This is a genomic window from Methylobacterium nonmethylotrophicum (assembly GCF_004745635.1).
GTDB classification, from domain to species: Bacteria; Pseudomonadota; Alphaproteobacteria; order Rhizobiales; family Beijerinckiaceae; genus Methylobacterium; species Methylobacterium nonmethylotrophicum.
In genome coordinates this window covers 1-226,117 of the sequence record NZ_SRLB01000011.1, presented here as the reverse complement: position 1 = coordinate 226,117, position 226,117 = coordinate 1, and the positions used below count along the sequence as shown (strand labels likewise).

206 protein-coding genes, 1 tRNA gene and 2 pseudogenes (1 of these 209 cut by a window edge) are annotated in these 226,117 nt (G+C 71.7%); 95 read left to right on the top strand and 114 right to left on the bottom strand.

Translation table 11 applies throughout. The annotated features are described in order from the left end of the window. From EU555_RS16845 to ccmE, 3 genes are all read left to right on the top strand, one after another. On the top strand, positions 1-414 hold the 3' portion of the coding sequence (locus EU555_RS16845; RefSeq protein WP_135416078.1) for a heavy metal translocating P-type ATPase. The gene continues 1,902 nt to the left of window position 1, outside the view; only the last 414 of its 2,316 coding nucleotides appear in the window; the start codon falls outside the window, past its left edge; its stop codon occupies positions 412-414. 7 nt (positions 415-421) lie between these two features. Beyond that, positions 422-559: a cbb3-type cytochrome oxidase assembly protein CcoS gene (gene ccoS / locus EU555_RS16840; protein ID WP_135416076.1), complete on the top strand. Its 138-nt coding sequence runs from the start codon at positions 422-424 to the stop codon at positions 557-559. A gap of 450 nt (positions 560-1,009) precedes the next feature. Beyond that, positions 1,010-1,489 carry a cytochrome c maturation protein CcmE gene (gene ccmE / locus EU555_RS16835; RefSeq protein ID WP_135416074.1) on the top strand — a complete coding sequence of 160 codons (480 nt, stop codon included), beginning with the start codon at positions 1,010-1,012 and terminating at the stop codon, positions 1,487-1,489. Here ccmE and EU555_RS16830 read toward each other — a convergent pair. Continuing rightward, positions 1,479-1,688: a hypothetical protein gene (locus EU555_RS16830; protein WP_135416072.1), complete on the bottom strand. Its 210-nt coding sequence runs from the start codon at positions 1,686-1,688 to the stop codon at positions 1,479-1,481. The genes ccmE and EU555_RS16830 overlap by 11 nt on opposite strands. Before the next feature lie 212 nt (positions 1,689-1,900). Here EU555_RS16830 and hemN point away from each other — a divergent pair, with 212 nt between their 5' ends. Further along, on the top strand, positions 1,901-3,253 hold the full coding sequence (gene hemN / locus EU555_RS16825; RefSeq protein ID WP_135416070.1) for an oxygen-independent coproporphyrinogen III oxidase: 1,353 nt from the start codon (positions 1,901-1,903) through the stop codon (positions 3,251-3,253). 115 nt (positions 3,254-3,368) lie between these two features. Here the strand turns inward: hemN and EU555_RS16820 are convergent, their stop codons facing one another. Next, positions 3,369-3,752, bottom strand: a complete 384-nt coding sequence (locus EU555_RS16820) for a hypothetical protein (RefSeq protein ID WP_135416068.1) — start codon at positions 3,750-3,752, stop codon at positions 3,369-3,371. Between EU555_RS16820 and EU555_RS16815 the strand changes: the two are divergent. The 3 genes and pseudogenes from EU555_RS16815 to EU555_RS16805 form a co-directional block, all read left to right on the top strand. Further along, positions 3,645-3,923, top strand: a pseudogene (locus EU555_RS16815) (histone deacetylase family protein); the annotation flags it as partial. The gene EU555_RS16820 and the pseudogene EU555_RS16815 sit on opposite strands and share 108 nt — an antisense overlap. Before the next feature lie 145 nt (positions 3,924-4,068). Continuing rightward, a complete protein-coding gene (locus tag EU555_RS16810) occupies positions 4,069-4,881 on the top strand; it encodes a universal stress protein (RefSeq protein ID WP_135416066.1) in 813 nt (270 codons plus the stop codon). Next, positions 4,881-5,186 (top strand): c-type cytochrome, encoded by a 306-nt coding sequence (locus EU555_RS16805; RefSeq protein WP_425375123.1) that lies wholly within the window; start codon positions 4,881-4,883, stop codon positions 5,184-5,186. The genes EU555_RS16810 and EU555_RS16805 overlap by 1 nt, the downstream gene beginning before the upstream one ends. 29 nt (positions 5,187-5,215) lie before the next feature. On the opposite strand, the gene EU555_RS16800 is transcribed toward EU555_RS16805, so the two are convergent. Further along, positions 5,216-5,956 (bottom strand): cyclic nucleotide-binding domain-containing protein, encoded by a 741-nt coding sequence (locus tag EU555_RS16800; RefSeq protein WP_135416064.1) that lies wholly within the window; start codon positions 5,954-5,956, stop codon positions 5,216-5,218. A gap of 417 nt (positions 5,957-6,373) precedes the next feature. Here EU555_RS16800 and EU555_RS16795 point away from each other — a divergent pair, with 417 nt between their 5' ends. The 3 genes from EU555_RS16795 (at position 6,374) to EU555_RS37620 (ending at position 7,059) form a co-directional block, all read left to right on the top strand. Further along, complete coding sequence (locus tag EU555_RS16795) at positions 6,374-6,589, top strand: hypothetical protein (protein ID WP_135416063.1); 216 nt, start codon at positions 6,374-6,376, stop codon at positions 6,587-6,589. 67 nt (positions 6,590-6,656) lie between these two features. Continuing rightward, on the top strand, positions 6,657-6,956 hold the full coding sequence (locus EU555_RS16790; RefSeq protein WP_342636480.1) for a hypothetical protein: 300 nt from the start codon (positions 6,657-6,659) through the stop codon (positions 6,954-6,956). After that, positions 6,865-7,059, top strand: a complete 195-nt coding sequence (locus EU555_RS37620; protein ID WP_342636479.1) for a DUF6455 family protein — start codon at positions 6,865-6,867, stop codon at positions 7,057-7,059. Before EU555_RS16790 ends, EU555_RS37620 begins: the two co-directional genes overlap by 92 nt. A 187-nt stretch (positions 7,060-7,246) precedes the next feature. Here the strand turns inward: EU555_RS37620 and EU555_RS16785 are convergent, their stop codons facing one another. The 4 genes from EU555_RS16785 to EU555_RS16770 all read right to left on the bottom strand — a co-directional run bounded on the left by EU555_RS16785 (position 7,247) and on the right by EU555_RS16770 (position 10,719). Then, positions 7,247-7,927, bottom strand: a complete 681-nt coding sequence (locus EU555_RS16785) for a helix-turn-helix domain-containing protein (protein ID WP_135416061.1) — start codon at positions 7,925-7,927, stop codon at positions 7,247-7,249. A 119-nt stretch (positions 7,928-8,046) separates the two neighbouring features. Then, on the bottom strand, positions 8,047-8,424 hold the full coding sequence (locus tag EU555_RS16780; RefSeq protein WP_135416059.1) for a response regulator transcription factor: 378 nt from the start codon (positions 8,422-8,424) through the stop codon (positions 8,047-8,049). Between the two features lie 140 nt (positions 8,425-8,564). Then, positions 8,565-9,185, bottom strand: a complete 621-nt coding sequence (gene fixJ, locus EU555_RS16775; protein ID WP_135416057.1) for a response regulator FixJ — start codon at positions 9,183-9,185, stop codon at positions 8,565-8,567. Continuing rightward, positions 9,175-10,719, bottom strand: a complete 1,545-nt coding sequence (locus tag EU555_RS16770; protein WP_135416055.1) for a PAS domain S-box protein — start codon at positions 10,717-10,719, stop codon at positions 9,175-9,177. The genes fixJ and EU555_RS16770 overlap by 11 nt, the downstream gene beginning before the upstream one ends. 438 nt (positions 10,720-11,157) lie before the next feature. Here EU555_RS16770 and EU555_RS16765 point away from each other — a divergent pair, with 438 nt between their 5' ends. Continuing rightward, positions 11,158-11,496: a helix-turn-helix domain-containing protein gene (locus tag EU555_RS16765; RefSeq protein ID WP_167858570.1), complete on the top strand. Its 339-nt coding sequence runs from the start codon at positions 11,158-11,160 to the stop codon at positions 11,494-11,496. A 68-nt stretch (positions 11,497-11,564) separates the two neighbouring features. On the opposite strand, the gene EU555_RS36210 is transcribed toward EU555_RS16765, so the two are convergent. The 6 genes from EU555_RS36210 to EU555_RS16740 all read right to left on the bottom strand — a co-directional run bounded on the left by EU555_RS36210 (position 11,565) and on the right by EU555_RS16740 (position 16,683). Next, positions 11,565-11,729, bottom strand: coding sequence for a hypothetical protein (locus tag EU555_RS36210; protein ID WP_167858569.1), 165 nt, complete (start codon positions 11,727-11,729; stop codon positions 11,565-11,567). A 407-nt stretch (positions 11,730-12,136) separates the two neighbouring features. Further along, a tRNA-Gly gene (locus EU555_RS16760) sits at positions 12,137-12,210 on the bottom strand. A 72-nt stretch (positions 12,211-12,282) separates the two neighbouring features. Next, positions 12,283-13,797: a M48 family metalloprotease gene (locus tag EU555_RS16755; RefSeq protein WP_135416051.1), complete on the bottom strand. Its 1,515-nt coding sequence runs from the start codon at positions 13,795-13,797 to the stop codon at positions 12,283-12,285. A gap of 5 nt (positions 13,798-13,802) precedes the next feature. Further along, a complete protein-coding gene (locus tag EU555_RS16750) occupies positions 13,803-14,597 on the bottom strand; it encodes a thermonuclease family protein (RefSeq protein WP_245524335.1) in 795 nt (264 codons plus the stop codon). Between the two features lie 689 nt (positions 14,598-15,286). Beyond that, complete coding sequence (locus tag EU555_RS16745; RefSeq protein ID WP_135416049.1) at positions 15,287-15,466, bottom strand: CsbD family protein; 180 nt, start codon at positions 15,464-15,466, stop codon at positions 15,287-15,289. A gap of 836 nt (positions 15,467-16,302) precedes the next feature. Beyond that, entirely contained in the window at positions 16,303-16,683 is a 381-nt protein-coding gene (locus EU555_RS16740; RefSeq protein WP_135416047.1) for a hypothetical protein, read from the bottom strand. Positions 16,684-16,904: 221 nt separating this feature from the next. Here EU555_RS16740 and EU555_RS16735 point away from each other — a divergent pair, with 221 nt between their 5' ends. Together EU555_RS16735 and EU555_RS16730 are read left to right on the top strand one after the other, a co-directional pair. Then, positions 16,905-18,860 (top strand): alpha/beta hydrolase domain-containing protein, encoded by a 1,956-nt coding sequence (locus EU555_RS16735; RefSeq protein ID WP_135416045.1) that lies wholly within the window; start codon positions 16,905-16,907, stop codon positions 18,858-18,860. Between the two features lie 395 nt (positions 18,861-19,255). Next, entirely contained in the window at positions 19,256-19,621 is a 366-nt protein-coding gene (locus EU555_RS16730; RefSeq protein ID WP_135416043.1) for a hypothetical protein, read from the top strand. A 17-nt stretch (positions 19,622-19,638) separates the two neighbouring features. On the opposite strand, the gene EU555_RS36205 is transcribed toward EU555_RS16730, so the two are convergent. Next, positions 19,639-19,788 (bottom strand): hypothetical protein, encoded by a 150-nt coding sequence (locus EU555_RS36205; RefSeq protein ID WP_167858563.1) that lies wholly within the window; start codon positions 19,786-19,788, stop codon positions 19,639-19,641. Between EU555_RS36205 and EU555_RS16725 the strand changes: the two genes are divergently transcribed. The 3 genes from EU555_RS16725 to fhuF all read left to right on the top strand — a co-directional run bounded on the left by EU555_RS16725 (position 19,787) and on the right by fhuF (position 22,850). Continuing rightward, positions 19,787-20,725 carry an isoaspartyl peptidase/L-asparaginase family protein gene (locus EU555_RS16725; protein WP_135416041.1) on the top strand — a complete coding sequence of 313 codons (939 nt, stop codon included), beginning with the start codon at positions 19,787-19,789 and terminating at the stop codon, positions 20,723-20,725. The genes EU555_RS36205 and EU555_RS16725 overlap by 2 nt on opposite strands. A 176-nt stretch (positions 20,726-20,901) precedes the next feature. Next, the gene (locus tag EU555_RS16720) at positions 20,902-22,140 is read left to right on the top strand and encodes an MFS transporter (RefSeq protein ID WP_135416039.1); all 1,239 of its coding nucleotides are present in this window, start codon (positions 20,902-20,904) and stop codon (positions 22,138-22,140) included. Continuing rightward, positions 22,137-22,850, top strand: coding sequence for a siderophore-iron reductase FhuF (gene fhuF, locus EU555_RS16715; RefSeq protein ID WP_135416037.1), 714 nt, complete (start codon positions 22,137-22,139; stop codon positions 22,848-22,850). The genes EU555_RS16720 and fhuF overlap by 4 nt, the downstream gene beginning before the upstream one ends. Before the next feature lie 16 nt (positions 22,851-22,866). Here fhuF and EU555_RS16710 read toward each other — a convergent pair whose 3' ends face one another. The 4 genes from EU555_RS16710 to EU555_RS16695 all read right to left on the bottom strand — a co-directional run bounded on the left by EU555_RS16710 (position 22,867) and on the right by EU555_RS16695 (position 26,164). Next, entirely contained in the window at positions 22,867-24,036 is a 1,170-nt protein-coding gene (locus EU555_RS16710) for a glutathionylspermidine synthase family protein (RefSeq protein ID WP_135416035.1), read from the bottom strand. Beyond that, on the bottom strand, positions 24,036-24,692 hold the full coding sequence (locus EU555_RS16705) for a DUF1190 domain-containing protein (RefSeq protein WP_135416033.1): 657 nt from the start codon (positions 24,690-24,692) through the stop codon (positions 24,036-24,038). Before EU555_RS16705 ends, EU555_RS16710 begins: the two co-directional genes overlap by 1 nt. A gap of 12 nt (positions 24,693-24,704) precedes the next feature. After that, complete coding sequence (locus EU555_RS16700; protein WP_135416031.1) at positions 24,705-25,103, bottom strand: DUF350 domain-containing protein; 399 nt, start codon at positions 25,101-25,103, stop codon at positions 24,705-24,707. 161 nt (positions 25,104-25,264) lie between these two features. Then, positions 25,265-26,164 carry a LysR family transcriptional regulator gene (locus tag EU555_RS16695; RefSeq protein ID WP_135416029.1) on the bottom strand — a complete coding sequence of 300 codons (900 nt, stop codon included), beginning with the start codon at positions 26,162-26,164 and terminating at the stop codon, positions 25,265-25,267. 198 nt (positions 26,165-26,362) lie between these two features. On the opposite strand from EU555_RS16695, the gene EU555_RS16690 reads away from it, so the two are divergent. From EU555_RS16690 to EU555_RS16660, 7 genes are all read left to right on the top strand, one after another. Beyond that, positions 26,363-27,880, top strand: a complete 1,518-nt coding sequence (locus EU555_RS16690; protein ID WP_135416168.1) for an ABC transporter substrate-binding protein — start codon at positions 26,363-26,365, stop codon at positions 27,878-27,880. A gap of 7 nt (positions 27,881-27,887) precedes the next feature. Then, positions 27,888-28,802, top strand: a complete 915-nt coding sequence (locus EU555_RS16685) for an ABC transporter permease (protein WP_135416027.1) — start codon at positions 27,888-27,890, stop codon at positions 28,800-28,802. Beyond that, positions 28,799-29,716: an ABC transporter permease gene (locus tag EU555_RS16680; RefSeq protein WP_135416025.1), complete on the top strand. Its 918-nt coding sequence runs from the start codon at positions 28,799-28,801 to the stop codon at positions 29,714-29,716. The genes EU555_RS16685 and EU555_RS16680 overlap by 4 nt, the downstream gene beginning before the upstream one ends. Positions 29,717-29,988: 272 nt before the next feature. Further along, entirely contained in the window at positions 29,989-31,413 is a 1,425-nt protein-coding gene (locus EU555_RS16675) for a M20 family metallopeptidase (protein ID WP_135416023.1), read from the top strand. A 255-nt stretch (positions 31,414-31,668) separates the two neighbouring features. Continuing rightward, positions 31,669-33,282, top strand: a complete 1,614-nt coding sequence (locus EU555_RS16670) for an ABC transporter ATP-binding protein (RefSeq protein ID WP_135416021.1) — start codon at positions 31,669-31,671, stop codon at positions 33,280-33,282. A 343-nt stretch (positions 33,283-33,625) separates the two neighbouring features. Then, positions 33,626-34,870: an aminotransferase-like domain-containing protein gene (locus EU555_RS16665; protein WP_135416019.1), complete on the top strand. Its 1,245-nt coding sequence runs from the start codon at positions 33,626-33,628 to the stop codon at positions 34,868-34,870. A 109-nt stretch (positions 34,871-34,979) separates the two neighbouring features. Continuing rightward, a complete protein-coding gene (locus EU555_RS16660; protein WP_135416017.1) occupies positions 34,980-35,960 on the top strand; it encodes a catalase family peroxidase in 981 nt (326 codons plus the stop codon). A gap of 207 nt (positions 35,961-36,167) precedes the next feature. Here EU555_RS16660 and EU555_RS16655 read toward each other — a convergent pair whose 3' ends face one another. The 3 genes from EU555_RS16655 to EU555_RS16645 all read right to left on the bottom strand — a co-directional run bounded on the left by EU555_RS16655 (position 36,168) and on the right by EU555_RS16645 (position 39,259). Continuing rightward, positions 36,168-37,766, bottom strand: coding sequence for a sodium:solute symporter family transporter (locus tag EU555_RS16655; RefSeq protein WP_135416015.1), 1,599 nt, complete (start codon positions 37,764-37,766; stop codon positions 36,168-36,170). 15 nt (positions 37,767-37,781) lie between these two features. Continuing rightward, entirely contained in the window at positions 37,782-38,027 is a 246-nt protein-coding gene (locus EU555_RS16650) for a DUF485 domain-containing protein (RefSeq protein WP_245524334.1), read from the bottom strand. Positions 38,028-38,095: 68 nt separating this feature from the next. Further along, a complete protein-coding gene (locus EU555_RS16645) occupies positions 38,096-39,259 on the bottom strand; it encodes an NADH:flavin oxidoreductase/NADH oxidase (RefSeq protein WP_135416011.1) in 1,164 nt (387 codons plus the stop codon). 312 nt (positions 39,260-39,571) lie between these two features. Here EU555_RS16645 and EU555_RS16640 point away from each other — a divergent pair, with 312 nt between their 5' ends. Continuing rightward, on the top strand, positions 39,572-40,474 hold the full coding sequence (locus tag EU555_RS16640; protein WP_135416009.1) for a helix-turn-helix domain-containing protein: 903 nt from the start codon (positions 39,572-39,574) through the stop codon (positions 40,472-40,474). A 112-nt stretch (positions 40,475-40,586) separates the two neighbouring features. Here EU555_RS16640 and EU555_RS16635 read toward each other — a convergent pair whose 3' ends face one another. The 8 genes from EU555_RS16635 to EU555_RS16600 all read right to left on the bottom strand — a co-directional run bounded on the left by EU555_RS16635 (position 40,587) and on the right by EU555_RS16600 (position 49,491). Beyond that, entirely contained in the window at positions 40,587-41,138 is a 552-nt protein-coding gene (locus EU555_RS16635) for a hypothetical protein (RefSeq protein ID WP_135416007.1), read from the bottom strand. A 37-nt stretch (positions 41,139-41,175) separates the two neighbouring features. Further along, on the bottom strand, positions 41,176-41,946 hold the full coding sequence (locus tag EU555_RS16630) for a M15 family metallopeptidase (protein ID WP_135416005.1): 771 nt from the start codon (positions 41,944-41,946) through the stop codon (positions 41,176-41,178). Positions 41,947-43,007: 1,061 nt separating this feature from the next. Further along, positions 43,008-43,832 (bottom strand): BLUF domain-containing protein, encoded by an 825-nt coding sequence (locus EU555_RS16625; RefSeq protein ID WP_135416003.1) that lies wholly within the window; start codon positions 43,830-43,832, stop codon positions 43,008-43,010. After that, positions 43,829-45,571 carry a putative bifunctional diguanylate cyclase/phosphodiesterase gene (locus EU555_RS16620; protein ID WP_135416001.1) on the bottom strand — a complete coding sequence of 581 codons (1,743 nt, stop codon included), beginning with the start codon at positions 45,569-45,571 and terminating at the stop codon, positions 43,829-43,831. Before EU555_RS16620 ends, EU555_RS16625 begins: the two co-directional genes overlap by 4 nt. Before the next feature lie 322 nt (positions 45,572-45,893). Further along, positions 45,894-46,487: a class I SAM-dependent DNA methyltransferase gene (locus tag EU555_RS16615; protein WP_135415999.1), complete on the bottom strand. Its 594-nt coding sequence runs from the start codon at positions 46,485-46,487 to the stop codon at positions 45,894-45,896. Positions 46,488-46,497: 10 nt separating this feature from the next. Beyond that, positions 46,498-47,235 (bottom strand): PIG-L deacetylase family protein, encoded by a 738-nt coding sequence (locus tag EU555_RS16610; RefSeq protein WP_135415997.1) that lies wholly within the window; start codon positions 47,233-47,235, stop codon positions 46,498-46,500. Continuing rightward, positions 47,235-48,356, bottom strand: a complete 1,122-nt coding sequence (locus EU555_RS16605; RefSeq protein ID WP_135415995.1) for an acyl-CoA dehydrogenase family protein — start codon at positions 48,354-48,356, stop codon at positions 47,235-47,237. The genes EU555_RS16610 and EU555_RS16605 overlap by 1 nt, the downstream gene beginning before the upstream one ends. After that, on the bottom strand, positions 48,349-49,491 hold the full coding sequence (locus EU555_RS16600; RefSeq protein ID WP_135415993.1) for a glycosyltransferase family A protein: 1,143 nt from the start codon (positions 49,489-49,491) through the stop codon (positions 48,349-48,351). The genes EU555_RS16605 and EU555_RS16600 overlap by 8 nt, the downstream gene beginning before the upstream one ends. A 287-nt stretch (positions 49,492-49,778) precedes the next feature. Here EU555_RS16600 and EU555_RS16595 point away from each other — a divergent pair, with 287 nt between their 5' ends. From EU555_RS16595 to EU555_RS16585, 3 genes are all read left to right on the top strand, one after another. After that, positions 49,779-50,396: an outer membrane protein gene (locus tag EU555_RS16595; RefSeq protein ID WP_245524333.1), complete on the top strand. Its 618-nt coding sequence runs from the start codon at positions 49,779-49,781 to the stop codon at positions 50,394-50,396. A gap of 528 nt (positions 50,397-50,924) precedes the next feature. After that, positions 50,925-52,043, top strand: coding sequence for a hypothetical protein (locus tag EU555_RS16590; protein ID WP_205820940.1), 1,119 nt, complete (start codon positions 50,925-50,927; stop codon positions 52,041-52,043). Positions 52,044-52,142: 99 nt separating this feature from the next. Next, positions 52,143-52,574 carry a hypothetical protein gene (locus EU555_RS16585; protein WP_135415989.1) on the top strand — a complete coding sequence of 144 codons (432 nt, stop codon included), beginning with the start codon at positions 52,143-52,145 and terminating at the stop codon, positions 52,572-52,574. Positions 52,575-52,602: 28 nt separating this feature from the next. Here EU555_RS16585 and EU555_RS16580 read toward each other — a convergent pair whose 3' ends face one another. The 7 genes from EU555_RS16580 to EU555_RS16550 form a co-directional block, all read right to left on the bottom strand. Next, on the bottom strand, positions 52,603-53,373 hold the full coding sequence (locus EU555_RS16580; RefSeq protein ID WP_167858568.1) for an ABC transporter ATP-binding protein: 771 nt from the start codon (positions 53,371-53,373) through the stop codon (positions 52,603-52,605). Next, on the bottom strand, positions 53,354-55,159 hold the full coding sequence (locus EU555_RS16575; RefSeq protein WP_135415985.1) for a branched-chain amino acid ABC transporter ATP-binding protein/permease: 1,806 nt from the start codon (positions 55,157-55,159) through the stop codon (positions 53,354-53,356). The genes EU555_RS16580 and EU555_RS16575 overlap by 20 nt, the downstream gene beginning before the upstream one ends. Further along, positions 55,156-56,016: a branched-chain amino acid ABC transporter permease gene (locus EU555_RS16570; RefSeq protein WP_135415983.1), complete on the bottom strand. Its 861-nt coding sequence runs from the start codon at positions 56,014-56,016 to the stop codon at positions 55,156-55,158. Before EU555_RS16570 ends, EU555_RS16575 begins: the two co-directional genes overlap by 4 nt. Positions 56,017-56,038: 22 nt before the next feature. Next, a complete protein-coding gene (locus tag EU555_RS16565; protein ID WP_245524332.1) occupies positions 56,039-57,235 on the bottom strand; it encodes an ABC transporter substrate-binding protein in 1,197 nt (398 codons plus the stop codon). 43 nt (positions 57,236-57,278) lie between these two features. Beyond that, positions 57,279-58,367, bottom strand: coding sequence for a mandelate racemase/muconate lactonizing enzyme family protein (locus EU555_RS16560; protein WP_135415981.1), 1,089 nt, complete (start codon positions 58,365-58,367; stop codon positions 57,279-57,281). 13 nt (positions 58,368-58,380) lie between these two features. After that, the gene (locus EU555_RS16555; protein WP_135415979.1) at positions 58,381-59,493 is read right to left on the bottom strand and encodes a mandelate racemase/muconate lactonizing enzyme family protein; all 1,113 of its coding nucleotides are present in this window, start codon (positions 59,491-59,493) and stop codon (positions 58,381-58,383) included. 202 nt (positions 59,494-59,695) lie between these two features. Further along, positions 59,696-60,508: an IclR family transcriptional regulator gene (locus tag EU555_RS16550; protein ID WP_135415977.1), complete on the bottom strand. Its 813-nt coding sequence runs from the start codon at positions 60,506-60,508 to the stop codon at positions 59,696-59,698. Between the two features lie 390 nt (positions 60,509-60,898). On the opposite strand from EU555_RS16550, the gene EU555_RS16545 reads away from it, so the two are divergent. From EU555_RS16545 to EU555_RS16530, 4 genes are read left to right on the top strand one after another with little or no spacing between them, the layout of a single operon-like run. Beyond that, positions 60,899-62,029, top strand: a complete 1,131-nt coding sequence (locus tag EU555_RS16545; RefSeq protein WP_135415975.1) for a thiolase family protein — start codon at positions 60,899-60,901, stop codon at positions 62,027-62,029. Beyond that, positions 62,026-62,394: a Zn-ribbon domain-containing OB-fold protein gene (locus tag EU555_RS16540; RefSeq protein ID WP_135415973.1), complete on the top strand. Its 369-nt coding sequence runs from the start codon at positions 62,026-62,028 to the stop codon at positions 62,392-62,394. Before EU555_RS16545 ends, EU555_RS16540 begins: the two co-directional genes overlap by 4 nt. Beyond that, positions 62,391-64,484: an acetate--CoA ligase family protein gene (locus EU555_RS16535; RefSeq protein WP_135415971.1), complete on the top strand. Its 2,094-nt coding sequence runs from the start codon at positions 62,391-62,393 to the stop codon at positions 64,482-64,484. Before EU555_RS16540 ends, EU555_RS16535 begins: the two co-directional genes overlap by 4 nt. Then, positions 64,481-65,452 carry a Bug family tripartite tricarboxylate transporter substrate binding protein gene (locus tag EU555_RS16530; RefSeq protein ID WP_135415969.1) on the top strand — a complete coding sequence of 324 codons (972 nt, stop codon included), beginning with the start codon at positions 64,481-64,483 and terminating at the stop codon, positions 65,450-65,452. Before EU555_RS16535 ends, EU555_RS16530 begins: the two co-directional genes overlap by 4 nt. A gap of 282 nt (positions 65,453-65,734) precedes the next feature. On the opposite strand, the gene EU555_RS16525 is transcribed toward EU555_RS16530, so the two are convergent. Beyond that, a complete protein-coding gene (locus EU555_RS16525) occupies positions 65,735-66,454 on the bottom strand; it encodes a GntR family transcriptional regulator (RefSeq protein WP_135415967.1) in 720 nt (239 codons plus the stop codon). Positions 66,455-66,683: 229 nt separating this feature from the next. Between EU555_RS16525 and EU555_RS16520 the strand changes: the two genes are divergently transcribed. From EU555_RS16520 to atzF, 8 genes are all read left to right on the top strand, one after another. After that, positions 66,684-68,285: an ABC transporter substrate-binding protein gene (locus EU555_RS16520; protein ID WP_135415965.1), complete on the top strand. Its 1,602-nt coding sequence runs from the start codon at positions 66,684-66,686 to the stop codon at positions 68,283-68,285. A 341-nt stretch (positions 68,286-68,626) separates the two neighbouring features. Next, entirely contained in the window at positions 68,627-69,640 is a 1,014-nt protein-coding gene (locus tag EU555_RS16515; protein ID WP_135415963.1) for an ABC transporter permease, read from the top strand. Then, a complete protein-coding gene (locus EU555_RS16510; RefSeq protein WP_135415961.1) occupies positions 69,637-70,533 on the top strand; it encodes an ABC transporter permease in 897 nt (298 codons plus the stop codon). The genes EU555_RS16515 and EU555_RS16510 overlap by 4 nt, the downstream gene beginning before the upstream one ends. Beyond that, positions 70,530-72,203: a dipeptide ABC transporter ATP-binding protein gene (locus EU555_RS16505; RefSeq protein WP_135415959.1), complete on the top strand. Its 1,674-nt coding sequence runs from the start codon at positions 70,530-70,532 to the stop codon at positions 72,201-72,203. Before EU555_RS16510 ends, EU555_RS16505 begins: the two co-directional genes overlap by 4 nt. Positions 72,204-72,456: 253 nt before the next feature. Beyond that, the gene (locus EU555_RS16500; protein ID WP_135415957.1) at positions 72,457-72,678 is read left to right on the top strand and encodes a DUF4089 domain-containing protein; all 222 of its coding nucleotides are present in this window, start codon (positions 72,457-72,459) and stop codon (positions 72,676-72,678) included. After that, positions 72,675-74,075: an AtzE family amidohydrolase gene (locus tag EU555_RS16495; RefSeq protein ID WP_135415955.1), complete on the top strand. Its 1,401-nt coding sequence runs from the start codon at positions 72,675-72,677 to the stop codon at positions 74,073-74,075. The genes EU555_RS16500 and EU555_RS16495 overlap by 4 nt, the downstream gene beginning before the upstream one ends. Positions 74,076-74,306: 231 nt before the next feature. Beyond that, positions 74,307-74,696 (top strand): oxalurate catabolism protein HpxZ, encoded by a 390-nt coding sequence (gene hpxZ, locus EU555_RS16485; RefSeq protein WP_135415951.1) that lies wholly within the window; start codon positions 74,307-74,309, stop codon positions 74,694-74,696. Continuing rightward, positions 74,693-76,489: an allophanate hydrolase gene (atzF, locus tag EU555_RS16480; RefSeq protein WP_135415949.1), complete on the top strand. Its 1,797-nt coding sequence runs from the start codon at positions 74,693-74,695 to the stop codon at positions 76,487-76,489. Before hpxZ ends, atzF begins: the two co-directional genes overlap by 4 nt. Before the next feature lie 107 nt (positions 76,490-76,596). Here atzF and EU555_RS16475 read toward each other — a convergent pair whose 3' ends face one another. Continuing rightward, a complete protein-coding gene (locus EU555_RS16475; RefSeq protein ID WP_135415947.1) occupies positions 76,597-77,790 on the bottom strand; it encodes an MFS transporter in 1,194 nt (397 codons plus the stop codon). Positions 77,791-77,882: 92 nt separating this feature from the next. Here EU555_RS16475 and EU555_RS16470 point away from each other — a divergent pair, with 92 nt between their 5' ends. Next, positions 77,883-78,470, top strand: coding sequence for a TetR/AcrR family transcriptional regulator (locus EU555_RS16470; RefSeq protein WP_135415945.1), 588 nt, complete (start codon positions 77,883-77,885; stop codon positions 78,468-78,470). Between the two features lie 25 nt (positions 78,471-78,495). Here EU555_RS16470 and EU555_RS16465 read toward each other — a convergent pair whose 3' ends face one another. Both EU555_RS16465 and EU555_RS16460 read right to left on the bottom strand, forming a co-directional pair. After that, the gene (locus tag EU555_RS16465) at positions 78,496-78,969 is read right to left on the bottom strand and encodes an AtaL-like protein (RefSeq protein WP_135415943.1); all 474 of its coding nucleotides are present in this window, start codon (positions 78,967-78,969) and stop codon (positions 78,496-78,498) included. Between the two features lie 23 nt (positions 78,970-78,992). Next, positions 78,993-79,862, bottom strand: a complete 870-nt coding sequence (locus EU555_RS16460) for an NmrA/HSCARG family protein (RefSeq protein ID WP_135415941.1) — start codon at positions 79,860-79,862, stop codon at positions 78,993-78,995. Positions 79,863-79,963: 101 nt separating this feature from the next. On the opposite strand from EU555_RS16460, the gene EU555_RS16455 reads away from it, so the two are divergent. Next, positions 79,964-80,848, top strand: coding sequence for a LysR family transcriptional regulator (locus EU555_RS16455; RefSeq protein ID WP_135415939.1), 885 nt, complete (start codon positions 79,964-79,966; stop codon positions 80,846-80,848). A 110-nt stretch (positions 80,849-80,958) separates the two neighbouring features. Then, complete coding sequence (locus EU555_RS36200) at positions 80,959-81,129, top strand: hypothetical protein (RefSeq protein ID WP_167858567.1); 171 nt, start codon at positions 80,959-80,961, stop codon at positions 81,127-81,129. A gap of 34 nt (positions 81,130-81,163) precedes the next feature. On the opposite strand, the gene der is transcribed toward EU555_RS36200, so the two are convergent. From der to EU555_RS16440, 3 genes are all read right to left on the bottom strand, one after another. Continuing rightward, the gene (gene der, locus EU555_RS16450; RefSeq protein ID WP_135415937.1) at positions 81,164-82,510 is read right to left on the bottom strand and encodes a ribosome biogenesis GTPase Der; all 1,347 of its coding nucleotides are present in this window, start codon (positions 82,508-82,510) and stop codon (positions 81,164-81,166) included. A 101-nt stretch (positions 82,511-82,611) separates the two neighbouring features. Continuing rightward, positions 82,612-83,391 carry a tetratricopeptide repeat protein gene (locus EU555_RS16445; RefSeq protein ID WP_135415935.1) on the bottom strand — a complete coding sequence of 260 codons (780 nt, stop codon included), beginning with the start codon at positions 83,389-83,391 and terminating at the stop codon, positions 82,612-82,614. A 124-nt stretch (positions 83,392-83,515) separates the two neighbouring features. Beyond that, positions 83,516-84,121 carry an NnrU family protein gene (locus EU555_RS16440; protein WP_135415933.1) on the bottom strand — a complete coding sequence of 202 codons (606 nt, stop codon included), beginning with the start codon at positions 84,119-84,121 and terminating at the stop codon, positions 83,516-83,518. A gap of 101 nt (positions 84,122-84,222) precedes the next feature. Here EU555_RS16440 and EU555_RS16435 point away from each other — a divergent pair, with 101 nt between their 5' ends. Beyond that, entirely contained in the window at positions 84,223-85,380 is a 1,158-nt protein-coding gene (locus EU555_RS16435) for a glycoside hydrolase family 183 protein (protein ID WP_135415931.1), read from the top strand. A 68-nt stretch (positions 85,381-85,448) separates the two neighbouring features. Further along, positions 85,449-86,042, top strand: a complete 594-nt coding sequence (locus tag EU555_RS16430; protein WP_135415929.1) for a hypothetical protein — start codon at positions 85,449-85,451, stop codon at positions 86,040-86,042. Positions 86,043-86,411: 369 nt separating this feature from the next. Here the strand turns inward: EU555_RS16430 and EU555_RS16425 are convergent, their stop codons facing one another. The 8 genes and pseudogenes from EU555_RS16425 to EU555_RS16390 form a co-directional block, all read right to left on the bottom strand. Then, positions 86,412-86,837, bottom strand: a complete 426-nt coding sequence (locus tag EU555_RS16425; protein ID WP_135415927.1) for an acyl-CoA thioesterase — start codon at positions 86,835-86,837, stop codon at positions 86,412-86,414. A 16-nt stretch (positions 86,838-86,853) separates the two neighbouring features. Beyond that, a complete protein-coding gene (gene truB, locus EU555_RS16420) occupies positions 86,854-87,891 on the bottom strand; it encodes a tRNA pseudouridine(55) synthase TruB (RefSeq protein WP_425375122.1) in 1,038 nt (345 codons plus the stop codon). Positions 87,892-88,007: 116 nt separating this feature from the next. Next, entirely contained in the window at positions 88,008-88,415 is a 408-nt protein-coding gene (gene rbfA / locus EU555_RS16415) for a 30S ribosome-binding factor RbfA (RefSeq protein WP_425375126.1), read from the bottom strand. Between the two features lie 183 nt (positions 88,416-88,598). Beyond that, a complete protein-coding gene (infB, locus tag EU555_RS16410; RefSeq protein ID WP_135415923.1) occupies positions 88,599-91,577 on the bottom strand; it encodes a translation initiation factor IF-2 in 2,979 nt (992 codons plus the stop codon). Positions 91,578-91,730: 153 nt separating this feature from the next. After that, positions 91,731-92,507, bottom strand: a complete 777-nt coding sequence (locus tag EU555_RS16405) for an RNA-binding protein (protein ID WP_135415921.1) — start codon at positions 92,505-92,507, stop codon at positions 91,731-91,733. A gap of 29 nt (positions 92,508-92,536) precedes the next feature. Continuing rightward, positions 92,537-94,219, bottom strand: a complete 1,683-nt coding sequence (gene nusA, locus EU555_RS16400; RefSeq protein ID WP_167858566.1) for a transcription termination factor NusA — start codon at positions 94,217-94,219, stop codon at positions 92,537-92,539. 72 nt (positions 94,220-94,291) lie between these two features. Continuing rightward, positions 94,292-94,888: pseudogene (gene rimP, locus EU555_RS16395) on the bottom strand (ribosome maturation factor RimP); the annotation flags it as partial. Positions 94,889-95,160: 272 nt separating this feature from the next. Then, positions 95,161-96,276 carry an alkene reductase gene (locus tag EU555_RS16390; protein ID WP_135415917.1) on the bottom strand — a complete coding sequence of 372 codons (1,116 nt, stop codon included), beginning with the start codon at positions 96,274-96,276 and terminating at the stop codon, positions 95,161-95,163. 101 nt (positions 96,277-96,377) lie between these two features. Here EU555_RS16390 and EU555_RS16385 point away from each other — a divergent pair, with 101 nt between their 5' ends. Then, the gene (locus EU555_RS16385; protein ID WP_135415915.1) at positions 96,378-97,250 is read left to right on the top strand and encodes a LysR family transcriptional regulator; all 873 of its coding nucleotides are present in this window, start codon (positions 96,378-96,380) and stop codon (positions 97,248-97,250) included. A 4-nt stretch (positions 97,251-97,254) separates the two neighbouring features. Here EU555_RS16385 and urtE read toward each other — a convergent pair whose 3' ends face one another. The 5 genes from urtE to urtA form a co-directional block, all read right to left on the bottom strand. Beyond that, positions 97,255-97,950: an urea ABC transporter ATP-binding subunit UrtE gene (gene urtE, locus EU555_RS16380; protein WP_135415913.1), complete on the bottom strand. Its 696-nt coding sequence runs from the start codon at positions 97,948-97,950 to the stop codon at positions 97,255-97,257. A gap of 15 nt (positions 97,951-97,965) precedes the next feature. Next, positions 97,966-98,757: an urea ABC transporter ATP-binding protein UrtD gene (gene urtD / locus EU555_RS16375; RefSeq protein WP_135415911.1), complete on the bottom strand. Its 792-nt coding sequence runs from the start codon at positions 98,755-98,757 to the stop codon at positions 97,966-97,968. Continuing rightward, complete coding sequence (gene urtC / locus EU555_RS16370) at positions 98,754-99,923, bottom strand: urea ABC transporter permease subunit UrtC (protein ID WP_135415909.1); 1,170 nt, start codon at positions 99,921-99,923, stop codon at positions 98,754-98,756. The genes urtD and urtC overlap by 4 nt, the downstream gene beginning before the upstream one ends. A 1-nt stretch (position 99,924) precedes the next feature. Further along, the gene (urtB, locus tag EU555_RS16365; RefSeq protein ID WP_135415907.1) at positions 99,925-101,514 is read right to left on the bottom strand and encodes an urea ABC transporter permease subunit UrtB; all 1,590 of its coding nucleotides are present in this window, start codon (positions 101,512-101,514) and stop codon (positions 99,925-99,927) included. A gap of 198 nt (positions 101,515-101,712) precedes the next feature. Beyond that, positions 101,713-102,999, bottom strand: coding sequence for an urea ABC transporter substrate-binding protein (urtA, locus tag EU555_RS16360; RefSeq protein WP_135415905.1), 1,287 nt, complete (start codon positions 102,997-102,999; stop codon positions 101,713-101,715). Between the two features lie 260 nt (positions 103,000-103,259). Here urtA and EU555_RS16355 point away from each other — a divergent pair, with 260 nt between their 5' ends. The 3 genes from EU555_RS16355 to EU555_RS16345 all read left to right on the top strand — a co-directional run bounded on the left by EU555_RS16355 (position 103,260) and on the right by EU555_RS16345 (position 105,949). Next, positions 103,260-104,924, top strand: coding sequence for an alpha-amylase family protein (locus tag EU555_RS16355; RefSeq protein WP_135415903.1), 1,665 nt, complete (start codon positions 103,260-103,262; stop codon positions 104,922-104,924). Positions 104,925-105,086: 162 nt separating this feature from the next. Next, a complete protein-coding gene (locus EU555_RS16350; RefSeq protein WP_135415901.1) occupies positions 105,087-105,425 on the top strand; it encodes a type II toxin-antitoxin system PrlF family antitoxin in 339 nt (112 codons plus the stop codon). Continuing rightward, entirely contained in the window at positions 105,422-105,949 is a 528-nt protein-coding gene (locus EU555_RS16345) for a type II toxin-antitoxin system YhaV family toxin (protein ID WP_135415900.1), read from the top strand. The genes EU555_RS16350 and EU555_RS16345 overlap by 4 nt, the downstream gene beginning before the upstream one ends. 28 nt (positions 105,950-105,977) lie before the next feature. Here the strand turns inward: EU555_RS16345 and EU555_RS16340 are convergent, their stop codons facing one another. From EU555_RS16340 to EU555_RS16325, 4 genes are all read right to left on the bottom strand, one after another. After that, on the bottom strand, positions 105,978-107,828 hold the full coding sequence (locus EU555_RS16340) for an ABC transporter ATP-binding protein (RefSeq protein WP_135415898.1): 1,851 nt from the start codon (positions 107,826-107,828) through the stop codon (positions 105,978-105,980). Between the two features lie 187 nt (positions 107,829-108,015). Next, positions 108,016-108,948, bottom strand: a complete 933-nt coding sequence (locus tag EU555_RS16335; RefSeq protein ID WP_135415896.1) for an ABC transporter permease — start codon at positions 108,946-108,948, stop codon at positions 108,016-108,018. Then, on the bottom strand, positions 108,914-109,873 hold the full coding sequence (locus EU555_RS16330) for an ABC transporter permease (protein WP_135415894.1): 960 nt from the start codon (positions 109,871-109,873) through the stop codon (positions 108,914-108,916). Before EU555_RS16330 ends, EU555_RS16335 begins: the two co-directional genes overlap by 35 nt. A 10-nt stretch (positions 109,874-109,883) precedes the next feature. After that, a complete protein-coding gene (locus EU555_RS16325) occupies positions 109,884-111,677 on the bottom strand; it encodes a peptide ABC transporter substrate-binding protein (RefSeq protein WP_135415892.1) in 1,794 nt (597 codons plus the stop codon). 203 nt (positions 111,678-111,880) lie between these two features. Here EU555_RS16325 and EU555_RS16320 point away from each other — a divergent pair, with 203 nt between their 5' ends. The 9 genes from EU555_RS16320 to EU555_RS16280 all read left to right on the top strand — a co-directional run bounded on the left by EU555_RS16320 (position 111,881) and on the right by EU555_RS16280 (position 120,876). Beyond that, a complete protein-coding gene (locus EU555_RS16320) occupies positions 111,881-113,299 on the top strand; it encodes a M20 family metallopeptidase (protein WP_135415890.1) in 1,419 nt (472 codons plus the stop codon). Positions 113,300-113,383: 84 nt separating this feature from the next. Beyond that, a complete protein-coding gene (locus tag EU555_RS16315; protein ID WP_135415888.1) occupies positions 113,384-113,740 on the top strand; it encodes a tRNA-binding protein in 357 nt (118 codons plus the stop codon). Positions 113,741-113,799: 59 nt separating this feature from the next. After that, positions 113,800-114,120: a helix-turn-helix domain-containing protein gene (locus EU555_RS16310; protein WP_167858564.1), complete on the top strand. Its 321-nt coding sequence runs from the start codon at positions 113,800-113,802 to the stop codon at positions 114,118-114,120. An 82-nt stretch (positions 114,121-114,202) separates the two neighbouring features. Next, on the top strand, positions 114,203-114,832 hold the full coding sequence (gene ureG / locus EU555_RS16305; protein ID WP_135415885.1) for an urease accessory protein UreG: 630 nt from the start codon (positions 114,203-114,205) through the stop codon (positions 114,830-114,832). Further along, complete coding sequence (locus EU555_RS16300) at positions 114,833-115,615, top strand: hypothetical protein (protein ID WP_135415883.1); 783 nt, start codon at positions 114,833-114,835, stop codon at positions 115,613-115,615. Positions 115,616-115,780: 165 nt separating this feature from the next. Next, positions 115,781-117,010: an MFS transporter gene (locus tag EU555_RS16295; protein WP_135415881.1), complete on the top strand. Its 1,230-nt coding sequence runs from the start codon at positions 115,781-115,783 to the stop codon at positions 117,008-117,010. Next, positions 117,007-117,849, top strand: a complete 843-nt coding sequence (locus EU555_RS16290) for an alpha/beta fold hydrolase (RefSeq protein ID WP_135415879.1) — start codon at positions 117,007-117,009, stop codon at positions 117,847-117,849. The genes EU555_RS16295 and EU555_RS16290 overlap by 4 nt, the downstream gene beginning before the upstream one ends. Before the next feature lie 293 nt (positions 117,850-118,142). Continuing rightward, a complete protein-coding gene (locus EU555_RS16285; protein ID WP_135415877.1) occupies positions 118,143-119,615 on the top strand; it encodes a hypothetical protein in 1,473 nt (490 codons plus the stop codon). Between the two features lie 88 nt (positions 119,616-119,703). Further along, positions 119,704-120,876, top strand: a complete 1,173-nt coding sequence (locus EU555_RS16280; RefSeq protein ID WP_135415875.1) for a TAXI family TRAP transporter solute-binding subunit — start codon at positions 119,704-119,706, stop codon at positions 120,874-120,876. 317 nt (positions 120,877-121,193) lie between these two features. On the opposite strand, the gene EU555_RS16275 is transcribed toward EU555_RS16280, so the two are convergent. After that, positions 121,194-122,099, bottom strand: a complete 906-nt coding sequence (locus EU555_RS16275; protein WP_135415873.1) for a helix-turn-helix domain-containing protein — start codon at positions 122,097-122,099, stop codon at positions 121,194-121,196. 304 nt (positions 122,100-122,403) lie between these two features. Between EU555_RS16275 and EU555_RS16270 the strand changes: the two genes are divergently transcribed. Beyond that, positions 122,404-123,516 carry an aromatic ring-hydroxylating dioxygenase subunit alpha gene (locus EU555_RS16270; protein ID WP_135415871.1) on the top strand — a complete coding sequence of 371 codons (1,113 nt, stop codon included), beginning with the start codon at positions 122,404-122,406 and terminating at the stop codon, positions 123,514-123,516. A gap of 6 nt (positions 123,517-123,522) precedes the next feature. Then, the gene (locus EU555_RS16265) at positions 123,523-124,494 is read left to right on the top strand and encodes a PDR/VanB family oxidoreductase (RefSeq protein ID WP_135415869.1); all 972 of its coding nucleotides are present in this window, start codon (positions 123,523-123,525) and stop codon (positions 124,492-124,494) included. Here the strand turns inward: EU555_RS16265 and EU555_RS16260 are convergent. After that, on the bottom strand, positions 124,463-124,789 hold the full coding sequence (locus tag EU555_RS16260; RefSeq protein ID WP_135415867.1) for a hypothetical protein: 327 nt from the start codon (positions 124,787-124,789) through the stop codon (positions 124,463-124,465). The genes EU555_RS16265 and EU555_RS16260 overlap by 32 nt on opposite strands. Between EU555_RS16260 and EU555_RS16255 the strand changes: the two genes are divergently transcribed. Next, positions 124,788-126,152 carry an MFS transporter gene (locus EU555_RS16255; protein ID WP_135415865.1) on the top strand — a complete coding sequence of 455 codons (1,365 nt, stop codon included), beginning with the start codon at positions 124,788-124,790 and terminating at the stop codon, positions 126,150-126,152. The genes EU555_RS16260 and EU555_RS16255 overlap by 2 nt on opposite strands. 98 nt (positions 126,153-126,250) lie before the next feature. Here EU555_RS16255 and EU555_RS16250 read toward each other — a convergent pair whose 3' ends face one another. Next, positions 126,251-126,877, bottom strand: coding sequence for a 2-hydroxychromene-2-carboxylate isomerase (locus EU555_RS16250; protein ID WP_135415863.1), 627 nt, complete (start codon positions 126,875-126,877; stop codon positions 126,251-126,253). A gap of 187 nt (positions 126,878-127,064) precedes the next feature. Between EU555_RS16250 and EU555_RS16245 the strand changes: the two genes are divergently transcribed. From EU555_RS16245 to EU555_RS16235, 3 genes are read left to right on the top strand one after another with little or no spacing between them, the layout of a single operon-like run. Further along, the gene (locus EU555_RS16245) at positions 127,065-128,306 is read left to right on the top strand and encodes an argininosuccinate synthase (RefSeq protein ID WP_135415861.1); all 1,242 of its coding nucleotides are present in this window, start codon (positions 127,065-127,067) and stop codon (positions 128,304-128,306) included. Between the two features lie 10 nt (positions 128,307-128,316). Then, entirely contained in the window at positions 128,317-129,693 is a 1,377-nt protein-coding gene (locus EU555_RS16240; RefSeq protein ID WP_135415859.1) for an AAA family ATPase, read from the top strand. Further along, complete coding sequence (locus tag EU555_RS16235) at positions 129,690-130,355, top strand: DUF4276 family protein (RefSeq protein WP_135415857.1); 666 nt, start codon at positions 129,690-129,692, stop codon at positions 130,353-130,355. Before EU555_RS16240 ends, EU555_RS16235 begins: the two co-directional genes overlap by 4 nt. 56 nt (positions 130,356-130,411) lie before the next feature. Here EU555_RS16235 and EU555_RS16230 read toward each other — a convergent pair whose 3' ends face one another. From EU555_RS16230 to mtgA, 3 genes are all read right to left on the bottom strand, one after another. Beyond that, positions 130,412-130,753, bottom strand: coding sequence for a hypothetical protein (locus tag EU555_RS16230; RefSeq protein ID WP_135415855.1), 342 nt, complete (start codon positions 130,751-130,753; stop codon positions 130,412-130,414). A gap of 154 nt (positions 130,754-130,907) precedes the next feature. After that, complete coding sequence (locus EU555_RS16225) at positions 130,908-131,891, bottom strand: DUF4424 domain-containing protein (protein ID WP_135415852.1); 984 nt, start codon at positions 131,889-131,891, stop codon at positions 130,908-130,910. A 309-nt stretch (positions 131,892-132,200) separates the two neighbouring features. After that, positions 132,201-132,920, bottom strand: a complete 720-nt coding sequence (gene mtgA / locus EU555_RS16220) for a monofunctional biosynthetic peptidoglycan transglycosylase (RefSeq protein WP_425375121.1) — start codon at positions 132,918-132,920, stop codon at positions 132,201-132,203. A 134-nt stretch (positions 132,921-133,054) separates the two neighbouring features. On the opposite strand from mtgA, the gene EU555_RS16215 reads away from it, so the two are divergent. From EU555_RS16215 to EU555_RS16205, 3 genes are all read left to right on the top strand, one after another. Continuing rightward, entirely contained in the window at positions 133,055-133,996 is a 942-nt protein-coding gene (locus tag EU555_RS16215) for a polyprenyl synthetase family protein (protein ID WP_135415850.1), read from the top strand. A gap of 68 nt (positions 133,997-134,064) precedes the next feature. Continuing rightward, positions 134,065-135,171 (top strand): 3-isopropylmalate dehydrogenase, encoded by a 1,107-nt coding sequence (gene leuB / locus EU555_RS16210; protein ID WP_135415848.1) that lies wholly within the window; start codon positions 134,065-134,067, stop codon positions 135,169-135,171. Between the two features lie 233 nt (positions 135,172-135,404). Continuing rightward, positions 135,405-135,983, top strand: coding sequence for an LOG family protein (locus tag EU555_RS16205; protein WP_135415846.1), 579 nt, complete (start codon positions 135,405-135,407; stop codon positions 135,981-135,983). A gap of 213 nt (positions 135,984-136,196) precedes the next feature. Here the strand turns inward: EU555_RS16205 and EU555_RS16200 are convergent, their stop codons facing one another. Next, positions 136,197-136,610: a hypothetical protein gene (locus tag EU555_RS16200; protein WP_135415844.1), complete on the bottom strand. Its 414-nt coding sequence runs from the start codon at positions 136,608-136,610 to the stop codon at positions 136,197-136,199. Positions 136,611-136,707: 97 nt separating this feature from the next. Further along, the gene (locus EU555_RS16195; RefSeq protein WP_135415842.1) at positions 136,708-137,622 is read right to left on the bottom strand and encodes a hypothetical protein; all 915 of its coding nucleotides are present in this window, start codon (positions 137,620-137,622) and stop codon (positions 136,708-136,710) included. Between the two features lie 425 nt (positions 137,623-138,047). Between EU555_RS16195 and EU555_RS16190 the strand changes: the two genes are divergently transcribed. Then, positions 138,048-139,082, top strand: coding sequence for an aspartate-semialdehyde dehydrogenase (locus EU555_RS16190; protein WP_135415841.1), 1,035 nt, complete (start codon positions 138,048-138,050; stop codon positions 139,080-139,082). Between the two features lie 100 nt (positions 139,083-139,182). Continuing rightward, positions 139,183-140,712: an L-piperidine-6-carboxylate dehydrogenase gene (gene amaB, locus EU555_RS16185; protein ID WP_135415839.1), complete on the top strand. Its 1,530-nt coding sequence runs from the start codon at positions 139,183-139,185 to the stop codon at positions 140,710-140,712. A 262-nt stretch (positions 140,713-140,974) separates the two neighbouring features. Here the strand turns inward: amaB and EU555_RS16180 are convergent, their stop codons facing one another. Continuing rightward, on the bottom strand, positions 140,975-142,183 hold the full coding sequence (locus EU555_RS16180; protein ID WP_245524331.1) for an ABC transporter substrate-binding protein: 1,209 nt from the start codon (positions 142,181-142,183) through the stop codon (positions 140,975-140,977). A gap of 228 nt (positions 142,184-142,411) precedes the next feature. On the opposite strand from EU555_RS16180, the gene EU555_RS16175 reads away from it, so the two are divergent. From EU555_RS16175 to EU555_RS16165, 3 genes are all read left to right on the top strand, one after another. Then, entirely contained in the window at positions 142,412-143,812 is a 1,401-nt protein-coding gene (locus EU555_RS16175; RefSeq protein WP_135415837.1) for a GGDEF domain-containing protein, read from the top strand. A gap of 570 nt (positions 143,813-144,382) precedes the next feature. Next, positions 144,383-145,186 carry a hypothetical protein gene (locus EU555_RS16170; RefSeq protein WP_135415835.1) on the top strand — a complete coding sequence of 268 codons (804 nt, stop codon included), beginning with the start codon at positions 144,383-144,385 and terminating at the stop codon, positions 145,184-145,186. 155 nt (positions 145,187-145,341) lie between these two features. Beyond that, positions 145,342-145,725: a PIN domain-containing protein gene (locus EU555_RS16165; protein ID WP_135415833.1), complete on the top strand. Its 384-nt coding sequence runs from the start codon at positions 145,342-145,344 to the stop codon at positions 145,723-145,725. Between the two features lie 207 nt (positions 145,726-145,932). On the opposite strand, the gene EU555_RS16160 is transcribed toward EU555_RS16165, so the two are convergent. From EU555_RS16160 to EU555_RS16140, 5 genes are all read right to left on the bottom strand, one after another. Next, entirely contained in the window at positions 145,933-146,979 is a 1,047-nt protein-coding gene (locus EU555_RS16160) for an ABC transporter ATP-binding protein (protein ID WP_425375120.1), read from the bottom strand. Next, positions 146,976-147,959, bottom strand: a complete 984-nt coding sequence (locus EU555_RS16155; RefSeq protein ID WP_135415831.1) for an ABC transporter ATP-binding protein — start codon at positions 147,957-147,959, stop codon at positions 146,976-146,978. Before EU555_RS16155 ends, EU555_RS16160 begins: the two co-directional genes overlap by 4 nt. 5 nt (positions 147,960-147,964) lie before the next feature. Next, positions 147,965-148,921 (bottom strand): ABC transporter permease, encoded by a 957-nt coding sequence (locus tag EU555_RS16150; protein ID WP_135415829.1) that lies wholly within the window; start codon positions 148,919-148,921, stop codon positions 147,965-147,967. Between the two features lie 23 nt (positions 148,922-148,944). Next, complete coding sequence (locus EU555_RS16145; protein ID WP_135415827.1) at positions 148,945-149,925, bottom strand: ABC transporter permease; 981 nt, start codon at positions 149,923-149,925, stop codon at positions 148,945-148,947. A 241-nt stretch (positions 149,926-150,166) separates the two neighbouring features. Continuing rightward, positions 150,167-151,753, bottom strand: coding sequence for an ABC transporter substrate-binding protein (locus tag EU555_RS16140; RefSeq protein ID WP_425375125.1), 1,587 nt, complete (start codon positions 151,751-151,753; stop codon positions 150,167-150,169). A gap of 312 nt (positions 151,754-152,065) precedes the next feature. Between EU555_RS16140 and EU555_RS16135 the strand changes: the two genes are divergently transcribed. Then, positions 152,066-153,235, top strand: coding sequence for a M20 aminoacylase family protein (locus EU555_RS16135; RefSeq protein ID WP_135415824.1), 1,170 nt, complete (start codon positions 152,066-152,068; stop codon positions 153,233-153,235). Positions 153,236-153,520: 285 nt separating this feature from the next. Here EU555_RS16135 and EU555_RS16130 read toward each other — a convergent pair whose 3' ends face one another. Next, positions 153,521-155,950 (bottom strand): heavy metal translocating P-type ATPase, encoded by a 2,430-nt coding sequence (locus EU555_RS16130; protein ID WP_135415822.1) that lies wholly within the window; start codon positions 155,948-155,950, stop codon positions 153,521-153,523. Between the two features lie 70 nt (positions 155,951-156,020). On the opposite strand from EU555_RS16130, the gene EU555_RS16125 reads away from it, so the two are divergent. Beyond that, positions 156,021-156,725: a DUF1007 family protein gene (locus tag EU555_RS16125; RefSeq protein WP_245524329.1), complete on the top strand. Its 705-nt coding sequence runs from the start codon at positions 156,021-156,023 to the stop codon at positions 156,723-156,725. Here EU555_RS16125 and EU555_RS16120 read toward each other — a convergent pair. The 11 genes from EU555_RS16120 to EU555_RS16070 form a co-directional block, all read right to left on the bottom strand. Continuing rightward, entirely contained in the window at positions 156,692-158,008 is a 1,317-nt protein-coding gene (locus EU555_RS16120; RefSeq protein ID WP_135416154.1) for an ATP-binding protein, read from the bottom strand. The genes EU555_RS16125 and EU555_RS16120 overlap by 34 nt on opposite strands. Before the next feature lie 40 nt (positions 158,009-158,048). Then, positions 158,049-159,185, bottom strand: coding sequence for a lysylphosphatidylglycerol synthase domain-containing protein (locus EU555_RS16115; RefSeq protein ID WP_135415819.1), 1,137 nt, complete (start codon positions 159,183-159,185; stop codon positions 158,049-158,051). A gap of 169 nt (positions 159,186-159,354) precedes the next feature. Beyond that, positions 159,355-160,011, bottom strand: a complete 657-nt coding sequence (locus tag EU555_RS16110; RefSeq protein WP_135415817.1) for a uracil-DNA glycosylase — start codon at positions 160,009-160,011, stop codon at positions 159,355-159,357. Beyond that, a complete protein-coding gene (locus EU555_RS16105) occupies positions 160,008-160,757 on the bottom strand; it encodes a PIG-L deacetylase family protein (RefSeq protein WP_135415815.1) in 750 nt (249 codons plus the stop codon). The genes EU555_RS16110 and EU555_RS16105 overlap by 4 nt, the downstream gene beginning before the upstream one ends. Positions 160,758-160,899: 142 nt before the next feature. Beyond that, entirely contained in the window at positions 160,900-162,135 is a 1,236-nt protein-coding gene (locus EU555_RS16100) for a glycosyltransferase family 4 protein (RefSeq protein ID WP_135415813.1), read from the bottom strand. Then, positions 162,132-162,956: a sugar phosphate isomerase/epimerase family protein gene (locus EU555_RS16095; RefSeq protein WP_135415811.1), complete on the bottom strand. Its 825-nt coding sequence runs from the start codon at positions 162,954-162,956 to the stop codon at positions 162,132-162,134. The genes EU555_RS16100 and EU555_RS16095 overlap by 4 nt, the downstream gene beginning before the upstream one ends. Continuing rightward, positions 162,953-164,509: a YcaO-like family protein gene (locus EU555_RS16090; protein WP_245524327.1), complete on the bottom strand. Its 1,557-nt coding sequence runs from the start codon at positions 164,507-164,509 to the stop codon at positions 162,953-162,955. The genes EU555_RS16095 and EU555_RS16090 overlap by 4 nt, the downstream gene beginning before the upstream one ends. A 24-nt stretch (positions 164,510-164,533) precedes the next feature. After that, the gene (locus EU555_RS16085; RefSeq protein WP_135415807.1) at positions 164,534-165,571 is read right to left on the bottom strand and encodes a Gfo/Idh/MocA family protein; all 1,038 of its coding nucleotides are present in this window, start codon (positions 165,569-165,571) and stop codon (positions 164,534-164,536) included. After that, the gene (locus EU555_RS16080; RefSeq protein WP_135415805.1) at positions 165,571-166,743 is read right to left on the bottom strand and encodes a class I SAM-dependent methyltransferase; all 1,173 of its coding nucleotides are present in this window, start codon (positions 166,741-166,743) and stop codon (positions 165,571-165,573) included. Before EU555_RS16080 ends, EU555_RS16085 begins: the two co-directional genes overlap by 1 nt. Before the next feature lie 94 nt (positions 166,744-166,837). Next, positions 166,838-167,779 (bottom strand): HD domain-containing protein, encoded by a 942-nt coding sequence (locus tag EU555_RS16075; protein WP_205820939.1) that lies wholly within the window; start codon positions 167,777-167,779, stop codon positions 166,838-166,840. Between the two features lie 2 nt (positions 167,780-167,781). Continuing rightward, positions 167,782-168,972, bottom strand: coding sequence for an inositol-3-phosphate synthase (locus tag EU555_RS16070; RefSeq protein ID WP_135415803.1), 1,191 nt, complete (start codon positions 168,970-168,972; stop codon positions 167,782-167,784). 323 nt (positions 168,973-169,295) lie between these two features. Here EU555_RS16070 and EU555_RS16065 point away from each other — a divergent pair, with 323 nt between their 5' ends. After that, positions 169,296-170,498 carry a transglycosylase SLT domain-containing protein gene (locus EU555_RS16065; protein ID WP_135416149.1) on the top strand — a complete coding sequence of 401 codons (1,203 nt, stop codon included), beginning with the start codon at positions 169,296-169,298 and terminating at the stop codon, positions 170,496-170,498. Positions 170,499-170,624: 126 nt separating this feature from the next. Here the strand turns inward: EU555_RS16065 and EU555_RS16060 are convergent, their stop codons facing one another. From EU555_RS16060 to EU555_RS16050, 3 genes are all read right to left on the bottom strand, one after another. Next, positions 170,625-171,566, bottom strand: coding sequence for a cation diffusion facilitator family transporter (locus EU555_RS16060; RefSeq protein WP_135415801.1), 942 nt, complete (start codon positions 171,564-171,566; stop codon positions 170,625-170,627). A 91-nt stretch (positions 171,567-171,657) separates the two neighbouring features. Beyond that, on the bottom strand, positions 171,658-173,193 hold the full coding sequence (locus EU555_RS16055; RefSeq protein WP_135416147.1) for a DHA2 family efflux MFS transporter permease subunit: 1,536 nt from the start codon (positions 173,191-173,193) through the stop codon (positions 171,658-171,660). A 76-nt stretch (positions 173,194-173,269) separates the two neighbouring features. Further along, complete coding sequence (locus EU555_RS16050) at positions 173,270-174,520, bottom strand: HlyD family secretion protein (protein ID WP_245524326.1); 1,251 nt, start codon at positions 174,518-174,520, stop codon at positions 173,270-173,272. A gap of 258 nt (positions 174,521-174,778) precedes the next feature. On the opposite strand from EU555_RS16050, the gene EU555_RS16045 reads away from it, so the two are divergent. Next, complete coding sequence (locus EU555_RS16045; protein WP_135415799.1) at positions 174,779-175,441, top strand: HdeD family acid-resistance protein; 663 nt, start codon at positions 174,779-174,781, stop codon at positions 175,439-175,441. A 227-nt stretch (positions 175,442-175,668) separates the two neighbouring features. On the opposite strand, the gene EU555_RS16040 is transcribed toward EU555_RS16045, so the two are convergent. The 8 genes from EU555_RS16040 to EU555_RS36195 all read right to left on the bottom strand — a co-directional run bounded on the left by EU555_RS16040 (position 175,669) and on the right by EU555_RS36195 (position 182,846). Further along, positions 175,669-177,807 (bottom strand): S9 family peptidase, encoded by a 2,139-nt coding sequence (locus EU555_RS16040; protein ID WP_135415797.1) that lies wholly within the window; start codon positions 177,805-177,807, stop codon positions 175,669-175,671. A gap of 69 nt (positions 177,808-177,876) precedes the next feature. Then, a complete protein-coding gene (locus tag EU555_RS16035) occupies positions 177,877-178,305 on the bottom strand; it encodes a SufE family protein (protein ID WP_135415795.1) in 429 nt (142 codons plus the stop codon). Between the two features lie 131 nt (positions 178,306-178,436). Beyond that, positions 178,437-179,441, bottom strand: coding sequence for a PAS domain S-box protein (locus EU555_RS16030; protein ID WP_135415793.1), 1,005 nt, complete (start codon positions 179,439-179,441; stop codon positions 178,437-178,439). A 113-nt stretch (positions 179,442-179,554) separates the two neighbouring features. After that, positions 179,555-179,944 (bottom strand): DoxX family protein, encoded by a 390-nt coding sequence (locus EU555_RS16025; protein WP_135415791.1) that lies wholly within the window; start codon positions 179,942-179,944, stop codon positions 179,555-179,557. A gap of 72 nt (positions 179,945-180,016) precedes the next feature. Continuing rightward, on the bottom strand, positions 180,017-180,892 hold the full coding sequence (locus tag EU555_RS16020; RefSeq protein ID WP_135415789.1) for a S1 family peptidase: 876 nt from the start codon (positions 180,890-180,892) through the stop codon (positions 180,017-180,019). Between the two features lie 167 nt (positions 180,893-181,059). Further along, on the bottom strand, positions 181,060-181,878 hold the full coding sequence (locus tag EU555_RS16015; protein ID WP_425375119.1) for a trypsin-like serine protease: 819 nt from the start codon (positions 181,876-181,878) through the stop codon (positions 181,060-181,062). Positions 181,879-181,940: 62 nt separating this feature from the next. Continuing rightward, positions 181,941-182,123, bottom strand: a complete 183-nt coding sequence (locus EU555_RS16010) for a hypothetical protein (RefSeq protein ID WP_135415787.1) — start codon at positions 182,121-182,123, stop codon at positions 181,941-181,943. A 282-nt stretch (positions 182,124-182,405) separates the two neighbouring features. After that, positions 182,406-182,846, bottom strand: a complete 441-nt coding sequence (locus EU555_RS36195; RefSeq protein ID WP_167858562.1) for a hypothetical protein — start codon at positions 182,844-182,846, stop codon at positions 182,406-182,408. Between the two features lie 304 nt (positions 182,847-183,150). Between EU555_RS36195 and EU555_RS15995 the strand changes: the two genes are divergently transcribed. The 6 genes from EU555_RS15995 (at position 183,151) to EU555_RS15970 (ending at position 189,744) form a co-directional block, all read left to right on the top strand. Continuing rightward, entirely contained in the window at positions 183,151-183,528 is a 378-nt protein-coding gene (locus tag EU555_RS15995) for a PepSY domain-containing protein (protein WP_135415781.1), read from the top strand. 30 nt (positions 183,529-183,558) lie between these two features. After that, positions 183,559-184,236, top strand: coding sequence for a response regulator transcription factor (locus EU555_RS15990; RefSeq protein ID WP_135415779.1), 678 nt, complete (start codon positions 183,559-183,561; stop codon positions 184,234-184,236). A gap of 131 nt (positions 184,237-184,367) precedes the next feature. Continuing rightward, positions 184,368-185,744, top strand: a complete 1,377-nt coding sequence (locus EU555_RS15985) for a sensor histidine kinase (RefSeq protein ID WP_135416140.1) — start codon at positions 184,368-184,370, stop codon at positions 185,742-185,744. 33 nt (positions 185,745-185,777) lie between these two features. Further along, positions 185,778-186,944, top strand: coding sequence for a glycosyltransferase family 61 protein (locus tag EU555_RS15980; RefSeq protein ID WP_135415777.1), 1,167 nt, complete (start codon positions 185,778-185,780; stop codon positions 186,942-186,944). 76 nt (positions 186,945-187,020) lie between these two features. Then, positions 187,021-188,835 carry a hypothetical protein gene (locus tag EU555_RS15975; protein WP_135415775.1) on the top strand — a complete coding sequence of 605 codons (1,815 nt, stop codon included), beginning with the start codon at positions 187,021-187,023 and terminating at the stop codon, positions 188,833-188,835. A gap of 99 nt (positions 188,836-188,934) precedes the next feature. Further along, positions 188,935-189,744, top strand: a complete 810-nt coding sequence (locus tag EU555_RS15970) for an SHOCT domain-containing protein (RefSeq protein ID WP_135415773.1) — start codon at positions 188,935-188,937, stop codon at positions 189,742-189,744. A 289-nt stretch (positions 189,745-190,033) separates the two neighbouring features. Here the strand turns inward: EU555_RS15970 and EU555_RS15965 are convergent, their stop codons facing one another. Further along, positions 190,034-191,008: a homoserine kinase gene (locus tag EU555_RS15965; RefSeq protein WP_135415771.1), complete on the bottom strand. Its 975-nt coding sequence runs from the start codon at positions 191,006-191,008 to the stop codon at positions 190,034-190,036. Between the two features lie 167 nt (positions 191,009-191,175). Further along, the gene (gene ispH, locus EU555_RS15960; RefSeq protein WP_135415769.1) at positions 191,176-192,177 is read right to left on the bottom strand and encodes a 4-hydroxy-3-methylbut-2-enyl diphosphate reductase; all 1,002 of its coding nucleotides are present in this window, start codon (positions 192,175-192,177) and stop codon (positions 191,176-191,178) included. Positions 192,178-192,392: 215 nt separating this feature from the next. On the opposite strand from ispH, the gene EU555_RS15955 reads away from it, so the two are divergent. The 3 genes from EU555_RS15955 to EU555_RS15945 all read left to right on the top strand — a co-directional run bounded on the left by EU555_RS15955 (position 192,393) and on the right by EU555_RS15945 (position 197,378). Beyond that, entirely contained in the window at positions 192,393-194,252 is a 1,860-nt protein-coding gene (locus EU555_RS15955) for a monovalent cation:proton antiporter-2 (CPA2) family protein (protein ID WP_135415767.1), read from the top strand. Next, positions 194,245-195,651 carry an MATE family efflux transporter gene (locus EU555_RS15950; RefSeq protein WP_135415765.1) on the top strand — a complete coding sequence of 469 codons (1,407 nt, stop codon included), beginning with the start codon at positions 194,245-194,247 and terminating at the stop codon, positions 195,649-195,651. The genes EU555_RS15955 and EU555_RS15950 overlap by 8 nt, the downstream gene beginning before the upstream one ends. Positions 195,652-196,397: 746 nt before the next feature. Further along, a complete protein-coding gene (locus EU555_RS15945; RefSeq protein WP_135415763.1) occupies positions 196,398-197,378 on the top strand; it encodes an ABC transporter substrate-binding protein in 981 nt (326 codons plus the stop codon). Positions 197,379-197,617: 239 nt separating this feature from the next. Here EU555_RS15945 and EU555_RS15940 read toward each other — a convergent pair whose 3' ends face one another. After that, positions 197,618-197,947, bottom strand: coding sequence for a DUF1127 domain-containing protein (locus tag EU555_RS15940; RefSeq protein WP_135415761.1), 330 nt, complete (start codon positions 197,945-197,947; stop codon positions 197,618-197,620). Positions 197,948-198,104: 157 nt separating this feature from the next. Between EU555_RS15940 and EU555_RS15935 the strand changes: the two genes are divergently transcribed. After that, a complete protein-coding gene (locus tag EU555_RS15935) occupies positions 198,105-198,995 on the top strand; it encodes a LysR substrate-binding domain-containing protein (protein WP_135415759.1) in 891 nt (296 codons plus the stop codon). A gap of 160 nt (positions 198,996-199,155) precedes the next feature. Next, complete coding sequence (locus EU555_RS15930) at positions 199,156-199,746, top strand: GNAT family N-acetyltransferase (protein ID WP_135415757.1); 591 nt, start codon at positions 199,156-199,158, stop codon at positions 199,744-199,746. A 117-nt stretch (positions 199,747-199,863) separates the two neighbouring features. Here EU555_RS15930 and EU555_RS15925 read toward each other — a convergent pair whose 3' ends face one another. The 3 genes from EU555_RS15925 to EU555_RS15915 all read right to left on the bottom strand — a co-directional run bounded on the left by EU555_RS15925 (position 199,864) and on the right by EU555_RS15915 (position 201,701). Then, on the bottom strand, positions 199,864-200,058 hold the full coding sequence (locus EU555_RS15925) for a Flp family type IVb pilin (RefSeq protein ID WP_135415755.1): 195 nt from the start codon (positions 200,056-200,058) through the stop codon (positions 199,864-199,866). 305 nt (positions 200,059-200,363) lie between these two features. After that, a complete protein-coding gene (locus EU555_RS15920; protein ID WP_135415753.1) occupies positions 200,364-200,624 on the bottom strand; it encodes a DUF3072 domain-containing protein in 261 nt (86 codons plus the stop codon). Positions 200,625-200,747: 123 nt separating this feature from the next. Beyond that, on the bottom strand, positions 200,748-201,701 hold the full coding sequence (locus EU555_RS15915; RefSeq protein WP_135415751.1) for a ring-cleaving dioxygenase: 954 nt from the start codon (positions 201,699-201,701) through the stop codon (positions 200,748-200,750). A 130-nt stretch (positions 201,702-201,831) separates the two neighbouring features. On the opposite strand from EU555_RS15915, the gene EU555_RS15910 reads away from it, so the two are divergent. The 6 genes from EU555_RS15910 (at position 201,832) to EU555_RS15885 (ending at position 212,186) form a co-directional block, all read left to right on the top strand. After that, positions 201,832-202,779 carry a LysR family transcriptional regulator gene (locus tag EU555_RS15910; protein ID WP_135415749.1) on the top strand — a complete coding sequence of 316 codons (948 nt, stop codon included), beginning with the start codon at positions 201,832-201,834 and terminating at the stop codon, positions 202,777-202,779. A 207-nt stretch (positions 202,780-202,986) separates the two neighbouring features. Next, entirely contained in the window at positions 202,987-203,256 is a 270-nt protein-coding gene (locus EU555_RS15905) for a DUF6489 family protein (protein WP_135415747.1), read from the top strand. 242 nt (positions 203,257-203,498) lie between these two features. Further along, positions 203,499-206,156 carry a pyruvate dehydrogenase (acetyl-transferring), homodimeric type gene (aceE, locus tag EU555_RS15900; protein ID WP_135415745.1) on the top strand — a complete coding sequence of 886 codons (2,658 nt, stop codon included), beginning with the start codon at positions 203,499-203,501 and terminating at the stop codon, positions 206,154-206,156. Positions 206,157-206,267: 111 nt separating this feature from the next. Continuing rightward, positions 206,268-207,581, top strand: a complete 1,314-nt coding sequence (gene aceF, locus EU555_RS15895) for a dihydrolipoyllysine-residue acetyltransferase (RefSeq protein WP_135415743.1) — start codon at positions 206,268-206,270, stop codon at positions 207,579-207,581. Positions 207,582-207,606: 25 nt separating this feature from the next. Next, positions 207,607-209,439, top strand: a complete 1,833-nt coding sequence (lpdA, locus tag EU555_RS15890; protein ID WP_135415741.1) for a dihydrolipoyl dehydrogenase — start codon at positions 207,607-207,609, stop codon at positions 209,437-209,439. Between the two features lie 452 nt (positions 209,440-209,891). Beyond that, positions 209,892-212,186: an NADP-dependent malic enzyme gene (locus EU555_RS15885; protein WP_425375124.1), complete on the top strand. Its 2,295-nt coding sequence runs from the start codon at positions 209,892-209,894 to the stop codon at positions 212,184-212,186. A gap of 162 nt (positions 212,187-212,348) precedes the next feature. Here the strand turns inward: EU555_RS15885 and EU555_RS15880 are convergent, their stop codons facing one another. The 6 genes from EU555_RS15880 to gap form a co-directional block, all read right to left on the bottom strand. Beyond that, positions 212,349-213,368, bottom strand: coding sequence for a tetratricopeptide repeat protein (locus tag EU555_RS15880; protein ID WP_135415737.1), 1,020 nt, complete (start codon positions 213,366-213,368; stop codon positions 212,349-212,351). Between the two features lie 2 nt (positions 213,369-213,370). Further along, positions 213,371-214,036, bottom strand: a complete 666-nt coding sequence (locus EU555_RS15875; RefSeq protein WP_135415735.1) for a thiamine phosphate synthase — start codon at positions 214,034-214,036, stop codon at positions 213,371-213,373. Positions 214,037-214,163: 127 nt separating this feature from the next. Next, positions 214,164-215,249: a class II fructose-bisphosphate aldolase gene (gene fba, locus EU555_RS15870; RefSeq protein WP_135415733.1), complete on the bottom strand. Its 1,086-nt coding sequence runs from the start codon at positions 215,247-215,249 to the stop codon at positions 214,164-214,166. 87 nt (positions 215,250-215,336) lie between these two features. Then, complete coding sequence (locus EU555_RS15865; protein ID WP_135415731.1) at positions 215,337-216,539, bottom strand: phosphoglycerate kinase; 1,203 nt, start codon at positions 216,537-216,539, stop codon at positions 215,337-215,339. A gap of 38 nt (positions 216,540-216,577) precedes the next feature. After that, positions 216,578-217,150, bottom strand: a complete 573-nt coding sequence (locus tag EU555_RS37615) for a hypothetical protein (protein ID WP_342636478.1) — start codon at positions 217,148-217,150, stop codon at positions 216,578-216,580. Between the two features lie 127 nt (positions 217,151-217,277). Next, positions 217,278-218,285, bottom strand: coding sequence for a type I glyceraldehyde-3-phosphate dehydrogenase (gap, locus tag EU555_RS15855; RefSeq protein WP_135415729.1), 1,008 nt, complete (start codon positions 218,283-218,285; stop codon positions 217,278-217,280). 479 nt (positions 218,286-218,764) lie between these two features. Between gap and EU555_RS15850 the strand changes: the two genes are divergently transcribed. From EU555_RS15850 to EU555_RS15840, 3 genes are all read left to right on the top strand, one after another. Beyond that, entirely contained in the window at positions 218,765-219,916 is a 1,152-nt protein-coding gene (locus EU555_RS15850; RefSeq protein ID WP_135415727.1) for a GGDEF domain-containing protein, read from the top strand. 125 nt (positions 219,917-220,041) lie between these two features. Continuing rightward, the gene (locus EU555_RS15845) at positions 220,042-220,329 is read left to right on the top strand and encodes a DUF4164 domain-containing protein (protein WP_135415725.1); all 288 of its coding nucleotides are present in this window, start codon (positions 220,042-220,044) and stop codon (positions 220,327-220,329) included. A gap of 40 nt (positions 220,330-220,369) precedes the next feature. Then, a complete protein-coding gene (locus EU555_RS15840) occupies positions 220,370-220,750 on the top strand; it encodes a cell division protein ZapA (RefSeq protein ID WP_135415723.1) in 381 nt (126 codons plus the stop codon). A 123-nt stretch (positions 220,751-220,873) separates the two neighbouring features. Here EU555_RS15840 and guaB read toward each other — a convergent pair whose 3' ends face one another. The 5 genes from guaB to minE all read right to left on the bottom strand — a co-directional run. Continuing rightward, positions 220,874-222,367 (bottom strand): IMP dehydrogenase, encoded by a 1,494-nt coding sequence (gene guaB / locus EU555_RS15835; protein WP_135415721.1) that lies wholly within the window; start codon positions 222,365-222,367, stop codon positions 220,874-220,876. A gap of 186 nt (positions 222,368-222,553) precedes the next feature. Further along, positions 222,554-224,065, bottom strand: coding sequence for a flavin-containing monooxygenase (locus tag EU555_RS15830; protein WP_245524325.1), 1,512 nt, complete (start codon positions 224,063-224,065; stop codon positions 222,554-222,556). Further along, complete coding sequence (locus EU555_RS15825) at positions 224,062-224,964, bottom strand: alpha/beta hydrolase (protein ID WP_135416133.1); 903 nt, start codon at positions 224,962-224,964, stop codon at positions 224,062-224,064. The genes EU555_RS15830 and EU555_RS15825 overlap by 4 nt, the downstream gene beginning before the upstream one ends. A gap of 28 nt (positions 224,965-224,992) precedes the next feature. Further along, on the bottom strand, positions 224,993-225,811 hold the full coding sequence (locus EU555_RS15820; RefSeq protein ID WP_135415719.1) for an SDR family NAD(P)-dependent oxidoreductase: 819 nt from the start codon (positions 225,809-225,811) through the stop codon (positions 224,993-224,995). A gap of 81 nt (positions 225,812-225,892) precedes the next feature. Next, positions 225,893-226,117: cell division topological specificity factor MinE (minE, locus tag EU555_RS15815; RefSeq protein WP_135415717.1), on the bottom strand; the 225-nt coding region annotated here is incomplete at its 5' end.

The window sequence follows — 226,117 nt, the reverse complement described above, 5'->3', positions numbered from 1 at the left end:
GCACGGGCCGGCCACCGGGTCCTGATGGTGGGCGACGGCCTCAACGACGCGCCCGCGCTCGCCGCCGCGCATGCCTCGCTCTCGCCGGTGACCGCCGCGCATGTGAGCCAGGCCGCGGCCGACGCCCTGTTCCTGGGACGCGGGCTGGCCCCGGTCCTGTCGGTCCTAGCCGCGGGGCGGCGGGCCCGACGGCTCATGCTGCAGAACCTGTGGTTCTCGGCGGCCTACAACCTGCTCGCGGTCCCCCTGGCGGCGACCGGCCTCCTGACGCCCTTGATCGCGGCGCTGGCGATGTCCGGCTCGTCCCTCGTCGTGACGGCCAACGCCCTGCGTGCCCGCCTCGGGTCGAGGGCCTACCCGGCGCCGGCTGCGCCTCGGCCGGCCGTCGTGGCCCACGTCGCCCGAACCGCCTGAGGCCACCATGAGTGTCCTTCTCCTCGTCATCCCCATCGCCCTGGCGCTCGGCACGCTAGGGCTGGCCGCCTTCCTCTGGGCACTGCGCAGCGGCCAGTACGACGACATCGAGGGCGCCGAGTACCGTGTGCTCAACGATGACTGAGCTCGCGCTCGCGACACACCGGTCGGTTTCCGTGCGCGTTTTCCACCGCGCCTGAACCGTGGCGGCGGGGCAGATGGCGACGTTGCCGCTCCTCGCCTCGGTGGCGGACGCGCACGGCTGGCGCGCCTGCCTCCTCGTCCCGTGCGCCCTGGTGGCGCTGGGGGCGCTCGCCGTACACGCCCTGGTGCCCGAGCGGCCCGAGGACGTTGGCCTTCGACCTTATGGCGCATGTCAGGGCGAGGGCGGTCCGCGGCCCCTGGCTTCTCGCTCCGCAGGAGATTCCCTTCGGGAGATTGTCCTGTCGGGTCCCTTCTGGGTCTTGTTTGGCCGCTTCGCCCTCTGCGGCACGACCACCGCCGGCCTCGTCCAGGTCCACCGGATGCCGTTCCGCGCCGACCTCGGCATCGGAGCGGTCCCCCGGCATGAGGGCCCGGCGGCACAGGCTGCGCCATGACCCGCCGCAAGGCCCGGCGCCTCGTCCTCATCGCCGTCGCGGGCGTCGTGCTGGCCCTGGCGGTCGGCCTCATCCTGTCGGCGATGAGCAGCGCCATCGTGTTCTTCCCCTCGCCCGGCGAGGTCGCCGCGCAAGGGGTGGCGGTCGGCGCGCGGTTCCGCCTCGGCGACCTCGTGCAGGAAGGCTCGGTGGTGCGCGGGCCGGACCAGCGCGTCGCCTTCGCCGTCACGGACACCGCCGCCACGGTGGCGGTGGAATACCGGGGCTTGCTGCCCGACCTGTTCCGGGAGGGTCAGGGCGTGGTGGCGGAAGGGGTCCTCGACGCGGCCGGGACCTTCCATGCGGACACTGTTCTCGCCAAGCACGACGAAACCTACATGCCGCGCGAGGTCGCCGGCGCCCTGAAGCAGCGCGGGCACTGGCAGGGCGGCGGGTCCGCGCCCTCGCCGAGGCCGGCGTCGTCCATCACGACGTGAGGTCGAGGTTCTCGACCGTGATGACGCCGCGGGCGTCGCGCGCCTCGGCGTTCTTGCGCGCCGGCAACTGGGCCAAGTCGACTTCGCGCAGGGCCGCCGCGCGGCGCGCGGTCCCGGGGGAATCGAAGCGCCCCGGCCACCACAGGTCACCCTCGCCGATGGCGAACCGATTGCTGTCGACCTTGAGCCCTTTTGGCACCGCATGGACCCTCCTGGACTGGACAGGCCGCCGCGAGCTCGCGGGCATCACCTGCGGCAGCGGTGATCATCTCCGCGCGGCATCCCGGCCACGACCTCGATCAGGGCGCTCGCGCCCTTGAGCCACATCAAGGCGCCACCCCTATCGAGAGCATACCGCGGATGGAGGCAATGCCCCCCGAGGCGGGCCGGCAAAACGGGAGAGGGCCGCGCATGCGGGAGGATCTGAAGACGCTCTACGGCGAGGAGCGGCTGCCCCGCTACACCAGCTATCCGCCCAGCCCCCACTTCACCACCGAGATCGGTGCCGGGCGCTACGCGGCCTGGCTGGCGGGCACCCCACCCGGGGCGACCGCCTCGCTCTACCTGCACGTCCCGTTCTGCCGGTCGATGTGCTGGTACTGCGGCTGCCACACCAGCATCACCCGCCACGACGCGCCGATAGCCGACTACGTCGACGTTCTCGAACGGGAGATCGATCTCGTCGCCGCGCGGTTCGAGCACGTTCCCCTGGTCCGCCACGTCCACTTCGGGGGCGGCACCCCCACCGTCATGGCCCCGCAGGCTTTCGTCCGCCTCGTCGCGGCCCTGCGCGGACGCTTCCCCTTCGACCCGGACGCCGAACTCGCCATCGAGATCGACCCGCGCACGCTCGTGCCCACGATGACCGAGGCGCTCGGCCACGCCGGCGTCACGCGGGCGAGCCTGGGGGTGCAGAGCTTCGACCCCGTGGTCCAGGAGGCGATCCGTCGTCGGCAGGGCTTCGACGTCACCGCCGCGGCGGTCGTCGGCCTCAGGGCCGCGGGCGTGCGCGGGATCAATCTCGACCTGATCTACGGGCTGCCGCACCAGACGGTAGCCTCGTGCGTCGAGACGGTGCGGCACTGCCTGGAGCTGCGCCCCGACCGCTTCGCGGTGTTCGGCTACGCCCACGTGCCCGCCTTCAAGAAGCATCAGCGCCATATCGACGAGGCCACGCTGCCGGAAGGCCGCGCGCGCCTCGATCAGGCCGAGGCCATCGCGGAGACGCTCGTCGCGGCCAGGTACAGGCGCATCGGCCTCGATCATTACGCCCTGCCGGACGACCCGCTGGAGAGCGCGCAGGCGGAAGGCCGGCTACGGCGGAACTTCCAGGGCTACACGACGGACCCGAGCGACGCGCTGATCGGACTGGGCGCCTCGGCCATCGGACGGCTTCCGCAGGGCTACGTCCAGAACGCGCCGGGGCTGAGGGCCTACGCCGAGCGCATCGGCCGGGGCGAACTCGCCACGGTGAAGGGCTACGCGCTGACGCCGGAGGACCGGTTGCGGGCCGACCTGATCGAGCGGGTGATGTGCGACTTCGCCGTCGACGTCGGGCAGGTCTGCCGCGTCCACGGCCGGGAACCGAACGCCTTCCTGGCGACGCTCCCGCGGCTGCCGGCGCTCGTCGCCGACGGGCTGATCCGCCGGGACGGCGACCTTCTTGTCATCCCGGCGGAAGCCAGAACCTTCGTGCGGAACGTCGCCGCAGCCTTCGACGGGCATTTCGGAACTTCCGCAGCCGTGCACAGCCGCGCGGCGTGAACGTCAGGACCCCATCCCCAGCGGGGGCGGCCGCCTTGCTCTTGCGAGCCAATTGGGGCTCCGGTGAGGGCGGCGGCCTGCCCGCGCATGAGCATGGCCTTGATCCGGTGATCCCTCACCTTCCGGCGCAGGAGCCGTAAGGTAGGCAGCGTCCCTGTAGGGTCGAGGCGATGGGCCTTGTCCGCGAGGCGATCCGCCACCGCCTCGTGGGTGTGCGCGCCCCAAAGAAGGTTCGTCCATCGGCGTCATCGAAGGCTGCCTGGAGCGGCGACGCTTCGCGGGGCTCGTCCGTGAGCAGGCGCCCGGCGTCACCCATGCCGCCCTGCACCGGGCGCACGACGAGGCGCAGGCCGCGGCCGCGCTCGACGGTCTTGAGAGAGGGTGCCTCCAAGGCGCCGACGGCACGATGTTCCGCGCGGCGCTGGCCATGTCGGTGCTGCCGCGGATCGCCGCCGTCGAGCCCGATCTCGTGCTGGTCTCCGCCGGCTTCGACGCCCACTGGCGCGATCCGCTGGCCGGGCTCGCCTTTACGGAGGAGGACTTCCGCTGGGCGACGGAGCGGATCGTCGACGTCGCCGAGGATGCCTGCGACGGCCGCGTCGTCCCGCTATTGGAGGGCGGCTACGACCTGATCGGCCTCGCACGCTCGGCGGCAGCCCACGTCGAGGCCCGCCACGCGGGAAGGGCTGTCGCATCTGGGCCCTGCGGTGCCCGCTCGAGGAGTGCCGGCCGGTTTTGCGCTGGATCAAGGATGTCTCGCGGTGGGTCGGCGAAGCAGCCTGCACGGGTCTTCCATCCCGAACCGGAGCCGCTCAATGTCCATCGCCAGCATCATGGTCGCCCTCGACACCGGCGGGGCGGCCGCCCCCCGCGTCCGCCTTGCCGCGGACCTAGCACGCCGTTTCGAGGCCACGCTCACCGGCTTCGCCGCCCGCAAGCTGCCGAACCCCGGCCCGGCCGCCGACATCGTGGCGGCGCAGGCCTCCTACGACGAGGAGCAGGCCAAGCTGGCCGACGAACTCGCGCGGGCCGAGGAGGTCTTCCGGGCCAGCGCCGGAGCCGACATCCGCACCGGCTGGCGGCAGGCGGAGGCGGCGCCCGAGGCCTTCCTGGTCCGGCAGGCGCGCGGCACCGACCTGGTCGTCGTCGGACGCGAGGCGGGACGCGCGGGGCATGATGCCATGGTGCCCGATCCCGGCACAGTGCTGATGGAGGCCGGCCGTCCGGTCCTGATCGTGCCGCCTGGCGCCGAGCGGCTCGAAGCGGCCCGCATCGTCATCGCCTGGAAGGACGCGCCCGAGGCGCGCCGCGCCGTCTCGGTCGCCCTACCTTTCGTCGGACGCGCGGACAAGGTCTTCGTCGCCGCGGCCGGCAGCGAGGCCCGCTTCGAAGGGGCCGACGAGGTCTCCGACCTGCTGTGCCGCCACGGCGCGCACGTCACGACGAACCTGCTGGACGCCCCGGGGGGCGAGGTCGCGGACGCGGTTCTGAGGTTCGCCAAGCGCGAGGACGCCGACCTGATCGTGATGGGCGGCTACGGCCACTCGCGGCTGCGGGAGTGGCTGTTCGGCGGCGTGACCCGGGACATCCTGCGGACGTCGCCGCTCTGCTGCCTGATGAGCCACTGATGGGCGCGGCACCTGCCCTTGCGGCAGCGGCTCTCCTGCCTGGCCTCGCGGCGGCACCGGCCGCCGCCTGGGACGCCCGGGTCGATCGCGGCCGCGCCCTGGCACGCTCGGGATGCGCCCGCTGCCACGCCATCGGCCGGACCGGTGCCAGCCCGGTGCGGCAGGCCCCGCCGTTCCGGACGCTCCACGAGCGCGAACCGGTCGACGACCTCGCGGAGGCGCTTACCGAGGGCGTCCGCACGGGGCACCCTTCGATGCCGGAGTTCCGCTTCGATCCGGACCCGGCGGAGGCGCTGATCGCCTAACCTCAAGACGCTTGAGCGGTGAGGCGGCCTCAACTGGCCGCAATCCGCTCAAGCCGCGGCAGATCGATCAGGCGCACGCCGCCAGGCACGAGCAGGACGGCGTGCGCCCGGTCGAGCCGGTTCAGGATGCGGCTGACCGTCTCGATGGTCAGCCCGAGGTGGTCGGCCATGTCCTGGCGGCCCATCGGCAGCTCCACGGTGATGGAGGCGCGTCCGGTCCGCGCGTAGCGGTCCCGCAGCGAGAGCAGGAAGGCGGCGACCTTCTCTTCGGCGGTGCGCCGCCCGAGCAGCAGCATCTGCTCCTGGGCGAGGTTGAGCTCGTAGCCGGCTCGCTCGTGCAGGCTCCTGAGCAGGTGCGGCTTGGCCTCGATCACGGCGGCGAAGTCCTCGCGGCCGAAGCGGCAGGTCCTCGCCGGGCCGAGCGCCTCGGCCGAAACCGCGTAGCGCTCCTGCAGCGCGAGACCCAGGAAGTCGCCCGGCAGGGCGAAGCCCATGACCTGGCGCCGCCCGTCGGGGAGCAGGCGGGTCAGGCGCAGGGCTCCCTCGATCACGTTGAAGACGGCGCCTGCCGGCTCGTCCTGGCCGAACAGGGTCTGGCCCTTGTCGAGGGTGAGGTGGTGGCTCAGTGCCTCAAGCTCCTCCAGCTCCGTCAGCTCCAGCACCGAGCAGACGCTGATCAGGCGCACCTTGCAGTCGGCGCAGCCGTTCTCCGAGCGCCCGTGGTGGCACGCGTGCAGGATCCTCTCGCACGAGCCCGTATCAACCAGCATGCCGCCTCCCGTGCGGTCGGGCCTGCCGGGCCCGTCCCGGTCGTTCCCCGCCGCCCGGAGGATGAGCCACGGCGCACGCCGTGCATTGATCCAGCGCAAGCGCGGCTCGCGCCGTGGGGTCCCCGCCTCCGGCAGGATGAGGATATGGACTCGCGGTCGGAACTCATGCGGCGACCGGGATCGGGCGCTCACCCGCAGGCGAGACGATGTCCCGAAGGCGCGAGGGTTCGGAACCCGTACTGTCCCTCGCCCCGCTTGAATCCGTCATCACTCGGCCAAGGGAAGGGGACCGCCCGCCGTTGAGCCACCTTGATAATCATCGCTCACGGAGGCCGCTCCCGTGTCCTTGTGCTGGATCAAAGCGCCGAAACCGGACCGACGGTACGCTGGGGAAGTCGATGCCAGCCGGAGCTCAAGATGCGCAAGTTCCTCGTCACCTTCGCGAAGACCGTGTCTGACGAGACCGGCCACGACCACGTCGTGCTGCTGCGTCGGGCGGTCATCGCCGCCAGATCCGACGTATCCGCCGCTTACGAGGCCAAGGCGATGTTCTGCGAGGCTGCCGGCGTACCCGACTGGCGGCTTCGGGCCGACACCTGCGAGGTCGTCGAACTGGCCCGACACGCCGCGTGAGGACGTTCCGCCGGAACCGCACCCACGGGCCATCGGCGAGATGCCCGGAAGCCCTTTGGAGGACGCCATGTCCGCGCCGACAGGCAAGCCCAATCCGTTCGATGCTTTTGGCATCGCCGCGTCGATGGAGGGGTGGTGCTGCCTGCTCAAGGCGGCCCGGGAACTCAGGGACGTCGACGCTGAGCTGATGGACACCCTGCTGGAGACCCACGCCTCCGGCGGCATGGCCCTGGACGGGGATGCCGCCGCCAAGGTCCGCAATTTCGAGGGTTTTGATGAGCATCCTTCATCTCGAACCCGAGGCGCTCAGGCAGAGGCAACCCGAGATCTTGTGGGAACTGGAGGCGGCTTGCCTCGGCTGTGCTGAGCGGGCCCGTTGCGCTCGCGAGTTCCGGAGCGGGACGGCAGCCGACACATACCCCGAGTTCTGCCCGAACGCCGCCCGCCTCAGCCGGCTGTGCGAGGCTTGAGGTCGCGATCCGTCGAAGGTTGGAAAGCTGGCGGGTAAGGCTGCGCGAGAGCGTGGCTTCCGACCGCCACCCGCGCATATGGGGAGACCGGCCCCTCGCCGAGGACAACGCACCGCTCGACAGAGAAACCGTGAGCGTGTCCCGTGACAGGAGGCATGTGCCCACCGTGCCCCGGACCGTTTCGGGGTCACTCGGCGAGGCGGGCCAGCGCCTCCACGTCGCGCAGCACCACCAATCGGCGGTTCGGCGGCAGGGCGATCAAGCCGTCACGCTCCAACTGTGTCACGGCGCGCGAGACGCTCTCGACGGTCAGGCCGAGATGGTCGGCCATGTCTGTACGCGACATCGGAAGCTCCATTGCGGCGCCGTCGCAGGCCATCCGCCGCGACAGCGTGAGCAGGAAGGTCGCGATGCGTTCCCGGGCCGATTTCCGCCCGAGCAGCATCATGTGCTCCTGCGCCCGCTCCAAGGCCTTCATCATCGAGGCCACGATCTCCCGCGCGAGCGCGCCGTCGTCGCCCGCCAGCGCGCGGGGCTCGCGGCGATGGACGTCGAGTCGGGCCTCGGTGACGGCCTCGGCGTTGAAGCGGTGCTCCGCGCCGGCCTCCAGGCCGAAGATGTCGCCGGGCAGATGGAAGGCGTCGATCTGGCGGCGCCCGTCCGAGAGGAGCCTGTAGGTGCGCACCACGCCGGAGACCACCTTGTAGAAGGTGCCGGCCCGGTCGCCCCCGGCGAAGATCTCCGCCTCGGCCGCGACGGTGCGGCGATGGACGGGCCGGGCCTCCGTCGCCGGGAGCGGGAGGGCGCGACCAGGAAGCGACGTCGAGAAGACGGGCGGGAGTCCGGTGGTGGCAAGGGCGGTCTGCATGGAAGCCTCCGGGTCGCGGAACGTGGATCCGTGGCTACGCCTGGTCCGGCCGCGGCGAAATTCCGGGCCTTCCCTGAGAGGCTCCCCTAAGGGGTTTTACGGAGGCGACTCGTCCTGCCTCAGGCCACCGCCGCGAGCGCGTCGCGGATGCCGTCGAGAAGGGCACCGTCCTCGAACGGCTTCTCGACCACGCCGCGGAAGCCCGCACGGCTCGCGCGTCGCAGAAGGTCGGCCGTGGCCCTTCCGGTGATCAGGATGGCCGGGAGGTTGACCGAGCGGTCGCGCAGGTGCCCGACGAGTTCCAGCCCGTCCATGCCCGGCATCCAGTAGTCCACCACGAGGCAGCCCGTCCGCGGCAGCGCCACGTCGCCGAGCAGTTCGGCGCCGTCCTTGTAGAGCCGCACGTCCAGCCCTTCGAGTCCGAGGACGAACTTCAGGGAGTCGCGGACGGCGGCGTCGTCGTCGACGACGAGCACCGGTCCTGTTCGCTTCGGCATGGGGCGTCCGATCCAGTCTCGTCGTCGCTTAGGTCGGGCCGTGAGGCTGTGCCTTGATCTGCCTCAAGCGGCGCGGTTCGTCCGAGCTCGAAGCGCAACCGTCCACCGAGTTTGAAGGAGGGGTGGCGCCACCTGCTGCGTCACGGCCCGCCGGTCGGGTATCCCGCGGTCAGGGCCATGCGGACGAGTTCGGAGAGGCTGCCGGCCTGCAGCTTGGACATGACGTTGGCCCGGTAGATCTCCACCGTCCGCGGGCTGATGCCGAGGTCGAGGCCGATGACCTTGTTGGCCTTGCCGGCGACGAGCCCGTCCAGCACATCGCGCTCGCGTTCGGACAGGGTGGCCAGACGCGTCTGCACCGCCTTGGTCTCGGCGGCGCGGTCTGCGCTCCGCTCGGCCTGCGCCAACGCCGACCGGACGCTGGCGAGCAGCACCTCGTCGTCGAACGGCTTCTCGATGAAGTCCCGGGCGCCCTCCTTCATGGCGGCGACGGCGAGCGGCACGTCCGCGTGCCCCGTCATGACGATGACGGGCGGCATGGGGCCCCGCTGCCGGAGGCGGCGAAGGAACTCGATGCCGTCGACCTCGGGCATGCGTACGTCCGTGACGATGCAGCCGGTCGGCTCGGCGACGGCGGCGAGGAAGGCGCTCGCGGACTCGTGCACACGCACCGCCAGACCGTCCGTGGCGAGCAGGAACGCCAGGGCCCGGCGCACCGCCAGGTCGTCGTCCACGACGTGCACGAGCGTGTCACTGGGCATGCGCGAGCTCCCTTCGGTCGATGGTGCGCAGCGTGAACCGGAACGTCGTCCCGCCCGCGGCACTTGTCTCGGCGAGAATCTTCCCACCATGCGACTCGACGATGGTGCGACAGATCGAGAGGCCGACACCCATCCCGTTCGCCTTCGTCGTCACGAAGGGCTCGAAGAGTTGTGCCGCGACCTCAGGGGCGATGCCGGTGCCGGTGTCCGACACCTGCACCTCGACCAAGCCCTCCGCCGGCAGGGCTCTCGTCGCGACGACCAACTCGCGCCGTTCGGCCTCCTGCATCGCTTCGATGGCGTTGCGGATGAGGTTGAGCAGTACCTGCTGCACCTGGATGCGGTCGGCGAGGACGAGGGGCGCGTCCGGGTCGAGGTCGTAACGCACGCGCACCCCCTTCTCCTTGGCGCCGACGAGGGCCAGCGCGCTCGCCTCCTCGATCAGCTTCGGCAGGCTCTCGATGTGGCGCTCGCCCTCGCCGCGGGTCACGAACTCGCGCAGGTGGCGGATGACCTGTCCCGCCCGCAGCGCCTGCTCGGCGGCTTGGTTCACCGCGTCGGACAGCATCGGGACCTCGGCGCCCTCCATGCGGGACAGGATGCGGCGGCAGCCCTTGAGGTAGCTGGCGATGGCGGTCAGCGGCTGGTTGATCTCGTGGGCCAGCGTCGAAGCCATCTCGCCGAGCGCCGTGAAGCGGGACATGTGGACGAGTTCGGATTGCAGCTCCTGCAGTCGCGTCTCGGTCTGCCTCCGCTCGGTCAGGTCGCGGATGAAGCCGGTGAAGTAGCGCTCGCCGCCCGAGCGCATCTCGCCGACCGAGAGCTCCATGGGGAAGGTCGAGCCGTCCTTGCGCTGGCCCACGACCACCCGGCCGATGCCGATGATGCGCCGCTCGCCCGTGGCCAGGTAGCGGTCCATGTAGGCGTCGTGCTGGGTCCGGTAGGGTTCCGGCATCAGCAGGCTGACGTTGCGGTCCACGACCTCGGCCTCCGCGTAGCCGAACTGGCGTACGGCTGCGGCGCTGAACGACTTGATCCGGGCCTGCTCGTCGATGACGACCATGGCGTCCGGCACGGTCTCCAGGATCGAGCGTAGGTGCGCCTCGCGGGCCCGCAACTCCTCGTCCGCCCGCCTATGCTCGTGGATGCTGGTGACCACGCCCCGGTGGCGGAACGGCTTCCCGTCCGGACCGGCCTGCACGGTCCCGCGCGAGCGCAGCCAATGGAGGTGCCCGTCGCGGCGCACAACGCGGTAGTCGACCTCGTAGGTCCCGCCATGCGCCAGCGCCTGCCGGATGGCGGCCGACCTGGCCCCCCGGTCCTCGGGGTGCACGAGCGCCTGGATCGCCGCGAGGCTGTCGAGTCCCTCGGCCGGTACGCCGAACAGGGCGGCACAGGTCGGGGAGACGGTGACGCGGCCGGTCGGGATGTCGAGCACCCAGGTGCAGATGCCCGCCTCGTCGAGGATGCTGCGGAGGTCCTCGGCGTTCAACGGCATGCCGATGGACGGCGGTGGGTCGGCTGGGTCCTTCATGTCCATCGTGCCGCCGGAAGGCGGGTCCGCTTGCGCCCTCGTGAGGTGGGCTCCGTCTCGCGAGGCGGGGGAAGCGGCCGGGACTGCTCTTCCGGGCCCGCATGCCGCGCCGCCCGCGTTACCAGGCCTCCGGCTTGCGGCTCCATTCCTGGCTGACGGATCCACGACCGAAGAGGGTGCCTCAGGACGCCCATTTCGATCCGCCCGAAGCTACCACGTCGACGCGAAGGCGGCGAACCTCATGATGCACGTGACCCGCGCCGGGCCCGCCGCTTGGTGGAGGCGGCCCAGGGCATGGCGCCGAAGCCGCCCTAGGCAACGGGTTGAGGGCGAACTCGCTCATGGCACCGCTCGCCGAATCGGGAGAGGCCGCGCGTGCCCGCCGAAGCGCTTCGACGCGGCGGCGTTGGTGATCGACCCTGTGGCGTTGGAGGAGCCGTGCCGGCCGCCCTGTCCGTGGAACTTCGTCGTCGCGTCGTTGCTGCGCTGGAAGCGGGCCTATCCGGCTGGCAAGCCGCCGAGCGGTTCGGCATCAGCCCAACGAGCGCCAGCCGCTGGCGTGCCCGGCTGAGCCGCCACGGCTCGCTGGCGGCAGACCCGATGGGAGGAGACCGTCGCTCGGCCGACCTCGAGGAGCATGCGTCGGATCTCCTCGACCAGGTCGCTCGGACGCCCGACCTGACCCTGGCTGCGATGAAGGGGCGTCTGTCGAGGCGTGGGATCAAGACGTCGCTCAGCGTGATCGCCCGCCTGCTCACGCGTCATGGCCTGACATAAAAAAGGGGGAGGAGAAGCAATCCTTGCAGTCGGGCATGCCGCGCGAGGATATCGATGCCCTGGAAGGGCTATGGGCGCAGCGCCGCCGTCCCCTCGCGGATGGCGGCCTCGACGACCGCGCCGATGCCGTCCGCCTCCGACCCGTGCTCGCGGATCTCGTGCAGGGCCACGGGCTCCCCGCCGCGGCGGACGACGACCGTCGAACGGTCCGGGCCGACCATGACGCGGACCACGACCTCCACGACCGAGCCGGCGCCGGGGCCGTCCTGCGGGGGGTAGAGGGGGCGCGTCGCTCATGCCGGCCCGGTGTCAGCTCGCGCAGGGACCGTCAACGGCGCTCGCGAACGTCCCCGGGGGCCGCCGCGGCGCTCCCGCCCTTGAGGTGCTCCGGCCGGACTAGGCGGCTGCCGGGGACCCTGACGCTGGCGGTCGACGGGCCGAGGATCGGCCTTGAATCGGAGCGCCGCAGGGGCGACGTCGCCGGGGTTCGACGAGCTATCCCCACGAATCGTACGGGCCCGGCAGCCAGGGCTGCATGTTGTGTCGATGTTGTATACGGGTGTTTTAGGCCCGAGCCGAAGCTGCGCGGGCACGGCCGCTAAGCGCCTGTCCAGGCTTCAGGAAAAGGCTCTGGGACAAGTGGAGCGGGTGAAGGGAATCGAACCCTCGTATTCAGCTTGGAAGGCTGCTGCTCTACCATTGAGCTACACCCGCGGCGGCAGCCCAGATAGCATGGTCGGCCGGGCTTGAGAAGCGGGGCGGCCGGTCCGCTCTCCGGGAACCGCGCTACTCCACCACCAGCTTGTAGGGTTGGCCCGCCCGCACCGGGACGCCCTTGTCGAGCCCGTTGAGGACCTGGAACCGCTCGAGCGGCCTGTCTCCCACCGTCATGCGCAGCGCCAGTCCCTCGGCGGTGTCGCCGGCGGCGGCGGTGACGACCTGGATGCGCAGGGGCTTGAGGGCGCGGGCCTCCTCCAGCGTCACCTGGGCGACGCTGGCGAGCCAGCGGGCGAAGGCGGGCTCCGGGTCGGCATTCCCCTTGGCCGCCATGATCATCCGGAAGGTGTTGGTGCTGATCCGGACGGCCGCGAGGCGGAAGAACCATTCCTTGCCCTTCGAGACCGCGGTCACCGCCGGGAAGCCGTTCAGCATCCGGTTCTCCACGCTGCCGGTCTCGATGGCGTCGTTCCAGGTCGCCTTCAGCACCTCCTCGAGCCCCTGGCCCGGATGGGTCTCGACGGCGTCGAAGAGCAGGCGGCGGTTGCCGTCCGGGGTGGTGCCGAGCACGGCCCGGGCGGTGTTGTCGAGCCCGAACCCCTCCGGCGCCTCGAAGGCGACGCCGAGCCGCGGGTGGATGAAGCGCCGGCCGCGGATCAGCCCGTCGGCGGGGTTGTCGCCGTAGGCGATGCCGTCGATCGCCGCGAGGTAGCGGTTGCGGTCGTCGACGCCGAGGCCCGGCGCCCCGATGCGCCGCGCGGCCTGGGTCACCTGGGTGATGCGCTCGGGCGTGCTCGGATGCGTCGCCAGCATGTCGGGCTCGGCGCCGAGCCCGGCGCCGACGCGCAAGGCCTGGGTGCGGTTGAGCGCGGTGAGGAAGCGGGCGGCGCCGAACGGGTCGTAGCCGGCCCGCGCCAGCGTGCGCACCCCGGCCTGGTCGGCCTCGAATTCCTGGGCGCGCGAGAAGCGGGCCAGTACGAAGCGGGACTGGTCCTGCAGCAGGGCGCCGGTCGCCGGGTCGTTGAGCACGTCGGCCACGACCTTGCTGACGAGCTCGGAGCGCAGGGCCATCTCGGTGCGGGCGCTGGCGTGGCGCAGCGTCACGTGGGCGATCTCGTGCGCCAGCACGGCGGCGAGCTCGGAGGTGTCGTCGGCGAGCGCGAGCAGCCCGCGGGTGACGTAGAGCCGGCCCGTCGGCAGCGCGAAGGCGTTGACCACCGGCGAGTCGAGCAGCGTCACCGCGTAGGTCTCGTCCGGCCGCTCCGTCGCCTTGACCAGGCGGTCGGTGACGTCGCTGACGAGGCGCAGGGCCGCCGGCGCCCGGTACTCGCCGCCGAACGAGGCCACGAGCTTGGCGTGGTCGGCGTCGTTGGCCGGCCGGTCGCGCCCGGTGGTGCGCGGCGCCTCCGGCGGCACCACGGCCGCAACCGGCGCCAGCGCGCCGGTCTGGTCGGCGGTGCAGGCGGCGGCGAGCAGGGCAAGAGCCGCAGCACGCCCAAGAGCCGCCGCACGCCCGAGCGCCGCCGCAGGCAGGAGTGCCGCGGCGAGGCCGGCCGGCTGTGTTCGCGTGAAAAGCCACCCCATGGCGATCAGCGCCGCTGCGCCTGCTCCTCGTCCAGCATCTCGATCATCTCGGCCGCGCCGATATCCAGGGTCGGCCAGCGCCACAGCTCGACGACGCCGCGAGCCCGCACGCGCCGCCCCCGAAGCGCGACAGCAGAGAAACCACGTTCGAGCATGATCCGCCAAGTGCGTTTCGACACCGTGACGGTCACACCTTCCTGGCCGAAAGGGGCGAAGTTGAGGTAGGTGCGGCGCTCGCGCTCGCCGACGCTGCGCACCCGGCCCTCCACCACGGCGAAGCGGCCCGCCATCCCGGAGAGCCGCGCCGCCTCCTCCACCGGCACCGGCGGCGATTCGGCCCAGAGGCCCCGCCCGGCGCGGCGCGCCGCGTCCTCGAGCGCCAGCAGCCCCGGGCGGCACAGGCTGTCGGCCTCCCCGGCATCGACCGGCGCCAGCCCGGCCGCCACGAGGCCCCCGGCGAGGTCGACCGGCTCGTCCTCCTGCGTCGCGGCATCGAGCGCGATTCGGCCCCAGCGGTCCGGCTCCGGCGCCTCGCGGGTGGCGAGCGGCCGGCCGGCGAACCCGGCGAGCCAGGCCCGCGCCGCCTCGGCCGCCGCCGGGTCGTCGGGCCAGCGCAGGCCGTCGAGGCGGGCCCGCCGCCCGGAGGCGAGGACGAGCTCGCCCCGCGCCGCCACCGAGTCGAGCCGGTCCTGCCCGGCGATCCGGCCCCGGCAGGCCGGCGGCTCGCGCGGGCGCGGGGCCCCGTCCGCCCCGCCGGCGAGGAGCGCGAGACCGAAGGCTGCCGCGACCCGTCCCCTCATGCCGGAAACCCGCCCCTCTGGATCCCATCGCCTCATGCGAGGTTGGCGGAACGCGGCCGGGATGGTAAGAGGCCTGCCGTGGGTCTCCGTAGCTCAGCTGGACAGAGCACAGGTTTCCTAAGCCGAATTGGGCGTCGCGCCGGGAAACCGCGCGGCGGATCCGCTCAAAGTCGGGGAAAGCGTCGAGCCGCCTTTCGCTCACGCCGATCCCGAGCCAAGCCCGGCCTGCCAGGCCGGGAAGGTGTAGAGACTAGACGGGCGGCACCTAAGGGCCTCTGCAGGGCATCTTGCGGGCCTACGGTGAAGGGATAGTCCAGACCACGAACGCCTCGCGGCGGCGGCGAAAGCCGAAGTGGGATGAAACCTGGGGTCGCAGGTTCGAGCCCTGCCGGGGACGCCACGCTTGGCCAGGCCGTTGCGCTGGCTGACAATCTGCTGGAATGAGTCCCTTGCGAGCCGCCGGTCCGGCAGACCTGCGGCATGGACGACATCTCACGTTCACAATCGCCACGGCGCGGACGGCGTCCGGCACATCATCGCAAAAAGGTGCTTCGGCTCGTCATGCCGGAATGGGAAACCTGATCCGTCAGAATGCGGGTTGGGTCTGCAATGCCTGACCCCTCAGGTTCAGCCGGGGCCCTCTCACGCGCCGCGATCCGACACGTGAGAGGGCGTCCTGCCATGTCGACTCACTTGCCCTTGAGGGCATCCTTCACGCTGCCTACGGCGTTCTGGACCTTGCCCTTGACTTGATCGACAATGCCCTCGTTCTTGAGCTTCTCGTCACCTGTGAGGTTGCCCGCGCCTTCTTTGATCTTGCCGCCCAAATTCGTGGCGGAGCCCTCAACGCGGTCCTTATCGACTGCCATGTCGTGCTCCTGCTTTTGTCTGCTCCCCATGCGGGGGGTCACCGTGCAAACGAAGATCTAACCCGAAGCGTTCCGGCGGGCCTGAGGCAATCCGGCCGGCCGGCGCCGGACAGCCTCGTGCCCTCACGCGCAGCCGGGTCATTCAATTCGCGCATGGAGGCGGGGCGGCGGCGTATTGATTCACAAGCCTGGTTCCAGCCAGGCGCAGCTGCCTGCCGGGTATGCCGCTCAATTCTGACCCATCACCGGGCACTCGCCCTCGCGGCGACGGGCTTTATCAATGAGTCCTTGGGCTGACCGATTCTGTCCGGTGTCTTCGGCCAGTCGATCGTGGACGGCCCGAATCGCATCGGCGCGGCGTCCGGGTCCCGTTCTGATCCAGCCAGCCGTGGACCGATCCCGAGACGATCCGGCGCGCGGACACTCGCATTTCGTTAACCACCCGAACGGCCGCACCGCCCGGAGCAGGAGTCTGGGTCGAGCGCGACGTCGGGCTCGCCAATTCCAGCTTGAGCGTTGCCCTGAGTCCTCACTCCTGCCTTGTTTGGGGCGCCTCGTGCCGGACGAACCCGCCGCGGCGCCGCCGCGGCGCGCAGCCATCCCAGCGAGGCAGTCGCGTGCGTTTCATCAGCATCTTCGGGGCGCTCCTCTCGGTCGCCCTCGTCCTCACGGTCGGCGGCTTGTGCACCCTCGTGGCGGCGCCGTTCCGGGCGCTCCGGCGCGCCTGAGGCGCACGAAGCCCGCTCATCATACTCCCCCCGGGCTCGTGCCGCACAGCGAAGCGGCCTCGGACCGGGGGCGGATACTGCGCGGTGGGGCTCGCCCGAAGGCGTCGCCTACACGGTGGCGCGGGCGAGCCAGATCGCGGCCGAGAGGCCGATGCCCGCCACCCCGATGAACCCGACATACAAGGCGAGCGTCGGGTCGACGTGATTGTGCGCGTAGCCGGGCTTGCGCGGCGACAGGCGCCAGCGCTCCTTGATCTCGGCGAAGCGGGCCCGCGCGATGTCCTTCGGCGAGAGGGCATTGCCGCCCGCCTCCTCGCAGGTGCCGAGCATCGCCATCCCGGGATCGAACACCTCGACCTTGTCCCCGCTGCGGCCGGAATCGATGTCGCCCTTGAGCATCGCGGTGTTCGGGCGCGGCGCCTCGACGGGTGCGGGCGTGTCGCCGCGCTGCGCCGAGAGATGCGGGGGGACGTCGGTGGCGAAGCTCATGGGTGCGTGATCCTGATCGATGCGAGGACGCCTCGCGGTCTGGTGTGACGACGCGCGCCCGCGCCCGAAGTTCGCCGCGCGTCCGGCCCCACCCTGCGGCACAGCAGCCGACCGCCTCCGGCGCCGAGGCGCCACGCCGACGACGCCGGTTCACAGCGCCGCCGCGCGCTTCTAGGGTCGCGCCGGAAGGGGCCCGGACGTGGCCCCGCGGAGGATGCGACATGACGAGGATGGGGAGGGCTGCGGCCCTGGCGCTGCTCGGGGGCGGCGTCATCGCCGGGGCGGCCGAGGCCGAGGTGACGCGGTTCGAGACCGTGTCGGTCGAGCGGCCGGCGCTGCAGGGCCGCCGCTTCGGCGAGCGCGGCACGGCGGAGAAGATCACCGGGCGGGCGACCATCGCCCTCGATCCCGCCGATCCCCACAACGCCATCATCGCCGACATCGCGCTCGCGCCCCGCAACGCCGAGGGCCGGGTCGAGGCGGTGGCCGACGTGGTGGTGCTGCGGCCGGAGCGCCCCAACGGCCTGCTCCTCGTCGAGATCCCCAACCGCGGCCGCAAGCTGATGGGCCCGCTCTTCGAGGGCTCCTCGACCGAGGCCTCGGGCCGGCTCGCGCAGGCGGACGATGCGGGGCGGGGCTTCCTGCTGTCGCGGGGCTACACCCTGGCCTGGATCGGCTGGCAGGGCGACATCGCCCCGGGTGCCGGCATGGGCATCCGCCTGCCGGTGCTCCAGGGCGTCACCGGCCCGTCCCGCGAGGAATGGGTGTTCGACCATACGAAATCCCCGGTCACCGCGACGCTGACCTGGCCGGCGGCCGACCTCGACCCGGCGAAGGCCGTCCTCACCGTGCGGGCGAAGCCCGAGGACCCGCGGGCGACGCCGCCGGGCCTGTCGTTCCGCTACCGCGACGCGAAGACGATCGAGATCACGCGGCCCGAGGGGTTCGACGGCAGCGCCCTCTACGAGCTGCGCTACACCGCCCGCGACCCGGCCGTGATGGGCCTCGGCCTCGCGGCGATCCGCGACGTCGCGACCTTCCTGCGCCACGATGCCGGCCCGCAGAATCCCCTGGCGCGGGACGGAAGCAGCGGCATCGACCGGGCGATCGGGTTCGGCGTCTCGCAATCGGGCCGGGTCCTGCGCGACGTGCTCTATCTCGGCCTCAACGAGGACGAGCGCGGCCGGATGGTGTTCGACGGGATGATGCCGCACATCGCCGGCAGCCGGCGCAGCTTCACCAATGCCCGCTTCGCCCAGCCGGGCCGCAACCCGGCGCCGCATCTCGACCGCTACTACCCGGCCGACCAGTTCCCCTTCGCCTACGCGACGACGACCGACGCCCTGACGGGCCGGCGCGACGGCCTGTTCCTGCGCTGCCGGCTCGGCAATACCTGCCCGCGGCTGATGCATGTCGACAGCGAGTACGAGATGTGGGGCTCCCGCGGCGCCCTGGTGACCACCGACACCCGCGGCGCTCATGTCGCCCAGCCGCCGGAGGTCCGGGCCTACATGATCACCGGCGCGCCGCACTTCGCCGCCCCCGACGCCGTGACGACGCGCGAGCCCGGCTGCGCCCTGCCGGTGAGCCCGGTCCATGCCGGGGCGTCGGCCCGCGCGCTCATCACCGCGCTCGAGGCCTGGATCACCGACGGGGTCGAGCCGCCGGAGAGCCGCTATCCCTCGCGGGCCGACGGCACGCTGGGGCCGGCCGCCCATCTCTACCCGCCGATCCCCGGGCTCCCCTATACCGGTCTCTACAACCCGGCCCAGTGGGTCGAGCCCGGGGCCGGACCCGGCGACCCGCCGGTGGTGCGCGGCACCTACCCGCTGCTGCTGCCGAAGGTCGATCCCGACGGCAACACCCTGGCGGGCATCCGCCTGCCGCTGATCGAGGTGCCGCGGGCGACCTACACCGCCTGGAACCCGACCCGCGGCATCGCCGCCGAGACCCTGTGCAACCAGAAGGCCGGCGTGCTCCCCTTCCCCGACACGAAGGCCGCCGCCAGGGCCGCCAACGACCCGCGGCCCTCGATCGAGGAGCGCTACCCGACGCCGGGCGCCTACGCGGCGGCCGTGAAGGCGGCGGCCGACCGGATGGTCGCCGAGCGCACGCTGCTGCCCGCCGATGCCGAGGAGATGAGCGCCGCGGCGGCGGAAGGGCAGCTGGTGCGCTGACCGCCCGGAACCACGCCCCACGGGACCCGCGAGCGGCCTCGCGGGTTCCCGCGGGCCGTGAAGGCGGCGGCCGACCGGATGGTCGCCGAGCGCACGCTGCTGCCCGCCGATGCCGAGGAGATGAGCGCCGCGGCGGCGGAAGGGCAGCTGGTGCGCTGACCGCCCGGAACCACGCCCCACGGGACCCGCGAGCGGCCTCGCGGGTTCCCGCGGGCCGTGAAGGCGGCGGCCGACCGGATGGTCGCCGAGCGCACGCTGCTGCCCGCCGATGCCGAGGAGATGAGCGCCGCGGCGGCGGAAGGGCAGCTGGTGCGCTGACCGCCCGGAACCACGCCCCACGGGACCCGCGAGCGGCCTCGCGGGTTCCCGCTCCGGACAGGCAGGACGGATACGCCATGGTCGCCAAGCTCGTCGAACTCGTCCGGGAGGCCGCGGCGGGTGCCCGCGGCATCGCCCGGAGCTACCCGGCGGGCTGCAGCGCCGACGCGCTGCCCTGGGCGGTCATCAAGGGCTTCGACGACGCCGTGCGCGGCCATGTCGAGCGCGATCCCCGGATCGAGGACGGGCGCGACCAGGTCCTGATCGCCGCCGTGAACCTCGCCGAGGCGGGATCTATCGAGGAGGACGCGCCGGAGCGCGCGCGCCTGGTCAAGGCGATCAACGACCTCGAATGGGTGACGCTGAGCCGCGGCATCGCCAACCGCGCCGCGGCGGCGCTCGGCTACGGCGAGGCGGGGCAGCGGCTCCGGGATGCGGGGTGACGCGGCCGGAAAACCTGTCACAGCAGGTCCTGGATCCGGATCGGCAGGTCGCGGATGCGCCAGCCCGTCGCGTGGCCGACCGCGTTGGCGATCGCCTCGCCGAGGCCCTTGATGCCGGTGACGCTGCCTCCACCCGAATCATCCCGCGACCCGGATCCTGACGCCATGACCGAATCCCGTCCCGTCCTCGTCATCCACGGCGGCGCCGGCACGATCGCGCGGGCCGACCCCGCCGCCGAGGCGCCCTATCACGACGCCCTGGCGGCGATCCTGGCGGCGGGCGAGCGGTGCCTGGCGGAGGGCGGCAGCGCCCTCGCGGCAGTCGGCCTCGCGGTCGACCTCCTGGAGGAATGCCCGCTGTTCAATGCCGGCCACGGCGCGGTCTTCACCAGCGCCGGCACGCACGAGCTCGACGCCGCGATCATGGACGGCGCGACCCTGCGCGCCGGCGCCGTCGCGGGCCTGACCCGGGTGCGCCGGCCCGGCCGGGCCGCCCGCGCGGTGATGGACGAGGGCACGCACGTCCTCCTCGCCGGGGCCGGGGCCGAGGATTTCTGCCGCCGGCACGGGCTCGAGATGGTCGCGCCGGACTTCTTCTCGACCGAGGAGCGCCGGCGCCAGCTCGCGGCGGCGCAGGCGGAGGGGCGGGTCAGCCTCGACCACGACGGGTCGGCGCCCCTCGGCGAGCGCCACAAGTTCGGCACCGTCGGGGCCGTCGCGCTCGACCGCCACGGCCATCTCGCGGCCCTGACCTCGACCGGCGGCATGACCAACAAGCGGCCGGGCCGCATCGGCGATTCGCCGCTGATCGGCGCCGGCACCTACGCCGACGACCGCACCGCGGCGGTGTCCTGCACCGGCACCGGCGAGGTCTTCATCCGCGCCGCCGCCGCCCACGACGTCTGCGCCCGCATGGCCTATGCGGGCCTCGACCTCGCGACCGCCGCCGAGGCAGTGGTGCGGGACGCGCTCACGCCGCTGGGCGGCGAGGGCGGCCTGATCGCGGTCGATGTGCGCGGGCGGGTCGCCATGCCGTTCAACACCGCCGGCATGTATCGCGGCCTCGTCCGGCCCGGCGACGCGCCCATGACGGCGATCTTCTGACGCGACGCCGCGTCCCCGAGGGCGCCGCGCGGGCAAGGGGCGGCTTGAATGCCCGGGCGCGCTCCCGTAAGGCATTAAGTCACTGTCACGCAAAGCAGAATTAGTGTGATTCCAAACTACGCTCTCGCGGCGGCACGGCACGCCGCGGCTCGTCCCGGCGCCGGGCCTCGCGCGCGGTGACGCAGGCCCTCGCGCCCCGCGACGCGCGCAGCATCCTCTCCGCCCTGCGCCCGCTCGCCCCGTTCTTCTGCCTCTACGTGACCTTCGGGGCGACGCTCGGCTTCCTGTCCGGCGGCGCGCCGCTGATCCTGCGGGCGCGCGGCCTCGACCTCGCCGAGGTCGGGCTGTTGCAGCTCATCAACCTGCCGGTCGGGCTCACCTTCCTGTGGGCGGCCCTGCTCGACCGGGTGCGGCTGCCCTTCCTCGGGCACCGCCTCGGCTGGATCGTCGCGGCGCAGGGCGCCACGGTGGCGCTCCTCGCAACCTTGAGCCTCGGCGAGCACTGGCCGCTCGCCGCGCTGCTGGTCCTCGCCATCGCGACCTGCGCCTGCAGCGCCACCATGGACATCGCCCTCGAGGCGCTCGTCGTCGAGACGGTGCCGGCGGAGCGGCGGGCCTTCGTCGCCTCGGCCAAGCTCTGCGGCGCCTCGCTCGGCGGCATCCTGGGCGTCGGCGTCCTGGTCGGCTCCTACGACGCGCTCGGCTGGCCGGCGGCGCTCCTCGCCTGCGCGGGCCTCGACGCGCTCTGCCTCCTGCCGATCCTCGCCTATCCGGAGGCGCGGCTGCGGGGTCTTGGCGGCGCGCCGGAAAGCTGGTCCGGGTCGTTCGGGCGCCTGCGCGCCCTCGTCGGCCGCATCGCGGCGCTCGGCGCCTACTTCGCCGCCGCCTACCTGCTGGCCGGCCCCAACACCCTGGCGCTCCTCGACCTCGGGGTGCCGCTCGGCCGGGTCGGGTTCCTCACCGGCACGATCCTGCCGGCGGTCAACCTGGCGATGGCCCTGATGGCCGGCGGCCTGGCGGCCCGCTTCGGCACCGTGCGGCTGATCCTGCTCGGCGGGATCGGGGTGCTGGCCTCCGGCGGCCTGATGGCGGCGGCCTGCGCCATTCGCGCCGAGGGGCTGGCCGTGACCGCCACGATCCTGAACTACGTCTTCGGCGGCTTCCTCGGGGTGCCGGTGTTCAACATGATCTATCGCTGGGCAGAAGGACCGCGGCCCGCCACCGATTACGCGCTCCTGTTCGGCGCCGCCTTCTTCGCGGCGATGCCGCTCCGGGTCGCCGCCCCGGCGCTCGCCGCCCTGGCCGGCTGGCCCGCCTACTTCGCCGCCGCGATGCCGCTCTACGCCGCGGCGCTCGCCTGGCTCGCCCTCGTGGTCGCCCGCACGAGGCGGGCCGACCGGGCGGGCCTCCGATGATCCAGGACGTCGTGTCCCGCGTCCCGGATTCCCTCGGCGCCTACCGGGAGGGCGTGGCCGCCGGCCCCGGCGGGCCGGGGGCGACGCCCCTCGTCGCGCTGCGCGACCCCGCCGTGTTCGAGGCCACGCTCGCGGCCTTCGGGGCCGGGCTCGGGGTCTGCCCCGGCGCGGTCGACCGGCGCGCCCTCGTCTCCTACTGGAGCCAGTTCTACCTCGCGCCGCTCGCGACCCCCGTGATGACGGCGCTCGTGCGCCTGCGGCGGCCGCTGCCGCTCGCCTTCGCGACGACGAGCCTCGAGCTCGACGCGGCGGGCCGCCCCGCCCGGTTCCTGGTGCCGCAGGAGATCGAGCATGAGGATCGTCCCGCCGGGCTCGCGGGCCTCGTCGAGGACCACCTGCGGCCCTTCGTCGAGCTGTGCCGGGAGCAGTGCGGCATCGCCCCCCGGGTGATCTGGGGCAACGCCGCGGTGATCCTCGACTACGTCGCGCGCCAGCTCGGCGAGCCCGAGACGCTGGCCTGCCCGGAGGTCGCGGCCTGCCTCGGCTGGTGCGGCGGTCCGCCCTGCGCCCGCAGCCCGCTCGCCCAGGCCCTGTGCGGCGCCCGCCGTCGCACCTGCTGCCTGCGGCAGCGCCTGCCGGGGGTGGCGTCCTGCGGACCGCTCTGCCCGGTGAAGGAGAGCGGGGCGTGCTGCGGGGCCGGCGCCGCGTGAGCGGGAGCCGCCGCGCTCACGGGTCGATGACGTGCGGCACGAAGCGGGCGCGGTCCGTGGTGATGAGGCCATCGGCCTCGCGCAGGCACAGGCCGGCGGGGACGTCCCCGACGATCCAGCTGCCGATCAGGGCGTACGCCTCGCCGAAGCGCGGCAGGGCGGCGAGGCCCTGGCGGACATAGCCCTCGGCCCCGTACGGACCCTCGCCATAGGCCGCGACGGCGCCGTCGCGCACGATCAGGACGTTGGCGCCCTCGCGGGCGTAGAGCGGCTTCTTGACGAAGCTGTCGCCGAGCGCGGCCTTGGCCGGATCCTCCTCGAAGAAGGCCGGCAGGAGGTTCGGGTGGCCCGGCTCCATCGCCCAGAGATGGGCGAGCATCCCCTTGTTGGAGAGGACCGCCTTCCAGGGCGGCTCCAGGAAGCGGGTGGGCGAGGCGCCGACCGCCCGGCCGAACGGGTCGGCGAACATCCACTCCCACGGATAGAGCTTGAACAGCGCCTCGATCGGGCGGGAGGCCTCGTCGACGAACCACCCGCCGGCGCCGAGCCCGATCGCCTCGACCGGCAGGAACGGCGCGGCGAGGCCGGCCTGGAGCGCGCAATCCTGCAGGTAGGCGACCGTGCCGCGGTCCTCCGGCGCGTCGGGGAAGCTCGCGAAGGCGATGCGGCCCGCACCGGTCGCCGCGGCGATCTCCGTAAAGCGCGCGATCAGCCGCTCGTGCAGCGAATTGTACTGGTCGCAGCCCGCCGGCAGGCGTCCCTGCGCGAGCCCGTCCTCGAGCCAGAGCCACTGGAACACCGCGCTCTCGTAGAGGGCGGTCGGCGTGTCGGCATTGTATTCGAGGAGCTTCGCCGGGCCGGCGCCGCCGTAGCTGAGGTCGAGGCGGCCGTAGAGCGCGGGGTCGCGCCGGCGCCAGCTCGCCCGGATCGCGTCCCAGGCATGCTCGGGGATCCGCAACGAGGCGAGGATCTCGCCATCCGCGATCGCGCGCTCGACGAAGGCGAGGCAGAGCGCGTGGAGCGCGCGGCTCGGCTCCTCGATCTCCGCCTCGATCTCCGCCAGGCTGAAGGCGTAGTAGGCGCTCTCGTCCCAGTACGGCGCGCCGTCGAAGGAGTGGAACTGGAAGCCGGCGCGCGCCGCGTGGTCGCGCCAGTCGGGCCGCTCGGGGATCGCGACGCGGCGCATCAGCCGCCCCCGGATCCGGCCGCGTGCCCGCCACCCGCCGAGGCCATCGCCCGCCCGGTCCCGCCGAAGCCGCCGCGGGCGACGAGGCGCGGCGTCGAGGACGTGGTGTGGGCGACCGAGGCCGGGACGTGGACCCGCGACGCGCCGCCCGCATAGGCGACCCGCCCGCCCCAGCCGGTGCAGTAGCCGCCCATATGCGCGGCCCCCGCATGCCCCTGTCCCTGCTCCTCGGGGGCGTGGGCGTAGAGCGGCTGGACCGCGAGGTTCTGCTCCTCGGTCCGCCCCATCATGAAGGCGGCCATCGCCGGCAGGTACTTGTCCGCGGCCTCCGCCGTCACGCTCACGCCCGGAACGCAGCCGCCGCTGCCGTGGTGGCGCTCGCAATCCGCCAGGGTCTCGTAGCGCGGCGCGGTCGCCGCGTAGGCCGTGCGGGCGGCCCTGTCGGCGTCGGTGCAGGCCTCCGGGCTGCGCAGCCGCTCGGCGATGCAGGCGCCGAGCGTCCCGTAGACGAGCACGTCCTCGTCCTTCTGGGTCGCATCGAGGCGGGCGAGCCCGACGGCCGCGGCGCCCGCGCCGGCGACGAGCACCAGGGAGATCGTGGCCGAGCGCTTGGAGCGGCGGGGAATCTTCGGGGCCTCGGGCGCCGGCTCGCTCATCGGACGATCGCCTCAATAGGTCATCGCGGCGGCATTCACGACGCCGCCGGCGAGGGAGGCGGCCCCGAGCAGGATGGCGGCGGCCGCCCGGTCGTCCTCGATCCGCCGCGACAGGTCCGGCACCGCGAGGCGGACCAGCCAGTAGACCGCGATCTGCACCACCAGGGCGACGAGGCCCCAGACCAAGCAGTCGAGCAGGGAGCGGGCGTTGTAGATCGCCACCGCCAGCGGCAGGGTGAAGCCGAGCAGGCTGCCGCCGAGGGCGACCGACGCGGCCGACACGTCCCGGCGGATCAGCGCGACCTCGTTATGCGCCGTGGCGAGGGTGTAGACCGTCAGGTAGAGGCCGGTCAGCCCCGCCGCGGCGGCGAGATAGAGCAGGAAGTCGGGCAGGCCCGCGATCGAGGTCATCGCGCCGGGATCGCGCCCGGGCCGGCGGACGTCTCGTCAAGCAGAGCGGAGCGCAAGGCGGGTCAAGATCCCTTCCGGCGAGCCGGATCGACCGACTCTGTCCAGTCATCCTCGGCGCGATACGCTCGTCCGTCAAGTGCAGCCGGCAGGTTCGGATCGCTCTAATCTCGCACCGGCGGCAACGCCGCGACGAGCGCGGCCAGGAACGCCTGCACCGCCCGCGGCAGGCGCCGGTCGCGCATGGTCTGGACCTCGATGCCGCGGGCGAGGCTGCGGCGCGACCGGATCGGCAGCGCCCGAAGCTCGCCGCGGGCGACCTGGCCCTGGAGCGCGATCGAGGACACCAGGGTGAGGCCGCGGCTGCGGTGCACGAAGGGCATGAGGGCCGAGAGGACGTTCGCGCTCAGCGCCGGCTCGATCCGGATGCCCTCCTCGGCGCAGGCCGCGTCCAGGATGGTGCGCAGGGTGGTGTCGCGGGGCAGGAGGGCGACCGGGTAGGCGGCGATATCGGCAAGGCCGACGAGGCGTCGCCCCGCCAGCGGATGGTCGGGGGCGCAGAGCGCCACCATGTCGAGGCTGTGGCGGTAGGCCACCGCAATGTCGCCGGAGGGCGCCAGGCTGAAGGTGAGCCCGAGATCGGCGTCGCCCTGGACCACCCGGTGGGTGACCTGGGCCGGCGGCAGCACGGCGAGCTCGAACCGGATGCCCGGGTGGCGGGCGTGGAACTCCGCCACCACGCCCGGCACGAGCTCGATCGCGAAGGCCTCGGTGGTGGCGACGCGCACGAGGCCGCGCCACAACCCTTCGAGCTCGCGGATCTCGGTGACGACCTGCTCGGCGCTCGACAGGACTTGGCGGGCGTGGCCGGCCAGGAGCTCGCCGGCCGGGCTCAAGACCATGCCGCGCGGACGGCGCTCGAACAGCAGGCAGGCGAGCTCGGCCTCGAGGTTGGCGATCTGCCGGCTGATCGCCGAAGGCGCGACGTTGAGCCGGGCGGAGGCCGCCGCGATCGTGCCGTCGCGCGCGACCGCCAGGAAGTAGCGCAACGCCGTCGTCTGCATCGATGCCGCTCTGCCTTGCCGTTTCGGCAACGAAGCTATCGACAAATTCGTCTTGCTGCGATCGGATCTGCGCAACATCCTGGCAGGGTGAAGAATGTGGCAGTGCAGCATGACGGGCCCGGGCGCCCGCGCTGCCCTCGACGAGGCGGAGCCGACATGCCGATACGGATCGACGCGGGCCGGGTGCGGGTGGGGACGATGCGCGGAATGGGCGCGCTCCTCGCGGGCCTCCTCCTCGCCGGCCTCGCCGGCCCGGCGCTTGCGGCCAAGGCCAACGACACCCTGGTCTACGCCTCGGACAGCGAGCCGGAGAACCTGAGCCCCTACCACAACAGCGTGCGCGAGGGCGTGATCCTGGCCCGCAACGTCTGGGACACGCTGATCCACCGCGACCCGAAGACCGGCGAGCACCAGCCGCAGCTCGCCACGGCCTGGACCTGGGTCGACCCGGTGACCCTGGACCTGACGATCCGCGAGGGCGTGACCTTCCACAACGGCGATCCCCTGACGCCCGAGGACGTCGCCTTCACGTTCAACTACGTGCTGACGCCCGAGGCGAAGATCGTCACCAAGGGCAACGTCGACTGGATGAAGGCGACGGAGGTGACCGGCCCGCACAGCGTGCGGATCCACCTCAAGGCCCCGTTCCCGGCCGCCCTCGAATACCTCTCGGGCCCGACCCCGATCTTTCCGGCCGCCTACTTCAAAAAAGTCGGCCTCGACGGCTTCAGCAAGGCGCCGGTCGGCACCGGGCCCTACCGCATCGTCGCCGTCGAGAGCGGCAAGGGCGTCCGGATGGTACGCAACGACAAATACTGGCCGGGCAGCCCGCTCGGGCGGCCGAAGATCGGCAAGCTCGAGTTCCGGGTGATCCCGGACGGCGACAGCCGGATGGCCGAGCTGATGACCGGCGGCGTCGACTGGATCTGGCGCGTGCCGACCGACCAGGCCGAGCAGCTCAAGAACGACCCGACCCTGACCGTGCTCTCCGCCGAGACGATGCGGGTCGGCTTCCTGCAATTCGACGTGCAGGGCCGGGCGATGGAGAACTCGCCGATCAAGGACGCCCGCGTGCGCCGGGCGATCTTTCACGCCATCGACCGCAAGGCGATGGTCGACAACCTGGTGCGCGGCGGCGCCCGGGTGATGAACGCCGCCTGCTTCATCGACCAGTTCGGCTGCACGGACGCGGGCGTGCCGGCTTACGCCTACGACCCGGCCAAGGCGCGCGCGCTCCTCAAGGAAGCGGGCTACCCGAACGGCTTCGAGATCGACCTCGCGGCCTATCGCGAGCGCGACTACGCCGAGGCGGTGATCGGCTACCTGCGCGCCGTCGGCATCCGGGCGAAGCTCAACTACCTGCGCTATGCCGCCTTCCGGGATGCGCTGCGGGGCGGCAAGACCTCGATCGGCTTCCAGACCTGGGGCTCGTTCTCGATCAACGACGTCTCGGCCTTCACCGGCATCTACTTCCGGGGCGGCGAGGAGGACCTCGCCCGCGATCCCGCGGTGATCGCGACACTCCAGGCCGGCGACACCGGCAGCGATCCGGCCGCCCGCAAGGCCAAGTACGCAGAGGCGCTCGCGCGCATCGCCGGTGAGGCCTACGTCGTGCCGATGTTCTCCTACCCGTCGAACTACGCCTTCAGCCGGGACCTCGCCTTCACCGCCCAGGCCGACGAGGTGCCGCGCTTCTACGCGGCGTCGTGGAAGTGAGGGGACGATGCTCGCCTTCGCGCTCCGCCGCATCCTCGTCGCGGTCAGCGTCGCGCTGACCGTCTCGGTCGCGAGCTTCGTGCTGCTGCACCTCTCGGGCGACATCGCCACCGCCATCGCCGGCCCGGAGGCCATCGGCGAGCAGATCGCGGCGATCCGTGCGCAGCACGGGCTCGACCGGCCGCTGATCGTGCAATACGCGGCCTGGGCCTGGCGGGCGCTCCACCTCGATTTCGGGCGCTCGTTCTACTTCCCCGAGCACGTGACCGACCTCGTCGCCGCGCGCATGCCGGTGACCCTGACCCTCGGGGTCATCGCGCTCGCGGTGGCGCTCCTCGTCGCGATCCCCCTCGGGGTGCTGGCGGCGTTCCACCGCGACACCTGGCTCGACCGGGCGGCGCTCGCCGTCTCGGTGCTCGGCCAGGCGATGCCGAGCTTCTGGTTCGGCCTCACCCTGATCCTGATTTTTTCCGTCAACCTGCGCTGGCTGCCGGTCTCCGGCAACGCGACCTGGAAGCACTTCGTGCTGCCGGCGGTCGCGCTCGGCTACTACGCCATGCCGGCGGTGATGCGGCTCACCCGCAACGGCATGCTGGAGGTTTTGTCCTCCGACTACGTCCGCACCGCCCGGGCGAAGGGCTTAGCCCCGCGCAAGATCCTGGTCCGCCATGCGTTGCGCAACGCCGTGATCCCGGTGATCGCCCTCGCCGCCGTCCAGTTCGGCTTCATGCTCGGCGGCTCGATCGTGATCGAGGCGGTCTTCTCGCTCCAGGGCCTCGGCCAGCTCGCCTGGGAATCGATCGCCCGCAACGACTTCCCCGTGGTCCAGGCGATCGTGCTGGTCCTGGCGATGATCTACATCGCCCTGACGCTGGCCGCCGACCTGCTCAACGCCCTCCTGGATCCGCGGCTGCGCACATGACGCCTCGCCCCGCCACCCTCACGCCGGCCCCCGCCGAGGTCGCCCTGCCTCCGGCGCGCTCGCCGGCGGCGATCGCGCTCCGGCGCGGCCTGTCCCACGGCGGCTTCCTGATCGGGGCGGCCATCGTCGGCTTCATCGTGTTGGCGGCGCTGGCCGCCCCGCTCATCGCCCCGCACGATCCCTACGCCCAGGACGTCTCGCGCCGCCTGATCCCGCCCGTCTGGCACGCCAAGGGCGGCGTCGCGCACCTGCTCGGCACCGACAAGCTCGGGCGCGACTACCTCAGCCGCCTGATCTACGGCAGCCAGATCTCGCTGCTGATCGGGCTCTCCGCCGCCCTGATCTCCGGGATCATCGGCACCACCCTCGGGGTGCTGGCGGGCTACTATGGCGGCCGGGTCGACGCGGTGGTGAGCTACGTTGTCACCACGCGGCTGGCGATGCCGGTGGTTCTGGTGGCGCTCGCCATGGCGTCCCTCGTCGGTGGCTCGCTCAAGGTGGTGGTGCTGGTGCTCGGCTTCCTGCTCTGGGACCGGTTCGCGGTGGTCACCCGCGCGGCGACCCGGCAGGTGCGCGCCCAGGACTTCGTGGCCGCCGCCCGCGCCGCGGGCTTCGGCCCGGTGCGGATCCTCGCCCAGGAGATCCTGCCCAACATCCTCAACGCGCTGATCGTGGTGGCGACGCTGGAGATGGCGCACGCGATCCTGCTCGAGGCCGCACTCTCCTTCCTGGGCCTCGGCGTGCAGCCGCCGCTGCCCTCCTGGGGGCTGATGATCGCCGAGGGCAAGCAGTACATGTTCTTCCAGCCCTGGGTCATCACCATCCCGGGCGTGGCGCTCCTGGTCCTGGTGCTCGGCATCAACCTCCTGGGCGACGGGGTGCGGGACATCACGGCGCCGGAGGGGCGGCATTGAGGGATGGCCAGCAGATCCTCGCCTACCTTCCAACCCTGATCCTCATCCTGAGGTGCCGGCGATCGAAGATCGCTCCGCGTCGCGGCCTCGAAGGAGGACTCCAGAGATCTCAGGGCCAACTGGAGCCCTCCTTCGAGGCTCAGCGATCTCCGATCGCCGGCACCTCAGGATGAGGTTCAAGGTGGGACAAAGGAATTCGACCGGGGTTCCGCCCACCCTCGAACAAGCCCGAACATCGTTCCCGTCCCACCCGCGTACAGAAAGTCCTCCCCATGTCGCGACGCGATGCCATCGCGCTGGCCCATCAGCACTACGACGACGGCGGCTTCCTCGCCGTGCTCCGCCGGGCGGTTTCCCTGCCGACCGAGAGCCAGGCCCCCGACCAGGGGCCGCACCTCGCCGCCTACCTCACCGAGTTCGTCGTCCCGCTGGTGTCGCGGCTCGGCTTCGAGACCCGCCTCGTCGACAACCCGAAGCCGGGGCAAGGGCCGTTCCTGATCGCCACCCGGCACGAGGGCGACGACCTGCCGACGATGCTGACCTACGGCCACGGCGACACGGTAAGGAACTACCCCGAGCAGTGGCGCAGCGGCCTGCACCCGCTCGAGGTCGTGGTCGAGGGCGAGCGCTGGTACGGGCGCGGCACCGCCGACAACAAGGGCCAGCACCTGATCAACCTCGGCGCGCTGGACGCCGTGATGCGCGCGCGCGGGGGGACACTCGGCTTCAACGTCACGCTGCTGATCGAGATGGGCGAGGAGGCCGGCTCGCCGGGCCTGCGCGAGGTCTGTCGGGCGGAGGCCTCGGCGCTGAAGTCCGACCTTCTCATCGCCTCCGACGGGCCGCGGATCGAGGCCGCGCGGCCGACGATGTTCCTCGGCTCCCGCGGCGGCTACACCTTCGAGCTGGTGGTCGACCTGCGCGAGGGCGGTCACCACTCGGGCAACTGGGGCGGGCTCCTGCGCAACCCCGGCACCGTGCTGGCGAGCGCCATCGCCAGCCTCGTCGACGGGCAGGGCCGCATCCTCCTCGATGCCCTGCGGCCGCCGCCGATCCCCGAGGGCGTGCGCGCGGCGCTCGCCGACATCACGGTCGGGGGCGACCCGAACGCGCCGGCGATCGATGAGGGCTGGGGCGAGCCGGGCCTGACCCCGGCCGAGCGTGTCTTCGCCTGGAACACCCTGGAAGTGCTGGCCTTCAAGTGCGGCGATCCGGACGGCCCGCAGAACGCCGTGCCGCCCTCCGCCAAGGCGACCCTGCAGCTGCGCTTCGTCGTCGGCACCGACTGGGAGGGCATCCTGCCGGCGCTCCGCCGGCACCTCGACGCCAAGGGCTTTCCGATGGTCGAGGTGCGGGCGACCCGCACCGAGGTCTTCCGCGCCACGCGCCTGCCGGTCGAGGATCCGTGGGTCGCCTTCGCCCTGGCCTCGATCGCCGAGAGCACGGGCAAGCGCCCGGCTTTGCTGCCCAATCTCGGCGGCTCGCTGCCGAACGACGCCTTCTCGGAGATCCTCGGCCTGCCGACGCTCTGGGTGCCGCATTCCTACCCGGCCTGCTCGCAGCACGCCCCGGACGAGCACCTGCTCGGGCCGCAGACCCGCGAGGCGCTGGGGCTGATGGCCGGCCTGTTCTGGGATCTCGGCGAGAGCGGGCCGGCAGTGCTGGCGGCGCGGCGGGCGGCGGGACAGACATCCTGACATCCGAAGCCTGTTGTCCCCCACCCGCGACCTCATCCTGAGGTGCTGGCCGATCACAGATCGCACAGCCTCGAAGGAAGGCTCCAGAAGTCTCAGCGCGATCTGGAGCCCTCCTTCGAGGTCAGTCCATCTCCGATGGACTGACGCCTCAGGATGAGGTCGCAGGCTGGAGAAGCCACACGGCACGCGAACAGGGTCTCAGACAGTTTTCACGTCACGACAGCCGCCCGCCCGGCGGGCACCTGAGGGGCAGCGATGAGCGAACCGGTCGTCCAGATCCGCAACCTGACCCTCGCCCTGCCGGCGGGCGCCGACCGGCCGCACGCGGTCGAGGATCTGAGCCTCGACCTGGTGCCCGGGAAGATCCTCTGCGTCGTCGGCGAATCGGGCTCGGGCAAGTCGATGAGCGCCTACGCGCTCACCGGCCTCCTGCCCCGCGCGCTCCGGATCGCCGGTGGCGAGATCCGGTTCGAGGGCCGCGACCTCCTGCGCCTCGACGAGCGCGCCTGGCGCGAATTGCGCGGCCGGCGGATCGCGATGATCTTCCAGGAGCCGATGACGGCGCTCAACCCCGTGATGCGCATCGGCGACCAGATCGCCGAGATGTTCGAGGCCCACGACCTGCTCACCCAGAAGGAGCGGCGCGAGCGCGCGGTGGCGCTCGCCCGCGAGGTCGGCCTGCCGACGCCAGAGCAGATCGTGAGATCCTATCCGCACCAGCTCTCGGGCGGGCAGCGCCAGCGGGCGATGATCGCCATGGCGCTGGCGCTCGAACCCGCGATCCTCGTCGCCGACGAGCCGACGACGGCGCTGGACGTGACGACCCAGGCCCAGATCCTGAAGCTGATCCGCGACTTGCAGCAGCGCCGCAACATGGCGGTCCTGTTCATCACCCACGATTTCGGCGTGGTGGCGGACATCGCCGACCATGTCGCGGTGCTCCAGCGCGGCCGGCTGGTCGAGTCGGGCCCGGCCGAGGCGGTCCTGCGCTCGCCGCAAGCCGCCTACACGCGGGCGCTCCTCGCCGCGGTGCCGAGCCTGACCCCGCCGCCGCGGGAACCCATCACCGCAGCGCCGGTCGCCCTCTCGGTGGCGAACCTCGCCAAGACCTACGCGACCCGCACCGGCCTGTTCGGCAAGCCGCGGGTGGTGGCGGCGGTGAGGGAGGTCGGCTTCGACCTGCGCCGCGGCGAGACCCTCGGCCTCGTCGGCGAATCGGGCTCGGGCAAGTCGACGACGGCGCGGCTGGCGATCCGCCTGATCGAGCCCGACCGCGGCACGGTGCGCCTCGGCAGCCTCGACTTCACGGCGCTTGGGCCCACGTCTCTGCGCGACGAGCGCCGGCGGATCCAGATGATCTTCCAGGATCCCTTCGCCTCGCTCAATCCCCGCCGCACCGTCGAGCAGATCATCGCCGGCGGCCCGATCGCCCACGGCACGCCGGCCCGCCAGGCGCGAGCCCGGGCGCGCGAGCTCCTCGACCTCGTCGGCCTGCCGCCGAGCGCCGCCGAGCGCTACCCGAACGCCTTCTCGGGCGGCCAGCGCCAGCGCATCGGCATCGCCCGGGCGCTCGCCATGGAGCCCGACGTGCTCGTCGCCGACGAGGCGGTCTCGGCCCTCGACGTCTCGGTCCAGGCGCAGGTGCTGGCGCTCCTGGAGGATCTGAAGCAGCGCCTCGGCATCGCGATGCTGTTCATCACCCACGACCTGCGCGTCGCGGCCACGATCTGCGACCGCATCGCGGTGATGCACCGGGGCGAGATCGTCGAGATGAACCGCACCGAGGCGCTGTTCCGGGCGCCGGAGCATCCCTACACGCGAAGCCTGCTGGCGGCGGTGCCGGGCGCGCTATTCGCCGGGACGGCGTGACGAGCCGATGCGGTTTCGATTTGATCTGTCCCAATATTGATCAGGCGCGGGATCCCCTCTCCCGTGTGGGAGAGGGGTAGGGGTGAGGGTGACACGCTTCAGTATAATGCTGTGAGCGTCGCGCTGGCAGCTCGACGGTTCAGGGTCATTGCGGAAACCGAGCCACCCTCACCCCCGGCCCCTCTCCCACACGGGAGAGGGGGGAGGGGCCCTATCTTTATTCGGGCGGATCGAGCGGAAATCATGTGTGATCGCCCGGATGTTTCGTGCGTCCGGTAAGATCCTCTGAAATTCCCCGGACGCCGCGCCCGGGCACGCCACCCGAACCCCGCGAGCCGACCGCATGGTGCTGCCCTCTCCCCTCCCCGGCCGCCCCGCGACGCGGCCGGCCTTCGCCCGGTGGATGGGCACCACGAACCAGATCACCCGGACCTTCCTCGCCGCCGGCGCGATTCCCGACCTGATCAACGTCGCGGGCGGCCTGCCCGACCCGGAGATCTACCCGACCGATCGGTTGGCCGAGATCGCTCGCCGGGCGGTCGCCGCGCATCCGGACGAGGTCCTGGGCTACGGACCGATCGAGGGGCTGCCGGCCTTGCGCGACGCCCTCGCCCGCCGCTTCAGCGCGCCCGCCCTGCCGCTGACCCGCGACAACGTGCTGGTGACGACCTCCGGCATGCAGGGCCTCGACCTCGTGGGCAAGGTGCTGCTGGACGAGGGCGGGCTGATCGCCGGCCAGTACCCGACCTATCTCGGCGCCCTCGACGCCTGGCGCCCTCGCGCGCCGTCGTTCCGCAACCTCGTGCTCGACGCAGCCGGCTTCGACCCGCACGCGGCGCTCCAAGATGCGCTCATGGGCGCGCAATTCGCCTACGCGGTGCCGAACTTCTCCAATCCCACCGGCCGCCTCGTCGGCCTCGAGACGCGGCAAGCCCTCGTCGCGGCGGCGCACGCGACCGGCACCTGGCTCGTCGAGGACGACCCCTACGGCACCCTGCTCTACGACGGCGCGCCGCTGCCGCGCCTGATCGAATTGTCGGCCGAAGCCGCACCGGGCGAGCCCTATGCCGGCCCGGTCGTCGCCATGGGGACGCTGTCGAAGGAGATCGCGCCGGGCCTGCGCATCGGCTGGATCATCGCGGCGCCCGCGATGATCGAGGCGCTGACGCTCGCCAAGCAGGGCTCCGACCTGTGCACCAGCGGCGTGACGCAGCGCATCGCCCTCGCGGCGATCGAGGACGGGCTCATCGAGGCGATCCGGCCGGCGGTGCTCGCGACCTACCGGGCGCGCCGGGACGCGCTCTGCGCCGCCCTCGCGGAACACCTGTCCGCGTGGTTCGACTGGGAGGTGCCGGTCGGCGGCATGTTCGTCTGGGCGGTCGCTCGGGATCCGGCCCTCGACACCGACGCGCTGCTCCCGCACGCGCTCGCGGCCGGGATCTGCTACGCGCCGAGCAGCGTCTTCGACGCCACCGGGGCGAACCGGCGGGCGATGCGGCTCAACTTCACCCTCAACCGGCCGGAGCGGCTGGCCGAGGGGATGCGGCGCCTCGCGGGGGCGATCACGGCCTTCCGGCGCGCGGCCTGATCCCCTCGGCCACGGACGGGAAACCATCCAGGCACAGTCTGGAATCGGTCTTGCCATAAGGTTGCACGCAATTCAAACTGCCCCTCGGTACTCCCGAGGAAACGTCGTCATGATCCGGTCCCTCTCCCTCCTGGCCAGCGCGGCCGTGCTGGCCTCTCTCGTCGCGCCCTCGCAGGCCGAAGAGGTCGACCCCGGCGCCATCGTGGCCCTGCAATTCGCGGTCAGCGGCGACCACAAGGGCGTGCGGGCGAGCGGCGCCAAGGGCGTCTGCCTCAAGGGCAGCTTCGCGCCGGCGCCCGACGCGGCCGCGCTGTCGAAGGCGCCGCAATTCTCGAAGACCGTGCCGGTCACCGCCCGCTTCTCGATGGGCGGCGGCAACCCGAAGATCTCGGACAAGACCAAGCCGACGACCCGCGGCTTCGCGATGCGGATGACGGATCCGTCCGGCGACCTGACCTTCGTGATCATCTCGGCCCCGGTCTTCTCGACCAGGACCCCGGCGCAGCTCCTGGAAGCCTTGCAGGTCCGCCAGCCGGGGCCGGACGGCAAGCCGGATGCCGAGAAGATCAAGGCCTTCGCGGCCAGGAACCCTGAGACCGGCCGCCAGGCGGCCTGGCTCAACGCCCGCCCGGTGCCGGCGAGCTTCGCGGGCACCGATTACTGGGCGGTGCACGCCTACACGCTGACGAACGCCAAGGGCGACAAGACGACCGCCAAGCTCAAGTTCGTCGCGGCCGACAAGGCGACCCTCTCGGACGACGAGCTGAAGGCCAAGCCCGACAGCTTCTACGCCGACGAGTTGAAGGAGCGGCTGGCCCGAGGCCCGGCGAAGTTCGACCTCGTGGCGATCCTGGCCGAGCCGGGCGACCCGACGACCGACGTCACCGCGACCTGGCCGGAGGACGAGCGCAAGACGAAGACGCTCGGCACCCTGTCGATCACGGCCATCGAGCCCGACGCCACCTGCGACGCCGCCACCTTCGATCCGGTGGTCGACCTGCCCGAGGGCATCGCCGGCCCGGCCGACGACCCGATGTTCGCGATCCGCTCGCCGGCCTACGCGGTGTCGCTGTCGCGGCGCTCGAACTGAGAAGCTGTCCGGCTCGCGAGAGCAGCGCCGCAGTTGCTTTCCTGCCCCACCCGCAACCTCATCCTGAGGTCGCGGATGGGATGGAGATCGATCGATACGGCAAACTGGATCCGGGATGCGCCCCTTCCGGGACGCATCCCTGATCGGGTCTTCGCAGCCGGCACTCCCGACGACGTCCCGCCTTTCCGAGCGAGGCGGGTCGCGGGCTCACCCCGACACCGCCGGCGCCATCGCGGCCGCTGGCGCCCGGCGCCGGTCCATCACCGAGACCGCGACGGCGGTCAGGAAGGCGAGCGGCATCGTCACGATGGTCGGCGGGTCGAGGGGGAAGATCGGGGCCGCGTTGCCCAGCACCTTCACCCAGACCGGCGGACCCAGCACCGTGAGCAGGACCGCGCCGACGAGGCCGGTGACGCCGCCGGCGATCGCCCCGCGGGTGGTGAGCCCGCCCCAGTAGAGGGCCAGGATCAGCAGCGGCAGGGTCGAGCTGCAGCTCACCGCGTAGGCGAGGCTGATCATGTAGGCGACGTTCTGGCTCTGGAAGGCGATGCCGAGCAGGACCGAGAGCAGCCCGAGGCCGACCGTGGCGAGGCGCGAGACCCGGATCTCGCTGCGCTCGGTGGCGCTCTGCCGGCCGAGGATGCGGGCGTAGAGGTCGTGGCTCACCGCCGAGGCGCCGGTCAGCGTCAGCCCCGCCACCACCGCCAGGATCGTCGCGAAGGCGACCGCCGAGACGAGGCCCATCAGGGTGTCGCCGCCGAGCGCGTGGGAGAGGTGGACGGTCGCCATGTTGCCGCCGCCCCGGATCGCCCCCTTGGCGTCGAGATAGGCCGGATCGCCGGCGACGATGGCGAGCGCCCCGAAGCCGATGACGAAGATGAGGGCGAAGAAGCCGCTCTGGCACATCACCGCCCAGAACACCGAGACGCGGGCGGCCCGGGCATCCGGCACGGTGAAGAAGCGCATCAGCACGTGCGGGAGGCCGGCGGTGCCGAGCATCAGGGTCATGCCGAGCGACAGGGATTGCCAGACGCTGCCGGCATAGACCTGCGGCATCATCATGCCCTCGTGCTTCGGGTGCACGGCGATGGCCCGGGCGACGAGCGCGTTGTAGTTGAAGCCGAACGAGGCCAGCACGAGGAGCGAGATCGCGATGCCGGCGCTGAGCAGCAGCACCGCCTTGACGATCTGCACCCAGGTCGTCGCCACCATGCCGCCGAACATCACGTAGCAGATCATCAGGGCGCCGACGAGAATCTGCGCGTAGAGGTAGTCGAGGCCGAACAGGAGGCGGATCAGCTGGCCCGCCCCGACCATCTGGGCGATGAGGTAGAACATCACGATGACGAGGGTCGCGACCGCGGTGAAGATCCGGATCGGCGTCTCGGACAGGCGCGTGGCGAGCACGTCGGCCACCGTGTAGCGCCCGAGCTTGCGCAGGCGCTCGGCCACCAGGAAGACCACGAAGGGCAGGCCCGTCGCGTAGCCGACCGCGAAGATCAGCCCGTCGAAGCCCGAGGCGCAGATGAGGCCGGCAAGCCCGAGGAGCGCGCCAGCCGAGATCATGTCGCCGGCGAGCGCGATGCCGTTCTGGAAGCCGGAGATCTGGCCGCCCGCGGCGTAGAACTGGTCGGCGGAGCTGGCGCGCCGCGCCGCCCACCAGGTGATGCCGAGGGTGGTGAGCACGATGGCGACGAACATCGTCACCGCGGCGGGGTTCATGCCGGCGGCATCGGCCGCAAGCGCCGGGGTGGCGGCGCCCGCCAGCGCGAGGCCGGCGAGGAGGGAGACGAGGGATCCGGGCATGGTGTCGGGCTCCCGTCAGCGCGCGGTGAGGCGGTTGGCGATGAGGACGTAGGTGCCGGTGAGCACCATCGTCGACAGGATGCAGAGGAGCCCGAAGACGGTCGCGACCGTGACCCCCATCCCGGGGGCGATCGGACGGGTCATCGTCTCGGGCGAGGCGATGAAGGTGCCGACGAAGCCGGCATAGATCAGCGTCTGGATCGCCGCCATGATCCAGCCGAGCCGCGCCTGCGGCAGGTCGTCGTTGGCTCCTCGCATCATTGTTCGGTCCATGGACATGGCTCGGCCTCCATCGTTCTTCGGCAAGAAAAGGGGAAATCGATCCGCGGCTACTCGGCCGCCTTCGGGAAATCTTCGGTGCCAGCACCGACCACGCGGCCGAAGCCGTTGTTGACGCGGCTGCGCTGATACTTGTTGAGCCAGGTGCTGAACTGGACCGGCAGCATGTCGTAGGGGCGCTCCTCGCCGAGCACCATCGCGGCGTAGACCGGCCAGTGCGGGTTGGCGAGCATCGGCCGGCCGAGCATCACGAGGTCGATCTTCCCCTCCCGCACGATCGCGTCGGCGAAGACCGGGTCGGCAAGGTTCCAGTTGGCGGCGGTCAGTACGCCCGCCGCCTCGCGGATGCGCTGGGCCGCTGGGACCATGAAGCCCTCCTCGTCCCACGGGGTCTGGGCCCGGCCGGAATTGCCGCCGAACGACACGTCGACGAGGTCGAGGCCGCGGGGCGCGAGCAGCCGGGCGAGCTCGACCGACTCGTCGAGGGTCTGGCCGCCGGGGACGAACTCGGTGACGCCGAAGCGCATCGAGAGCGGAAGCCGCTCGGGCCATTCCGCCCGCACCGCCGCGAACACCTCGACGAGGAGCCGGCTGCGGCCGGAAAAATCGCCGCCGTACTCGTCCGTGCGGCGGTTGGCGAGCGGCGAGAAGAAGCTCGAGAGCAGGAAGCCGTGGGCGCAGTGGATCTCGAGCCACTGGAAGCCGGCCTCGCGCGCCCGGCGCGCGGCCTCGGCGTAGTGGCGCACCACGGTGCGGATGTCGTCGTGAGTCATCGCGCGCGGCACCCGCGGCATGATCCCCCCGAAGGCGTCGGCGGAGGGGCCGATCACCTCCCAGGCATCGGGATGGTCCTCCGGCAGGTGCCCGCCGCCGCACCACGGCGGCTCGACGCAGCCGCGCCGGCCGGTATGGCCGAGCTGGATACCCGGGACGGAGCCCACCGAGGACACGAAGCGGGCGATGCGGGCGAGCGCCTCTCCCTGCTCGTCATTCCAGATCCCGGCGCAGTGGGTCGACATGCGCCCCTCCGGCGCCACCGCCGCCTGCTCGACCACCACGAGCGCGGCGCCGCCCGCCGCCTTCGAGCCCAGATGCGCCAGGTGCCAGTCGGTGACGAGGCCGTCCGGCGACGAGAACTGCGTCATCGGCGACACCGCGATCCGGTTGCGCAACGTCACGTCGCGGACCCGGAGCTCGCTGAAGAGAGAGGACATCTCGGTTGGGTCTCCACACCCGCACGCCTGCCCAAGCTTCTGCCGGACAACCGTGCGATCTGCCCGAAAATCGATCGATCTAGACGAGAAACGAGCACCCGATTGCCTGCTTCTCTACCAGCGATGACTTGCTCAGGCGGAAGACTGCCCGTACCCTGCCGAGGCGTTCTTCCAAAATCCCGCCGTCCTCGATCAAAATCCGGCCAAGCGAAGCGCAGCCAGACGGAAGCCTGCCAAGCGGAAGCCGGTCGGGGATCAGCGAAGCGAGGGGGGCGGGACAGGCCGGGAGGCGAGGCACCGGGACCTGAGACCATGTCGCTCACCACGATGCAGGCGCGGGACATCGGCGCCTGGCCGAAGAACGTCGCGCTCGCCCGCAGCACCGGGCGGGGCTGGCGCCACATCCACGCGCAGCACGTCGCCGTGGAGCCGTGGACCGGCACGCTCGATCCGGTCGGCAATCCCTGCCTGGGCTACTGCGTCAACCGCCCGGCGCAGATCCGCCGGCGCATCGGCCGGGGCGGGCCGGCCGAGAGCAGCACGCTGCGCCCGCGCCAGTTCCACCTGATCCCGGCCCACGACGAGAGCGAGTGGCAGCGCCGCGGCCGCTCCGAGATGCTGGCGATGCATCTCGACCAGGGCCTGATCGACGACACTGCGCGCCGGATGTGGAGCGCCTCCGTCAGCCGGGTCGAGCTCGAGGTGCCGCTCGGCACCGCCGACCCGCTCCTCGAGCAGCTGGCGCTCGCGATCCTCGAGATGATGCGGGAGGCGCCTGATCCTTCCGCGAGCCTCTACGTGGACGAACTCGTCCACGCCATGGTGGTGCGCCTGGTGCGGAGCTACACGGCGCAGGGCCGCTCGTCGCGGGCAGGGCCGGATTCGGCGCTGCCGGAGCGGGCGGATCTCGGCCGCGTGCGCGATCTCGTCGAGGCGCGCCTCGCCGAGGATCTCTCGCTCGAGACCCTCGCCGACGCGATCGGCGCGTCGCCGCGCTCGCTGTCGCGCGCCGTCCTGCAGCACTGGGGCACCACGGTGCACCAGTACGTGCTGTCGCGGCGCCTCGAGCGGGCGAAGACGATGCTGCGCGCGACCGACCACACCATCACGTCGATCGCGCTCGATACCGGCTTCTCGAGCCAGAGCCACCTGGCGACGGCCTTCCGCAAGCTCACAGGAGTGACGCCGAAGGCATTCCGGCTGGGCGGGCGGTGAGGCACCGGCACGGCCGGTCTCCACCATCATCCGACGGCGAACCGGCGCGATCACTCATGGCAGCGATCAAAGAAAAGTCACCGTCAGTGTCAATGACCGACGTGCGGGGGCGTCATTTTCCGCTCGGCACATCGTCGATGACGACCCAGGAGTTGGCGATCGGATGCCCATTATAATGCGGGAACCGACTCCCGCAATATGACTTCAAGTCGTCGATCACGGCGATGACCCGGGTTCGACTGTCGACGAACGGGATATCGGTGCTGCCGGACGCCAGGGCGCTCGTCAGGTTGATGCAACCGACGCTGGCCAGAAATCCGTGCCCGGGATGGACCAGAATCTCCGTGCGGTTGCCGGTCTCGAGCAGTTCGAGGCCGGGCTTCGGCGTCTGGTCAGGGTCGCTGCTGACGAGGTAGCCGAGGGTGACGTAGTGCGAGCCGTTCTGGGTCGCCAGGGGGTAGCGGCCGGCCTCGACGCAGCGGCCGTTGCCGCGGACGGCGTTGTCCCCGGGCCCCTTGGTCTCGACGGAGGTCCCGCTGAGAGGGGCCTGCGCCGTTCCGTCGTGGTAGACCTGATAGCTTCCGACCGTCCGCTTTCGCCCATGTCGACTTTGCTCGCCCTGTCTCCTGATGTGCAATTCCCAGCCATTGCCCGAGATCGGCATCGCCCAACTCCTCGCCCGACGATCAAAGACGTCTCACCTACGCGATACCCGGCACCTTGAACGTGTTGTCGGCGACGGCCTGCGCGGCGTCAGCAGGACGGTATTCCCAGTGCCACGGCTCGCCGCTCACGGTCCGCACGAAGCCGTGATCCGGCGCATGGCGCGTCAACCAGTCGTAGACCGGATGTCCGGCCGCCCCGGCCACCGGAATGTCGAATGCGATGCCGCTCTGGTGGTTCGAACTTCCAGGTTTTGCCGCCTTGTTGTATCCGGGCAGATGATGCTGGAAGCCGTCGTACAGGATCTTCTGTTCGGCATAGGATCGGAACGCGCTGTTGATCGCGACCGACACGCCGTCTGCCCGCGCCGCATCGACGAGCCGGACATAGGCGTCGAGGGTCTCGAGCGCGATGCGCTCGACATGCAGGCTGACGTCGACGATCGACACGAGCGTCTTCTGGCCAATATATTTGCCCCTCGACCAAGCGGCGTTGGGCCCGTAGCGGCTCGCGCCGGCCTCGGGGGCGACCTCACCGAGCGTCTCGTTGACGAAGCGGCCCTCGAGGTTGCGGGTGGAGGTCCATCCCACCGGAGTACCGTTCAGGATCGCATGCCCGAAGATCAGCTGGCCGTTGCTCCCCGTCGGGACGACGCGCACGGCATCGATCCGGATGTGGCTGCCTTGCGGAATCCGCTTGAAATCGCCGCCCTGCATTTCATACGCCATGAGGTTGTCCTCACGGCGAATGCGGCAATCCGCATCGGCGACCACGAAGTCCTTGTCGAGGTAACTCTCCGTCGCACTCATCGTCACCGCTCCACGTCGCAATCCGCGTGATCGTCCTCGATCGAGAGCATGGGACCGGACTTGAGGATGTTACCGAATGCGCGTCGTCCCCCGGCGCCGGACCGGTCAGCAGGACCGCGGCGGCACGCGCAACGACGTCACCCGGACATCCCACTCTGGCAGATCGCAACCCGGCCTGTCGCCGACATGAACACAGAGCATCGTCACACGCTTTTCATGCCTTTAGACATCGGCAGCTTAGATATCTTGAAGGCGCAAGACAGAAAGATGTCATTCTTGGATTTCACCGACCGCTGGCACCAAAACATCCACGTCTTGAATCGCGTTTTCGACCGCATCAAATCTTAATTCAAACAATCACATTTCGTCAAGCAATGCAACATTGATGTTTCGATATTCATGGCAACGATCGACCGGAACGTCATGACTGGCGCTCTCATCAGTATCTTAGAATTTTCACCGGCACACTGCCCAGCATCAGAATATCGATAAATACGGTAATTGCTCTGACAGGTTAGTATTCCTGGACCAACGGATTGGCGAAACGAGCCAAAAAGCGCAAAATCGATCGGCCTATCTTCTGGCTCGCGGAGGCAAATTTATCTTTATAAAATAGAGAATTTATTGTAATTTTATTTATAAATAACAATTTATTTAGGTTTACGGAAGTAAATCTTTACAAATCGGATTAACATCGACCAATTCTCAAATCGGCGGTCAGTTTACAATGCGATTCTGTTCGACTTGCGGCGCCCGCTGCGCCAATACAGGCGCTCCTGCCCGCGACTGGGTCCAACAGGGATCGACGCTCGCCACCGCATCGCCGGACGATGCCGCCGCGCACGCGTGCGATCATCATACCCGGCAGGTGTAGGCGAGGTTGCGAGAGGATTGCGATGCTGCAATCTGCTCGAGCATCCTCTCCTCGTCACACCGTCAAAGCGTCCGGCTGCGGTCTCCGCGAGGAACAGGCAGAAGAGAAAACGCCGTCGAGCGCCGGCGATCGTCTCGCCGGCGCTCGACGGCCAATCGGGACCTGGGCGGGATGTCGGGTCGCGACGTCAGGCAACGGACCGCTCGGAGGCCCGGGTCTCGCGCGGCTCTCGCGTCGCCCCACGCCGCACGGCCTCGGCGTCCCCGCACACCACCGCGGCAAGCATGCGGGCGCGCTCGGCCCAGTGGTCGCGCTCGGCGCGCAGGGCCTCCAGCCGGTCGCGGCTCACGGCCAGGGCGACCTGAAGCTCGTCGACCTCGGCCGACAGGGCGTGGGCCCGCTCGCGCTCGCGGGCGAGCGCGGTCCTGAGGACCGCGAGCGCCGCGGAGCCCGACTCCGCGGCGGGAACCTCCGTCGGGGCCGGGCGCGGGGGCGGAGCCACGGCGTCCGGGGCCGGCGCCGCAGCGTCCGCGGGCGCGACCGGGCGGGGTCCGGCCGGCAGCGGCGAGACCGCGGTCGGCGCGCCCTCCTCCTCCCGCACCAGGCCGTGCAGCATGGCGAACACCCCGTCGCCGTCGAGGCGGGAGAGGTCGAAGCCGCTCTCGGCGGCGAGCCCGCACCACAGGGCCTGGCCGCGGGCGGACTGGCCGACGAAGGCCATCGACCAGTCCGGGAAGCCGCGCTCCTCGATCGGGCTGCATTGCAGCACCGTGACGTCGCCGTGCCGCTCGTCGCGCTGGATGCGCTCGAAGGTGTCCTCCACGCCGGCGCGCGGCCCCTCGAGCACCTGCGCGAAGGCGCCGCCGTTGAACATCAGCGCGCCGGTGACCCCGGCCGCGCGGTTGTTGGCCTGGGAGGTCGCGAGGATCTGGCGCACCGCCGCCGTGACCTCGGGGTCGGGGCCCTGGAGCAGGTTCTTGCTGGCATAGACCAGGCGGTAGAGGTCGCTCATCGCGGGGCTCCGGTGAGGGTGGGGGCGGAGAGGAGGCGCAGGAGGTCGTCGGCCGGCAGCGGCCTGCTGATGAGGTAGCCCTGGACGTCGGTGCAGCCCTCGGCCCGGATGCGCCGCAGCTGCTCGGGCGTCTCGACGCCCTCCGCCACCGTGGTCATGCCGAGGCTGCGGCCGAGGCCGGCGATGGCCCGGATGATCGCCTCGCCGTCGGCCCTGGCGCCCGACTCCGTCTCGGCGCAGAGGCCGGTGACGAACGAGCGGTCGATCTTGATCTTGTCGAACGGGAAGGCGCGCAGGTAGCTCAGGGACGAGTAGCCGGTGCCGAAATCGTCCATCGAGACCCGCACGCCGAGCGCCCGCAGGCGGTGGAGCGTGTGCAGGGTCCTGTCGTTGTCCTGCAGCAGCACGCCCTCGGTGATCTCGACCTCGAGCCGCGCGGCCGGAAGATCGGCATTGGCGAGCGCCGACACGATGGTCTCGACGAGGCGGTCGCTCGTGAACTGGGCCGGCGAGACGTTCACCGCCACGGTGAGCGGCCGGGGCCAGGAGGCGGCGTCGCGGCAGGCCTGGCGGATCACCCACTCGCCGATCGGCACGATGAGGCCGATTTCCTCGGCGAGCGGGATGAAGTCGACCGGCGGGACGAGCCCGCGCTCCGGATGGTGCCAGCGGATCAGCGCCTCGCAGCCGACGAGGCGCTCGTCCGCGAGATTGAGCTGCGGCTGGTAGTGGAGCTTGAACTCGCGCCGGGCGAGCGCCTGGCGCATGTCGAGTTCGAGGCGCCGGCGCGCCTGCATGCGGGCGTCCATGGCCGGCTCGAAGAACCGAAAAATGCCCCGGCCGTCGAGCTTGGCGCGGTAGAGGGCGAGGTCGGCGTTCTTCAGGAGCCGGTCGGCCTCCTGGCCGTCCGCCGGCGCGACGGCGACGCCGACGCTCGCCCCGATGGAGAGCAGCTGGCCCTCCACCATGTAGGTGCGGCCCACGAGGTCGACGACGCGGCGGGCCAGCGCCTGGGCCTCGTCGGGCTCGGCGACGCCGGCCTGCAGCACCACGAACTCGTCGCCGCCGATCCGCGCGACCGTGTCGCCGGCCCGGACCATCGAGCGCAGGCGGTCGGCCACCTTCTGCAGCAGCGCGTCGCCGACGGGATGGCCGAGGGTGTCGTTGACCGGCTTGAACCGGTCGAGATCGACGAGCAGCACGGCGCAGCCCTCGCCGGTGCGCTGGAGGCGCAGGAGGGCGGCGTCGAGGTGCTCGCGCAGCTGCAGGCGATTCGGCAGCCCGGTCAGGGGATCGAGGCGGGCGAGTTCGAGGGCCCGGGCCTCCGCGGCCCGGCGGGCGCTGACGTCCTCGAGCACCAGCGCGACGCCCTCGCCCGGGACCGGGTGCAGCTCGACCTCGACGGTGTGGCCGCCCAGCGCCACCGCGAACGCGCCCTCGCCCCGCAAGCGGGCCACGACCTCCCGCACGCCCAGCCCCGAGCCCGCGCAGGCGAGGCGCAGGAGCCCGCGCAGCGACGGCGCGCCGGCGAGGCCGAGACGCTGCAGGAGCGCGCGGGCCGGCCCGGTGCAGAGCGCGACGCGCCCGAGGGGATCGATCAGCAGGAAGCCGTGCCGGACGGCGTCGATGCAGCGGGCGAGCCGCACCGAGGCGGCCGGGCCCGGCGCGACGGGATCGCCCGCGCGGGCGGGCCCGGAGCCCGGGCGGGGCTCCGGAACGAGGCGCAACTCGGCAGACATGGGGTTCTTCGGGCTCCGCGCAGGGTGCCGGCTCGGCGCATCCGGCACTGGATAGGACTATATGCCTGCACTTAAGGCTTCGTCTCTTTGGCGGCAGATCAGGCAGCTTTCAGGTCAGATCTCATGCCGGCCGGGTGCGATGCCGACGCGCTCGCCAGCGCATTCGAGTGTAACGATGCAAAGTTCGACAGGCTCCACTGCTGTCATGTCGGATGGATAACGGAAGGTTTTCAGGGCGAATGCGACTGCGTCCGGCCAGAGGCGTGGGGAGCACTCAGCCGCAGGCGCCTGCTGTCGCGAGCCTTCCTCGGGCGGGGCGCGCCTACACGCCGTCCCGACCGCGCAGCACGTCCAGCCGGTACGACCCGGTCCGGATCTGCCGGTCGACCGCGAGGTGGTCGCGGGTCGCGCGGAGAAAGAGGTCGGCGGCCTCGTCGCCGCTCAGGGGATAGTCCGTCTCGCCGGTCCAGTGGACCAGGACGACGTCGCCGCCGGGCTCAAGGCTGGTGCGGACGCGGCCCGCCAGGCGGGCGACGTCGCCGGCATCGAGGTAGTAGACGACCTCCGACAGAAGGATCAGGTCGAAGGTGCCGTCCGGCCACTCGCCCGGCACCTGGGCGCGCAGGAAGCGGAGACCCGGAAGGGCGCGGCCACGCTCACGCGCCTGGGCCAGGGCGCCCTCGGCGACGTCGAGGGCGAGGAGCGCGTCGCAGCGGGGGCCGAGTGCGGCGGTCAGCACCCCGATCGAGCAGCCGACCTCGAGCGCGGAGGCGTAACGCGGGCGCGGCAGCGCCGCGAGGGTGGCGGCGTACTTGTCGCGCTCGTAGGGGCTGTCGGCGAAGTTCCAGGGATCGGGATCGGCGGCGTAGCGCGCGTCGAAGTAGCCGGGGGGCAGCGAGGTCGCGTGGCGGGTCATCGGGACGTCCTCACGGCGCAACCTCCAGGAAGATCTCGTGCTCGCCCGCGAAGCGGGCGAGCATCGCCAGCTCGAGGCGGAAGCCCCCGGGATCGTCGGCGATCAGGTCGGTGGTCTGCGAGCGGTGGGCCGTGATCGCCGCCGCCTTGCGGGCGCGGTGGCGGCCGATGGCGAGGCGGGCGCCCCGGGGCGGCGGCCCGACCTCGGCCTCCGGCGGCAAGGTCCAGCCCCAGACCGGGTAGGCGTAGAGGGGGACGCCTCCCAGAAGCGCCCGGGCCCGGCGGGCGAGCGCCGCGCTCGCCGCGTGGTCGCAATGCGGGTCGTGCTCCCAGGTCACGAACAGGGCCCCGGCCCCGCAGGACCGGGCCGCCGCGGCGATCGCGACGGCCGCCGCCTCGGCCTCCGGCCCGCAGGCCGGCACGAACCGGTCGGGCAGGCGCAGGAAGGCGACGTGGTCGGGCGCGAGGCCCAACGCCGCCGCGGCCGCCAGGGTCTCGGATTCGCGTAAGGTGCGCAGGCGCGCGGGCGGGTGGCTCGGCGAGTTCGGGTGCGAGCCGACCCCGTCGCTCACCACCACGAGGCGGACCGGGATCCCGCAGGCAGAGGCCTCGGCGATGAGCCCGCCGCAGCCGAGGCTCTCGTCGTCCGGGTGGGGCGCCACCACGACGATCCCGCCCGACGCCACCAGGTCGCGCAGGGAGCGCACCGGCAGCGCCGCGGCGGCTTCGAGGAAGGCATCGGCCCGCATCAGCACGCCTCCGGGTGCCAGAGGTCGGCGACCGGGCCCTCGGCCGAGAGGATCGTGGCGGCGGCACCGGTGAGGGCGCGGTCGGGGGCGGGCTGGCGCAGATAGGTCGCGAGGTCGCGCGCGAGCCGCTCGAGCGGATGGCCGTGAAGGAAGCTCTGGAGGCCGACCGAGCGCTGGGCGAGCCCGAGCACCTCGAGCCCCGCCCGCTCGACCGCGAGCCGGGTCAGGTTGACGAACGCGACGATGCGGTCGGCCGGCAGCGCGTCCTCGGCGACCAAGGCGGCCGCCCGCGTCACGAAGAGACGCGCCCCCTCGAGCGCGATCGCCCCCTCGCCGAGGCGGGCAAGCTGGTGGGGATCGTCGCCGCGGCCGGTCCGCGCGAGGTGGCCGCGCCAGGCCTCGAACACCGCTTCGAGGCCCCCGAGCTGCACCGCCGCGAAGCGCCAGGCGCCGCCGGAGAAGTGCGGCTGGCGGTGGTAGTCGTCCGGCCCGCCGAGTTGGGCCAGGGGCGAGAGGCCGGTGAGGTCGACGGTGCCGGTGGCCGAGGCGCGCATGCCCTGCGCGCGCCATTCCGCGAGGTCGGCCCTCGTCCCGGGCTCGAGCGCGACGACCAGCATCAGCGGCTCGGTCCGGCCGGGCGGGCGCGCCGTCACGAGGGCGCGGGTGACGTGGCCGGCGCCTGACGCGAAGGTCTTGGCGCCGGTCAGGCGCCCGTCCGCGCCGAGGACGAGGCCGCCCTCCGCCGGCTCGGTGTTCCAGACCCCGAACAGGTGGCCGGCGCGGGCCTCCGCGCAGAGCGCGCGGCGCTCGACCGGAGCGGCGAAGCGGGCGACGAGCTGGAGCGCGTTGACGTGGCCCTCGTAGAGCCGCCCGAGCGCCAGGCTGCCGGAGCCGACGAGGCGCAGCACCTCGGCGAGATCGGCCGCGCGAGGCTCCTGCCCGAGGCCGGCGCCGCCCTCCTCCGCCGGCACCGGGGCGGCGAGGAGGCCGGCCTCGGCGAGATCGGCGAGATCCTCCGCCGGAAAGCCGTCGTCGCGGTCCTGCTCGTCGGCCCGCAGGGCGGCACGGGCCGCGATCCGGCGTGCGGCCGCGACGGCGCCGCGGAGGTCTGGATCAGGCATTGCCGGTCGGCTCCGAGGCCTGGCCGAGCGCGGGCGGGAACGGGCCGGAGGTGGCGAGGCGCCGCAGGCCACGTGCCCCGAGCCGCAGCCCGGCCAGCACGGTCCGGGCGCGCCGGATCTGCCCCGGCAGCACGCCCGGGCACAGGGGGCGGAAGGCGAGGAGCGGGCTCGCCCCCTCGATCGCCGCGAGCCTCGCGCCGAGGGTGGGCAGGCGGGCGATGCGGCGCGCCTCCCCGCGGCCGATGCCCAGCCAGGGCGCCCAGAGAAGGGTGCGCTCCAGGCGCCCGGCGGCGTGCAGGCGCCGCAGCCGGCGGCCCCAGGCGAACCGGAACAGGGCGCGCGCCAGGGGTTCGAGGCGCGGGTCGCAGGGGCTCTCCGGCGCGTCGCACCGCCGGCGCATCGTGTCGGCGGCGCCTCCGGGCGCCCGGCCGTCGAGCCGGCCCGAGGTGACCACGACGATGTCGGGGGCGTGGCGCAGCCGGGCATCCGCCCGCAGCAGGGCGGCGGCGAAGGCCCGGTCCTCGCCGAGCGGCACCGCCGGCATGCCGCCGGCGGCGCGGTAGGCCGGCAGGCGGACCGCGAGGCTCGCCCCGGAGCGGGTCGCGTGCCGCGGCCAGGGATCGTGGGCGACCGGGTCGATCAGCGCCTCGAGGGCGACGAGCAGATCCCCGTAGGCACCCTCGAGGCGGCCGCGCGCGTGGAGGGCCTCCGGCAGGCGCGCGGCCTCGTCCTCGTCGAGGGCGATGGTGCCGGCCACCGCGTCGACGCCGCGCGAAAGGGCCGCGAGGTTGCGGGCGATCCAGTCCGGCGGCACCCGGCTGTCGGCGTCGGTGGTCAGGATCACGCCGTCCGGCGCCCCCTCCTCCAGCCAGGCGGCCGCCGCCTCCATCGCCTCGCGCCGGGCCCAGCCGGCCTGGGCGCCGGCGAAATCGCGCTCGATCACCCGCAGCCGCAGGCGAAGCGAGGGCGCGAGCGCCGCGACCGCCTGCGCCGTGCCATCGGTGCAGTTGTTGAGGAACAGGACGACCCCGATCGCCTCCGTCCCGACCTCCGCCTGCCCGTCGAGGGCCCGCAGGCAGGGGCCGATCCGGTCGACCTCGTTGCGCACCGGCACGGCGACGATGCAGCGGGGCACCGCTGCGCCGGCCGGCTCCGGATTCCGGGCTCGCCCCGTTGGATCGGTTCCTGGATCGGTCACGCGCGGCGCCTCCGGCGGGCCGCGTCGGCGGTCCCCGGGAACTAACCTATGTCATACCCCGCCCCAGTTCTCTGGGGTGCGACCAAATCGACCGCGACTCCCTGGACGGCGGCCCGGAGGATCACGCGCCGCTCCCTGCCGCCACGCGAGGGAGGAGGCGCGCGAAGCGGAGCCGCCTGTCGAGGCCGCCCGCCTTCGGCTATGGTGCGGGCATGACCGGACCCGTGGCTTCCCGTTCCGTCCGCCGCCTCGCGGCCTGCCTCGCCCTCGGACTCGGCGCCCTCGCGCCGGATCCGGGCGCCGCGCAAGGGTTCGCGGGCTTCGGCTTCCTGCCCGTCTTCGCCTGGCCCCAGGGCCTGCGCGAGGAGGGGCCGGGCGAGGGCCGCTGGTCCGGGTCCTACGGCCGCCTGTCGACCGGATTCGAGGCGGTCTCGTCGCGGCGCTTCGGCAGCTATGCCGGCCCGACCATCGGGTTCGAGGGCGGGCGGCTGTGGCAGGACGGCCGGCTCGTCTACGGCATCGCCGGCGGGTTCGACTACCTCGCCACGACCTCCGGAGGGCTCACGCCCGGCTTCGGGGGCCTCGCCTATACCCGCGATTTCGCCGGGGCGGTGCAGGTGAAGGTCGGCACGCTGCTCACGCCGGACGTGCTGCTCTATGCCCGCGCGGGCGCGACGGCCGTGCACGGGAGCTTGCGGGTCGGGGCGACGCCGGTCTCGGCCCCGTTCTCGCGCGACGACATCGCGGTCCGGCCGGACGCGCATGTCGGGGTCGAGTGGGCGATCACCGACCGGCTCTCGGTCGCCGTCGAGGCGGGCGTGGTCGGCCCCGGCCTGCGCTGACCCGTCCGCCACGCCGGCGTCATCTCCGGCCCGCAGCAACATCGTCGATCGAACCCGGAATACTTTCGGATACAAAAAATTCCGCCGCATCGTTGCCGTCGAATGAGTCGCAGCCGCTTGCATAAAACGCGATGAGATCAAGGGCCTGAGCGGCACGGAAATAGCCATGCGGCCGGGCGATCAACGCCCGGGCCCGAATCGTCTGCTCGACCCTGGCGCCCGGGCGCCGCAAATTTGCCCTGTTCCGGCGTTCATTCCGTGCTCCGGGCGCGGCCGAGATTGGCGCGCGACCGGCGGCACCAGCGGGACGGGTCGTGGCGGCGGACCCCGTCGGCTCAGTGCCGGCCCCGAGGAGAAGGGCGCGCGCCCCATCCGCCACCCGGATCGGCCGGGACGCGGCGGCGAGGCGCGGGCAGACGAGGGAAGGCCGCATGACCCCAGACCGGGCTCCACTCCGCACGTCCCCGACCGACCGAGACGCACCACCGGCGGGGCACAAGCGGGCGGGCGGGCGCTGAGACCGCCCCGATGCGCCGCGCCATCATCCATATCGGCACCCCGCGCACCGGCACCTCCTCGCTGCAGATGCTGCTGCATCGGCACCGGGACGACCTTCGCCGGGCGGGCATCCTCTACCCGACTCTGGCGCCCCGCTCCGCGCCGGTGCCGCATGCCAGCCACCAGTATCTGGGGGAGACCCTGGACGGGCGCCGGCCGCGGCGCGAGCGGCGCGAGCTCCTCGCCGATCTCGACCGGGCACTCGCGGAGAGCCGGGAGGACGTCGCCCTCCTCTCCTACGAGAGCCTGTGCGGGCTGCCGCCCTGGCACCGCGCCCCGAAGCTTCTGTGCGGCCTGTTCGCGCGCCACGGCTTCCGGCCCGAGATCCTGATGACGGTGCGCCCGCAGGCGGCCTACCTGCAGTCGCAATACACCTGGCGGATCCAGTTCCTGCGCGAGGCCCGGGCCTTCGCGGCCTCGTTCGAGGCGGAGCTGCGGGCGCGGCGGTTCGATTACCTGCGCGGCCTCTCGGGCTGGGCGCGGGCCGCCGCGGGGCGGGTGCACCTCGTGCCGGTCCAGGACCGGTGCTCGCGGGCCCCGCTGGTCGAGCGGATCGCGACCGAGCTGGGGCTCGCCGACCGCCTGCTGCCGCTCCTCACGCCGTCGGACCTCGCCTACCGCACCAACGAGAGCCTGGGTCCCGTCGGAGTCGAGGTGTCGCGGCGCCTGCGGGCGGAAGGGCCCGCCGGCGCGCTGCCCCTCGGCGGCGCGCTGCCGCGCGCCCGGGAAATCACCGCGCGCATCGACGCCCTGGCGCACGAGGGCGGCCTCGACGCCGAGCCGTTCCGGGCCCTCGATCCCCGGATGATCGCGCGGGTCTCGGAGACCTATGACCGGCGCAACGACGCCCTCGCCCGCCGGGTCTGGGGCACGGACTGGAGCACGCGCGTCGCCGACCTTGCGCCCCGCCCGGTCAACGAGCTGGCCCGGCTCGGGCCCAGCCCCGACCGGGAGGCACAGGTCGCGGCGATCCTGGCCACGATCCGCGACGAGTTCGCCGGACGGCTCCCGGCCGGCGCACCGACCTGGCGCGGGCGCGCCGGACAGGCGGCCTCGTGGCTCGTGCAGGCGGCCAGGAAGGTCCTGTAGCGTCGAAACACCGCTTGTTAGATCCTGAAGCCGGATCACCCCTCCCGGCGTTGAGCGGCGGGCGCCCTCGGCGGCGCCCGCCCACTCCCAGGATCAGGCATGAGATCTCTCCCGCTCGCGGCGGCCCGGACCGCCGCCCTGCTGCTCGGCACCATGCTGGCCCTCCCGGGGACCGCCCGGGCCCAGACCACCGCCGCCCCGGCGGTCGGCTCGGCGGCGGCGACGCCGGACAACGCCGTGCTGCTCACGGTCTTCCTGCGCCACGACCAGTCGCGGCCGCTCGCGGAGCTGAACGCCCAGCTCGCCAAACAGGGATTCTACAAGGCCTTCCCGCCGCCCGGCATGGAGGTGGTGTCCTGGACCGTGGCGATGGGGATCGGCCAGATCATCGTCCTGCGGCTGCCGGCCACGCGCCTGCGCGAGGTCAACCGCGTCCTCGAGGACACCGCCTGGGGCGCCTACCGCACCGAGTTCTACCCGACCTACGACTACAGGGCGGTCGGCCTCGCCGAGCACGAGAAGGCGCAATAGGACCGCCGGAACGGGTCCGGCGGCCGCCTCAGGCGTGCAGCGGACCCGCGGCGGTGCCGAAATACGCCCGCTCCAGGCGCTCGGCCAGGTCGGGCGCGCCGGCCTCGGCCTCGAGCACGATCTGGCCCTGCGCCAGGGCGTAGACCCGGTCGGAGACGGCCCGCGCCTTCTCGACGAGCTGCTCCACCAGCAGCACGGCGGTGCCCTGCCGGCGCAGGCGCGAGACCACCTCGAGCACCCGGTCGACGAGGACCGGAGAGAGGCCGGCGGAGGGCTCGTCGAGCATCAGCAGGCGCGGGCGCTGCACGAGGCCCTGCGCCACCGCCAGCATCTGCTGCTGGCCGCCGGAGAGCGAGGCGCCCTTGTCGTGGCTCTTTTCCGCGATCTCGGGGAAGTGGGACAGGGCCTCCTCGACGCGCGCCTCGCGCTCGGCCCGGGGCAGGTCGTAGGCGGCGAGCAGCAGGTTCTCGCGCACCGTCTGCGCCGTGAAGACGCGGTGGCCCTCGATCACGTGCGAGAGACCGGCCTGCACCGCGGCGCGGGGACCCATCCCTGAGAGCTGCACGTCGCCGAGCCAGACCGACCCGGCCTGGACCGGCAGCAGGCCGGAGAGCGCCCGCAGCAGCGTCGACTTGCCGGCGCCGTTGGGGCCGAGCAGGGTCACGACCTCGCCGGCATGCACCGTGAGGTCGACGCCGTGGAGCACCCGGATCTTGCCGTAGCTCGCCTCCAGCCCCCGCACCCGCAGGAGCGGCGCGCCGACCGACTCACCCGCCGCTTCACCCGCCGAGATAGGCACTGACGACCTCCCTGTGGCTGCGGATCTCCGCCGGCGTGCCGGCGGCCAGCACCCGGCCGAGATTGAGCACCGTGACCTCGTCGCAGATCGCGAAGATCAGGTCGGCGTGATGCTCGACGAGGAGCACCCCGATTCCGGCATCGGCCACCGCCCGGATCAGCCCGCCGAGGCGCTGGATCTCGAGGGCCGAGAGACCCGCCGCCGGCTCGTCGAGGAGCAGGAAGGCCGGGCGCAGCATCAGGGCGCGGGCGATCTCGAGGAAGCGCAATTCGCTGTGCTGGAGGCGCCCGGCCCGGACCTCGTCGAGGCCGTCGAGCCCGACCGCCCGCAGGGCGAGGCGGGCCGCCTCCCGCAGACGCCGCTCGTCCTCGCGGTGGCGGGGGAGCGAGAGAAGCGCCTCCGCGAGCGTCGCGCGCCCGTCGACGCTGCCGCCGAGCATCACGTTCTCGATGACGGTCGCCTCGCCGACGATCCGCGGGGTCTGGAAGGTGCGGGCGATGCGCAAGATGGCGCGCGCCTCCCGCGCCTCGGAGAGCAGCGAGCGGGCGCCCAAGCTCACCCGGCCGTCCTGCGGCCGGTAATAGCCCGAGATGACGTTGAGCGTCGTCGTCTTGCCCGAGCCGTTGGGGCCGATCAGGCCGTGGACGCCGCCCGGCCGCAGGGTGAGGTCGAGCCCGTCGATCGCCTTCACGGCGCCGAAGCTCAGCCGCACGCCCGACAGCGTGATCGGCTCACCGATCGGGGCACCGGCGGCGAGGTCCTGGAGAGCCGCGGTGCGCGGCACGATGCTGCGCTCGGCCGGCAGCGGCCGGCGCTTGCCGCGGTCGAGGAGGTCGGCGATGCCGCCGGGCAGAGCCACCACGATGACGAGGAGCAGCACCGCATAGAGGAAGGTCGACCAGGCCGCGAGCGGGGCCGCCACCTCCGGCAGGATGGTGAGCAGGATCGTGCCGATCAGCGGCCCCAGCACCGAGCCGCGCCCGCCGATCAGCACCGCGATGAAGAACAGGAGCGACAGGTCGAACGTGAAGGCGTCCGGCGTGATGTAGGTCTGGAGCGAGGCGAACAGCCCGCCGGCGATGGCCGCGACGCAGCCGGCGAACAGGAACACCGCGACGAGGAGCCTCGGCTTGGCGATGCCGACGGCTTCGGCCGCCACCTCGGCGTCGCGCACGGCCACCAGCGCCCGGCCGTAGCGGCTGCCGGCGACGTTGAGGGTCATCCAGGTGCAGAGAGCCGCGCCGGCGAGGCAGAGGCCGTAGAAGCCGAGGCGGCTGTCGAAGGGCGCCGGCATCTCCGGCCCGGTGATGCCGATGCCGCCGCCGGTCACGTCCTGCCAGGCGAGCGCCACCTGGGTGACGATGGTGGCGAAGCCGAGCGTCGTCATGGCGAAGTAGAAGGTGCGCAGGCGGAGCGCCGGCAGGCCGACCACCACCCCGACCACGGCTCCGAGGATGCCGGCGCAGGCGAGCGCCGCGAAGGCCGGGAGCGCCGGCAGGACGTTGCCGGCCGCGAGCACGCTGGTGGTGTAGGCGCCCACCAAGAGCAGCGCGACGTAGCCGATGGCGAGCTGCCCGGCGAAGCCGACGACGAGGTTGAGGCCCGAGACCAGGATCCAATAGATCGCCGCTCGCGTGGCGATCAGCGTCCAGTAATCGTTGCCGGCGAGCGGCACCGCGAGGGCGAGGCCCAGCACGAGGAGGAAGGGCGCGGCGGCGGAGAGCCGCGCGCCCAGTCCGGTGCGGACGGCCGGTTCGGAGGCCGCGAGGGCCGTCGGTGCACTCATACGCGCCTCGCCTGGGCCGAGCCGAGGAGGCCTTGCGGGGCCGCCAGCAGCACGACGATGAACAGGGTGAACACCGCCACGGAGGCGAAGATGCCGCCGACGACGAAGTTCGCGGTCTGCTGGAAGAGCCCGAGGACGAGGCCGCCGATCAGCGCGCCGCGGTTGTTGCCCAGGCCGCCCAACGCCACCGGGATGAAGCCGTAGAAGTTGAGGTGCGGCCCGTTGGCGAAGAAGGCGAGCAGCAGCTCGCCGCCGGCATAGCCCGCAAGCGCCCCGATCCCGCCGGCGAGGGCGTAGCTCATCACCCGGAGGCGCCGCTCGGGCAGGCCCAGGGCCCGGGCGGCGAAATTGTCCTCGGCCACCGCCAGGAAGGCGTGGCCGAGGAGGGTGCGCCGGTAGAGGAGCTCGAGGCCCAGGCTGACGAGGAGGCAGGCCGCGACCGGCAGCCAGAACTTCTCGTCGAGCACGGTCTCGCCGAAGCCGCCGAGCAGCCGCGGGAAGGGCTGCGGCTCGGTGCTCCAGGTGATCGCCGTGACCTGCTGGATCATCAGCGCGAGGGCCAGCGTCGAGAGCACGTAGAGGTGCTGGTCGAGGCTCTTGAGCACCGGGCGCACCGCCACGAACTCGGTGACGATGCCGACGAGCGCCCCGCCGGCGATCGTGAGCAGGAGCCCGAGCGGCCAGGGCAGCCCGAGCCGCAACGAGAACAGCGAGCCCAGCACGCCGCCCAGCATCCCGAGCTGGCCGGCGGTGAAGCTCATGACCCGCGAGGTCGAGAACATCGTGTTGTAGGTGATGCCGATCAGCGCGTAGACGGCGCCGACAGCGAGGCCCGAGGCCAGGATCGAGGCGAGCATGGCGGCGCTCCCCCTCCCGTCGTCAGGAATAGCCCGGGGCGAGCCGGAAGCTGCCGTCGCGGCCGGAATTCGCCGCCGACATCACCACATCCTCGGTCGGGTAGCCGTTATGCTCCGTCGGGGTGTAGGTGTAGTCGCCGAAGATGCCCGGATATTTCTTGAGGCCGTTCCAGTGCTTGACGATCGCGTCGGGCGCGCTCGATCCGGTCTCCTCCACCGCCTTGGCGATCAGGCTCACCGCGTCGTAGCCGGCGGCGACCCACCACAGCAGGGTGTCGGAGAGCTGCACCTTGCCCTTGAGCCGCGCGACGAACTCCTCGCTGCGGGCGTTGAGCTTGCCGGATTCGTCGTAGGAGCAGCTGCGGTAGCCGATCGCGTAGACCTTGTCCCAGTTCGCCGGCTTCTCCAGGAGCCCGCCGATCTCGCCCGAGGCCATCGAGGGGTGGCCGACGAAGGGCACGTCCCAGCCCATCCGGGCGCGGGTGTTGAACAGGCGGGCATCCATGCCGGTCGACACGCTCCAGACCACCAGGGCCTCGGCGCCGGCATTGCGGGCGCGCAGCATGTCGGGAGTCATGTCGGGCTGGGTCGAGTCGATGTTGCCGAGATAGACCACCTCGGCCCCGTCCTGCTTGAACGCCGCCGCCGAGGCCTTGGCGGCGGTGACGCCGTAGCCGGTCGTGTCGCCGATCACCGCGACCCGCTTCACCTTCAGAACCTTCAGGCAGTAGCTGCGCACCGCATCGTCCCACTGGGTGTTGGACGGGGCGATGCGGAAGGCGTTGGGGTACTTCGCCGGGTCGATCAGGCTGTCGACCACGCAGGGGTGGATGTTGGGCATCTTGGCCCGCGCCATGATCGGGGTGACCGCCAGGGACTCGCCCGAGTTGGTCGGGCCCCAGATGGCGTGGACCTTGGCCTGGCTGATCATCTCCTGGGTGGCGTTGACCGCCTTGGTCGGGTCGCCCTGCGAGTCGCGGGTGATCAGCTCGATCTTGCGGCCCTTGACCCCGCCGGCGCCGTTGATCGCCTCGACGGCGAAGATCACGCCGCGGTTGAACCCGACCGTCGGGGCCGAGCTCGGTCCCGTCATCGCGGCGAGCCAGCCGATGCGCAGGGGCTCGCCCTGCGCGATCGCCGGCCGGGGAAACCCGAGGGCCGCCGCCCCCGCGAGGCCGGCAGCATTCATCACGAGCGCGCGACGGTTCGTCGTCACCATGGCGTCCTCCTCCCGTTGTCGTCCCGGCCGGCGCGATTGGTGTTTAAGCGCCTTGCCGCTCCAGGTGCCGGATCCGGTCCTCGTCGAAGGTGAACCCGAAGCCTGGCCGCTCCGGCACGATGGCGAATCCGTCGGCGAAGTCCAGTCTCTCGCAGTACAGCTCGGAGAACCACGGCATGTATTCCAGAGAATGGGCGTTCGCGAGCGCCCCGAGCACGCTCAGGCTCTGCTCGGGGAAGAGGTGGCTCGAGACCGGCAGGTCGTAGGCCTCGGCGAGGTGGCCGACCCGCAGGAACTCGGTGACGCCGCCGACCCGCTGCAGGTCCGGCATCAGGATGTCGGCCGTGCGCAGCTCGATCATCCGGCGGAAGCCGTAGCGGGTGTAGTCGGTCTCCCCGCTGGCGATCGGCGTGTCGAGGGCGGCGGCGACGCGGGCCAGCCCCTCGACGTCCCAGGCCGGCAGCGGCTCCTCGAACCAGGTCAGGCCGAACTCCTCCAGCCGCCGGCCGAGACGGATGGCGTCGTTCTCGGTCAGGCCCTGGTTGGCATCGGCCATCAGGCGGATCGTCGGGCCGATCGCCTCCCGCACCGCCCGCACCCGGGCGATGTTCCAGTCGGGGTCGCCGGCCGAGAGGCGCATCTTCATCGCCGTGAAGCCCGCCGCCCTGAAGCGCTCGGCCTCGGCGACCAGCTCCTCGGTCGAGCGGTCGAGCCACAGGCCGCCCGAATGGTAGGCCGGCACCCGGGCGCTGGCGCCGCCGAGCATGCGGTAGAGCGGCAGCCCGGCGCGCTTGCCCGCGAGATCCCACAGCGCCCCGTCGAGGGCCGAGATGCCCATGACGGGCATGCCCTTGTGGCCCATGAAGTTGACGTCGCGCCAGGCCCGCGACCAGAAGCCGGCGATGTGGCCGGCATCCTGGCCCACCACCAGGTCGGCCATCTCGTCGATGAGCGCCCGCAAAACCTTGGTGCGCCGGTCGTTCAGCGTGAACACGATGTTCTCGCCGGTGAGGCCGTCGGCCCGCACCGTGACCAGGATGCAGCCGAAGGCATGCAGCTGGCCGAGCGCCGAGCCGATCGGCCGCTCCGGGCGCAAGGTGACGGCACGCGTCTCGACGCGGTCGACCTTCATGGCGTGTCCTCCCTTATGCCGTGCGAGTTACCGGCCCGACCCGGTAGCGGTCGAGCACGCCCGGATCCGGGTCGCAGCCGAGGCCCGGGCCCGGTGGCAGCCGCACGTGGCCGTTCTCGGCCCGGACCCAAGGATCGAACGGGTTGGCTTCCATGTCGAGCCACAGCACCTCGACCAGCGGGTCTTCGACGCGCGCGGCGACGACGTGCATCGTGGCGATGAGGCCGGAGCCGAAATACGGGCTGTGGGGGGCCGCCCGGACCCCGTGCGCCTCGCACAGCGTGATCACCCGCAGCATCTCGCCGATGCCGCCGATCTTGGTGACGCTCGGCTGCGCGATGTCGATCGCGCCGGCCTCGATCAGCGCCTTGAAGCCGAACAGGCCGGCGGTGTTCTCGCCGGCGGCGATCGGGATGCCGCGGGCCCGCACCATCGCGAGCCCGTGCGTGTCCTCCGGCGGCCAGACCGGCTCCTCGAACCAGGTGAGGTCGTGGGGCGCGAAGGCATCCGCCATCCTGAGGGCCGCCGGCACGCTCCAGGCGCAGTTGACGTCGACCATCAGGGCGGCCCCGTGCGCCCGCGCCACCTCGGCACCGGCCGCGACCGCCTCCTCGGTGATCTCGTGCAGCTTGATGTGACGGTAGCCGGCAGCACACGCCGCCTCGACGTTGCGGCGCACGAGCGCCGGCTCGTGGTAGGCGAGGAGCGAGGCGTAGGCCGGCAACCGCTCGCGGACCCCGCCGCCGAGAAGCTGCGCCACCGGCTGTCCCGCCCGCTTGCCCGCGAGATCCCACAAGGCCGTCTCGATCCCTGAGAAGGCGAACACGAACGGGCCGTTGCGGCCCAGAAGGTGCGTGGCGTGGAGGACCGAGCGGGTCAGCGCCGCGATGTCGCCGGAGGAACGCCCGAGGACGAGCGGCGCCACGATCCCGTCGAGGGCGGCGCGGGTGGCCTGGATGCCGGCATGCCCGAAGGCCTCGCCCCAGCCGACCAGCCCCTCGTCGGTCTCGACCCGCACCAGCAGGATGTCGAGATGCGTCCAGGCCTTGCCGGCGAAGGTGGCGGGCGGGCCGCCCATACAGAAGGGCAGCGAGACGACCTGGGACTGGATGTCGACGATCTTCACGCGTGTCTCCCCGGATCGGAAGCCGTTCGGCCAATGGTGAAATCCATCCCGCCCACGACCTCATCCTGAGGTGCTTGCGAAGCAAGCCTCGAAGGAGGGCTCCAGGGAGCGCGGAGACTTCTGGAGCCCTCCTTCGAGGTCGGTCGACCTGCAATCGACTGACACCTCAGGATGAGTTTCGGTGTGGGAGTCGAAGTCGTTCTCACCCCCCACCCCCCTGCCCCGCCGGGATCCGCTCGCGCTCCATCAGGTCGGCCTCGCGCCGCAAGGCATCCGCCAGCTCCGCCTCGCGCGCCCGGATGCGGGTGGTGAGCGCCGCGATGCTGATCGCCGCAACGGTGCGGCCGGTGGCATCGCGCACCGGCACGCCGATCGCCCCCATCGTGTCGACGACCTGGTCGAGGAGCACGACGTAGCCGCGCGCCCGCGATTCCGCCACGCGGGTGCGGATCTCCGCCTGGCTGAGGCGCGGATAGGGCCCGAGGCGCTGGACCACGATCCCCAGGATCGCGTCGACCTCCCGGTCGGGCAGCCAGGCGAGGAGCGCCATGGCGCCGGCCCCGACCCCGAGGGGGCGGCGGCTGCCGATGTCGAGGTAGTTGGCCCGGATCGGGTAGGAGCCGACCTCGCGCTCGATGCAGACCGCCTCGACGCCGCTCCTGACCGAGAGCAGCACCGTGTCGCCGGAGAGCTCGGCGAGCCGCACCAGGCTCGGCCGCGCCAGCGCCCGCAGGTCGTCGGGCCGGCCGGCGCTGGCGGCGAGCGCCAGCAGTTCGGGCCCGGGCCGCCAGCGCCGCCCGTCGGCCGCGCGGGCGGCAAAACCCTCCTGCGCCAGGGTGTCGAGGATGCGCAACGCCGTCACCTTGTTGAGCCCCGTCTCGGCCGAGAGCTCGGTCAGGCGCCGGGGCGTGGGCGCAGCGAGCGCGCGCAGGACGGCGCAGACCTTCTGGACGGCGTTGGGCTCGGGCGCGGCGGGGGCCGCATCGTCGGCCGTGTCGGAGGCGGCCGGGCTCATGCGGCCTCGCAGCCGTCGCGCGGGCGGTCCCTCGTCGCGAAGCGCCCGGCCGGCCGGCGAGCCGCCCCCGGCGACGCACGCGAATCCAGGCCCGGCCGACGGTGCATGGCGCCTCTCACGCGTTCCCGATACCGCCGCCCTTCGATGGGCTGGTTCCGTCTGGCGGAACCATTCCGGTCGATATCCGCTCTCCCGACCCGGCGACGACCACGGTCGTTACCCGGCACGGAACGACGTTGACAGGCTCTCCGCCGGAAGGCAACCATCCTCTCACACTTCGCCAGGAGGTCGGCCGGCTGAGCCCGCAACGACCCGGCCCGGAGGACGCCCGATGCCTCGTTCCGCCATGCGGATGCATGCGCGTGCCCGCTGCCCTGGCGAGCCCGCCCGATGAGCGTCGTCACCGGCATCGGCCTCACCCCGTTCGGGCGCCTCGCCGGCGCCTCCACCCTCGACCTGATGAGCCGCGCCGCGACGGATGCCCTTGCGGATGCCGGGCTGGAGCGGCGCGAGGTCGACGGCCTGATCACCGGCTACTCGACCACGCACCCGCACCTGATGCTCTCGACGGTGTTCGCCGAGCATTTCGGCCTGCGCCCGTCCTATGCCCACGCGGTCCAGCTCGGCGGCGCCACGGGCTTTGCCCTGGTGATGCTCGCCCATCTGATGGTCGAAGCGGGTGCGGTGCGGCGGATCCTGGTGGTGGCCGGCGAGAACCGGCTGTCGGGCCAGTCCCGCGACGCGGCGATCCAGACGCTCGCCCAGGTCGGCCACCCGACCTACGAGGTGCCGCTGGGCCCCACGATCCCCGCCTATTACGGCCTCGTCGCCTCCCGCTACGCCTACGAATACGGGATCGAGGACAGCGCCGAACTCGCGGTGCTGATGCGGGCGAACGCCGCCCGCACGCCCGGCGCCCACCTGACCGAGCCGATCACCGCCGCGATGGTGCGGGACTCCAAGCCCATCGCCACGCCGTTGCGCCTGCTCGATTGCTGCCCGGTCTCGGATGGCGGCGCCGCCTTCGTGATCGAGCGGGCGGATGCCGCGCGGCCCGGCCCGGCGATCCGCGGCGCGGCGCAGGCCCACACCCACCAGCATGTCAGCGCGGCACCCTCGCTGACCGCCTTCGGGGCGGGCGACAGCGCCGCCCGGGCCCTGGCGCAATCCGGTGTCGCGCTCACCGACATCGGCTACGCAGCGATCTACGACAGCTTCACCATCACGCTGGCGATCCTCCTGGAGGAGATCGGCCTCGCGCCCCGTGGCGCCGCCGGGCGGCTCGCCCGCGAGGGGCATTTTTCTCCCGATGGCGCCATGCCGCTCAACACCCATGGCGGCCTCCTGAGCTACGGCCATTGCGGCGTCGGCGGCGCGATGGCCCATCTCGCCGAGACCGTGCGGCAGATGCGCGGAGCGGCCGGGCCGCGCCAGGTCGCCCCGCCGGCGCTGGCGCTGCTCCACGGCGACGGCGGCGTGCTCTCCTCCCATGTCAGCCTCGTCCTGGAGAACGGCCGATGAGCGCGGAGATCCCGGACTGGACGACGGGCGGCGAGGGCCTGACGCTCGCGCGCTGCCGCGCCTGCCGCCACGTCCAGTATGTCCGCCGCCCCTTCTGCCCGGAATGCGGAAGCGAGGATCTCTCGGTCGAGAGGGCTTCCGGCCGCGGCACGGTCTACGCCGTCACGGTGGTGGCGCGCGCGCCCTCGGCCGACCTCAGCGCCCACGCGCCCTACGGCATCGCGCTGGTCGACGCCGAGGAGGGCTTCCGCTTCATGGCGCATTGCCCGCTCAAGGGCGTCGCGATCGGCGATGCCGTCCGCACGACGTTCCGCGCCTTCGGGGCCGGCCTCGTCCCGTTCGTCGCCCCGGAGGGCACACCATGACGTCGAGCCTCCAGGCCGCCCTCGACCCGCACTCGATCGCGGTGATCGGCGCCTCAGAGAATCCCGACAAGATCGGCGGAAGGCCGCTCCTCTACCTGTCGCGATTCGGCTTTCGCGGCGAGGTCTGGCCGGTCAACCCGAAGCGCGACGAGGTCCAGGGCCGGCGCACGGTGCCGCGGCTCTCGGCCCTGGCGCGGGCGCCCGACCTCGCGATCATCGCGGTGCCGGGCGAGGCGGCGGTGGCGGCCCTCGACGAATGCGCCGAGATCGGCGTCAAGGTCGCGATCATGATGGCCTCGGGCTTCGGCGAGACCGAGGATCCGGCGGCGCAAGCGGCGCAGCGCGCGATGGTGGCCCGCGCCCGGGCCCGGGGCCTGCGGATGATCGGCCCGAACTCGCAGGGCTTGGCCAATTTCGGCACCGGCGCGGTGCCGAGCTTCTCCAGCATGTTCCTGGAGGTCGCGCCGCAGGACGGGCCGGTCGGCATCGTCAGCCAGAGCGGGGCGATGAGCGTCGTGCCCTACGGGCTGCTCCGCGGCCGCGGCATCGGCGTGCGCCACACCCACGCCACCGGCAACGACGCCGACGTGACGGTGTGCGAGCTCGCCGCGGCGGTGGCGGCCGATCCGGCCCTCAAGCTGCTGCTCCTCTACCTCGAGAGCATTCCCGACCCGCACCATCTGGCGGAGGCCGCCGCGGTCGCCCGGGCGCGCGGCCTGCCGATCGTGGCGCTGAAATCCGGCCGCACCGCCGCCGGCCAGGCCGCGGCGCAGTCCCATACCGGGGCGCTCGCCAACGAGGACCGGCTGGTCGATGCCTTCCTGGAGCAGCACGGGATCTGGCGGGCGCAAGACACCACCGACCTCGTCGCGGCGGCCGAGCTGTACCTGAAGGGCTGGACACCGGGGGGCCGCCGCATGGTGGCGATCAGCAATTCGGGCGCGACCTGCGTGATGGCGGCGGACGCGGCCTCGGCGGCCGGGCTCGAGCTGGCGCCGCTGGCCGACGGCACGCAGGGCCGCCTGCGGGCGATCCTCCCGAGCTTCGCCGCGACCCGCAACCCGGTCGACATCACGGCGGCGCTGATGACGAACTCCGCCCTGTTCAGCCAGATCCTGCCGGTGATCGCCGAGGACCCGTCCGCCGACGCCTTCCTGGTCGGGGTGCCGGTGGCGGGCCGCGCCTACGCGGTCGACGATTTCGGCCGCGACACCGCCGCCTTCGCGGCCGCGACGGGAAAGCCGGTGGTGATCGTCGCGCCGCAGGAGCTCGTCGCTGCGCCGTTCCGCGCCCGCGGCCTGCCGGTCTTCTCCGGCGAGGGCGAGGCGGTGCGGGCGCTGTCCCAGTTCATCGCCCATCACGAGCGGATGGCGGCGGCCGCGGGCCGCCCGCCGCACCCGGCCCCTCCCCCACCCGCCGAGGCGCCGCCACGCCTCCTCGACGAGGCGGAGAGCCTGGCGCTCCTGGCGCGGGCCGGCGTGCCGGTGGTGCGCCACCGCCTCTGCCGCACGGCCGAGGAGGCGGTCGCCGCGGCCTCGGAGATCGGCGGGCCGGTGGCCGTGAAGGGCTGCTCGGCCGCGGTGGCGCACAAGAGCGAGCTCGGCCTCGTCCATCTGGGGCTGAGCGGGGCGCAAGCCGTCCGTGCCGCCTTCGAGGCCTGCCGGGCGGGGCTGGCGGGGGCCGGCCACGCCTTCACCGGCGTCATCGTCGCAGCGATGGCGCGCGGGCGGCGCGAGCTGGTGCTCGGCGCGCACCGCGACCCGTTCTTCGGACCCGTCGTGGTGGTGGGCGACGGCGGCACATACGTCGAGGCGATGCCGGACGTCGCCCTGCTGCTGCCGCCGTTCACGGAAGCCGACGTGCGGCGGGCGCTTCACCGCCTGCGGATCGCGCCGCTCATCGCGGGCGTACGCGGCGAGAAGCCGTGGGCGATCGAGCCCTATCTCGCCGCCGCGGTGGCGGTGGGCGAGCTGATGACGGCGACACCGGGCATCGCCAGCCTCGACGTCAACCCGATGCTGGTCGGCCCCGAGCCGGGCGACTGCCTGGCGCTGGACGCCGTCGTGTTCGTGGACGGGAGCATGCCATGATCCGCCGCCGTGACGTCGTCGCCGGCCTCGCCGGCACCCTCGCGCTGAACGCCCGCCCGGTCCGCGCCGCCGCCTGGCCGGCCCGGCCGATCTCCGTCGTGGTGCCCTATCCGCCCGGCGGCTCGACCGACATCACCGCCCGCATCGTCGGCGACCGGCTGGCGCAGGCGCTGGGCCAGCCCCTCGTCGTCGACAACCGGCCGGGGGCGGGCGGCAATCTCGGCCTCGAGGTCGTCGCCCGGGCCGCCGCCGACGGCTACACCCTCGGCGTCGCCACCACGGCGCATGCCATCAACATGACGCTGTTTCGCAAGCTCAACTACGACACCCTGAAGAGCTTCGCGCCGGTGGCGCTCCTGACCGAGAACCCGCTGGTGCTGGTGGTCCCGGCGCAGTCGGGCCCGCGCTCAATCGCCGAGCTGATCGCCGCCGCCAAGGCCAAGCCCGGCGCCCTCAACTACGCCACGTCGGGCATCGGCCAGTCGACGCATCTCGCCGCCGAGCTGTTCGCCGCGATGGCGGGCATCAAGCTCACCCACATCCCCTATCGCGGCAGCGCCCCGGCGATCACCGACGTCATCGCCGGGCGCTGCGACCTGATGTTCGACACGACCCAATCGGTGCTCGCCCATGTCGAGGGCGGTCGGGTGCGGGCGCTCGGCATCACCTCGACCGAGCGGCTGCCGCTCGTGAAGGACATCCCGACCATCGCCGAGGCCGCCCTGCCGGGCTACGTCGCCATCGCGTGGAACGGCCTCGTCGTGCCGAAGGGCACGCCGCCGGAGATCGTCGCGCGCCTCAACGCCGAGACGGTGCGGGCGCTGCAGGAGCCGGCGACCGCGGCGAAGTTCGCCGGCCTCGGCGCCACCTCCCGGCCCCTGTCGCCCGACGCCTTCGGGGCGTTCATGGCCGACGAGATCGCGAAGTGGGGGGCGGTGGTGAAGCAGTCGGGAACGACGCTGGATTGAGGGCGGTGGTCCGGCCGTTCCGAGAGCCGGTCGCTCGAGGGCAAGTCCTTCCTCCTACCCGTAACCTCATCCTGAGGTGCTGGCGATCGAAGATCGCACGTGAAAGGAGCCTCGAAGGAGGGCTCCAGAAGTCTGTGCGATCCCTGGAGCCCTCCTTCGAGGCTGCGCGATCTCCGATCGCCCAGCACCTCAGGATGAGGTTCGGGGTGGGAATGTAAATGCCGATCACGCGGCGCGGCAGGGCGAGGCGGAACGCGTTTGGCCTCGTCGTCGACGTCGGCGTCACGCATTCCGCATTCCGCTGCGCGATCCCGGGCCGGCATCGTGGGAGGGACGGCCCTCCTCCCCGGCCTCCCGCCCCAGCAGCCCCTCCACCGAATTCTCCACCAGGGTGACGTGCCGCAGCATCGCGGCATGCGCCTCCGCCGCCTGGCCCGCCAGGATCGCGGCGACCACGACCCCGTGCTCGGCATGCGAGCGGGCGAGCCGCCCGCTCACGCGGAACTGCGCCTCGCGGTAGGGCTGGAGGCGGCGGCGCAGGCCGAGCGCGAAGTCGGAGAGCACCGCATTGTGCGCGCCGGCGTAGATCGTGCCGTGGAACGCCGTGTTGGCCCTCGCATAGGCCGCCGGGTCGCCGCCACGGGCGAGGTCGGCCATGGCGTCGTGCAGGGCGTCGAGGCGGCGGCGCTCGAGCGGGCTCATCGACTGGGCGGCGAGCCGCGCGCAGGTCGCCTCGATCTCCGCCATGGCGACGAACAATTCGGCGAGCTGCTCGGGCGTCACCTGCGCCACCACCGCGCCCCGGCGCGGCCGCACCTCGACGAGGCCCGACGTGCCGAGCTGGCGCAGGGCCTCGCGCACCGGCGTGCGCGACACGCCGTAGCGCTCCGCCAGTGCCTGCTCGTCGAGCCGGCTGCCCGGCTCGAGGGCGCCGGTGACGATCGCGTCGGCGATCTCGGCCGCCAGCCGCTCGGTCCGTGTCAGTCCCGACCGCTCGTCCATCTCGCCCCCGTGCCGACCGGCCCTGACCCTGCCGCATCCTGAAGCGGCTGGCCTGCCCAAAATATCGACGCTCGCGCTCAAACTAGATGCGTGCATCTTCGGCGATATGCATGCGCTCTTGCAGCGTTGCATGCAATTTCCGGTTCCGGTCCGAACCTTGCCTCACCCCGGCGCTGACCCGCCGGTCGCGGGCGCTCGCCTCCTCTCGCTCGATGAAGGTCCGTGCCGCATGATCACCCGCCGCACCGCCCTCGCCGCCGGTCTCGCCGCGCCTTTCGTGGCGAGGGGTCAGGCGAAGGCGCAGAATCCGACCCGCAACGAGACCCTGCTGCTGGTGCAGGAATACGGGCCGAACTCCCTCGACATGCAGGGCATCGGCGCCTCGCAGCCGGTGAACGGCGTCGCGCTGAACTGCTACGACCGGCTCCTGCGCTTCAAGCCGGTGCCGATCCCGGGCGGCGGCGGCAACGCGGTCAAGATGGGCGATCTGGAGGGCGAGCTCGCCGAGAGCTGGCAGGTCGCCTCCGACGGGATGAGCTGCACCTTCAAGCTCCGGGACGCCAAGTTCCACTCAGGCCGGCCGGTCACCGCCAAGGACGTGAAGTGGTCCCTCGACCGGGCGGTGTCGATCGGCGGCTTCGCGACCACGCAGATGAATGCCGGCTCGCTCGAAAGACCTGAGCAGTTCGTCGCCCTCGACGACAGGACCTTCCGCGTCGACTTCGTCCGCAAGGACAAGATGACGATGTCGAACCTGGCGGTCACGATCCCGTTCGTGATCGACGCGGAACTGGCCCAGCGCAACGGCGGCGGCGATCCCTGGGCCAAGGAGTGGCTGAAGAACAACGTCGCGGGATCCGGCGCCTTTCGGGTCGAGAGCTGGAAGCCCGGCGTCGAGACGATCTACGTCCGCAACGACGCCTGGACCTCCGGCAAGCTGCCGCAGCTGCGCCGGGTCATCGCCCGCGACATCGCCTCGCCCTCGACCCGCCGGGCGCTCATCGAGAAGGGCGACGCCGACATCTCGTACGGGCTGCCGCCGAAGGACTTCAAGGACCTGATCGACGCCGGCAAGATCAAGGTCGTGGGCGTGCCGATCCCGAACGGGGTCTGGTCGGTCTATCTCAACACCGCGGTCGGCCCGTTCACCGATGTCCGCCTGCGCCAGGCGGTCGCCTGGGTGCTGCCCTACGAGAAGATCCTTCAAGCCTCCCTCTTCGGCCGCGGCCTCGACATGTCGGGCGGGCCGGAGACGCCGCGGGTCGCCTGGCCGCAACCCTACCCGTACAAGACCAATCCGGAGAAGGCGAAGGCGCTGGTTCAGGCGGCCGCGCCGGGCGGCCTCTCGACCACGCTCCTGTTCGACGCCGGCAACGCCACGGTGGCCGAGCCGATGGCGGTGCTGATCAAGGAGGCGCTCGCCGGCATCGGCATCACCGTCGAGATCGGCAAGATCCCGGGCGCGAATTTCCGCGGCGAGATCTCCAAGAAGACCAACCCGATGGTGCTCAACCGCTTCGCCGGCTGGCTCGACTATCCCGACTACTACCTGTTCTGGACCCTGCACGGCGCGAATTCGATCTTCAACATCGCCTCCTACCAGAATCCGGCGCTCGACAAGCTGATCGACACCGCCCGCTTCACCGAGGATCCGGCGGTCTACCAGAAGAGCGTGATCGACTTCATCTCGCTCGCCGAGCGCGAGGTGCCGATGGTGCCGATCGCCCAGCCGACCCACGACGTCGCGATGCAGCGCACGATCAACGGCTACCAGTTCCAGCCCTGCCGCGAGCCGGACTTCCGGTACCTGACCAAGGGAACGGCGTCGTGAGGGGCCGCTAAGGCGAATCGCTGAACCCTTTACGCTTTCGCTGAACTGCTCAGGGAAAGAACTGGCGCGAGTTTCCCCCTCCCCCCTCTGCGGGGGAGGGTGCCCGGCGAAGCCGGGCGGGAGAGGGGACGCCGCTTCCGGAGAGGTCGCGACCGTCGTGACAGGCGCCCGCTGGACCAGCGTCGCGCTGCCCCTCTCCCGGCCTGCCGCGCAGGCCACCCTCCCCCGCAGAGGGGGGAGGGAGAACACGCGCATCGTCTTTGCGCGGAACGTCTTGCGGGAAGCAGAGAGACCGGACCGGCAAGTCAGACCCGCGATCCCACACCCAGGAGGGCCACCCGATGCTGCGCACGCTCCTCGACCGCTTCGCCACGACCTTGCCGGCCCTCGCCGGCGTCGTCGTGGTGTCGTTTCTCCTCACCCGGGTGCTGCCCGGCGACACCGCGGCCTATTTCGCAGGGCCCGCCGCGACGCCCCAGGCGATCGCGCAGATCCGCACCGAGCTCGGGCTCGACCGCTCGCTGCCCGAGCAGTTCGCCCGCTACGTCGCCGACCTCGCCCGCGGCGATCTCGGCCGCTCGCTCACGACGGGCCAGCCGGTGACGACCGATCTCGGCAGCCGGCTGCCGGCCTCCGCCGAGCTGACGCTGTTCGGCCTCGTCCTGTCGCTCCTCGTCGCGGTGCCCCTCGGGGTCGCGGCGGCCCTGCGCCAGGGCTCGCTCGTCGATCACGCCTGCCGGGTGGTGGCGACGGCGGGCGTGTCGCTGCCGGTGTTCTTCACCGGGCTCCTCCTCGTCTACGTGTTCTACTTCGTGCTCGGCTGGTCGCCCGCGCCGCTCGGGCGCCTCGACGCCTTCGCGTCGCCGCCACCGACGCGAACGGGCTTCTTCCTCCTCGACAGCCTGATGGCGGGCGACATCGAGACCTTCCGGGCGGCTTTGGCCCAGATCGCGCTGCCGGGCCTGACGCTGGCGATCTTCGCGCTCGCTCCCATCGCCCGCATCACCCGGGCGGCCATGCTGGCGGTGCTCGCCGCCGATTTCGTGCGCACCGCCCGGGCCGCCGGCCTGTCGAGCCGCCGGGTCGTGGTGACCTACGCGCTGCGCAACGCGATGCTGCCGGTGGTGACGACGCTCGGCATGGTCTTCTCCTTCCTGCTCGGCGCCAATGTCCTCGTCGAGAAGGTGTTCGCCTGGCCGGGCGTCGGCTCCTACGCGGTCGAGGCCCTGATCGCCTCCGACTTCGCCCCGGTGCAGGGCTTCGTCCTGGCGATGGCCCTGCTCTACACGGTGCTCAACCTCCTGATCGACCTCGCCTACGGGTTGATCGACCCGCGCGTGAGGGCCGCCGCATGAGCGCCACCGGCTCCCCCGCCCTCGCCCCCGCCCCGGCCCGATCCGGAATCTCGGCGACGCTCGCCCACGCGGTCGCGGTCGTCTCCGGCAACCCGGTCACGGGCTTCGCCTTCGCGCTGCTCCTCGGCCTCGTCGCCTGCGCGATCCTCGGGCCGTCCCTCGTGCCCTACGATCCGCTGGCCTCCGACACCTCGGTCGCGCTCCAGGCCCCGACCCTGGCGCATCCCTTCGGCACCGACCAGCTCGGACGCGACATCCTCTCGCGGGTCGTCGTCGCGGCGCGGCTCGACCTCACCATCGCGGTCGCCTCGGTGGCCCTCGTCTTCGTCGCAGGCGGGCTCGCCGGGATCATGGCCGGGTTCTTCGGCGGCTGGACCGACCGGATCGTCGGGCGGCTCGCCGACACGATCATGGCCTTCCCGCTCTTCGTCCTGGCGATGGGCATCGTGGCCGCGCTCGGCAACACCGTCACCAACATCGTCCTGGCGACCGCGATCATCAACTTTCCGCTCTACGCGCGGCTCGCCCGGGCCGAGGCCGCGCAGCGCCGCAATGCCGGCTTCGTCATGGCGGCGCGGCTCACCGGCAACACCGACCTGCGCATCGTGCTGACGTCCATCCTGCCGAACATCCTGCCGATCATGATGGTGCAGATGTCGCTCACCATGGGCTACGCCATCCTGAACGCGGCGGGCCTGTCCTTCATCGGGCTGGGCGTGCGTCCGCCGACCCCGGAATGGGGGATCATGGTGGCGGAGGGCGCGAGCTTCATCGTCTCGGGCGAGTGGTGGATCGCCCTCTTTCCGGGCCTCGCGCTGATGCTCGCGGTGTTCTGCTTCAACCTCATCGGCGACGGCCTGCGCGACATCGTCGACCCCCAGAGGCGCACGTGACCGCGATCCCCCTCCTCGACATCCGCGACCTCACGGTCGAGTTCGCCACCCGCCGCGGCACCGTGCAGGCGGTGCGCCAGGTCGACGTGTCGGTCGCCAGGGGCGAGACCGTCGGCATCGTCGGCGAGTCCGGCTCGGGCAAGTCGGTCACCTCCTACGCGGTGATGCGCATCCTCGACCGGGCCGGGCGCATCGCCGGCGGCGAGGTCAGCTTCTCGGGGATCGACCTCCGGGCGGCCGGCGAGCGCCAGATGCGCGACCTGCGCGGGCGGGAGATCTCGATGATCTTCCAGAATCCCCGCGCCGCCCTGAACCCGATCCGCAAGGTCGGGCACCAGATCGAGGACGTGCTGCGCCAGCACGCCGAGGCGGGCTCGGGCGACGCGAAGGAGAAGGCCATCGCGGCCCTCGAGCAGGTCAAGATCGCCCGGCCTGAGGAGCGCTACCACGCCTACCCGTTCGAACTGTCCGGCGGCATGTGCCAGCGGGTGGTGATCGCGCTGGCGCTCGCGTGCCGGCCGCAGCTCCTCATCGCCGACGAGCCGACGACCGGCCTCGACGTGACGACCCAGAAGGCCGTGATGGACCTCGTCACCGCGCTCACCGCCGAGCGCGGCATGTCGACGGTGCTCATCACCCACGATCTCGGCCTCGCGGCGGCCTATTGCGACCGGATCGTCGTGATGGAGCAGGGCCGCGTCGTCGAGACCGCGCCGGCGACGACGATCTTCCGCGCGCCGTCCCACGCCTATACCCGCAAGCTGATGCAGGCGACGCCGCGCCCGGGCGTCACCTTGCGCGACCTCCTGCCCGCCGGGGCCCCGGCCGCGCCCGCCGCGCGGGCGGAGGCGGCGGGCGCCCCGCTCCTCACCGTCTCGGGGCTCACCAAGGAATATCCCCGCGCGAAGGCCGGCCTGCTCAAGCGCAAGGCGGCGGCGGCCGAGGCGCCGTTCCGGGCGGTCGACGCCCTGAGCTTCTCGGTGAACCGGGGCGAGAGCGTCGGGCTCGTCGGCGAATCCGGCTGCGGCAAGTCCACCACCTCCACGATGGTGATGCGCCTCCTCGACCCGAGCGCCGGCTCGATCGTCTTCTCCGGCGAGGATATCAGCCGGGTGCCGGCAGCGCGCTTCGCCCGCCACGCCCTGCGGCCGAAGATCCAGATGGTCTTCCAGGATCCGACGGAATCGCTCAACCCGCGCTGGACCGCCGCGCGGGCCATCGCCGACCCGCTGCTGCGCTTCCGGACCGTCAAGGGCGGCGACGCGATCCGGGCACGCTGCGAGGAGCTGGCCCGCCTCGTCGGGCTGCCGGTCGAGCTCCTCGACCGCTTCCCGCACCAGCTCTCCGGCGGCCAGAAGGCGCGGGTGGGCATCGCCCGCGCCATCGCGCCCTCTCCCGACCTCGTGATCCTCGACGAGCCGACCGCGGCCCTCGACGTCTCGGTGCAGGCGGTGGTGCTGAACCTGCTGGCCGACCTCAAGCAGGCCCTCGGCATGAGCTATCTCTTCGTCAGCCATGACCTGCAGGTGGTGCGGATGCTCTGCGACCGCGTCATCGTCATGCGGGCCGGCCGGATCGTCGAGGAGGGCCCGACCGAAGCGGTGCTGGAGGCGCCCCAGGCCGAGTACACGCGCGCGCTGCTCGCCGCGATTCCCCATCCGCCGGTGTGAGGAGCGACCGACCATCGATACCCTACCCATGACCTCATCCTGAGGCGACCGGCGATCGGAGATCGATTCGATCTTTGATCGACGGCCTCGAAGGAGGGCTCCAGGAATCGCGGAGGCTTCTGGAGCCCTCCTTCGAGGCTGCCGCAGGCGGCGCGATCTTCGATCGCCGGTCACCTCAGGATGAGGTCGTGGGTGGAACGAAGCAGACACTCACATCACTGCGCGTCAACCCATCACCCCTCGAGGTTCGACCATGACGATACCTCCCCCGTCTCCTACCCCTGCCCTTCCCCTCGACGACGCGACCGCCGGCGCGGTCGTCGACGCGATGATCCCCCTCGTCGGCATCCCGATGGCGCCGGAGTGGCGCGAGACGGTGATCGCCAACGTCAAGGCGACGGCGGCGGCCGCGCGCCTGGTGCTCGACTTCCCCCTCGACGACGCGGTCGAGCCGGCGCCGGTGTTTCGGGCATGAGGACCTCCGACTTGAGCGCGCCGATGACCGCCGCCGGGATCGCCGCCGCAGTGGCGGCCGGCCGGCTCACCGCCACCGCGGCGGTGGAGACGGCGCTCGCGCAGATCGCCGCCCTCGATCCGGCCGTGAACGCCTTCACGGACGTGACCGCCGCACGCGCCCGGGCCCGGGCCGCGGCGATCGACGCGCGCCTCGCCGCGGGCGAGACGCCCGGCCCCCTCGCGGGCGTGCCCTTCGCGGTCAAGAACCTGTTCGACGTCGAAGGCCTCCCGACCCGCGCCGGCGCGAAGATCAACCGCGAGCGCGCCCCGGCCGAGCGCGACGGCGCCCTGGTGCGGCGCCTGGAGGCGGCCGGCGCGGTGCTGGTCGGCGCCCTCAACATGGGCGAGTACGCCTACGACTTCACCGGCGAGAACGCCCATGACGGCCCCTCGCGCAACCCGCACGACCGCGAGCGGATGAGCGGCGGCTCGTCCGGCGGCTCGGGCGCCGCCCTGGCGGCCGGGATGGTGCCCCTCACCCTCGGCTCGGACACCAACGGCTCGATCCGGGTTCCATCGGCGTTCTGCGGCACCTTCGGGCTCAAGCCCACCTTCGGCCGGCTGTCGCGGGCCGGCTCCTACCCGTTCGTCGCGAGCTTCGACCATCTCGGGCCCCTCGCCCGCTCCGTCGTCGACTTGGGCCTCGCCTACGACGCGATGCAGGGCGAGGACCCCGACGATCCCTGGCAGACCCCGCGGCCGGCCGAGCCGGTCGCCGGCACGCTCGCGCGAGGGGCGGCATCCCTGCGGATCGCGGTCGCGGGCGGCTACTTCGCCCGCGGCGGCGAGCCCGATTGCTTCGCCGCCGTGCGCCTCGCCGCCGAGGCGCTGGGCGCGACCCGCAGCGTCGAGATCCCGGAAGCGGCGCGGGCGCGCGCCGCCGCCTACGTCATCACGGCCTCCGAGGCGGCGGGCCTGCACCTCGACCGCCTGCGGGTGCGCCCCGCCGACTACGACCCGGCGGTCCGCGACCGGCTGATCGCCGGCACGACGATTCCCGCGGCCTGGGTCCACCGTGCCCAGCGGTTCCGGCGCTGGTACCGGGAGCGGGTGCTGGCCCTGTTCGACGAGGTCGACGTGATCCTGGCCCCCTGCACGCCCTGCCGGGCGCCGCGGATCGGCCAGGCGACGATCGAGCTCGACGGCGTCACGGTGCCGGCGCGGCCCAATATCGGCGTGTTCACCCAGCCGATCTCGTTCATCGGCCTGCCGGTCGCGGCGGTGCCGGTGCGGGTGGGTGAAGGCCTGCCGCTCGCCGTGCAGGTGATCGCCGCGCCGTGGCGGGAGGACCTGGCCCTGCGGGTGGCCGCTTCGCTCGAGGCCGCGGGGGTGGGGGCGGCGCAGGTGGCGGGGTGAAGCCTTCCGACGCGCAGGCTGCACGTCTCAGCAATTTTTTGTTTGTCCCACCCACGACCTCATCCTGAGGTGCCGCGTAGCGGCCTCGAAGGAGGCCTCCAGAGATCGCAGAGAATTCTGGAAGCCTCCTTCGAGGCTGAGCGATCTACGATCGCCCAGCACCTCAGGATGGGGTCGTCGGTGGGATGGACCGAGGCAAGCGTCGAAACGCTTCTTCAGGGAGAACACCCCATGGACATCGACCACCCCGACGTGAAGGCCGAGGTCGAGGCGGCGTTCGCTGCTTACGAGACCGCCCTCGTCACCAACGACGTGCCGACCCTCGAGGCCCTGTTCTGGGACGATCCCCGCACGATCCGGTACGGGATCGGGGAAAACCTTTACGGCATGGACGCGATCCGGGCGTTTCGCCGGGCGCGCTCGCCGGTCGGGGTCGAGCGGCGCATCGGCGAGACCGTCATCACCACCTTCGGGCGCGACTTCGCCACCGCCTCGACCCTGTTCTGGCGCGAGAGCCATCCGGGCAAGGTCGGGCGCCAGATGCAGTCCTGGGCCCGTCTGCCCGAGGGCTGGCGGGTCGTCGCCGCCCATGTCAGCCTGATCGACGAGGTGTCCGCGTGACGACCCACCCCCTCACCCTGGCCGAGTACCGGGACGCCTACGCCGCCGGCCGCCTCACGCCCGCGCAAGCCGTGCGGGAGGTCTACCGGCGCATCGCGGCCCATGCCGATCCGGCGATCTTCATCACCCTGCGGCCCGAGGCCGAGGTGGTGGCGGAAGCCGACGCCCTGCCGGCGACGCCGGTCGGGCCGCTCCACGGCATCCCGGTCGCCGTCAAGGACAACATCGACGTCGCCGGCCTGCCCACCACCTGCGCCTGCCCCGACTATGCGGGGATCGCGGCGGCGGATGCCACGGCGGTGGCGCGCCTGCGGCAGGCCGGGGCGCTGATCGTCGGCAAGACCAACCTCGACCAGTTCGCCACCGGCCTCGTCGGCGTGCGCTCGCCCTACGGCGTGCCCCGCAACACCCTCGCCCCCTCGCTCGTCCCCGGCGGCTCCTCCTCGGGCTCCGGGGTCGCGGTGGCGGCCGGCCTCGTGCCGCTGGCGCTCGGCACCGACACCGCCGGATCCGGCCGGGTGCCGGCCGGGCTCAACAACATCGTCGGGCTCAAACCCACCCTCGGGGTCATCTCGACCCGCGGCGTCGTGCCGGCCTGCCGCACCCTCGACTGCGTCTCGGTCTTCGCCTTGACCGTCGAGGACGCCTTCGCGGCCTTCACCGCGCTCTCCGGCTTCGACGCCGCCGACCCGTTCTCGCGCGCCATCCCGGTCGGATCCCCGGGAAAGCTGCCGCTGCGCATCGGCGTGCCGGATGCGGAGAGCCGGCGCTTCGGCGGCGACCGCCTCTCCGAGGCCGCCTTCGACGCGGCCCTCGCCGACCTCGAGGCCCTGGGCGCGACCCTGGTGCCGGTCGACCTCGCGCCGTTCTACGCCACCGCCGCGCTCCTCTATGACGGGCCGTGGGTGGCGGAGCGCTGGCAGGCGATCCGGTCCTTCATCGAGGCGCGACCGGAGGCGCTGCACCCGGTCACCCGCGCCATCACCGAGCGCGCGACCGCGTTCTCGGCCGCCGACGCCTTCGCGGGCCGCTACCGGCTGGCCGAGCTGCGCCGCGCCACCGAGCCGGTGTGGCAGACCATCGACGCCCTCTGCGTGCCGACCTTCCCGCGCCCGCAGACCCTCGACGCGCTCGCCGCCGACCCGATCGGCCCCAACGCCGAGCTCGGCACCTACACCAACTTCGTCAACCTCCTCGACCTCTGCGCCCTGGCCGTGCCGAGCCATCCGCGCGCCGACGGGCTGCCCGCCGGGGTGACGCTGATCGGCCCGGCGGGCCGGGATGCCGCCCTCGTGCCGCTCGGGGCCGCCCTGCACCGCGCCGGCGGCACCCCGATGGGGGCGACCGGCGCATCGCTTCCGCCCGCGCCGGAGCCGGGCACCGCGCGCGCCGCCGGTGACGAGATCGAGCTCGCGGTGGTCGGCGCGCATCTGTCGGGCCTGCCCCTCAACGGCGAGCTGAATGCCCTCGGCGCCCGGCTGCTGCGCGCGGTCGCGACCGCGCCGGATTACCGGCTCTACGCCCTGCCGGGCGCCGGCCCGCGCCGCCCCGGATTGCTGCGGGTGGCGGCGGGGACGGGCGCGTCGATCGCCACCGAGGTCTGGGCCCTGTCCCCGGCGGCGTTCGGCCGCTTCGTCGCGGCGATTCCGGCCCCCCTCGGCATCGGCACCCTGCGCCTGTCGGACGGGACGAGCCCGAAGGGGTTCCTGTGCGAGCCGGAGGGCGTGCGGGAGGCGGAGGACGTCTCGCGCCATGGGGGATGGCGGGCGTACCTGGCGGCGGGGCGGGGTTGAGGTTCCGGGCGGGAGTGCGGGATGCTCTGCACGATCCATCCCGTCCGTGACCTCATCCCGAGGTCGAGGGTGGGACAGGCGGTCTCGGGCCTGGCCGAGCCCCGCCTCTACGCCACGACCAAATCACGTCCCACCCGCGCCCGCATGACCACGAGCCCGCCCAGGCTCATCGCCAGGATCGCCGCCGCGTAGAGGTCGGCGGTCGCCGCGTAGCCGATCGTGCGGGCGAGGAAGCCGGCGCCGACCGCCGGCAGGCTGAAGGCGAGATAGCTCTGGACGTAGAAGGCCGCGAGCAGCCCGGCGCGCTCGTCGGGCCCGGCAAGCGGCGTGATCGTGCCGAGACAGCCGAGGAAACTGGCGCCGAAGCCGCTGCCGGTGACGAGGGTGCCGAGGATCAGGAGCGGCACGCTGGCCAGATGGATGCCGGCGACGACCGCGACCACCCCGACGGCGACGGCCAGCACCCCGAAGGTCAGGTTGTCCCGCGGTGCTGCCGTGCGCCGCAGGAGCACCGAGACGGCGCCGGCGACCATGAGCGCGGTGACGACCGCCCCGCCGGTGAGCGGCGCGCGGCTGCCGGTGGCCGCCGCGACGACGGAGGGCACCAGCGACAGGTAGAAGCCGCCGAGCGTCCAGTTGGCGAGGTTGATGGGGGTGATCAGCGCCAGCGGCCGCCGGATCCGCGGCGGGACGGCCATGCGGGGCTTGAGCGAGGCGAGCGCGCCCGGCCGCGTCGCGGCGCTCTCCGGCACGCGCCAGGTCGCCAGCGCCAGCCCGGCGAAGGTGCAGAGCAGGAGGCCGTAGACGAGGTGGAGCGGCAGGGGCGCGTACTGGATCAGCGCGCTGGTGCCGAGCGCGCCCAGCGCCATGCCGGCGAGCGGCGCCACCGCGTTGACGATCGGGCCGCGGGCGCGGTCGACGTCGACGAGGGCCGCGCCCAGGGAGGCGGCGGCGATGCCCGTGGCGAGCCCCTGCACGACCCGGGCGACGATGAGCCAGCCCGGCCCGTTCCCGACCAGCAGGAAGAGGCCCATGGCGGCGGCCTCGAGCAGGAGCGCCCCGGCGATGACCGGCCGGCGCCCGAGATGGTCGGAGAGCGAGCCGGCGACCAGCAGGGCCTTCAGCAGCGCCACCGCGTAGACCGCGAAGACCAGGGTGACGAAGACCGGCGAGAGCGCCAGGGTCTCCTGGTAGATCCGGTAGAGCGGCGTCGGCGCCGCCGCCGCGGCGAAGAACGCGCCGAGCGTCACGGCGTGGACGGCGAGGGGGTCGAGCCGCCGGGATCCTTGACCTGCGCGCATCGCTGTGTCCCTTAAAGCAAATCCATTGCGTTTAGGATGTAGCGCTCCGGCGCGCTAAAAGCAAATTCTTTGCGTTTGGAGGGTGGGTGTCGATGGCGGACAGGGAGGGCTGCAGGGGGCTCGGCGGACCGCGCCCGGGCGGGCGCAGCGCGCGGGTCCAGGCCTCGGTCCACCGCGCGGCGCGGGCGCTGCTCGCCCGGATGGACCGCGCCGAGGTCACGATCCCGCTCATCGCCCAGGAGGCCGGCGTCACGCCCTCGACGATCTACCGGCGCTGGGGCGAGCTGAACGAGCTCCTGGCCGACGTCGCGGTCGAGCGGCTGCGCCCGGACATGGTGCCGGTGGAGACCGGCAGCGGGCGGGGCGACCTCCTGGCCTGGGCCGAGCAATACGCCGAGGAGATGTCCTCGGGGCTCGGCCGCGAGATGATCCGCGACGTGCTGGCCGCCGAGGGAGCGGACGGGCCGCGGCGCTGCTGCGGCTATGCGCGCCAGCAGATCGACCTCATCGCGGGCCGCGCGGAGGCCCGCGGAGAGGCGTTTCCGGACATCGACAAGGTGCTCGACCGGGTGATCGCGCCGATCCTGTTCCGCATCCTGTTCGACGAGGCGCTGGCGACGGAGCAGGTCGCGGGACTGGTCGACTGCGCCTTCGCGGCGGTCGAGCGGCGGGCGGCCTGAACGCCCGCCCGCTCCCCCGCCGGGATCAGAGCGCCCCCTCCGCCGCCAGCGCCCGGGTCCGCCTCAGCGTCGAGAGAAGCGCGCTCCGGTAACCGGTCTCGGCCTCCATCCGGGCCTGCTCCTCCCGCTCCTCGGGGCCGCCGGGCGCCCGATCCCGCAGGGCCAGGAGGCCGTAGAAGCGCAGGAACAGCGCGCCGTCCTCGTCCTCGAACAGCTCGTTGACGATCGCCCCCTCGCGCGGGCCGGCGGCCTGGAAGAAGGTCACCTTGTGCTCCGGCTCGAAGGCGATGATCTCGCGGAGATCGTCGCCCGCGATCGACGCCTCGCGCACGAGATGGGTCGCGCGCTCCTCGATCACCGCGCAGCGCGTGCAGAGGTTCGGCGGCAGGAAAAGGCGCGCGTCGCGCGCCTTGAGCACCAGCCCGGCCCAGACCTGGGCACGGGTCAGCGGGGTCTCGCCCTCGGGATTGACCGGAACGGTGGCGCTGGAAAAGATCATGGTCGTGCTCCGTGGCGCGGGGTTCAGGCCGAGGCCGCGACGGCGGCGGCGAAGTCGCGGTAGGTGTGCAGGGGGCGCCCGAGCCGTGCGGTCAGGCGCTCGCGGTCGCCGTCCTCCGGGAGCATCCCGTCGGTCTGGAACCGCTCGCTCATCAGGCGCATGTCGAAGGCCATCCAGGGCGGCATGACCCGGCGCAGGCTCCGCTCGAACCCGGCCGCGTCGTCGCCCCCGTAGGCGACCGGCCGCCCCAGCACCTCCGACCAGATCGCGGCGACGCCCTCGCCGGTCAGCGTCTCGGGCCCGACGAGGTTGATGGTCTCGGAGGGCAGCGGACAGGCGGCCTCCTCGCGGCGGATCAGTTCGAGGGCGGCGATCTCGCCGATGTCGCGCGCGTCGATCATCGCCAGGCCCTTCGACCCGAGCGGCATCGGGTAGACGCCGTGCTGCAGCACCACGTCCGCGACCGTGCGGTCGTTGTCGATGAAATAGGCCGGGCGCAGGACCGTGGCCTCGAGCCCCATCGCGGCGATCATCCGCTCGACCCCGAACTTGCCGGCGAAATGCGGCACGTTCAGGTAGAGGTCGCTGTGGATCACCGACAGGTAGACGACCCGCGCGATCCCGGCCTCGCGGGCGAGGTTGAGGGCGACCAGGGCTTGCGTGAATTCGTCCGGCACCACGGCGTTGAGCAGGAACAGGGTCGACACGCCCGAGAGCGCGCCGCGCAGCGCGTCGACGTCGAGGAGGTCGCCTTGCGCGACCGCGACGCCGGCCGGGAGGTTCGCCGTCGCCGGATCACGGACGAGGGCGCGGATGTCGGCGCCGCGTTGGGCGAGGTGATGGACCACGTGGCGGCCGACCGTTCCGGTGGCGCCGGTAACCAGGATCGTCATGGGATGGCTCCGGTTCGTCGTTGAAGACGTCCCGACGATGAGCGATCCATGTTCGAGCCGATAGACGTCCGATCTGGACGCACCGTCTCGTGGGTGGAACGATGGACCTTCTGGCGCTCGCCGATTTCACCCTGGTCGCCCGCCACGGCGGGTTCGGGCGCGCCGCCCGCGCGACGGGCCGCCCGAAGGCGACCCTGTCGCGGCGGGTCGCGGAGCTGGAGGCGAGCCTGGCCCTGCGCCTGTTCGAGCGCGGCGCGCGGGTGCTGACGCTCACGCAGGAGGGCCGCGCGCTCGCCGAGCGGGCGGGCGCCCTGCTCACCGAACTCGACGAGACGGCGGCGGCGATCGCCGCGGGCGGGAGCCGGGCGCGGGGCCGGCTGCGGATCAGCGCGCCGCTGCTGTTCTCGCAGACCGCGATGGGCAAGGTGGCGGCCTCGTTCGCCCGCAAGTACCCGGAGGTCCGCCTCGCGGTCACGACGGAGGACCGGGCCGTCGACATGGTCGAGGAGGGCTACGACCTGGTGATCCGGGTCAACCCGGATCCGGACGAGAGCCTGGTCGGGCGGATCGTCCTGCGCGACCGGCTGGTGGTGGTGGCGAGCCCGGACCTCCCCCGGCCGGCGGACGGCGCGACCGTGCCGGCGGTCCTGCGCGGGGCGGGCGACCGGGCGGAGGCCTGGACCCTGGCGGACGGCGCGCGCGTCGCCGCCGCGCCGGTGCTGGTCCTGTCGTCCCTCGTCATGGTCCGCGACGCGGTCCGGGCCGGGATCGGCGCCGCGCGCCTGCCGGTCTCCCTCGTCGGCCACGACCTCGCCGCCGGCCGGCTGGTCCGTTGGGGCGATGGCGCGGGGCCGGAGATCGCCCTGTGGGCGCTCTATCCCTCGCGCCGGCTCCTGAGCGCCCGCGTCTCCGCCTTCCTCGACCACCTGAAGGAGACGTTTCCGACCGGCCAGCCCGAGGAGCTGGCGGCCTTTGTCGGCGGGTGAGCCTCTCGAATTGCGCGTCGCCGAGCCTGACGCCCAGTCATTGGCTGTCGCCAAGGCGGGCCGAACGCGGTAGATCCATCGCCAACCAGTCAAGCGGGGGTTTTCAAGCGATGAGCGAATCCACCGACCGGTTCAAGCGCGCGCCCAAGCGCAAGACGTCCCAGGCCCGCACCCTCACGGTCTCGGCCGAGGCCAAGGCGGCCTACGAGAAGCTGATCCGCGAGAAGGAGGAGCGCGAGGCCTACGCCCGCAACCTGCCGGCCGACCAGAAGGTGCGCTGAGGGGCCCCGTCCCGACGCCCGTCTCGCCGACGCCCTACTCGCCCTTGTCGAACGGGTTCTTCGAGGTCCGGAGCGACAGGCGGATCGGCACGCCCGGGAGGTCGAAGGCCTCGCGCAGGCTGTTGACGAGGTAGCGGGTGTAGGATTTCGGCAGCGCGTCGAGCTGGTTGCCGAACAGCGCGAAATGCGGCGGGCGGGACTTCACCTGGGTGGCGTAGCGGATCTTGATGCGCCGGCCGGACACCGCCGGGGGCGGGTTGGCCTGCGTCGCCTCGCTCAGCCACTGGTTGATCTTCGCCGTCGAGACGCGGCGGTTCCAGACTTCGGCGGTGGAGACCACCGCCTGCATCAGCCGGTCGATCCCCTCGCCGGCGAGACCCGAGAGCGGCACCACGGCCGCGCCCCGCACCTGCGGCAGCAGGCGGGCCGCCTTCTCCTTCAGGTCCTTCAGCAGCCCCGGCTGGTCGGCGACGAGGTCCCACTTGTTGAGGCCGATGACGAGGGCGCGGCCCTCGGACTCGACCAGGTCGACGATGGTGAGGTCCTGCTTCTCGAACGGGATCGTGGCGTCGAGGAGCACCACCACCACCTCCGCGAAGCGCACCGCCCGCAACCCGTCCGAGACGGCGAGCTTCTCCAGCTTGTCGTCGACCCGGGCGCGGCGGCGCATGCCGGCGGTGTCGTGCAGCTTGATCCTGCGGCCGCGCCACTCCCAGTCGAGCGAGATCGAGTCGCGGGTGATGCCGGCCTCCGGCCCGACGAGGAGCCGCTCCTCGCCGAGCATCCGGTTGATCAGCGTCGACTTGCCGGCATTGGGCCGGCCGACGATCGCGACCTTGAGGGGCTTGCCCTCGCCCCCCTCCTCGTCGTCCTCGTCGTCGGGCTCCGGCAGCACCTCCTCCAGCGCGTCGATGAGGTCGCCCAACCCCTCGCCATGCTCGGCCGAGACCGGGACGGGATCGCCCAAGCCCAGCGCGAAGGCCTCGTAGGCGCCCGCCATCCCGGCCCCGCCCTCGGCCTTGTTGGCGAGCAGGATCACCGGCTTGTTCGCCCGGCGGACCAGCTCGGCGAAGGGCTGGTCGGCCGGCAGCAGGCCGGCGCGGGCGTCGATCACGAACAGGACCGCGTCGGCCTCGGCGATCGCCGCCTCGGTCTGGGCGCGCATGCGGCCGGCGAGCGAATCGGCCTCGGCCTCCTCCAGACCGGCGGTGTCGAGGATGCGGAAGCGCAGGTGGCCGAGGCGCACCTCGCCCTCGCGCCGGTCGCGGGTCACGCCCGGGCGGTCGTCGACGAGGGCGAGCTTGCGGCCGACGAGGCGGTTGAACAGCGTCGACTTGCCGACGTTGGGACGCCCGACGATCGCGACGATGGGCATCGACATGGAGGGTCTTCCTGACAAAATAGCAGCGGGCGGGCACGCCGCGAGGCGCGCCGCCCTCAACGGTGATGATGCGGGGCAAACACGCCCCGCGCTACGGGAGTTCAGCGCGTCGCCTCGCCGGGGGTCTCCGGCGCCTCGGGGGCGGCGGGCTCGGGCGCGGCCGGCTCGGGCAGCCCGAGCACCGGCGGCGGCGGGGCGGCCGGGGGCGCGGGCGCCGCCTCGCTCACCTGCACCGGGCCGCCGGCCACCAGGGCGACGTAGATCTCGAGGCGCTGGCGCAGGCCCGCGGGGGTCTCGCGGTCGGCGGCGATCTGGTCGAACCAGCGGCCGGCCCCCTCGAAATCGCCCTTCTTGAGCGCGACGAGGCCCAGGGTCTCGCGGGCGGTGTGGCGGAAGGCGCTCGAGGGCGCCGCGAGGCTCTGGAGCGTGTTGAGCGCGGCCGCATCGTCCTTGTCGACGAGGAGCAGCGCCCCGCGCAGGCGGGCGAGGTCGCGCAGCCCCTGGCCCGCCGCAGCGTCGTCGGCGATCGCCGCGTAGGCCTTGGCGCCGGCGGCCGGATCGGCCTTGCCGGCCTCGGCGGCAGCGCGCAGGCGCGCCAGCAGGCGGTAGCCGAACGGCGCGTCGGCGACGACGCCCGCGAAGGCCTTCTCGGCATCCTCCGGCGTGCCCTCCTTGGCGCGGCGCAACGCCTCCTCGAAGCGCAGGCTCGCCGCCTCGGATTGCTGGGCCTGCGCGTGCTGCCAGTAGCGCCAGCCGCCGACGCCCAGCACCACCAGCACCGCGAGGCCGATGAACACGCCGCTGTAGCGCGACCAGAGCTGCGCCAGGCGGTCGCGCCGGTACTCCTCGTTGACCTCGCGGATGAACTCGTTCTCGCTCATGATATCCGGGCTCGCCGCCACCCACGACCAGAGGGGCTCTCCGCCGCGACCGTGCGACAGGGCCGGTCGCGTAGCACAGTCCCGGCGAGAAGTCAGGCCTGGCGAGAGATCCCGCGGGACGCGGTCAGGCCTGGCCCGGCCAGACCGCGACGCCGATGAGCCAGGGGTGCAGCACCCGCGCGAACACGAACCAGGCCGCGACCCCGATCACGACGGCGAGCGCGTCGTTGCGCCAGCCCGCCGGCGCCGCGGCGGGCCCGGCAAGGGGGCCACCATGCGGCTTCACCTCGTCGCGGCGCTTGGCGCTGATGCGGGCCATGACCGCCCAGGCCAGGAGCGCCCCGAACAGGACGATCGAGCCGAGGTCGCCGTTGGCGAGGAGATGCGCGGTGGCCCAGATCTTCACCCCGAGCAGCATCGGGTGCTTCAGCCGCGCCTTGATCCGCCCCGGCAGGTAGGCGGCGACGAAGGAGATGAAGGCGAGGAGGACCAGGAGCAGGGCGAGATGCCGGGTCCAGACCGGGGGCGACCAGACCTCGATATAGCCGTTCGCCCGGTACTGGCCATAGCCGATCGACAGGACCACGAGGCCGAGGAGCGAGGCGAGGGAGTAGCCGATCTTGTAGGGCCCCTCCCCCACCCGCTCGATCAGGGCGGCGCGGGGCCCGCGCAGCATCGTGAAGCCGTGGGTGCCGAGGAAGAGCACGAGGCCGGCGACCAGGAGGAGCATCGGGGAGAACCCTCGGGGGATGGCGGCCGATCCGACGGACCGCCGAAAGCAAGCCTCAAGCACTCTGGGGCAGGCTCGCGCGCCAAGTCCAGGGATGCCGCATGCCCTTCCGCCTCCTCTTCGCGTGTCTCTGCGTCGCGGCCGTGACGGTCCGGCCTGCCGCGGCCGAGCCGCCGCTCTCGGCCCTGACCCTCGTCGGCCCCCCCCGCACCGTGTTCAAGGCCGGCCGCGACGCCTGCGACGGGCACGACGTGCCCGACGCTCCCGCGCGGGCCCTGCGCGAGGCCGACGGCGGCGTGGCGTTGTTCGGGATGCATTACCGCAACCGGGCCTTTCGCGGCCGCGACTTCGACAGCCTGAAGCTCGATTGCCGGGTCGTGCTCGACTCCGCCCTCCGGCCCGAGCCCGAGGCCTTCGACGACCGCACCTGGATCACCGCCACCTGGACAGAGGACGGCCGGAGGGTCGAGGCGCTGCTGCACGAGGAGTACCACGCCGACACCCACGACCGCTGCCGCGCCACCGGCACGCTCCCCTGCTGGTACAACGCGGTGCTGGCCGCCCGCTCGGACGACGGCGGGCGCAGCTTCACCCGCACCACGCCCCCGACCGTCGTGGCGGCGCCGCCGTTCCGCCAGGAGGTCGGGCAAGGCCGCCACCGGGGCTTCTTCAACCCCTCGAACATCTTTTCCGACGGGCGCTACCGCTACTTCTACGCCTCGACCACCGGCTGGGACGGCCAGCCCTTCGGTGTCTGCCTGTTTCGCAGCGACGACGTCTCGGACCCCGCCCGCTGGCGCGCCTTCGACGGGAAAGCCTTCACCGCCCGTTTCCCCAACCCCTACCTGAAGGGCGCGAAGCCGGTCGGTCCCTGCGCCCCGGTCGCGCCCTTCCCGGCGCCGGTCGGGTCGGTAAGCCGCCACCGCGGCAGCGGCGCCTGGATCGCGGTGTTCCAGGCCGCCGCCGGCGGCGTCTTCCCGCGCTCGGGCCTGTACTGGAGCACGTCCCGCGACCTCCTGGCCTGGGACGCGCCCCGCCTCCTGATCGCCGGGCCGACGCTCTACGACGATCCCTGCACGGCCGGCGGCGACCTTATCAGCTATCCCTCTCTCATCGACCCCGAGGCGCCGGGCCGCAACTTCGACACCGTCGGCGACACGGCGATGCTCTACTACGCAACGCTCAGGACCAAGGGCTGCGAGGTGACCTCGGAGCGCGACCTCGTGCGCCGGCCGGTGGCGATCAAGGTCTGGCCGTGAGGCCGGCTGGCCATCCACCTCACGTTAGGTCAGGATGCCGAAGCGGAAGGGGATTCGGGAGAGCGGCGATGCGGTGGCGGGCGCTGGCGGCGGCGGGGATGATCGCGGGGGCCGGCCCGGCGCCGGCCGGGGCGATGAGCCTGTCGGAGACCGGCGACAGGATCACGCTCGCGGGCTCGATCGTCCCGGGCGACGGGGAGGCCTTCGCCCGCTTCCTCGCCGGGCCGCATGCCCGGCCCCTGCGGGTCGTCTACCTCGACAGCGGCGGCGGCAAGGTGCTGGAGGGGATCGCCATCGGCCGGGCGATCCGCCGGGCCGGCCTGGCGACGGCCGTCGACGCCCATGCGGCGCGGTGCGACAGCGCCTGCACGCTGATCTTCGCCGGCGGGGTGCGGCGCCACTACGTCCACGGCGAGGACGTCTACGAAGGGATGTCCGGCCGCACCGGCCTCGGCTTCCACACGGCGCACCGTCCGGGCAACCGGATCGAGGCCAGCACGCTCAACGAGCACGGCACCGACACCATGCGCCGCTTCTACGCCGAGATGGGCCAGCCCGGGGCCGCGACGCTGGTCGACAAGGCGGCGTTCAACACCCTCTACCGCCCCTCCGGCAGCACGGCGCTCGGCCTCGGCATCGCCACGAGCCTGCAGGCGCCGTGACGGGGAGGCGTCACCGTGGACGAGATCGTGGAGAGGGCCTTGAGGGAGGACGAAGCTCGTCGGTCAGGCCGGAAGGGGCCTGTCGATTGATCCTCCCCCAAGGGCAGGGCTATCCGGGGAAAGGAAGAGGCACGTCTCCCCTCTCCCGTGTGGGAGAGGGGCCGGGGGTGAGGGTGGCACGCTGCCGTATAATGCGCTGAGCGTGGTGCTGGCAGCGTGACGCTCAGAGCTTGATCCTGGAGCGTGTCACCCTCACCCCTACCCCTCTCCCGCACCTTGCAGCGATACCGGGCAAGCCCGGCATCGCCTGGAGAGGGGATCCCGCGCTTGATTCTAAAAGGGATTTTTCACTGACGGGCCGTACCGGCCTCACGCGTCCTCGACCACCATCCGGGCCGCCGCCTCCCCCGCCGCCCCCAGAGCCGTCGGCCGCCGGGTATCCTTGGCGAGGAGCACGCAGATCGACTCCGCCTCGCCGGCCACGGTGTCGCCGGTGAGGATCCGGTGGCGGAAGCTGAGCGAGGTGCGCCCGGCCCGGGCGAGCCAGGTCGCGGTGCGGACCCGGCCCGGATAGTGCAGCTCGGCCCGGTAGTCGATGACGAACCGGGCGATGACGAAGAAGGTGTCGGGCGCGAGCAGCGGCGTCAGGTGGTCGGCGAAGAACTGCACCCGGCCGCTCTCGCAGAACGCCGCGAAGACCGCGTTGTTGACGTGGCCGTTGGCGTCCGTGTCGCGGTAGCGCAGCACGTCCTCGCTCCACAGCACCCGCGGATCATCCTCGAGCCGGTTCGTCATCGCCCATCGTCCTTCTTCAGCCGTTGCGCGGGGCGGTGCCGCCGAGGTGGAAGACCCGGTGCGGCACCAACTCGCCGCGCTCGACGTCGCCGACCGCCACCAGCACGCCGCCGCAGGTCGCGTAGGCCTTGCCCTCGGTGGGGGCGTCGCGCCCGCGCAGGATCACCGGCTGGCCGCGCATCAGGCGCATCGCCATGTCGCGGGAGACCGGCACGTGCGGCACTGCGTCGAGCGCGGTCTCGACCGGGCGCAGCACCGCGGCATTGGCCTCGGCCTCGGCGGCCTCGAGCGCCCCGATCGTGCAGGACTGGTCCTCCGCGAAGGGGCCGACGCGGGTGCGGCGCAGGGCCGAGACGTGGCCGTAGCAGCCGAGCGCCCGGCCGAGATCGCGGGCGATGGCGCGGACATAGGTGCCCTTGCCGCACTCGGCCTCGATCACCGTGCGCTCGGGCGTGTGAGCGACGATCGCGAGCCGGTCGATCTGCACGGGCCGGGCGACGAGCTCGACCACCTCGCCGTCGCGGGCGAGGTCGTAGGCGCGCTCGCCCTGGATCTTGATCGCCGAGTAGCGCGGCGGCACCTGCTCGATCGCGCCGACGAAGCGCGGCAGCATCGCCTCGACCTGCTCCTGCGTCGGCCGCTCGTCCGAGGTCGCGACCGGGCGCCCCTCCGCGTCGTCGGTGTCGGTCTCGACGCCCCAGCTCACCGCGAAGACGTAGGCCTTGCGGCCGTCCATCACGAACGGCACCGTCTTGGTCGCCTCGCCGAGCGCGATCGGCAGGATGCCGGAGGCGAGCGGGTCGAGGGTGCCGGCGTGCCCCGCCTTCTTGGCGTTGAGCGCCCGCTTGACCGCCGCGACCGCGTGGGTCGAGGTCATGCCGACGCCCTTGTCGAGGATCACCCAGCCGCTGATCTCGCGGCGCTTGGGCCGGTCGCCCGGCGGCCGGCCGCGGCCGCGCGGCCGGTCGGGCCGCGGACCCTCCTGACGCGGCGCGCCCTCGCGCGCGGGGCGGGCGGCCGGCGGCTCTGCGGGCTGGTCCTCGTGCATCGTCATCCTGTGTCCGTTCTCGAACGGCGGCCGCCGCGGGCCTCCCGCCCGCATCCGCCCGTGCCGATCCTTCTGGGGCTCAAGTCGTCACCCGGGCGCCGGTTCGGCGCGCCGGTGCGGCGTTATTCCTCGGCGTCCGGCTCGGGCCCGAGGTCGCGCTGGACCTTCTCGCTGCGCAGGAGCGCGTCGATGCGGGCCGCCTCGTCGAAGGTCTCGTCGCGGCGGAAGCGCAGGTCGGGGGCGAATTTCAGCGCCACCCGGCGGGCCACCTCCTGGCGCAGGACCTTCTTGTTGCGCTCGAGCGCCTCGATCACCGGGCGCTCGTCCTGACCGCCGAGCGGCATCACGTAGGCGGTGGCGAGCTTGAGGTCCGGCGACATCCGGACCTCCGGCACGGTGATCACGTGCTGGCTCAGCACCGGATCCTGGATGTCGCCGCGGCTGAGCACCTCCGCGAGGGCGTGACGCACGAGTTCGGCCACGCGCTGCTGGCGCTGCGACGGGCCGGCGGATTCCTGGGGTTTGCGCACCATCGTCTCTCCGGGCTCGGACCGGGCCGCGGGGCGGTCATCCGGGTCTGGCCTTGCGGCCGTTCCGGCCCTCGCGGCTGTCATCCTGAACCGACGAGCCCGGGACGCTGGCGTCCCGGGCTCGCGGTCGTCTCAAGGGCCGCCGCCAGGACGGCGGACGGCCGATGGCAGCGGGGTTAAGCGTCAGAGCGTGCGGCGCTCCTCGTGAACGATGTAGCACTCGATCACGTCGCGGGGCCGCATGTCCTGGTAGTTCTCGAAGGCCATGCCGCATTCCTGGCCGGCCGCCACTTCCTTGGCGTCGTCCTTGAAGCGCTTGAGCTGCGAGAGCTTGCCCTCGTGCACCACCACGTTGTCGCGGATGAGGCGGACATGGGCGCCGCGCTCGACCCGGCCGTCCTCGACCCGGCAGCCGGCGATCTTGCCCACCTTCGAGACGTTGAAGATCTCGAGGATGCGCGCCTCGCCCAGGCGCTCCTCGCGGAGCGTCGGCGGGAGCAGGCCCGACATCGCCGCCTTCACGTCATCCACGAGGTCGTAGATGATGTTGTAGTAGCGGATCTCGACGCCCGCCCGTTCGGCGGCCTCTCTCGCCTCCTTGTGGGCGCGGACGTTGAAGCCGACCACGACCGCACCCGAGGCCTGGGCCAGGGTGATGTCCGACTCGGTGATGCCGCCGACACCCGTGTGCAGGATGCGGGCCGCCACCTCGTCGTTGCCGAGCTTCTCGAGCGCGCCGGCGATCGCCTCGACCGAGCCCTGCACGTCGCCCTTGACGACGAGCGGGAACTCCTTGCGGCCGGCGCCCTCCTTGAGGTCGCGCATCATGTCCATCAGCGAGCGGCCGGCGCCGGTGCCGGTGGCCGCCGCGCGCTCGCGCTTCACGCGGGCACGATACTCGGTGACCTCGCGGGCCCGGGCCTCGTTCTCCACCACCGCGACGCGGTCGCCCGCCTCCGGCGTGCCGTTGAAGCCCAGCACCTCGACCGGCACCGACGGAGCCGCCTCCTTGATGTTGCGGCCGGTATCGTCGACGAGGGCGCGCACGCGACCCCACTCGGCGCCCGCCACCACGATGTCGCCGGTATGCAGGGTGCCGCGCTCGACGAGCACCGTCGCCACCGGGCCGCGGCCGCGGTCGAGCTTGGCCTCGATCACCGTGCCTTCCGCCGACCGCTCGGGATTGGCGCGCAGATCCAGGATCTCGGCCTGGAGGGCGAGGCCCTCCAGGAGGTCGTCGAGGCCGTCCCGGGTCTTGGCCGAGACCTCGAATTCGAGGGTCTCGCCGCCCATCGACTCGACCTGGATGTCGTGCTGCAGGAGCTCGGTGCGCACCCGCTGCGGGTTCGCGTCGGGCTTGTCGATCTTGTTGATCGCCACGATCAGCGGCACCTCGGCCGCCTTGGCGTGGGAGATCGCCTCGATCGTCTGGGGCATGACGCCGTCATCGGCCGCCACCACCAGCACGACGATGTCGGTCACCCTGGCGCCGCGGGCGCGCATGGAGGTGAAGGCGGCGTGGCCGGGGGTGTCGATGAAGGTGATCTTGCCGCCCGACGGCGAGGTCACCTGGTAGGCGCCGATATGCTGCGTGATGCCGCCCGCCTCGCCGGAGACGACGTTGGCGTTGCGGATCGCGTCGAGCAGCGAGGTCTTGCCGTGGTCGACGTGGCCCATGATGGTCACGACCGGCGGACGCGGCTGGGTGTCCTCGTCGGTATCGGGCTCGTCGAACAGGCCCTCCTCGACGTCCGACTCCGCGACGCGGCGCACGGTGTGGCCGAGTTCCTCGGCGATGAGCTGGGCGGAGTCCGAGTCGATCACGTCGGTGATCTTGTGGATCTGACCCTGCTTCATCAGCATGCGGATGACGTCGACCGCCCGCTCGCTCATCCGGTTGGCGAGCTCCTGGATGGTGATCGTCTCCGGGATGACCACCTCGCGGGCCAGCTTCTCCTTCTGCTCCACCTGGCGGTGGCCGGTCAGGCGCTGGTTGCGGCGGCGGAACGAAGCGAGCGAACGGGTGCGCTCGTCCTCGCCCGAGGTCGCCGTCGCGATGGTCAGGCGGCCGCGGTTGCGGTCGCCGCCCGGCGACTTCGGCGTCTTGGGCGGGGTGATGACCTTGAGCGGCATGCCGGGACGGCGGATCACCCGCTTGGTCTCGGTCTCCTCCTCCGCCGCGGCCGGACGGCCGGTGGCGGGCCGCGCCGTCGCGGCGGCGCCGGTCGCGGGCTTGGCCGCCGCCGCGGGCTTGGCCGCATTCGGCTGCTCGGGCTTGGCGGGCTCGGGCTCCGGCTTCGGAGCCGGCCGGGCCATGAAGTTCAGGTCGCGCGGCTTGCGGGCATCGGCCGTCAGCGTGCGGCGCGGCTCGGCCGGGGCGCTCGGACGGGTGATGCCGGCGGACGGGGCCGGGCGGGCGCCGGCGGGCGCGGCCGGACGCGGGCCGCCGCCGGCCGGAGCGGCCGGACGGGCACCGGCGGCGGGACGCGCGCCGGCCGGAGCGGCCGGACGGGCCGCTCCCACGGCGGCGGCCGGACGGGCCGCCGCCGGAGACGCCGGACGCGGAGCCGCGGCGGCGGGCGCCGCGGGGGCGGCCGGAGCCGCAGCAGCAGCAGAAGCGCGCGCCGCATCCTCCTGGGCGCGGCGCTCGGCCTCCTCGGCGGCACGGCGCTTGCGCGCCTCCTCCTGACGGCGACGCTCTTCCTCTTCGTGCTTGCGCGCCTCGGCGGCCTCGCGCTCGCGGGCCTCGGCGGCCTCGCGCTCGACGCGGCGCTGGGCCTCCTCGGCGGCCCGGCGGCGCTCGTCCTCCTCGCGACGCTTCGCGTCCGCGAGGGCGGCCATGCGGGCACTCTGCTCCTGGTCGCTCAGGGTGCGCAGCACGACACCGGACCGCGCGGCGGCCGGGCGCTCCTGGCGCGGCGCGCCCGGACGGCCCTGCCCCTGGGGAGCGGAGCGAGCCTGGCTCGGCGCCGCTTCCTTCGGCGCGGCCGGGGCCGGCGCGCCGCCGACGCGACGTTTCACCGTCTCGACCACGACCGACTTCGAGCGGCCATGGGAGAAGCTCTGGCGCACCGTCCCCTGCTCGATCGGACGCTTCATCGACAGCGTCTTCGAGGGACCGGTGTGCAACGTCTTGTCGCCCGGATTCTTCGTCTCACTCATTCAGTTCAGACCCTGGGGGTTCTCATCCGTCCCGGGACCCGGCCTCCCGGGGGCCGCCTCCCATCGTGTTCCCGGGAGCGCACCCGCCATCGGGCCGATCCCATCACATTCACTCAACCGCCGGCCTCCGGGGGACCGGTCCGCACCGATGTCTCAACCGTCCTGGACAGCGCCCGGGAGCGCCGCGTCGGGGCCCGTGGGCTCCGTTCCGGCGGTCCCCGGCGTCGCCGCCTCGCCGCGGAAGACGTGGAGCCGACGCCAACGCGCGAGCAAGCCGGCAGTGCCGGCTCCCGCGACGAGGGCAGCGTGTATCACATGATCCCGGCCCAAGGCCATGTCCAATTCTTCACCGGACAGGTCGTCGAGCACCGGGATCCGCGATATGGCATCGCCGTAGCGCCTTCGCAATGCCTGGGCGAGCTTGCGGCGCCCGTCCGGGCTCGCATCGCTGGCATGGACCAGGGCCGCGATGCCGGCGGGGCTCTCCACCGCGCTCTCGACCTTGGTGAAGCCGGTGACGACGCAGCCGGCCTTGTTGGCGAGCGAGAAGGCCTGGCGCAGGTCCTCCCGCAGGCCCGCCTCGATCACATCCGCGAGATCGGGCGCGACGAGCACGCCCTTCTGCGCGAGATCGGGCGCGGCGGTCACCGCGCCCTTCTGCCGGAAGGCGCGCTGAAACAGGCGCTTCCTCACCGCCTCCGCCACCGCCGCCCGGGTCGCCGTGACCCAGGCGCCGCGGCCGGGGAGCCGGGCGCGCAGGTCGGGCACAACCTGGCCGTCGGGGCCGAGGGCGAAGCGGATCATCCGCTCGGGGCTGCCGGCCTGGCGCGTCACCAGGCAGGTGCGCTCCGCATGGGCGCGGCCGCGCCCGGCGCCGGCATCGAGGATGCCCGGCGGCAGATCGTCCGTCCCCTGCGCGTCGTCCTGCATGGCCGCGCCTCTCTCCCCCGCCGCCGGCCTCAGGTCGGCTGACGCTCGGCGGTCGCGGCGGCGCCCTCCTCGACCGGCACCGTCCCGTGCTCCTCGCCCTCGTGCGACGGCTCGCCGTCGGCCGTCTCGTCACCCTCGCCCTCGGGCGCCTCCTCGGCCGGGGGCGCCTCGACCCAGCCGGCATGGACGCGGGCGGCCATGATCATCGCCTCGGCCTCGGCGCGCGACAGCTCGAAGCCGTCGAGGTAGCCGGCATGGCGCACCGCCTCGGCCCCGCGCCCTTCGGTGTAGCCGACGAGGTCGTCGGTGGCGCAGCCGGCGAGGTCCTCGACGGTCTTCACGTCGTTCTCGCCGAGCGCGACCATCATCGGGGTGGTGACGCCGTCGATCTCGCGCAACTCGTCGGCGACGCCGAGCTCGATGCGGCGGGCGTCGTTCTCGGCCTCGATGCGGTTGAGGTAGTCGAGGGCGCGGGCCTGGATCTCGGTGCCGGTCTCCTCGTCGAGGCCCTGGATGTTGGCGAGCTCCGCCGGCTCGACATAGGCGATCTCCTCGACCGAGCGGAAGCCTTCGGCGGCCAGCAGCTGGCCCACGGTCTCGTCGACGTCGAGGGCCTGCATGAAGGCGTTGGTGCGCTCGACGAACTCCTTCTGCCGGCGCTCGGATTCCTCGGCCTCGGTCAGGATGTCGATGTCCCAGCCGGTGAGCTGGGAGGCGAGCCGCACGTTCTGGCCGCGCCGGCCGATGGCGAGCGACAGCTGGTCGTCGGGCACCACCACCTCGATGCGGTCGGCCTCCTCGTCGAGCACCACCTTGACCACCTCGGCCGGCTGCAGCGCGTTGACGATGAAGGTCGCCTGGTCCTGCGACCACGGGATGATGTCGATCTTCTCGCCCTGCAATTCACCGACGACCGCCTGGACGCGGGAGCCGCGCATGCCGACGCAGGCGCCGACCGGGTCGATCGAGGAATCGCGCGAGATCACCGCGATCTTGGCGCGGGAACCGGGGTCGCGGGCGACCGCCTTCACCTCGACGATGCCGTCGTAGATCTCTGGCACTTCCTGGCCGAAGAGCTTGGCCATGAATTGCGGATGCGAGCGCGAGAGGAAGATCTGCGGGCCGCGCACCTCGCGGCGGACGTCGAACAGGTAGGCGCGGATGCGGTCGCCGGGGCGGAAGGTCTCGCGCGGGATCGACTCGTCGCGGCGCACGATGCCCTCGCCGCGGCCGAGATCGACGATGACGTTGCCGTACTCGACGCGCTTGACGAGGCCGTTGACGACCTCGCCGATGCGGTCCTTGTACTCGTCGTACTGGCGGTCGCGCTCGGCGTCGCGGACCTTCTGGACGATCACCTGCTTGGCCGACTGGGCGGCGACGCGGCCGAAATCGAAGGGCGGCAGGGTGTCGGAGATCACGTCGCCGACCTGGGCGGCCGGGTTGTGGCGGCGCGCCGCGTCGAGGTCGATCTCGCGGGCGTCGTTCTCGACCTCGTCCACCACCAGGAGGTGGCGCGACAGGCGCAAGGCCCCGGTGCGGGGATCGATCTCGGCATGCACGTCGGTCTCGGCGCCGTAGCGCGAGCGGGCGGCCTTGGCGATCGCCTCCTCCATCGCGCCGATCACGATGGCGCGGTCGATCACCTTTTCGCGGGCGACCGCGTCGGCGATCTGGAGGAGTTCGAGCCTGTTGGCGCTGACGACGGCCATCGGTTCTGTCCTTCCTGTTTGGGATTTCGTCTAACGGTTGCGGACGATCTTCTAGTGGGTGACGGACGGGCTCGCGCCCTCGTCCTCGTCATCCTCGTCGTCGTCCTGCGGCGGGGCCGAGCCGCGCCGCAGGGATTCGCGCACCAGGGCGTCGGTGAGGACGAGGTGGGCCTCGCCGATGTCGCGCAGGGGCAGGTCGTAGGAGGACGGGGTGCCCTCCTTGGCGTCGGGCAGGTCGATGCGGACCGTGTCGCCCTCCGGTGCCCGGATGATGCCGCGGAAGCGCTTGCGGCCGTCCATCGGCACCGAGAGCTCGACCTTGGCCTCGTAGCCGGCCCAGCGGGCGAAGTCGCCCGCCCGCACCAGCGGCCGGTCGATGCCCGGCGAGGAGATCTCGAGGTAGTAGGCGCCGCCGATCGGGTCGTCGACGTCGAGGATCGGCGAGATCGTGCGGCTGACGGTCTCGCACTCGTCCACCGACATGGTGCCGTCCGGCCGCTCGGCCATGATCTGCACCGTGCAGCCGTTCTGGCCGGTGACGCGCACCCGCACGAGGCGGAAGCCGAGGCCCTCGATCGCGGGCTCGATGATCTGCGCGACGCGAGCGGCGATGCCGGTCTCGGTGATGAGGCGCTTCTCGGCCGGGTTCTGGTCTGGGGCGTCGGTCATGGTGTCGAAGAGCCGTGGGGTCGAAGAGCCGTGGCGCGGTCCCGCGACGGGGAGGCGATCTGGCGTTCGGATCGCGCCCGGGGAGGCTCGCGGCAATAAAAAAGAGCGGGCCCCGGGGGGACCCACTCCCGCACCGCAGCCTCATCGGCCACGAACAGAACTGATGAGGCGGAGATAATCCGGCCGCGCGCGAAATGCAAGCCGCGCGCGACATGCAGGTCGGCCGTCGTCCGGCGCCCCTCCTCCCGCCGGAGAGGTGCCGGACGGGGATGTCAGCCGGCGAGCGCCGGGTAGTCGGTGTAGCCGCGCGCGTCGCCGCCGTAGAACGTCGCCCGGTCGTAGCGGTTGAGCGGCGCACCCTGCCGCAACCGCTCGGCCAGGTCGGGATTGGCGATGAACAGGCGCCCGAACGCGATGGCGTCGGCCCGGCCCTCGGCGATCGCCGCGCCGGCGGTGTCGCGCACGTAGCCGCCGGCGGAGATCACCTTGCCGCCGAAGGCCGCCTTCACCCGCGCGGCGGCGTCGGGCGCGTCGGGGTCGAGGGCGTTGACGTCGCTGTTCTGGTCGGCGCGGGGCTCGACCACGTGGAGATAGGCGAGGCCCCGCGTGCCGAGCTCCGCCGCGACGTGGTCGAACAGGGCGCCCGGATCGCTGTCGCGCATGGCGTTGAAGCTGCCCCAGGGCGAGAGCCGCACGCCGATCCGGTCGGCGCTCCAGGCCTGCGCCGCGGCATCCACCACCTCGAGCAGCAGCCGCGCCCGGTTGGCGATCGGGCCGCCGTAGCGGTCGGTGCGGGCGTTGACGCCGTCCTGCAGGAACTGGTCGAGCAGGTAGCCGTTCGCCGAGTGGATCTCGACCGCGTCGAAGCCGGCGGCCCGCGCGTTGCGCACGGCCTGCGCGAAGCCCGCGACGATGCCGGGGATCTCGGATTCCTCCAGGGCGCGAGGCGTCTCGAACGGCACCGGCCGGCCGGTCGCGTCCATGTGGCCCATGCCGGTCACCGGCTGGGCCGAGGAGGAGACCGGCGTCGCGCCTCCGGGCTGCATCGAGGAATGGGAGACGCGGCCTGTGTGCCAGATCTGCGCCGCGACCAGCCCGCCGCGGGCATGGATCGCCTCGGTGACCCCGCGCCAGCCGGCGATCTGCTCCTCGCTGTAGAGACCCGGCGCGCCCGGATAGCCGCGGGCCTGCTCGCTGATGTCGGTCGCCTCGGTGATGATCAGTCCGCCGCGGCTGGCGCGCTGGCCGTAATAGGTGGCGTTCAGCGGCACCGGCACGTCGCCGGGGCGGCGGGCGCGCAGGCGGGTGAGCGGCGCCATCACCACGCGGTGGGCGAGCGACAGGGCGCCGAGCCGGACGGGCTGGAACAGGGGATCGTGAACCGACACGGGATGCTTCTCCGGGCGTGACGGGGCCGAGATGGCGGATCGCGCGCCGGGGGTGTAGTGCCGGGCCGGAGCAGCCGGCTTACCGGGAAGCGTTATAATCCATGGAGACCCGCGACCTCGCGGTGCTGGCGGCGGCGGCCGGCGCCGGCAGCCTCTCGGCGGCGGCGCGCCGCCTCGGCCTGACCCCGATGGCGGCCTCGCGCCGCCTCGCCGCCCTGGAGCGGGAGTGCGGCGCGCGCCTCCTGCACCGCACCACCCGCTCGGTCTCGCTCACCGCGGAGGGCGAGGCGCTTTTGCCCTATGCCCAGGCGATGCTGGAGGCCGAGGAGGCCGCCCGCGCCGCCCTCGCCCCCGGCCAGCTCTGCGCCACCGGCCTCCTGCGGGCGACGGCGCCGGCCGCCTTCGGGCGCAAGGTGGTGGTGCCGCTGATGCCGGGCCTGCTCGCCGCCAACCCGGGCCTGCGGGTCGACCTCCAGCTGAGCGACACGGTGGTCGACATCGTCGGCGAGGGGTTCGACGTCGCGGTCCGGATCGCCCCTTTGCGGGATTCCGGGCTGATCGCCCGGCGGCTCGCCCCCAACCCGCGCCTGCTCTGCGCGAGCCCGGCCTATCTCGCGGAGCGGGGGGCGCCGGCCGCGCTGGCGGATCTCGCGGGGCACGATTGCGTGCGCCTCACCGGCGTGACGCACTGGCCGTTCCGCGCCGGCACGGCGTCCCGCAACGTCCGGATCGACGGACGCTTCTCGTCGAGCAGCATCGAGGGGGTGCACGAGGCCTGCCGGCGCGGGCTCGGCCTCGCGCTCCTGTCCTACTGGGACGTGAAGGACGAACTGGCGGCGGGTCGCCTCGCCAGCGTCGCCCTCGGCGATGCCGAGCCGCAGGACCTGTCGATCTGGGCCCTCTACCCCACGGCGCGCTACGCACCGCCGAAGCTGCGGGTGTTCCTGTCGGCGCTGGAGCGGGGACTGGCGTGAGGGGTCACACCGAGAGCCAGCGCCGGACCTGCGCCTCGACCATGCCCGAGCGCGGCCCGGCCTCGACCACCTGGCCGCGATCCATCACCGCGTAGGAATCGCACAGGTCGCGGGCCCACTCGAAATACTGCTCGACCAGCACGATCGCCATGTCGCCCTTGCCCCGGAGGTAGTCGATCGCCCGGCCGATATCCTTGATGATCGAGGGCTGGATGCCCTCGGTCGGCTCGTCGAGGACGAGGACGCGGGGGCGGGTGACGAGGGCGCGGCCGATGGCGAGCTGCTGCTGCTGGCCGCCCGAGAGGTCGCCGCCGCGCCGGCCCAGCATGTCCTTGAGGACGGGGAAGAGGTCGTAGATCTCAGCGGGCACGTAGCGGTCGGCGCGCTTGCACGGCGCGAAGCCGGTCTCGAGGTTCTCCTTGACGGTGAGCAGCGGGAAGATCTCGCGCCCCTGCGGCACGAAGGCGATGCCCTGGCGGGCGCGGTCATAGGGGGCGAGCCGGCTGATGTCGCGCCCGTCGAGCTTGACCGCCCCTTTCGAGACCGGCTGCTGGCCGACGATGGCGCGCATCAAGGAGGTCTTGCCGACGCCGTTGCGGCCGAGCACCGCGGTGACCTTGCCGAGCTCGGCCTGGAGCGAGACGCCGCGCAGGGCCTGCGCCGCGCCGTAATGGAGATCGATGGTCTCGACGGAGAGCATGTCAGACAAAGATCCTCAGCGGCCGAGATAGACCTCGACCACCCGCGGGTCGGCCGAGACGGAATCGATCGAGCCCTCGGCCAGCACCGCGCCCTCGTGCAGGCAGGTGACGCGGCACTGGAGGGCGCGGACGAAGTGCATGTCGTGCTCGACCACGATCACCGCGTGGTCCCGGGCGATGCGGCGCAAGAGCGTCGCGGTCGCCTCGGTCTCGGCGTCGGTCATGCCGGCGACCGGCTCGTCGACGAGGAGGAGCTTCGGGTCCTGCGCCAGCAGCATGCCGATCTCGAGCCATTGCTTCTGGCCGTGCGAGAGGTCGGCGGCGGGGCGCGCCCGGTGCGGGAGGAGCCCCGTCGTCTCCAGGATCGCGTCGATGCGCTCGCGCTCGACCCGGTTGCGCCAGCCGAACAGCGAGGCGGTCGCGGCCCGAGGTCCCTTGAGCGCCAGCAGGATGTTGTCGGCGACCGTGTGGCTCTCGAACACCGTCGGCTTCTGGAACTTGCGGCCGATGCCGAGCTCGGCGATGGCCGCCTCGTCCATCCGCCTCAGGTCGTGCACGCCGTCGAAGATCACCTGGCCGGTATCGGGCCGGGTCTTGCCGGTGATGCAGTCCATCATCGTGGTCTTGCCGGCGCCGTTCGGACCGATGATCGCCCGCATCTCGCCGGGCATCAGGGTCAGGGACAGGCCGCGCAGGGCCCGGTAGCCGTCGAACGTAACCTTGATGTCGTCGACGTAGAGCAGGGCCTGGGTGAGGCGCTTCTCGTGGACCGGGTCGGAGGTGGGCAGGGCGATCGCCGCGCTCATGATCCGCGGCCCTCCTCCGCGAGTGCAGGTGGGATGTCGCCGGGCTTGGGGCCGGGCAAGGAACCGGAAGACTTGCGGGCCTTGGCGCGGCGCGAGCCGAGCCGCTCGGTCAGGGTGCCGAGGATGCCCTTGGGCAGGAACAGGGTGACGACGACGAAGAGGGCGCCGAGCGCGAAGAGCCAGGCATCCGGCATCGCGCCGGTGAGCAGCGTCTTGGCGTAGTTGACCAGCACCGCGCCCAAAGCCGCGCCGACCAGCGTGCCGCGGCCGCCGACGGCGACCCAGATCACCGCCTCGATCGAGTTGGCGGGGGCGAACTCGGACGGGTTGATGATGCCGACCTGCGGCACGTAGAGGGCGCCGGCGACGCCCGCCATCATGGCGGAGACCGTGAAGGCCAGGACCTTGTAGTGCGCCGTGCGGTAGCCGAGGAAGCGGGTCCGGGATTCCGCGTCGCGGATCGCGATCAGGACCTTGCCGAAGGCCGAGGTCGTCATGAAGCGGGCGACGAGGTAGGCGAGGCCCAGCGCCACGGCGGTCAGCACGAACAGGACCACGCGGGTGCCCTGCGCCTGCACGTTGAAGCCCAAAATGTCCTTGAAGTCGGTGAGCCCGTTGTTGCCCCCCAGCCCCATGTCGTTGCGGAAGAAGGCGAGCATCAGCGCGAAGGTCATCGCCTGCGTGATGATCGACAGGTAGACGCCGGTCACCCGCGAGCGGAAGGCGAGCCAGCCGAACACGAAGGCCAGGATCCCCGGCACCAGCAGCACCATCACGGCCGCGAAGGGAAAGAGATCGAAGCCGTGCCAGTACCAGGGCAGCGACTTGTAGTTCAGGAAGACCATGAAGTCGGGCAGGATCGGGTTGCCGTAGACGCCCCGCGGCCCGATCTGGCGCATCAGGTACATGCCCATCGCGTAGCCGCCGAGCGCGAAGAACGCGCCGTGGCCGAGCGAGAGGATGCCGCAATAGCCCCAGACGAGGTCGAGGCTGAGCGCCAGGATCGCGTAGGCGAGGTACTTGCCCATCAGCGAGACGGCATAGGTCGGCACGTGGAGGGCGGAGCCCGGCGCGGTGAGCAGGTTGAGGGCCGGCACCACGATGCAGGCCGCCGCGATGACGGTGAGGAAGATCCAGCCGGGCTTGTCGATGCGGGAGAGCAGCATGTCAGGCCTCCACCGCCCGGCCCTTGAGCGCGAACAGGCCGCGCGGCCGCTTCTGGATGAACAGGATGATGAAGACGAGGAGCAGGATCTTGCCGAGCACCGCGCCCGCATAGGGCTCGAGGAACTTGTTGGCGACGCCGAGCGTCAGCGCGGCAACCAGCGTGCCCCACAGGTTGCCGACGCCGCCGAACACCACCACCAGGAACGAGTCGATGATGTAGCCCTGGCCGAGATTCGGCGAGACGTTGTCGATCTGCGACAAAGCCACCCCGGCGACCCCGGCGATGCCCGACCCGAGGCCGAACGTGAAGGCGTCGATCCAGGGCGTGCGGATGCCCATGGCGGCGGCCATGCGGCGGTTCTGGGTGACGGCGCGGGTCTTCAGGCCGAAGGGGGTGGCCTTCAGGATCAGGTTGAGGGCGACGAAGACGCCCAGCGCGAAGACCACGATCCACAGGCGGCCCCAGGTGATCGACAGGCCGAAGAGATCGAAGGCGCCGGACATGTAGGACGGCGCGCCGACCTCGCGGTTGGTCGGGCCGAAGACCGAGCGCACCGCCTGCTGCAGGATCAGGCTGATGCCCCAGGTGGCGAGCAGGGTCTCGAGCGGCCGTCCGTAGAGGTGGCGGATGACGCTGCGCTCGATCAGGATGCCGACGGCGCCGGCGACCAGGAAGGCGAGCGGGATCGCGATCGGCAGCGACCAGTCGAACAGGCCGGGGGCCTTCTGGCGGATCAGCTCCTGCACCAGGTAGGTGGTGTAGGCGCCGAGCATCACCATCTCGCCATGGGCCATGTTGATGATGCCCATCACCCCGAAGGTGATGGCGAGCCCGATGGCCGCGAGGAGCAGCACCGAGCCGAGGGAGACGCCGTACCAGGCGTTCTGCACGTTCGCCATCAAGGCCTGGCGGGTCTCGATGCCCGAGACGCCGCGGGCGGCGGCGTCGCGCACGCCCTGGGACGCATCGCCCGAGAGGCCGCGCAGGATGGCGAGGGCGTCTGAGTCGCCCCGGGCCTGAAGCGTGTCGACGGCGGCCAGGCGCTCGATCTCGGGCGCGCCGGACTTGGCCAGCACCGCCGCGGCGCGGGCCTCCTGCAGGCTGCGCTTGACGCCCGCATCGGTCTCGCGGGCGAGCGCAGCGTCGAGGGCCGGAAGGGCGCCGGCGTCCCGGGCCTTGAACACCGCGTCGGCGGCGCTCCGGCGGGTGGCCGGATCGGGGGCGAGGAGGTTCAGGGTGCCCAAAGCCGCGTCGATCGCGCGCCGCACCCGGTTGTTGACCCGCACGGGCTTGAGGCCGTCGGGCGCGACCGCGGCGCCGGTGCGGGCGTCGGTGACCTTGGCGCCGTCCTTGATCGCCAGCGCCTTGTCGTCCGGGCGGTAGAGCAGGCGGTTGTCGGCGAGCGCGCGCAGCACCGGCCCGGCCTTCGGGTCGCCGGTCGTGGCGAGGCCCGCGATGCCGGCCTCGATGTCGGAATAGCTGTCGCTGGCGAGCCGCGCATAGGCGGCGTCGGGCGCGGTCTGCGCGGCGGCGGGCAGGGCCCAGGCAGCGCAGCAGAGCGCGAGGAGAAGGACGAGGCAGCGGCGCATTCAGGGCTGTCCGGGGCAAGGTGCCAACATTCCCCTCTCCCGCGTGGGAGAGGGGTTCAGGGGTGAGGGTGCTACGGTTCTGGGTCTGGCTTGGAGCGTCGAGCTGCCAGCACGACGCCCAGTGCCTGACTCAGAACCGGAGCACCCTCACCCCCTGCCCCTCTCCCACACGGGAGAGGGGGGGATTGCGCTGGACGATTACGCGCCGCCGCACTTCTTGGTCTTGGTGTTGTAGTTGCCGCAATTGAGCTTGACCCAGTCGGCCTCGAGGTCCTTCGAGCCGTCGAGCTGCTTCGACCAGGCCTCGCCGGGGATCAGGCCGTCGGTCTTCCACACCACGTCGAACTGGCCGTTGTCCTTGATCTCGCCGATGAAGACGGGCTTGGTGATGTGGTGGTTGGCCAGCATCTCCGAGGTGCCGCCGGTCAGGTTCTCCTGCTTGGTGCCCGGCAAAGCCGCGATCACCTTGTCGGGATCGACGGTGCCGGCCTTCTCGACCGCCTTCACCCACATGTTGAAGCCGACGTAATGGGCCTCCATCGGGTCGTTGGTGACGCGCTTCGGATTCTTGGTGTAGGCGTGCCACTTCTCGATGAACGCCTTGTTGGCCGGCGTGTCGATCGACATGAAGTAGTTCCAGGCCGCCAGGTGGCCGAGCAGCGGCTTGGTGTCGATGCCGGCCAGCTCCTCCTCGCCGACCGAGAAGGCCACGACCGGGATGTCGGTCGCCTTGATGCCCTGGTTCGCCAGTTCCTTGTAGAACGGCACGTTGGCGTCGCCGTTGATGGTCGAGACCACCGCGGTCTTCTTGCCGGCCGAGCCGAAGCTCTTGATCGCGGCGACCCGGGTCTGCCAATCCGATTGGCCGAACGGCGTGTAGTTGATCGAGATATCCTCGGGCTTGACGCCCTTGGCCTTGAGATAGGCCTCGAGGATCTTGTTGGTGGTGCGGGGATAGACGTAGTCCGTACCCTCCAGCACCCAACGCTCGACCTTCTCCTCCTTCATCAGGTAGTCGACGGCCGGGATCGCCTGCTGGTTCGGCGCGGCGCCGGTATAGAACACGTTGCGCTCGCTCTCCTCGCCCTCGTACTGGACGGGGTAGAACAGGATCGAGTTCAGCTCCTTGAACACCGGCAGCACGGACTTGCGCGACACGCTGGTCCAGCAGCCGAACACCGCCGAGACCTTGTCCTTGGCGATCAGCTCGCGCGCCTTCTCGGCGAAGAGCGGCCAGTTCGAAGCCGGGTCGACGACCACCGCCTCGAGCTTCTTGCCGAGGATGCCGCCCTTCTTGTTCTGCTCCTCGATGAGCATCAGCATGACGTCTTTGAGCGTCGTCTCGGAGATCGCCATCGTGCCCGAGAGCGAGTGCAGGATGCCGACCTTGATGGTCTCCTGCGCCGAGGCGACCGTGCTCGCCAGCGTGCCGAGCGCCAACCCGCCCGCGACCGTGGCGCGCGAGAGCCAACCCTTCCACGTCATGTTCATCGTCTCCCTGGGCCGGTGCGGCCTGCAGCGGTTCCGCAAAGGACGTGCCAAGGCAGGTCGCGAAAAAGTTCCCCAAGGACCCGGCTCAAATTCTGGGCATCCGCCGGGTTTCGGCGGCATCTGCCCGATTTCCGCCGCCATTGCTGCCCGGCAGAGAGGCACGATGCCCTCTCGCGCGCCAAAGCTACGCTTCGGAGGAGTTTGCCCTAGATGCCGTGATGGGTCGGCATCGTCGAGGCTTGGGGAGGACCGGGGTGATCGAGGACCTCTGGTACAAGAACGCGGTCATCTACTGCCTCTCGGTCGGCTCCTTCATGGATGCCAACGGTGACGGGATCGGCGACTTCGAGGGGCTGGAGCGGCGCCTCGATTATCTGCTCGGTCTCGGCGTCACGGCGATCTGGCTGCATCCGTTCCAGCCCTCGCCCGGCCGCGACCACGGCTACGACGTCGCGGACTACTACGGCGTCGACCCGCGCTACGGCACGCTCGGCGACTTCGTCGCCTTCACGCACGCCGCCAAGCAGCGCGGCATGCGGGTGCTGATCGACCTCGTGGTCAACCACACCTCCGACCAGCATCCGTGGTTCCAGGCCGCCCGCTCCGATCCGAACGCCCGCACCCGCGACTGGTACGTCTGGTCGAAGACCAAGCCGCCGCATGCCGACCAGGGCATGGTCTTCCCGGGCGTGCAGAAGAGCACCTGGACCTACGACAAGGAAGCGGAGGCCTGGTACTTCCACCGCTTCTACGACTTCCAGCCCGACCTCAACACCGCCAACCCGCACGTCCAGGCCGAGATCCTGAAGATCATGGGGTTCTGGATCCAGCTCGGCGTCTCGGGATTCCGGATGGACGCGGTGCCGTTCGTGATCGCCGAGAAGGGGCCGGAGGTCTCGGGTGAACCGCGCGAGCAGTTCGAGCTCCTGCGGCTGTTTCGCGAGTTCCTGCAATGGCGCCAGGGCGACGCGATCATCCTGGCCGAGGCCAACGTCCTGCCGCGCCAGGACCTCGACTATTTCGGCGACGACGCCGACCGCATGCACATGATGTTCAACTTCCAGGTCAACCAGGCCTTGTTCTACGCCCTGGCCTCGGCCGATTCGCGTCCGCTGGTGAAGGCGCTGCGGAAGACCTGGAACCGGCCGCCATCCGGCCAGTGGGCGATCTTCCTGCGCAACCACGACGAGCTCGACCTCGGCCGGCTGACCGAGAAGCAGCGCCAGACCGTCTTCGACGCCTTCGGGCCCGATCCCGACATGCAGCTCTACGGCCGCGGCATCCGCCGGCGCCTCGCGCCGATGCTCGGCGGCGACCGGCGCCGGATCGAGCTCGCCTACAGCCTGATGTTCACCCTGCCGGGCACGCCGGTGCTGCGCTACGGCGACGAGATCGGCATGGGCGACGACCTCTCGCTGCCGGAGCGCGACTGCGCCCGCACGCCGATGCAATGGTCGCACGAGCCGCAGGGCGGCTTCACCCTGAGCGACCGCCCGGACTCGCCGCCGATCCACGAGGGCGCCTACGCCTTCGCCCATGTCAACGCGGCGGCGCAGCGCTGCGCGCCGGAATCGCTCCTCAACTGGATGGAGCGGGTGATCCGCATGCGCAAGGAGGTTCCGGAGATCGGCTGGGGCGACTTCACCACCATCGAGACCCGCGACCCGAGCATCCTCGCCCTGCGCTACGACTGGCGCAACAATTCGGTCCTGTGCCTGCACAACCTCGCGGCCGAGCCCAGGGAGATCACCTTCGCCACCGGCCTCGACGGCGACGGCCGCAACCTGATCGACCTCCTCACCGGCCAGCGCAGCCTGGCCGACGACGACGGCCGCCACTGCGTGCTGCTGGAGGGGTACGGGTACCGGTGGTACCGGGTGGGGGGCCTGGATTACCTGCTGCGGCGGAGCGAGATCTGAGGACGTCGTCGCCCTCGTGATCCGTATGGGGAACGAGCCCAGGACCGCGACAACGGGCGAGCCGGGATGTCTGCGCGAAGAGCCCCCGGACGCCACCGGAGGGGCGGCCTGGCCTTGACTGACAATGCAAATGCATTACCCCTGCGGTCCCGGGAGATGCCGATGAGCAAGACCGCCGAGATCCTTGAGATTCCTGCCACGATCACCGCGCGCGGCCAGACCACGGTGCCGGCCGCTGTCCGGCGGATGCTGGGCGTGGGCAAGTCCGGACGCATCGTGTTCCGTGGATTGGCGGACGGCACCGTGGTCATCGCGAAGGCGGATGCCCCCGTCGAGGAGGATCCGGCACTCCGCCCGTTCCTGGCGCTGCTGGAGCGCGACCTGATGGAACGACCGCAGGCCGTCGCACCCGTCGGCGAGGATCTGTACCAGCGTGCCCTCGCCCTTACGTCAGGCGTCGAGGTCGATCTCGATGAGGCCCTGTCGGACGACGAGGAGTGAGCGATTCGCCTCTGACGATCGACGGCTGGGCGGTCTACGCGCACCCGCTGTTCCTCGATCAGCTCGAAGGCCTCGTCGCCGAGGCCGCGAGGGTGAAGGGAAAGAATCCGGAGGGCTACACCGGGACGCGGGCGGCCAAGCTGCTCGCAGCGGTTCTCAAAGTGGCGTTCGAGATCGTCCCGGCCGACCCCGCGCGGCCCGAATACCGGCAGGGCACGACGCTCGGGCCCGAGTACAAGCATTGGTTTCGTGTCGAGTTCCTGCAGCAATACCGGCTGTTCTATCGCTACCGCGATACGGCCGCGCACAAGGTTATCATCCTGGCCTGGGTCAACGACGAGCGCACGTTGCGCGCGTATGGCAGCCGATCGGACGCCTACGCGACCTTCCGCAGGATGCTCCAGCACGGGAACCCGCCGGACGATTGGACCGCGCTCATGGAAGCCGCGAGCACCAGAACCGCGCGGGACCGCCTCAAGCGATCCCGCCCGAGCACTGGATCTCGATCCGAGCCGGAGGCGTAACGGAGCAGCGCGGCGGTTCGCGCCCCCTTCACGCCACCGCCGCCATCCCGGCCGGCGCCTCCCATTCCGGCCCCCAGACCTGCACCACGTGGCCGGGGGAGACCTCGCGGTAGAGCCGCTCGGGCGGGACGTAGTCGACCGGGCGGATCGGGCTCTTGATCTCGTCGCTGCGCACCGCGTGGAGCTGGCGCCGGCGGCCCGGGTCGGGGACCGGGACGGCCGCCATCAGCTTCTTGGTATAGGGGTGCTGGGGGGCGCCGAAGATCGCCGCCCGGGGGCCGATCTCGACGATCTCACCGAGATACATCACGGCGACCCGGTGGCTCACCCGCTCCACCACCGCCATGTCGTGCGAGATGAACAGGTAGGCGAGGCCCAAGGACGCCTGCAGGTCGAGCATCAGGTTCACCACCTGGGCCTTCACCGAGACGTCGAGGGCCGAGACCGATTCGTCGGCCACGATCAGGCGGGGCTCCACCGCGAGCGTGCGGGCGATGCAGATGCGCTGGCGCTGGCCGCCGGAGAATTCATGGGGGTAGCGCCCGGCCATCTCGGGCTTCAGCCCGACCCGGCGCAGCAGGTCGGCGGCGCGAGTCCGCGCCTCGGCGCGCGAGCACAGGCGGTTGATGAGGAGCGGCTCGGCGATCGCGGCGCCGACGCTCATGCGCGGGTCGAGGCTGGCGAAGGGATCCTGGAAGATCATCTGCATGCGCCGACGACACGCGCGCAGGGCCGAGGGCGGCAGGCCGAGCACGTCCTCGCCGTCGAGGAGCACGGAGCCGGCCGTCGGCTCGATCAGCCGCAGCACCGAGCGGCCGGTGGTGGACTTGCCGCAGCCCGATTCGCCGACGAGGGCCAGGGTCTCGCCGGCACGGACCGCGAACGAGACGTTCTCGACCGCGTGGACCCGGCCGCGCACCCGCGACAGCAGGCCGCCGCGGATGTCGAAGCGGGTGGTGAGGCCCTTGACCTCGAGCACCGGGCGCTCGCCCTCCCGCACGGTGTCGGGGAGCGGCACGGCCGCCTCGGGCTCGCCGGTGGCGCGGTCGACGATCTCGAAGCGGGCCGGATGGGGCCTGCCCTGCATCGCGCCGAGGCGCGGCACGGCAGCGAGGAGCGCGCGGCTGTAGGGGTGGACCGGGCGGCGAAAGATCTGCTCGGTCGCGCCCGCCTCGACGGCGCGGCCGTCGACCATCACCACGGTGCGGTCGGCGATCTCGGCCACCACGCCCATGTCGTGGGTGATGAACAGGACCGACATCCCCTCCTCCTCCTGGAGGAGCTTGATCAGGTCGAGGATCTGGGCCTGGATCGTCACGTCGAGCGCCGTGGTCGGCTCGTCGGCGATGAGGAGCTTCGGCCGGCAGGCGAGCGCCATCGCGATCATCACCCGCTGGCGCATGCCGCCGGAGAAGCGGTGGGGATAGTCGTGCACCCGCGAGGCGGCGGCCGGGATCCGGACCTTGTCGAAGAGCCGCACGGTCTCGGCCTCGGCCTGGGCGCGCGACATCCCGCGGTGCAGCCGCAAAGCCTCGCCGATCTGGAAGCCGACGGTGAGCACCGGGTTGAGGCTCGTCATCGGCTCCTGGAAGATCATCGCGACGTCGTCGCCGCGGATGCGCCGCATCTCGGGATCGGGCAGCTGGAGCAGGTCGCGGCCCTGGAGCAGCACGCGCCCGCCGGTGCGGGTCGCGTCGCGGGGCGTCAGCCGCATGATCGAGAGCGCCGTGACGCTCTTGCCCGACCCGGACTCGCCGACGAGGGCGACGGTTTCCTTGGGGCCGATCTCGAACGAGACGCCGTGCACCACCGGGCGCCAGGTCCGCTCGGAGCGGAACGCGACGGTGAGGTCCTGGACCGAGAGGATCGGGGTGGTCATGGCGGGCTGCCGTGCTCACGCAAGCTCCCACCCGCGACCTCATCCTGAGGTGCGAGCTTGGCTCGCCTCGAAGGAGACCTCCAGCAGCCTCCTGGGGATCTGGAGCCCTCCTTCGAGGCTGGGCGATCTGCGATCGTCCAGCACCTCAGGATGAGGTCCAGGGTGGGGATGACGATGGTGTCGGCCCTCACAGCACCCGCCGCGGGTCGAGGGCGTCGCGCAGGCCGTCGCCGATGAAGTTGATCGACAGGACGGTCAGAAAGATCGCGGCACCCGGGAACAGCGCCCAGTGCGGCGCGACGTCGAGGTGGTCCTTGGCGTCGTAGAGGAGCCGCCCCCAGGTCGGGATGTCGGGCGGAAAGCCGAGGCCGAGGAACGACAGGGTCGATTCGGCGATGATCGCCGACGACACCTCGATCGTCGCCGCGACGATCACGGGCCCGATCGCGTTCGGCAGGATGTGACGGGTGACGAGGTGCCAGGACGTGGCGCCCTGCGAGCGCGCCGCCTCGACGAATTCCTTCTCGCGCAAGGACAGGAACTGCGCCCGCACGAGGCGCGCCACCGGCATCCAGCGCAGGCCCCCGATCACCGCGACGATCATCACGAACACGCCGCCCTCGACCCCGAAGACCTGCTTCAGCTGGTCGCGGAAGAGATAGATGACGAGGAGCAGGAGCGGCAGCTGCGGCAGCGACAGGAAGAGGTCGGTCAGCCACATCAGGACGGGATCGAGGAAGCGCCGCGACATGCCGGCGAGCGCGCCCACCACCACGCCGACGAGGGTCGCCACCACCATCGCGGCAAAGCCCACGGCGAGCGAGATCCGCCCGCCATAGATCATCCGGGCGAGCAGGTCCTGGCCGAGGTCGTCGGTGCCGAGCGGGTGGGCCCAGGACGGGCCCTGGAGCGTCGCCGCGAAGTCGATCTCGTCGATCGCCACCGGCCAGATCCAGCCGCCGACGAGGACCGCGAGGACGAGCAGGCCCAGTACCCCCGTGCTCACCACCGCGAGGCGGTGGCGGCGGAAGCGCCGCCAGGTGTCCCGCCCCGAGGCCGCCGGGGCGGGCGCCGGCGCGTCCGCCTCAGCGGTAGGAGATGCGAGGGTCGAGCCAGCCATAGAGGAGGTCCGCGACGAGGTTGAACAGGACGACGAGGCAGGCGAACACGAAGGTGACGGCCATCACGACCGGCGTGTCGTTGGCGAGCATCGCGTTGATGAGGAGCGAGCCGATCCCGGGGATCCGAAAAATCTGCTCGGTCACGATGGCGCCGCCGAACACCGCCGGGATCTGCAGCGCCACCAGGGTGACGACCGGGATCAGGGCGTTGCGGGCGATGTGGCGCACCGTGACGGTGCCGTCCGACAGCCCCTTGGCGCGGGCGGTGGTGACGTAGTCGAGGCGGGCCACGTCGAGCACCGAGGCGCGGACGTAGCGGGTGTAGGAGGCGGCCTGGAAGAAGCCGAGCACGCAGACCGGCATGATCGCCTGCCGGACATGCTCCCAGACCCAGCGCCAGCCCGTCGCCGCGATGTCGGCCTGGTAGACGAAGGGCAGCCAGTCGAGGGTGAGGCTGAACAGCAGGATGAACAGCAGGCCGGTGAAGAAGGTCGGCAGCGAGAAGCCCACGAAGGCGAGCGTGTTGGCCACCTGGTCGAAGACCGAGTAGGGCCGGATCGCCGCCAGGATGCCGACCGGCACGGCGACGATGAGCGCCAGCACCTGCGACGAGCCGACCACGAAGAGCGTGGTCGGCAGGCGCTGGAGGATCAGGTCGTCGACGTCGACGCGGCTGGCGAAGGAGAAGCCCCAGTCGCCCTGGAGCATCGCGGTCAGCCAGTGCAGGTAGCGCACCAGGATCGGGTCATCGAGGCCGTACTTGGCGCGCAGCGCCTCGCGCACCTCCGGCGGCACGTTGGGGTTGGTGGCGAGCTCGCCGAACGGGTCACCCGGGGCGAGCGCCAGCACGGTGAACAGGATGAGGCTGATCCCGAGGAGGCTCGGGATCGCGATCAAGAGGCGGCGGAGGAGGTAGGCTCCCATCTTTGGCCCTTCACGCCTGCTTGTACCACTCGGCCAGGAAGGTCAGCGAGTTGTCCCAGCCGGTCGAGGGCGCCTGCATCTTGCCGCCGACCGCCGAGACCTGGGCGCGGTGAAGGAGCGGCAGGACGTAATCTGCGACGATCAGGTCGTTCATCTTGATGAACAGGGCGGCGCGCTTGACGAGATCGAGCTCGCCTTGCGCTTGCCGGTAGAGGGCGTCGACGTCCGGGTTCTGCATCCGGCAGATGTTGCGGCCCTGCCACTTGTTGGCCTTGGTGGCGGCCTCCCAGGAGACGTATTGCAGCCCGAACACCGCCGGATCGGCCTGCGACATGTTCCAGGTATACATCTCCATGTCGGCGTAGAAATGCGGATAGGTGTCCGGGTTGGCGACGTCCGAGGAGAAGAACACCGAGCCGGGGACCGACTTCAGCTCCATGTCGATGCCGGCCTTCTGGGCGGCCTGCTTGATGATGGCCTGGGTCTTCTGGCGCGGCGCGTTGATCGAGGTCTGGAAGAGGAATTTCAGCTTCTTGCCGTCCTTGGCGCGGATGCCGTCGCCGCCCTTCTTCCAGCCGGCTTCCTCGAGGAGCTGCGCCGCCTTGTCGGCGTCGAACGCGAAGGAGGTGTTCTTCGACACGAAGGGAGCCGGGCCGTTGAAGACGTTGGCGGTGGCCCGCCCCGTGCGGCCGTAGATGAATTGCTGGATCGCCGCCCGGTTGACGAGCAGGTTCATCGCCTTGCGCACCGCCGGGTCCGAGAAGGCCGGGTGCTTGGTCTTGAGCGAGGCGCGCTCGCCGTCGACCTCGACGTTCGGGTCGGTGGCGTTCAGCAGCAGGAACTCGAGGTTGCCGCCATACACCATCTCGACCCGGCCCTTGCCCTCGGCCTCGAGCCGCTTGAGGATCTCGTCCTCGACCTGCATGTTCCAGGCGTAGTCGTACTCGCCGGTCTGCAGCACGGCGCGGGCGGCCGAGACCGCGTCGCCGCCGCCCTTCATCTCGACCGAGTCGAAGAACGGCCGGTTCGGCACGTGGTAGTCCGGGTTGCGCACGCCGCGCAGGATGTCGCCGGGGCGGAACTCGCTGAACTTGTAGGGGCCGGTCCCGACCGGCGCGAGGTTGGCCGGCGCGTCGCGGGACTTGTCGCCGGTATAGTCGGCGAAGACGTGGCGAGGGATGATCATCCCGGCGCTCGACACGAAGGCGTCGGCCCAGAACGGGGTCGGCTTGTCGAACGTCAGCTTCACCGTCAGGTCGTCGACCTTCTCGACCTTGACGTCCTTGTAGCTGCCGCCGGTGACCGCGGCGGTGGCCGGGTTGGCGGCGTATTCCGCCGTGAACACCACGTCGTCGGCGGTGAAGGGCTTGCCGTCGTGCCACTTCACGTTGGGCTTGAGCTTCCAGGTCACCGAGCGGCCGTCGGCCGCGACGCCGCCATTCTCCTTCGACGGGATCTCGGCCGCCAGGATCGGGAAGAGGTTGCCGTCGGCATCCCAGGCCGCCAGCGGCTCGTAGAAGATGCGCGAGCCCTCCTGATCCTTGGTGCCGATGGCGAAGTGCGGGTTGATCAGGGTCGCGGCCTGCCAGAACAGCAGCTTGAGCGGCCCGCCGCCGCCGGCCTTCGCCGGCTTGTAGGCGTCGCGCAACGGATTCGCCGCGAAGGCGACGCCGTTCTGGGCGAGCATCATCCCGGCCATCGGCGCGGAGAGGCCGAGCGCCACCATCCGGCGCACGAAGCTGCGCCGCGACAGGCTCCCGTCCTTCACCTCGCCGATCAGCGTCCGCAGGTCATGCTCGGTCATGAACGGTCACCCTTCTGGCTGGCCTTGAACTGGCCGGCAGCATCGCGCCCGCGGTTCCGGTCCGCAAGCCGCTGCGACAAAACTCTTCCAGCCATTCGCAATTCGCGCGCCACGCCCGCTTCGGCCGCGCTTGAGCCGGCCCGCCGCCTGCATGAGTCTCCGCCGCAAGGCGGCCCGCGGGCTGCGCATCGGAGGAGCCCCCCATGGACAACCGCAACGCCGTCTGGCGCCAGGTCGACGCCCACAAGGACCGGCTGATCGCCCTCTCGAACGAGGTCTGGGGCACGCCGGAGGTCTGCTACACCGAGACGCGGTCCGCCGCCGCGCACGCCGCCGAGCTGCGCCACCAGGGATTCCGCGTGCAGGAAGGCGCCGCCGGCATCCCGACCGCGGTGATCGGCGAGGCCGGCGAGGGCGGGCCGGTCATCGCGTTCCTGGGCGAGTACGACGCGCTGCCGGGCCTGAGCCAGGAGGCGGGCGTCGCGCGGCATACCCCCATCGAGCAGGGCGGCCACGGCCATGGCTGCGGGCACAACCTGCTCGGATCGGCGGCGCTGCTCGCCGCCACCGCCATGAAGGACTGGCTCGCGGCAGAAGGCCTGCCGGGCCGCGTGCGCTACTACGGCTGCCCGGCGGAAGAGGGCGGCGCCGCCAAGGCCTTCATGGTGCGGGAGGGCCTGTTTTCGGACGCCGACGCCGCCGTCACCTGGCACCCGTCGAGCTTCTGGGAGGTCACCCCTCCCCTGTCGCTCGCCAACACCCGGGCCGACTTCGTGTTCACGGGCCGCGCCTCGCACGCGGCGGCCGCCCCGCATCTCGGGCGCTCTGCCCTCGACGCGGTCGAGCTGATGAATGTCGGTGTCAACTACATGCGCGAGCACATGCCGAGCGACGCGCGGGTGCATTACGCGCTCCTCGACACCGGCGGCATCGCCCCGAACGTCGTCCAGGCCCATGCCCGGGTGCGCTACTCGATCCGCGCCCGCGACCTGCCCGGCATGCGCGACCTCGTGACCCGCGTGCGCAAGATCGCCGAAGGCGCGGCGCTGATGACCGAGACCCAGATGGAGATGCGCATCGTCAGCGCGGTCTCGAACCTTGTCGGCAACACGCCGCTGGAGGAGGCCCTGCACGGGGTGATGGAGGATCTCGGCACGCCCCATTTCGACGAGGCCGACCGCGCCTTCGCCAAAGAGATCCGGGGCACGCTGACGCCGCAGGACATCGCGGCGGTCTACCACACCATCGGGCTGCCGGTGACCGACGCGCCCTTGGCGGATTTCCTGGTGCCCCTCGACGCCCGCCGCAACCCGGCGATCGGCTCGACGGACGTCGGCGACGTGAGCTGGGTGGTGCCGACCGTCCAGGCCCACGCCCCGACGGTGGCGGTCGGCACCCCGTTCCACACCTGGCAGGTGGTGGCGCAAGGAAAGACCCCGGCCGCCCACAAGGCGATGGTGCAGGTGGCCAAGGCCATGGCGGCGCTCGGCGCGCGCCTCGCCACCGACGCCGCCTTGCGCGACGCCGCGAAGGCGGACCTGAAGGCCCGCACCGGGCCGGAGGGCTACGTCTCGCCCCTGCCGGCGGAGGTGCAGCCGCCGCTGACGATGTCGGTGGGGTGAGGGACCGTCGGTCGCGGAATGGAGACCGCATCGCCCGCCTCGGCTATGGATTGCGGCGCCGCCTCCCTCCAGCCAGGCCCCGTCATGGACCAGACCCACCCGCCGACCCCGATCGCCATCGACGACTTCCTGAAGCTCGACGTGCGGGTCGGCACCATCGTCGAGGCGGCGCCGATCCCGCAGGCGCGCCGGCCGGCCTACCGGCTCGTCATCGATCTCGGCGACGCGCTCGGCTTGAAGACATCCTCCGCCCAGGTGACGGTGCACTACACGCCCGAGGCCCTGATCGGCCGGCAGGTGCTCTGTGTCGTCAACCTGCCGCCGCGCCAGGTCGGCCCGGTGCGCTCCGAGGTGCTGACCCTCGGGGTGCCGGACCAGGACGGCGCGGTGGTGCTGATCGCGCCCGAGCGGCCGGTGCCGAACGGCGGGCGGCTGTACTGAGTCTTGATGCAGATCGACCAACCGGCGAGAACGAGGATGGGCGATAATCCCGGATGAGCATGCGGACCAAGACGTATCGCAGTGATCTCCTCGGCGCACTGCATCAGGGAGCCGAGGACCTTCACGCGATCGGCGCCATCGACAGGGCGACCTTGCGCCGGTTCGATCTGAGCTGCCTCACGCCGGTCGAGCCGCTGGCTCCGGACGCCATCCGGGCGATCCGCGAGCGGGCGCAGATGAGCCAGGCGATCTTCGCCCGGGCGCTCAACGTCACGACCTCGCTGGTGAGCAAGTGGGAGCGCGGCGAGACGAAGCCAGGAGGTGCCTCGCTCAAGCTGCTGTCGCTCGCGGCCCAGAAGGGCATCGACGCGATCCTGTGAAGACGCCTTGACCCTGGCAAGCATCCTGCGATGAGCCGGCATTGCCTCGACCGGGCGACACCCTGAGGAGATCGAACACGTCATGACCTCCAGCCACGGCCCCAGTTCTGCCCATGGTCCTTTGCGGGTCGGCATCGGCGGCCCGGTCGGGTCGGGCAAGACCGCCCTGATGGAGGGCCTGTGCAAGGCCCTGCGCGAGCGCTACGACCTCTGCGCCATCACCAACGACATCTACACCAAGGAGGATGCGCGCCTCCTCACGGTGGCCGGCGCCCTGCCGGAGGAGCGCATCATGGGCGTCGAGACCGGCGGCTGCCCGCATACGGCGATCCGCGAGGACGCCTCGATCAACCTCGCGGCGGTGGCGGAGATGCGCCGGCGCTTCCCCGCCCTCGACCTCGTGCTGCTCGAATCCGGCGGCGACAACCTCGCGGCCACCTTCTCGCCGGAGCTCGCCGACCTGACGATCTACGTCATCGACGTGGCGGGCGGCGAGAAGATCCCGCGCAAGGGCGGGCCCGGCATCACCCGCTCGGACCTCCTCGTCATCAACAAGACCGACCTCGCGCCCCTCGTCGGCGCCGACCTGAAGGTGATGGAGGAGGACACGAAGCGCATGCGGGGCCAGCGCCCCTACGTGTTCGCGTCCCTGCGCCACGGCGACGGCGTCGAGGCGGTGGCGCGCTTCGTGGTGGAGGCCGGCGGCCTGTAGGTGCTCCTCGACCTCCTGCACTGGCTCGCCCTGCCGGCGTCCCTCACCGCGCGGCGGCTCGGCCATGCCGGCGACAGCGTGCGGCTCGCCGCGCGCTCGCGGCGCTGCCGCCGGGCCTGGGCGCCGCACCTGGCTGCGGCGCAGGACGCGGTGCGGGCGGCGATGGAGAACCTGCCCCGGCGCGACACCATCGTGGTGCTGGGCTCGGGCCTCCTCGACGACGTGCCGATCGACGACCTGGCCGGGGCGTTCCGGCGGGTGGTGCTGGTCGACGCGGTCCATCCCTGGCGGAGCCGCTGGCGGGCGCGAGCCCACCGCAACGTCGCGCGACTGACCTTCGACCTCAGCGGCACGGAGGGCCTGCTGCTCGGCCGCAGCGACGCCTTCGGGCCGGCCCTGCCGCCGGTCTGCCGCGAGGCCGACCTCGTGGTGTCGGCCAACCTCCTGTCGCAGCTGCCGATCCTGCCGGTCGCGCGGCTCGAGGCGGCGGGCCGGCTCGGGCCCTGGACGGACCCCGACGCCTTCGGGCGCCGCATCGTGGCGGCCCATCTCGACGCGCTTGGGAGCCTCTCCGCCCGCACCTGCCTCGTCACCGATCTCGACGAGGCCGAGGAGGACCGGGACGGGCGGGTGCTGGAGCGGATCGACCTCCTCTACGGCATCGATCCGGGGCCGGCGCCGCGCCACTGGGACTGGGTCCTGGCCCCGTTCGGCGAGGCGTCGCGCGACCGCCGCCTCGTGCACCGCGTCGCGGCCTGGCCGGACTGGCGGCCGGGAGCATGACATGAAGGCATGCCGGCGCGCGGCGAAGGCGGCTTCGCGCGGGGCCGCGAGGCGTCTACGGTCCCTCGGCGGGTGGACTGTCGAGCGCGGGCTTCCCTCTCCCGTGTGGGAGAGGGGTTCCCCGCGCTCAATCCCTCCACCGCGCGAGGGGGGAAGGCCTTGACGATGACCCGCGACGACAGCCCGGCGGCCCCGCTGGCCGAGGCGCCGGCGGAAGCCTACTGGCGCCGCAACCTCGCGGTCTGCGTGTTCGGCTCCTTCACCACCATCGTGGCGATGACGCTGCTGCTGCCGTTCCTGCCGCTCTACGTCGAGGAGCTGGGCGTCAAGGACCAGGCGGCGATCGTGCAGTGGTCGGGCGTCGCGTTCGGGGCGACCTTCTTCAGCGCCGCCCTGGTGGCGCCGCTCTGGGGGCGGCTCGCCGACCTCTACGGCCGCAAGCTGATGCTGATCCGCGCGAGCCTCGGCATGGCGGTGGCGATGTCGCTGATCGGCATGGCCGGCAATGTCTGGCAGCTCGTGGCCTTGCGGCTGCTCGCCGGGCTCCTGGGCGGCTACGCCTCGGGCTCGACGGTGCTGGTGGCGACCCAGACCCCGAAGGACCGCTCGGCCTGGGCGCTCGGCACGCTGGCCTCCGGCATCATGGCGGGCAACCTCGTCGGGCCGCTCGTCGGCGGGGTGCTGCCGCCGCTCATCGGCATCCGCGCCACGTTCCTCGCCGCCGGCGCGGTGATCTTCCTGGCCTTCCTGGCCACCCTGCTCCTGATCCGCGAGGAGCCGCGCCCGCCGCGCTCGGCGCGGGCCGGCGGCGGCTTCTCCAGCATCCCGGACAAGCGGCCGGCGCTCGCCATGCTGGCCACCGGCATGCTCCTGATGCTGGCGGTGATGTCGGTCGAGCCGATCATCACCGTCTACGTCGCCGAGCTGACCCCCGATCCCGCCCGTGTCACGCTGATCGCGGGGCTCGCCATGTCGGCCACCGCCTTGGGGAGCATCCTGTCGGCGCCCCGCCTCGGGCGGCTTGCCGACCGGATCGGCCCCTGGACCGTCATCACCGCGAGCCTGACCGTCTCGGCGATCCTGCTGGTGCCGCAGGCCCTGGTGACGAGCGACTGGCAGCTCGTGGCCCTGCGGTTCCTGATGGGGCTGGCGCTCGGCGGGCTCCTGCCCTGCATCGCCAGCGTGATCCGCCACTCGGTGCCCGACCGGGTCGCCGGGACGATGCTTGGCTATTCGACCTCGTCGCAGTACGTCGGGCAGGTTTTGGGGCCGCTCATGGGCGGGTTCGTGGGCGGCCATGTCGGCATGCGGGCGGTCTTCCTCGGCACCGCGGTGCTGATGGCGCTCGGCGCCGCCGGCACCGCCCTGGCGCGGCCGAAGGGGATCAGGGCGTGAGCGACACGGGGCTGGTGCGGCGGACCATCGAGATCGGCGACCCCTCCGGCGGGCGCCTCGCCGCCCTGGAGTTCGGGCCGGCGGAGCGGCCCCTCGACGCGCTGCTGCTCCACGCCAACGGCTTCAACGCCCGCACCTACCGCAGCCTGCTCGAACCCCTCGCCGACCTGCACGTCCTGGCCTACGACCACCGCGGCCACGGCCGGACCACCCTGCCGGCCGAGCCCGCCGGGCGGACCGACTGGTGGGACGTCACGAACGACCTCATCGCGCTCCTCGACCGGCTGGAGGCGGGCCCGCTGGTGCTGATCGGCCACTCGATGGGCGGCACCGCCTCGCTGCTCGCCGCCGCCGAGCGGCCGGAGCGGGTGCGCCGCCTCGTGCTCCTCGATCCGGTGATCCAGCCGCCGGAACGCCGCGGCGAGGGCCATGCCGGCCTCGCCGAGGGCGCGCGGAAGCGGCGCAGCACCTTCCCGTCCCGGGAGGCGGCGCTCGCGGCCTACAGGGGCCGCGGCGCCTTCCGCACCTGGCCGGAGGCGCCGCTCGCCGATTACGTGGCGGACGGCTTTCACGATGCGCCGGACGGCGTGACCCTCGCCTGCACCGGGGCCTGGGAGGCGTCGAGCTACCTGGCGCAGGGTCACGACCCCTGGGCGGCGCTGGCGCGCCTGTCCTGCCCGGCCGAAGTGCTGCGGGCCGAGACCGGCAGCACCTGCGCCCTCGATGCGAGTCCGCGCCCGGACGTGACGGTCGAGACGGTGCCGGGCACCACCCACTTCCTGCCCTTCGAGGCGCCCGAGCGCGTCCGCGCCGCGATCCGGCGGGCCGTCGCGGGCTGACGGCTCCGCCGGTCACATACGACGTCCACCTTTGCGTTCGAATAAAGATAGAGCGCGTCTCCCCTCTCCAGGCGATGCCGGGCTTGCCCGGTATCGCCTGGAGAGGGGATCCCGCGTTTTGTTCTTACCGTAGTAGATCAAGCGAAAAGCGTATCGGACCTCCCCCGGAAAGAGGAAGCGCCACCGCTCCCCCCGCTCCCATCGCGCAGATAGCCCAGGGCCGCCGGCGCGGCCCAATGTCGGCCGCACGCGGCGGTCCGGACGATCGCCCGCTCGGGCGTGAGGAGCGCGGGATGAAGTTCTGGCTCGGCCTGGCCGCGTGCCTGGCACTCGCGGCGATCGGCCTGGCGCTCAACCTGGAGGGAAGCCCTCAGGACGGAGCGGCGGCCGCAACCTGGCACCACCCTTCGCTCCCCGACACGGCCGACCTCACCGAGGCGGACCGGGCCGGCGTGCCGCGCCAGATGCAGGCGCGCGTCATCCTGGCCCGCCAAGCGGGCGATACGGCCCGCCAAGCGGGCGATACGGCCCGCCAAGCGGACGGCACGGCTCGACAAGCAGACGATCCAGTCCGCCCCACGGCCAGACCCGCCGAGCCCGCCCCCGACGCCGTGGCGGAGGTGCGGCGGCAGGCCGAGGTGCGGGTGCGGCAGGCGGAGGCCGAGGCGGCCGCGAGCCGGCAGCGCCTGGAGCAGGAGGAGGCGCGGGCCAACAGCCTCTCGGATGCCGCGATGGCGGCCAGGCGCGACCTGATCGCCGCCCGGGCGGAGGCCGAGGAGCTGCGGGCGCGGACGATGCAGGACCGCGACGCCGGGCCGGCACGGACGGCCGTTGCCGCCGAGGAGGCCCGGAGGGACGCGGAGGGTGCGGCCGAGGGGCGCCGGCAGGCGCTCGCGGGGGAGCGGGCGCGGGCGGACGAGCTCGCCGAAGCCCTGGCGGAGTCGCGCCGGCGCGTCGCCGCGCTCGAGACCGCCGCCGAGGCGGCGCGGCTCGCCCACGCGGCGCAGGAGGAGATGGCAGCGCGGGAGCGGGCGATGATGCGGGCGGGCCTGCGCCGCCTCGCGGTGGCGTTGCGCGCCGCGGAGGTCGCCCGGTCGGAAGCGGTGGCCCGCGAGGCGCAGGCCGCCGGCGCGCGCGACCGGGCCGAGCAGGGGCGCCAAGCCGCCGAGCGGGCGCAGGCCGAGACCCGCGGGCGCCTCGAGCGCCTGCGGGACCGTGTCGAACGGGTGAGCGAGGCCCGGCCGCCGGAGCCCACGCGGGCGCTCCAGGCCCGCCTGAGCGCGGCCCCGCGCGGCGGTGGCCTGCCTTTCCGCGCCGTGCCGCCCGCTGCCGCGCCATCCCCGCCCCGGCCGGCCCCCATCGAGCCCATCGATGAGGCGCGGCTTCTGGCGCGGGTCGCGGCCCTGCTCGGGCGCGGCGACATCAGCGGGGCGCGGCTCTTCCTGACCCTCGGCGTCCGGGCCGGCAGCGCCCGGGCGACGGCGCTCCTCGCCGAGACCTACGACCCGGACCGGCTCGCCGCCCTGCAGGTGCGAGGCATGCGCGGCGATCCCGAGACCGCGAGCGCCCTCTACCGGCAGGCGCGGGCGGGGCGGGACCAGGAGAACCGGAAGCAAGAGGACCGAGGGCCGGGCGAGCCGGCCAGGCAGGGCGGACCCCGGCGGACCCCGGGCTGGACCGACCCCGTCCGCCAGGCCGGCCTGCCCGGTGCCCTCGTGCAGGGGCCCTTCGTGGCGCCCCTGGCCGCCCCGTGGGCGGGCGAGTGAGGGCCTCCGGCGCTCCCGGCCGCCGTCGCCCGCCGCGGGAGGGTCGCGGGTGCGCGGGAGAACCCCGCGAGCGAGGGGGAGATGCCGCATGACACGCCGCGCCGCCGCGATCTGGCTCGCCCTCCTGCTGCCCTGGCGCGTCGGCGAGGCCGGCGCGCAGCCGGCCGATCCCCCACCCGCCGCCGTGCCGGCCCCGCCGCGGCGGGCCGCCCCGGCCCGGCCGCGGCCCGCCCTCGTGCGCGAGACCGCCGAGGACGTCGCGCTCGGCAGCCACCTCAACGCCAACACCGTGGCGGTGATCTCGGGCACGCCCGGCGGCACCTATTTTCGCATGGCAAGCGACCTCGCCTTCGTGCTCGACGGCTTCAAGGACCTGCGGGTGCTGCCGGTGATGGGCAAGGGCGCGGGGCAGAACGCCTACGACCTGCGCTACCTGCGCGGGATCGACATCGGCTTCGTGCGCACCGATTCCCTCGACCAGCTGCGCAAGGACCGGCGGGTCGGCAACGTCCAGGCGCACATCGCCTACATCGCCCGGCTGTTCAACGACGAGCTGCACGTCGTGGCGCCGCGGGAGATCACCGACATCCGCCAGCTCGCCGGCCGGAAGGTCAGCTTCGACGTGCGCGGCAGCGGCACCGACATGTCCGGGCGGGCGATGTTCTCCGGCATCGGCCTCGCCGTGGAGGCGGTCAACGTCGACCAGCCGGCGGCGCTCGGCATGCTGGAGCGGGGCGAGCTCGCCGCTCTCGTGTCGGTGGCGGCCAAGCCCGTGGCGGTGCTGGCCGAGTTCCAGGGCGGCGGCCGCTTCCACCTCCTCGCCGTGCCTTTCGCGGGCGCCGCCGCCGAGAGCTACATGCCGGCGGAGCTGACCCATGCCGACTATCCCCTCCTCGCCCCCGAGGGGAGCCCGGTGCGCACGCTGGCGGTCGGCACCATCCTGGCGGCCTATAACTGGCCGAAGGGCAGCGAGCGCTACGGCCGCATCGCCCGCTTCGTCGACGCCTTCTTCAGCCAGTACGACGCCTTCCTGAAACCGCCCCGCCACCCGAAATGGCGTGAGGTGAACCTGACCGCCGAAGTGCCCGAGTGGCAGCGCTTCCCGGCGGCCAAGGAATGGCTGGAGCGCCGCGGCGGCCCCGCACCGGAGGCGGCCTCCGGCGAGGTGGCACAGTTCCTGGCCCAGCGCCGCCCCTCCGGCGAGGTCGACCGCGACCAGCTCTACCAGGAATTCCTGCGCTGGCGGGAGGGGCGGCGGTGAGAATCTGCTCGACCTGAGCGATGGGTTCCATCCTATCCGCGACCTCATCCTGAGGCGCCGCGCAGCGGCCTCGAAGGAGGGCTCCAGATATCACTGCGATCCCTGGAGCCCTCCTTCGAGGCCGCTGCGCGGCGCCTCAGGATGAGGTCGTGAATGGGATCGATGAGAATTCCTGCGATGCTGTTCTCGCTCTTCGAGCTGGCGTCGAGACGCAGCACCTCGGCACGGCGAACCGGCATCCGTCCCGCGCCACCATCTCGGGGCGAGCCTTCGCGGGCCCGCGATCCGCACCGGCCGACGGCGCAACACGACAAGCGCTAAGGGTCCTCCCCCCGGCTCGCCCGCCGGAAGGCGGCCGGGCTCAGGCCCGCGCGGGCCGCGAAGAAGCGCGAGAAATAGGCTGGATCGTTGAAGCCGAGATCGAAGGCGATCTTCGAGACCGGCAGCGTCGTGTAGAGCAGGCTGCGCTTGGCCTCGAGCATCAGGCGGTCGTGCAGGATGCCTTGCGGCGAGCGGCGCACCGCCTCGGTGCAGGCGGCGTGCAGCCGATCGGAGCTGACGCCGAGCTGTGCGGCGAAACGGGCGACCGGCCAGCCCTCGCGCAGGTGCGCCTCGACCAGGCGGCGGAAGCGGCGGTGCAGGTCGGCGCGGGCGAGCGCCGCCGGCTCGGTGATCGAGCGGGCGGCGCGGGTGCGCAGCACGCCGACGACGAGGAGCCTGACCAGGGCCGCCACCGCGCTCGCCGCCCCCGGCAGGGCGCCGGCGGCCTCCCGCAGCAGGGCGTCGGTCAGGAGCGCGAGGTCGAGGTCGATCTCCTCCGTCGAGCCGGGCCGCCCGCTGAAGGTCGCCTCGGCGGTCGCCCGCAGCCGCGCCGCCTCCGGGTCGGGATCGAGCACGGCGGCCAGGAAGTCGTCGGCGAGCGACAGCACCACGCCGTCGGTGCCGGGCCGGAACGAGAAGGCATGGACCACGCCCGACGGCACCCAGACCAGCCAGGGGGCGCGGAACTCCTCGCGGCTCGCGTCGAGCGAGAGGGCGCCGTGCCCGCGCGTGATCACCAGCCCCTGCGTCAGCGCGCCGTGGCGGTGGGGCGCGATCTCCCAGTCGTGCAGGGCCGCGCTGGTGCCGATCCGCTCGGCGTGGACGAAGCTCGGGACCGTGGCCTCTGCGGTCTCGCCGTAGAGGCGAAAGACCGGGATCGGCCGCTTGAGCCGCGTCGGCATGCCCTGTTCCTCCCGAGCTTGAGGCTAACGCCGAGCGCCGGATCCGTCCAAGAAATTCCGGGGCTCGTCCATGGCCCTTCCCCAGGAGCCGGGCTAGCGTCGGACCATCGAACCGGACCAATTCCAAAGTCCTGATCCGGCAGGCGAAATCCTTGTGCGGCGCAGCATCGTCCGGACCGCCGGCGGGCATGCTCCGAGACCTCGCCCGGCGACCCGATACGGCCAAGCCCGGCGCCGCACCGAACGGACCTCTGCCAGGCCAAAGACCTGCGAGGCGACAAGACCCGCAAGGGAGGAGGAATCGATGACGGACGCCAAGACCTTCCCCGAGAAGACCTTCCCGCTGAACGCCTGGTATGCCGCGGCCTGGGACCACGAGGTCGGCCGGGCGCTGACGCCGCGGCGGATCTGCGACAAGGACGTGGTGCTCTACCGCCGCACCGACGGCACTGTCGCGGCTTTGGAGGATGCCTGCTGGCACCGGCTGCTGCCGCTGTCGCTGGGCCACCTCAAGGGCGACCAGGTGATGTGCGGCTATCACGGTCTCGTCTTCGATGCGGCCGGCCGCTGCACCTACATGCCGGCGCAGGAGACCATCAATCCGTCGGCCTGCGTGCGCGCCTTCCCGGCGGTGGAGCGCTACCGCCTGGTCTGGCTGTGGATGGGCGACCCGGCGCTCGCCGACCCCGACCTCGTGCCGGACTTCCACTGGAACAGCGATGCGCCGTGGGTCGGCGAGGGTGGCACCTTCTACAGCCTCAAATGCGACTACCGGCTGGTCGTCGACAACCTGATGGACCTGACCCACGAGACCTACGTCCATGCCGGCAGCATCGGCGACGACGCGATCACCCGCAGCCCGTTCGAGGTCACCCACACCGACCGGCACGTCACGGTGGAGCGCTGGATGGAGAACATCGAGCCGCCGCCGTTCTGGGCCCGCAACCTGGGCAAGCCCGGCCACCACGTCGACCGCTGGCAGATCATCCGGTTCGAGGCGCCGACGGTGGTGGCGGGCGATGTCGGGGTGGCCGTCGCCGGGACCGGGGCGCGTGAGGGCGACCGCTCGCAGGGCGTCAACGGCTTCTTCCTGGCGGCGATCACGCCGGAGACCGCGACGAGCTGCCACTATTTCTGGAATTTCGTGCGCAGTTTCCGCACCGACGACGAGGAGCTGACGAAGGCCCTCAACCGCGCCCACGTCAACGATGGCAAGGGTGTCTACGACCAGGACCACGACGTGCTGGAGGCCCAGCAGCGGGCGATCGACCGCCAGCCGCGCCAGCCCTTCTACAACCTCAACATCGATGCCGGCGCGCTGTGGGCGCGGCGCCTGATCGACGGGATGATCGCCAAGGAGGCGCCAAGCGAAACCAGGGCTGCCGAGCCGAAGCCCATCGGCGTGGCGGCCGAGTAGCGTGCCATGGCTCCCACCGACTGGCTCCCCGCGCGCCTGCGCGACGCCCGGGCGCTGACGCCCGACATCCGCCTCCTCGAGATCGAGCCGACGGGACGCGTCGCGCCGGTCCCGCCCGGCAGCCATCTCGGGGTGGCGGTGATGATCGGCGAGCGGCCCGACACCCGCTCCTACTCGCTCCTCGATTCCGGGGCGGACGGGGTCTACCGCATCGCCGTGAAGCGGCTGCCCGACAGCCGCGGCGGCTCGGCCTACATGCACGGGCTCGCGCCCGGCGCCCGGCTGAGCATCTCCGGCCCGCGCAACCATTTCGGCCTGACCCTGAACCGGCCGGACTACCTGCTCGTCGCCGGCGGGATCGGCATCACCCCGCTCCACGCCATGGCGCTGGCCCTGAACGCCACCGGCGCCCGGTTCCGCCTGCTCTACGCCGCGCGCCGCCGCCAGGACCTCGCGCTGGCCGACGACCTGCGGGCGCGGCTGGGCGACCGGCTCCGGACCTTCCTCGACGAGGACGGCGAACGGATCGACCTCGAGGCGGCGATCGCCGACTTAGGCCCCGGGGGCGAGGCCTATGTCTGCGGCCCCTACGGGATGATGGAGGCCGCCCGCCGAGCCTGGGCGGCGGCCGGCCGCCCGGCGCAAGGCTTGCGCTTCGAGACCTTCGGCACCGGCGGCCGCCACGCCACCGAGCCGTTCACCGTCCGCATCCCGCGCCTGTCCAAGGAGATCGTCGTACCCCGCAACCAGACCATGCTGGAGGCGCTCGAGGCCGCGGGCGTCGGCATGATCCACGATTGCCGGCGCGGCGAGTGCGGCCTGTGCACGGTGAAGATCCTCGGCGTCGACGGCACGGTCGACCACCGCGACGTCTTCTTCAGCGAGTCCCAGAAGGCGACGAACGCCCATCTCTGCACCTGCGTGTCGCGGGTGGTGGGCGGCGGGATCACCATCGATACGGCGGACCGGGCGGGGTGAGGCAGGACGGACCGGCGCGGTGACTTGGCGTCGATTCTGGTGACTTGGCGTCGATTCTGGGATCGGCGCTTTCGATCCGCCCCGTCGTGATCCCGCGGCTCGCCGCAGCCGGGAACTTGGGCTCCAGAACCGCCGGGATTTCGGAAGACGGCGGATCGCGTCCCGCTTCGACTTGCAACATCGGCGGTTCTGGATCCCGGGTTCTGCTGCGCGGCCCCGGGATGACGTCGAGAATGTCAAAAAATCTTTGGTGTGATTGAAGAACGACGATCGAATCCTTTGGGAGGATCACCATGTCCATCATCCCCGACCCCACGGACCCCCGCGCCGCGATCCGCCAGGGCGCCATGACCCCGTTCCAGGTCGCCGCCGTGGCGGTCTGCGTGCTGATCTGCGCGCTCGACGGCTTCGACGTGCTGGTGGTCGCCTTCACGGCGGCCTCGATCGCCAAGGACTTCGCCCTGAAGCCCACCGATCTCGGCCTGCTGTTCAGCGCCGGCCTCGCCGGGATGGGGCTCGGCGCCCTGTTGATCGCGCCCTTGAGCGACCGGTTCGGCCGGCGCACCACCGTGCTCCTGTGCCTCGCCATCCTGTGTGTCGGCATGCTGGCGGCGGCCGCGACGCGCAGCCTGACCGAGCTCGCCCTGGTGCGGCTGTTCACCGGCCTCGGCATCGGCGGGGGCTTGGCCACCGTCAACATCGTGGTGGCCGAGTACGCCACCGACCGCTGGCGCAACCTGTCGATCTCGCTGATGTCGCTCGGCTATCCGATCGGCGCGACGCTGGGCGGGGCCTTCTCGGTCTACCTGATCGCGGCCTACGGCTGGCGCTCGGTCTACGTCTTCGGCGGCCTCGTGGCGCTCGCGCTGGTGCCGGCGGTGCTGGCCTTCCTGCCGGAATCCCTCGACTACCTCATCGCCCGCCGCCCGGCCGGAGCGCTCACCAAAGTCAACCGGGTGCTCGCCCGCATGAAGCGGCCGGCGCTCGCCGCCCTGCCGGCGCCCCAGCGGGCCGAGGCCGAGACCGGCGCCAGCCTCGCCGCCATCGCCCGGCCGCCATACCTGACCCGGACGCTCGCCGCCTGCGCGGCCTACTTCTGCGTGATGACGACCTGCTACTTCTTCCTCAGCTGGACCCCGAAGGTGCTGACCGAGCAGGGCCTCAGCGTCAGCGGCGGCATCTCGGGAGCGATGCTGATGAATCTCGGCGGCGCCGTCGGCTGCCTGCTGTTCGGGTTCTTCGCCCGGCGGGTCGGGACGCGCCGGCTCGCCGCCGCCTTCATGGCCGGGCTGTTCGTCGCCGGCGCCGTCTTCGGCGCCGTGCCGGCGACGCCCGCGGCGCTCCTGGCCGCCACCCTCGGCATCGGCTTCTGCCTCTACGGCTCGATCAACGCGATGTACGCGGTCGTCCCGCCGGTCTTCCCGGCGCCGGTGCGCACCACCGGCACCGGGCTCGCCATGAGCGTCGGCCGCCTCGGCGCCGTCACCGGCCCGGCGGTCGCCGGGATGCTGATGGCGGCCGGCTGGGAGCGGCCGGAATACAGCGCGGCGCTCGCCCTGCCGATGCTCGCCGCGGCTCTCTGCCTGCGCTGGGTCGCGGCGGAGGAGCCCGCGCCGGCGCGGACGGTGCCGGGCGAGGCGGCAGCCGTCCGGGGGTGACCCGCTCGGCCTCACGCGCCGAAGCGGTGACACGCTTCGGCGCGTGAGGCAAAACCAAGGAACAACGTCAGCAGCAGCGTTGCGCCCTGCAACGCTGCTCAGCGCAACCCCGCCGGCCGCTCCCCCGTCGCCCAGGCGAGCGCCTGCTCCATCCGGTCGTTGCCCCAGAACAATTCGCCGTCCTCGGTCAGGAAGCTCGGGGCGCCGAACAGGCCGCGGGACTTCGCCTCCTCGCCGATCGAGCGCAGGCGGTTCTTCACCGGCTCCTGGGTCGCCGCCCGGATCAGGGCCGGCCCGTCATGGCCGAGGCCGTTGAGGAGGTTCGAGATCGCGGCGGGCTCGGCGATCGATTCGCCGCGGGCGAACTCCGCCGTGTAGACCGCCCGCACATAGGCGCCGATCCACGGCTCCTCGGCCCCCAGCACCGCGACCCGGGTCGCCGCCAGGCTGTTCTGCGGGAAGCTTCCCGGCCGCACCACCGGCGGCAGGCCGAGGCGGGCGGCCTCGCGGGTGAGGTCGCGCCACATGTTGCGGCCCTTGGCCGGGTAGAGGTTGAACGGCGAGGAGGTCCACCCCTGCGCGGCGAAGACCGGGCCGAGCAGGAAGGGGCGCCAGCGCAAGGCGACCCCGGCCGCGTCGGCGAGCGCCTCGATCCGCATCGCGGCGAGGTACGAATAGGTCGACGCGAACTCGAACCAGAATTCGAGCGTGGGCCGCCGCGGCATTCGCACCCCTCCGTTGGCTGGACCCGCACCTTCGCGTCCGCGGGCTCCGCCCACAAGCGCCGCGCCGGGCGTCGCATCGCCACGGGCCCGAGGCCGTGCGGTTGGCAACGCGGTTGCACGCGGCCGGGCCGGGCTGTTAAGCCCCCGCGCATTCGTTCAATCCCCCATCGTCCGAGGCCCGCCCCGCATGTCCGACCAGCCCCAGAAGCGCGTGAAGAAGGTCGTGCTCGCCTACTCGGGCGGCCTCGACACCTCGATCATCCTCAAGTGGCTCCAGACCACCTATGGCTGCGAGGTGGTGACGTTCACCGCCGATCTCGGCCAGGGCGAGGAGCTGGAGCCGGCCCGCCGCAAGGCCGAGCTCCTGGGCATCAAGCCGGACAACATCTTCATCGAGGACCTGCGCGAGGAATTCGTCCGCGACTACGTCTTCCCGATGTTCCGGGCGAACGCCCAGTACGAGGGAGTCTATCTGCTGGGCACCTCGATCGCCCGGCCCCTGATCGCCAAGAAGCAGATCGAGATCGCCGAGCGGGTCGGAGCCGACGCGGTCTCCCACGGCGCCACCGGCAAGGGCAACGACCAGGTCCGGTTCGAGCTCGGCTACTACGCGCTCAAGCCCGACGTGACGGTGATCGCGCCCTGGCGCGAGTGGGATTTCCGCTCCCGCGAGGCGCTGCTGGCGTTTGCCGAGCAGCATCAGATTCCGATCGCGAAGGACAAGCGCGGCGAGGCGCCGTTCTCGGTCGACGCGAACCTGCTGCACGCCTCCTCCGAGGGCAAGGTGCTGGAGGATCCGGCCGAAATCGTGCCGGACTACGTCTATTCGCGCACCCTCTCGCCCGAGGAGGCGCCCGACACGCCGACCGAGATCACCATCGGCTTCGAGCGCGGCGACGCGGTCTCGATCGACGGCGAGCGTCTGTCCCCCGCGACCCTTCTGGCGAAGCTCAACGAGCTGGGGCGCGCCAACGGCATCGGCCGCCTCGACCTCGTCGAGAACCGCTTCGTCGGCATGAAGAGCCGCGGCATGTACGAGACCCCCGGCGGCACCATCCTGCTGCCGGCCCACCGGGCGATCGAGTCGATCACCCTCGACCGCGGCGCGGCCCATCTCAAGGACGAGCTGATGCCGCGCTACGCCGAGCTGATCTACAACGGCTTCTGGTTCAGCCCCGAGCGCGAGATGCTCCAGGCCCTGATCGACAAGAGCCAGGAGATGGTCACCGGCACGGTGCGGCTGAAGCTCTACAAGGGCGGCGTCCACGTCATCGGCCGCGAGAGCCCGAACTCGCTCTACGACCAGGACCTCGTCACCTTCGAGGAAGGTGCGGTCGCCTACGACCACCGCGACGCGGCGGGCTTCATCAAGCTCAACGCGCTGCGGCTGCGCACGCTGGGTCAGCGCAAGCGCAAGCTGGGCGCCTGAGCGACCCCGGATGCTGACGCGGGTCGAGATCGACGGCTTCAAGAGCTTCGAGGGCCTGACCCTCGACCTGCAACCCTTCACGGTCATCGCCGGCCCGAACGCGTCCGGGAAATCGAACTTCTTCGACGCGCTCCGGCTGCTCGCGCGACTCGCCGCCCTGGACCTGCCGGAAGCGGTCCGGACCATGCGGGGCGACCCGAGCGAGATGTTCCGCCGCCGCGCCGACGGCACGACGGCCGACGCGATGCGCTTCGCGGTCGAGGTGCTGCTCGACCCCGAGGTCGAGGACGCCTTCGGGCAGCGAAAGCCTCTCGCCTATACGCGGCTGCGCTACGAACTGGAGATCGAGCGGCGTGCGGACGAGCCGGGCGGCCTGGAACGTCTCTACGTCCGCCGCGAGCAGGCGGCGGCGATACGCCGGACCGACGACGCCTGGGCCCGGCGTTCCCCTCTCGCCCAGGATTTCGCCAAGAGGCGCGCTCGGTACGGCACCGGCCGGGCGCGGACCCCGTTCCTCGAGACCCTGGACGACACGTTCCAGGTCAACCAGGACGGCCGGCAGGGGCTGCCGCGCCCGTTCCCGGTGCGCAAGGGCCGCGCCACCGCGACGGTCCTGTCGAAGATCACGACCGCCACCGAGTTCCCGCACCTGTTCGCGCTGCGGCAGGAGCTGGAGGGGATGACGTTCCTGCAGCTCGAAGTCTCGGCCGAGCGCGAGCCGAGCGATGCCCTGGCGCCCGACGACCTCCTGCCCGACGGCTCGAACCTCGCCAAGGTGCTGGCCCGCATCGAGGCGGAAACGCGGACGCCCGAGCGCCCCCGCGGCGATATCGGGCTGATCCGCTCCGCCCTGTCGGCCCTGATCCCTGGCGTGAAGGACCTGCGGGTCGAGCGGGACGAGGCCTATGGCCGCTACCGCTTCCTGCTGACGACGCAGGACGGCGAGGAGTTCAGCTCCCGCGTGCTCTCCGACGGTACGCTGCGGATGCTCGCCCTGCTGACCTACCTCTACGATCCGCGCCGCCGCAGCGTGCTGCTGTTCGAGGAGCCGGAGAACGGCATCAATGCGGCCCGGCTCGCCCGCTTGATCGCGGTCTTGCGTGAGGCCTGCACGTCGGTGCAGGCAGCCGAGGAGAATGACGAGCGTCTGTTCCAGGTCATCCTGAACACCCATTCCCCCGTCGTGCTGCAGGCGACGGAGGACGAGGCGATCGTCCTGGTCGACGTCGTGTCCCGGATCGATCCCGAGCATAGGGCGGTGACGCGTCGAACGCGCATGCGTACCGGCCTTATCACGAACGAACTCCCCCTCAGCGACCGCGAACACCGGCTGACCCGGTCGGACATCGACCGCATCGTCCAGAGCGGGGACGAGCGCGGCCTATGACTTGGCTCGTCGTCGGCCTGTTCTCCGAGGGGCCGACCGATCGGCGTTTCCTGCCGCGAATCGTCTACCGCACCCTGCTCGGCATCGTGCAGGCGGAGGCGGCGATAGCGGTCGAGCTGCAGGAAGACATCGTCGCCTATACCAAGAAGCCCAACGCCGAGCGCGCGGAACTCGTCTGCCGGGACCGGGAGAGTGTCGACCTGTTCGTCATTCATGCCGATGCCTCGCGGTCACTGGTCGACCAGATCGAGGCGCGGCTCGTCGGGCAGGTTCGGGCCAGCGCGCGAGCCACCTGCGCGATGACGGAGGCCAGGATCGTCCCGCTGATCCCGGTGCGCGAGACGGAAGCCTGGATGCTGGCGGACCCCGATGCGGTCGCCCGGGTCTTCGGCTTCTCGACCTGGCCGGAACGGGTTGCCCTGTCATGGCAACCGGAGCGGGCGGAGACGGTCGAGGACCCCAAGCGCACACTGACCGAGGCCGTCCGCGCGCTGTTTGGCGGACGCAAGGGGCGGCGCGTGCCCGGCCCTGAAGGGCTGTTCGATCAGATCGCCGAGGAGATCGACCTGCGGCGTCTGGCGCGTCTGCCCTCCTACCAGCGGTTCGAGGCCGACCTGCGGTCCGGCCTCGGCACGATAGGGATCCTGCGTCGAACGCCCTGACGCCGTAAAGCAGGAAGCGCGGCCGGCGCCAGGGCCGGCCGCGGGAGGCGTCTTGCCTATGCCTCGTCCTCGTCGTCGATATCGACGAGGAACAGGATGTCGACATCGTCCTCCTCGTCCTCGTCGTCACCCGAGCCTTTGGAGTCGTTGGCGGCCTTGGGCTCGTCCTCGTCCTCGAAATCCTCCTCGTCCATCGAGTCCTCGAAGGTCTCGACCTCGTCCTCGGTCGCGGGGCGCAGCTTCAGGGAGGCGGCCTTGCCCGACCACAGCGGGCGGCCGTCGCTCTTCATGGTGCGCAGGTCGTCCTGGAATCCCTCGACCTCGAGAAGCTCCCGGGCCCGCTCCTCGTTCGACCGGATGATGGCGACGGGCGTGCCGTCGATCTCGAGAGTGAACATCGTGCTTCCCTTTTGAGGGCCGCGCCGCACGGGCGGGCGGCGCCGGTGTTACGGGGGGAAAGCCCGCCGCGCCAGCCCCGTTCCGGGGGCCGTCCGGGGAAAGTCGCGCCGGCCCGCGACGCTTCGCCGGCTCACCGGCGCACGGGAGGTGCCTTCACCGGATCCCCAGCAGGGCGTCATCGTTGGAGACGATCAGGACCGTCAGGTCCTGGTCGGGGGCGTAGTCCTTCGCCTCCCACACGAAGGTGGTCGGCCCGGTCTTGCGCAGGCCGGTGCGGCAGACGCTCACCAGGGCGGTCGGGCTGCCCTTGTCCACCGTCAGGGTGAAGCGGCCGATACGCCCGGCCCAGTTGCGGGCGGTGGTGACGATGTAGGGCACCTCCACCGCCCGGGTCAGGCCCTCCGCCTTCATCGGCGAGGCGGCGATCAGGCGCCGGATTCCCGCGAGCCCGGAATCGTCGAGGCAGTACCGGGCCCGGTAGGCGGGCGTCGCCGCCTCCTGGGCCGAGAGCAGGTGGTTGCCCTTCACGGGGGCGTAGGCGTGGGAAACGCGCAGGTCGCGACCAGGCGGAAACGTCTGCTCCCAGTGGAACTTGGCCTCGCTGCGCCACTGGCCGTCGGCGTCCGCCTTGGCCTCCGAGAGAAGACCCGCCTTCTCCAGTTCCCCGAGCACCGCCGGCGAGAGCCGCTTGAGCGCCGCCTCGACGTCCTTGCGCCGCAGCGGGTTGAGCGGCACGCGGTGGCGGGTGAGGAGGTCGGTCACCTCGCGAGTGCCGAGAAAGGCCCGCTCCTCGAGGAGCGGCGTCACCGGCGCCCCGTCCACCGTCACCGTGAAGCCGACGAAGTTGGCCCGATCCTCATGCGGCAGGCTGAGCGCGCTCATCGACAGCGTCGCCCCGTCCACGGCCGGCAGCGGGAAGGCCACGCGCAGGGTCTTGGGCGTCGCGGCTCGGTTGCGGAAGACGTAGTCGACCGTGATGCGCTCGAGACCGATGCGCAGGTCCTCGCTGGCGAGCGCGATGTCGGGATCGCGCACCAGCACCAGGCCGCCGGCCTCGAGGGCGGCGGCGCTGTCGTTGGCGCGGGCCGGGCCCGGCAGGATCGCCATCGCGACGATCGCCAGGACAGCCGCTCTCATCCTGCTCATCATCGCCGCTCCCGCGCCTCGCAGGGCTACGCTTACGACAGACGTGACCGGATCCGCAACGGGTCACGAGAAGTCGCGGGATCCCCTCTCCCGTGTGGGAGAGGGGCAGGGGTGAGGGTGATGCGCTCCCGTGTGAAGCTCAGAGCGTCGTGCTGGCATCTCTACGCTCAACACTTCACACTGAACCATCTCCACCCTCACCCCTAATCCCTCTCCCACACGGGAGAGGGGGACGGCTTTGATTTCGAAATGTCAGGCTAGACTGCTTCGTACGACTTCACGATCTTGAACCACACCACCTCACGGCCGCACGCACTGGCTCAGCCCGCCGATCCCGGCCGTCCGCCCCTGGATGCGCCCGGCGAGCGCCCGCAGCGCCCGGGTCGGCCGGCGCGGGTTGCGGAGGATCGGGTTCGGCAGGGCGGCCACCAGCAGGGCGGCCTCGCCCTTGGTGAGGTCGCGGGCCGACTTGCTGAACCAGTGCCGGGCGGCGGCCTCGGCCCCGAAAATCCCCTCGCCCCACTCGGCGACGTTGAGGTAGATCTCCATCGTCCGGCGCTTGCCCCAGACCAGGTCGACCACCAGCGCCAGGGGGATCTCCAGGCCTTTTCGCAGGTACGAGCGGCCCGGCCACAGGAAGACGTTCTTCACCGTCTGCATCGTCACCGTCGAGGCGCCGCGGCTCGGGCCGTCCTCGTCGTCGACGACGCTCCACAGGGCGTCCCAGTCGACGCCGTCGTGCAGGCAGAAGCGCTGGTCCTCGGAAGCGACGACGCCCTGGACCAGGGCCGGCGCCATCGCGTCCAGCGGCACCACCTCCCGGGTCACCGGCTGGAGCGTCGCCCAACGGCCGAGCATCAGGGTTGAGGGCGGGGTCAGCGCGCGATAGACGAGCGCCAGGACCAGGACGAGGGCGACCGCCATGACGGGCACCAGGAGCACGGCGCGCAGGGTGCGCCGCAAGCGGGCCCGGGCCGGCGGCGCGCTCGCCGGGACCAAGCCCCGCAGCGGCTGCGGCACGCCTTCCCGGCGGTCCGCCGTGACGCGCGGCTCCTGAATCCGACCCTCCTCTCGGCATGCCCGTCTGCGAGGCCACCATGACGTCAACGCGGGCCCCGCAGGACACGACGCCGGGCCGTCCCCAGGAAAATACGATGGCCGGCACCACAGGATACCCGCAGGCAGGCGATTTCACGGCGCGGCTCTCGGCCGTGGCCAAGACCGTCGAAGGCTTCCTCGCCGAGCGCCTCGGCGACGCGGTGCAGCCCGGCGAGATCGCCCGGCCGTCCCGCCTGATGGAGGCGATGCGCCACGCCGTCCTCAACGGCGGCAAGCGCCTGCGGCCCTTCCTCGCCATCGAGACCGCCCGGATGCTCGGCGGCCCGTTCGAGGGCGCGATGGCCGCCGGGGCCGGCGTCGAATTGGTGCATTGCTACTCGCTCGTCCACGACGACCTGCCGGCGATGGACGACGACGACCTGCGCCGCGGCCAGCCGACCGTGCACAAGAAGTACGACGAGGCCACCGCGATCCTGGTCGGCGACGCCCTCCAGACCCTCGCCTTCGAGATCCTGGCCGATCCGGCCTGGCAAGCCGACCCGCTGATCCGCGCCGAGCTGGTCCTCGGCCTCGCCCGGGCCTCGGGCCTCGGCGGCATGGTCGGCGGCCAGCTCCTCGACCTCGGGGCGGAGGGGCGCTTCGGCCCGGCCCATCTCGACGTCGACGCGACGCTCCAGCTCCAGGCGATGAAGACCGGCGCCATCCTGGCCTTCTCGGTCGATGCCGGGGCGCTCGTCGGCGGCGCCTCGCCCGAGGAGCGCCGCGCGCTCCTCTCTTACGGCCGGGCGCTGGGCCAGGCCTTCCAGGTCGCCGACGACATTCTCGACCGCGAGGCCTCCTCCGAGGCGATGGGCAAGCGCACCGGCAAGGACAAGGAGGCCGGCAAGGCGACCCTCGTCGACCGCCTCGGCCTCGACGGCGCCCGTGCCGAGTGCGAGCGCCTGGTGGGCGAGTGCGAGGCGGCCCTGAAGCCCTGGGGCGCCGCCGCCGCGACGCTCTGCGAGGCCGCCCGCTTCACCGTCGCGCGCAAGTCTTAAACACCCCCGATCCCGGCGGAGGGACGCGCCCTCCGCCCGCCCGCAGCCGACTCCGAGAAGGTCACGCCATGGCCACGTACAAGATCCTGCTCCTGCCCGGCGACGGCATCGGCCCGGAGGTGGCCGGGGAAGTCTCCAAGGTGCTGGCCTGGTTCACCCGCGCCGGCATCGCCCGGTTCGAGACCGAGACCGACCTCGTCGGCGGCGCGGCGATCGACGCCCACGGCGTGCCGCTCTCGGAGGCCGCGATGGACCGCGCCAAGGCTGCCGACGCGGTTCTGTTCGGCGCGGTCGGCGGGCCGAAATGGGCCGGCGTGCCGTATGCCAAGCGCCCCGAGGCGGGCCTGCTGCGCCTGCGCAAGGACCTCGGCCTGTTCGCCAACCTACGCCCGGCGATCTGCTACCCGGCGCTCGCCGAGGCCTCCGCGCTCAAGCGCGAGCTGGTCGAGGGCCTCGACATCGTCATCGTGCGCGAGCTCACCGGCGGCGTCTATTTCGGCGAGCCGAAGGAGATCGTGACCCTGGAGGACGGCCAGAAGCGCGCGGTCGACACGCAGGTCTATACGACCGGCGAGATCGAGCGGATCGCCGCGGTCGCCTTCGACCTCGCCCGCAAGCGCCGCAACAAGGTCGCCTCGGCCGAGAAGCACAACGTCATGAAGACCGGCGTCCTCTGGAAGGAGACCGTCACCCGGCTCCACGCCGAGCAGTACTCGGATGTCGGCCTCGAGCACGTGCTGGCCGACAACTGCGCCATGCAGCTCGTGCGCAACCCCAAGCAATACGACGTGCTGGTCACCGACAACCTGTTCGGCGACATCCTGTCGGACGTGGCGGCGATGCTGACCGGCTCGCTCGGGATGCTGCCCTCGGCCTCCCTCGGCGCGGTCGAGAACGGCACGCGGCGCGCCCTCTACGAACCGGTCCACGGCTCGGCTCCCGACATCGCCGGCCAGAACCTCGCCAACCCGATCGCCATGATCGGCTCGCTCGCCATGGCGCTGCGCTACTCCTTCGGCCTCGTCGAGGCCGCCGACCAGCTCGAGAGCGCCATCACCCGCACGCTGGCCTCGGGCACCCGCACCCGCGACATCGCGAGCCCGGGCACCAACGCGGTCGGCACGAGCGAGATGGGCGACGCGATCGTGCGGGAATTGCAGGCGCAAGGCGGCTGAGCGCTCGCCCAGGTTCAACAAGTTTACCCACCCGCGACCTCATCCTGAGGCGCACGCGACGCGTGCCTCGAAGGAGGGCTCCAGAGATCACCGAGACGTCTGGAGGGCTCCTTCGAGGCCAACCGATCTTCGATCGTACGCGATCTCCGATCGCCGGCACCTCAGGACGAGGTCGCGGGTTGGATGACGATTGGTCGAAGTCGGCTCCCCGATAAGGGACAGGGAGAACCACCATGCGCCTGTGCGTGTTCTGCGGCTCCAGCGACGGGGCCCGCCCGCTCTACCGCGAGGCGGCGACCGCGCTCGGGCGCCACTTCGCTCAAGACGGGATCGAGATGGTCTATGGCGGCGGCAAGGTCGGGCTGATGGGGGCGGTGGCCGACGGCGCGCTCGGTGCCGGCGGCCGGGTGACCGGCATCATGCCCAAGGCCCTCGTCGAGAAGGAGACCGCGCATCTCGGGCTGACCGACCTGCGGGTGGTCGCCTCCATGCACGAGCGCAAGGCCCTGATGGCCGACCTCGCCGACGGATTCGTGGCGCTGCCGGGGGGCCTCGGCACCTTCGAGGAGATGTTCGAGGTCTGGACCTGGGCCCAGCTCGGCTACCACAGGAAGCCGCTCGCGGTGTTCAACGCCGGCGGGTTCTACGACGGGCTCCTCGGCTTCCTCGATTCCGTCGTCCAGGAGGGCTTCGTGCGCGAGCCGCACCGGGCGATGCTGATCGTCGGCACCGAACCGGCCGAGCTCGTGGCGCGGATCCGGGCCTACGAGCCGCCGCGGGTGATCAAGTGGGTGAAGGCGGAGGAGCGGTGAGGGCAGAGGCCGACGACGGGCTCCGCCAAGCGGTCACGCGTCGACCCGCGAGGAGGAGTTGAGGACCCGCTTGCATCGACGCCACACGGTGTCGCCCCGGGCTCCGCTGCGCGACCCCGCGACGACGCGGAGGCTGTTGGATCCGGTCGAGACACCCCCGACGGAAACGGGCCCCTCGCGGGGCCCGTCGCACGTCCGGATGGGGTGACCGGCTCAGTAGCCGTAGCGCGCCCGCGACAGCGGCGAGGTCGGGTCGAGGTAGTCGACCGCCGAGAGGTCGACCGTGACGGCGCTGCGGCGGGCGCCGATGAACGGGCCGTTGGTGATCGGGTCGGGCAGGATGCCGGCGCCGCCCCAGCGCTCGCGCTGGCTGATGTAGGGCGGCGAGTTCAGGTACGACGCGGTGATGAAGTGCGGGTTGGTGGCCGGGTTGCTCACCGCGCCCGAATTCGCCTCGACCACGTTGCCGGCATCGAGCCAGCTGCGCGGGCGCACCCGGATCGCGAGGCCCTGGCCGTCCCGGGTGCTGCGGATGACGTAGCTGTCCTGCGCCTGCGAGGCGGCGGTGCCGGCGCCCAGGGCCGCGAGGGAGAGAAGCCCGGTCAGGGCGAGAGTCTGGAAGCGCATGACGCACCTTTGCTGAACGTCGCCAGGGTAGCGCCGCACCGGTTAAGAAACGACGCCGTTGTGGAAAGAGACGTGCGAGCGCGGCCGAGGTTCCGCCTCACGGTGAAGCTGGTCGCGAATGCCGCACTCTCGCCGCATTCGTTCGAACCGGCTTGCGGGGCGCCGGCACCGCCGCGGTGGTGGCGGGCTCCTCCGGCGGGCAGGCGGCGGTCCGGGGCCGCGCCAGCATCGCGGCCACGGCGGGGGTGGGCCCCGCTCCCGGCAGCGGCCCGAGACGCTCGACCGCGCAGGCCACCGATTGCGGTTCGGGCAGTTGCCCGAGCGGTGCGCAGAGCCAGCCTTCGAGCCGCAGGGCGCCGGTGTGCCGGAACGCGGTGCAGGCGCGCTTTCCCTCCGCGTCGGCGAGGGTCGCGTCGACGGTGTCGAGCGCGCCGAACCGCGTCGCCACCTGCCCGCGCTCGGCCGTGCGCACCACCGAGAGGCCGCCGGCCTCCGCGGCCCGGCGTGCCAGGGAGACGAACAGGCTCCCCTCCCCCTCCGGCTCCGACGCCTCGACGGCGACGAGGCGCAGGAACGGCGCCTCCTGCGCCGCGAAGGCGCCGGCCGTGAAGGTGTCCTCCCGCAGGCCGGGCTGCGCCCGGGCGCTGGCGGACGCCTCGCCCAGGCGGTAGCGGTCGGGCGCGACGGCGCTCCACGCCGGCGGCGCCACCGCGGGGGCGGCGTAGCGCGGCACGAAGGCGCCCGCCTCGGCGAGCGGCGGGTCGGCGAGGCGCCGCTCGCTCGCGAGCACGCTCAGGAGCGCGATCACCGCCGCCGCCCCGAGGGTCCGGCCGGCGGCGCGAAGGCGCCAGGCGGAAGCGGGGACCGCGCGGGGGAGCGGCCGCGGCAGCAGCGGCTCGACGGGACCGATGTCCCGCGCGAGGGCCCGATCCTCGGCGAGACCCTTGCCCTCGGCGAGATTCCTGGCCGCCCGCGCCAGGGTGGCGTCGTCGAAGTCCGGCCTCTGCCGCACGGGATCGCTCCTCCGGTCGCGCGTGGTCGTCGCCACCGGAATCGCATCGCATTTTAGCGATTTCGTTGACCCGGGCGGGGTTGTCCCCGGCCCAGGGCGGGCAGGGTAAAGGAAGCCCTAACGGGTGACGGCCGGGGGAATCTGTTGCCGGCGTCCGGACGCGGCCCTTGACACGACACCGCATTCGGGCTGTTGCTTCCGGTGCTCGCGCACCCCATCTCGGGTGCCACCTTCCGAGGACTGACCGCGCCATGCGGCCCGCGTCGATCACGACGAAACGCAAAGCCACGACGGCGACCACCATCGCCGGCTGAAGCCTCGCGTCGTCCTCGGATCCCTCCCCGTCCGTGGCGGACGGAGGCCGGGCTCCATGAGCCCGCCTGAGATCGTCCGGGGAGGAGTTGATCCGAACTGGAGCGATTGAGATGGGTTACAAGGTTGCCGTCGTCGGAGCCACCGGCAATGTGGGCCGCGAGATGCTCGACATCCTGGCCGAGCGCGCCTTCCCGGCCGACACCGTGGTGGCGCTCGCCTCCCGCCGCAGCCTGGGGCAGGAGGTGTCCTTCGGCGATCGGACGCTGAAGGTCCAGGCCCTCGACCAGTACGACTTCTCCGACACCGACATCTGCCTGATGTCGGCGGGCGGCGAGACCTCGAAGGAGTGGTCGCCGCGGATCGGCCAGCAGGGCTGCGTCGTCATCGATAACTCGTCGGCCTTCCGCTACGATTCCGACGTGCCCTTGATCGTGCCCGAGGTGAACGCCGACGCGGTCGTGGGCTTCACCAAGAAGAACATCATCGCCAACCCGAACTGCTCGACCGCGCAGCTCGTCGTGGCCCTGAAGCCCCTGCACGAGGCCGCCACCATCAAGCGCGTGGTCGTCGCCACCTACCAGTCGGTCTCCGGCGCCGGCAAGGACGCCATGGACGAGCTGTTCAACCAGACCCGCGCGGTGTTCACCGCCGGCGAGGTCAAGGTGCAGAAGTTTCCGAAGCGCATCGCCTTCAACGTCATCCCGCACATCGACGTCTTCATGGAGGACGGCTCCACCAAGGAAGAGTGGAAGATGGTGGCCGAGACGAAGAAGATGCTCGACCCCAAGATCAAGCTGACGGCGACCTGCGTGCGCGTGCCGGTGTTCATCGGCCACTCGGAGGCGGTGAACGTCGAGTTCGAGCGCCCGCTCTCGGCGGAGGAAGCCACCCAGATCCTGCGCTCGGCGCCCGGCATCCTGGTCGACGACAAGCGCGAGCCCGGCGGCTACATCACCCCCCACGAGGCGGCGGGCGAGGACGCCACCTACATCTCGCGCATCCGCGAGGACATCACGGTCGAGAACGGCCTGTCGTTCTGGTGCGTGTCGGACAACCTGCGCAAGGGCGCGGCCCTCAACACGGTCCAGATCGCCGAGGTGCTGGTCAACCGCAAGCTGATCACCCCGAAGCAGAAGGCGGCCTGACGCCGTTTCGGCATCGGGTCCGATGCCGTAGGATCGTGGAACCATCCGGCCCGCCTCCCCCGAGGCGGGCCGTGTTTCGTCCAAGCGGAGATCGTTTGCCATGGCCCCGACTGTCCTGTCCGTCCGCGACGACACCCTGGCGCTGCTGGAGCGCCTCGGCGTCCCGGCCCAGGCCTTCGCGGAAGGCGGGCTCGCGGCGCGCTCGCCGGTCGATGGCGGCGTGGTGGCGGAGCTGCGTCAGACCTCCCGGGACGAGGCCGAGGCGGCGATCGCCGGGGCGGCGCAGGCCTTCCTGGCCTGGCGCCGGGTGCCGGGCCCGCGCCGCGGCGAGCTGGTGCGGCTCCTGGGCGAGGAATTGCGCGCCCACAAGGACGAGCTCGGCCGGCTCGTGACGCTCGAGGCCGGCAAGATCCTGTCGGAGGGCCTCGGCGAGGTCCAGGAGATGATCGACATCTGCGACTTCGCCGTCGGCCTGTCGCGCCAGCTGCACGGGCTCACCATCGCCACCGAGCGGCCGGACCACCGCATGATGGAGGTCTGGCACCCGCTCGGGGTCTGCGGCGTCATCACGGCGTTCAACTTCCCCGTGGCCGTCTGGTCGTGGAACGCGGCGCTGGCGCTCGTCTGCGGCGATCCCGTCATCTGGAAGCCCTCGGAGAAGACGCCGCTCACGGCGCTCGCCGTCCATGCGCTGGCCATGAAGGCGGTGAAGCGCTTCGGCGCGGATGCGCCGGAGGGCCTGCTCGGGCTCCTGATCGGCGGCCGGGACCTCGGCGAGCGCCTGGTCGAGGACGAGCGGGTGGCGCTCGTCTCCGCCACCGGCTCGACCGCCATGGGCCGGCAGGTGGCGCCGAAGCTCGCGGCCCGCTTCGCCCGGGCGATCCTGGAGCTCGGCGGCAACAACGCCGCGATCGTGACTCCCTCCGCCGACCTCGACCTGGCGCTCCGCGCCATCGCCTTCGCGGCGATGGGCACCGCCGGCCAGCGCTGCACCACCCTGCGGCGGCTCTTCGTGCACGACTCGGTCTACGACGCCCTAGTGCCGCGCCTGAAGGCGGCCTACGCCTCGGTGCGGATCGGCGATCCGCGCGACCCCGCCACCCTGATCGGCCCGCTGATCGACACCGCGGCGGCCGACGGCATGGCCCGCGCCCTCGACGAGGCGCGGGCGATCGGCGGTACCGTCCATGGCGGCGAGCGCCTGCGCGACATCCGCGGCGAGGCGGCCGCTTACGTCCGCCCGGCCCTCGTCGAGATGCCCGAGCAGGCCGGCCCGATGCGCCGCGAGACCTTCGCGCCGATCCTCTACGTGACGCGCTACGCGGAGCTGGAGGAGGCGATCCACGCCCAGAACGCGGTGGCGGCCGGCCTCTCCTCCTCGATCTTCACCCGCGACCTCGCCGAGGCCGAGACCTTCCTGTCGGCCGCCGGCTCCGATTGCGGCATCGCCAACGTCAATATCGGCCCGTCCGGCGCCGAGATCGGCGGGGCCTTCGGGGGCGAGAAGGAGACCGGCGGCGGCCGGGAGGCGGGCTCGGATTCCTGGAAGGCCTACATGCGCCGGGCCACCAACACCATCAACTACGGCAAGACCCTGCCGCTGGCGCAGGGCGTGACGTTCGAGGTGTAGGCGAGACCCGACCGTTTCCCCACGGAATGACTGCCTTCCATCGTCCTGTCTGGACGGCCCCCGTCTCGCCAGGAGGTCTCGCCAGGAGTCGTGAGCCTCAGCGGCGGGCCAGCCGGTTCAGGAGCGGTGTCGTACGCCGCCCCCGTCGCCCGGACCGCCCGGACGGTCCGCGCCATCGGGGCCGCGTCGCGGAGCCCGGGATGTCGCGGGGCGGGGTCGAGGATGCGTCGGGTCGAGTGGTGCGCCTCACCGCACCACCCCCTCACCTCACCGCCGGGCAGCCGCCCTGCTCCAGCGGCCGAAAGGCCTGCTCCCCCGGGAGCGTCGCCATCGTCTCGTAAAAGTCCCACTCGCCCGTCGAGGCGGCGGGTGTCTTGACCTGGAAGACGTAGACGTCGTGCACCATCCGCCCGTCCGGGCGCAGGCGGGCGTTGCGCACGACCTCGTCGGCGATCGGCAGGGCGTGCATCGTCGCCATCACGGCGCCGGCCTCGTCGGTGCCGGCGCTGGCGGCGGCCTTCAGGTAGTGGCGCACGGCCGAGTAGATCCCGGCCTGGATCGCCGAGGGGACGGCGCCGTGGCGCGCCCGGAACCGGGCTGAGAACGCCCGGGTGCCCGGGTCGAGGTCCCAGTAGAAGCCTTCCGTCAGCACCGTGCCCTGGGCGGTCGGCAGCCCGATGCTCCGCACGTCCATCACGGTGAGGAAGAAGGCCGCGAGCCGCTGGGCGCTGCCGAGGAGCCCGAAGTCGCGCGCCGCCTTGACGCCCGTGATGGTGTCGCCGCCGGCATTCGCCAGCGCCACGATGTCGGCGCCGGACCCCTGCGCGGTGAGGATCTGCGACGAGAGGTCGGCGGCCGGGAAGGGATGGCGCACGGAGCCGAGGACGCGCCCGCCGCCCTTCGCGACGAGCTGCTTGGTGTCGGCCTCGAGCTGGTTGCCGAGGGCGTAATCCGCCGTCACCAGGTACCAGGATCGGCCGGGCGTCGTGAGCGTGGTGGAGACGCCCGCGACCTGGACGTAGGTGTCCCACATCCACTGCACGATGTGGCTCGGCATGCAGGCGTCGCCCGTGAGCCGCGCCGTGCCGCCCGGGAAGAGGCCGATGCGGTTCTTGGCCTTCAGGAGCGGCGGCAGGGCGAGCTGGATCGAGGCGTTCGACATGTCGGTCAGCACGTCGACGCCCTGGCGGTCGATCCACTCGCGGGCGAGGGCGGAGCCGACATCCGCCTTGTTCTGGTGGTCGGCGGAGACGACCTCGATGGTCATCCCCCGGCACTCGGCCGCGAGGCACTCGTCGACGGCCATCTGTGCGGCCACCACCGAGCCCTTGCCGGTGATGTCCGAATAGACCCCCGCCATGTCGGTGAGGACGCCGATCCTGATCCGGCCGTCGGAATAGTCGGCGGCGGCGGGTGCCGCGGCGAGCAGGCCGGCGGCCAGCACGGCAAGGCGCATCCCTGCGCGCGTCATCCCGGGCATCGTTCCTCCCAGACGGTTGTTTTTAGAATCGTGCGTCCACCCTGATTAGGGGACCGGACGCCGGACCGCCACGGTCGCGTCGGCGGCGCGGCGACGGCGGGGCGCGGATGCGCGCCGGCCGAGGCGTGCGGGCCCGTGAGCCCTTGCGGGCAAACATGCCTTAAGGCATGGTTGTTAGATTCCTGACAATCCTTCGACCGTCGGTGACAGACGCCTGCGATGCGGCCGAGCACTTGGGTTCGACCCTGGGTCCGAGACACGCCTGACGCCTGCCCCTCCGCGCCCGAGGAGGCCGAGGCCCTCGCGGCATTCCTGGAGCGGATCCGGGCCGCCTTCGCCGTCGAGACGGTCCTGCTCCTCGGCCCCGACCCGGCCGATCCGCCGTGGAGCGCGGGCGCGAGCGTGCCGGAGGCGGTCGCGGCGTTGTGCCGGGCCGAGGCCGGGACCACGCTCCGCGTCGTCCCGGATCTCAGGAGCCACGCGCGGCTCGAAGGCCACCCGGCTGTGGCCGGCGCCACCGGCCGCCGGTTCCTGGCGACCCATCCGCTCGCCTCGGGCGCGGGCTGCCTCGCCCTGATCGATCGCCGTCCCGGCCGCCTGTCGGCGGCGCAACGCCGGCGTCTCGCCGATCTCGCGGCGGCGGCGGACAGCCTCGCGCGCGCTGTCCGCGCCGCGGCCGGGCTGAGGGAGGCCCTCGACGTCCAGGGCCGGGCGCTGGCCCACAGCCGCAAGATCTTCGACCGCGCCTCGGAGGCGGCGCGGATCGGGGTGTGGCAATGCAGCCTGCCGGACGAGACGCTGACCTGGACCGATCAGGTCTACGCGATGTTCGACTGGCCGCGGGACGCACCCCTCGACCGCGAGCGGATCGTCGCCTGCTACACCGCCGCCTCCCGGGCGGCGCTGACGACCCTGCGCAGCCGGGCCATCGCCGAGCGCGCCGGGTTCGCCCTCGATGCCGAGATCGTCACGGCCCGGGGCCGCCAGCGCTGGATCCGCATCAACGCGGTGGTCGAGTGCGAGGGCGAGCGGCCGGTGCGCATCTTCGGCATGAAGCAGGACATCACCGAGGAGAAGCTGCTCACCGACCGGACGCGCTACCTCGCCGAGTTCGACGCCCTGACCGGGCTCGCCAACCGGGCCACGTTCCAGTCCCGGTTCTCCGCGCTCGACCGGGCCCCGGCGCCCCCCTTCGGCGCCCTGCTGCTGGTGGATCTCGACGGCTTCAAGCCGGTGAACGACACCCTCGGCCACGCCGCCGGCGATGCCTGCCTGGTCGAGGTCGCCGGACGGCTGCGGCAGTCGTGCCGCGACAGCGACGTCGTCGCCCGGATCGGCGGCGACGAGTTCGCGATCCTGCTCGGCACGGCGGCCGACGGCGTCGCCGAGGAGGTCGCCGCGCGCCTCATCGCTGCCCTGAGCCGGCCGATGACCTGGGGCGGGCAGGTCTTCACGGTGGGCGCCTCGATCGGGATCGCCCGCGCCGACGGCCTCTTCTCCGCGGACCTGTTCGTCGCCGCGGACGCTGCCCTCTACGCCGCCAAGGCCGAGGGCCGTGGGTGCTTCCGGGTTGCGGCGCCGCAGCCGGCCCGCGCCGCCCAGCCGCTGGATGCTGCGTGAGGTCGGGGCCGCCAGCGGCCGTGTTTCGGCGGCCGGCGGAGGCGACCGTGATCACCCTGTCCCCCGGCACTTGGCTGGCCGGCACGCGTCCACGACCTTCTGCGCCGCGACCGCCGCGCGCTTGCCGGTATTGTCGGCCTAGATTCTGGCCTTGTCGGGGAGGACGCCGATTTTGGGGTCGACTACCTACGACGTGTCTGGTGTCAACCTTGGGTGGCGAAGATTGCAATTTTTTTCTTATGAAATCTGACATTATCATATAATTGTCTGATTATCAAACAACGAAACGACGTTGCAGCGATTGTATTTATGCCGCAAAATCTATTACAGCCCAATCTCCGCGATGATAAATTTGCTTTTCTACTTGGACGGAGTCTGGTTCTGGCACGGCAAACATGTCGCGTCCGGAATGGGTAATAATGCTCGCATCAAGCGTGCCCTTGGTGATATCGTCGGTTGACGGTAGACCTATCGTGGCTCACGCATGGCGCTGTCAACAACGTGACGGCAATGGACTCAGAGAAGGTCACAGTTACCATTCAGTCGAGCACCGGGGAGGAGGCCCCTCTCTTGGTCGGTGACGCAATGCGTCAGATCCTAGATTTTTTTGAATTACTTAATTTAGCCGGAGGCTCGGAAGCTGAACTAATTGCATGGGAGGTTATTTCTGTTTCTATGAACAGCCCTTTGACTGTAACCGCTAGAGCCGTGCCGAAAGTTGCCGGCATTGATGCAGTTGCCATTGCTAGACGCGAGAAAAATAATATAGCCTATTCATTTTCTAATATTATCAAAGGCGAGCGTATCCCCAACTGGATGAACGATGATGCTCGTGAAAAGGCAAAGTCATTTTTGAAGCGCAACACCAATGGTGTTGGTCGAACAGACATCGTATTTTATGAAAATGCCAGGCCATTGATCGTCAAACCCAGGGCAGCGAAGCAGGCATTTCAAAACATTGAGAGATATGAGAGATCATTAATTCCTGTTGTTCATGAAGTTGATTTATCCCGAGTTGAGTACGGTTCTATCGAAGCAAAATTGAATTCGCTTACTAGCTGGTATGGGAAGCCTGCTATTGTTGTTAAAGAAAGATTGTCGAAGCGTGATATCACTTGCGTGCTTCGCCCTGAGGTTGCGCATGAAATAGGAAAATTACATAGCTGGGTGGAAATTTGGGTCGGCAAAAGAGTAATGGTAAGTGGGCGTCTTAATTTTCAAAAAGACGGGCGTCTCCAGCTAATATCGGCAGATCACATCGAAATCATTGATCAGGGACCGATAAAATTTGAAGACATAGCCGATCCGAATTTTACGGGCGGATTAGGTGTAAGAGATTATCTGAACCAACTATGGGGTGAGGACATTGATTGACGCCCCTAGGCAAGTCTATTGGGACTCGTGTGCTTGGATCGGGCTTTTGTGCTCCGAACAAGACAAGATCACTGCTTTGCGTTCAGTATGGGAAGACGCTAAAGCCGGTAGATACGAGATATGGACTAGCGCTTACGCATATTTGGAAGTCATGCATGGCAAAACTCCTCATGGTGAGGCTTATCCGCCTGAAGATAATGATAAAAAAAATTGAGGAACTTCTATCTCAAGAATTTGTGGTTCGAGCACAAATAGATGTCCCTGTTGCAAGAATGGCAAAAAATCTTAAAAGGGATTTGCACAAGAGAGGGCTAAAAAAGCGCAGCGATGCAATTCATCTGGCAACTGCCCTTTACTATAACTCGGAAGAGCTTCATACATGGGATGCCAGCGATCTGTTGCAATTTGACAATCAACTAAAATGTAGAAATGGCAAAAACCTAAAAATACTTATACCAAATTCTGATAAGATACATGGGCCTTTGTTCGCGCATCCGCAGCTACCCCAAATCTCGCGTAAGAATGAACAAAAAAATTAATAAATACAAAGATAAGTAAGTTACGTTTTGCAGCCCTGCAGTCACTTCTGATAGAAATTCGGAAATTATATCAGAAGTGACCGCGATATAGTAGCAAATCTCTCGCCGTTGAGCAGCGATTTGTCGCCCGTAAGAACGATGAGATCTTTTTTGTCGGTTAACAAAATTCCCGACTGGGTCTGCCACTCTAGATGAATTGTGTCGTTGTTAAGCCACAGCCGCCACACCCCCCGGCATCAACCGCCCTTCCTCCACCGCATGACACGCCACCCCATCCCGGAACACCGGCACCTCCGCCTTACACCGGTCATTCGCGAACGGGCAGCGCGGGTGGAAGGTGCAGCCGGACGGCGGGTTGATCGGGTTGGGGATCTCGCCCTGCACCGGGACGCGCTGGCGGCCGACATGGGCGAGGTCGGGGACGGCGTCGAGGAGCATGCGGGTGTAGGGGTGCTTGGGGGCGGTGAAGAGCTCGCGGCCGCCGCCGATCTCGACGATGCGGCCGAGATACATCACGCCGATGCGGTTCGCCATGTGGCGCACCACGGCGAGGTTGTGGCTGATGAACAGGTAGGTCAGGCCGAGCCGGTCCTGCAGGTCGCGCATCAGGTTCAGGATCTGGGCCTGGACCGAGACGTCGAGGGCCGAGGTCGGCTCGTCGGCGACCAGGAACTCGGCCTCGGAGGCGAGCGCCCGCGCGATGGCGATGCGCTGGCGCTGGCCGCCCGAGAAGGCGTGGGGGTAGCGCTTGCCGTCGTCCGGGTGCAGGCCGACCAGGGTCAGGAGCTCGCCCACGCGTCCTTGAATCTCGCGCTCGCCGGACAGGATCCCGAAGGCGCGGATCGGCTCGGAGACGATCCGGTCGACCCGCCAGCGCGGGTTCATCGAGGCGTAGGGGTCCTGGAAGATCATCTGGATGCGCCGCCGCAGGGCCCGGCGCTCGGCGGCCTGGCGCGGGTCGGTCATCGAGACGCCGCTGATCGTCACCTCGCCGTCGGAGGGCGGCATCAGGCCGACCACCATGCGGGCGACCGTCGACTTGCCGGAGCCGGATTCGCCGACGATCGCCAGCGTCTCGCCCTTGGCGACGGAGAAGGACACGTTGTCGACGGCGCGGAGATACTGGCGCGGCTGGCGCTCGATCACCCGGTTGAGCCAGGGGCGGGAGACGTCGAACAGGCGGCGCAGGTCGCGGACCTGCACGTAGTCGGGCTGGGGAGACATCACGGGCTTCAAGGCAATGTGGGGCTTCATGCGGCGGCCTGTCCGGACGCGTCGTAGAGGTGGCAGGCCACCCGGTGCGAGCCGACGACCAGGGGCTCGGGCCGGTCGACCGTGCAGCGGGCAAAGACCTTGGGGCAGCGCGGGTTGAAGGCGCAGCCGGGCGGGATCGCCGAGAGCCGCGGCATCGCGCCGGGGATCTGGGCCAGGCGGTCGGCCTCGTGCGACAGGGAGGGAATCGCCCCCATCAGGCCCTTGGCGTAGGGGTGGAGCGGATCGCCCACGAGGGCCGCCACCGGGCCGATCTCGGCGACGCGGCCGGCATACATCACCGCGACGCGGTCGGCGGCCTCGGCGATCACCCCCATGTCGTGGGTGATCAGCATCACGGCGGTGCCGTGGTCGCGCCCGAGGCGCTTCAGGAGCGTGATGATCTGGGCCTGGACCGAGACGTCCAGCGCCGTCGTCGGCTCGTCGGCGATGATCAGCTCCGGCTCGGCGGCGAGCGCCAGCGCGATGACGACGCGCTGGCGCATGCCGCCGGAGAACTCGTGCGGGAAGCCGTCGATGCGCCGCTCCGGCGCCGGGATGCCGACCTCGGCCAGGAGGTCGATCGCCCGCTGGCGGGCGGCCTTGGCCGAGAGGTCGGTGTGGGTGCGGATCGTCTCCTCGATCTGCCGGCCGACCCGGTAGAGCGGGTTGAGGCTGGTCAGCGGGTCCTGGAAGATCATGCCGATGCGCTTGCCGCGCACCTTGCGCATCGCCTCCGGCGACAGGTTGTCGATGCGCTCGCCGTTCAGAAGGATCTCGCCGCCGGCGATGCGGCCGGGCGGGTCGATCAGGCCGATCACCGCCGAGCCGGTCACCGACTTGCCGGCACCGGACTCGCCGACGACGCCGAGCACCTCGCCGCGCGCGATCTCGAAGGAGACGCCGTCGAGCGCCGTCAGCACGCCGCGGCGGGTGGCGAACTCGACCCGCAGGTCGCGCACCGAGAGGACGGGTTGGGTCATGGTGTCTACTGCAACTTGGGGTTCAGGGCGTCGCGCAGCCAGTCGCCGAGCAGGTTGATCGCCAGCACCAGGCCCGCGAGCGCGAAGCCCGGGAAGGCGACGATCCACCACTCGCCCGAGAACAGGAAGCGGTTGCCGGTGCGGATGAGCGTGCCGAGCGACGGCATCGTCTCCGGCAGGCCGGTGCCGAGGAAGGACAGCGTCGCCTCGGTGATGATGGCGAGCGCCAGGTTGATGGTGGCGATGACGAAGACCGGGCCGGTGACGTTCGGCAGGATGTGGCGGGTGAGGATCACCGGGGCCGAGAGCCCGATGAGCCGGCCGGCCTGGACGTAGTCCTTGTTCTTCTCGACCATCACCGAGCCGCGCACGGTGCGGGCGTACTGGACCCAGAACGACAGGCCGATCGCCACGACGATGAGCGCGATCTGCGCGTTCGCCTCCATGTGGCCGCCGGCCACCGCCTTGGCGACGCCGTCGACGATGAGCGCGATCAGGATCGCCGGGAAGGTGAGCTGCACGTCGGCGACGCGCATGATGATCGTGTCGACCCAACCGCCGGCATAGCCCGCGATCAGCCCGAGGCCGATGCCGATGAACCCGGAGAGCAGCACGCCGAGCACCCCGACGAGGAGCGACAGGCGCATGCCGTAGAACACCGCCGAGAGCACGTCGCGGCCCTGGTCGTCGGTGCCGATCAGGAACGGCGCCTGGCCGTCGGCGTACCAGAGCGGCGGCAGGCTGGCGTTGATCAGCTCGAGCTGCGCCGGGTCGTAGGGGTTCTGCGGCGAGATGACGGGGGCGAGGAGCGCGAGCGCGATGAACAGCACCGTCGCCAGGAAGGCCGCGATCGCGAGCTTCGAGCGCCGGAAATTGGCCAGGAGGTCGGAATCGAGGAAGCGCGCGAGGCGCGAGGGCGGCGCCTCGACGATCAGCGCCGGCGCGGGAGCGGGGGAGGCCATGGGGCGATCTCTGGGGCGATCTCTCACGCCGCCCGCCGCACCGAGAGGCGCAGGCGCGGGTCGACGATGGTGTAGAGGAGGTCGACCACGAGGTTGATCGACACGAAGATGAGGGCGACGAGCAGCAGGTAGGCGGCCATGATCGGCACGTCGACGTTCTGCACCGCCTGCACGAACAGGAGGCCCATGCCGGGCCACTGGAAGACCGTCTCGGTGATGATCGAGAAGGCGATGATCGAGCCGAGCTGCAGGCCCGCCACGGTGATCACCGGGACCAGCGTGTTCTTGAGCGCGTGGCCGAAATGGATCGAGCGGGTGGTGAGGCCGCGGGCCCGCGCGAAGCGGATGTAGTCGGTGCGCAGGACCTCCAGCATCTCGGCCCGGACGAGGCGCATGATCAGCGTCATCTGGAACAGCCCCAGCGTGATCGAGGGCAGGATCAGGGCCTTCCAGCCCGACGCCGTCAGGAACCCGGTGGTCCACCAGCCGAGCCGCACGGTGTCGCCGCGGCCGTAGGACGGCAGCCAGCCGAGGGTGACCGAGAACAGGAAGATGAGCAGGATGCCGATCAGGAAGGTCGGCAGCGACACGCCGACGAGCGAGATCGCCTGCAGGAGCTTCGCCCCGACGCTGTCGCGGTGGAGCGCCGAGTAGACCCCCATCAGGATGCCGGCGGTGAGCGCGAACAGGGTGGCGCAGAGCGCGAGTTCGAGGGTCGCGGGCATGCGCTCGGCGAGCAGCGTCGAGACCGGCTGGCGGAACTGGTACGAGTTGCCGAACTGGCCGCGCACGGCGTTGCCGGCGTAGCGGGCGAACTGCACCAGCACCGGGTCGTCGAGGCCGAGGCTCTGGCGGATCTGCAGCCGCTCGGCATAGGGCGTGTCCGGCGCGACCAGCTGGTTCACCGGATCGCCCGCGAAGCGGAACATCGCGAAGGCGATCAGCCCGACCGCCAGCAGCACCCCGACGGATTGCAGCAGGCGGCGGAGAATGAAGGCGAGCATGAGGTTTTTCTTGTGTTGGTGTGGTCCGAGGTATTTCCCCGGCTTCCGTTTGTAAAAAGAGCGCCTCTCCTCCCCAGGCGATCTCGGGCTTGCCCGAGATCGCTCAAGCTTGTGGGGAGGAGCTGGAGGTGGGGGTGGTGCCGGATGAAGCTCGCGCTCTACGCGGCTACCACCCCCACCCCTAGCCCCTCCCCACAAGGGGGAGGGGAAGCGCTCGTCCTAGAAAGCGCTGCTCAAAAGATCACGGCTCCTTCGACACCCAGTACAGCATCATCTGGTTGTCGGCGCGGGGCACCAGCTTGACCTTCTTCGACACGCCCCAGGCCAGGGCCTGCTGGTGCAGCGGGATGTAGCCCCAGTCATTCATGACGATGTCGTAGGCCTGCTTGATCATCAGGTTGCGGGCCTCCTGGTCGGTCTCGCGCTCGATCTTGTCGGCGAGCGCATCGACCTTCGGGTTGCAGTAGTTCCCGAGGTTGGTGGTGCCGCGCGGCGAGGCCTTGTCGGTCCGGCAGCCGGTGATCTCGTACAGGATGTTGTGCGAGTCCATCGACGACGGCGTCCACCCGAGCAGGTAGAACGAGGTGTCGTAGGCCGGCTTGAGGATCTTGGCGAAGTACTTCGCCTTGGGCTGGGCCAGCAGGTTCACCTTGACGCCGACGCGGGCGAGCATCGAGGTGATGGCTTGGCAGATCGCCTCGTCGTTCACGTAGCGGTCGTTCGGGCAGTCGAGCGGCACCTCGAAGCCGTTGGGATAGCCGGCCTCGGCGAGCAGCGCCTTGGCCTTGTTCGGGTCGTAGGCCGGGCGCTTGAACTCGCCGGCGAGCGGGAAGAGCGGCGGGGCGATCAGCAGGGCGGCGGCGGCGGCCTGGCCGCGCATCACGCGCTTGACGATCGCGTCCTCGTCGATGGCGCGGAAGAACGCCTCGCGCACCCGCACGTCCTTGAACGGGTTCTTGCCCTTGACGTTGGAGCCGCGCAGCTCATCGCTGGTCTGGTCCATGCCGAGATAGATCGTGCGCAGCTCGGGCGCGTTCACAACCACGGCGTTGGCGCTGGAGCTGACGCGGCTCTGGTCCTGCAGCGGCACCGGATCGACCCAGTCGACCTCGCCGGAGAGGAGCGCGGCGACGCGGGTGGCGTCGTTGCTGATCGTGGTGAAGACCGCCTCGTCGATGTTCGACTCGACCTTGCCCCAGTAGCCGTCGAACTTCTTGAACACCGTGCGCACGCCGGGCTGGTGCTCGGTGATGGTGAAGGGGCCGGTGCCGTTCTCGTGGAGCGCGGCGTAGCTCGGGGTCGTGGCCGAGACCGGGGTGGGCTTCGTCGCGTCGTGCTTCTCGGCCCAGGCCTTCGACATGATGTACCAGCCGCCGAACTGGTACAGGGCGATGGGGTTGGGATTCTTCAGCACCATGTCGACGGTGTGGTCGTCCACCTTCACGAAGGTGGCGTCCGCCGGCACGTTGGTCTGGAAGTTCGAGCCCGGCGCCCGCACCCGCTCGGCGGAGAAGATCACGTCGTCGGCGGTGAAGGGCGAGCCGTCGTGGAACTTGACGTTCCGGCGAAGCTTGAAGCGGTAGCGGGTCGGCTCCGGGGTCTCCCAGGATTCGGCGAGGCCGGGCGCGAGCTTCAGGTCCTTGTCGCGGGTGACGAGGGATTCGTAGACCGCGCCGTGCGCCGCGATCGTGAACGTCTCCTTGAGAGTGTACGGGTCGAGGGACTTGAGGTCGCCCTGGAAGGCGAACCGGAAGGTGTTGGCGGCCGAGGCCGGCGCGGCACTCAAGCCCGCCGCGAGGGCGGTGGCGGCGGCGAGGCAGGCCAGCAGCGGACGAAACTTCACAGGCGACATCGACGGGAACACTCCGCGGGGATCTGAGCGCTTTAGAGCATCTTCCGGCGCCGCAGGCGACGCCGAATTGCTGAAAAATGATGCATCGTCCCGGCCCTTCTCGCCGGGCGGCGAGAGGGTGTGGAACGATCGTGCGGCACTAACAAGACCCGGGCCAACAGGAGCCCGGGCCATGCGCCCGGTGCAGGTCCGAGACATGCGCGACTCCTACGAAGCGGTTGACCGCGCGCCGGTCTGCCTGTTGCATCCGGCACGGCCCTTCCTGCCCCGACACGAGCGTATCGTCCCATGCCCGTCATCAACCGCGTCGCCGCCCTCTCCGACGAGATCACGGCCTGGCGCCGCGACTTCCACCAGCATCCCGAACTGCTCTTCGCCCTCGACCGCACCTCCGGCCTGGTGGCCGAGCGGCTGCGGGCCTTCGGCTGCGACGAGGTGGTGACGGGCCTGGGGAAAACCGGCGTCGTCGGCGTCATCCGCGGCCGCGACACCGGGTCGGGCAAGGTGATCGGCCTGCGCGCCGACATGGATGCGCTGCCGATCGAGGAGACGAGCGGCGTCCCTCACAGCTCCATCGTGCCGGGCAAGATGCACGCCTGCGGCCATGACGGCCACACCGCGATGCTGCTGGGGGCCGCCAAGTACCTGGCTGAGACCCGCAACTTCGACGGCACGGCGATCGTCATCTTCCAGCCGGCGGAGGAGGGCGGCGGCGGCGCCGACGTGATGCTGAAGGACGGCCTGATGGAGCGCTTCGGCATCCAGGAGGTCTACGGCCTGCACAACAAGCCGGGCCTGCCGCTCGGCAGCTTCGCGATCCGCCCCGGCGCGATCATGGCGGCGGCCGACCGGATCACCATCCGGGTCACCGGCAAGGGCGGCCACGCGGCGGCGCCCCACGACTGCATCGACCCGGTGCTGGTCGCCTCCCACATCGTCACCGCCCTGCAGTCGATCGTCTCGCGCACCCTCGACCCGGTCTCCTCGGCGGTGATCTCGGTCACGCAGGTCAGGGCCGGCGACGCCTTCAACGTGATCCCGGAATTCGCGATCCTCAACGGCACGGTGCGGACGCTCTCCGAGACCGTCCGCGACACCTGCGAGGCGCGCATCAGCCAGGTGGCCTCCAACGTCGCCGCCGCCTTCGGCGCGACCGCGACCGTCGATTACGGCCGCGGCTACCCGGTGACCGCCAACGACCCCGAGAAGGCGATGTTCATGGCCGACGTCGCGGCGGAGGTCTCGGGCGAAGGTGCGGTGGAGCGGGCGGTCCAGCCGATGATGGGCGCGGAGGACTTCTCCTACATGCTGAACGCGCGCCCCGGCGCCTACATCTTCCTCGGCACCGGCCCGGGCGCCGGCCTGCACCACCCGGCCTACGACTTCAACGACCAGGCGGCCCCCTACGGCGTGTCGCTCTTCGCCCGGGTGATCGAGCGGGCGATGCCGGCGGCGTGAGGCGTTCGGATCGCCGGGTTTCGCGCGAACCGGCGCCGAAGGGGCATCGGACGCCGACCTCGCGGCCGTCCGGGCTGCCCTTGCGCAGGCCTGGAGCAACGGCCAGATCAACCGGCTCAAGCTCATCACGCGCCGGTGCTGCGGACGGGCAGGCCTCGATCTGCTGACGCGCCGCATGGTTCTTGCCGCCTGATCCACGCAACGTGAGCAAGAACCAGCCGAGGCTCACAATCCCTTGCGAAACGGGGGCCGAGATGACCAGGAGGGTGTCGCGTCCGCCTGTCGTCACACCCGCCTGAGCCGCAGGGCGTTGCCGACCACGAAGACGCTCGACAGGGCCATGGCGCCGGCTGCCAGCACCGGCGACAGCGAGGGACCGCCGAAGATCCGCAACACCCCGGCCGCGACCGGGATCAGCGCCACGTTGTAGGCGAAGGCCCAGAAGAGGTTCTGGCGGATGTTGCGCATCACCGCCCGCGACAGGCGCAGGGCCTCGGCGACGGTGGCGGGATCGCCGGCCATCAGCACCACGTCGGCGCTCTCCACCGCCACGTCGGTGCCGGTGCCCAGCGCGAGGCCGGTCTCGGCCTCGGCGAGGGCCGGGGCGTCGTTGATGCCGTCGCCCACGAAGGCGACCGGGCCGTGCTGCGCGCGCAAGTCCCGGACCGCGTCGCGCTTGCCCGCGGGCAGCACCTCCGCGAGGACCGTCGCGATGCCGAGGTGCCGCGCCACGCCCTCGGCGGTGCGCCGGTCGTCGCCGGTGACGAGGGCGACCGCGAGGCCCTGATCCTGGAGCGCCCGCACGGCCTCGGCCGCCCCGGGCTTGACCGGATCGGACACCGCCAGCAAGGCCGCCGGCACCCCGTCGAGGGCGACGAAGACCGGGGAGCGGCCCAAGGCGGCGAGGCGCGCGGCCTCGGGTGCGAGCCCCGCGAGGTCGAGGCCGGCGAGGTGGCGGGCGGCGCCGATCGCGACCCGATGATCGCCGGCGCGCCCCGTGACCCCATGGCCCGGCACTGCCGAGAAGTCGCTCACCGGCGGCAGGGCGAGCCCCCGCTCGGTGGCGGCCGCCACGATCGCGCGGGCGATCGGATGCTCGGAGCGGGACTCGATCGCGGCCGCCGCGGCCAGCACCGCGTCGGGGTCGAACCCGGGGGCCGGGATCAGGTCGGTGAGGCGGGGGCGGCCCTCGGTCAGGGTGCCGGTCTTGTCGAAGGCGACGACACGCACGTCCTCGAGCGCCTGCAGGGCCGTGCCGCTGCGAAACAGCACGCCCCGCTCCGCCGCCCGGCCGGTACCGACCATGATCGAGGTCGGGGTGGCGAGCCCCATGGCGCAGGGGCAGGCGATGATCAGCACCGCGACGGCGTGGACCAGGGCCTCGCCGAGGGCGGGAGACGGCGCAACGGCGAGCCAGGCGAGGCAGGTCAGGAGGGCGAGGCCCAGCACCGCCGGCACGAAACGGGCGGTGACCCGGTCGGCGAGCGCCTGGATCGGCAGCTTGGCGCCCTGCGCCGCCTCGACCATGCGGACGATCTGGGCGAGCGCCGTGTCGGCCCCGACCCGCTCGACCGCCACATCGAGCGCCCCGGTGCCGTTGACGGTGCCGCCGGTGACGAGATCGCCCGGGTTCTTGGCCACCGGCACCGGCTCGCCGGTCAGCATGCTCTCGTCGACGCGGGAGGTGCCCTCGACCACCCGGCCGTCCGCCGGCAGGCGCTCGCCGGGGCGGACGCGGACGCGGTCGCCGACCCTCAGCTCGGCTGCCGGCACCTCGGTCTCGGCGCCGTTGCGCAGGAGGAGCGCGGTCTTCGGCGCCAGGCCCACGAGGCGCGCGACCGCAGCACCCGTGCGGCCCCGGGCCCGCGCCTCCAAGCTGCGCCCGAGCAGGATCAGGGTGACGATGAGGACCGAGGCCTCGAAGTAGATGTGGGCCGCGCCCGCCGGCAGCAGGCCTGGCGCCAGCGTCGCGACGAGCGAGTAGAGGTAGGCGGCGCCGGCGCCGAGGGCCACGAGCGCATTCATGTCCGGATGGCCGCGCACCAGGCCCGGCAGGCCGCGGGCGAAGAAGCGCCGGCCGGGCCCGGCCAGCACCAGGGTGGCGAGCACGGCCTGGAGGCCGGCGCTCCAGCCCGCGGGCAGGAGGCCGTGGCCCGAGTGGTCGCCCAGGCCGAGGTGGGCGCCCATGTCGAGCACCACGACCGGGAGCGAGAGGAGGGCGGCGAGGATGAGGTCGCGAGTCAGCGCCTCGGTCTCGCGGGGGGCCGCCGGCGCTTGCGCCTGCGCCTCCTGCACCGGGCGGGGCTCGTAGCCGGCCTCCCGCACCGCCTCGGCCAGGGCGCCGACGGACACGAGGCCGTCGGGGTGGCGCACGGTGACCCGGCCGGTGGCGAGGTTGGCGCTCGCCTCGCGCACGCCGGGCACGGCTCTCAGCGCCCGCTCGACCCGGCCGGTGCAGGACGCGCAGGTCATGCCCTCGACCGCGAGCTCGCTCACCGCCTCCGGCACGGTGTAGCCGGCGCCCTCGACCGCCTCGGCCAGGGCGACCGGGTCGTTGTCGGGGGTGAGGTCGAGGGTGGCGCGGCCGGTCGCGAGGTTGACCGCCACCGCCTGCACGCCGGGCACGCGCTTCAACACCCGCTCGACGCGGCCGGTGCAGGAGGCGCAGGTCATGCCCTCGACGGGCAGGGTGAGGCGGCGGGCGGGTGCGGTCATGGTGCGGTCTCCCGGGCCTGATGTGGGGTGCGGGGCGGCGGCGCGACACGCCTGGGATCGGAGCTGGGCGTTGCGTCACGAACATGGTTTCGCCGTGCTCTCCGCCCACAGCGCCGACCTTGAGCGGGAGCGGGCGATGATCGGGCGGTGTCTGGCGGCTGTGGCGGTGCTGTGCGGCGGGGCGGGGGCGGCGCTGGCGCATCCGCACGTCTGGGTGCAGGCCCGGGCCGAGCTGGTGCTGGACGGCAAGCGCAACCTGGTGGCGATCCGCGAATCCTGGACCTTCGACCCGGAATACTCCGCCTTCGCGGTGCTGAACCTCGATTCGAAGCGCGACGGCGTGCCGGACCAGGGAAAGCTCGACGCGATGGCCGCCGAGCGCCTGGAGGCGATGGCCGAGACCGCGTTCTTCACGCAAGGAAAGCTCAACGGGCGCCCGCTGGCGCTCAAGGGCGGGCCGTCGCCGAAGGCGCGTTTTTCGGGCGGCCGCCTCACCCTCGACTTCACCCTGGTGCCGCAAGGGCCCGCCGGCCCGGTGCGCACCCTCGTGGTGAGCTTCGACGATCCGGACTTCTACGTCGCCTTCGGGCTTCCGCCGGGGGATCCCGTCACGCTGTCGGGCAACACCGACTGCGTGCTGAAGCTCACCCGCCCGGCCCGGCAGGCGCAGGAGGGCGAGCAGCTGATCCCCGACGCGGAGGCCACCGGCACGCCGGGCGCCGCCGCCGCGACCGCCGCCGACTATACCGGGCGCCTGCTCGTCGCCTGCCCCTGATCGGTTCCGCCATGGGCCGGGATCAGGGCCCGGAAGGTCGCGCCCTCCCCCGGGGTGCTCTCGATCACCAGCCGGCCGCGGTGGCGGTTGAGGATGTGCTTGACGATGGCGAGGCCGAGGCCCGTGCCGCCCTGCTGGCGGCTGGACGCGGCGTCGACCCGGTAGAAGCGCTCGGTCAGGCGCGGCAGGTGCTCGGGCGCGATGCCCGGGCCCTCGTCGCGCACCGCGATCTCGACCTGGGGCGGCCGGCTCTCCTCCGCCGGGATGCGGGCGAGCCGGATCTCGACCCGGCCGCCGTCGCCGCCATACTTCACGGCGTTCTCGACCAGGTTCTCGATCACCCGCAGGATCTCGTCGCGGTCGCCGAGGATGCGCTGCGGCCCCGGCTCGGCGTCGAGCGTGATGGCGACGCCGCGCTCGCGGGCGAGGACGCCGAGCGCATCGGCGATCTGGCGGGCGAGCGGGCCGACATCCACCACCTCGGTCGGCGCCACGTGGGCGCGCAGCTCGATGCGGGAGAGCGACAGGAGGTCGTCGATCAGCCGCGTCATCCGCAGGGCCTGGACCCGCATGATGCCGAGGAAGCGCTCGCGCGCCCTGGCGTCGTCCCGGGCCGGGCCCTGCAGGGTCTCGATGAAGCCCAGGAGCGAGGCGAGCGGCGTGCGCAGCTCGTGGCTGGCATTGGCGACGAAATCGACCCGCATCGTCTCGAGGCGCTGGGCCGAGGTGAGGTCGCGCAGGAAGAGCACGACGTTCGGCCCGGCCCGCCCGGCCTCGCCGCCCTGCATCGCGCCGATCTGCACCTCGAAGGTGCGTTCGGTCGGCACCCGGGGGGAATACTGGGTCTTCAGGGGCTCGCCGGTGCGCAGCACGGTCTCGATGCCGTCGAGCACGTCGGGGTCGCGGAGCGAGAAGGAGAGCGGGTGGCGGGGGCGTAAGGACGGCAGCAGCGCCCGGGCGGCATCGTTGGCCTCGATCACCAGGGCGCGGCGGTCGATCAGGATCACCGGGTCGGGGATGTTGGCGAGCAGCGCCTCGGCGAGGCCGTGGCGGCTCCGGCCCGGCGGCGCGTCGGAGCGCGGCACCGGCTCGCCCCGGCGCGGTGCCGCCGCGAGGCCGCCGACCAGGAGGGCGAGGATCCCGAGGAACACGGTGCCGAGGTCGAGCCCGTGGTGCCAGGCGAGCCCGGCCACGAACACCGCCACGGCGCAGAGTGCGCCCCGCCAGGCGGCGCGCCGGGCGGAGGAGAGCGTCCCGGCGGCCGCGGGCAGGAAGGGCGTCATGGCGGCCGGGGCGTCCGGCGGGTCGAGCGGATCGCCGGCGTCAGGGCGTCGGGTCGCTCTCGGCGGCATCATCGTCGGGCGCCTCCCGCGGGGTGAGGCGCGCCCGCTTGGCGATCTCATAGGCGCCGAGTGCGGCGAGCGCCACCACGAACGGCACCAAGTAGTAGCAGACCCGGAACAGCAGCAGCGCGCCGAGCACCGATTCCCGCGGCAGGCCGGAGAGCGCCAGCAGCACCGTGGCCTCGAACACCCCGAGCCCGCCCGGCGCGTGGCTGGCGATGCCGAGCATCGCCGCGAGCACGTAGATCGCCACGAAGGTCTCGAAGCTGACGCCGTGGCCGGCCGGCAGCAGCACGTAGAGCACACCGGCCGCCGCGCAGACGTCGCCGGCGCCGACGAGCATCTGGCTCAAGGAGAGCTTGAGGCCCGGCAGTTCCAGGCGCCAGCCCCGCACCTTGACGCTGCGACGCTTGACCGTGACCCAGGCGAGGTAGGCGACGACCGCCGCCAGCGTCGCGACCCCGACCCCCTGGTTCAGAAGCGGGCTCGTATAGGTGAGGTGCGAGAGCGGGTCGGCCTCGCGGATGAGGCTGATTCCGAGCACCGCCCCCATGCCGAGCCAGAAGGTGAAGCCGGCCACGATGGTGAGCGCCGCGATGCGCCCGGGGCTGAGGCCTTGCCCGGAATAGATCCAGTAGCGCACCGTGCCGGCGGTCAGCAGCGGGAAGCCGAGGTTGAAGCTCACCGCGTAGCTGGTGAAGGAGGCGAGCGCGGTGGTGCGGTAGGGCACCTTGAGCTTGAGCTGGCGCAACGCCAGGGCATCGTAGCAGGTGAGGAAGAGGTAGCTCACCGCGACGAGCAGGATGGCGAGCCCGACCTGCTCCGGGGTGGCGGCCAGGAAGGCCGCCCGCAGGTCCGCCCAGGTGACGGTCGAGACGAGCTTGCCCAGCACCCCGAGGGAGATGACGAACAGCACCACGCTCGCGAGCGTGCCGATCCAGGCATAGCGGCGCCGGTGGCGCGCGCGGCGCTCCTCCGGGGCCGGGGGCTCCTTGCCCGGATCCTTGCCCGGATCTTGGCCGGCCGGATCCTCGTCGCGCGGCGGCTCGGCCCCGGCGCCCGCATCGCGCAGGGGTCTGGCCTGCGCGAGGTTCTTGTCCTGCGTGGCGAAGTTCATCGCGTCGGCGTCCGACCCCGCTGGTCGCCGGCGCGAGCCTGCGGCCGGTCGCGGCCAGGCTCGCGCACTCCAAATGCCCGGCGGCACTCCGACCGAGCCCCGCTCGCCAAGCCGCCATGTAGGCGCTCTGCCGGCGAATGACCAGCCGGACCATGGGGCAGCCGGCCCATCAGCCGGGGAGACCCGGATCGTCCGGGGAGGACAGATACCGCCGGGCCTCCGCGAGTCCGGCGGCGATGCGCCGGGGCACCTCCGGGCTGGTGCAGACGTAGGTCGGGCTCGGATGCGGGATCGCCACCACGGGCAGGCCGGGGCGCGCCTTGGCGAGGACGGGCGCGAGCGTCTGGGAGACCCGGCCGGACAGGACCACGGTCGCGAGGTTCGGCATCAGCGCCATCAGCGGCGGCAGGTAGGCCTGCGCCGCCCGGATCTCGCCCGTGCGGGGCGCTCGGTTGCGGGCGCCGGGGGCGTGGATCACCCATGGCACCGCGTTCCAGATCAGGGTGTCGGCGCGCGGGATGCCGGCCTCGGCCAGGAACCGGAACAGGTTGGCGGCGGTGCCGGTCGGGTTGTCGCGGGACACGAAAGCGGTGCGGCCGGTGGCCGGGCCCGGGGTCTCGAGAAGCAGCAGCAGGCGGGCCGCGACGCCGCCATCGAGCGGATCGGCCTCCGGAACCGGCCTGTCCTGCTCGGCGCGGATCCGCTCGGCGAGGCGGCGCAGGGGCGCGAGGTGGGGGCTCGCTTCGACGAGGGCGTGGCGCGCTGCGACGGCGCCGGGATCGGCCAGGCTTTTCGGGACAAGGATCTCGGGGGCGGCCGGATTCACGCCAGCATGAGCCCGTCCGGCAGGGCGCCGGCAAGGCGGAAGGTTTCGCGGGCGCCCTCGGCGGCGAGGCGGTCGGCGAGGCCGGCGGGGCCGCCGAACTGGAAGCCGATCTGGCTCGCATAGGCCGCGCAGGCGGCGTGCTTGGCCGCCTCCTCGTCCGGGGACAGCCGCACGATGATCGTGGGCAGGTCCGCGAGGGCGTCGCGGAACGGCTCCTTCGGGTCAGGGTGGCGCACGGTGTAGGGGAAGTCGCGCCACCACAGCACCGGGCAGGCCGGGGAGTGGGCCGTGAGCGCGCGGACCAGCTGGACGTGATCGACGTGGCCGCCCACACCTTGCGGGGCCAGCAGCAGGTCGGGCGAGGCCTCCGCCATCAGGCGGGCCAGCACGGGGACGAGGTCGTCCGCGAGCGTGTCGTCGGGCCGGGTCTCTGCGAAGAGCTCCGGGGCCGAGGCGTAGCCCCGATGCGGCGCTTCCCGGAGCGCGACGTGGACCGGCGCGTGGAGGCCCAGAGCCGCCGCCGCCGCCCGGTCCTCGTCGCGACGCAGCGCCATGTAGTCGACCTCGGGTCCCAGCCCCTTGTCGAGCTGGCAGGCGAGCGCGAAGCCGGTGGGCTCGGGCACGCTCGCGGTGAGCAGGGTCACCATCACCACCCGCCACCCCCCGGCCGCGAGCTGCGCCAGGGTGCCGCCGCAGGAGAAGGCGGCATCGTCGAGATGGGGCGAGAGGGCGAGGGCTGTGGGCATGGAACTCGGTGGCAAACGGGCTTTTCCCCTCCCCCTTGTGGGGAGGGGTTAGGGGTGGGGGTGGTGCCGCGTTGAGCTCAGCGGTGCCTTCTGCACCACCCCCACCCCCGGCCCCTCCCCACAAGGGGGAGGGGAGTGAACCTCACAACAGGTGCGGCTCGGCGCGGAAGCGGCAGGTCGGATCGTGCGGGAGGTCCGGGTCGAAGGCCGGGTCCGGCCGCTCGTCCCTCACCGCCGCGTAGACCTCCATGATCTGCCGTCCCACCGCCTGCCAGGAATAGACCCGCCGGCACTCCTCCAGAGCCGCCGCCGCGAGGCGGGCCCGCAGCGGCCGGTCGGTGATGATCCGGTGCAGCGCCTCGGCGAGGGCCGGTACGTCGCCGGGCTGGACCAGGAGGCCGTTCTCCTCGTCGCGCAGGCAGTCCGAGACGCCGACCGAGTGGGTCGAGACCACCGCCTGGCCCGCCGCCATCGCCTCCAGGATGGTGTTCGAAAACCCCTCAGCATAGGTCGGCGAGACGAAGACGTCGCCGAGCGCGTAGAGGCCCGGCACCGCGTCGTAATCGGCGTAGCCGGTGAAGCGCACCTGTGCCTCGGAGAAGCCGAGATCGGCGGCGAGCGCCTTCGCCGGCTCCACGTCGGGGCCGATGCCGGAGATGATTGCCGCGAAGGGCGTGCCGCGCAGGCGCAGGAGGCTCAAGGCATCGAGAAAGTCGAGCACGCCTTTCCGGCGGTCGACCCGGCCGTGGTAGAACAGGCGGACCGGGTCGGCGGCATCACCCGGCTGCCATCCTTCCGGCGGCCGAAAGCGCGCGGTGTCGACGGCGCCCGGCACGATGGTGAAGTGCGTGGGGTCGCTGCCGAGCCGGTCGCAGACCTCGGCCACGAAGGAGCGGCCGCCGATCAGGAGCGCATTGGCATGCGCCAGCACCCGCACCATGGCGAGGCGGTGGGTCTCGCAGCACGAGCCGACCCAGTGGCCGTCGCCGCCCTGGATCGAGACCACGTTCGGGATCCCCAAGCGCTTGGAGGCGATCAGCGTGGCGAAGCCCGTCGGGTAGCCGTACTGGGCGTGGAGCACGTCGTAGGGCTGTTTCCGGTGCTCGGCCGCGATCGTCTCGACCATCGTGGCGATGTCGCGCTCGAAATCGCCGCTCTCCTGCTCGCCGATTTGCTCGAGGCCGACCACCCGCACGCCCGGCACCGGCGGCGGCGGGCCGCCGCCATAGACCTGGGTGCCGAAGGCGTCGCCCCGGTACTGGCTCACCATCGTGACGTCATGGCCGGCGCCGACCAGCTCGCGCAAGAGGTTCTGGGCGTAGACGCTCATCCCTGAGATCGCCGGGAAGTAGCGCCGGCTGACGAAGCAGATCCTCATCGCCGGCACTCCCGGAGGTAGCGGAGCGAATCCGGGATCATCCGGTCGGCCCGGTGGCTCTCGCGGGAGAGTTCGACACAGACCAGCCTGTCGAAGTTGATCGCATCGAGGGCGTCGAGCACGCTGGCTAAATCCATGTCGCCCTCGCCGAAGGGCAGGTGGATGTGGACGCCCCGCGCCATGTCCTCGATCGCCACGGTGCCGAGCCGGTCGGCGAATTCCTTGACCGCCGCCGCGGGCTCGCGCTCCTGCGTCACCAGGCAGTGGCCGGTATCGAGGGCGAGGCGCAGGCCCGGGACGTCGAGGGCGGCGTAATCGTCCAGGGTCTCGACCAGCATGCCGGGCTCGGGCTCCAGCGCCGCGACGACCCGGCGCTCGGCGGCGTAGGCGACGACCTCCTCCAGCCCCTCCCGCAGCCAGCCCCTCGCCTGCGCCGGATCGACGCCCGGCTTCGGCACGCCGGCCCAGAACGACACCGCCTCCGAGCCGAGGATCGCCGCGATGTCGATGGCGCGATGCAGGAACGCGACCCGGCGGGCGCGGCCGGCGGCGTCCGCCGTCACCAGGGTCGGCTCGTGCTTGGCCCGCGGGTCGAGGAGGAAGCGGGCGCCGGTCTCAATCACCGAGCCGAGGCCCAAGCTGTAGAGCCGGCCGCGCACCCGCTCGGCCTCTTGTGCCCAGTCCTGCGCGAACGGGTCGAGGTGGTGGATGTCGAGGGTGAGGGCGACGCCGTCGTAGCCGGCATCGGCGATCAGGCCGAGCGCGTCGTCGAGGCGGTGGTTGGCCGCCCCGTTGGTGTTGTAGGCGAAGCGCAGGCTCATGCCGCCCTCCCCCGCCGTTCCAGGCGGAACGGCGCGTGATGCGATTCCGGCTCGCGGTAGAGCGGATAGAGCGGGCCGACGATCTTGTCCGCGAGAGCCACGTCGAACAGCGGCTGGCCGCCGAAGCGCTCCAGGGCTTCCGGCGTCAGGCGCACCGGGCGCAGGGTCTCGCTCGGCTCCCCGAAGCGGATCAGCGGGTGGTCGCGCGCGATGAGCTTTCGCGTGTTGCGCTCGCCGATGCGGTAGTAGCTCATGGTCTCGACCTCGAGCCCCGGCACGATCGCCTTGACGATGCCGACCCCACCGCCCGGCGGTGAGGCGTCGACGTAGAGCACGTCGAACCCCTCCGCCTCCAGCCGCGCGCGGGCGATGCGGCCGCGGTCCTGCCCCGTCGGCGCGGGTTGCGTCGGCAGGTCGGCGAAGCGCTTCGTGCTGCGCTCCGAATAGACCGTGTCGGAGAGGAAGCCACGCAGGGTCTCGGCGGGCTTATCGATCCAGTCGAGCATCGCGGACAGCGCCCGTCCCTCCTCGAGGTCGAGGCTGGGCAAAGCCTTCTCGATGAAGGCATCGACGTAGCCCGGCGGGGTGATCGAGCGGGCGAGATCCAGCGGCCCGTGCCCGAAGGTCTTGCGCACCCGCGCCGCCTGGAATTCCAGTACCGCCTTGCGCAGGGCCCGCTCGCGGTCGGGGTCGCAGGCCTCGCCGCAGGCCGAGAGCGCGATCGGCGCAGGCGTCCGCGAGGCATCGACGTCGTAGCCGACGCAATAGACGTTGGTGAAGCCGAACTGATCGGTGGCGAATTTCGGCATCGCGCGGATGCCCAGCGCCTCCAGCCGGTCGAGCATGCCGCGCGTCTCGGGGCCTAGGCCCTCCGACACGTCGAGCATCACGCCGGCGTCGAGGGCGCGGAACAGGAGGCCGTTGCCGTCGCGCTGGAGCAGTTCGAGGAGGCCGTGCCCGAGGGCGAAGTCCACGTCCGGCCCGGCGCCGAGGCCGTTGGTGATGAGGTTGGTGAAGGGCTGGTAGCCCTCCGACAGCTCGAAATAGTCGGTCGCCGCGAGGTCGAGCGGCATCAGCACCGTCTCGCCGGTCCGCGCCCGCACCGTGCCGGTCCATTCGAGAACGGTGTCGCGGCCGACGGGGCTCCCCGCCGGCAGCCCGAGGGTGAGCGGATCGGCGACGGATCCGGTGCCGAAGACCCGCACGAGGTCGTGGTAGCTGCCGCGCTCCTTCTTGCGCGGGATCAGCGCCAGGCTCGGCATCAGGTTCTCGGCGATCTCGGCCACCGAGCCGATGATCGCCTCGTCGTCGGTGGCGCCGTAGCCGATGCCGCTCGGCATCGCGCCGACGAAGTAGGGATCGTCGAGGAAGAGCGAGACGAACCAGCACGGCACCCCGGTCCGGTCGAGGGGCGCCAGCGGAAAGCCGACGATCCGGCCCGGCGGCAGCACGTCGAGATAGGCCCGGACCGCGTCCGGCAGGCGCTCGGGCAGGCCCTCGATCACGCGCTTCTGGCCGTAGGAATAGGGGCGGGGGGCGGCGGGTCTGTCCACGAGCGGTGAGACTCCTCGGATCCGTCAGGCGGCCGGCGCGACGGGGGATGGGAGATGCGACGGAGAGGCGGCGTAGGCGCGGGCGAGCAGCCGCATCGTGTGCAGGTCGCGCGCGGCCGACCAGGCGTCGCGCGCGGGCGGGTCGCGCAAGGCGTGCCCGAAGGCCCGCACCTGCTCCAGGAACGGCGAGGCTTGCGTGTCGAAGGCGAGGGGCACGGTCTGGCCGGTGGCGCCGTCCGTGAAGGTGAGGCTCCCGCCCGCGTCCTGGCCCATCGTGTTCTGCGCGACGAGCAGGCCCCTGGTGCCGGCGATCTCCAGGCGCCGGCGCGGCAGCGCGTCCGGGCAATTGTAGGCGACGTGCAGGCTCGCCAGCACGCCGGAGCCGGTGCGGCCGATGAGGAGCGCGCCGTCGTCGACGGCGTAGTCCTGGGCCCGGGCCTGGGTCAGCGCCGTGACGTCGCGGATCGGCTCGTCGAGGAGGAAGTCGATCAGGTCGAGGCCGTGGGGAGCGAGGTCGATGAGCGCACCGCCGCCGGCCTGGGCCTGGTCGATGCGCCAGTTCTTCTGGCCCGGGATCGCCGTCCAGCCCCGGTCGAGCCAGCAGGCATAGACGATGCGCACTGCCGTGACGGTGCCGACGCGGCCGGCGCGGATCTCGTCCCGCAAGCGGCGGTGGGCCGGGTGGTGGCGCTGGTCGAAGGCGGTGCCGTAGAGGATGCCGGTGCGGGCCACCGCCGCCGCCATCGCCTCGGCGTCGGGAAGGGCCGCCGCCATCGGCTTCTCGCACAGGATCGCCTTGCCGGATTCGGCCAGCGCCTCGACGGCGCCGCGATGCAGGTGGTTGGGCGTCGCGACGTAGACCGCCTCGACTTCCGGCTCGGCGACGAGGCCCGCGAGGTCGGCGTGGCCGCGGGCGCCGAGATCGGCGGCGGCCGCGCGGGCCTCCGTCCCGGGATCGCAGACCGCGACGAGGCGGTGACCGGCGGCCCGGATCGCCGGCGCCATGAAGTCGCGGGCGACCCAGCCGAACCCGACGATGCCCCAGCCGATCGACTCCGGCATCACCACCGCTCCGGCAGGTCGACGAACTCGCGGATGCGGGCGCGGTCGAGGGTGTCGGGCGTCGCCTCCAGGGTCTCGGGGCCCTCGGAATGCACCGGGTAGGTGGCGCGGGGCGCGTACTCGTCGCGGTAGCGCTCGGACGGCCAGGCGATGGCGTAGCCCCCGGCCGGATCGGGCCGGTAGAGCGGGTTGAGGCGTAAAGCGGCGCCCTCCCGCGGCAGGGTCAGGCCGTCGACGAGGGGGCGGGGCGCCGGGCGCATGCCGGGGCCGCAGACGACCGAGAACGCCTCGACGTGGTCGAGGGCGGCGGGCTCGGCCGGCACCGGGGCGCGGGCCTCGACGAGGGCCCGGGTCAACTCGTCGTCGTCGTAGACGAGCCCGTCGGGAAACAGCTCCTCGATCTCGGCCGCCGAGACCGCGTGGCCGGCCGAGAAGCCGGGCCGGGCGCTGTTGTGGACGTGGCTGAGCGCCAGCCAGCCTTCCTCGCCGGCGGTCTTGCGCAGGCAGGCGAGGATGCGGTCCTTCTCAGGCAGGAAGTAGAACGCGTCGTGGCACATCACGAGGTCGACCGGGGCCTGGTCGATCGGCCAGTGCGGCGAGCCGGCGTCGAAGCAGACGAGCTGCGGCCTTTGCCCGGCGACCCAGTGGCGCGCCACCCAGAGCTTGGCGAAGACGACGTCGCCGCCGGAGACCCGGACCCCCCTCCCCTGCAATTCGCGCAGGTAGTGGCCGATGCCGCAGGCGAGCTCGAAGGCGCAGGACGGGGCGTTCCAGTGCGCCTCGAGCAGGGCGAGGCCCGAGAGATAGGTCGGGTCGCTCCAGCGATGCACGAAGTAGTCGCCGACCCGGCCCCAGCCGAGGCGGGCGCAGGCCTCGCGCAAGTTGACGTACTTCATCTCGCGCACGAGGTCGCGCAGGGTCGCGGGATCGGCCTTCGGGCCGGTCCACCAGTCGTCCTGGTCGGCCAGCAGCAATTCGAGGGCGTGGCCCGGCGCACCCTTGTCGAGGTGCCCCAGCACCTCCCCGACCAGGCCGTCGCGGCGGACCCGCAGGTAGGGGATGCCGTCGACCACCGGCCAGCGCGGGCCGCGCCTGCCCTCGCGCAGGGAATGGGGCGTGTCGTGGTGCAGCGCCTCGCCGGTCACCGGCGAGAGGAGCCCGAACGGGATCACGGATGCGGTTCCTCGCGGCGCCGGCCGCAGAACGGCCGGCCTGTGCATGACATAGGGCGCGGGCGCGAACGCCCAGGGGCGTCCGGCCCGGGCCTCACGGCAGCCGCATGTCGGCGAGCACCCGATCGTGAAACCCCTTCACCGGGCCGTCATGGACCAGGGCCATCTCGCCCAGCACCGTGTCCATGGTGAGCGAGGCCGCCCGCAGGTGCTGGGCGATCTGCAGCACCCGGTCGATCACGTCGGCGGCGTGGAAGGCGCGGCCCTCCGCCGTGCGATCATCCGCCAGGATCTGTCGGGACGAGGCGACGAGGCCGCGCAACGGTTCGTCGAGTTCCGACAGGGCCCGCTCGCTCAAGGTGGCGATGACCGCATCGAGGTGAGACCCGAGCAGGATCTCGCCGGTGAAGCCGGCATCCGGCATCAGCGCGTTGTGCAGGTGGTGGGCGAGCGCGGCGAGGAACACCGTGGTCGGATCGGCGCCGTAGAACGGGCTCAAGGCGACGCCGTAGACCGCCACCATCAGGCAGTGCTCGGCGTGGTTCTCCGGCGGCTCGAGCAGGATGCGCGGCTTGCCGGGACACGTGACGCCGGCCCGCGGCTGGTGCGCCTGAAGCCGCGCGAAGGCCGGGACGGAACCGGGCGTCCAGTCCCGCGGCGCGGCGAGGCAGGCGCGCAAGGCATCTGCCAGGGCCGGATCGAGGGGCCCCGCCACCTCGTCGAAGCCCCGCACCAGCACGGCGGAGGCTTCGATACGCGAGAGGCCGGCGAGGCTCAGGAACGCCGCGTCGAGGTCGCCGAGGCGCGAGGCGGCAAGCGCCTTGGCGGTGATATCGAGGGCGAGCAAAGCCGGCTCGGCCCCGCCGGTCAGCGCCGACCAGGCCTGGAGGAAGAGGCGCTCGGCGATGGAGCCGTCCCGCCCGGCGGACCGGACGCGCTTGATGTCGTTGAGCTCGACCAGGAGCGCGCGCAGGGGGAGCGGGGCGTGAGCCCCGCCCGCCGCAACGTTGTTGGTTGGAATTTGGCTTCCGGCCATCCCTAGTGGACGCCGAGCCAGTCGAGCAGCATGCGCTCCTGCGCCCCGAAGGCATGCTCGGGGCCGTGGCCGTTCTTGACCATCGGCGCCTTGAAGAACAGCGACAGCTGCTCCTGCACGCCGCCGTCGCCGCGCTTCTTGGCGAGGTCGAGGACGCGGGCGATCTCGATCACCAGCGGGGCGGCCAGGATCGAGTCCTTGCACAGGAAGTTGATCTTGATCTGCATCCGCTGGCCGAGGAAGCCGGTGACGTCGATGTTGTCCCAGGCTTCCTTGTCGTCGCCGCGCGGCCGGTAATAGTGGATGTGGACCAGGTGGTCCTCGACCGGATAGCCGAGGATCGAATCGAGCACCGTGCCCTTGGTGTTGAGCTTGGACTGCAGCGAGTCCTTGTCGTTGAGCGCCAGGCCGTCGCGGTTGCCGAGGATGTTGGTCGAGAACCAGCCGTCGACGTGGAGAGCCCGCGACTTCAGCGCCGGGGCCAGCACCGTCTTCATCATGGTCTGGCCGGTCTTGCCGTCCTTGCCGGCGACCGGGACGTTCATCTGCCTGGCGAGGTCGACGAGCGCCGGCACGTCGGCGGCGACGGATGGCGTGAAGTTGGCGTAGGGGATGCCGTTCTTGATCGCCGCGTAGGCGTAGAGCATCGCCGGGCTGATCGCCTCGTCGCTCGCATCGAGGCCGCGCTCGAAGGCGGCGGCCGAGTTGAGCGTCGGATCGTCGAGGTCGGGCCAGCGCTCGGTCGAGGCGAGGTTGACCACCACCACGTCGTCGACGCCTGACTGCTCGCGGAAACGCTTGAGGTCGTCGGCGATGCAGTCGACCGCCTCGCGGTGGTCCTTGGCGACGATGCGATTCTGGCCGTCGATGTTCCTGCAGAACTTGGCGCTGCCGACCGCCGGCCACGGCTTCATGCCGTTGAGCACCTGGGCGCCGTTCTCGAGATCCTGCTTGGTGAGCACCCCGTGGCCGCTCGCCGCGGCGCCGAGGTCGTCGCCGTTGAGGTCCCAGCCGCCGAAGACGAGATCCTTGTACCCGACCATCCCGGCCACCGCGTGGCCCGCAAGGGGCAGTCCATCGAGACGGTTCGAGCCGGACTTGATCATCTCGATGCCGGCGATGGCGGTGGTGGCGACAGCCCCACCCATCCCGACGAAAGCGACGCCGACGCGCCGACCGGGCTGCATGCTCATCGGTAGGGATTGTCCTCTTCGCTGGCCCGCGGACCCCGAGCGGGGCGTCGGGGCGTCGTTCGCCCTCTCCCGCCCTCTCCGCGTGGCGACTGGAAATGCCCCGCGGCGTGTTTGGTTCCGCGTCACGCGCGATTTTTTCGCGCCCGTTCCGTTGTTCGGGGCGGTGGCGTCGACCCGCCGCCGGACCCCGCGCCGCAAAATGGTCCCGAGGCCTGCCGCGGCCTCGTCCCATTCTGGACACACCCGGCGGCCAGAGGTGCCGGCGAGCGAAGCAACGGCGCGAGGCCCAGGACCGGCCCCGCGCGAAGGACAAAAGGTTGGAGATGGGGGTTTACCCGGAGCCGGCGCCCCGCGCCGACGACGCTGGCCGACTCGTGCCCGAGGCGGGCACCGACACCATCCGCTGGCTTGCCGCCCGCGAAGGCCATCATTCACCGTCGATGCGGCGCAATCGCGCCCGTTCCCTCGCCGGCTCGCTGACCCGCAAGGCCGCCGCGGCGCTGGCGGTCGGCGTCGCCTTCGCGGCCTGCCTGCCGCAGGACGCGGTCGCCCCGGCGGCCGAGGCGCATGGCCGGATCGACCTCACGGCGCCGCGCCTGCCCGTGGCCTCCCGCGGCGTCTCGCCGGACTGGCCCGGCCCGGCGCTGATCGAGGAGACGCCGAGCACCGCGGCCCTGATCCGGGACGACCTCGAGCGCCTGCGCCAGGAAAGCCGGGGGCAGGAGAGCCGGGAGCAGGAGAGTCCCGGCGAGGACGCGCCGCGCATGGAGGCGGCGACGAGCGCCCTCCCGGCCGAGACGGCGGACGGCCTGGTGATCTTCGGCGACAAGAAGGTGCCGCGGGTGCTGGTCGAGACCATCGTGCGGGCCGCCCGCGAGACCGAGGTCGATCCGGTCTACCTGATGGCGCTGGCCGACAAGGAATCGAGCTTCCAGCCGAGCGTCCGGGCCGCGACCTCGACCGCCGAAGGCCTGTTTCAGTTCCTGACCGGCACCTGGCTGGAGCTGGTGCGCAGCTTCGGCGCCAAGCACGGCCTCTCGGCCGAGGCGGAGCTGATCGAGCGGCGCGGCGGTACCCTGGTGATCCTGGGCGAGGCCGATCGGCGCCGGGTGCTCGCTCTGCGGCGCGACCCCTACCTGGCGAGCCTGATGGCCGGCGAGATGATGAAGCGGGACCGCAGCCGCGTGGAACAGCGCCTCGGCCGCGATCTCAAGACGACGGAATGCTACTTCGCCCATTTCCTGGGCGCGGCGAGCGCCGGCAAGTTCATGGAGCTGACCGCCGAGAAGCCGCACCTGCCGGCGCAGGCCTCGTTCCGGGCCGCGGCCAAGGCGAATCGCAGCCTGTTCTTCCGCCGCGAGGGCAAGAAGACGCGCAGCCTGACGGTCGCCGAGGTGTATGATCGCCTCGACGGCATGATCGACCAGCGCCTCGACCTGTATCAGCCGGTCGCGGCGATCGCGGAGCGCATCGATACCCGCAGGCCGAACGACGTGCCGCCCGCGGCCCTGAGCCAGCTCCCCTGACGTCCGGAGCCCCGGAGCCTCTGTGAGCGAAGCGGCCACGGGGCCAGCGCACGGGAAGGACGGCCCGCGCCGGGACACTGCGATAACGAGGGATGCGCCGGCCGGTTCCGGCTCGTTCGGGATTTTTTAACCGGTGTGGCGGACCGCCGCCCGGCCTTCGTGCTCCCGCACCGGCAGCTGGACATACAGGTGCGCGACGCCCGGCAGGCCGTGGCGGATCGCGGTCCGCAGGTCGGCGGTGGCGCGGCGCAATTCGTCGCCGGTGAGGTCCGGCGCGAGGTCGAGGGTGACGGCGAGCAGCACCGTGCCGGGCCCGAGCTGCAGGCTACGCATCCGCTCGATCCGCACCACCCGCTGATCGGCCGCGAGGATGCTCCGCGCCTGCTCGATCAGCCGGGGCGAGGCGCTCTCGCCGGTGAGCAGGCTGCGGGTCTCGCGAAACAGGATGCCGGCGGTCGCGACGAGGAGGAGCCCGATCGCCACCGAGGCGACCCCGTCGGCTTGCGGCCAGCCGAGAAAGCCGCTCGCGACCACGCCGGCCAGCGCCAGCCCGAGGCCGATCAGCGCCGCCCCGTCCTCCAGGATGATCGCGAAGGTGCTCGGGTCCTTGCTGCGGGTGACCGCCGTCCAGAGCGACACCTGGGCGAAGCGGGCCCGCATCTCCCGACGGGCGGTGCGGAACGACAGCCCCTCGAACACCGCCGAGAGCGCGATCACCCCGACATTGATCCACGGCGCCTCCATCGGCTCCGGATGCTTCAGCTTCTCGACGCCCTCGTAGACCGCATAGGCGCCGCCGAGCGTGAAGATCAGCAGGGCGACCACGAAGGACCAGAAGTACAGCTCGAGCCCGTGCCCGAAATTGTGGCTGTCGTCGGCCGGCCGGGCCGCGCGCCGCATCCCGTAGAGCAGGAGGCCCTGGTTGCCGGTATCGACGAAGGAATGCACCGCCTCGGTGAACATCGCGCCCGAGCCGGTATAGAGCGCGGCCGCGAGCTTGGTGACCGCGATGGCGAGGTTGCCGGCCAGCGCCGCGTAGACGACGAGCTTCGATCCGCTGGGTGCCAATTCTCGATCCCTGCGGTCGCGCCTCAGGATGAGGTCGCGGGTGGGACGAGGGAAAGACGCCGGCGGCGCGGGTGTTCCCGCGGGCTTGCGTCTAATGCCCGCCCACCGGCGCCTCGCCGCCGCGCTTCACGTTCTTGAGGATCATCGCCAGCGGCACGGCGCAGGCCGAGACGACCGCGAGCGCCCAGAACACGTCGATATAGGCCAGGAAGGCGGACTGGGTCTGGACCTGCTGGCCGATCCAGGCGATCGCCTGGTTCTGGGCGTCGACGGTGCTGGCGCCGCGGGTCGAGAAGAACTGCGTCGCGGCGCGCAGCGTCTCCTGGTAGGCCGGTTCCGAGGGCACGACGTGCTCGACGAGGCGGCTGGTGTGGAACTGCTGGCGATAGGCCAGGATGTTCTGGGCCAGCGAGACGCCCATCGAGCCGCCGACGTTGCGGGCGACGTTGATCAGCGCCGAGGCTTGGTCGGTCTGGTCCTTGGTGATCCCCTCGTAGGATGCGGCGGTGATCGACAGGAAGATCATCGGCAGCCCGATGCCGATATAGATGCGCGACCAGACGAAGAAGCCGAAGTTGAGATCCCCGTAGAGGTTGGTGAGATCGACCATCGCGAAGGCGATGATGGTCGCACCCGTCGCGATCAGGTATTTCGGCTGGACGTATCCTGAGACGCGGCCGATGACGAACATCATCACGCAGGTGACGACGCCGCCTGGCGACAAAGCCAGGCCGGCCCAGGTGGCGGTGTAGCCGAAATAATCCTGCAGCAGCTGCGGCAGGAACTGCGTCGTGGCGATCAGGATCGCGCCGGTCGCCATCATCACCAGGAAGCACGAGCCGAACTGGCGCCTGGCGAGCAGGCGCAGGTCGATGACCGGATTCTTGTGGTTCATCTCCCACGGGATCATCGCGACGAACGACACCACCGTCAGGCAGGCGAAGACGACGATCAGGGTCGAGCCGAACCAGTCCTTGCGCTGGCCCTCGTCGAGGACGACCTCGAGGGAGCCGAGGAAGGTGGCGACCAGGATGAAGCCGACGATATCGAAGCGCACGCCCTCCCGGCGCAGGCGCTTCCTCTCCTCGACCGCCGATTTCGGGTCCTGCACCAGCCACCAGATCAGGAACAGCGCGACGACGCCGACGGGGGCGTTGATGAGAAAGCACCAGTGCCAGGAATACTGGTCGGAGAGCCAGCCGCCCAGCGTCGGGCCGACCACCGGCGCCACCACGATGGCGACGCCGTAGAGGGCGAAGGCCTGGCCGCGCTTCTCGGGCGGGAACGAGTCGGCCAGGATCGATTGTGCCAGCGGCGCCATGCCGCCGCCGCCGAGCCCCTGCAGCACCCGGAAGAACAGGAGCGATTCGAGGCTCCAGGCGAAGCCGCACAGGATCGACGAGACGGTGAACAGCGCGATCGCCGCCATGAAGAAGGCTTTTCGCCCGTAGCGCTTGGCGAGGAAGCTCGAGGCGGTGAGCACGATCGCGTTGGCGACGAGGTAGCTCGTCACCACCCAGGCCGCCTCGTCGGGGCCGACCGCCAGCCCCCCCGAGATGTAGCGGAGCGCCACGTTGGCGATGGTGGTGTCGAGCACCTCCATGAAGGTGGCGATCGCCACCACCATGGCGATGATCCACGGGTTGTGGTCGCCGGCGGCGCTGTCGGCGGGGTTCTGCCCACTCACGGCACGGTCCCCCGGCTCAGCGGACCCGCACGGTCGGCACGATCGACATCCCGGGGCCGATCGCGACGTCGGTCGGCCAGTTCTCGACCGTGATCTTCACCGGCACGCGCTGCACCACCTTGACGTAGTTGCCGGTGGCGTTCTCGGCCGGCAGCAGGCTGAAGGCGGTGCCCGAGCCCGGCTGCACCGAATCGACCCGGCCGGTGATCGTGTGGTCGGGATAGGCGTCGATCTCGACGTCGACCGGCTGGCCCGGGCGCATGTCGGTGATCTGGGTCTCCTTGAAGTTCGCCGTGACCCAGATGTCGTCGGGCACGAACATGCTGAGCGCCTGGCCCGCCTGCGCGAACTGCCCGACGGCGCCGGTGAGGCGCACCACCCGGCCCGGCTGAGCGGTCGTCACGGTCGTGTAGTCGAGGTTGAGCCTGGCCTGCGCCTCCTGCGCGCGGGCCTGGGCGAGGCTCGCCTCGGCGCCGGCGCGCTGCGCCTGGAGCGAGCCGATCTGGCGCTGCGCCACCGTCACGGCGGCGTTGGCGCGATCGAGACTGGCCTGCTGCTGCTGCAGGTTGGAGGTCGATTGCTGTGATTGCTGCACCGAGCCGGCGCCGCGCTGCGCGAGGTCCTGGTAGCGGGCCGCGTCCTGCCGGGCGAACTGGAGCGCGGCCCTGGCCTGATCGACCTGGGCCCTGGCTTCCTGGATGGTGCCCTGTTGCGCCTGGATCTGCGCGTCGAAGCCCTGGATCTGTGCCTGGGCCGCCTGGATCTGCGCCTGCGCCTGCTGCAGCGCCACCTCGTAATCGCGCCTGTCGATCTGGAACAGCACCGTGCCGGCCTCGACGTGCTGGTTGTCCGTCACCGGCACGGCGGTGATGTACCCTGAGACCTTCGGCGAGACCGAGAACTGGCGCGCATCGACGAAGGCGTCGTCGGTGCTCTCATAGGGATGGATGAAGGTCAGCCAGTACCAGTAGCCGCCGGCCGCTGCGAGGAGTAGCAGGATCGCCCCGAGGACGAGCCAGAGCGGGTGGCGCCGGATCAGGCTCGGCTTCTTCTGCTTGCCCGCGTCGCCCTGGTCGTCGGACGTCCGGTCGTCGGCGCCGGATTCCTTGCCCTCGGACTCGTCCTGCGGCGCGTGCTCGCGCAGGGCGCGGGTGTTCTCCCGGAGGGCGCGCGTATTCTCGTCGCGCGCCACATCCGGCTGCGCCATGACGGGCGCCGGCGCGCGCCGTCCCACCGGGGCCTCCGCCCGCGACTGATCGTCCAGCATGTCGTGAAATCCGCGCGTCGGTCCGGAGCCGGACCGGGCAAGGCGCCCGCCTCGACCGGGGAGACGCCCGGGCGCGGGCGCCGGTTCCGCAGCGCGGCAAAAAAGTCATGGCCAGCCCGGGATGAAACGCGGCCGTCGGCCGTTCGTAGAGGCCGAGACGACGGGCCATGGAACGGCCACGCTGCGCGGACGTTGAGCCTCGACAAACAGGGCCTTGAGCGGTGCGCTCCGGCGCGGATCGTCCTGGAGGATGCTGGGATGAGTACTGGTACGCCGATTCCCAATACCGGTCCGGACCGCGGATCTCCCTACGGCGCCCCGCCCGATCCGCTCGCGCGGCTGTCGGCGATGAGCGCGGTGCTCGCCCGCAACTGGTGGCTGATCGCGTTGCGCGGCGCGTTCGCGATCCTGTTCGGGATCGTGGCGCTGATCGCGCCGGGCGCCACCCTGCTCACCCTGGTGATCTTCTTCTCGGCCTACATGCTGGTCGACGGCATCGCCGAGATCGTCGCCGCGGTGCGGGCGGCGGAGCGGCACGAGCGCTGGGGCTACTTGCTGGCCGCCGGCGTGCTCAACATCCTGGTCGGCGTGCTCGCCTTCCTGATGCCGGGCAGCACGCTCATCGCCTTCATCTACCTCATCGCCGCCTGGGCGCTCGTCACCGGCGCCCTAATGATCGCCGCCGCCTTCCGGCTCCACCTCGACCACGGCCGCTGGTGGCTGGCGATCGGCGGCGTGCTCTCGGTGCTGTTCGCGATCGCGCTGATCGCCAGCCCGATCCTGTCGCTCCTGGTCCTGACCACCTGGATGGGCGTCTACGCCATCGCCTTCGGGGTGTTCATGCTGATCCTGGCCTTCCGCCTGCGCAGCCGGCATGTCGGGACCACCGCGGCGCCGGGCGGGACGATGCGGCCGGTGTGAGCAAGCGGTTGATCGGTCCGGCGGGCGTGAACCCTCCCCCCTCTGCGGGGAAGGGTGCCCCGCGGATGCGGGGCGGGAGAGGGGCAGCGCGACGGTGAAGGAGGTGGCGCCCTTCATCGAGGTCGCGACCTGTGCGGAAGCGGTGTCCCCTCTCCCGGCTCACTCCGTTCGCCACCCTCCCCCGCAGTGGGGGGGGGTTCAGGCGCGCGCATCTCTGCAAGCAAGGCCTAAACCCCCGCCTCCGCCCCCACCGCCGCCAGCGCGAAGGCGTAGATCAGCGCCACCTCCTCCAGCCGGTCGAAGCGGCCCGCGGCGCCGCCGTGCCCGGCCTCCATGTTGGTGCGCAGGAGCACCGGCCCGCCCCCCGTCATCGTGGCGCGCAGGCGCGCGACCCACTTCGCCGGCTCCCAGTAGGTCACCCGCGGGTCGGTGAGGCCGCCGAGGGCCAGGATCGCCGGGTAGGCCTTGGCCGCGACGTTGTCGTAGGGCGAGTAGGACAGGATGGTCTCGAAGGCCTGGAGGTCGGCACCCGGGTTGCCCCATTCGGGCCATTCCGGCGGGGTGAGCGGCAGGTCGCCGTCGAGCATGGTGTTGAGCACGTCGACGAAGGGCACGTCGGCGACGATGCCGGCGAAGAGCTCGGGCGCGAGGTTGGCCACCGCCCCCATCAGCATGCCGCCGGCGCTGCCGCCGTGGCCGACGATGCGGCCCGCCCCGGTGTAGCGCGCGTCGATGAGGGCGCGGGCGCAGGCGACGAAATCCGAGAAGGTGTTGGGCTTCTTCTCGCGCTTGCCGTCGAGGTACCAGCGCCAGCCCTTCTCGGTGCCGCCGCGGACATGCGCGATGGCGTAGACGAAGCCGCGATCGACGAGCGAGAGCGGGTTGGTCCGGAAGGCCGCCGACATCAGCGAGCCGTAGGAGCCGTAGCCGTAGAGGAGGAGCGGCGCGGTGCCGTCGAGGGCCAGGTCGCGCCGGTGCAGGAGCGAGATCGGCACCTGCTCGCCGTCCGGCGCGGTCGCGAACAGGCGCCTCGTGACGTAGGCGGCCGGGTCGTGGCCGCTCGGCACGTCCTGGCGCTTGCGCAAGGTCCGCTCGCGGGTCGTCGCGTGGTAGTCGTAGGTCTCCGCCGGCGTCGTCATCGACGAGTAGGTGAAGCGGATGAGATCCGTGTCGAAGGCGTGGCCCGGCGAGAGGCCGAGGGAGTAGGCTTCCTCCGCGAAGGCCACGGTGTGCTCGGCGCCGCTCTCGGCCTCGCGCACGATCAGGCGCGGGCGGGCGTTCTCGAGTTCGAGCCGCACGAGGTGGCGGGCAAGCACGTGCTGGAAGCGGATCATCACGCCGGCGCGGTGCGGGATCAGGTCGCGCCAGTTGGCCCTCGCGGGGTCGGAGAGCGGCGCCACGGCGATCTTGAAGTCCTCGGCCCCGTCGGCGTTGGTGAGCACGAACAGCTCGTCGCCGCGGTGCTCGACCGAGTAGATCAGCTTGTGCTCCCGCGGCGCCACCACGCGCAGGGGCGCGGACGGCCTGGCGCGGTCGGCGAGGTGGACCTCCGAGGTCTCGTGGTCGTTCGCCGTCACCACCAGGTAGGCGCCGGACTGGGTCTCGCCGATGCCGACGAAGAAGCCGGAATCCGCCTCCTCGTAGACCGTCTCGTCCTCGCTCTGCGGGCTGCCGAGGCGGTGCAGCATCACCGTGGCGGGGCGGTGATTCTCGTCGACCGCGACGTACCAAAACGCCTTGGCGTCGGCGCTCCACACCACGTCGCCGGTGGTGGCGACGACCTGATCCTCCAGGTCCCGCCCCGTCGCGAGGTCGCGCACCCGGATGGTGTAGAGCTCGGAGCCCTTGGTGTCGGCGCTCCAGGCCACCAGCGCGTGGTCGTCGGAATGGGAGGCGTCCTCCAGGCTGAAGAAAGCGTGCCCCTCTCCTTCCCGGTCGCCGTCGATCAGGATCTCCTCACCCTCGCCCGCCAGGTCCCCGACGAGGCCGGGGGCGACCTTATCGGCGGGGCGGCGGCAGACCAGCGGATGCTGCCCGCCCTCGCGGTAGCGGGTGTAGTAGGCGAAGGGGCCGTCGCGATCCGGCACGCTGCCGTCATCCTCGCGGATGCGCCCGCGCATCTCGGCGACCAGGATCCCGCGCAGCGACGCGGTGCCGGACAAAGCCGCCTCCGCGAAGGCGTTCTCGGCCTCGAGGTATTGGCGGATCTCCGCCGGCAGGGCGGCGGGGTCCTTGAGCACGTCCTTCCAGTTCTCGGCCTTGAGCCAGGCATAGGGGTCGGTCACCGCGCGGCCATGGACCGTGACGGTGACGGGCCGGGCTGGCGCCGTCGGCGCGGCGGCGGGCGGGCTCAGGCGAAGGGTCATGCGGCTCCCCGGGATCGTGCGTGCGGCACGGATGTGCCGTCCCGGGGCCCGCGCCGCAAGGGCGGGGCGTTACGCCGCCGCCGCGACGCCCTCGGCGTCGGCCCGGATGCGGTCCATCATGGCGCGGGCGCCGTTCGAGCGCTGCGCCGTCAGGTGCTCGGAGAGGCCGAGCTTCTGGAAGAGCCCGAGGGCGTCGGCCCGGGCGGCCTCCGCGGCGGTGCGGCCGTCGAAGAACGCGATCAGCACCGCCACCACCCCCTTGGTGATGTGGGCGTCGCTGTCGCCGCGGAAGTGCAGCCGCGGCTCGGGGCCGGAGCGATCGACCTGCGTCTCGAGCCAGACCTGGCTGACGCAGCCGCGGACCCGGTTGGCCTCGCTGTGGGCCTCCTCGGGCAGGGGCGGCAGCTTGCGGCCGAGCTCCATCAGGTACTGATGGCGGTCGTCCCACTCGTCCAGGAACTCGAAGTTGGAGACGATCTCGTCGATGGGCGGCAGCATGGGACCTGAGGCGCGGGCGGCGTGCGGGAGAGGAGGCTTGCAGGGGGGATATAGGCAGGCCGGGGGCCGCCCGCCACCGGGCGAGAGTCCGCCGGCGAAGGTTCCACCGAACAAGAGCCCTCGGGCAGGTGTCAGCCCCCGGCCGGCAGCGTCAGCTCGAGGGGCGCCTCCGGCGTGCCGATCCCCGAGACCGCGATCTCGGCCTGGCCCGCATAGGCCGCGATCAGGCGCGGCCCGAGCCGCGGCACGCCCTGCGGCGTCTCGCCGGCGATGCCGCCCGAGGCGATGCGCACCCGCACCTTTTCGCCGGGCGGGCCCCCCGGCACCTCGACGCGGGTGAGGCACGACACGCCCTCCCCGGTGCCGTCGAGGCACTCGGCGACGATCTCGGCCAGGATCATGCCGAGCGCGTTGACGGTGCGCGGCTCCAGCAGCACGGTCCGTCCGGCCTCGACCGTGACGGCGATCCGCCCGGCCCGGCGCAGCTGGCCCAGGCCCTCCGCCAGGCGGGTGAGATAGTCGGCGAGATCGATGCTGGCGATCTGCGGCGCCTCGTGCAGGTGCTGCTGCACCAGGGCGATGGCCCGCACCCGCTGGCCCAGGGCGTCGAAGGCCGGGCGGCAGGCGGGCGCCGCGGCCCGCCCGTAGAGCCCGATCAGGCTGACGGTGACCTGCAGGTTGTTGCGCACCCGGTGATAGACCTCGGCCAGCAGCGCCTCCTGCTCGGCCAGCGCCTGGGCGGCCTGCTCCTCGGCCTCCTTGCGCTCGGTGATGTCGAAACAGGACCCGGCGAAGCCCGAGAAGGCCTCGCCGTCATGCACCGGGTAGGCGTGGCCGTGGACCCACCGGAAGGCGCCGTCGTGGCGGCGCAGCCGGTACTCGCCGGTATGCGGCCGGCGCTTCGCGTAGGCCGCCGCCAGGCCGGCCTCGTGATCGGCCCGGTCTTCGGGGTGCAGCCCCTCCTTCCAGCCGTGGCCGAGCTCGTCCGCCGCCCCGCGGCCGCGGAAGGCCGTCCAGGCCGGATTGACGTAGATGAGGCGGGCCTGCGGATCGGCGCGCCAGATCATCAGCCCGGCCCCCTCCGCGAAGCTGCGGAAGGCCGCGTCCACGTCCGGCAATCGTGTGTCCGCGGCCATGCCCCCGCCTGCTCCCTCGACGCCGTGATGCGCTCCTTCAGGGCCGGTCAACGTGCCGGGCGCGGCGCCGTTCCGGATTGCAACCGCCCCTTCTAGGACAGAAAGCCTCTCGCTCAGCGCCGGTTGAGGGCGAATCGGCCCGGACCGGCGGCCGCGATCATCAGCAAGCCGCCGATGATCGAGAGGTTCTTCATGGCCTGGATCTGGTTCATGCGGACGGCCTCGCCGGACATCGACCAAAAGTTGTGGAAAAACACGATCGTGGCGAGCGTGAAGCCGGCGAGCAGGACGGAGGCGACCCGGGCGTAGAAGCCGAGGGCGATGAGCAGGCCCAGGCCCAGCTCCGCCGCGATGGTGAGGTAGGCCAGCACCTCCGGGTAGGGCAGCCCCTTGGACGCCACCGCGCTCGCGACCCCGGCCGGGTTCATCAGCTTCTGGGCGCCGGAGACGCAGAACAGCACCACGACGAGGATGCGGGCGACACTGAAGACGGCTTGGCTCATCGGGATCTCCGGGTCTGACGGAGCCCGTTTGGTAAGCCTGGCCGCGCGGCCGTCAAGCCGGGGCGTGGCGCCTCACCGGCCCCCGGTCCAGTCCGCCTGGTTTGTGCGGGAGCCGGCGGGCATCGCCTCGCCGGGCTCGAAGCGGGACAGCTCGGCGGCCCGGGCGTTGATCCAGCCGGCGTGCTGGGCGATCGGCGTCACGGCGGTGAAGCCGCCGCAGGCGGTGCGGACCCGGCCCTGCTGGGCGGCGCCGCTCGACCAGCTCACCACGCCGACGAGCTGGTAGCCGCCGGGGCCGCCGCGCAGGATCGGGCCGCCGGAATCGCCCAGGCAGGCGCCGGCGCCGGCGGTCTCGGCCAGGCTGGTGCGGTCGGCCACCACCGTGACCGTGTTGGCGACCTGGAGCTCGCCGAGGGAGACGAGGCGGGCCTGGCGCAGCACCCGGGCGCTGCTGCGGCGGTTCTCCGCCACCACGCCGTAGCCCGCGATCGCCACGTTGTCCCCCGCCGCGATGTCTCCGCCGTAGCGCGGGTCGAGGGGCTGGAAGTCGGCGCCGAGGCGCTCGTTGAGCTTCAGGATGGCGAGGTCGGTGCCGGGCTGGGTCTCGGGCGTGGTGCCGGGCACGAAATCCGGGTGCATCGCGGCCGCGACCGCCCGCAGGCGGCGCTGGCGGAAGCCCCGGTCGACCACCACCACCCAGTAGCCGGCCTTGCGCATCACGCAATGGGCCGCGGTGAGCACGAGGTCGGAGGCGATCAGCGAGCCGGAGCACATCTCGCCGCTGGTGCTCTCGATGCGCACCACCGAGCCGCGCAGGCCGTCGGGATCGCGGGTCACCTCGCCGCGCACCACGGCGCCGGCAGCGGCGCTCCACAGGCCGAGGGGCACCGCCGCGAGGGCGGCCAGGGCGGAGCGGAGGCGGGGGGAGCGGGACGGAGACACGTGCATGGGATCAACCTAGAAGCGTGCGGCCACGCTCGACAAGTGAAGTCTCGCACAGCCGTGACGGTTCCCCGTCGTCACCGCTCGAAATACCGCAGGGAGGATGAAGGAAGCTTTCGCTGGGGCACGGCGCTCCGGCCCGGGACCGTGCGGGGCGGCCGTCGGGCGCGCCCTCACTCCCAGCGCGCCTCGGCGCCCCAGCCGGCCGTCACGCGGGTGATCCAGGCCCGCTGCGGTCCGACCAGCACACCCTGGGAAAAACCGCCGCAGGCCCCGCCGCCGGCTCCGCTCGCCCAGGTGGCGACCGCCAGGACGTTCGGCCGGTCGCCGGCCGCGATCGGCCCGCCCGAATCACCCTCGCAGGCCCCGGACGCCGCCGGCCCCTTCAGCCAGACGAGGATGCGGCTCGGACCGTAGGGCTCGACCACCGGCAGGGTCACGGTCCGGAAGGTGCCGGTGCTGCGGTGGTCGCCCGGACGGGCGACGCCGTAGCCGCCGAGGGTGAGGGGCGTGCCGGCCGCGGCGGGCGCCTCGGTCAGGGCGGCCGGGACGAACCGGTCGGGCAGCGGTGCCTCCGTGCGCAGGAGCGCGAGGTCGATCGAGCGCCGCCGCCCCGCGATGGCGCCGGCATCGTAGCCCGGATGCACCACCCGGGCGGCAAGCCCGACGAGCACCGGCGCGCCGGATCCATCGCGAAAATGCACCCGGTGCTCGGCGCCGCCGGCGGCGCAGTGGGCGGCGGTGAGCACGACGTCCCGCGCCAGCACGATGCCGGTGCAGACGCCGCCCCGGGAGGAGAGCACCATCACGCTCGAGCGGGCGAGCGCCGCGTCGGGCGCCTCGCTGCCGCCGACCACCGCCCGGGCGGGGCCGGCGAGGAGGATGAGGGCGGCGAGGAGGGGGAGGGTCGGGCGGGTCACGTCGCTCGCGAGGCAGCGGGGCCGGGTCCCCCTGCCATGCCCGATCGCGGGCGACAGGTCCAGGGCGCGCACGGGACGGCTCGCCGCGTCCCCGTCACGATCTCACACGCCGGATCATCCGGCCTCGGGCCCCCTCAACCCCCGGACAGGCGGCCCTTGTCCTTGGCTTCCTTCAAGGCGGCGCCGAGATCGGCGATCGCGTCGCGGACGATCTCCTTCCGCGACTTCCTGTTCCAGTCGGCCACGTATCGATTGTCGCGCGCCGCATCACGGTTCGTGGGCTGAACCTGCTGATCCCGATCCACCTGCTTCGCCATCCGCGCCTCCTGCCGCCTGTGACGCATACGCCCGATTGAAGAATCCGGGTTGAGTCTCTCTCACAAAACTCCCGATCGCCGGCATGGCTCAGTGTGGCGGCCTCGGCGCAGCGGGAGTTTTGTGAGATGCACTTAGGCCACCGCTTCACTTGATCACGGTTGCACCGGAGATTGTCTGGATGATTTGCAGGTGTCGAGTCTTTTTGCAGGGCACGACACTGCGTCGTCGGCGAACCGGCGACGTGAGCGGGTCGGGATCCGCCGCGCCCCGCCTGGCCGCCCTCACGGCTCCGTCATCGCGACCGAAGCCGGTACCGGCCGCGGCGGCGCGGCCACGACGTCAGGCGGCGTCAGCGCCAATGAGGGCGGCACCGGGCCGAGACAGCCGGTGCAGACCGAGGCGATCGCCCGGTTGGCCCGCGCGGTGATCCGCGCCTCGAAGGCTTCGCGGGCCGCGGCGGCGCGGGCGAGCGCCGCGTCGCGGGCCGCCTCCGCCACGCGCGCGGCCTCAGCCACGCGCGCGGCCTCGGCCGCGTCGGTCGCGGAGCCGTCCTCCGGCGCCTCCTCCCGCGGGCGGATGCGCAGCACCAGGGGACCGCTCGCCGGATCGGCCATGACGGCCGCCGGCTCCGGCGTCGCCTCCTGAGCGAAGACCGCCCCGGAAAAGGCCGCGCCGGCGAGGAACCATGCGGCGGCGAGGATCGGGAACGCGGCGGGGCGCATGGCATCTCCCTGGCTGGCGCCCGGCAGGGTCGGCCGGGATGGTGAAGGCAGCCTTAACCATAACGGCCGCGCGGCCGGATCGGTTCGCCTGCGCCGCGAGGGCCACGCTTCGCGCCAGCCGGACTTCGCCCCGCCGCACTTGAGCCCGGCCGCACTTGAGCCCGGCCGCACTTGGCCCCGGTCGCACTTGGCTTCGCCGGACTTGGCCCCGCCGGAACACGAGGATGTGACCGGCTTCCGGGCCGGAAACACGGCACAGTCGCATTCAGGGTGCATTCAGTGCACGGCGACGATGGTCCCCGGCATGCGCCAGTTCGTCCTCCTCCTGCTCCCCGCCCTCGTCGGCCTCGCCGGCGCGACGGGCTGGCTTGCGGCCGCGGAGGAGCGGGACGAGGCCGCCACCGGGGCGGTGCCGCCCCGGCCGGTCAAGGCCGCGGAGACGGCCCAGACCTGCCTGTCCTCCGGCGACCTGCGCGAGGCGGTGGCCGAGAAGCGCGTGGTCGAGCCGGTGGCGGCGATCCGGGCGGCGCGCGCCGCGGTGCCGCGGGCCGACATCGTGCGGGCCAACCTCTGCCGTCGGAACGAGGCCCTGGTCTACATGCTGACGGCCTTGCGCAAGGACGGGCAGTTCGTGCACGTGATGGTGGATGCCCGATCGGGCCAAGTCTCCGGCCAATGGTGAGGGCTGGACCGAGATAAAGGGGTTCGGGTCGTGCGTCTGCTCGTGGTCGAGGATGACCGGGATCTCAACCGCCAGGTCGTTGGCGCCCTGGAGGAGGCGGGCTACGCCGTCGACAAGGCGTTCGACGGCGAGGAGGGCGCCTTCCTCGGCGAGACCGAGCCCTACGACTGCATCATCCTCGACATGGGCCTGCCGAAGGCCGACGGCGTGTCGGTGCTGTCGGGCTGGCGCCGGGCGCAGGTGAAGACCCCGGTCATCATCCTCACCGCCCGCGACCGCTGGAGCGACAAGGTCAACGGCTTCGACGCCGGCGCCGACGACTACGTGACGAAGCCCTTCCACATGGAGGAGCTGCTGGCCCGGGTGCGGGCGCTGCTGCGCCGCACCGCCGGCCACGCGACGAGCCAGATCAGCGTCGGCCCGGTCGTGCTCGACACCCGCTCCGGCCGCGTCTTCGTCGACGGCAGCCCGGTCAAGCTCACCTCGCACGAGTACCGGCTGCTCTCCTACCTGATGCACCATACCGGCCGGGTGGTGTCCCGGGCCGAGCTGACCGAGCACCTCTACGACCAGGATTTCGACCGCGACTCGAACACCATCGAGGTCTTCGTCGGGCGCCTGCGCAAGAAGCTCGCGGTCGACCTGATCCAGACCGTGCGCGGCCTCGGCTATCTGATCGACGCGGGCGCCGGCGGATCGCAGCCGTGACCGGCCCCGGCCGGGCCGCGGCCGAGGCGCCGGCGCCCGCCGGGGCGGCCGAGACGGGTCTCGTCGGCACCGGCGATCCCGCCGCGTCCCGTCCCTGGCCGCTCGGGTGGCGGCCGTGGCGCAAGCGCTCGATCGCGGTCCGCCTCGCCGTCTCCTCGGTGCTGTCGAGCGCGCTGATCCTGCTGATCGCCGGGCTGATCCTCTCGACCCTCTACCGCGAGACCACCGAGCGCGCCTTCGACAGCCGGCTCCTCGTCTACGCCAACGATCTCGCCACCAACCTGGTCTCGCCGTCGGATTCCGAGGCGCGCAGCTTCGGGGCGCTCGGCGACCCGCGCTTCGACCTGCCGCTGTCGGGCTGGTACTGGCAGGTGGGCCGGCCGAACGCCCGCCCGCGCGACCTGCGCACCTCGCGCTCCCTCGTCGGGGTTCCGCTCCAGCCGCCGGACAACGCGGTCGGCGAGGCCGGGGCCGGGCAGCTGCGCAAGGGCTACGGCAAGGCGCAGGACGACCGGCCCCTGCGCATCATCGAGCGCGCCGTCGACCTCGGCGAGGAGGGCCGCTACGTCGTGCGGGTCGCCGGCCCCTCCGACGAGATCGCCGCCGACATGCGGCGCTTCACCTTCGCGCTCACCACCACCTTCGCGCTCCTCGGCCTGTCGCTCGGCCTCACCACCCTGCTGCAGATCCGCTTCGGCCTCGCGCCGCTCATCAAGCTGCGGGCGGCGCTCGGCGCCATCCGCCGCGGCGAGGCGGACCGCATCTCGGGCCAGTACCCGCGGGACATCGCGCCGCTCGCCGGCGAGGTGAACCTGCTGCTGGAGACCAACCGCGAGATCCTGGAGCGGGCCCGCACCCAGGTCGGCAACCTCGCCCACGCGCTGAAGACGCCGCTCAGCATCATCGTCAACGAGGCCTCGGCGGGGGACGCCCACAGCGAGCTCGCCGTCAAGGTGCGCGAGCAGGCGGCCGTGATGCGCGACCAGGTGAACTACCACCTCGACCGCGCCCGCGCCGCGGCGCTCGCCGGGGCGCTCGGCACCTTCACGGATGTCGAGCCGGTGGTGGCGGCCCTGGTGCGCACCTTCGGCAAGATCTTCTACGACAAGGACCTGACCTTCGACACCAGCATCACCCCGGGCCTGCGCTTCCGCGGCGAGCGCCAGGACTTCGAGGAGATGATCGGCAACCTCGTCGACAATGCCGCCAAATGGGCGCAAGGCCGGGTCTCGATCCGCGCCGAGGTGATCGGCCAGGGCGAGTACCCGCACCTGATCGTCACGGTGGAGGATGACGGGCCGGGCCTGCCGCCGGAGGCCCGGGCCGCGGTGCTCGAGCGCGGCCGGCGGCTCGACGAGACCAAGCCCGGCTCCGGGCTAGGCCTCTCGATCGTCTCCGACCTCGCCGCCCTGTATCGTGGCCGCCTGCGCCTCGACGCGGCCGCACTCGGCGGCTTAAGGGCCGTGATTGAGGTGCCGGGGGATGCGAGCCCGGCGGCGCAGGCCTGACGCCCCGCGCGAGACGGGAATCCTGAGATCGGCATGATCCTGCAGCGGTGCGAGATGTTCTACGGTCGTGCCGAGGTGCGCGAAGGCCGGCCGATCCTGCGGGTGGTCGAGGAGGCCCAGTACCTCACGCGCGCTCCCGGCCTCGACAAGGTGCCGGCGATCTTCGATGCCGCGGGCCGCATGGTGCCGGAATCCCTCGACTATTACGGCGCCGACCGCACCCCGTTCTGGCAGACGACGGAGTGGCCGGACGGCCTCGGCCCGGTGACCGAGGCGGCACCGCCCGGCACCTACCTCTATGTCGGGGCGCTCCAGCAGCATTTCGGCCACTTCATCATCAACACCCTGGCGCGGCTCTGGCCCCTCGACGACCTCGCCGGGGAGGCCGTGCGACCGACGCTGCTCTGCCACAGCCTGGGACCGACGGTGCCCTGGGAGGCCACCGCGTTCATCCCGGAGATCCTCGGCCGGCTCGGCCTGGGCGTCCAGGACCTCGCCTCGTTCGACCGGCCGATGCGGATCCCCACCCTCCTGGTGCCGCAGGCCGCCCTGCAGCAGGACGACTACGCCTTTCCGATCCTGGCTGACCTGTGCCGGAGGATCGGGGGCGCCTACTACGCGCCGGAGGACGTCGATGCCGATCCGCAGCCGGTCTACCTGTCGAAGGCCCGCCTGACGCATGGGGTGCGCCGCTTCACCAACGAGGAGGCGGTGACGGCCCTGCTCGAGCGCAACGGGGTGCGGATCGTCTTCCCCGAGCTCCTGAGCTTTCCCGAGCAGGTACGCCTGTTCGCCCGCCACCGGGTGATCCTCGGCTCGAACGGATCGGCCTTCCACACCCTGCTGTTCGCCCCGCCCGGCCGGCAGGTGATCGCGCTGACCGACCGGCTCACGCTGAGCGCGACCTACCAGCTGATCGACCGGCTCACCGGCACGCAGGCGCATTACTACTATCCCGTCGGCACCAGCAGCCATGTCGGCGACGGCTTCTCCCTCAACTTCGCGTTTCGGGAGCCCGAAGCCGTGGCGGGCGCGCTTCTCGACAGGATCGAGACCATCGAGACCCTGCGCGAGCGCGACATGCGCGCGGATCCGGGCAGCTGGCACCTCTCGCCGACGATCCCGCCCCTGCCGCAGCGGCCCGGGCGGTGGCCTGCGGTGCTGGAACACCTGCGCGGCGTCTTGCCGGGCCGCGGCTGAGGCGGGCGGTCGCCTTGACGCCGGGGCGGGCCCGTGAAGGATCGCCACCGATCGACGATCGCGCGAGGCGGCCCCCATGCGCCGGAACCCCGAGCTGACGCAGTTCCCGGGGATGACCTCGTGGTTCGACCCGGGCCTGCTGGCCCGGCTGCTGCTGCGGGTGATCGTCAGCGAAACCTTCGAGCGCTACGCCGACCGCCGCCTGCTGATCGCGGCCCTCGACCAGGCCTCGCCGGATACCCACCTCGCCCGGGCCGACCTGTCGCAGGTGGTCACGCCCGGGGCCGACGGGGCGCGGTGGATCGACTACGTCTCGGATCTCGGCGACGGCTTCGACGCCACCTACGCGGTCGCCTACCACCTGGCGCAGCCGAGCCTCACGGTCGACGGCCCGGCGCTGCCGGGGGGCAGCGCGACGCTGCCGGGGGGCAGCGCGGCGCTGCCCCGGGGGCGCCTGCTGGTGATGGGCGGCGACCAGGTCTACCCGTCCTCCGGCATGGAGGAGTACCGCACGCGGCTGATCGCCCCCTACGAGCTTGCCTTTCCGGACGGCAGCCCGGGCCCGAACCCGCTGCTCTACCTCGTCCCCGGCAACCACGACTGGTACGACGGCCTGGTCTCGTTCATGGCGCGGTTCTGCCGCGCGAAGCCGACCGAGGTCGGCCACTGGCGCACGCCGCAGCGCAGGAGCTACTTCGCCCTCCATCTCGGCGACGACTGGTGGGTCTGGGGCATCGACATCGCCCTGTCGGAGAACATGGACCAGCCGCAGGCCGACTACTTCGTCGGGATCGCGCAGGCGATGCGGCCGGGGGCGAAGATCATCCTCTGCACCGCCAAGCCCGGCTGGTACGAGGACGAGAAGGAGGGCGCCTTCCGCAGCCTGCACTACGCCGCCCGGATCATCGCCAACGCCACGGAGGGCGAGGGACCGCCGGGCTCGCGCAACCTGCGGATCGTCCTGGTCCTGTCCGGCGACACCCACCATTACGCGCGCTACGCGAGCTCGTTCTCGACCCAGTTCATCACCTCCGGCGGCGGCGGCGCCTTCCTGCACGGCACCCAGGCCCTCAGGGACGAGATCCCGGTCGCCTGGCTGCGCCCGGATGCCGACAGACTCGCCCTGGAGGCCTGCCATCCGCCGAAGGCGGAGAGCCGGCGGCTCCTGCGGGGCAATCTCGGCTTCGCCTTCCGCAACCCCGGCTTCTCCGCCCTGCTCGGAGCCGTCTACGCGCTCCTCGGCGCCTGGGCCTTCGCCCGGATGCGGCTCGACACGGCGCTCCTGTCCTGGCTCGTCCTCGCGGCCGGCTTCACGGCCTATGGCCGCCGCCAGGAGCCGGTCCGCAAGGGCCGCGCCACCCTCTTCGCCCTCGCCCAGGCGAGCCTGCACGCGGGCGCGATCCTGGCGACCGCCGCCCTCTGCCTGACGATCGCGGGCTACCCGCCGGGCGGCGCCGGGGCGGGCTGGGGCCGGTTCTTCGGCGTATTGCCGCCCGGATTCCTGGTGGGATGGCTCATCGGCGGCACGCTGTTCGGCGCCGGCCTCTGGCTCGGGGCCCGCCACCTCGACCTCAACCACGAGGACGCGTTCAGCGCCCTGCGACTCGACGGCTACCGGCACTTCCTGCGGCTGCGCCTCGCCGGCGACACCGTGACGGTCTACCCCATCGGCCTCGACCGGGTGCCGGCCCGCGGCGACTGGCGCCCCAACACGCCGACGCCGGACCACCCCTCCCGCTATGCGCCGCCCGACGCTGGCTGTCCGATGCGCCTCGTCGAGCCGCCGGTGACGGTGCGGGCCGCCACGGTGACCGCCGCCGACGCCGCGGTGGACAAGGCCAGCCTGACGGCGGACGTGCCGGGCACGCGGCCGCCCACCGACGCGCCGTGACCGGCCGCGTTGCGGCCGCCTGCTTTTCAGCCACCGTGGCGGTTTCCTCTCCGGCAGAGACTGCGCTAAGTGCTCCCCTGCTCCGGAGCGACTTGACCCATGTCCGACCTCGATGCGATCGCCGCCCGCCACGGCGTCAGCCCCGACGCCGCCCGCCACCTCCTCGACGCCCTCGCCCGCGGTCACGGCCGCATGGCGCAGTTCGACCATCCCGACCTCGGCGGCATGGGCCAGTGGACCGCCGGCGGCATGACGATGATCGGCGACATGTTCAACAGCGCCCTCAAGGCCCGGGTCGTGGCGCTCTGCGACGCGCTGGCGCCCCTCGCCCTGGCGATGCCGGCCGGGCGCCAGGGCTTTTCAGGACAGGGCTTCTCGAGCGGGTCCTGGTGGCCCGAAGGCCTCGGCCAGCCGGCGACCGCGGGCTCCCAGAACGAGTCGCGCTACGCCTTCTTCCCCGACGCCCGCCGCCTCGCGATCGAGACCGGCGGCCGCGTGACGCTCTACGACACCGGCGACCACCGGATCGGCGGCGTCTCGCAGCAGCAGGGCTCCGGCTCCACGCTGAGCTTCACCAGCCAGCACGGCCCGGTCAGCCTGCACACGCTCCCCGTGGTGGACGGGCCGGCGCGGGAGGCGGGCCACAATCCTGGGGTGCCCCAGGGCGGGCCGGAGGCGTCGGCGGAGGCCTGGGCGTCGGGGGCGTCGACGTCGCAGACTTCGACATCGGAGGCTTGGGCCCCCTCCGGTCACCAGCCGGTCGGCGCCGGCGCACCGGCTGGCGGCGGTACTGCGCCGACCGGCGACGTGCTGTCGATGATCGAGCGGCTGTCGGAGCTGCACCGCAAGGGCGTGCTCACCGAGGCCGAGTTCGCCGCGAAGAAGACGGAGCTGCTGGCGCGGTTGTGAGGGCACGCAGCCTTCGAAGTCCGTGCGGCCTTCTCGACGGCGTTGACACCCGCTCTCGTCATCCCGGGGCCGCGCAGCGGAACCCGGGATGACACGGAGAGATATCAACGGTCAGGGCAAGCCAACTTGCATGCGAGCCACCTGGCGCGCCTGAAGACTGGCCCGCACGCTGTCGACCGACCGGCCACGATCCGGATCACGCATCATCGCGTCGTAGACCGTCACGACCTCGTCGCGCAGCGAGTTCTCGGGCGACGGCGCGCATGCCTGCAGAATGCCCGCATCCGGCTCATCCCGCCACCGGGCTCCACCCATACTCCTCCGCCCGCGCCACCTTCCGGTGGAACGCCAGCCTGCGGTCGTATTCGAGCGGGTCCTTCGGCTTCACCAGGGCGCCGGGCGGCACGTTGAGCCAGTCGACGAGGCGGGTCAGCATGAAGCGCAGGGCGGCGCCGCGGGCGAGCAGCGGCAGGACCTCGACCTCGCGCGCCGTGAGCGGGCGCACGGCCTGGTAGGCGGCGATCATCGCCTGCCCCTTGGTGCGGTTGAAGGCGTAGTCGGCCTCGAAGCACCAGGCGTTGAGGCAGATCGCCAGGTCGTACGCGAAGGCGTCGGTGCAGGCGAAGTAGAAGTCGATCAGGCCCGAGACGTCGTCGCCGAGGAAGAAGACGTTGTCGGTGAACAGGTCGGCGTGGATCACGCCGCCCGGCAGGTCCTGGGGCCAGGACGCCTCGAGGAGCGCCAGATCCTCGCGGGTGCGGGCGGCGAGATTCGGGGCGACGCGGTCGGCCTGGGATTCGGCCGCCTCGAAGAGCGGACGCCAGCCCGCGACCGAGAGGGCGTTCGGCCGCTGCATCGCGAAGCCGGCTCCGGCCGCGTGCAGGCCGGCGAGCGCGCGGCCCAGCGCCCGGCAGTGGCGCACGCCCGGCCGGCGCACCGAGACGCCCTCCAGGAACGACACGATCACGGCGGGCCGGCCGCAGAGCCGGCCCAGGGCGGCGCCGTCACGGGTGCGGATCGGCTGCGGGCAGGCGAGGCCGTTGGCGGCCAGGTGCTCCATCAGGCCGAGGAAGAACGGCAGGTCGCCCTCCTTCACCCGCTTCTCGTAGAGGGTGAGGATGTAGGAGCCGGTCGTGGTGTGCAGGATGAAGTTGGTGTTCTCCACCCCCTCGGCGATGCCCTTGTAGGAGAGGAGATCGCCGATGTCGTAGGCGGCGAGAAAGGCGGCCAGCGCCTCGTCCGGAACCTCGGTGTAGACCGCCACGACCGTTCTGCTTTGCTCTGGGAATGGACGAATAAACGGGAAACCGGCCGACCTGAAAAGGCGCGGTCCCCCCTCTCCAGGCGATCCCGGGCAAGCCCGGGATCGCCTGGAGAGGGGGGACCGCGCCTCATCCTGAAACGCCGGTCTCCGCCGGAAGGGAACCCGCCCTACTCCGCCGCCTCGCTGCGCAGCTCGCGCGGCAGCGGGAAGACCATGTCCTCGGTGGTGGTCGAGACGGTGTCGACGGTGACCTCGTAGCGGGTCGCGAAGGCGTCGATGATCTCTTCCACCAGCACCTCGGGGGCCGAGGCGCCGGCGGTCAGCCCGAGGCGGCGGATATTCGAGAAGGCGTCCCAGTCGACGTCCTCGGCGCGGTTGACGAGCCGGGTGATCGGGCAGCCGACCCGCTCGGCGACCTCGCGCAGGCGCTGCGAGTTCGAGGAGTTCGAGGAGCCGACGACGATCAGCGCGTCGACGAGGGGGGCGACCTGCTTCACCGCCTCCTGGCGGTTGGTGGTGGCGTAGCAGATGTCGTCCTTGTGCGGGCCGACGATCGTCGGGAACTTGCGCTTCAGGGCCTCGACCACGTGGCGGGTATCGTCGACCGAGAGCGTGGTCTGGGTGACCCAGGCGAGGTTGTCGCGGTTCTCGGGCTCCAGCGCCTCGATCTGCTCGACGTCCTCCACCAGGGTGATCGAGCCCTTGGGCAGCTGGCCCATGGTGCCGACGACCTCCGGGTGGCCGGAATGGCCGACCAGCAGCACGTGGCGGCCGCGCTTGTGGTGGATCTCGGCCTCGCGGTGGACCTTGGTCACCAGCGGGCAGGTCGCGTCGATGGTGGTGAGCCCGCGGGCGACCGCGTTCTGCGGCACGGTCTTGGCCACGCCGTGGGCGGAGAAGATCACCGGGGCCGTGCCGTCCGGCACCTCGTCGAGCTCGGCGACGAAGACCGCGCCTTTGCGCTTCAGGCTCTCGACCACGTACTTGTTGTGCACGATCTCGTGCCGCACGTAGACGGGCGGGCCGTAGAGGGCGAGTGCGCGCTCGACCACGTCGATGGCCCGCACCACGCCGGCACAGAAGCCGCGCGGGGCGCACAGCAGGATCTCGAGGGGCGGCTTCGCGGGCGCGGCGGCACCGGCGTCGGTCTGGTTCACGGAGGCGCTCATGGTCCGGGATGTGGCGAGGCGGGGCGGCCCCTGTCAACCTCTTGTGCCACGCAATCGCGCCGATCAATAGGTCGTGCGCGCGACAGCGCCCCTGCGGCAAACGCGGCCCCGGCCGCAAGGCGACGCTGTCGGGCTACGGCCTGGGTTAGCCCGGCGGCCTGGTTCGGGTTAAGGGAAGGTTCGAGCCGACCTCGAACCCGGGAGATCCCCGCCCGATGGCGACCGCCGCCGACCACGCCAGCTTCCTGCCGCCGGTCCTGACCTTCCTGTCCGCCGCGGTGATCGGCGTGCCGATCTTCCGCCTCCTCGGGCAGAGCGCGGTGCTCGGCTACCTCGTGGCCGGCGTGGTGATCGGCCCGTCGGGCCTCTCGCTCATCACCGAGCCGGAGACCGCCCGCAGCGTCTCGGAGCTCGGGGTGGTGCTCCTCCTGTTCATCGTCGGGCTGGAGCTCGAGATCTCGCGGCTGATCTCGCTCCGGCGCGACATCCTGGGGCTGGGCACGCTCCAGCTCGGGCTCTGCGCCCTGGCGCTCGGGGGGCTCGGGTTCCTCACCGGCCTCTCGGGCGGGGCCGCGACGGTGATCGGCATCGCGCTCGCCCTCTCGGCGACCGCCGTGGCGCTCCAGCTCCTCGAGGAGCGGCGCGACCTCTCCGCGCCCTACGGCCAGCGCGCCTTCGCGGTGCTGCTCTTTCAGGACCTCTCGATCGTCGGCATCCTGGCCCTCCTGCCGCTGATCGCCCAGACCGGCACGGGCGGGGGCGGCGAGGCCTGGCTCGGCACGGCGCTGCAATCGGCCGGCACCGCGGTCGCGGCGGTGATCGGGGTGGTGCTGGTCGGGCGCTACGGCCTCAACCCGTTCTTCCGGATGCTCGCGGCGAGCGGCGCCCGCGAGGTGATGACGGCGGCCGCCCTCCTGGTCGTCCTCGGCACCGCGCTCCTGATGGAGGAGGTCGGGCTGTCGATGGCGATGGGGGCGTTCCTCGCCGGGCTGCTGCTCGCCGAATCGAACTTCCGCCACCAGCTCGAGGCCGATATCGAGCCGTTCCGCGGCATGCTGCTCGGCCTGTTCTTCATGAGCGTCGGCATGTCGATCGACCTCGCCCTCGTCGGGCAGAACTGGCTCGGGCTGTCGGCCGCCACCGTGGCGGCGATCCTGATCAAGGTCGCGCTGGTGGCCGGCCTCTTCCGGCTGTTCGGCTCGCCCTGGCTCGATGCGCTGCGGGGCGCCGCCGTGCTAGCGCCGGCCGGCGAGTTCGCCTTCGTGCTGCTGCCGGTCGGCCAGGAGCTCGGCCTCGTCGACGGCCCCTCCGGGCGGCTCGCCATCGCGCTCGCCGCCATCACCATGCTGATCGGCCCGATCGGCGCCAAGGCCCTGGACGGGCTCCTGGCGCGGCGCACCACCACCCCGCTCGAGCCCGAGCCCGAGATGATCGAGGGCGCCGAGGCGCGGGTGCTGGTGATCGGCTTCGGGCGCTTCGGCCACATCCTCAACCAGGTGCTGCTGGCGCAGGGGCTGAGCATCACGGTGATCGACAAGGACGTCGAGCAGATCCGCAGCGCCGCCCGGTTCGGCTTCCGGGTCTATTACGGCGACGGCACCCGCCTCGACGTGCTGCGCGCCTCCGGCGCCGGCAAGGCCGAGGTGGTCTGCATCTGCATCGACGACGCGGAGGCGACGCTCAAGATCGTCGACCTCGTCCATGCCGAGTTCCCGGCCGCCCGCACCTACGTGCGGGTGTTCGACCGGATCCAGGCGATCGAGGCGATGGGCCGGGACGTGGACTACCAGATCCGCGAGACCTTCGAATCGGCCCTCGCCTTCGGGCGCGCCACCCTGGAGGCCCTCGGCCTCTCGCCCGAGGAGGCGGCGCGCACGGTCGACGACGTGCGCAAGCGGGACCTCGCCCGGCTGGTGCTGCAGCAGGCCGGCGACCCCCTCGACCGCACGGACCCGCTGCGCAGCCTGGTGCGGATCAAGCCCGAGCCCCTGACCGCGCCGCAGCGCAGCTCGCACGCCCTGACGGCCGAGACCCAGGACATCATCGCCCGCGAGCGGGCCGGCGCCGATGGGTGAGGTCCGCCCGCCGGAGACCGGGGCCGCCCCGCCTCCCCGCTTCGTCACCGGCTCGACCTTCCGCCACGTCGTCGTGATGGCGGCGACGGGCTCGGTCGGCCTGATGGCGATCTTCCTCGTCGACCTCCTGTCGCTGCTCTACATCGCCCGGCTCGGCGACCCGGTCCTGACTGCGGCGGTGGGCTTCGCCACCATCGTCCAGGTCTTCGCGGTCTCGATCAATATCGGGACGATGATCGCGGTCGGCGCCCTGGTCTCCCGCGCGCTCGGCCGCGGCGATGTCGGGGAGGCGCGCCGGCTCGCCGCCTCGGCCCTCGTCCTGTCGGTCGTCGCCTCCGGGCTGGTGGTCGCGGTCCTGCTGCCGCTGCTCGCGCCCTTCCTGCGCCTGATCGGCGCCACGCCCGAGACCGTCCCGGCGGCCCGGACCTTCCTGTGGATCGCCCTGCCCTCGGCGGTGCTGATGGCGCTCGGCATGGGCTTCTCCGGCGTGCTGCGGGCGGTCGGCGACGCGCGGCGCAGCATGAACGTCACGCTCGCGGGCGCGGCCGTGACGGCCGTGCTCGACCCGGTGCTGATCTTCGGGCTGAGCCTCGGGATCGAGGGGGCGGCGATCACCGTGGTGCTGGCCCGCCTCGCCTTCGCGTGGGTGGGGTTCTCCGGCGCGGTGCGGGTCCACCGGATGGTGGCGCGCCCGAGCCTCGCGGCGGTCCTGACCGATGCCGGGCCGATCCTGAGCGTGGCGTTGCCGACCGTGCTCACCAACCTCGCCCCGCCGGTGGCGAGCGCGTTCCTGGCCCACGTCATGGCGGGCTTCGGCACCGCGACGCTCGCCGGCAACGCCGTGGTCGACCGGCTGGTCCCGGTCGCCTTCGGCGGGCTGTTCGCCCTGTCGGGCGCGGTCGGGCCGATCCTCGGCCAGAACTGGGGCGCGGGCCGCTTCGACCGGATGCGCTCCGCCCTGCGCGACGCCGCCCTGGTGACCGGCCTCTACGTGGGCGCCGTCTGGATCGCGCTGCTCCTCGGGCGCGGGCCGCTCACGGCCCTGTTCGGGCTCTCCGGCGATGCCGCCGACCTCCTCGCCTTCTTCTGCCTCGCCGGCGGGGCGATCTGGTTCTTCAACGGCCTACTCTTCCTCGGCAACGCCTCGTTCAACAATCTCGGCTTCCCGCTGGCCGCGAGCGCCCTCAACTGGGGCCGGGCGACGCTCGGCACCATGCCGCCGGCGCTGCTCGGCGCGCATCTCGCGGGGCCGGAGGGGGCGATGGCCGGGACGGGCGTCGGGTCGGCGTTGTTCGGCGTGGTGGGGCTGGCGCTGGCGTTCCGGACCGTGGGGGTCCTGGAGCGTAGGGAGGCGGCGCGCCTTGAAGCGGATGATGGGCGGCCTGCACGGCTCCCGTAGATCTGACAACCGACGGCGGTGTCGCATCGGCCCGGGCGAGGCGCGGCGGCATCACGGCCACGAGCGTCGTGACCGGGACCGCATCGTTCCGACCTATGCGCGTCGCCCCGTGAAGAATGACCTCGTCCAAGCTTAGCCGACACGAGGCCTATGCGTGTCAGAACGCGTTTTCATCCAACGTCAGATTGCGGCGTAGAACGGGTACAGAGACGGGGACTGGCTTTGTGCCGACTAAGGACCTGATTGCCTCGACGCTCCGATTATGTCTCCCTGTTTCCCGCCTCGCAGGGAGCGCACAATGAGCGCTGGCCGGACGATCGCACCCGATGCCTCCGAGCGTCCGGATCTGGTCAGGATGTATCCGGGAATGCAGGTGAGTACGCGAGGTGGTTTTTCAACAGTGCTCAGGACCATATTTCCGATAGGCAGGGCGGGAACACGCTGTCCTGATCAGACCTGGATGAAAGGGTCCGGACGCTTCAGGCTCAATTCACAACACCAGGGGCCGGGATCGAAGCCTCCGTCCTGGCGAACCGGAAGGCGTTTGCCGCGCGAGTCGCATCCGCGATCGCCAAAGTCTCACCCCACGAAAGCCTGGTGCCGGACAGCGATCATCCAACTCGCCGTTCTTACCTTGAATATTGCACTCATACGATATCGGGGTTTTCAGCGTCATCGCATTCAACCGCGGTGTTGAGCCCTATAGCCCTTCATTCGGCATTCGATTTGAGTGGGAGTGTACCACGATGATAAGAATAATCATGATACAAGTCATATTGCTGATGGCTGGCTCTCGCATTGCCACGAGCGAGGAACGCTCCCTCGACAAGAGAGTTGCCGTCATCACAAATTTTTCAGAGAACGACGCCGTCGCTAAAAAACTAATAAAGGCCTTTGTAGACACTTTGAACAATGATACGCCCAGAGATGCGGCCATTAAGTACGCTTACTACTGGACCGAAGGTAGTACCGAAGCAGCAAAGCTCCACGCCAAGAAGATCGTCTCCAGTAAGCCTGACGTGATTTTTGCCGCGACCACACCCGTCGTACGCGCCCTTCTGCAGGAAACCAAAACCATCCCGATCGTTTTCGCCACGGTGGCTGATCCCGTCGGAAGCGGGTTCGTCGAGAGCCTTGCTGTTCCAGGGCAGAACGTGACCGGATTCGTGAACTCGGAGGGCACCATTGCCGGAAAGTGGGTCCAATATCTTAAGGAACTGGTGCCAGAAATGCCGTGCATATCGATGATATATAATCCCAGCACGGCGCCATATTACAAATATTATGTCGAACCGTTCAAAGAGACATCAAATTCTCTCAATGTTTTGCCGATATTATCTCCGATTTATGACGCGCAAGCTATAGAAAAACTCGTCACTTCTCTGTCAGACAAGAAGTGCGGCCTAGTGCTGATGAACGATAGCTTCAACTTTGTTCATCGTCAGACAATAAGTGATATGACCGAGAAATATCGCGTTCCAGTTGTTGCATACAATAAAGCCACTACTCTCAACGAGGCCCTCGTCGCCTACGGCCCCGAGGAAGCCGATGCCTATAAAAAAGCAGCCAGTTACGTCAAGAAAATAATCGACGGAGCCCAAGCCGGAAAGCTTCCGGTTCAGCTCAATACACATTTTTATCTTTCGGTCAATCTTCAGAAGGCCAGGAAGCTAGGAATCCAAGTTCCACCCTCGTTCCTCTCGCGTGTCGACGACGAGGTCGAGTGAATTTGGGGCTCGTGTCTCCGGGTGAGCCGAACCGGAAGAACTGACCTGGCTCAGCGTCGAAGCGCAAGCTCGGATAAACTCCGACACGATCGAGCCGATCGCGCCCGAACCCGAGCATTGCGCACGGATTCGGGCCACGTCCACCTGTCGACGGCGAACGGGAGCAATCACCTCGCCGGTCAGGGAGAGGCGATCGCGCACCGAACATCAGGGCGCTCCGATCATGGATCGCGCGCGCCTCACGCCTCCCGCGCCCTCCCCTCCACCGCCCGCCCGTCCCGGGCGGCCAGCCGCACGCTCACCGGAGCCGGCGGAGGTTGGCGCCGGGCGCGGCGTCGATGCACCAGGGGTACGGTCGGGTCCTGCCGGAACGGCAGGTCGAGGGCGCCGATCACGTCGCTGCGGGTGAGGCCGATGTCTTTGAGGGCGCGGTCGTCGAGTTCGGCGAGGCGGTAGGCGGCGCGGCGGTTGATCCACAGGGTGACGATCCGGGCCACGATCTGCGCGCCCTTGCGGCCGAAGCCGAGCGCCAGCGAGAGGACACCGAAGGGGGCAAAGCTGATCGTCATCGTGGTCTCCGGCGGGAGCTTTCGGCGTACCTCGTCTCGAGCCTCGTTGTGGGCCGGCAGCGCTCATCCGCGCCCCTCCCATAGCCCAGCTGCGTCGATGCGTTGAGCGAATGCTTGAGATGTGTCACATCACACGGATTGATGACGGAGCGGCCCGGTGCATCCCCTCGACAGCGACCAGCTCCGGACCCTCGTGGCGATCGCCGAGACCGGCTCGTTCACCCGCGCGGCGGAGGCGGTGAACAAGACGCAATCCGCCGTCTCGATGCAGATGAAGCGGCTCGAGGAGCGGATCGGGCGCGAGATCTTCTGCAAGGCCGGCCGCGGCGTGCGGCTGACCGACGACGGCGAGCGCCTGCTCGACTACGCGCGGCGGATCGTGCGGCTGCAGGCCGAGTGCCTGTCCACCTTCGCGGAGGCCGACCTCGCCGGCCGGGTGCGGCTCGGCCTGCCGGACGACTACGCCGACCGCTACCTGCCGGAGATCCTCGGGCGCTTCGCCCGGGCCCATCCCCGGGCCGAGGTCACGGTGGTGTGCGAGCCCACCGACATGCTGGCCGATCGGATCGCCGACGGGGACATCGACCTCGCCATCGTCACGGAGGCCAAGGGTCCGACCCAGGAGCAGCGGCGGCGACAGATCGAGACGATCCGCACCGAGGCCCTGCTCTGGGTCACCTCCAGCCGGCACGCCGTGCACGGGGAATCGCCGGTGCCCCTCGCCCTCGGGCGGCCGGCCTGCAACTGGCGCCGCGCCGCCATCGAGGCGCTGGAGCGCGGCGGGCGCCGGAGCCGGATCCTGTTCGTGAGCTGGAACTCCACCGCGGTCGGGGCCGCGGTCCTGGCGGGGCTCGCCGTCTCCGTCCTGCCCGAGAGCGCGCTGCGCTCCGGCATGCGGGTGCTCGGGCCGCAGGACGGCTTCGCGGCCCTGCCGGCCTGCCGCATCGGGCTGATGCGCCACCACGCGGAGGAGCCCAATCCCCTCGCCGACATCCTGGCCGGGCAGATCCGGCAATGTCTGGGCAATCTCGGGCTGGCGGCCGAGTAGCGCCCCGGTCGGCGGCCCGGCGCCGACTGGACCATCGCGGCCGCGCCGAACTGGCTGTTTCCAAGGGGTCGTCCCCTCGGGTACCCCGGGGCCGGTGCCGCCCTCGTGCGGCACCGGCTCGGACGAGCCCGATCCCTGCGTCGCTTGCGAGGATGCACCCATGGCCCTGGAGCCCGTCACCCTGTCGGGGCGGCACGTCGAACTCGTCCCGCTGTCGCGGGACCACCGCGAGGCCCTCGCGGAGGCGGCGCGCGACGGCGAGCTCTGGCGGCTGTGGTACACGGCGGTTCCCACGCCCGATGGGATGGCGGCCGAGATCGAGCGGCGCCTCGGGCTCCAGGCGGCGGGCGCGATGCTGCCCTTCACGGTCCTGGACGGTCCGGGCGGCCGGCCCGTCGGCATGACGACCTACATGAACGTCGACGCGGCGGGGCCGCGGGTCGAGATCGGATCGACCTGGTACGCCGCCCGCGTCCAGCGCACGCCGCTCAACACCGAGGCGAAGCGGCTGCTGCTCGGACACGCCTTCGACCGGCTCGGCTGCCTCGCGGTCGAGTTCCGCACCCACTTCATGAACCACCAGAGCCGCCGCGCCATCGAGCGGCTCGGCGCCAAGCTCGACGGCGTGCTGCGCCACCACCAGCGCACGAAGGACGGAGCGTTGCGCGACACCTGCGTCTACAGCATCACGGCGCCCGAATGGCCCACCGTGCGCGCGCACCTGACCTGGCAGCTCGAGAAGTCGCGCTGAGGCGCCGGGGTGGGCCGTGACCCTCCCGTCGAGGGCCATCGCGTCGGTGGGCCGTCCCGGTGCGACGTCGTGGAGATCGGTTCGGCGCCGGTCGCACGGGGCGGCCGGGATGGGGCCTCAGCCGAGGACGGCGAGGAGACGGGTGCTGAGATTGCCGAACAGGCTGCCGGCGGAGTTGCCGTAGACCGCCAGCCCCGTCGTCAGGGCCAGGAAGATCAGGCCGGCCACCAGCGCATACTCGATCGCCGTCGTGCCGGACCGATCGCGCCGGAACCGCCGGACTGCATTCGCCCCCCGCGATCTGCCAAGCACGTCAAGCCCCCTCGATCCGTCGTGCCGGACAATAGGGCCCGACCTCCTCACCAAGGGTTAATGCGATGGAGGAATCACCCGCAAGGCGCGCTTTCCCGGCAGTCATCCGGACTGCCGGGAGGGCAGCGTCATCATGCTCTCACGCCGCCACCGTCACCCGGTCATGTCTTGGCCAGTGTTCCGCCCCGGCCTGAACCTCGGAACGGCAGACGAGGTCCCGTCACGGGAAGAGCCGCCTCGCGGCGGCTCCGTCCACATCTTCCACTCTGCTTGGTCCGCGAGCTGCCGGGGTCCGTGCCACCGGCTCACGCCTTGCCGGTCTCCTTGCGCAGGGCGTCGATGCGCTGCGAGGCCTCGGCCTTGTCGAGGTCGGGATCGAACGCCTCGTCGTCCTTGGCCTGCTCGGCCAGGGTCTTGAGGTAGGAGGCCTGCGCCCCGGTCATCGGCTCGGAGCCGGTGGTCCAGTCCTTCGGGTCCTTGATGCGGTTCGAGGTGTCCTTCGGGTCCTGCTTCGGGTTCTCGGTCTCGGCCGTCTTCGCCTTGGTGGTCGTGGCCTTGGTGGTCATGAAGGCTTCCCATGTTCGCTGAATGTTCCAGACCGACAACGGGGAAGGCCCGGTCCGCGTTCCCGGTCGGGACGCATCGCGAGACGGCCCGGACCGCTCCCGCGGTCCGGGCCCCCTTCTCGATTACGCCAGAGCCGGCAGCACCCGTTCGATCTCGGCCCGGTGCGGCTCAAGGAAGCCCGGCAGCTTCAGGGCCTGGCCGAGCGCCGCGGCCGGCTCGTCGGCGGCGAATCCCGGATCGTCGGTGGCGATCTCGAACAGCACGCCGCCGGGCTCGCGGAAGTAGACTGAGCGGAAGTAGTTGCGGTCGCGCTGCTCGGTCACCTGCAGGCCGAGCGCCCCGGCCCGCTCCGCCATCGCTTCCTGCGCCGCGTCGTCGGCGGCCCGGAAGGCGACGTGGTGGACCGAGCCGCCGCCCGCGCGGCCCGGCAGGAAGCCGCCGACCTCCCGCAGGGTGACGTGGGCGCCGAGGCCGGCCGTGCCGGCATACCGGGTGAGCGAGCCCTCCCGGCCGGTCTCCGCGAGCCCGAGCACCTCGGTCAGCACCCGGGCGGTCGGGGCGCTCTCACGCAGCATCAGGGTCACGCCGTGGAAGCCCCGGATCGCGTGCTCGGCCGGCACCTCGGATCCCTCCCAGGCCGGCTCGGCCCCGGCGCCGGCGACGCCCACCAGGGCGAGGCGCATCCCGTCCGGATCGCGGAACGGCAGCACCGTCTCGCCGAAGACCTTGGCGGGGGCCTCGAAGGCGATGCCGGCCGCGACGAGGCGATGCGTCCAGTAGCCGATCGCGCCCTCCGGCACCCGGAACGCCGTCTCCTCGGTCTGCCCGATTCCGACCCGGCCGGGGGCGACGTGCTCCCAGGGGAAGAAGGTCAGGATCGTGCCGGGCGCGCCCGCCGCGTCGCCGTAATACAGGTGGTAGGTGCCCGGATCGTCGAAGTTTACCGTCTTCTTGACGAGCCGCAGCCCGAGGACGCGGGTGTAGAAATCGAGGTTGCGGCGCGCCGGGCCCGAGATGGCGGTGACGTGGTGCAGGCCGGTGGAGGCGGAGGTAGCGGCGGAGGTAGCGGCGGTCATGGCGAGGGTCTCCCGTCTGGCGGACCGGCGGGGAAGCCGTCGGGTTCGCTCTGCGATGACGGCAATCTAGGACTTGCCCTCCCGGCCCAAAATAGAAACAATCGAAACCCATCGTTTCCGGACGCGCGCGATGCCGCTGCCCGATTTCGAGGCCTGGGCGATCTTCGCCCGGGTCGCGCAGACCGCCTCGTTCTCCCGGGCCGCCGCGGAGCTCGGCCTGTCGAAGGCCACGGTGTCGAAGGCGGTGACCCGGCTCGAGCAGCGCCTCGGCGCCGCCCTCCTCCACCGTACCTCGCGGCGCCTGGCGCTCACCGAGGCCGGCCGCCTCGCCCTCGACGGCGCCGCGCGCATCCTGGCAGCCGGCGAGGCGGCGGAGGCCGAGGCCCTGGCGCAATCGGCCTCGCCGCGGGGCCTCGTGCGCTTCGCCGCCCCGATGTCGTTCGGCCTCGCCCACGTGGCGCCGCTCCTGCCCGACTTCCTCGCCGCCCACCCGGAGGTCGCCGTCGACCTCCACCTCAGCGACCAGCAGGTCGACCTCGTCGGCGGCGGCTTCGACCTCGGCCTGCGCATCGCGGCGCTCGCCGATTCGAGCCTGCGCCTGCGCCGCCTCTGCGCCGTCGGCCGCTCGCTGGTGGCAGCCCCCGCCTACCTGGCGCGCCACGGCCGGCCGGCGCATCCGCGCGACCTCGCGGGCCATGCCTGCCTCGGCTACGCCTACCTGCCGAACCCGGAGCGCTGGCATTTCCACGACGCGGCCGGCGCGGAGGTGACGGTGACGCCCGCCGGGCGGCTGCGGGCGAACAACGCCGACGCGCTCACGCCGGCCCTGCGCGCGGGCTTGGGGATCGCCGTGCAGCCCGACTTCCTGGTCTGGGACGACCTGCGCGCCGGGCGGCTCGAGCGGGTGATGCCGGGCTGGTCGCCGCCGCCGGTCGGCCTCAACCTCCTGATGCCGCCGGGCGCCGCCCGGCCGGCCCGGGTCACGGCCCTGGTGGCGTTCCTGGAAACCCGCCTCGCGGCGGCCCCCTGGGCGAGCGTGCCGCAAGCAGGCTTGAGCCGCGACATGCCGGACCCATAACAATACGGCTTTACAAAGCCTCCGGAATGGTCGAGGGGGCGCATACGACCTTCGTCGTAGGACGGGGCGGCCGCGCCGCGCGTGCGGGCCACACGCCGTTGCCGACTAGGCCCTTGATTTCACCATCGTTTTTTGGGTCCACCATGGTTCCCACGCCACCCAAAAGGTGCTCTAAACTCGGGTCGGGCCCCGAGAAGGAAGAATGCGATGAAGTTCCGCGTCGAGGTCGATTGCACCCCGCTCGAGGCGCGCCAGTTCGTGGGTCTGCCCAACGTCGAGCCGCTGCAGGCGGCGGTGATGGCCGAGGTCGAGCGGCGCATGATGGCCGAGATGGACCGGTTCTCGCCCGACACCATCATGCGCAGCTGGTTCTCGGTGTTTCCGCAGAATGCCGACCAGATGCAGAATCTCTTCCTCAAGATGTTCCAGCAGGGGTTCGGCGGTGTTCCGACCCCGCCGAGCAAGTCCGAACCGTGACGCCAAGAATCCGAACCGTGACCCCCAGTCGGAACCGCGATGCCGACGGCGACCACGGCCGGTTCCGGGTTTTCGCACCGCAGCACGGCGCAGGATGCGGAAGACCGGAACGGGCGCCGCCGGCATACATGCTAAACCCTTGAAATTTCTTGCGAGCTGCGAAAGCATCGCGGTGGCACGGACAATGCTGACGCCTGCGGCAGCTCGACCCGCCGATCGAGTATGACCTTAGGGAGGACAACGTGGAACGCAGTCGCGATCTCGACCCCGTCGAGACCCAGGAGTGGCTCGACTCGCTCGACGGCGTGCTGGAGGTCGAGGGCCCGGAGCGGGCGCACTTCCTCATCGAGCAGGTCATCGAGGGCGCCCGCAAGAAGGGCGCACCGGTCCCGTACTCGGCCAACACCGCGTACCTGAACACGATCCCGGTCGACAAGCAGGACCCGCATCCGGGCGACCGGGCGATCGAGCACCGCATCCGCTCGGCGATCCGCTGGAACGCCATCGCGATCATCCTGCGCAACAACAAGGACTCGTCCGAGCTCGGCGGCCACATCGCCAGCTTCCAGTCCGCCGCGACCCTCTACGACACCGGCTTCATGCATTTCTGGCACGGCGCGGAGGGTGACCGCGGCGGCGACCTGATCTACGTCCAGGGCCATTCCTCGCCGGGCATCTACGCCCGCGCCTACCTGGAAGGGCGCCTGACCGAGGAGCAGATGCTCAGCTTCCGCCAGGAGGTCGGCGGCAAGGGCCTGTCCTCCTACCCGCATCCCTGGCTGATGCCGGCTTTCTGGCAGTTCCCGACCGTCTCGATGGGCTTAGGCCCCCTGATGGCGATCTACCAGGCCCGCTACCTGCGCTACCTCCACCATCGCGGGCTCGCCCAGACCGACGGCCGCAAGGTCTGGGCCTTCATGGGCGACGGCGAGATGGACGAGCCGGAATCCCTCGGCGCGATCTCGCTCGCGGCGCGCGAGAAGCTCGACAACCTGGTCTTCGTCATCAACTGCAACCTGCAGCGCCTCGACGGCCCGGTGCGCGGCAACGGCAAGATCGTCCAGGAGCTCGAGGCTAACTTCCGCGGCGCCGGCTGGAACGTCATCAAGGTGCTGTGGGGCTCCGGCTGGGACCAGCTTCTGGCCCGCGACACCACCGGCATGCTGGCGCGCCTGATGGAGGAATGCGTCGACGGCGAGTACCAGGACTTCAAGTCGAAGAACGGCGCCTATATCCGCGAGCACTTCTTCGGGAAATACCCGGAGACCGCGGCCCTGGTGAAGGACTGGAGCGACGACGACATCTGGCGGCTCACCCGCGGCGGCCACGACCCGAGCAAGGTCTTCGCGGCCTACAGCGCGGCCGTGAAGCACAAGGGCCAGCCGACCCTCATCCTCGCCAAGACCGTCAAGGGCTACGGCATGGGCGAGGCCGGTGAGGCGCAGAACATCACCCATCAGCAGAAGAAGATGGGCGAGGCGGTGCTCAAGCAGTTCCGCGACCGCTTCCAGATCGACCTCTCCGACGACCAGATCGCCGAGATCCCGTTCATCCGGTTCCCGGAAGGCTCGCCGGAGCACGCGTACCTGATGGCGCGGCGCAAGGCGCTGGGCGGCCCGCTGCCGGCCCGGCGCCAGACATCGCAGAGCCTGCAGATCCCGCCGCTCGACGCCTTCTCGGCCCAGCTGAAGGAGACCGCGGGCCGCGAGATCTCCACCACCATGGCGTTCGTGCGGGTGCTCAACACGCTCCTGCGCGACAAGAACATCGGCAACCGCATCGTGCCGATCGTGCCCGACGAGAGCCGGACCTTCGGCATGGAGGGCATGTTCCGGCAGTTCGGCATCTTCAGCCAGGTCGGCCAGCTCTACCGGCCCGAAGATGCCAACCAGCTGATGTACTACCGCGAGGACGAGAAGGGCCAGATGCTCCAGGAGGGCATCAACGAGGCCGGGGCGATGTCGTCCTGGATCGCGGCCGCGACCTCGTACTCCCACTCCGACGCGCCGACGATCCCGTTCTACATCTACTACTCGATGTTCGGGTTCCAGCGCATCGGCGACCTGGCCTGGGCCGCCGGCGACATGCGCGCCCGCGGCTTCCTGATCGGCGGCACCGCCGGCCGCACGACGCTGAACGGCGAGGGCCTGCAGCACGAGGACGGCCACAGCCACCTGTTCTCGGCCACCATCCCGAACTGCGTCTCCTACGACCCGACCTTCTCGTACGAGGTGGCGGTGATCGTGCAGGACGGCCTGCGCCGGATGTATGCCGAGCAGGAGGACGTGTTCTACTACCTCACGGTGATGAACGAGAACTACGAGCATCCCGGCATGCCCGAGGGGGCGGCGCCCGGGATCCTCAAGGGGATGTACCTGTTCCGCGAGGGCAAGGCGGGTGCGAAGGCCCGCGTCCAGCTGATGGGCTCGGGCACGATCCTGCGCGAGGTCATCGCCGGGGCCGAGCTGCTGGAGCAGGATTTCGGCATCGCGGCCGACATCTGGTCCTGCCCGAGCTTCACCGAACTGCGCCGCGAGGCGATGGCGGTGGAGCGCTGGAACCTGCTGCACCCGACCGAGACCCAGAGGAAGTCCTACGTCGAGACCTGCCTGACGGGCCGTCAGGGCCCGGTGATCGCCGCGACCGACTACATGCGTCTCTTCGCCGACCAGATCCGGCCCTACGTGCCGGGCCGCTACAAGGTGCTCGGCACCGACGGCTTCGGCCGCTCGGATTACCGGGTGCGCCTGCGCGAGTTCTTCGAGGTCAACCGCTACTGGGTCGCCGTCGCGGCGCTCAAGAGCCTGGCCGAGGAGGGCGCCGTACCGGCCGCCAAGGTCGCCGAGGCGATCGCCAAGTACGGGCTGGATCCGGAGAAGCCGGCCCCCTGGACGGTCTGACATCCACGACCCGCGCAGCCACCCCTCCCGCCTTGCGGGAGGGGCCGGCCCCGCGCGCCCATCATTCCATCTGCGTAAAGCATCAAGCCAAGAATTTCGGGAGAGTGCGCAGTGTCGATCGAGGTCAAGATCCCCGACATCGGTGATTTCAAGGACATCCCGATCATCGAGATCCTGGTGAAGGAGGGCGACACGATCGGGGCGGAGGATCCGATCGTCTCGCTCGAATCCGACAAGGCGACGATGGAGGTGCCCTCCCCGTCGGCCGGCGTGATCGAGAAGATCCTGGTCAAGGTCGGCGACACGGTGAGCGAGGGCAGCCCGGTCCTGCTGCTCAAGGGCGAGGGCGAGGAGAAGGCTCCGGCCGCGGCGGCCGCCGCGACCCCGAATGCCGGCGCGGCGCCCTCGGCCGACACCGCCGCCCTGATGCCGCAGCAGGAGCCCGATCCGGCCAAGCCCGCCGCGCCGCCGGTCCCGGCCGCCCCCGCCTCCTCCGCGCCCGACTTCTCGAACGTGCATGCGAGCCCCGCCGTGCGGCGGCTCGCCCGCGAGCTCGGCGTCGATCTGACGGCGATCAAGGGCTCCGGCGAGAAGGGCCGGATCACCAAGGAGGACGTGAAGGGCACGCTGGTGCGCTCCGCCGCCCCGGCCGCGGCTCCCGCCGGCGCCGTGGCGCCGTCCGGCGGCATGGGCATCCCGGAGATCCCGGCGGTCGACTTCTCGAAGTTCGGCCCGACCGAGGTCAGGCCGCTGCCGCGGATCAAGAAGATCTCCGGCCCGCACCTGCACCGCGCCTGGCTCAACGTGCCGCTCGTCACCCATTCGGACGAGTCGGACATCACCGAGACCGACGCCTACCGCAAGGAGCTCGACACCGCCGGCAAGGACAAGGGCTACCGCGTCACCCTGCTGTCGTTCCTCATCAAGGCCTCGGTCTCGGCGTTGCGCCAGTTCCCGGAGTTCAATTCGTCGCTGAACCCCGAGAAGGACGCGCTGATCCTGAAGAAATTCTACAACATCGGCGTCGCCGTCGACACGCCGGACGGCCTCGTCGTCCCGGTGGTCAAGGACGCCGACCGCAAGGGCATCGTCGAGATCAGCCAGGAGCTGGGGGCGCTGTCGAAGAAGGCCCGCGACGGCAAGCTCGGCAGCGGCGACATGCAGGGCGCCACCTTCACGATCTCGTCGCTCGGCGGCATCGGCGGCACCGGCTTCACGCCGCTCGTCAACGCCCCCGAGGTCGCGATCCTGGGCGTCGTACGCTCCAAGATGGCGCCGGTCTGGAACGGCACCGAGTTCAAGCCGCGGCTGATGCTGCCGCTCTCGGTCTCCTACGACCACCGCGTGATCGACGGCGCGCTCGCGGCGCGCTTCACCCGCCACCTCGCCCACGTCCTCGAGGACGTCCGGCGCCTCGTCGTCTGACGAGAAGAACAGCGAGGCGATCCGAATGAGCAACGAAGTCCGTCTGCCGGACATCGGCGACTTCAAGAACGTCCCGGTGATCGAGGTGCTGGTCAAGGCCGGCGACACGATCGCGGTCGACGACACCATCGTCGTCCTGGAATCCGACAAGGCGACCATGGACGTCCCCTCCTCCGTGGCCGGCAAGGTCGCGGAGGTGAAGGTCAAGCCCGGCGACACGGTCACGGAAGGCGACCTGCTGCTGGTGCTGGAAGGCGTCGCCGCCGCCGGGCAAGCCAAGCCCGAGGTCGCCGAGAAGGCGGCCCCGGCTCCCGCCGCGGCCGGCGGCTCGCCGCTTAGCGCCGGCACCGGCCAGGCGGGCTACGGCTCGCCCGCCACCGCGGGCGGCACGGGGGCCTCCGCGGCACCCGCCCCGAAGGGCGCGGCCCCGGTCTCCGGCGAGTCGATGCGGGCCGAGGTGCTGGTGCTCGGTGCCGGCCCCGGCGGCTACACGGCGGCGTTCCGCGCCGCCGACCTCGGCAAGAAGGTCGTTTTGGTCGAGCGCTGGTCCAGCCTCGGCGGGGTGTGCCTCAATGTCGGCTGCATCCCCTCGAAGGCGCTGCTCCACGCCGCCAAGGTGATCGACGAGAGCCAGGCGATGGCCTCGCACGGCATCAGCTTCGCCGCGCCCCAGATCGACATCGACCAGCTGCGCAGCTGGAAGGAGGGCGTGGTCAAGCGCCTGACCGGCGGCCTCGGGGGCCTGGCCAAGCAGCGCAAGGTGACGGTGGTGACCGGCACCGCCCGCTTCGTCAGCCCGCACCAGATCGAGGTCGAGCACGAAGGCTCGAAGAAGATCATCGGCTTCGACAACGCGATCATCGCGGCCGGGTCCGAGCCGATCAAGATGCCGTTCATCCCGCATGACGATCCGCGGGTGATCGACTCGACCGGGGCCCTTGAGCTCGACGGGGTGCCGAAGCGCCTCCTCGTCATCGGCGGCGGCATCATCGGCCTCGAGATGGCGACGGTCTACCACGCGCTCGGGTCCAAGGTGACCATCGTCGAGCTGATGGACCAGATCATCCCGGGCGCCGACAAGGACATCGTCACCCCGCTCTTCAAGCGGATCTCGAAGCAGTACGAGGCGATCCACCTCAAGGCCAAGGTCACGGCGGTCGAGGCGCTGCCGGAGGGCCTCAAGGTGACGTTCGAGGGCGGCTCGGCGCCCGCGACCGACACCTTCGACAAGATCCTGGTCTCGGTCGGCCGCCGCCCCAACGGAAAGCTGATCAACGCCGAGGCCGCCGGCGTGGCGGTGGACGAGCGCGGCTTCATTCCGGTCGACAAGCAGATGCGCACGACCGCCGCCCACATCTTCGCCATCGGCGACGTGGTCGGCCAGCCGATGCTCGCCCACAAGGCGGTGCACGAGGGCAAGGTCGCGGCGGAAGCGGCCGCGGGCAAGAACGCGTTCTTCGACGCCAAGGTGATCCCGTCGGTGGCCTACACCGATCCGGAGGTGGCCTGGGTCGGCCTGTCCGAGAACGAGGCCAAGGCCAAGGGCATCAAGGTCGGCAAGGGCGTCTTCCCCTGGGCGGCGAGCGGCCGCTCGCTGTCGCTCGGGCGCGACGAGGGCCTCACCAAGGTGCTGTTCGACGAGGAATCGAACCGCATCGTCGGCTGCGGCATCGTCGGCCCCTCGGCCGGCGACCTGATCGCGGAGGCCGCGCTCGCCATCGAGATGGGGGCGGATGCCGAGGATATCGGACTCACCATCCACCCGCACCCGACCCTGTCGGAGACGGTCGGCATGGCGGCGGAAGCCTTCGAGGGCACGATCACCGACCTCTACATGCCGAAGAAGAAGGCGCATTGAGGGGACGCCTTCGGGGTGGGACGGTAGTGCTACTGCCGTCCCGCAAAACCTCGATCAAGTATAGCGTGGGATCCCCTCTCCCGTGTGGGAGAGGGGTAGGGGTGAGGGTGGCGCGCCTCAGAATGAAGCACTGAAAGTCGAGGTGCCCGCACGACGGCCTGAGCTTTACACGGAAGCGCGCCACCCTCACCCCCGGCCCCTCTCCCAAACGGGAGAGGGGAGATCCCGCGCTTCATCTTCGAACGACTATCGACACATCAGCTTAGTGGGCTTCGCATGAGGCGGCCGGGTCGGACTCTGCGTCCCTGCCCTGGCGTTCTGCGCCCGTAAAACACGTCAGCCCGCCACGGTTTGGCGGGATCACGACCCGAACCTTGAGCGTTCCCATCCCGAACGGTGCCCCCAGAACGGCCCCGGCCGGGAGACGACCCCGCGCGCCTTGCGCACCCGCCATCCCGCAAACACCAGGAGGACACGCCGTGGACGAGCAACTCGAGAAGGCCGCCCTCGACTACCACCGTTTCCCGACGCCGGGTAAGATCGCGGTGCTGCCGACCAAGGACATGACCACGCAGCGCGACCTCGCGCTCGCCTACTCGCCCGGCGTCGCCGCCGCCTGCCTCGCCATCGAGAAGGACCCGGCCCAGGCCGCGGAGCTCACTTCCCGCGGCAACCTCGTGGCGGTGATCTCGAACGGCACCGCGGTGCTGGGGCTGGGCAACATCGGCGCGCTCGCCGGCAAGCCGGTGATGGAGGGCAAGGGCTGCCTCTTCCGCAAGTTCGCCGGCATCGACGTGTTCGACATCGAGATCGACGAGACCGACCCGGACAAGCTCGTCGACATCATCGCGAGCCTGGAGCCGACCTTCGGAGGCATCAACCTCGAGGACATCAAGGCGCCGGAATGCTTCGAGATCGAGACCCGCCTGCGCGAGCGGATGAAGATCCCGGTCTTCCACGACGACCAGCACGGCACCGCGATCATCGCCGCCGCCGCGATCCTCAACGGCCTCGAAGTGGTGGGCAAGAAGATCGGCGAGGTGCGCGTCGTCTGCTCGGGCGCGGGGGCGGCCGCCATCGCCTGCCTCAATTTGCTGGTCAGCCTCGGCCTCGACAAGACCAAGGTGCTGGTCACCGACAGCCGCGGCGTGATCTACCAGGGCCGCAACAACCTCGACGCCCAGAAGGCGCAATACGCGCAGGTGACGGACGCCCGCAGCCTCGCCGATGCGGTGCCGGGCGCCGACATCTTCCTCGGCCTCTCCGCCGCCGGCGCGCTGACCCCTGAGATGGTCAAGGACATGGCCGACAAGCCCCTGATCCTGGCGCTCGCCAATCCCGAGCCGGAGATCCGGCCCGAGGCCGCCAAGGCCGTGCGCCCCGACGCGATCATCGCCACCGGCCGCTCGGACTACCCGAACCAGGTCAACAACGTCCTGTGCTTCCCGTTCATCTTCCGGGGCGCGCTCGATGTCGGCGCGACCACGATCAACGAGGCGATGAAGCTCGCCGCCGTGCGGGCGATCGCGGAACTCGCCCGGGCCGAGCAGTCGGACGTGGTGACGGCGGCCTACGGCACGCAGGACATCGCCTTCGGGCCCGACTACCTGATCCCTCGGCCCTTCGACCCGCGGCTGATCACCAAGGTGGCGCCCGCCGTGGCGCTCGCCGCCACCGAGAGCGGCGTCGCGACGAAGCCGATGCTCGACGTCGAGGCCTATCGCCGCTCGCTCGAGAGCCGCGTCTACACCTCCGGCACGGTGATGCAGCCGGTCTTCGCCGCGGCGAGCGAGGCGGCCCGCGCCCGCGTCGCCTATGCCGAGGGAGAGGACGACCGCATCCTGCGCGCCGCGCAGGTGGTGGTCGACGAGGGGCTGGCCCGGCCGGTGCTGGTGGGCCGGCGCGAGGTCATCGCCGACAAGATGCGGGCGCTGGGCCTGCGCATCGAGGTCGACCGCGACGTCGACGTGCAGGACCTCGACGACGAGGTGTTCCAGGCGGAAGCCGCCGAGGGCTATTACTCGTTACGCAAGCGATACGGCCTCTCCCGCGGGGTCGCGCTGGCGGAGACGCGGCGCAACCCGACGGTGATCGGCGCGATGCTCCTGCATCTCGGCAAGGTCGACGGGCTGCTCTGCGGCGGCACCGGCTCCTACCACAGCCACCTGCGCCACGTGCGCGAGGTGATCGGGATGGCGCCGAAGGTGCGGGCGCTCGCCGCGATGAGCCTGCTGCAGCTGCCGCGGCACACCCTGTTCATCTGCGACCCCTATATCCACCTCGACCCGGCCTCGGACGAGCTGGCCGACATGACGCTGCTCGCCGCCGCCGAGATGCGCCGCTTCGGCCAGACCCCGCGGGTTGCCCTCGTCTCGCATTCGAGCTTCGGCACCGCCCGCAACCCCTCCGCCGCCAAGATGCGCGAGGCCCTGCGCCTCATCAACGACCGGGCGCCGGACCTCGAGGTCGAGGGCGAGATGCAGGCCGACGCGGCCCTCAGCCGGCCGCTGATGGAGCGGGTGTTTCCGGAATCGCGCCTCACCGGCGAAGCGAACCTCCTGGTGATGCCGAACCTGGATGCGGCCAACATCACCCTGAACGCGCTCAAGGTGGTGGCCGGCCAGGGCATCAGCGTCGGCCCGATCCTGCTCGGCGCCGCCGCCCCGGTCCACATCCTCACCCACACCACCACCGTGCGCGGCATCGTCAACATGACGGCGGTGACCGCCGTCGCGGCGAACAAGTAGCGGATCAGATTCAATCCGCTGCCTCAAATCCAGAGCACGCCTCCCCTCTCCCGTGTGGGAGAGGGGATCCCGCGCTCGTTCACCAAGTGAAAATCAAGATCAGACTCTACGACTATTGCGGCCCAAGCGCTTCGGATACCGACGAACGAACGCCACGAACCATCAAGGCCCCGCCCGGTCGGCCGCCAGGCGCTCGGCGCGGGCCCGCTCCTCCGGGGTGAGGCCGGACACCGCCTGGGTCAGCCAGGCGTCGGAGAGCCCCTGCGCCCGGGCGGCCATGTCCCAGGCCGCGGCCTCGACGAGGTTCTTCGTGACGCCGCGGCCGCTGGCATAGAGACGGGCGACGCGGTTCTGCGCCACCGCGTTGCCCCGGAAGGCGGCGTGGCGGAAGTAGCGGGCAGCCCGGACCTCGTCCTTCGCCACGCCCTCGCCGTTGAACAGCAGGATCGAGAACTCGACCTCGCCCGCGAGGTCGCCGTTGTCGGCGGCGCGGCGGAACCACTCGGCGGCCCTCGCGGAATCCTTCGCCACCCCGCGGCCCTGGAGGTAGAGCACGCCCAGCGCGTGCTGGGCCGGGGCCAGCTCCTGGTGGGCGGCCTGGCGCAGCAGGTCGGCGGCGCGGGAGAGGTCCGCGGGCGCGCCGCTGCCGATCAGGATCAGCGCCAGATTGTAGCTCGCGGTCGCGTCGCCGCGGGCGGCGGCCTTCTCCAAGAGGGCGCGGCCGGCACCTAAGTCCTTCGGCACACCGCGGCCCTCGATCTGCATCATGCCGAGGGTGCCGGCGGCGCGCGGATCGCCGAGATTGGCCGCCAGCCGGTACCACTCGGCGGCGCGGGCGGGATCCTGGCGCACGCCGAGGCCCTGGCTGTAGAGCTCGGCCAGCAGGGTCATGGCCGGGAAGTCGGTCTTGTTCTTCTCCAGCCGCTTGGTCGCCTCCCGGAAGGCCGTGACGTAGAAGCCGCGCTGATAGGCGCCGTAGGCGAGGTCGGCATTCGGGTCGTTCGAGGGCGCGGGCGGCAGCGAGGCCGCGCCCGGCAGGGTCGGGCCTGATGGGCCGAGCGTCGGCGTCGCCGGCGCGGTAGCCGCAGGAGCCGGGATCGTGCCGGTGGGCTTGGCCGCGGCCGGCCCGGCCGCGAGACCGAGCGCGCCGACGAGCGTCAGCGTCGCGTGGCAGAGGCGCATCCTCACCCCTCCCCGGCCGCCGGGCGGTTCCGGATGAGGCTCTGCGCCTCGGCGGCCGCGGCCTCGCCCCCGTCCCCGGCCCAGAGGGCGGGGTCGAGGCCGATGAACTCGGCGCCCGTGGCGGCAAGCGCCGGCACCGCCGCGAGGTCGCGGGCGAGCGCGATGCAGGGCGTCTCGAAGATCTCGACCCACCAGGTCAGCCGCGCCACGAGGTCGTCGAGGGGCAGGCCGGGATCGTCGCCGAACAGGATGTAGTCCGCGCCAGCCTCGCCGGCCTCCATGGCGGAATGCTTGCTGCGCACGCCCCCGACCCCGAGGATGCGGCCGTCGCGCAGGCGCTCGCGCAAGGAGCGCAGCGGGCCCCCGCCCTCGTCCTCCTCGGCGCCCGGATCGGCCTCCGCGTGGACGCCGTCGGCGCCGCTGCGGGCCGCCACGGTGGCGAGGTCGATGGTGCCGCCCCCGGCGATGACCAGGGCCGCGCCGGCCTCCTGCACCGCGGGCGCGACCGCCTTGACGGCGTTGACCAGCGCCCGCTCGTCGCCGGGCGGAAGGCGCAGGATCACCGCGGCGACGTCGCCGGCCGCGACCGCGCGCGCGAGGCGGGCCCCGAGGTCCGGGCCGGCCTCGGGGGCGGTGAGGAGGATCAGGCGGGTCTGGGGCTCGGCCATCGCGGTCTTTTACGGGGATTCGGGCGGGACGAAAATGCGACGGGCGGACGACCGACCGGCCGCCCGCCCTGACGGGATCGAAAGAAGGGCGGCGATGCGGCGCGAGGGTCCCCGCGCCGCGAAGGCCTTACTCCGCGGCCGCCTTCTGGCCGCCGAAGGACGGGTCGAGCTTGCCGGCGGCGTAGCGCTTGGCCATCTCGGACAGCGCGACCGGCCGGATCTTGCCGGCATGGCCCGCCGTGCCGAACTCCTCGAAGCGCTGCTTGCACAGCTTCGTCATCGCGTCCATGGCGGGCTTCAGGTACTTGCGCGGGTCGAACTCGGCCTTGTTCTCCTGCAGGATCTTGCGGATCTGGCCGGTCATCGCCATCCGGTTGTCGGTGTCGATGTTGATCTTGCGCACGCCGTGCTTGATGCCGCGCTGGATCTCCTCCACCGGCACGCCCCAGGTCGGCTTCATCTCGCCGCCATACTGGTTGATGATGTCCTGCAGGTCCTGCGGGACCGACGAGGAGCCGTGCATCACCAGGTGGGTGTTGGGCAGGCGGCGGTGGATCTCCTCGATCACATGCATCGCCAGCACGGCGCCGTCGGGCTTGCGGGTGAACTTGTAGGCGCCGTGCGAGGTGCCCATGGCGACCGCCAGCGCGTCGACCTTGGTGGCGGCCACGAACTTCTCGGCTTCCGCCGGATCGGTCAGGAGCTGGTCGTGCGAGAGGGTGCCCTCCGCGCCGTGGCCGTCCTCGGCCTCGCCCTGGCCGCTCTCGAGCGAGCCGAGCACGCCGAGCTCGCCCTCGACCGAGCAGCCGGCCCAGTGCGCCATCTCGGTCACCTTGCGGGTGATCTCGACGTTGTAATTGTAGTCCGCCGGGGTCTTGCCGTCCGCCTTCAGCGACCCGTCCATCATCACCGAGGTGAAGCCGTACTGGATCGCGGTGGCGCAGGTCGCCTCGTTGTTCCCGTGGTCGAGATGCATGCAGACCGGGATGTGCGGATAGATCTCGACCAGGCCGTCGATCAGCTTGGCCAGCACCACGTCGTTGGCATAGGCGCGGGCGCCGCGGCTGGCCTGGAGGATCACCGGCGAGTCGGTGGCGTCGGCCGCCGCCATGATGGCGAGGCCCTGCTCCATGTTGTTGATGTTGAAGGCCGGCACCCCGTAGCCGTGCTCGGCGGCGTGGTCGAGGAGCTGCCTGAGCGTGATGCGCGCCATGTCGAAATCCTCCGAGACTGTCTTTGGTGCTGCACTATAGCGGACGGGCCGGCGGGCGTCCTAATCCCGCCGACCTGAACGGAACCCTCAACCTTTCTGGCGCAGCGCGTCGACGCCCGGCAGCGGCTTGCCCTCAAGCCATTCCAGGAAGGCGCCGCCGGCGGTCGAGATGTAGGTGAAGTCCTCGGACACGCCGGCATGGTTGAGCGCCGCCACCGTGTCGCCGCCGCCCGCCACCGAGACGAGCTTGCCGGCCTTGGTGCGGGCCGCCGCGTGGCGGGCCGCCGCCACCGTGCCCTGGTCGAAGGGCGCGATCTCGAAGGCGCCGACGGGACCGTTCCACACCAGGGTCCGGGCGTCGTCGATCGCCGCGGAGATCCGGTCGACCGACAGGCTGCCGATGTCGAGGATCATGCCGGTCTCCGGGATCGCGTCGACCCCATAGGTGTGGTGGGGCGCGCCGGCCTTGAACTCCTCCGCCACCACGCCGTCGACCGGCAGGATGATGGCGCAGTTCTTCTCCCGCGCCGCCTCGATGATCGCCTGCGCGGTGCCGGCCAGATCACGCTCGCACAGCGACTTGCCGACGCCGAGGCCGGCGGCGTGCAGGAAGGTGTTGGCCATGCCGCCGCCGATCACCAGGGCGTCGACCTTGGCGACGAGGTTCTTCAGGAGGTCGATCTTGGTCGAGACCTTGGAGCCGCCGACGATCGCCACCACCGGCCGGGCCGGGGCCTCGAGGCCCTTGGTCAGCGCGTCGAGCTCGGCCTGCATCAGGCGGCCCGCATAGGCCGGCAGCACGTGGGCGAGGCCCTCCGTCGAGGCATGCGCCCGGTGGGCGGCCGAGAACGCCTCGTTGACGTAGACGTCGCCGTTCCGGGCCAGCGCCTTGACGAAGTCCGCGTCGTTCTTCTCCTCGCCGGCGTGGAAGCGGGTGTTTTCCAGCATCAGGACGTCGCCGTCCTTGAGGGCCGACACGGCGGACGCGGCCTTCTCCCCCACGCAATCCTCCGCGAAGGCGACCGGGCGGCCGAGCGCCGCAGCGGTCGCCTCGGCGATCGGGCGGAGCGACTCGGACGGCACCGGCTTGCCCTTCGGGCGGCCGAAATGCGCGAGCAGGATCACCTTGGCGCCGGCCGCGGAGAGTTCGTTGAGGGTCGGCAGCACGCGCAGGATCCGGGTGGCGTCGGTGACGCGGCCCTGGTCCATCGGCACGTTGAAATCGACGCGCACGAGGACGCGCTTGCCCTTGAGGTCGCCGGCATCGTCGAGGGTACGGAAACGGGTCATCGGCGGGGGCACCTTCGCGTGGGGAGAGGGCGGCGCGGTCAGCGCAGCGGGATCAGGGTCTGGAGGTTGAGGCGCTGGGCCACCAGGGTCAGCGCCACCGTCAGCACGGCGGTGATCACCGCGGTCAGGACCAGGGCGCCGAGGCCGGGCAGGCCGCGGGTGCGCTCGGCGAGCGCCCGGACCTCGCCCCGCAGGGCCGCGAGGTCGGCCTGGCGGGCGGCCTCGTTCATCCGGGCGCCGGCCGCCTCGACCCGGTCCTCGACGCGGGTCAGCAGCGCCTCGGAGCGGGCGTACTTGTCCTCGATCCGCGAGGCCTTGTCCTCGATGCGGGCGAGCTGGTCGGCGACCTGGCTCGGCAACGCCACGGCGACCGGGCTCGGCAGCGGGGTCGCGGAACCCAGGACGGTCTGGGGCGAGGCGGCCGGGGGTGTCCCCTGCGGCGCGGCGGACGGAACCGGGCCGGCCGGATTCTGGCCTGCCGGGACGTGGCTGGTGGGGGCTTGGCTGGCGGGACCTTGGCTGGCCGGACCCTGATGGGTCGGGACCTGTCCCTGGAGCAGGGCGGCGTCGGCGGCGTTCGCGGGGCGGGTGGAGGGCGCAGCGTCGGTCATCGGCGGGTCCTCGGGGCTAGGAGGCGGCCCGTCGCGGGGCCGCCCGGTACGGGGGCCGGCTCCCGGGGGAGCCGGCCTGTCCCGCGACGAGGGCCGGCTCCGGGCGGAGCCGGCGCGGCATCGGCCGTCAGATCAGCTTCGCCATCGCGATGGCGGTGTCGGCCATGCGGTTCGAGAAGCCCCACTCGTTGTCGTACCAGGACAGCACGCGCACGAAGCTGCCGTCCATCACCTTGGTCTGGTCGATGTGGAAGGTCGAGGAGTGGGGATCGTGGTTGAAGTCGATCGAGACGTTCGGGGCCTCGGTGAAGCCGAGCACGCCCTTGAGCGGGCCGTTCGCCGCCGCCTTGATCGCCTCGTTGATCTCGGCGACCGAGGTGCTGCGCTTGGCGTTGAACTTGAAGTCGACGACCGAGACGTTCGGGGTCGGCACGCGGATGGCGGTGCCGTCGAGGCGGCCGTTCAGCTCCGGGAGCACCAGGCCGACGGCCTTGGCGGCGCCGGTCGAGGTCGGGATCATCGACAGGGCCGCGGCGCGGGCCCGGTAGAGGTCCTTGTGCATCTGGTCCAGCGACGGCTGGTCGTTGGTGTAGGAGTGGATCGTGGTCATGAAGCCGCGCTCGATGCCGACGGCGTCGTTGAGCACCTTGGCGACCGGGGCGAGGCAGTTCGTGGTGCACGAGGCGTTGGAGACCACGAGGTGGTCGGCCGTCAGCTTGTCGTGGTTCACGCCGTAGACGACCGTGAGGTCGGCGCCGTCGGCGGGCGCGGACACGAGGACGCGCTTGGCGCCGGCCTCGAGGTGCAGCTTCGCCTTGTCCTTCGCGGTGAAGATGCCGGTGCATTCCATCGCGACGTCGACGCCGAGCTCGCGGTGGGGCAGCTCGGCCGGGTTCTTGATCGCGGTGACGCGGATGCGCTGGCCGTCGACCACGATGTGGTCGCCCTCGACCGAGACAGTGCCGGGGAACTTGCCGTGGACCGAGTCGAAGCGCAGCAGGTGGGCGTTGGTCTCGACCGGGCCGAGATCGTTGATGGCCACGACCTCGATGTCGGTCCGGCCGGCCTCCTTGATGGCGCGCAGGACGTTGCGGCCGATGCGTCCGAAGCCGTTGATGGCGACCTTGACCGTCATGTGTTCTCTCCCGTGGGGTTGGCGTGGCGGAGGAAGTGGGCGGGCGCGCCCCGCGCGGCGGCGGCCGGCGCGAGGGCGCAGCGCGGATCCGGACGATCGGGGAGCCGGCCGTCGCCGGTGGGGCCCGCTGCGCTCGCCGTCCCGGACGCGCCGGCCGTCCCGGCGGGGACGGCACTGGCGGGGAGCACGGGAGGCGTCACGGCAGCTCGTATCTGTCAATCCGCCGGCGACAGCCGCCCGGCGGGGCGCCGGCTTCCTATCATGGTGCCGGGGCGTGTCAAACTCGCGTCCACCCTCGGGGACGATCCACCGATCCGGGGATCCCGCCCCGTGATCTGCGGCCGCGGCGGGCCGTCCGTCCTCGCGCATCCCGTCAGGCGCTCCTTAACCATGGCGGCGCGATCGGTGAGAGACCGGCGGATCTGTAACCGGAATCGCACGGCGCGGGTGTACGCGGTCGGGTACAGGTGACGACCGCCATGCAGATCGACCTTTCCACCCTCTACTGCCTGATGATCGGGACGCTGCTGGTCTCGTTCGCCATGACGCTGTGGGAGCGGCAGGCCCATCCGCGGCGCGCGCACGAACTCGGGATCTGGGCCGGGGCCTGCCTCGCCTTCGCGGCGGGCGTGCTGGCGGGGATGAACCGCGCCCACTTGCCCGGCATCGCCGGCGCGGCGCTCGCCAACCTGCTGATCGTCGCCGGCTACCTGATGATCCTGCACGGCGTCGCGCGCCTCGACGGGCCGGCGCGGCTGCGCGGGCCCGTCGCCGTGCTCGTCGTCCTCGCCCTGCTGTGGGCCACCCTCGGCGTTCATTTCCCCGGCGCATTCTGGAACTACGTCGCCTCGGTGCCGATCGTGCTCGCCTGCGGGCTCACCGCCTGGACGGCGATGCGCAGCCGCACCGCGAGGGGCCTGCGCTCGCGCCCGGTCGTGGTCGTGATCGCGGCCGGGCACGGCCTGTTCAACCTCGCCCGCGCGGTGCTGACGCCCCTCCTCGTGGCGGCCTACGGCGCGGAGCTGCTGCCGGTCTTCGGCAAGATGACGATGTACGAGGGCGTGCTCTACTCGGTGGCGATGCCGATGGGGCTCATCGCGCTGGTGCGCGAGGAGGAGCAGGCGCGGGCCGTCGCCGCGTCGCGCACCGACTACCTCACCGGCCTGTCGAACCGTCACGGCTTCTTCGAGGACGGCGCGCGGCGCCTCGCGGAGCGGACGCCGGATCGGCCGGTGGCGCTGCTCGCCTTCGACCTCGACCACTTCAAGGCGATCAACGACCGCCACGGGCATGCCGGCGGCGACGCGGTGCTGCGGCTCTTCGCCGAGGTGGCCCGCGCCACGGCCGGGCCGGATGCGCTGGTGGCCCGGCTCGGCGGCGAGGAATTCGCCGCCCTGCTGCCGGGGCGGGACGTCGCGTCCGCGCAGGCGATCGGCGAGGCCATCGCCCGCCGCTTCGCCGAGGCGGCGGCGCACCGCGACGAACCCGGCATCCCGGCGACCGTCAGCGTCGGCCTCGCCGCCGCGCAGGCCGGCCTCGACGACCTGCCGGCCCTGCTCTCGGCCGCCGACCGCGCCCTCTACCGGGCCAAGGCCGGGGGGCGGAACCGCCTGGAGGTGGCGGCGGCCTGATTGTCCTCAGCCGTCCCCAAGGACACCGGCCGAGGACCCCGGCACGGCGATTGCGAGGCGCCGCCCGGGCCTTTAGGGTTTCGCCGTCCTGTCCGCGTTCCTGTCGGCGTTTTTCGGAGGTGAGCATGACCGCAGCGGTGGAGGAAGCGCTGCGCCGCCTCGAAGCCTCGGTGGCCCTGCTCGAATCCGCGGTGGCGCGCCGGCTCGACGCGGAGCGCAGCCACGGCGATCTCGAGACCGAGCTGGAGATCATGCGGGACGACCGGGCCCGGCTGGCGGCGGAGCTGGACGGGGCGAGCGCGCGCCTCGCCGAGATGCAGGCGGTGACCGAGGAGGTCGACCACCGCCTCGGGCGGGCCATCGGCACCGTCGAGGGCGTGCTCGGCCGGACCGGCGAGCGCGGCGAGGGGTGAGGCCCCGGGATCAGCGTTTCATGCGTTCGAGGAGGGGCCGATGCCTCAGGTGACCGTCACCATCGCCGGCAAGACCTACCGCATGGCCTGCGGCGAAGGCGAGGAGCGCCACCTCGAGGGGCTGGCCGCGAGCTTCGACGCCCGCATCGGCGACATGCGCAAGGCCTTCGGCGAGATCGGCGACATGCGCCTGCACGTCATGGCGGCGCTCACCCTCGCTGACGAGCTCGCCGAGACCAGGCGCCGGATGGAGGCGATGGAGCACGAGACGCAAGCCCTGCGCGACTCCACCCAGGCCGGCAGCGCCGAGCGCGAGGCGGCCGAGGCGCGCCTCGCCGAGACCGTGCAGCGCACGGCGGAGCGGATCGAGAAACTGGCGCGGCGGCTCGGGCCGGTGCCCGGGGGGACGCAGGGGGGGTGAGGGCTGGCGCCTCATGGCGGCACCAATGCGCAGTGCTGAAAAGGAGAGCGCGTCCCCCTCTCCCGTGTGGGAGAGGGGATCCCGCGACTTACATTTGGTCGCTCGCGTCGAATGGCAGACTTATCACACCCGCCCCGGATAGTTCGGGCTCTCGCGCGTGATGGTCACGTCGTGGACGTGGCTCTCGCGCAGGCCCGCATTGGTGATGCGGATGAACTGCGCCCTCTCCTGCATCTCGGGGATCGACGGGGCGCCGACATAGCCCATGGCGGCGCGCAGGCCTCCGGCGAGCTGGTGCAGCACCGCCGCGACCGGGCCCTTGTAGGGGACCTGGCCCTCGATGCCCTCCGGCACGAGCTTGTGGGTGTCGCTGACCTCGGCCTGGAAGTAGCGGTCGGCCGAGCCGCGCGCCATGGCGCCGACCGAGCCCATGCCGCGGTAGCTCTTGTACGAGCGGCCCTGGTACAGGAAGACCTCGCCCGGGGCCTCGTCGGTGCCGGCGAGCAGCGAGCCCAGCATCGCCACCGAGGCGCCGGCGGCGATCGCCTTGGCGAGGTCGCCCGAATACTTGATGCCGCCATCGGCGATCACCGGCACGTCGGCCTCGTTGCCGGCCTCGACCGCCTCCATGATGGCGGTGAGCTGGGGCACGCCGACGCCGGCGACGATGCGGGTGGTGCAGATCGAGCCCGGGCCGATGCCGACCTTGATCGCATCGGCGCCGGCGTCGATCAGCGCCTGGGCACCCTCGCGGGTCGCGACGTTGCCGGCGATGACCTGCACGGCGTTCGACAGGGTCTTCACCCGGCGCACGCTCTCCAGCACCTTCGACGAGTGGCCGTGGGCGGTGTCGACCACGATGACGTCGCAGCCGGCATCGATCAGGCGCTCGGCCCGCTCGAACCCGCCGTCGCCGGTGGTGGTGGCGGCGGCGACCCGCAGGCGGCCCTGCTCGTCCTTGATGGCGTTCGGGTAGGCGACCTGCTTCTCGATGTCCTTGACGGTGATGAGGCCGATGCAGCGGTAATGGTCGTCGACGACGAGAAGCTTCTCGATGCGGAACTGGTGCAGCAGGCGCTTGGCCTCGTCCTGGGTCACGCCCTCGCGCACGGTGATCAGCCGGTCGCGGGTCATCAGCTGGGAGACCGGCTGGCTCTGGTCGGTGGCGAAGCGCGTGTCGCGGTTGGTCAGGATGCCGACGAGCTTGCCGCGCGAGCCGTTGGGGCCGCGCTCGACCACCGGGATGCCGGAGATGCCGTGCTGGCGCATCAGCCCGTAGGCGTCGGCCAGGGTCTCGTCCGGGTGGATGGTGATCGGGTTGAGCACCATGCCGGACTCGTACTTCTTGACGAGGCGGACCTGCTCGGCCTGCTCCGGCGGCTCGAGGTTGCGGTGGATCACCCCAAGGCCGCCGTTCTGCGCCATCGCGATGGCCATCCGGGCCTCGGTCACCGTGTCCATCGCCGAGGCGATGATCGGCATGTTGAGCCGGATCGAGCGGGTGAGGCGGGTGCTCAGGCTCACCTCCGCCGGCATCACCGAGGATGCGGCGGGCCGGAGCAGGACGTCGTCGAAGGTCAGGCCCTCGATGATCGTGTCGGTGCTGATGCGGGCCATGAACCAACTCCTCGTGCGTGCGGCCCTCGCGGGAGCCGCCTCGTCAATACGCCGGGCAAGGCGCCCGGCGGGCATTTCGCCTGGATTGAGTTGGCACCGGCCGATAGCACGCGCGTATGACGGGCGCAAAGCACATCGCCGCAGCGCAGCGATGCGATTCACGCCTCTTGCGGCGGGCCCGCCGGCTCACGCCGGGGATCTTGCCGGGGTGAGGACGAACTCGGCCCAGTCGGGCCTCCTCATCGCGCGCTGATAGGCGACGACGGTGCCGGGCCAGAGCGCGATGTTGCGCCCAGACGCGTCCTGGTACCAGCTGGCGCAGCCGCCCTGCTGCCAGATGCTCCCCGACAGCCGCGTCTCCAGCTCGGCGAGGTAGCGCGCCTGCGCCTCCGGCGCCGGCTCGATCGCCGCGAGGTGGCGCGCCCGCATCTCGGTCAGGCAGGCGAGCACGTACTCGACCTGCGCCTCGATCATCAGCACCACGGAATTGTGGCCCAAGCCCGTATTGGGCCCGAGGAGCATGAAGAAGTTGGGGAAGCCCGCGAGCGCCAGGCCCCGATGCGCCGCCACCCGCTCGCCCCAGGCTCGGGCCAGGATCAGCCCGTCGCGGCCGACCACCGGCACCCGGGCGAGGGACGCGGTGACGTCGAAGCCGGTGGCCAGCACCAGCACGTCGAGGGGGTGGTGGCGGCCATCCTGCATCGTGACGCCGTCCGGGGTGACGGTGCGGATGCCGCCGGTCTCGAGCGTCACGTTCGGCCGGGTCAGGGCCGGGTAGTAGTCGTCCGAGATCAGCACCCGCTTGCAGCCGAGCCGATAGGGCGGGGCCAGCTTCGCGCGCAGGCCGGGATCGGCAATCTGCTGGCGCAGGTGGCGCCGGCTCGCCGCCTCGGCGAGGCGGGTGAGGCCCGAGACCCGGGTGAAGCCGAGAGCGGCCTGCGCCTCCCGCAGCCAGAACTGGGCGGCGCGCAGGAGCCGGCGCGCGGCCGGCAGGCGGCGGAACAGGGCCTGCATCCGCGGGCCGATCGGCCGGTCGTTGCGGGGGATCACCCAGGGCGGCGTGCGCTGGAACAGGACGAGCTGCTCCACCTCCGGGGCGATGGCCGGCACGACCTGGATCGCGCTCGCCCCCGTCCCGATCACGCCGGCGCGCTTGCCCCGGAGCGGCACGCCGTGGTCCCAGGCCGAGGTGTGGAAGAGCGGGCCCCGGAAGGTCTGCAGTCCCGGGATCGCCGGCAGCGCGGGGTGGTGCAGCGCCCCCATGCCGGAGACCAGCACCCGGGCTTCCAGCGGGCCGCGGTCGGTCTCGACCCGCCAGAGGGACCGCGCCTCGTCCCAAACCGCGCCGGTGACGGCGGTGGAGAGCGACAGGTGCCTGGCGAGGCCGAACCGCTCCACCAGCTCGCGCAGGTAGGCGGCGATCTCGGGCTGGCCGGCATAGGTCCGCGACCAGTCGGCCTTCGGCGCGAAGGACAGGGCGTAGAGATGGGCCGGGATGTCGCAGGCGGCGCCCGGATAGGTGTTCTCGTGCCAGGTGCCGCCGACCGCCTCGGCCTTCTCGACCACCAGGAGGTCGTCGATGCCGGATTGGAGGCAGCGGATCGCCATGGCGAGCCCGGAGAAGCCGGCCCCGATCACCAGGACGCCGAGGGGCCTGTCCGGCCAGGATGCCGTGTGCCGGGCGGGCGCCTCCGTCACCGGACCGCCTCCGTCGCCCTGGCCCGCGCCGTCAGGAACGCCGCCGCCTCGGCGAGGGAGCGGCGCGCCTCCGGCAGGAACGAGTGGGCGAGCTGCCAGGCATGCGGCACCACCGGCCAGACCGTCACGGTGGCGTCGACGCCCGCGTCCCGCGCCTTCGCGGCGAAGCGCACCGAATCGTCGCGCAGGACCTCCCGGGCGCCGACATGGAACAGCAGCGGCGGCAGGCCGGCGAGGTCGCCGCGCAGCGGCGAGGCCAGCGGGTCGGCGGGGTCGTGCCCGGCGAGGTAGGCCTCGGCCAGGTGCTGGAGCTTGGTGGGATCGAACATCGCGTCGCGGCGGGCATTCGCCCGCATCGACTCGCCCTCGCCCAGCATGTCGGTCGAGGGCGAGAACAGGACCGCGGCCGTGGGCAGCGGCAGCCCGTCCCGGCGGGCCCGCAGCATCAGCGCCAGCGCGAGGTTGCCGCCGGCGGAATCGCCGGCGAGGCCGGCCGGACCCGCCGCCGCGAAGGCGGACCAGCAGGCGGCCGCGTCGTCGAGGGCCGCCGGGAACGGGTGCTCGGGGGCGAGGCGGTAATCGGGGCTGAAGATCCGCAGGCCCCGCCCGGCGAGGCCGCCGATCACGGGCCGGTGGGTGCGCGGAGAGCAGCCGATGAAGCCGCCGCCATGCAGGTAGAGGAGGCGCGGCGCATCCGGCGCGAGCCCTGGGCGCTCGGCCCATTCGCCCGGGATGCCCCCGACCTCGCCCGGTCGGAAGACGATGCCGGGCGGGTCGGGAAAGCTCGCCTGGTCGAAGATCCGCCGCACCGCCGCGATGTCGCCGGCGGCGCGGGCGAGCTTCGGCTTCACCTGCCGGCGGATGATCCAGTCGAACAGGTGGGCGCGCAGGCTCGGCAGGCGCTTCGTCTCGCGGGCGATCATGCGGTCACTCCATGGCGCGGGCGATCAGCGACCAGTAGCGCACCGGCATCAGGCGCTGGATCAGCGCCACCTGGGCGGCGTCGCGGCCGACGAGGATGCGGGGCTCGCGCCGCACGATGCCCTGCAGGATGCGCTCCGCCGCCGCCTCGGGGGGCAGGCGCAGGTGGCGCTCTATCGCCGCCTTGCCGCGGGCGACCTCGGCGGGGTCGAGGCGGGGGCCGACCCGGGCGCTGCGGGCGATGGCCGTGGCCACGCCGCCCGGATGCACCACGCTGACCCCGAGACTGGTGCCGGCATATTCGTGCCGCAGGGCCTCGGAGAAGCCGCGCACCGCGAACTTGCTCGCCGCGTAGGCCGCCTGGCCCGGGGGGGCGACGATCCCGTAGAGGCTCGACAGGTTGACGATCTGCGCCGCCGGCCGGCTCTCCAGGATGGGCAGGAAGGCGCGGGTCATCCGCACCACGGCGCGGAAGTTGACGTCCATCAGCCAGTCGAAATCGGCGAGCTCGACATCGGCGAAGCGGCCGGCGAGCGCCACGCCGGCATTGTTGATCAGGAGATCGAGGGGGCCGTGCCGCGCGGAGACCACCTCCGGCAGGGCCGCGACGGCGTCGAAATCCGTGACGTCGAGCGGGTGGGCGCCGACCTCGCGCCCGAGGGCGCGCACCGCCGCCTCGGTGCCGCGCAGGCCCTCCGGGTCGCGGTCGACGAGGACGAGCCGGGCGCCCCGTCGGGCGAGGCCGGCCGCAAGCGCCGCCCCGATGCCGCTGCCGGCCCCCGTGACCAGGGCCAGCTTGTCGTTGAGTGGGAAGGCGTCCGCCAAGAGCACGCTCCGTCCGGGGAGCGTCTGAATCGCCCGGGCGGGCCGGGAGCGCAAGGCCCCCGGGCACGGGTCTTGGTCGGCTCAGGCCGCCCGGTGGACGGCCTTCGGCAGCTCGACGTCGATCTCCAGGGTCGAGACCGCGTCGCCCCGCTCCATGGTGATCTTCACCTTCTCCTGGTCGATGGCGACGTGCTTGGCGATCACCGCCAGGATCTCCTCGCGCAGGACTGCCACCAGGTCCGAGCGCCCGAACGCGGTGCGCTCATGCGCCAGAAGGATCTGCAGGCGCTCGCGCGCCACCGGCGC

Excerpts from the sequence above, each read along its gene's own strand:
- EU555_RS15910 (WP_135415749.1), top strand. The coding sequence starts at position 201,832 with ATGCCGCTGCCCGATTTCGAGGCCTGGGCGATCTTCGCCCGGGTCGCG.
- EU555_RS16280 (WP_135415875.1), top strand. The coding sequence starts at position 119,704 with ATGACACGCCGCGCCGCCGCGATCTGGCTCGCCCTCCTGCTGCCCTGG.
- EU555_RS16655 (WP_135416015.1), bottom strand. The coding sequence starts at position 37,766 with ATGCCCGGATCCCTCGTCTCCCTCCTCGCCGGCCTCGCGCTGGCGGGC.
- EU555_RS16320 (WP_135415890.1), top strand. The coding sequence starts at position 111,881 with ATGGACAACCGCAACGCCGTCTGGCGCCAGGTCGACGCCCACAAGGAC.
- EU555_RS16095 (WP_135415811.1), bottom strand. The coding sequence starts at position 162,956 with ATGAGCCTGCGCTTCGCCTACAACACCAACGGGGCGGCCAACCACCGC.
- EU555_RS16510 (WP_135415961.1), top strand. The coding sequence starts at position 69,637 with ATGAGCGCCACCGGCTCCCCCGCCCTCGCCCCCGCCCCGGCCCGATCC.
- EU555_RS16730 (WP_135416043.1), top strand. The coding sequence starts at position 19,256 with ATGGTCGCCAAGCTCGTCGAACTCGTCCGGGAGGCCGCGGCGGGTGCC.
- urtD (WP_135415911.1), bottom strand. The coding sequence starts at position 98,757 with ATGAGCGCGGCGATCGCCCTGCCCACCTCCGACCCGGTCCACGAGAAG.
- EU555_RS15905 (WP_135415747.1), top strand. The coding sequence starts at position 202,987 with ATGAAGTTCCGCGTCGAGGTCGATTGCACCCCGCTCGAGGCGCGCCAG.
- EU555_RS16635 (WP_135416007.1), bottom strand. The coding sequence starts at position 41,138 with ATGCCGATCTCGGGCAATGGCTGGGAATTGCACATCAGGAGACAGGGC.
- EU555_RS16330 (WP_135415894.1), bottom strand. The coding sequence starts at position 109,873 with ATGGGAGCCTACCTCCTCCGCCGCCTCTTGATCGCGATCCCGAGCCTC.
- EU555_RS16270 (WP_135415871.1), top strand. The coding sequence starts at position 122,404 with ATGACGGACGCCAAGACCTTCCCCGAGAAGACCTTCCCGCTGAACGCC.
- EU555_RS16335 (WP_135415896.1), bottom strand. The coding sequence starts at position 108,948 with ATGGCTGGCTCGACCCTCGCATCTCCTACCGCTGAGGCGGACGCGCCG.
- EU555_RS16065 (WP_135416149.1), top strand. The coding sequence starts at position 169,296 with ATGGGGGTTTACCCGGAGCCGGCGCCCCGCGCCGACGACGCTGGCCGA.
- EU555_RS16180 (WP_245524331.1), bottom strand. The coding sequence starts at position 142,183 with ATGACGCGCGCAGGGATGCGCCTTGCCGTGCTGGCCGCCGGCCTGCTC.
- EU555_RS16230 (WP_135415855.1), bottom strand. The coding sequence starts at position 130,753 with ATGTTCACTCTCGAGATCGACGGCACGCCCGTCGCCATCATCCGGTCG.
- EU555_RS36200 (WP_167858567.1), top strand. The coding sequence starts at position 80,959 with ATGAGCGAATCCACCGACCGGTTCAAGCGCGCGCCCAAGCGCAAGACG.
- EU555_RS16740 (WP_135416047.1), bottom strand. The coding sequence starts at position 16,683 with ATGAGCTTCGCCACCGACGTCCCCCCGCATCTCTCGGCGCAGCGCGGC.
- fhuF (WP_135416037.1), top strand. The coding sequence starts at position 22,137 with ATGATCCAGGACGTCGTGTCCCGCGTCCCGGATTCCCTCGGCGCCTAC.
- fba (WP_135415733.1), bottom strand. The coding sequence starts at position 215,249 with ATGGCGCGCATCACGCTCAGGCAGCTCCTCGACCACGCCGCCGAGCAC.
- EU555_RS16725 (WP_135416041.1), top strand. The coding sequence starts at position 19,787 with ATGACCGAATCCCGTCCCGTCCTCGTCATCCACGGCGGCGCCGGCACG.
- EU555_RS15850 (WP_135415727.1), top strand. The coding sequence starts at position 218,765 with ATGCAGATCGACCTTTCCACCCTCTACTGCCTGATGATCGGGACGCTG.
- EU555_RS15975 (WP_135415775.1), top strand. The coding sequence starts at position 187,021 with ATGCGCCGGAACCCCGAGCTGACGCAGTTCCCGGGGATGACCTCGTGG.
- EU555_RS16535 (WP_135415971.1), top strand. The coding sequence starts at position 62,391 with ATGACGTCGAGCCTCCAGGCCGCCCTCGACCCGCACTCGATCGCGGTG.
- EU555_RS16055 (WP_135416147.1), bottom strand. The coding sequence starts at position 173,193 with ATGGTGGTGGCGATCGCCACCTTCATGGAGGTGCTCGACACCACCATC.
- ccmE (WP_135416074.1), top strand. The coding sequence starts at position 1,010 with ATGACCCGCCGCAAGGCCCGGCGCCTCGTCCTCATCGCCGTCGCGGGC.
- EU555_RS16240 (WP_135415859.1), top strand. The coding sequence starts at position 128,317 with ATGCTGACGCGGGTCGAGATCGACGGCTTCAAGAGCTTCGAGGGCCTG.
- EU555_RS16120 (WP_135416154.1), bottom strand. The coding sequence starts at position 158,008 with ATGACGCCCTTCCTGCCCGCGGCCGCCGGGACGCTCTCCTCCGCCCGG.
- EU555_RS16225 (WP_135415852.1), bottom strand. The coding sequence starts at position 131,891 with ATGAGAGCGGCTGTCCTGGCGATCGTCGCGATGGCGATCCTGCCGGGC.
- EU555_RS16540 (WP_135415973.1), top strand. The coding sequence starts at position 62,026 with ATGAGCGCGGAGATCCCGGACTGGACGACGGGCGGCGAGGGCCTGACG.
- EU555_RS16795 (WP_135416063.1), top strand. The coding sequence starts at position 6,374 with ATGCGCAAGTTCCTCGTCACCTTCGCGAAGACCGTGTCTGACGAGACC.
- EU555_RS16425 (WP_135415927.1), bottom strand. The coding sequence starts at position 86,837 with ATGACGAACCGGCTCGAGGATGATCCGCGGGTGCTGTGGAGCGAGGAC.
- EU555_RS16440 (WP_135415933.1), bottom strand. The coding sequence starts at position 84,121 with ATGCTCCTCCTGGTCGCCGGCCTCGTGCTCTTCCTCGGCACCCACGGC.
- EU555_RS16640 (WP_135416009.1), top strand. The coding sequence starts at position 39,572 with ATGTCGCTCACCACGATGCAGGCGCGGGACATCGGCGCCTGGCCGAAG.
- EU555_RS16295 (WP_135415881.1), top strand. The coding sequence starts at position 115,781 with ATGACCCGCGACGACAGCCCGGCGGCCCCGCTGGCCGAGGCGCCGGCG.
- EU555_RS16275 (WP_135415873.1), bottom strand. The coding sequence starts at position 122,099 with ATGCCGACGCGGCTCAAGCGGCCGATCCCGGTCTTTCGCCTCTACGGC.
- EU555_RS16670 (WP_135416021.1), top strand. The coding sequence starts at position 31,669 with ATGAGCGAACCGGTCGTCCAGATCCGCAACCTGACCCTCGCCCTGCCG.
- urtB (WP_135415907.1), bottom strand. The coding sequence starts at position 101,514 with ATGCGCCGCTGCCTCGTCCTTCTCCTCGCGCTCTGCTGCGCTGCCTGG.
- EU555_RS16455 (WP_135415939.1), top strand. The coding sequence starts at position 79,964 with ATGGACCTTCTGGCGCTCGCCGATTTCACCCTGGTCGCCCGCCACGGC.
- EU555_RS16625 (WP_135416003.1), bottom strand. The coding sequence starts at position 43,832 with ATGAGCGACCTCTACCGCCTGGTCTATGCCAGCAAGAACCTGCTCCAG.
- EU555_RS16780 (WP_135416059.1), bottom strand. The coding sequence starts at position 8,424 with ATGCCGAAGCGAACAGGACCGGTGCTCGTCGTCGACGACGACGCCGCC.
- EU555_RS16340 (WP_135415898.1), bottom strand. The coding sequence starts at position 107,828 with ATGACCACCCCGATCCTCTCGGTCCAGGACCTCACCGTCGCGTTCCGC.
- EU555_RS16770 (WP_135416055.1), bottom strand. The coding sequence starts at position 10,719 with ATGAAGGACCCAGCCGACCCACCGCCGTCCATCGGCATGCCGTTGAAC.
- EU555_RS15915 (WP_135415751.1), bottom strand. The coding sequence starts at position 201,701 with ATGACCGCCGCTACCTCCGCCGCTACCTCCGCCTCCACCGGCCTGCAC.
- EU555_RS16315 (WP_135415888.1), top strand. The coding sequence starts at position 113,384 with ATGGACCAGACCCACCCGCCGACCCCGATCGCCATCGACGACTTCCTG.
- EU555_RS15970 (WP_135415773.1), top strand. The coding sequence starts at position 188,935 with ATGTCCGACCTCGATGCGATCGCCGCCCGCCACGGCGTCAGCCCCGAC.
- EU555_RS16665 (WP_135416019.1), top strand. The coding sequence starts at position 33,626 with ATGGTGCTGCCCTCTCCCCTCCCCGGCCGCCCCGCGACGCGGCCGGCC.
- EU555_RS16150 (WP_135415829.1), bottom strand. The coding sequence starts at position 148,921 with ATGGCCTCCCCCGCTCCCGCGCCGGCGCTGATCGTCGAGGCGCCGCCC.
- EU555_RS16800 (WP_135416064.1), bottom strand. The coding sequence starts at position 5,956 with ATGCTGGTTGATACGGGCTCGTGCGAGAGGATCCTGCACGCGTGCCAC.
- EU555_RS16810 (WP_135416066.1), top strand. The coding sequence starts at position 4,069 with ATGTCCATCGCCAGCATCATGGTCGCCCTCGACACCGGCGGGGCGGCC.
- EU555_RS16750 (WP_245524335.1), bottom strand. The coding sequence starts at position 14,597 with ATGAGGGGACGGGTCGCGGCAGCCTTCGGTCTCGCGCTCCTCGCCGGC.
- EU555_RS16160 (WP_425375120.1), bottom strand. The coding sequence starts at position 146,979 with ATGAAGCCCCACATTGCCTTGAAGCCCGTGATGTCTCCCCAGCCCGAC.
- EU555_RS16465 (WP_135415943.1), bottom strand. The coding sequence starts at position 78,969 with ATGATCTTTTCCAGCGCCACCGTTCCGGTCAATCCCGAGGGCGAGACC.
- EU555_RS16575 (WP_135415985.1), bottom strand. The coding sequence starts at position 55,159 with ATGAGTGCACCGACGGCCCTCGCGGCCTCCGAACCGGCCGTCCGCACC.
- ccoS (WP_135416076.1), top strand. The coding sequence starts at position 422 with ATGAGTGTCCTTCTCCTCGTCATCCCCATCGCCCTGGCGCTCGGCACG.
- urtE (WP_135415913.1), bottom strand. The coding sequence starts at position 97,950 with ATGCTCTCCGTCGAGACCATCGATCTCCATTACGGCGCGGCGCAGGCC.
- EU555_RS16495 (WP_135415955.1), top strand. The coding sequence starts at position 72,675 with ATGAGGACCTCCGACTTGAGCGCGCCGATGACCGCCGCCGGGATCGCC.
- EU555_RS37620 (WP_342636479.1), top strand. The coding sequence starts at position 6,865 with ATGAGCATCCTTCATCTCGAACCCGAGGCGCTCAGGCAGAGGCAACCC.
- EU555_RS16165 (WP_135415833.1), top strand. The coding sequence starts at position 145,342 with ATGGCAAAACTCCTCATGGTGAGGCTTATCCGCCTGAAGATAATGATA.
- lpdA (WP_135415741.1), top strand. The coding sequence starts at position 207,607 with ATGAGCAACGAAGTCCGTCTGCCGGACATCGGCGACTTCAAGAACGTC.
- EU555_RS15955 (WP_135415767.1), top strand. The coding sequence starts at position 192,393 with ATGGCGACCGCCGCCGACCACGCCAGCTTCCTGCCGCCGGTCCTGACC.
- EU555_RS15945 (WP_135415763.1), top strand. The coding sequence starts at position 196,398 with ATGATAAGAATAATCATGATACAAGTCATATTGCTGATGGCTGGCTCT.
- EU555_RS16105 (WP_135415815.1), bottom strand. The coding sequence starts at position 160,757 with ATGCCCACAGCCCTCGCCCTCTCGCCCCATCTCGACGATGCCGCCTTC.
- EU555_RS16045 (WP_135415799.1), top strand. The coding sequence starts at position 174,779 with ATGAGTACTGGTACGCCGATTCCCAATACCGGTCCGGACCGCGGATCT.
- urtA (WP_135415905.1), bottom strand. The coding sequence starts at position 102,999 with ATGACGTGGAAGGGTTGGCTCTCGCGCGCCACGGTCGCGGGCGGGTTG.
- hemN (WP_135416070.1), top strand. The coding sequence starts at position 1,901 with ATGCGGGAGGATCTGAAGACGCTCTACGGCGAGGAGCGGCTGCCCCGC.
- EU555_RS16475 (WP_135415947.1), bottom strand. The coding sequence starts at position 77,790 with ATGCGCGCAGGTCAAGGATCCCGGCGGCTCGACCCCCTCGCCGTCCAC.
- EU555_RS16155 (WP_135415831.1), bottom strand. The coding sequence starts at position 147,959 with ATGACCCAACCCGTCCTCTCGGTGCGCGACCTGCGGGTCGAGTTCGCC.
- EU555_RS16145 (WP_135415827.1), bottom strand. The coding sequence starts at position 149,925 with ATGCTCGCCTTCATTCTCCGCCGCCTGCTGCAATCCGTCGGGGTGCTG.
- EU555_RS16035 (WP_135415795.1), bottom strand. The coding sequence starts at position 178,305 with ATGCTGCCGCCCATCGACGAGATCGTCTCCAACTTCGAGTTCCTGGAC.
- EU555_RS16615 (WP_135415999.1), bottom strand. The coding sequence starts at position 46,487 with ATGACCCGCCACGCGACCTCGCTGCCCCCCGGCTACTTCGACGCGCGC.
- EU555_RS16560 (WP_135415981.1), bottom strand. The coding sequence starts at position 58,367 with ATGAAGGTCGACCGCGTCGAGACGCGTGCCGTCACCTTGCGCCCGGAG.
- EU555_RS16805 (WP_425375123.1), top strand. The coding sequence starts at position 4,881 with ATGGGCGCGGCACCTGCCCTTGCGGCAGCGGCTCTCCTGCCTGGCCTC.
- EU555_RS16675 (WP_135416023.1), top strand. The coding sequence starts at position 29,989 with ATGTCGCGACGCGATGCCATCGCGCTGGCCCATCAGCACTACGACGAC.
- EU555_RS16430 (WP_135415929.1), top strand. The coding sequence starts at position 85,449 with ATGCGGTGGCGGGCGCTGGCGGCGGCGGGGATGATCGCGGGGGCCGGC.
- EU555_RS16130 (WP_135415822.1), bottom strand. The coding sequence starts at position 155,950 with ATGACCGCACCCGCCCGCCGCCTCACCCTGCCCGTCGAGGGCATGACC.
- EU555_RS16690 (WP_135416168.1), top strand. The coding sequence starts at position 26,363 with ATGCGCGGAATGGGCGCGCTCCTCGCGGGCCTCCTCCTCGCCGGCCTC.
- der (WP_135415937.1), bottom strand. The coding sequence starts at position 82,510 with ATGTCGATGCCCATCGTCGCGATCGTCGGGCGTCCCAACGTCGGCAAG.
- EU555_RS16790 (WP_342636480.1), top strand. The coding sequence starts at position 6,657 with ATGTCCGCGCCGACAGGCAAGCCCAATCCGTTCGATGCTTTTGGCATC.
- EU555_RS16745 (WP_135416049.1), bottom strand. The coding sequence starts at position 15,466 with ATGGCAGTCGATAAGGACCGCGTTGAGGGCTCCGCCACGAATTTGGGC.
- EU555_RS15930 (WP_135415757.1), top strand. The coding sequence starts at position 199,156 with ATGGCCCTGGAGCCCGTCACCCTGTCGGGGCGGCACGTCGAACTCGTC.
- EU555_RS16200 (WP_135415844.1), bottom strand. The coding sequence starts at position 136,610 with ATGCGCTTCCAGACTCTCGCCCTGACCGGGCTTCTCTCCCTCGCGGCC.
- EU555_RS16680 (WP_135416025.1), top strand. The coding sequence starts at position 28,799 with ATGACGCCTCGCCCCGCCACCCTCACGCCGGCCCCCGCCGAGGTCGCC.
- EU555_RS16175 (WP_135415837.1), top strand. The coding sequence starts at position 142,412 with ATGCGGCCGAGCACTTGGGTTCGACCCTGGGTCCGAGACACGCCTGAC.
- ispH (WP_135415769.1), bottom strand. The coding sequence starts at position 192,177 with ATGAGCGCCTCCGTGAACCAGACCGACGCCGGTGCCGCCGCGCCCGCG.
- EU555_RS16710 (WP_135416035.1), bottom strand. The coding sequence starts at position 24,036 with ATGCGCCGCGTCGCGATCCCCGAGCGGCCCGACTGGCGCGACCACGCG.
- gap (WP_135415729.1), bottom strand. The coding sequence starts at position 218,285 with ATGACGGTCAAGGTCGCCATCAACGGCTTCGGACGCATCGGCCGCAAC.
- EU555_RS16215 (WP_135415850.1), top strand. The coding sequence starts at position 133,055 with ATGGCCGGCACCACAGGATACCCGCAGGCAGGCGATTTCACGGCGCGG.
- EU555_RS16700 (WP_135416031.1), bottom strand. The coding sequence starts at position 25,103 with ATGACCTCGATCGCGGGCCTGCCCGACTTCCTGCTCTATCTCGCCGCC.
- EU555_RS15880 (WP_135415737.1), bottom strand. The coding sequence starts at position 213,368 with ATGCGCCTCTGCCACGCGACGCTGACGCTCGTCGGCGCGCTCGGTCTC.
- EU555_RS37615 (WP_342636478.1), bottom strand. The coding sequence starts at position 217,150 with ATGACCGACGCTGCGCCCTCCACCCGCCCCGCGAACGCCGCCGACGCC.
- EU555_RS36195 (WP_167858562.1), bottom strand. The coding sequence starts at position 182,846 with ATGCGCCCCGCCGCGTTCCCGATCCTCGCCGCCGCATGGTTCCTCGCC.
- EU555_RS16460 (WP_135415941.1), bottom strand. The coding sequence starts at position 79,862 with ATGACGATCCTGGTTACCGGCGCCACCGGAACGGTCGGCCGCCACGTG.
- guaB (WP_135415721.1), bottom strand. The coding sequence starts at position 222,367 with ATGGCCCGCATCAGCACCGACACGATCATCGAGGGCCTGACCTTCGAC.
- EU555_RS16565 (WP_245524332.1), bottom strand. The coding sequence starts at position 57,235 with ATGGTGACGACGAACCGTCGCGCGCTCGTGATGAATGCTGCCGGCCTC.
- EU555_RS16350 (WP_135415901.1), top strand. The coding sequence starts at position 105,087 with ATGAGCAAGACCGCCGAGATCCTTGAGATTCCTGCCACGATCACCGCG.
- EU555_RS16260 (WP_135415867.1), bottom strand. The coding sequence starts at position 124,789 with ATGGTGATCCTCCCAAAGGATTCGATCGTCGTTCTTCAATCACACCAA.
- EU555_RS16030 (WP_135415793.1), bottom strand. The coding sequence starts at position 179,441 with ATGGCCGCGGACACACGATTGCCGGACGTGGACGCGGCCTTCCGCAGC.
- EU555_RS16645 (WP_135416011.1), bottom strand. The coding sequence starts at position 39,259 with ATGTCCTCTCTCTTCAGCGAGCTCCGGGTCCGCGACGTGACGTTGCGC.
- EU555_RS16705 (WP_135416033.1), bottom strand. The coding sequence starts at position 24,692 with ATGAGCGAGCCGGCGCCCGAGGCCCCGAAGATTCCCCGCCGCTCCAAG.
- EU555_RS16405 (WP_135415921.1), bottom strand. The coding sequence starts at position 92,507 with ATGCAGGACGACGCGCAGGGGACGGACGATCTGCCGCCGGGCATCCTC.
- EU555_RS15920 (WP_135415753.1), bottom strand. The coding sequence starts at position 200,624 with ATGACCACCAAGGCCACGACCACCAAGGCGAAGACGGCCGAGACCGAG.
- EU555_RS16250 (WP_135415863.1), bottom strand. The coding sequence starts at position 126,877 with ATGCCGCGGCGGCCCACGCTCGAATTCTGGTTCGAGTTCGCGTCGACC.
- EU555_RS16050 (WP_245524326.1), bottom strand. The coding sequence starts at position 174,520 with ATGCTGGACGATCAGTCGCGGGCGGAGGCCCCGGTGGGACGGCGCGCG.
- EU555_RS16085 (WP_135415807.1), bottom strand. The coding sequence starts at position 165,571 with ATGCCGGAGTCGATCGGCTGGGGCATCGTCGGGTTCGGCTGGGTCGCC.
- EU555_RS15995 (WP_135415781.1), top strand. The coding sequence starts at position 183,151 with ATGCGCCAGTTCGTCCTCCTCCTGCTCCCCGCCCTCGTCGGCCTCGCC.
- EU555_RS16255 (WP_135415865.1), top strand. The coding sequence starts at position 124,788 with ATGTCCATCATCCCCGACCCCACGGACCCCCGCGCCGCGATCCGCCAG.
- EU555_RS16020 (WP_135415789.1), bottom strand. The coding sequence starts at position 180,892 with ATGCACGTGTCTCCGTCCCGCTCCCCCCGCCTCCGCTCCGCCCTGGCC.
- leuB (WP_135415848.1), top strand. The coding sequence starts at position 134,065 with ATGGCCACGTACAAGATCCTGCTCCTGCCCGGCGACGGCATCGGCCCG.
- EU555_RS16135 (WP_135415824.1), top strand. The coding sequence starts at position 152,066 with ATGCCCGTCATCAACCGCGTCGCCGCCCTCTCCGACGAGATCACGGCC.
- EU555_RS15845 (WP_135415725.1), top strand. The coding sequence starts at position 220,042 with ATGACCGCAGCGGTGGAGGAAGCGCTGCGCCGCCTCGAAGCCTCGGTG.
- EU555_RS16570 (WP_135415983.1), bottom strand. The coding sequence starts at position 56,016 with ATGCTCGCCTCGATCCTGGCCTCGGGCCTCGCTGTCGGCGCCGTCTAC.
- EU555_RS16435 (WP_135415931.1), top strand. The coding sequence starts at position 84,223 with ATGCCCTTCCGCCTCCTCTTCGCGTGTCTCTGCGTCGCGGCCGTGACG.
- EU555_RS16545 (WP_135415975.1), top strand. The coding sequence starts at position 60,899 with ATGAGCGTCGTCACCGGCATCGGCCTCACCCCGTTCGGGCGCCTCGCC.
- EU555_RS16310 (WP_167858564.1), top strand. The coding sequence starts at position 113,800 with ATGCGGACCAAGACGTATCGCAGTGATCTCCTCGGCGCACTGCATCAG.
- EU555_RS16285 (WP_135415877.1), top strand. The coding sequence starts at position 118,143 with ATGAAGTTCTGGCTCGGCCTGGCCGCGTGCCTGGCACTCGCGGCGATC.
- EU555_RS16590 (WP_205820940.1), top strand. The coding sequence starts at position 50,925 with ATGCGCCGCGCCATCATCCATATCGGCACCCCGCGCACCGGCACCTCC.
- EU555_RS16010 (WP_135415787.1), bottom strand. The coding sequence starts at position 182,123 with ATGGCGAAGCAGGTGGATCGGGATCAGCAGGTTCAGCCCACGAACCGT.
- EU555_RS16325 (WP_135415892.1), bottom strand. The coding sequence starts at position 111,677 with ATGACCGAGCATGACCTGCGGACGCTGATCGGCGAGGTGAAGGACGGG.
- ureG (WP_135415885.1), top strand. The coding sequence starts at position 114,203 with ATGACCTCCAGCCACGGCCCCAGTTCTGCCCATGGTCCTTTGCGGGTC.
- nusA (WP_167858566.1), bottom strand. The coding sequence starts at position 94,219 with ATGGCCGTCGTCAGCGCCAACAGGCTCGAACTCCTCCAGATCGCCGAC.
- EU555_RS16100 (WP_135415813.1), bottom strand. The coding sequence starts at position 162,135 with ATGAGGATCTGCTTCGTCAGCCGGCGCTACTTCCCGGCGATCTCAGGG.
- EU555_RS15950 (WP_135415765.1), top strand. The coding sequence starts at position 194,245 with ATGGGTGAGGTCCGCCCGCCGGAGACCGGGGCCGCCCCGCCTCCCCGC.
- EU555_RS16735 (WP_135416045.1), top strand. The coding sequence starts at position 16,905 with ATGACGAGGATGGGGAGGGCTGCGGCCCTGGCGCTGCTCGGGGGCGGC.
- EU555_RS16070 (WP_135415803.1), bottom strand. The coding sequence starts at position 168,972 with ATGAGCATGCAGCCCGGTCGGCGCGTCGGCGTCGCTTTCGTCGGGATG.
- EU555_RS16630 (WP_135416005.1), bottom strand. The coding sequence starts at position 41,946 with ATGAGTGCGACGGAGAGTTACCTCGACAAGGACTTCGTGGTCGCCGAT.
- EU555_RS16470 (WP_135415945.1), top strand. The coding sequence starts at position 77,883 with ATGGCGGACAGGGAGGGCTGCAGGGGGCTCGGCGGACCGCGCCCGGGC.
- infB (WP_135415923.1), bottom strand. The coding sequence starts at position 91,577 with ATGAGTGAGACGAAGAATCCGGGCGACAAGACGTTGCACACCGGTCCC.
- hpxZ (WP_135415951.1), top strand. The coding sequence starts at position 74,307 with ATGGACATCGACCACCCCGACGTGAAGGCCGAGGTCGAGGCGGCGTTC.
- EU555_RS16650 (WP_245524334.1), bottom strand. The coding sequence starts at position 38,027 with ATGATGCGAGGAGCCAACGACGACCTGCCGCAGGCGCGGCTCGGCTGG.
- EU555_RS16040 (WP_135415797.1), bottom strand. The coding sequence starts at position 177,807 with ATGACCCTTCGCCTGAGCCCGCCCGCCGCCGCGCCGACGGCGCCAGCC.
- EU555_RS16500 (WP_135415957.1), top strand. The coding sequence starts at position 72,457 with ATGACGATACCTCCCCCGTCTCCTACCCCTGCCCTTCCCCTCGACGAC.
- EU555_RS16115 (WP_135415819.1), bottom strand. The coding sequence starts at position 159,185 with ATGAACTTCGCCACGCAGGACAAGAACCTCGCGCAGGCCAGACCCCTG.
- EU555_RS16385 (WP_135415915.1), top strand. The coding sequence starts at position 96,378 with ATGGAGACCCGCGACCTCGCGGTGCTGGCGGCGGCGGCCGGCGCCGGC.
- EU555_RS16235 (WP_135415857.1), top strand. The coding sequence starts at position 129,690 with ATGACTTGGCTCGTCGTCGGCCTGTTCTCCGAGGGGCCGACCGATCGG.
- EU555_RS15940 (WP_135415761.1), bottom strand. The coding sequence starts at position 197,947 with ATGACGATCAGCTTTGCCCCCTTCGGTGTCCTCTCGCTGGCGCTCGGC.
- EU555_RS16620 (WP_135416001.1), bottom strand. The coding sequence starts at position 45,571 with ATGTCTGCCGAGTTGCGCCTCGTTCCGGAGCCCCGCCCGGGCTCCGGG.
- EU555_RS16610 (WP_135415997.1), bottom strand. The coding sequence starts at position 47,235 with ATGCGGGCCGATGCCTTCCTCGAAGCCGCCGCGGCGCTGCCGGTGCGC.
- amaB (WP_135415839.1), top strand. The coding sequence starts at position 139,183 with ATGGCCCCGACTGTCCTGTCCGTCCGCGACGACACCCTGGCGCTGCTG.
- EU555_RS16755 (WP_135416051.1), bottom strand. The coding sequence starts at position 13,797 with ATGGGGTGGCTTTTCACGCGAACACAGCCGGCCGGCCTCGCCGCGGCA.
- EU555_RS15980 (WP_135415777.1), top strand. The coding sequence starts at position 185,778 with ATGATCCTGCAGCGGTGCGAGATGTTCTACGGTCGTGCCGAGGTGCGC.
- EU555_RS16695 (WP_135416029.1), bottom strand. The coding sequence starts at position 26,164 with ATGCAGACGACGGCGTTGCGCTACTTCCTGGCGGTCGCGCGCGACGGC.
- EU555_RS16785 (WP_135416061.1), bottom strand. The coding sequence starts at position 7,927 with ATGCAGACCGCCCTTGCCACCACCGGACTCCCGCCCGTCTTCTCGACG.
- EU555_RS16550 (WP_135415977.1), bottom strand. The coding sequence starts at position 60,508 with ATGAGCCCGGCCGCCTCCGACACGGCCGACGATGCGGCCCCCGCCGCG.
- EU555_RS16025 (WP_135415791.1), bottom strand. The coding sequence starts at position 179,944 with ATGAGCCAAGCCGTCTTCAGTGTCGCCCGCATCCTCGTCGTGGTGCTG.
- EU555_RS16445 (WP_135415935.1), bottom strand. The coding sequence starts at position 83,391 with ATGAGCGAGAACGAGTTCATCCGCGAGGTCAACGAGGAGTACCGGCGC.
- EU555_RS15840 (WP_135415723.1), top strand. The coding sequence starts at position 220,370 with ATGCCTCAGGTGACCGTCACCATCGCCGGCAAGACCTACCGCATGGCC.
- EU555_RS15875 (WP_135415735.1), bottom strand. The coding sequence starts at position 214,036 with ATGGCCGAGCCCCAGACCCGCCTGATCCTCCTCACCGCCCCCGAGGCC.
- EU555_RS16245 (WP_135415861.1), top strand. The coding sequence starts at position 127,065 with ATGTCCGACCAGCCCCAGAAGCGCGTGAAGAAGGTCGTGCTCGCCTAC.
- EU555_RS16205 (WP_135415846.1), top strand. The coding sequence starts at position 135,405 with ATGCGCCTGTGCGTGTTCTGCGGCTCCAGCGACGGGGCCCGCCCGCTC.
- EU555_RS16515 (WP_135415963.1), top strand. The coding sequence starts at position 68,627 with ATGCTGCGCACGCTCCTCGACCGCTTCGCCACGACCTTGCCGGCCCTC.
- EU555_RS16525 (WP_135415967.1), bottom strand. The coding sequence starts at position 66,454 with ATGGACGAGCGGTCGGGACTGACACGGACCGAGCGGCTGGCGGCCGAG.
- EU555_RS16265 (WP_135415869.1), top strand. The coding sequence starts at position 123,523 with ATGGCTCCCACCGACTGGCTCCCCGCGCGCCTGCGCGACGCCCGGGCG.
- EU555_RS16075 (WP_205820939.1), bottom strand. The coding sequence starts at position 167,779 with ATGGCCGGAAGCCAAATTCCAACCAACAACGTTGCGGCGGGCGGGGCT.
- urtC (WP_135415909.1), bottom strand. The coding sequence starts at position 99,923 with ATGCTGCTCTCCCGCATCGACAAGCCCGGCTGGATCTTCCTCACCGTC.
- EU555_RS15865 (WP_135415731.1), bottom strand. The coding sequence starts at position 216,539 with ATGACCCGTTTCCGTACCCTCGACGATGCCGGCGACCTCAAGGGCAAG.
- fixJ (WP_135416057.1), bottom strand. The coding sequence starts at position 9,185 with ATGCCCAGTGACACGCTCGTGCACGTCGTGGACGACGACCTGGCGGTG.
- EU555_RS16190 (WP_135415841.1), top strand. The coding sequence starts at position 138,048 with ATGGGTTACAAGGTTGCCGTCGTCGGAGCCACCGGCAATGTGGGCCGC.
- EU555_RS16530 (WP_135415969.1), top strand. The coding sequence starts at position 64,481 with ATGATCCGCCGCCGTGACGTCGTCGCCGGCCTCGCCGGCACCCTCGCG.
- EU555_RS16520 (WP_135415965.1), top strand. The coding sequence starts at position 66,684 with ATGATCACCCGCCGCACCGCCCTCGCCGCCGGTCTCGCCGCGCCTTTC.
- EU555_RS16685 (WP_135416027.1), top strand. The coding sequence starts at position 27,888 with ATGCTCGCCTTCGCGCTCCGCCGCATCCTCGTCGCGGTCAGCGTCGCG.
- EU555_RS16585 (WP_135415989.1), top strand. The coding sequence starts at position 52,143 with ATGAGATCTCTCCCGCTCGCGGCGGCCCGGACCGCCGCCCTGCTGCTC.
- EU555_RS16605 (WP_135415995.1), bottom strand. The coding sequence starts at position 48,356 with ATGCCTGATCCAGACCTCCGCGGCGCCGTCGCGGCCGCACGCCGGATC.
- EU555_RS36205 (WP_167858563.1), bottom strand. The coding sequence starts at position 19,788 with ATGGCGTCAGGATCCGGGTCGCGGGATGATTCGGGTGGAGGCAGCGTC.
- EU555_RS16660 (WP_135416017.1), top strand. The coding sequence starts at position 34,980 with ATGATCCGGTCCCTCTCCCTCCTGGCCAGCGCGGCCGTGCTGGCCTCT.
- truB (WP_425375122.1), bottom strand. The coding sequence starts at position 87,891 with ATGACGATGCACGAGGACCAGCCCGCAGAGCCGCCGGCCGCCCGCCCC.